This is a genomic window from Mycobacterium paraffinicum, assembly GCF_025822865.1.
In the GTDB taxonomy this organism is placed as follows: domain Bacteria; phylum Actinomycetota; class Actinomycetes; order Mycobacteriales; family Mycobacteriaceae; genus Mycobacterium; species Mycobacterium paraffinicum.
The window spans coordinates 115,344-346,029 of the sequence record NZ_JACKUR010000027.1; the positions used below are offsets into that span (position 1 = coordinate 115,344).

Here is a 230,686-nt window from a genome sequence, read left to right on the forward strand (position 1 = left end):
GACCGAAGCCGGCAGCGTCGTGCTGATCAGCGACGACGAAACCGATCAGCCCGAGAACCGGCGCGGATCGTTCGGCAAGCCGGCACCCGGCTTCGACACCAAAGTCATCGACACCGAAACCGGCCTTCGGGTCGGCGTCGGTGAGGCCGGAGAACTGTGCATCCGCGGACCGTATGTGATGCAGGGCTACTACCGACGCAGTCGCGAGGAATGCTTCGACGCCGACGGCTGGTTCCACACCGGCGATTTGGTGCGCGCCGACGCCGACGGATTCTTCTACTACCTCGGCCGGCTCACCACGATGATCAAAACGGCGGGCGCCAACGTCTCCGCCGACGAGGTGGAGCGGGCCATCGGCAGGGTCACCGGCGGGTTGACGGCCCACGTCGTGGGTGTCCCCGATGCCCAGCGCGGACAACTGGTCGCGGCGGCCGTGGTGGTCCCGGACGGCGCCGCGCTCGACGAGGCGGCGCTGCGCGACGGCCTGAAGGCGGAATTGTCGGCGTACAAGATCCCGCGGCGGCTTCTCGCCGTGTCGCGCTCCCAACTGCCGTTGCTCTCCAGCGGCAAGGTCGACACACGGGGACTGAGAGAGCTCTTCGATGCCTGACACCATCGACGGACTGGTACGGTTCCGCTCCGACCACGACGGCGACACACCGATGGTCATCGACCCTATATCGCGGATCAGCTATCGCGAACTCGACTTCACCACAGGCGAATTGGCCGCGGTGTTCATCGAAGCCGGTGTGGGCAAGGGCACTCGGGTGGGCCTGATCATGCCCAATTGTGCTCGCTGGGTGCAGGTCGCTGTCGCGCTGACGCGAATCGGTGCCGTGCTGGTACCGCTGAGCACGCTGCTGCAGGCAGTAGAGCTCGCCGCGCAGTTGCGTGTCGCGGCCGTGCAGTTCCTGATCAGCGTGGACGAATTTCGCGGCCATCGCTATCTCGAGGAGCTTGCCGACCTGCAGCCCGAACTTCCTGCCTTGCGTCAGGTCTGGACGACCGACCGGCTCGCCGACGCCACCGCCGCCGAGCCGGTCCGCCGAATCGTGGATGCCATGACTGAGACTGTCACGGCCGCAGACCCGTTGGTCATCATGTTCACCTCCGGCAGCAGTGGGGCCCACAAGGGGGTCCTGCATTCTCACGGCAGTGCGCTGGGGGCCGTACGGTCGGGCCTGGCCGCGCGCTGCATCACCACCGACACCCGGCTGTATCTACCCATGCCGTTCTTCTGGGTGGGCGGCTTCGGCAGCGGAATCCTGTCCACGCTGTTGGCCGGCGCGACCCTGGTGACGGAGGAGATCCCGCGGCCGGAGACCACGCTGCGCCTGCTGGAAGCCGAGCGGGTGACGCTGTTTCGCGGCTGGCCGGACCAGGCGGAGACGTTGGCCAGGCATGCCGCCACGGTCGGCGCCGATCTGTCGGCCCTGCGGCCTGGGAGCCTGCAGGCGCTGCTCCCGCCCGACCAGCGGGCCCAGCCCGGGGCTCGGGCCACGTTGTTCGGCATGACCGAGGCGTTCGGTCCATACTGCGGCTATTCCGCCGATACCGACATGCCCAAGACGGCATGGGTCAGCTGCGGAAAACCGTTCGGCGGCATGGAGGTTCGCGTCGTGGCTCCGGGCAGCGGCGAGCCAGTGCCGGCCGGATCGGTGGGCATGATCCAGATTCGGGGACCGCACACGCTGCGCGGCATCTGCGGTCGCGGCCGGGAAGAACTGTTCACCGCCGACGGCTTCTACCCCACCGGCGACCTGGGCTACTTCGACGAGGAGGGATTCCTGTTCTACCGCGGGCGTTCCGACGACATGTTCAAGGTCAGCGGGGCCACTGTGTACCCCAGCGAGGTGGAACGCGCGCTGCGCACCATCGACGGGGTCCATTGCGCCTTCGTCACCAGCGTGCCCGGAGCGGCGGGCGACCGGGTCGGCGCGGCCGTGGTGTGCGACGGCGCGGTGTCCACCGAGCGGCTGGGTCGGGACGCACGAAAGCTGCTGAGCGCCTTCAAGGTACCGACGGTGTGGCTGCTGTTGGCATCGGCCGACGACGTTCCGCTCGGCGGCACCGGCAAGGTCGACACCGGACGACTGCGCGAGATGTTGGCCGAGACGTTGGCGGGCTGACCGCCGGTCCATCAGAGCCGGATGCCGGAGACCGCCGACCGGGGCAGCCGCCCCGCCCGCGAATGTCCACTCATCGACTCTCCGTCGACCACGACGTCGAAGGCCAAATTGAGCCGCATGGGCTTGGTCACGGATTGCCGCCAGTCACCCGGGTCCCGTCCGCGGCTGCGCTGGACGTCAAGTCCTGCAACGAGACTGTCTCATTCTTGTAGGTGGCCGTGCCGGCCAGTCCGTCGCCCAGGTCGGTGAACACGTACCGGACCGCGAGCGTGCCGATCGGCGTCTTGATCTTCACGTCCCACTCACCCTCGATGCCCAATCTAAGCCTCCACCGGTTCTCGTCCCGCCGCGCGCCACACGGTGCCCCGACGCTCGTATTCGAAAAGCTTCTCGACGGCGTGCGCGATCCGTGGGCCGTACCACCGATCCAGCAAGTACAGGCCCAGATCCAGCCCGGACGTCACCCCGCCGGCGGTGACCAGGTCCCCGTCGTCGACCACCCGTGCGGCGACCGCACGCACGCCGGCGGCGTCGAGCAAGTCCAACCCCAAGTGATGGGTCACCGCGTGGCGCCCCTCGATCAACCCCGACATCGCCATCACCACCGACCCGCCGCAGACACCGGCCACGGTCATCTCCGGATTGCCAAACGCCTTCCCTAACAGCGGTGTCAGCTCCGTCTGAGCCGCTCGGGCCAGCAGCACCGGGATGGTCTCGACACCGTCGTCCGGGTCGCCGGCTACGCGTCCGCTGGCGCCCGGCACGATCACGCAACCGGGCACCGATGGGTCGAGCGCGGCGGTGGCGCTCAGCGTCAAACCGCGAGTGCCGCTGGTGACGCTGCGCGGCCCTTCGGCCGACACCAACTCAACCCAAAGGTCGCCTCCCGCACACTCACTGCCCGCCGCCAGCACCTCGAACGGCGCAATCACGTCGAGCGGATCGAAACCGTCGTACAACACGATTTGCGCATGCACTCCGTCATAGTCACTGGATTTGGGCCAACCGCACCAGTGGCTGGATTGACACTATGCACCGGTATATTGCCAAGCATGCATTCCGTTGCGATTCTGGCCGAGGCGGACGTCATCGCGTTCGACCTCGCCATCGCGATCGAGGTTTTCAGTCGCGTCAACCTCGCCACCGGCGCGCCCGGGTATGGCGTGCGGGTATGTGGGTGCGAGCCCGTCGTGCCGGCCGGACCGATCCGGATCGCCACCGACTACGGCCTGGAAGTGCTCGACGACGCGGACACCATCGTGGTGCCCGGACGCAATGACGTCACCGTGCCGGTGTGCGAGGACGTCGTCGTGGCGCTGAAGTCGGCGTACGACAAGGGGATTCGGATCGCGTCCATCTGCAGCGGTAGCTTCACCGTCGCCGCCGCGGGAATCCTGGACGGCAAACGTGCGACCACCCATTGGGTGGCCGCCGACTTGTTCGCGGCCCGATATCCAGGGGTCAAACTCGACGCCGCGGCGCTATACGTCGACGAAGGCCAGATTCTCACTTCGGCCGGGGCATCCGCGGGGCTCGACTTATGCCTGCACATGGTCGCGCGCGACTACGGCTCCGCGGTGGCCGCCGACGCCGCCCGGTTGGCCGTCACGCCCCTGCACCGCACCGGGGACCAAGCTCAATTCGTCATCCGCAATCGCGGGAAGTCCCACACCGAGCTCGACGGTTTACTGGTCTGGCTGGAGAGCAATGCGCACCTCCCGCTGACCCTCGGCGAGATCGCCCGTCAGGCCGCCACCAGCGAACGAACCCTGAACCGGCGGTTCAAAACCGAAACAGGTCAAACGCCGATGCAGTGGCTGAACGGCATTCGGATCCGGCACGCCGAGGAGCTGCTGGAGACGAGCTCAGACAGTGTCGAAAACATCTCGCGGCTGGTCGGATTCGCGTCGGCGACGAATTTTCGCGAGCAGTTCCGCCGATTGGTGGGAGTGCCACCGCAGAGCTACCGCAACGCTTTTCGCGATCAGAACCCCGCGCGGACCAGCGTTAGGAGACCCGGGTCCAGGGCTGGCAGTTCTGCGACTCGAAGGCCTTGACCGAGGTGTTGATGTTCGCGTACATCGGACCGATCGACGTATTCGTCTGCAGCACATGGTCCTTGTTCGCGTCGGGTGTGCTGTAGGTGAACCAGGAGCACATCGAGTCCTGAGTGGGCACGTTGTTGATCCAGACACCGAAGGCCGATCCGGACCCGCCGGTGTGGTAGAGGCCGGGCGCGATGTCAGGGCCTACGACAAAGACACCGTTGCCGGGGATGGGGTCGAGCGGATCGGCCAGCGCCGGCGGTGCTAGGGCGACGGCCGTCACGACCGAAACGAACAGGCACGCCGCGGTAATCGTTCGGGGCACTTTTCCTCGCTTAAGTTGTTGCCCCCTGCCAGGCAGCCTATGCCGAGGCGCGCGGGGGAACAACCATCAGTCCGCCGAGGCGCAGTCGACGACGACGCCGCGCGCGGTGAGGTGATCGATCAACGGAACGGCGCCCGCGGCAAGATGTTGCGACATCGCCGCGCGGGCGAGCTCCTCGTCGCGCTTCTTCAGCGCGGACAGAATCCGCCGATGGTCCCGCATCGACTGCTCGGGCCAACCTTGGATGGCGGGGAACACCGATTCCGGTGCGTAGCGGGTGATCTGCGACATCAGCTGGGCGAGCTTTGGCGAGTCCGCGGCAACGTTGATGGCGCGGTGGAATTGGTGGTTGAGACCCACCGTCCGCTCGTCGTCATCGCCGGCGTACGCGTCTTCGAGTTCCGCCTGGATCTGTTTGAGTTCGCGGAGTTGGTCATCGGTGATGTTGATCGCGGCCCGCGCCGCGAGTTCGCCACCGACGTGGGCCTGCAGGTTCGCGACGTCGGTGACGTCGCGGCCCGTCACCGGCAGCACCATGAAGCCCCGTCGGGGCTGTTGCGCGATCAGGCCTTCCGCGCGCAGGGCGAAGAGCGCCTCCCGCACCGGTGTGACGCTGATTCCCAACTCGGCGGCCAATTGGTCCAGGCGGACGTAGGACCCCGCAACGTAGGTGCCATCGAAGATTCTCCGGCGGATGAAGCGCGCGACATCGTCCGAAAGTTGCGGTCGCGCGGCGAAATCCGGGGTCGTCATCGCTACACCTGGTATTCGGCGAGTAGTCGCTTGCTGATGATGTTCTTCTGGATTTCGCTGGTCCCCTCGCCGATCAGCAGGAACGGAGCGTCACGCATCAGCCGCTCGACCTCGTATTCCTTGGAATAGCCGTAGCCGCCGTGGATCCGGAAACTCTGTTGGGTGACCTCGGTGCAATACTCGCTGCACAGGTATTTGGCCATCCCCGCGGCGACGTCGTTGCGCTCCCCCGAGTCTTTCAGCCGGGCCGCATTGACCATCATCAGGTGTGCCGCTTCGATCTTGGTGGCCATCTCGGCCAGCTGGAACGCGATGGCCTGGTGCTCGGCGATGGGCTTGCCGAAGGTGTGGCGCTGCTGGGCGTAGCGAACCGCGAGCTCGAAGGCCCGGACGCCGACACCGCACGCTCGGGCCGACACGTTGACCCTGCCGACTTCGATGCCGTCCATCATCTGGAAGAAGCCCTGGCCGGGGCCACCGCCGAGAATGTCGTCGGCGCTCGCCTGGTAGCCGTCGAAGATGAGTTCGGTGGTGTCGATTCCCTTGTAGCCCAGCTTGTCGATCTTGCCGGGTATGACCAGGCCCGGCACGACTTCGCCGAAACCCGTTGGCTTCTCGACCAGGAAGGTGGTCAGGTTCCGGTGCGGCTTGTCGGCCCCTTCATCGGTGCGAACCAGCACCGCGATCAGCGTCGAGCTCCCGCCGTTGGTCAGCCACATCTTTTGGCCGTTGATGGTGTAGTCGCCGTTCGGATTGCGCACCGCCCGAGTCCGGATGGCGGCGACGTCGGAGCCCAGCTCTGGCTCCGACATCGAGAAGGACCCCCGCGTCTCGCCGGTCGCCATGCGCGGCAGGAACCGTTGCTTCTGCGCATCAGTGCCGTGCTGGCGCAGCATGTAGGCCACGATGAAATGCGTGTTGAGCACCCCGGACACGCTCATCCAACCGCGCGCCAGCTCTTCGACGCACAGCGCGTACGTCAACAGCGACTCCCCCAAACCGCCGTACTCCTCCGGAATCATCAGCCCGAACAGGCCCATGTCGCGCATCCGGTCGACGATGTCCTGCGGGTAGGTGTCCCCGCGGTCGAGTTCCGCGGCATTGGGGATGACTTCCTTGTCGACGAATTGCCGTACGGTGGCGATGATTTCGGTCTGGAATTCGGTCAACCCCAGGGTCTGGGCGAGTTTGGTCATGCGCTGTCTTTCCGTATTGGCTTGCTCAGCAAGCGATTGTCTTCGCGTCTGTCAAGCGTCCGATGTCGGCCCTGGTCAATCCCAAACGCCGCTCGAGGACGTCGGCGGTGTCTTGCCCCAAGGCCGGCGCGGACGTGCCGGCGGGGTGGGCACCGTCGAACGCGACCGGCAGGCCGGGGGCGAAGTAGTCGCCCAGGCCTTCCTGGCGCAGGAGGGAAAACAGTGGGTTGGCAGTCACTTTCGGGCCCGCCGCGACCTCTGCGAAGGTCCGGTACCGCTCGTAGAGCACCGTGGTGGCCGACAGCGCGGCGGTGGTCTCCTCGGCGGTGTGGTCGGCGAACCAGGTGCCGAAGAGGCCGGACAGCACGTCGCGGTATCGGTAGCGGTCACCCTCGGAGCCGAAGTCGACACCCAGCGCCTCAGCGAGAGCGTCTACCGCGGTACCGGTGCCCGTCACGTCAACCAGGTCGCGAAAGTGCCTGCGGGTCAGGGTGACAACCATGAACCGGGCGCCGTCGCGGCTGGTGAAGTCCTGTCCGTACTGTCCGTAGATGGCGTTGCCCAGGCGCTGCCGTTGCGTGCCGGTGACTTGGGGCTCGGTCAGCAGTCCCAGGTTTCCGGCGGTGGCCAGCGCGACATCCTCGAGCGCCACGCTGATCCGCGCGCCCGCACCGCTTTCGTCGCGGCGGCGGACGGCGGTGACGACGGCCAGCGCCGCGTACAGGCCGCAGCACACGTCCCACGCCGGCAGCACGTGGTTGATCGGGCCGGCGTGCTCGGCGGGGCCGGTGACGAGCGGGAATCCGATGCCGGCGTTGATTGTGTAATCCACTCCGGTGGAACCATCGCCACGTCCGAGCAGCTGCACGTGGATGACGTCGGGCCGCTTGTTCGTCAACACGTCGTGGCTGAGCCAGGACAGGCCGGCGGCGTTGGTCACCACCACGCCGTCCCCCTCGACGATGAGCCGCTGGACCAGCTCCTGCCCTTCGGGGGACCGCAAATCGATGGTGGCCGAGCGCTTTCCCTTGTTCAGCCCGGTCCAGTAGATCGATGTGCCGTCCGGCGCAAGCGGCCAACGGTGCACGTCGGACGCGCCACCGATCGGATCGATGCGGATCACCTCCGCGCCAAGCTGATTGAGCGTCATGCCGCACAGCGGGGCGGCGACGAAGCTGGACACCTCGACGACGGTGAGGCCGCTCAGGGGCCCGGTCACGTCGGGGCGACCCGCTCGAACACCGCGGCCAGTCCCTGACCGCCGCCGATGCACATGGTCTCCAACCCGTAGCGCGCCTCGCGGCGGTTGAGCTCGCGCGCCAGGCTGGCCAGCATCCGCCCACCCGTCGCACCGACCGGGTGGCCGAGGGAGATGCCGGAGCCGTGCACGTTGGTGCGCTCGTGGTCGGCGGCACCGAAATTCCATTCCCGCATGACAGCGAGCGCTTGCGCGGCGAAGGCTTCGTTGAGTTCGATGAGATCGATGTCGGACAGCCGCAGGCCGGCCTTGGCCAGCGCGTCCTCGGTCGCCGGCACCGGCCCGATTCCCATGATGTTGGGCGCGACCCCCGCCACCGCCCACGACACCAGGCGCACCAGGGGCTTCAGACCGTACTCGGCGGCCTTCTCGGGTGTGGTCACCACGCACATCGACGCCGCGTCGTTCTGCCCGCTGGCGTTGCCGGCGGTGACGGTGGCCTCCGAATCCTCATTCCGCAGGACGGGTTTCAGCTTGCTCAACGACTCGACCGATGCGTCGGCGCGCGGATGCTCGTCGGTGTCGATCAGTTCCTCGCCGTGGCGGCCGGGCACCGCAACGGGAATGATCTCCTCGGACAGGATGCCGTCCTTCTGCGCGGCCACCGCGCGCTGGTGCGACCACACCGCCAGCTCGTCTTGCTCCTGGCGCGAGATGTCGTACTGGCGGCGCAGATTCTCGGCAGTTTCCAGCATGCCGCCGGGCACCGGGTAGTGCCGGCCACCGGCGGTGGTGCGTCCACGGGCCAGCCCGTCGTGCACCCGGACGCCGCTACGGGCGCCGCCCCAGCGCATGTCGGTGGAGTAGAAGGCGACGTTGCTCATGCTTTCGCAGCCGCCGGCGATGACGAGATCGTTGTTGCCGCTGCCCACTTGCAGACACGCCTGGATGACCGCCTGCAAACCCGAGCCGCAGCGCCGGTCGACCTGCATACCGGGAACCGTCACCGGCAGGCCCGAGTCCAGCGCCACGACACGCCCGATCGCCGGCGCCTCGCTACTGGGATAGCAGTGGCCCAGGACGACGTCTTGCACGGCCTCGGGCGCCAGCCCGGTCCGCTCCAATAGCCCCTTCAGGGCGGCGACGCCGAGGTCGACCGCGGTCAGCGCCTTGAACATTCCGCCGTAGCGCCCGATCGGCGTCCTGACGGGTTCACAGACAACGGCTTCACGGACCGCACTCATAGGTGTCGGCCGCCCGTGATTTCCATGACGGTGCCGGTCATGTACGACGACAGGTCGGACGCCAAAAACAGCGCCACGCTGGCGACTTCGCTGGGCTCGCCGGCCCGCCCCATCGGCACCTCGGCAACCTTTGAATCCCAAATGCGCTGCGGCATAGCCTCTGTCATGGCGGAGCGGATCAAACCGGGCGCGATCGCGTTTACCCGGACGCCCAGGTAAGCCAGCTCTTTGGCCGCGGCTTTGGTCATGCCGACGATGCCCGCCTTAGCCGCCGAGTAGTTGGTCTGCCCGACCATGCCGACCTTGCCCGACACCGAGGACATGTTGATGATCGCGCCACGCTTGTTTTCGCGCATGACCGCCGCCGCGAGCCGAGTGCCGTTCCAGGTCCCCTTCAAATGCACGGCGATGACCTGATCGAACTGCTCCTCGGTCATCTTGCGCATGGTCGCATCGCGGGTGATGCCGGCGTTGTTGACCATGATGTCCAGGGTGCCGAAGCGATCAACCGCGGTTTGGATCAGGGTTTCGACGTCGGACGCCTGAGTGACATCACAGCGGACCGCGACCGCTACGTCATCACCGCCCAATTGCTTGGCCACGACCTGGGTTTCCTCGAGGTTGACGTCGCCGAGCACAACCCGGGCGCCCTCGGCGACAAAGCGCTCCGCGATGGCAAGCCCCAGTCCTTGCGCTCCGCCCGTGATTACCGCGGTCTGACCTGCCAACAACGACACCTGGTCACATCCTTCACTGTTGTCTCCACCATCGGACACCCTCAAGGCAAATATCATATTTGATATAGGATCCTGCTCTGAACCGGGGTGCCCCGGGCCAGGAGAGGAGCGTGGAGCCGATGGCCACCGCCGAATTCGCCGAAGTCTCGGACGACGATTTCCGAGAGATCCTCGCTCAGACAAGGCAATTCGTCCGCAGCGCCGTCGTGCCCCGCGAGCAGGAGATCCTCGAACAGGACCGCGTTCCGGACGACCTCCGCGACGAGGCCAAGAAGATGGGCCTGTTCGGCTACGCGATTCCGCAGGAGTGGGGCGGCCTGGGCCTGAACCTCGTGCAAGACGTCGAGCTCGCGATGGAGTTGGGCTACACATCCCTGGCACTGCGTTCGATGTTCGGCACCAACAACGGCATCGCCGGACAGGTCCTGGTGGGCTTCGGCACCGATGAGCAGAAATCCCGCTGGCTGGAATCGATTGCCACGGGCGACGTCGTCGCCTCCTTCGCGCTGACCGAACCGGGCGCCGGATCCAATCCGGCCGGTCTGCGCACCAAAGCCGTTCGCGACGAAGACGATTGGGTGATCTCCGGGCAGAAGCGTTTCATCACGAATGCGCCCGTCGCCAATCTGTTCGTCGTGTTCGCGCGGACCCGGCCGGCCGACGACCAGGGCCCCGGAATCGCCGTCTTCCTGGTGCCCGCGGATGCCGCGGGCGTCGAGGTGGGGGCCAAGGACGCCAAGATGGGACAGGAAGGTGCCTGGACGGCCGACGTCAGCTTCGACGACGTCCGCGTCGGATCCGACGCGCTGATCGGCGGCAGCGAAGACATCGGATATCGAGCGGCGATGACCTCGCTGGCCCGGGGGCGGGTGCACATCGCCGCCCTCGCGGTGGGCGCCGCTCAACGCGCGCTCGACGAATCGGTCTCGTATGCCGCCACCGCGACCCAGGGCGGAACGCCGATCGGAAACTTCCAGTTGGTGCAGGCGATGCTCGCCGATCAGCAGACCGCGGTGATGGCCGGCCGGGCACTGGTGCGCGATGCCGCCCGGCAGTGGGTCGCAGGCCAGGATCGCAGAATCGCCCCGTCGGCGGCCAAACTCTTCTGCACCGAAATGGCGGGCAACGTCGCGGATCTCGCGGTTCAAATCCACGGCGGCAGCGGCTACATGCGTGGCGTCGCCGTCGAGCGCATCTACCGCGACGTGCGTCTGCTGCGACTATACGAAGGCACCAGCGAGATTCAGCGTTTGATCATCGGATCGAACCTCGTCAAGGCGGCTCAGCGATAAGAGCGGCCGTACCACTAGGGGAGCAAACTATGAGCGGAAAGCTTGCGGGCAGGGTGGCATTCATCACCGGAGCCGCGCGCGGGCAGGGCCGTGCGCACGCCGTTCGTCTGGCGCGGGAGGGCGCCGACATCATCGCCGTCGACATCGCCGGCAAGCTGCCGTCCTGCGTCCCCTACGACCCGGCGACTCCCGACGATCTGAGCGAGACCGTTCGCCTGGTTGAGGAAACGAATCGCCGGATCATCGCCTCGGTGGTGGACACCCGGGACTTCGAGGGGCTGCGCAAGGCGGTCGACGACGGTGTCGCCGCCCTCGGGCGGCTCGACATCATCGTCGCCAACGCCGGGGTCGCGGCCCCGCAGGCCTGGAACGACATCACGCCGGAAAACTTCCGCGACGTCATGGACATCAACGTGACTGGCACCTGGAACACCGTGATGGCCGGCGCGGACAAGATCATCGCGGGGGGCCGCGGTGGCTCCATCATTCTGATCAGTTCCGCGGCCGGCATGAAGATGCAGCCGTTCATGATTCACTACACGGCAAGCAAGCATGCCGTCACCGGAATGGCGCGGGCTTTCGCCGCCGAGCTGGGCAAGCATTCGATCCGCGTGAACAGCGTTCATCCCGGGCCGGTGAACACTCCGATGGGAACGGGCGACATGGTCGCGGCGGTGGGCAAGGCCATGGAGACCAACCCCCAGCTGTCCAATGTCCTCACCCCGTTCCTGCCCGACTGGGTTGCCGAGCCGGAGGAGATCGCCGATACGGTGTGCTGGCTGGCCAGCGATGAGTCCCGCAAGGTCACCGCCGCCCGCATCCCGGTCGATCAGGGCTCGACGCAATACTGAGCTGCCGCCCGATCCGGGAATATATTCGACGGGGTCGGCGCTTGCAGGGCACATGAAAGCTTTCACCGAGAGCGAACGTCAGGAGTTTCTGGCCGCCAAGCACGTGGCCGTGCTGTCCGTCGACGCCGGCGACGGCCGACCGCCCGCCAGCGTCCCGATCTGGTACGACTACACCCCCGGTGGCGACGTCCGGATCATGACCGGGGCGGCCAGCCGCAAGGCGCGGCTCATCGAGCGGGCAGGCAAGGTGACGCTGGTGGTCCAGCGCGAGGAGCCCCCCTACCAATACGTGGTCGTCGAGGGCACGATCGTCGAGACCACCAAGCCCGCCCCAGCCGACGTGCAGGAGGCCGTCGCCATCCGCTACCTCGGCGAGGAAGGCGGCCGCGCGTTCATCCGCAGCATGGAGGGTGTGGAAGAGGTGTTGTTCACGATCCGCCCCGACCGCTGGCTCAGCGCGGATTTCACCGGCGACCTGTAGGGGTGTCAGCCGATTAGTTCCAGCGTCCCCAGCTCGCGGATCGCCTGACAGCCGCGGCTGAGCATGGCAAGCACCATGTCGTCGCCGCGGTCGGTGGCGGCGGCGAAAGCAAAACCCAGCGCCGAGATCAGCGGCGCCTGCAGCACACCGAGCCGGTAATCATGCCAACATGTTTCGCGGTCATAGCCGGTGACCCCGCACGCCACCAAGGCGCGGTGATAGTCGGCGACGAGCCGTTCTTCGATGCTCGCGCGCAGCTGGGAATTGAGACTCGTCGCGGTGAAGTAGGCGAGATCCCTGGCCGGCAAACCGACGCCGAGCGTCTGCCAGTCGACCACGCTGACCCGGGTCCGATCCGGATCGAAGAGCAGGTTATCCAGGCGATAGTCGCCGTGCAGCAGCGCGAACCGGTCATAGTCGGAAAGCAGCCATGGCGTGACCAAACCCATTGCCGCGCTGAACGTCTCGCGGTCCGCGGCGCTCATCCGGTCGCCCAGCTTGTCCAGCGTGATATCGGCGCTCATCTTCGCCACTTCGCCCATGCCGCCGGCGCCGGCCTCGTCCGGCCTGGCGAACGCGATGCCCGGGAAGTCGAGCCAGACGGGATCACACCAGCTGGGCGCGTGCAGCCCGGCCAGCGCGGTAACCGCGAGGCGCGCTTCGGCCTCCCCACACCCGGCCAGCTGATCGCCCTGCACCGCCGGCGCCTGGTCGGCGAGGAGCAACGCAAAATCCATTGCGTCCTCGGTGATCTCGGAGTAGAAGCATTGCGGCGTCGGTACCTGCACCCGGTCCGCCACCGATGAGTAGAACGCGCATTCGCTGCGATATCCGATGACGACCCGGTCGCGCACGGTGTCGTCCTGGGCCGGGAGCTTGATGACGAAGGTCTGCGGCAGGTCACCGGGGTCCGTCGCGTACCGGGCGCATATCCGGTAGGTGGCACCGGTCTGCCCGGTGCCGATCGCGACCACGTCGACGTCGGCGACCTCGACGGCGGCGCCACGCCCGCTCAGCGCGGCCGACAGCCATTGCGGGGTCACGTCGCCGGGATACCGCGGAATCGACACCAAAGCACTCATGAACAGCATGCCTCCTGTACCCGGACAGCTCCGTCCGACTGACAAACTGTAAGGCATACCGCAAGTGCTGCGGTCAACTACGGTGACCTAATCGGCGAGAATCCGCCAGTCGGCGGCCTCATGCTGCTGGCGCCAGAACTCGTCGAAACGTCCACCCGCCGCGAGCAATTCGTCGACCGTCCCGTCCTCGATCACCCGGCCGTCGTCCAGGAACAGGACACGGTCGGCGTGACCGATGCTGGCCAACCGGTGGGCGACGATCACCTGGGTGCGTGAGCGGGGATCGAGGGTGAGCGCGTCGACCACCGCGGCCTCGTTCTCGGTGTCCAGGGCGCTGGTCGCCTCGTCGACCAGCAGTATCGGCGCCGGCTTGAGCAGTGCCCGCGCGATGCTGACCCGTTGGCGTTCACCACCGGACAGCGCGGAACCGGCCTCGCCGACGACCGTGTCGGCGCCGTCGGGAAGCCGACCGATGAGTTCGTCGACGCGGGCGAGGGCGACGGCCCGTTTGAACTGGTCATCGCCGGCGCCGGGATCCCCGGCGAACACGTTGTCGGAGATCGACCCGTGGAACAGGTAGGGATGTTGGAACACCACGCTGCTCGCCGCCCGGCGGGCTTCGGCGTCCAGCGTCGCCGCGTCGACGCCGTCGATCAGGACCCGGCCGCGGGTGGGCTCGTGCAGCCCCGCTATCAGCGCCAGGATGGTGCTCTTGCCCGATCCGGACGGTCCGACGATCGCCGTGGTGCTCCCCGGCGCCAATGAGAAGCTCACCCCGTCGAGCACCGGCACGGTCGCTCCGTCATACCGGAAAGTGACGTCGTCGAACTCGATGCGCGGCGCCGCGGCGGCATCGGGCAACGTGGCCGCCCCGGCGTTCATCAGCGGCGCGGTGAGGACCGAGCGGATGCGGTCGAGCGTGGCGCGGGTGCTCTCCAACGCCGGTGCCAGCTCGCTGATCGTGGTGAACGGCTCCAGATAGCGCACGATCACGACGATCAGGGCGATGGCTTCCGGGATCGTGACCGTCTTGTTCACCGTCAGCGCAGCGGTCGCCCCCGCCAGCAGGATCAGGGAGAGCTGGCTGGCAAGGCTGAACAGCAGCTGACCCGGGATCTGCATGGACAGCAGCCGCATGGTCGCGCCGTGCTGCGCGGCCAGCGCATCCCCGACCAGGCTGCGCGCGGGCTCGACCCGCCGCGCCGCCCGCAACGCCTGCTGGGTGCGGGCGAATTCGATGATCCGCTCGGTGAGCGCGCCATTGGCTTCGTCGGCCGCGGCGTCGGCTCGCCGCGTCAACCGCGCTGACGCCCACAGCGCCCCCAGCAGCAGGGGCACGCCGCCCAGCGCGGCCGCGCCGAGCTGCCATGAGATCGGGAGTAAGGCCAGCCCTATGGCCGCGGGCAGCAGGATGGCGGAGATCAGCGGGGTCAGCAGGTTGACGACGAGGCCGACCAGTTCGGGTCCCGTGGCGGCAATCGCCTGTCGTGCGGTCGCGGTGTGCTCGGCGGTGAACCAGTCCATCCGGACGACGGGCAATCGGTCCGCTACGTCGTGCTGGCTGTGGTCGAGCACGGCAAAGCCGAGGCCAAAGCCGATGCGCGCAGTCGCGGTGTCGATCGCCCATCCGATGACGGTGGCGGCGGAGAGCCAGCCCAGCCACACCAGCGCGCGGTGCGGATCGCTGAACAGGGCGCCCACCAGGGGCACCAGCAGGACGGTGGCCGCCGCCCGCAGCACCACGGAGAGCACCGCGAGCGCGGCGTAGGCGATCACCTTGGTGCGGCGATCCGCGGGCACCAGGCCCAACCACGTGCGGATCATCGCGCCCCCTGCTGAACCGTGGTGGCCGCAACCGGGTCTCGACGGCCACGCTCCCACAGCCGTCGATACCGACCGGCGGCGGCGAAAAGCTCGTCGTGCGTGCCGCGTTCGGCGATCCGGCCGTGGTCGAGGACGACGATCTGGTCGGCTCCGGTGATGGTGTGCAATCGATGCGCGATCACCAAAACCGTGCGATCCTGGGTCAACCGGTTAAGCGCCTGCTGGACAAGGTATTCCGATTCCGGATCGGCGAACGCGGTGGCCTCGTCCAGGATCAGCACCGGGGTATCCGCCAGGATCGCCCGGGCGATGGTCAGCCGCTGCCGTTCGCCGCCCGAAAGGCCGCTTCCCGCGCCCAGCACGGTGTCGTAGCCGTCGGGCAATCGCATGATCCGGTCGTGGATCTGGGCCTGACGCGCCGCTTCCTCGATCTGGGCCGCGGTGGCATCGGGGACGGCCAGCGCGACGTTCTCCGCGACGGTGCCGTGCACCAGCTGGGTCTCCTGCAGGACGAACCCGACCATTGCGTAGAGTTCGTCGGCGGTCATCGCCCGGATGTCCTGTCCCCCAACACGTATCACGCCCTGGCCGACATCGTGAAAGCGGGCCAGCAGGGCGGCCAGCGTCGACTTGCCGGACCCCGACGGGCCCACGAGGGCGGTGACCGTGCCGGGTCGCAGCGTCAGCGAGACGTCCTGGATGATCGGAACACCCGGGCGGTAGCCGAAAGTGACGTCGTCGAAAACCACCGTCGCCGACGAATCTGCGGACCGGTCCTGCTCTCGAACGTCCAGCTCGGGCTCGTCAAGGGCGCTCTGCAGGCGCCGGGCGGCAAGCATGCCGGCGCTGATACCGCCGACCCCATAGGCGATCCCCAGCAGTCGCGCGCCGAAGGTGGTGCCCAGCCACAGGAACGGCAGGAGGTTCACCGGGTCCATTCGTCCGGTGACGGTGAGCAGGGTGCCCGTGAGCGCGATCAGCCACAGGAACGTCGACGGCCGGGTAACCAGGTCCATGAGCGTCTTCTTGCCGGCCAGCGGGCGCTGCCAGGAGACCAGGAATTCGACGTACTCGTCCAGGCGGCGCCGGAAGCTGGACGCGGCCGCGCCGCCGAAGACGCGGATCACCGGCTGGCCTTCCAGGTAGGCGCCGGCCTCGCCGCTCATCGTCTCGGCCCAGCGCTGCGATTGCGGGATGCGCGGGCCCGACTGAATGGTGAGCGACGACGTCAACACCAAGTACACCAGGACGGGCAGGAAGAGCACGAGCGCCACCCGCCAGTCGACGACGAGCAGGTAGACCAGCACGGCGACCGGCGCGACGATCGCCGCGATCGCGTCGGGGATGGCGTGGGTGACCAGATAGTGCAGCGAGAGCGTGTCGTCCTGCAGCAGCTGCTTGATCGAGCCCGATCCGCGCGCGGTAAACCAGCCCAGCGGTAACCGAGATAGCTTGCGCAACAACCGCGATCGCAGGTCGGCGGCGAACCGCGCGTCGATGACGTGCAGCCACAGCGTGAGGGCCGCACCGAGCACGGTTCCCGTTCCGAGCAGCGCGACCGCGGCGATCCCGACGTCCCAAAGTCGCGATGCGGGCGCCCCGGCTACCAGCAGCCGGGCCAGTTCGACCAGCAGCACGAAAGGCGCCAGCTGCACCACCGTGATGACGGCCTGCAACACGCCGGAGAGGATCAGCGCCGAGCGCAGCGGCGTGAGCAACCGGCCGGCGCCCTGGGCGCGCCAACTTCCGCGGGCCGCCGGGGCAGGCGTCTTGTCGGCCGACGCCGTAACCTGTTCGGGCGCAACGTTGCTCACGGACTCCGCCTCGTCGCCGCGGCGGGTTCCCATCGCACGCCCGGCGCTCCAATACGCCTGGGCGTGTATTACCGACTTGGGGAAACCGAACTCGTCGCGCAGCCGGGCCCGCACGTGCTTGAGCACCGTCGCCTCGGGCGTGGCCCAGGCGTACCAGTTGGACCAGTCGCGGTTATCAATCGCCGCGGCAAGGGATTTCTCGTCGCACCGCGCGACCCAGTGCACGCGCAGGCGAGGGTGGTGGGCGATCGGGATCAAGACGTCGTTGTCGTCGTGCTGCTCGAGATACATCTCGATCGGGACGTCGTCGGGGACGACCCCGATGATTCCGTTCATGCCCGGGATGGACGCCGAGTCGCCGATCAGCAGGTAGCCGGCCGGCTGTTCGTCGGGCACGTCGAATCGCGACGAGCCCATCAAGGCCATGACGGCGATCGTGGCGCCGGGCTGCACGGTGCGGGCCCACTTCGACGCCGGGCCGGAGGGCTCGTGCAGCACGATGTCGACCGCGAAGCGGCCGCTGGGGACGTCGGCCTCGGAGATCGTGTAGGCGCGCTGGAACTCGGTGTTGGATCCGTCCGGGTCAGGAAACCAGAACCGTAGCCATGCGGCGGGCTCGGCGTCCACGTCTTCGAACAACGTCGGTGATGTCATGCGCACCCGCACGAAATGCGGTGCAATCTGGACGGTTTCGATCACGGTGGCGGCGTGGTCACGTGCGCCGAAGCTTCGCAACATCACACCGGAGAACCCCCGCGCCATCAGCGGTCCTTTCCTGCGGCGCTCAACTCCGCGACGACTTCACCGAACGGCCCGGCGGACCCTTCACTCGACAAGTTACCGCCCAAACTAAGGGTTGCCTTACCAAAGGTCAATTCGTGGTCGGTGGGGCTGATAGCCGGTAGCGTGGGGGCGTGCACAGCGAAACGGTGCCGCCCGTGTTGCTCTACGACGGGGTCTGTGGCGTCTGCAACGCGGCGGTACGCACGATACTTCGGTTCGATCACCGCGGCACCCTGCGCTTTGCGGCCCTGGACAGCGACTTTGCCCAGGCGGTCTTGGCCCGGCATCCATCCATCAAAGACGTGGACTCCGTGGTGTTCGTCGACGAGCCCGACCAGCCGGGAGAACGCGTCGCCGTGCGATCCGCAGCCGCGCTGCGGGTGGTTGATTACCTCGGCGGGCCGTGGAAGCTGCTCGAGGCTGCCCGCATCATCCCCACTCCCCTGCGCGACTGGCTCTACGACAGGGTCGCCGACGTCCGCTACCGCATCTTCGGCAAGTACGACACGTGTCCGCTGCCGCCGCCGGAGGTTCGCGCGCGCTTCCTGGACGCCTAGTCGATAGCCAGATCGGCCTCGGACTCTTTGCGCTTCAGCTCCGCGAGCTTGCGGTCTTCTGCGGCGAACAGGCGATGCTGGGCGGCCGAGTCGCGGTGTTCAAGCACATGGGACACCCCTAGCTCGACGGTCCGGTCTTGCATCCGTGCCACCTGTTCGTGTTTGCGGGCCGATTCCTCGAAGCTGCGAGCGGCCGAGAGCCCGGCATGCGCGGCGCGTTCGCGAGCCTCGGCGGCTCTGCGTTCGGCGAGTTCCGCATCTTTCGCGCTAAGAACTTCCTCGCGTGGCTGATTTCCGGTGGCCATGGCGTCTCCTCGTGTCCGTGCCGTCCATGTACCCAGCACAGCGCGTTTGACGCTTCGCGATCGCGAAATAACGGTGCGGGCGGAGGGACTCGAACCCTCACGCTCTTTCGAGCACCGGCACCTAAAGCCGGCGCGTATGCCATTTCGCCACGCCCGCAGCGTGCCGATCGTACCGCTCAGTTCGCGGACGGACCTGACGACGGCGCGCCTCGACGAATTCGTCGGACCCAAATCGTGAGCGGTACCTTCAAGGGGTGTCCACTACTCATCGTCGCAGGCCCGCGCTGATCGCCTTGGTGATCGTCGCGGCCTGCGGTTGCCTGGCGCTGGGCTGGTGGCAGTGGACCAGGTTCCAGTCGGTCTCGGGCACATTCCAGAACCTCGGCTACGCGCTGCAGTGGCCGCTGTTCGCCTGGTTCTGCGTGTACGCATACCGCAAATACGTGCGTTACGAAGAGATGCCGCCGGAGCCTCGGCGGGACGTCGCCGTCACCGAGATACCCGCCGGCCTGCTGCCCGAGCGCCCCAAGCCGATGCAACAACCGTCCGATGACCCCGCGCTGGCGGAGTACAACGCCTATCTGGCCGAGCTTGCCAAACAAGACACCGAAAAACAGAACAGGACCACCGCATGACCACACCGGAGAGATCAGCGTCGGCATTCCCCGTCGAGAAGATCCGCACCGCGTTGCTCGGCTACCGGATCATGGCGTGGACGACGGGTCTTTGGCTGATCGCGCTGTGCTACGAGATCGTCTCGCACCTGGTGTTGCACCACGAGATCCGCTGGATCGAGGTGGTGCACGGCTGGGTCTACTTCATCTATGTCCTGACCGCCTTCAATCTGGCGGTCAAGGTGCGGTGGCCGATTCCCAAGACGATCGGTGTGCTCCTTGCCGGGACCATCCCGCTGGTCGGCATCATCGTCGAGCAGGTTCAGACCAGGGACGTGAAGGCCCGCTTCGGCCTGTAGGGCTCGAGTGTGCGGCTGGCTTCACACTCAAGGCCGAACGTGCGGCCAGCTTCACACTCGGCAGGAGCCTAGGGCAGCAAGTCGCGCAGCGCCGGCACTAGCAACGCGAGAGCGCGACCGCGATGGGAGACCGCATCCTTCTCCTCGGGGCTGAGCTCGGCCGCGGTGCGGTCGGAACCCTCTGGAATGAAGACCGGGTCATACCCGAAGCCGCCGTCCCCCCGCGGTTCCCGAGCGATGCTGCCGGGCCACTCCCCGCGGACGACGACTTCGCCGGAAGGCCCGGCGAAGGCGCAGGCCGACACGAACGCCGCGCCGCGCCGTTCGTCGGGCACGTCGCGCAACTGCGCCAACAGCAGCGCGGTGTTGGCGGCGTCGTCGCCGTGATCACCCGACCAGCGCGCCGACAGCACGCCGGGCATGGCGTTCAAAGCGACCACCTCCAGGCCGGAGTCGTCGGCCACCGAGGCCAGACCCGTCGCGGCGAACGCATCCCGCGCTTTGGCCAATGCGTTGTCCTCGAAGGTCGCGCCCGTTTCGGGCGCCTCGGCGAAGGGCGGCACGTCATGCAAAGAGACCAGTGTCAGCCCGGTAAGGCCGGCGGCGTCGAGCACCCGGCGCAATTCGGCCAGCTTTTTGGGGTTGCGGCTGGCGACCAGGAGCCGGGTCACCAATCACTCCAATGCATCTCGTGACGGCAAGGCGGGTTCATCACGGGCTCGGGACGATGGCGAACATGCCTAAGTACATCGCTCGGCGATGCGCGGGTGGGCGTCGGGTCCCCTTGTGCGGCCGTGCCCGTATTGATGGCACCGGAAAGCCCCTGTACACGCCGCATCGAAGCGCGGACAATTCGAGTTTATGAAGCGACTCACCGCGGGGTGGGCAGCGACCTTGATCATCTCCGGCGGCTCGGGGCTGGCCTGTCTGGCGCTGGGCGCCGGTGCCGCTCAGGCCAACCCCCCGGGCTGCAGTCAATATTCGGCATGTTGGTGCCCAGGGCAACGCCTGCCGGCAGGCGGCAATGTAGTAGGCGCTTGGGACATGAACGCCTGCCACGACTATCACTTTTCCGATGAGAACTACCCACCCGGGCCGCACATGCAGGCAGAAACGGGCCCGGCGCCACGTGACCCCAGTTGCCCTCCCTGGGCCACGATCTTCAGCGGCCCAGCGCAGTGCGGGGGCCTCTGAGCAGGCCTTGACGGGCGCGCCCCAAGCGGCTGGCGACCAGCAGGCGGGTCATCATCTAGTCCTGAACACGCGTCTGGGCCGTTGCCGATACACCCCGGCCAATCGCATAGGCAGTGCCGACACGGCATACACGCGACAGGTTCCGCAAGGAATACACAGGGCGACGAATCAGCTTCGTCCAGAGTGAGTCAGAAACCCGATAGCGAGACGCTCAAGGCGCTCAATAACAACATCACCGACGAGTTTCGCGCCAACGCCGGCAAGGTCGGCGGACGATTCGAGGGCAACGAGCTGTTGCTACTCACTACGAACGGCGCGAAGTCCGGCGAGCCGCGCGTCGCGCCGCTGGTGGTCTTCCGTATCGACGGCAAGCTGCTGATCGTCGCGGGTTACGGTGGCGCCGACGTCAACCCGGGGTGGGTGCACAACCTGCGGGCCAACCCGCGGGCGCGCGTTGAAGTCGCCACCGAGTCGTTCGACGTCGTCGCGCACGAGCTCGACTCGTCCGAACGTCAGGCGATCATCCCCAAGATCAACGCGACCGTACCCGCGTTCGCGTTCGCGAACTACCAGTCGAAAACCACACGCACCATCCCAATATTCGAGCTGCAGAAGGACGAGTCATGACCGACCGGAAGTTGTCTCGTCTTGGCCGCGGTGTCGGCGGTGGTAAACCGCGGGACAGTTAGGCCAAGGTCAGGCTGGCGACCAGCAGACGCGTCAGCTGCCGAACGCCTTCGGCGGCGCAGAGCCCTCGGGCAGCTCACCCGGATACGGCAGGGCCAGCGCCTCGCGCTGAGCGGCGAACAACTTGTCGCAGGCGGCCAGCGCCACGTCGAGTAATTTGTCCAGCGTCGAACGCGGGAACGTCGCGCCCTCGCCGGTTCCCTGCACCTCCACGAGTGTGCCGGTGTCGGTGGCGACGACGTTCATGTCGACCTCGGCCCGCGCGTCTTCCTCATAGGGCAGGTCCACCCGGATCCTGCCGTCAACCACCCCGACGCTGATCGCCGCGATGGCACACGACAACGGTCGCGGATCGGACAGCTTGCCCGCCGCCGCCAGGTAAGTGACGGCGTCGGCCAGGGCCACGAAGGCGCCCGTGATGGCGGCGGTGCGGGTGCCCCCGTCGGCCTGCAGCACGTCGCAATCGACCGCAATGGTGTTCTCCCCCAACGCCGCCAGGTCGATGCAGGCCCGCAGCGACCGGCCGATCAGTCGGCTGATCTCCTGGGTGCGCCCGGAAAGCCGTCCCTTCACCGATTCGCGATCGGAGCGCGTATGGGTTGCCGACGGCAACATCGCGTACTCGGCGGTCAGCCACCCCAGCCCCGACCCCTTGCGCCAGCGCGGCACACCATCGGTGACGCTGGCGGTGCACATCACCTTGGTGTGGCCGAATTCGATGAGTACCGACCCCGCCGGGTGGTCGGTGAATCCGCGGGTGATGACTACCTGGCGAAGCTCGTCGTCAAGGCGGCCGTCTTCTCGTCTGGTCACGACGCCAACCCTAACGTGGGATGCTCAGACCCTTTCAGAGCGGCGGATATCGAAAGATTCGCCGCACACCACCGCATGCACGGGGCCGTCGAACTCCGCCTTCGCCTCGCTGATCACGTCCTCGCGCGACGTCCACGGCGGGATGTGGGTCAACAACAGTTCGCGGACGCCGGCCTGCGCCGCGATCCGGCCGGCCTCGGTGCCCGACAAATGCAGTGCGGGCGGGCGGTCCGGGGAGTGCGTCCAGGAAGCTTCGCAGAGAAAGACGTCGGCGTCGCGCGCCAGCTCGACGAGCTGGTCACAGACGCCGGTGTCACCGCTGTAGACGAACGAGGCGCCGGTCGAATCGGTGATCCGCAGGCCGTACGACTCGGTCGGGTGGGCGACCACCCGCGGCGTCACCGTGAGGGAGCCGAGCGTGACCGGTTCGCCGTCGACCCAATGCCGGACGTCGAAAATGTCTGAGCAGTCGTCGATTTCACCGCCGTACGGTGATGAGGCCGCCCCCAGCCGGGACCAGGTGTCGCCGGGGCCGTACAACAACGCCTTACCGTCCGGCCGCGACGGATGGTAGCGCCGCCACACGAACAGGCCGGGCAAATCCAGGCAGTGGTCCGCGTGCAGATGGGATAGGAGCACGTGCACGGAGGCGGGATCGGCGTAGCGCTGAAGCGCGCCTAGCACGCCGCCGCCGAAGTCGATGACCATCGGCGGTGTGTCCGGTGCCCGGAGCAGATATCCCGACGCGGGCGAATCCGGCCCTACCACGCTGCCCGAGCAGCCGAGCACGGTTATTCGCACGGACACTACTGTGCCATGCCCGATAGGACCGTGACGAAAACATCGCCGCATTGGTGTGATGAGAATCTCGTCCCGCACCAGTGGGGATCGCGAGTGCGGCGAAGCCGGATGAAGCGGATCTCGACCATCGGCACTAGTCGATCCGCACGTGGTGAACGGGCTGCACGCCGGTGACCGCGGGACCCAGGAATCGCGCGGCCAACGTGGTGAATGCCTCGGGGTCGCCGGTGGCTTCGAAGACCCGGGTCGCGGGCGGCGCGTCATGCGGACGCAGCAGGTCGCGCTCGGTGAGCACGCGGAGTACCTCCTTGGCGGTTTCCTCGGCGCTCGACACCAGCGTCACCTGCTCGCCCATCGCCAGCTGGATCAGCCCGGACAGCAGTGGGTAGTGCGTGCACCCGAGAACCAGGGTGTCGACCTGGGCGCGCTGCAGCGGCTCGAGGTAGCCCTCGGCCAGCCCGAGCACCTGACGGCCACTGGTCACGCCGCGCTCGACGAAGTCGACGAAGCGCGGGCAGGCCACGGCGGTGATCTCGGTGTCGCGGGCGGCGGCGAATGCGTCCTGGTAGGCGTGCGAGTTGATGGTCGCCTGAGTGCCGATGACACCGATGCGCCCATTGCGCGTGGTGGCGACGGCACGACGCACCGCCGGCAGGATCACCTCGACGACCGGTACGTCATACCGCTCGCGGGCGTCCCGCAGGCAAGCCGCGGACGCGGTGTTGCACGCAATCACCAATGCCTTCACTCCGCGCCCGACAAGGTCGTCCCCGATGGCCAACGCGTGCGCGCGGACCTCGGGAATGGTCAGCGGACCGTATGGCCCGTTGCCCGTGTCGCCCACGTAGACGATGTCCTCGTCGGGCAATTGGTCGATGATGGCCCGCGCGACGGTCAGTCCCCCGACACCGGAGTCGAAGATCCCGACGGGCGCCAACGGCGAGGTCATGTCTTGGGGCGCGGCGTGGCGGCGCCGGCTTTTCTCTTCGCGCGGGCTTTGCGTTCCGGCGCGGACAACCAATACGCGGCGACGACGCCGGCGATCGCACCGCACAGGTGACCCTGCCACGACACGCCACCGCATCTGCCGAGCACCGGCATGGCACCCAGCAACACTCCGCCGTAGGCGAACAACACCACCAGCCCGATCGCGATGTCGGTGAACCTGCGCACGAATATCCCGAACACGAGCAGGAAGGCCAGCCAGCCGAAGATCAGGCCGGAGGCCCCGATGTGGTCGGTCGGCCCGCAGGAGCTGCCCACGTCCCCGATGAGCCAAGTGCCGAAGCCGCCGAGGATCCACACGATCGCGGTGGCCCAGACGAACCGGCTCAGGCCGGCGAGCGTCATGAGAAACCCGAGCACCAACAGCGGGATCGTGTTGGCCATCAGATGCTGCCAACTGGCGTGCAATACCGGGGAAAAGACGATCCCCCACAGCCCGTCGGCCTCAAGCGGTCTGATGCCGTTCTCGTCCAGGGAGTGCCGGGTCAGCTGGTCGATCAGCTCAATCAGGTAGAGCAGCGCGACGAAGGTGAGGATCGTGGCCCCGCCGACCACCCACGCGGGCCGTTTTGCCGACGTCGCCGGTGTGCCAGGGCGGCCCTTGGTCTTACCCATAGCTGCAGGTTACCGGCGCGAACGGCGGGGAACTTCTCATCGGGCAAACGCTCCGGGCAACACGTCGTGGTAGGCGGGTATGCCGGCCACCGAATCCGCGGCGAACACGCCCACCAGCACCGCGCGCGCCAGGCAGTCGGCCGCGGCGGCACCGACCTCCGCGGCCAGCCGCATCTCCGGCGAAAACGAGGCGGGCGCGTCGGGTGGGAGCGGTACCTCCACCGCCCCGGTGGCCAGTGCGAACACGGTGTCGCCGTCGTACGGGGTGTGCGCCGGCCGTACGGTACGGGCCAGGCCGTCCTGCGCGGCCACGGCGACGCGCCGGCACGCGGCCGGGCTCAGCGCCGCGTCGGTCGCCACGACCCCGATGACGGTGTTGAGCGGGTTGTCCAGCGGGCTCGACGCGGTCGGCAACTGCGCGAACGCGTCGATCTCCTCCGGCGGCGGTGGCCGCAGCGCGAACTCCTGAATGAGGTCCGCCATCCACGGCAGGCCGGTGGCCCGGTCGGCGACGTCGCCGGCCGAGTTCACCACGACCACCGCGCCGACGGTTACCCCGCACGGCAGCGTCGTGGAAGCCGTCCCGACGCCGCCCTTGAACACCCCGGCACGCGCCCCGACGCCGGCACCGACGTTGCCGACCGCCGGCGCACCCTCGCCACTCGCGGCGGCTTCACAGGCCAGGTAGCCGAACTCCGCCGTCGGGCGGCGATCCCACCCGCCGACCGGCAGATCGAAGATCACGGCGCCGGGCACGATGGGCACCACGCCGCCATTCATCGCCACCCCGCGTTCGCGTTCTTCCAGCCAGCCCATCACGCCGTCAGCGGCGGCCAGACCGTAGGCGCTGCCGCCGGCGAGCAACACCGCGTCGACGTAACGCACGGTGTTGGCCGGGTCCAGCAGGTCGGTCTCCCGGGTACCGGGCGCGCCGCCGCGGCAGTCGACGGCCCCGACGGTCCCAGGCGGGGTCAGCACGACGGTGACGCCGCGGGCCCATCCCGCGCCCATGGACGCGTCCGGGTCGAGGCGATGATGGTGACCGACGCGGATACCCCCGACGTCGGTGATGGCGTCCATCGGACCGCGATCGGGGCTCATCGGGACCCCATGAGCACCAGGACGAGGTATTCCTGCAAGACGGTCAACCACTGGTACACGTCGAAGTGCACCGCCAGCGGGTGGTCGGCGGGCAGCCGCTCCGGCCCTTCGGGCCCGACCTCGAGCATCACTCCCAGCGTCAACCGGATGTCGTTGACCGCCGCCACCCAGGCGTTCGCGTCCTCCTCGGTCAGGTCGAACCGGCCGCCTTCTGCGGGAACGGTGTCTAACATCCGCTGCGCCGCAAGGCGTTTGGCGTCGATGATCTCGGGCTCGTGCAGGCTGCGCAGCGCGGCGTTGAGGGTCTCGGCGGCGTCGGAAGCCGATGGGTCATCGTCATCGGGATGGAAGAAGTCGGGCAGCAACCGGCGCAGGGTCGGGTCCTTCGGCGGATCGCTGTTTCCGGTCTTTATGCCGGTGATCTGTTCCAGTTCGTCTGCGGGCGAGGATGATTCACGCTCATCGAGCAACCCGACCATGGCGGTTGCCAAGTTCTTCAGCAGGGCGGCCTCGTGCGACGCCAGGGCGGACCGAAAACGGGGACCGTCCGCGGTCTCGACGCGCTTCCACTTGCGCACAGGTAATCGCCGCGGCCTCGAGTATCAGCGGTCCTGCTGCAGCGTCGCCCACAACCCGGCCGCATGCAGCTTGGACACGTCGACTTCCATGGATTCCCGGCTGCCGGCCGACACCACCGCCCTGCCTTCGTTGTGCACCTGCAGCATCAGCTTGGTGGCGTGCGGCTCGCTGTAGCCGAACAACTTCTGGAACACATACGTCACGTAGGTCATCAGATTGACCGGGTCATCCCACACGATCGTGACCCACGGACTCGCCGTGACGTCTACCGGAGCGGACTCGCGTTGTCCTGTAGTGCCCGGCTTAGTGGGCGCTGACATAACAACCATGGCCTCCACGATACCGAGCGACCGGCGAGGTTTCCGAGCCCCCGACGGCAGCCGATACCGTTATGGAATGAACGACCCGGTCGTAACTGGGCTGCTTACCGACAAGTACGAGTTGACGATGCTGGCGGCGGCGCTGCGAGACGGTACCGCCGGTCGGCCGACGACCTTCGAATTGTTCGCGCGCCGACTCCCCGAGGGGCGCCGCTACGGCGTGGTCTGTGGGACCGGCCGCCTGCTCGAAGCGTTGCCGCAGTTCGGTTTCGACGACGAGGCGTGTCAGCTGCTGGCGCAATTCCTCGATCCAGATGCGTTGCGCTACTTGCGCGATTTCCGGTTCCGCGGCGATATCGACGGCTACGCCGAAGGCGAGCTGTACTTCCCCGGCTCGCCCGTCTTGTCGGTGACCGGCACGTTCGCCGAATGCGTGGTGCTCGAGACGCTGGCGTTGTCGATCTTCAACCACGACACGGCGGTCGCGTCCGCGGCGGCGCGAATGGTGAGCGCGGCCAGGGACCGTCCGCTGATCGAGATGGGGTCACGGCGCACCCATGAGCATGCCGCGGTCGCCGCGGCGCGGGCGGCCTATATCGCCGGCTTCGCCGCGTCGTCCAACCTCGAGGCCCAGCGCCGATACGGAATCCCCGCGCAGGGCACGTCGGCGCACGCGTTCACCATGCTGCATGCGAGCGGAGAGCCCGCCGAAGTGACCGAACTGGCCGCTTTCCGCGCGCAGGTCGACGCGCTGGGCGTCGACACCACGCTGCTGGTGGACACCTACGACGTGACGACCGGCGTGGCCAACGCCGTGGCGGCCGCCGGGGAGTCGCTCGGCGCGGTCCGTATCGACTCCGGGGAGTTGGGCGTGCTGGCCCGCCAGGTCCGCGAGCAGCTCGACGGTCTGGGAGCCACCGGAACCCGCATCGTGGTCTCCGGCGACCTCGACGAGTTCTCGATTGCCGCCCTGGGTGCCGAACCGGTGGACAGTTACGGCGTCGGCACGTCGCTCGTGACGGGTTCGGGCGCGCCGACGGCGAACATGGTCTACAAGCTGGTCGAGGTCGACGGAATGCCGGTACAAAAGCGCAGCAGCCACAAGGAATCCCGCGGCGGCCGCAAAGAGGCGCTGCGCCTGACGCGCACGACCGGCACCGTCACCGAGGAGCTGGTGTATCCGGCCGGCAGCCGGCCCCCGGTCACCGAGCCGTCCCGGGTGTTGACCGTCCCACTGGTCCGCGGTGGCGACGTGGTATCCAAACCGAATGTGGCCGCGGCGCGCGAGCTGGTAGCTTCCGGGCTGCGCAGTCTGCCGTGGGAAGGGCTGAACCTCTCCCACGGCGAACCCGCGATCCCGACGACTCAGATCCCCGCCGGCCGCCGGTAGCACCGCAGAGCAAAAGAGGCTGACCACGTCCGAAGTGTCCGTGCCCGAGTTGCTGGCCATCGCCGTGGCCGCGCTCGGCGGCAGTGAGCGCAGCGGCCAGCTCGAGATGGCCGACGCCGTCGCGCGGGCGTTCGCCACCGGCGAGCATCTCGTCGTGCAGGCCGGTACCGGCACCGGAAAGTCGCTGGCCTACCTCGTGCCCGCGATCGTCCGCGCCATCGATGACGACTCGCCGGTCGTGGTGTCCACGGCCACCATCGCGCTGCAGCGGCAGCTCGTCGATCGGGACCTGCCCAGGTTGATCGATTCGATCGCCGACGCCCTTCCGCGCCGCCCGCAGTTCGCGTTGCTCAAGGGACGCCGAAACTATTTGTGCCTGAACAAGATCCACAATGGCGGCGCCGACGCCGAGGAAGGGACCGGCGACCGGCCGCAGGAGGAGCTCTTCGATCCCATGGCGGCCACCGCCCTGGGGCGTGACGTCCAACGGCTCACCACGTGGGCCTCGACGACCGAATCCGGTGACCGCGATGACCTGAAGCCCGGTGTGCCGGATCGATCCTGGTCCCAGGTCAGCGTTTCGGCACGGGAATGCGTGGGCGTGGCCCGCTGTCCCTTTGGCTCCGAATGCTTCTCCGAACGGGCGCGGGGCCGGGCCGGGGGCGCCGACATCGTGGTCACCAACCATGCGCTGCTCGCCATCGACGCCGTCGCCGAGTCTGCGGTGCTGCCCGAACATGCGCTGCTGGTCGTGGACGAGGCCCACGAGTTGGTCGACCGAGTGACGTCGGTGGCCACCGCGGAGCTGACGCCGGCCGCCCTGGGCGTCGCGGCGCGGCGTATCGCCCGGTTGGTGAACCCCGAACTGACCCAGCGGCTGGAGGCGGCGACGGCCAACTTCGCCGCGGCGATCCACGACGGCACGCCGGGCCGCATCGACCGCCTCGACGAGGAGCTGGCGACGTACGTGACCGCCCTGCGCGACGCGGCCGGCGCGGCACGCTCGGCGATCGACACCACGAGCGACGCGAAAGCGGCCGCCGCACGCGCCGAGGCGATAGCGGCGCTGAGCGAGATTTCCGATACCGCCGCGCGGGTCCTGTCGTCGTTCACTCCTGCCATTCCGGATCGCACCGAGGTGGTGTGGCTGGACCACGAGGACAACCGGGGCGCGCTGCGCCCGGTGTTGCGGGTTGCGCCGCTGTCGGTCGCGGGCCTCCTGCGCGACCGGGTGTTCGCCCGTTCCACCACCGTGTTGACGTCGGCGACCCTGACCATCGGCGGGTCTTTCGACGCGATGGCCGCGGCGTGGGGGCTGACCGCGGCCGATACCGAAATGCCCTGGCGCGGTGTCGACGTCGGCTCGCCGTTCGAGCACGCCAAGGCCGGAATCCTCTATGTCGCCGCGCACCTACCGCCCCCTGGCCGGGACGGCACCGGGTCGGCCGAGCAGCTGACCGAGATCGCCGAGCTCATCACCGCGGCGGGCGGGCGCACGCTGGGACTGTTCTCGTCGATGCGAGCCGCGCGGGCCGCCGCGGAAGCCATGCGCCAACGGCTCTCGACGCCGGTGCTGTGTCAGGGCGACGACAGCACCTCCGCGCTGGTGGAGCAGTTCAGCGCCGACGAGCAGACCTCGTTGTTCGGCACTCTGTCGCTCTGGCAGGGCGTCGACGTCCCGGGGCCGTCCCTGTCCCTGGTGCTCATCGACCGCATCCCGTTTCCGCGGCCGGACGATCCGCTGCTGGGCGCCCGCCAGCGAGCGGTGGCCGCGCGCGGCGGCAACGGCTTCATGGCGGTCGCCGCCAGCCACGCCGGGTTGCTGTTGGCGCAGGGCTCGGGTCGGCTGTTGCGCCGCATCACCGACCGCGGAGTGGTCGCGCTGCTGGACTCGCGGATGGTCACCGCCGGCTATGGCGGCTACCTGCGTGCCTCGCTGCCGCCGTTCTGGCAGACCACGAATCCGGCACAGGTCCGCGCCGCGCTGGAGCGGCTGCGCACCGCGTCGGAGGGTCTTCCGGCGTGAGGTCAGCGGGCCAGCGTGACCAGACCCAGCTCGGTGGCGGCGGCAAGCATCGGGTGGTGGGGCAGCACGCGAACGGTGTACCCGACTGCGCCGGCCAGCGGTAACGACAGCGTCGTCGAGAACACCTGGTTGCCGCCCTCGGCGGTCCCGGTATACGCCATCTCGACGGTGACCGGGTCCAGCAGCGCGTCGCTGGCGTCGACCCTGCCCACCACGCCTTGGACCGTGACCTCGTCGGGCGCCAGCCCGGCCAGCGCCACGGTGGCGGTCAGGGTCAGCTTGGAGCCGAGCACCGGCGTGTCGGGCAGCCCGGTGCTGTCCACATCGGTGATGGTGATCTTGGGCCAGGCCTCCTCGGCGCGCCGACGGTAGGCGGCCAGCTCGCGGGCCGCGCCGAACTCGGCGCCGTCCGCACCGTCCTCGGCGGGACCGACGGTCCTGCGCAGCGACTGCGCCGCGTGCGTGTAGTACCGCTCCACGTAGTCGCGCACCATGCGCGAGGCCAGCACCTTCGGGCCGAGCGTCTGCAGTGTGTGCCGCACCATCTCGATCCACCGCGGCGGCACCCCGTGGTCGTCACGTTCGTAGAACTTGGGCGCCACGGCCTGCTCCAGCAGGTCGTAGAGCGCGCTGGCCTCCAGGTCGTCGCGGCGAGCCTCGTCGGCCACGCCGTCGGCAGACGGTATCTCCCAACCGTTTTCGCCGTCGTACCACTCGTCCCACCAACCGTCGCGGATGGACAGATTCAGCCCACCGTTGAGCGCGCTCTTCATCCCGGAGGTGCCGCAGGCCTCCAGCGGCCGCAGGGGGTTGTTCAGCCAGACGTCGCACCCCCAGTACAAGTGCCGGGCCATGGACATGTCGTAGTCGGGCAAAAACGCGATGCGGTGGCGCACCTCCGGCCGGTCGGCGAAGCGCACCACCTGCTGGATCAACGCCTTGCCCCCGTCGTCGGCCGGGTGCGACTTCCCGGCGACGATCAGCTGAATCGGCCTGTCCTCATCGAGCAGCAGGCGTTCAAGCCGCTCCGGGTCGCGCAGCATCAGCGTCAGCCGCTTGTACGTGGGCACCCGCCGGGCGAACCCGATGGTGAGCACATTCGGATCGAATGCCGTTGCTATCCAGCCCAATTCGGCGTCCGATGCGCCCCGTTCCAACCAGGATTTGCGTAGCCGCTGCCGGACATCCTCGACCAGCAGCGACCGCAATTGCGAGCGGATCCACCAGAGGTGGCCCGCGTCAACCTGGTTCAGTCGAAGCCAGACGCCCGGATCGCCGAACGAATCCGAACCGGCCAGCTCCCGCCCCAACTGCAACCATTGCGGCGCCGCCCAGGTGCGCGCATGAACTCCGTTGGTGATCGACCCGATCGGCACCTCACCCGCGTCGAACCCGGACCACAGCTCGCTGAACATGGCCCGACTCACCTCACCGTGCAGCAACGAGACTCCGTTGGCCCGCTGCGCCAGCCGCAGACCCATATGCGCCATGTTGAATTTGGTCGGATCGTCCTCGGCGCCGAGCGCGAGAATCCGGGCCGTCGGTACGCCCGGCAACAACGCGGGCGCACTTTTGGAACCGGCTTTCTTCTTGCCGGGATCGTCCTCGACGTGGCCGTCGAAGTAGAGCCGCACCATGTCGATCGGGAAGCGGTCGATACCGGCGGGCACCGGAGTGTGAGTGGTGAACACGGTGCTGGATCGCACGACGGCCAGCGCGGTGTCGAAGTCCAACCCGGCATCGGTCATCAACTCACGGATGCGTTCCGCTCCGAGGAAACCCGCGTGCCCCTCATTCATGTGGAACACCTCGGGCGCGGGCAGGCCTTCGATGGCGGTGAACGCGCGGATCGCCCGCACCCCGCCGATGCCGGCCAGCAGCTCCTGCCTCATCCGGTGTTCCTGGTCACCGCCGTACAGCCGGTCGGTGATGCCGCGCAGCTCATGCTCGTTCTCGGGGACATCGGAATCGAGCAGAAGCAGCGGTACCCGGCCCACCTGGGCAACCCAGACCCGCGCGTGCAGCTGGGCGGACTCGGGAAGCGTCAGCTCGACCAGAACGGGATCGCCGGCGGCATCGGTGAGTAGCCGCAGCGGCAGCCCCTGCGGGTCCAGCGACGGGTAGGTCTCGTTCTGCCAGCCGTCCGCGGTCAGCGACTGGCGGAAGTAGCCGGAACGGTAGTAGAGGCCCACCGCCACCAGCGGCACCCCCAGATCGGAGGCCGACTTCAGGTGGTCGCCGGCGAGGATGCCCAAGCCGCCCGAGTAGTTGGGCAGCACCTCGGCGACGCCGAACTCCATCGAGAAGTAGGCGATGGCGGTCGGCATCGCCACGCCTTCGGCTTGCTGCTGCTGGTACCACAGCGGACGGCTCAGGTACTCGTTCAGGTCGGCGGCCAGCTGATCGAGCCGGCCGAGGAACGTTTCGTCGAGCGCCAGCTCATCGAGTCGTGCCGGATTCACCGCGCCCAGCAACGCCACCGGATCAGAGCCGCACCGCTCCCACAGGCCGGCGTCGATGGTCGCGAACAAGTCCTGGGTCGGCTTGTCCCATGACCATCGCAAGTTGGTCGACAGCTGATCCAGCGCGGCCAGCCGTTCGGGAAGGTGAGCGCGGACGGTAAAGCGGCGGAGGGCTTTCACGCGTCCTTACCTTACTGAGGATTTCGTCCCACGCACGGCGGCGCTAGAGACGGCTTTTCCCGCCGAGGGTGTGACCGGACACTAGGCTGGGTATCGGTTAGTTATTGGGGCCGCAACGGTGCTTCCCCACAGAGGAAGTGTCCCCACGACAGGAAGTTTCGCCAGACGAGAGGCATTCCGGGACGGAGCACACCGCGGTTTGGCCGCACACAATCGGAACCAGTCGACGACGATGCGGTCCGAGAAGGCGGACCGAGGAGGAGTCGGCTAGTCGGAACACTGCCGGCCACGATGCGGTCCGCGAAGCGGGCCGAAGAGGAGCTGGCAAATCGGAACGGAGTGTTGTGCCTGGTCGTGTCGAGATCGATAACGTACAACCCGTCGTCTCCTGCGGCGCATATCCCGCCAAGGCGGTGGTCGGTGAGACCATCCCGGTCAGCGCGGCGGTATGGCGGGAGGGCCACGAGGCCGTCGCGGCGACGCTAGTCGTGCGGTACGTCGGACCGCGTTATCCGCAGGTAAGCGAAACCCGCCGGATCAAAGCGGTCCAGGCCCCGGTGAAGGCCGCGGCGGAAGTCGACGGGGCGGTGGATCAACAACGGATCAAGCCGCTGCTGCTGCCGATGACGTTGGGCCTCGAGCCCTATGTCTTCCACGGCCAATTCACGCCCGACCGGGTGGGCCTGTGGACCTTCAGGGTCGACGGCTGGGGCGACCCCATCCACTCCTGGAGGCATGGCCTGGTTGCCAAGCTCGAGGCCGGGCAGGGCGAGACGGAACTGTCCAACGACCTCTTGGTCGGGGCCGCGCTGTTCGAGCGCGCCGCCACGGGGGTGCCTCGCGCGCGGCGCGAACCACTGATCGCGGCCGCCACGGCGTTGCGAAGCCCGGGGGACCCGATCACCCGCACCGCGTTGGCCCTGGGGCCGGAAATCGACGAGATCCTGTCCGAGTATCCGTTGCGCGATCTGGTCACCCGCGGCGACCAGTACGGGGTCTGGGTGGACCGGCCGCTTGCCCGCTTCGGCTCCTGGTACGAGATGTTCCCCCGCTCGACCGGCGGGTGGGACGCCGCGGGCAAGCCCGTGCACGGCACCTTCGCCACCGCGGCCGCCGAGCTTCCGCGCATCGCCGCAATGGGATTCGACGTGGTGTACCTGCCGCCGATCCACCCGATCGGCAAGGTGCACCGCAAGGGCCGCAACAACTCTCCCACCGCCGCTCCCGGAGATGTTGGTTCTCCCTGGGCAATCGGCAGCGACGAGGGCGGCCACGACGCCGTCCACCCGGACCTGGGCACCATCGAAGACTTCGACGCATTCGTCGCCGCGGCGCGCGAGTTGGGCATGGAGGTGTCGCTGGACCTGGCGTTGCAGTGCGCCCCCGACCATCCGTGGGCGCGCGATCACCGCGAGTGGTTCACCGAGCTGCCCGACGGCACCATCGCCTACGCGGAGAACCCGCCCAAGAAATACCAAGACATCTATCCGCTCAACTTCGACAACGACCCGGCGGGCCTGTACGACGAGGTGCTGCGTGTCGTCCGGCACTGGATGGACCACGGCGTCAAGTTCTTTCGGGTCGACAACCCGCACACCAAGCCGCCGAACTTCTGGGCATGGCTGATCGCCCAGGCGAAGAGCATCGACCCCGATGTGCTGTTCCTCTCAGAGGCCTTCACGCCCCCGGCCCGTCAGTACGGACTGGCCAAGCTCGGGTTCACGCAGTCCTACAGCTACTTCACCTGGCGCACGGCCAAGCAGGAACTCACCGAGTTCGGCGACGCCATCGCCGCCGCCGCGGATTTTCGGCGCCCGAACCTGTTCGTGAACACCCCCGACATCCTGCACGCCATCCTGCAGCACAACGGCCCTGGCATGTTCGCGATCCGGGCGGTGCTGGCGGCGACCATGGGCCCGGCCTGGGGCGTGTATTCGGGTTACGAGCTCTTCGAGCACCGCGCCGTGCGGGAAGGCAGCGAGGACTACCTGAACTCCGAGAAGTACGAACTGCGGCCCCGTGATTTCGCGGGCGCCCTGGCCGAAGGGCGGTCGCTCGAACCGTTCATCACGCGGCTCAACTCCATCCGTCGGCTACATCCGGCGCTGCAGCAGTTGCGCACCATCCATTTCCATTCCGTGGACAACGATGCGCTGCTTGCCTACAGCAAATTCGACCCGGCGACCGGCGACTGTGTGTTGGTGGTCGTGACGCTCAACGCGTTCGGGGCCGAGGAAGCCACGCTGTTTTTGGATATGGCGGCTTTGGGTATGGAGCCCTATGAGCGTTTCTGGGTGCGCGACGAAATCACCGGCCAGGAATTCCAATGGGGGCAAGCAAACTACGTTCGCATCGACCCTGCGCGAGCGGTCGCGCATGTCATCAACATGCCACTCATCCCGCAGGAGTCCCGAATGACGCTGCTCCGCAGGCCACCAAAAGGACCGGAGGGATTGTGACATGAGCCAAGCCGACCAACTCGCCAGGACGCACCTGGCGCCCGACCCCGCCGACCTGTCGCGCCTGCTGGCCGGCACACATCACAACCCGCATGGCATCCTGGGCGCCCACGAGTACACCGACCACACCGTCATCCGGGCCTTCCGCCCGCACGCGGTTGAGGTCGTCGCGCTCGTCGGAGACGACCGTTTTCCGTTGGAGCACGTCGAGTCCGGCCTGTTCGCCGTGGCGCTTCCCTTCGTCAACCTGATCGACTACCGGCTACAGGTGAAATACGAGGGTTCCGACCCGTACACCGTCGCCGACGCGTACCGCTTCCTGCCCACTTTGGGCGAGATCGACCTCTTCTTGTTCGGGGAGGGCCGTCACGAGCGACTCTGGGAAGTCCTTGGCGCGCACCCCCGTTCGTTCACCACGGCGGACGGCGTCGTCAACGGCGTGTCGTTCGCGGTGTGGGCGCCCAACGCCAAGGGCGTCAGCCTGATCGGCGAGTTCAACGGCTGGACGGGCAGCGATGCCCCGATGCGGTCGCTGGGCTCCTCGGGCGTGTGGGAGCTGTTCTGGCCCGACTTCCCCGCCAACGGCCTGTACAAGTTTCGCGTGCACGGCGCTGACGGCGTCGTAACCGACCGGGCCGACCCCATGGCGTTCGCCACCGAAGTGCCGCCGCACACCGCGTCCCGCGTGACGCGTAGCGAATACACGTGGCAGGACGCCGAATGGATGGAACGGCGGGCACAGCGCAATCCGGTGTTCGAGCCGATGAGCACCTACGAAGTCCACCTCGGCTCGTGGCGCCCCGGACTCGGTTACCGGCAACTGGCCGAGGAGTTGACCAACTATGTGGTCGAGCACGGGTTCACCCACGTCGAGTTGCTTCCGGTCGCCGAGCACCCCTTCGCCGGGTCGTGGGGCTACCAGGTCACGTCGTATTACGCGCCGACGTCGCGATTCGGCACGCCCGACGAATTCCGGGCGTTGGTCGATGCGCTGCACCACGCCGGCATCGGCGTCATCGTCGACTGGGTGCCGGCGCACTTCCCGAAGGATGCGTGGGCGCTGGGACGATTTGACGGCACCGCGCTCTACGAACACGCCGATCCCAAGCGCGGTGAGCAACTCGACTGGGGCACTTACGTTTTCGACTTCGGGCGCGCCGAGGTGCGTAACTTCCTGGTGGCCAACGCGCTGTATTGGCTCGAGGAGTACCACGTCGACGGGCTACGGGTCGACGCCGTTGCCTCCATGCTGTATCTGGACTACTCACGCCCCGAGGGCGGCTGGACGCCGAACATCTACGGTGGGCGGGAAAACCTGGAAGCCGTGCAATTCCTGCAGGAGATGAACGCCACGGTGCACAAGTCGGCCCCGGGCATCGTCACCATCGCCGAGGAGTCGACATCATGGCCCGGCGTTACCCGCCCGACAAACCTTGGCGGCCTGGGCTTTTCGATGAAGTGGAACATGGGCTGGATGCACGACACGCTCGACTACATCAGCCGCGACCCGATTTACCGCAATTACCACCACCACGAGATGACGTTCTCGATGCTCTACGCATTCAGCGAGAACTACGTGCTGCCGATCAGCCACGATGAGGTGGTGCACGGCAAAGGCACGCTGTGGGGGCGCATGCCGGGCAACAACCACGTCAAGGCCGCCGGGCTGCGCAGCCTGCTCGCCTACCAGTGGGCGCATCCCGGCAAGCAATTGCTGTTCATGGGGCAGGAATTCGGCCAGCGCGCCGAGTGGTCCGAGGAACGCGGCCTGGATTGGTGGCAGCTCGACGAGCAAGGATTCTCGAACGGCGTCCTGCGCTTCGTCCGCGACATCAATGACATCTACCGCAACCACCCCGCGCTGTGGAGCCAGGACACCGTTCCCGACGGTTACTCCTGGATCGACGCCAACGACTCGGCCAACAACGTGTTGAGCTTCCTGCGGTACGGCAGTGACGGCTCGGTCATGGCCTGCGTGTTCAACTTCGCGGGTAACGAGCACAGCGGATACCGGCTCGGCCTGCCGTCCGCCGGCCGCTGGCGGGAGGTGCTCAACACCGACGCCACCGACTACAACGGCACCGGCATCGGCAACATGGGCGGTGTCGATGCCACCGAGGACCCATGGCACGGGCGACCCGCATCGGCGGTGTTGGTGCTGCCGCCCAACTCGGCTTTATGGCTGGAGCCCGCGTAGGCCGTCAGTAGAGCGCGTTGGCGAGGTTGCGCCGTCCGGCGACGACCTCGGGGTCGGCAGGATCGAAAAGTTCGAAAAGCTCGATCAACCGGGTGCGTACCCGGGTGCGCTCATCCCCGGACGTGCTGCGCACCAAGGCAATCAGGCGATCGAACGCCGGACTCACTTCCTGGTTGAGGATTTGCAAGTCGGCGGCGGCGAAGGCCGCATCGATGTCGCTCGGCGCCGCGTCGGCAGCCGCGAGAGCATCCGGCGAGTGGGTGGTTGCGCGCGTGAGGAAGTCGATCTGCCGGATCGCACCCTTGGCTTCGACGCTGCCCGGATTGGCGTCCAGGATCGCTTGATAAGACGCTCTGGCCGCCTCGAAATCACCCGTCTCGAGCTGTTCGCGGGCCGCCGTCAGCTCGGGGTCGGCCTCGTCGGCATCCGCGGAACCGCTTGAGCCTTTGAGCTTTCCGGCCGTCGCCGAGAGAAGCGAGTCCACCCAGCCCCGCAACTGGTCGGGCGGCTGCATCCCCTGGAAGCTGGACAGCGGCTGTCCGGCGGCCAGAGCCACGACGGTCGGCACCGCATCTACGCCGAATATCTGGGCCACCCTTGGCGCCACGTCGACGTTGACCGTCGCCAGGGACCACTTGCCGTTGTCCTCGGCGGCCAGGCCGGACATGATGTCGACGAGCTGGACGCACGCATCGCTGCGCGGCGACCAGAGCAGCACCACGACCGGCACTTCCTCGGATCGGAGCAGTACTTCGGTTTCGAAGTTGGCCTCGGTGATCGAGGTAACTCCGGGACCGGCCTCAGCGGCCGACGTTGCGCCGGCACCCGTCCCGCCGGACGGCGGCTGTTGCTGGGCCCGCTGCTTGAGGCCGGACAAGTCGACCGCACCGGCCATGGCCGGGCCTATCGAGGGTCGCGGACGCGTCACGTCGTCAAGTTTGTCATGCGCATCGGCGACCTATCCACCCGGTGGCGAGCACGTCCCGGCGCCGCCGTGCAGGCCTGGGAGCCGCGCCAAACGGCCCTCGACCGGGACGTATGACGAAGATCACAAAAATTTCCGTACGTGTAGAGCCAGCAACGTCGGCGAGGGCGCCCGCGGCCCCGTCGAGCTACTTTGCCCGCAGAATCAGCGCGTCGCCCTGGCCACCCGCGCCGCACAGTGCCGCGACGGCGTAGCCGGAGCCGCGGCGGGCCAGTTCCAGGGCCGCATGCAGCGTGATCCGTGCGCCCGACATGCCGATGGGATGCCCGACGGCGATCGCACCGCCGTTGACGTTGACGATCTCGGGATCCAGGCCGAGTTCGCGGGTCGAGGCCAGCGCGACCGCCGAGAACGCCTCGTTGATTTCCACGACGTCCAGCTGGTCGACGGAGATGCCCTCGCGGCTGAGGGCTTTCTTGATCGCGTTGGCGGGCTGCGACTGCAGGGTGGAGTCCGGCCCGGCCACCACACCGTGGGCGCCGATTTCGACCAGCCAGGTCAGCCCCAGCTCCTGCGCCTTGGCCTTGTTCATCACGACCACGGCCGCCGCCCCGTCGGAGATCTGAGACGCCGAACCGGCGGTGATGGTGCCGTCGCGACGGAAGGCCGGTTTGAGGCCGGCCAGGGACTCGGCGGTGGTGTTGGCGCGAATCCCCTCGTCCTCGGTGAACTGCAGCGAATCACCCTTGCGCTGCGGGATGTTGACCGGCACGACTTCGTCGGCGAAGACGCCGTCCTTCCATGCGGCGGCCGCCTTCTGATGCGACCGCGCAGCGAACTCGTCCTGCTCCTGGCGGGTGAATTTGTCCACGTCGTTGCGCTGCTCGGTGAGCGCGCCCATCGGCTGGTCGGTGAACACGTCGTGCAGACCGTCGTAGGCCATGTGGTCAAGGACCGTGACATCGCCGTACTTGTAGCCCGCCCGGCTGTCCATCAGCAAATGAGGTGCTTTGGTCATGGACTCCTGCCCCCCGGCCACCACCACGTCGAACTCCCCGGCTCGAATGAGCTGGTCAGCGAGCGCGATGGAGTCGATGCCGGACAGGCACATCTTGTTGATGGTCAGCGCCGGAACGTCCCAGCCGATGCCGGCGGCAACGGCCGCCTGGCGCGCGGGCATCTGGCCGGCCCCGGCCGTCAGCACCTGCCCCATGATCACGTACTCGACCGCCGAAGCAGGCACGTTGGCCTTCTCCAGCGCGCCGGCGATCGCGATGCCACCCAGGTCGCTGGCCGAAAAATCCTTCAGCGAACCCATCAACTTGCCGATCGGCGTGCGCGCTCCAGCAACGATCACCGACGTCGTCATGAAAACCTCCTAGGGGTCCGTGGACGGCCGGTTCGGCCTCCCGGAGAAGCGCAATCTTTGCCGTCAGGTTACCTTTATGTGATGACGACCGATCAAGTTGACGCCCGTCAGATCCTGGCCACCGGCCTGGTGACGGCGATCGATCACGTCGGCATCGCAGTCGCCGACCTGGACGCGGCGATCGCCTGGTATCACGACCACCTCGGCATGAGCCTGGTGCACGAGGAAGTCAACGAGGAGCAGGGAATCCGCGAGGCCATGCTGGCCGTGCGCGACGCGCCGGCCGGTACCGCGCAGATCCAGCTGATGGCCCCGTTCGACGACTCCTCGACAATCGCGAAGTTCCTCGACAAGCGCGGGCCCGGCATCCAGCAGATGGCGGTTCGCGTGAGCGACCTCGACGGCGTGATCGAGCATCTGCGCTCCCAGGGGATCCGGCTCATCTACGACGCGCCGCGTCGCGGCACGGCAAACTCGCGGATCAACTTCATCCACCCCAAGGACGCCGGCGGCGTTCTCATCGAACTGGTCGAACCGGCCGCCTGAGCCCCTCCGATCAGGACCACTTCCGGGTCGGGCCCCGCGTGGCGCGGTGGCTCCAGCACGGGGAATGCCAATGCCGCCGATCTTCGACCAGCCCTGGGCCTCCCCCGAGCGTCGAGTCGGTCGGCCACGCCACCAGATGTGCGGTGCCGGCGCGTATTTCGTGGTCACAGCCGGGACAGCGGTACGTCTTGACCGCACGGTCCGCGGCGACGGGACGGACTTCGTACTCGTGGCCGTCGGGCCCGATCTCCACCCGGCGCGGCGCCAGGGGCGGCAGTGACGGCCGCTGCCGACGTGGCGGTGTGCGGCGCCTAGCCATTCCACCAGCCTAGCGGGGTTCAGAACAGCCGGTACTCGTCGCTGTCCATCCCGCGCATCTTGTCGTAATCCAGTGTGATGCAACGGATCCCGCGGTCAGTGGCCAGCGTGCGCGCTTGCGGCTTGATCTGCTGGGCGGCGAACACCCCCTTCACCGGCGCGAGCACGCTGTCGCGATTGAGCAACTCGAGGTAGCGGGTGAGCTGCTCGACGCCGTCGATCTCGCCGCGCCGCTTGATTTCCACCGCGACGGAACCGCCCTGCTCATCGCGACAGAGCAAATCGACGGGCCCGATGGCGGTCATGTATTCGCGACGCACCAGCGTGTAGCCGTCGCCGAGCAGTTGCACGTGCTCGGCGAGCAACGCCTGCAAATGGGCTTCGACGCCGTCCTTGACCAGTCCGGGGTCAACGCCCAGGTCGTGGCTGGAGTCGTGCTCGACCTCCTCGACGGTGATGCGCAGCTGTTCCCCGGCCTTGTTCTGGACGACCCACACGGGCACCTGATCACCGGGCTCCTCGGTGAGCCAGCAAGGCGGACTCATCCAGTTCAGCGGCTTATAGGCGCGGTCGTCGGCGTGCACGCTGACCGATCCGTCGGCCTTGAACAGCAACAACCTGCGGGCCGACGGAAGATGCGCGGTGAGCCGGCCGACATAGTCCACAGTGCACTGGGCGATCACTAGACGCACCCGACTCACCTTAGAGCGTGGCCGACAAATTAGGCTGACGCCACCATGTCGGCCAACCAGAGCTTGGCAAAACGCATCGGCCGGGTGCTCGAGAGGGTCACCCGGCAGAGCGGACGGCTACCGGAGACCCCGGCGTATGGCTCGCTGCTGCTGGGACGGGTTTCCGAAAGCCAGCGACGGCGCCGCATCCGCATCCAGGTCATCCTGACCGCGATGGTCTTGGGCGCCAACCTGATCGGCATCGCCGTCGCCCTGCTCCTGGTGACCATCGCCATTCCGCAGCCGAGCGTGTTCGATGCGCCGTGGTGGATCACCTTCGCGGCATCACCGGCCTACATCGCGCTGGCACTGGCGGTGGGCACCTACTGGATCACCCGCAGGACCGTGGTATCGCTGCGCTGGGCGATCGAGGAGCGCACGCCGAACCGGGATGACGAGCGGAACACCTTCCTGGCCCCATGGCGCATTGCCCGCTTCGACCTCATCCTGTGGGGTGTCGGCGCGACGGTCCTGACGACGCTCTATGGCCTGGTCAACACGCTGTTCATCCCGCGCTTCCTGATCGCGGTGGGCATCTGCGGCATCTTGGTGGCGACCGGCAGTTACCTGCTCGCCGAGTTCGCGCTGCGCCCGGCGGCGGCTCAGGCACTCGAAGCGGGGCCACCGCCGCGGCGATTCGCCTCGGGGATCATGGGCCGGACGATGGTGGTCTGGTTCCTCGGCTCGGGCCTGCCCGTTCTCGGTATCGCCTTCCTGGCGGGCTTTCAGGCCCTGATGCGCAATCTGACCGAAACGCAATTCGCCGTCGGCGTGCTGATCGTGTCGATCGCGACGCTCATCTTCGGTTGCCTCTTGATGTGGATCCTGGCTTGGCTCACCGCAACTCCAGTGCGTGTGGTCCGCGCGGCGCTCAGGCGTGTCGAGCGCGGTGATCTGCGGGGCGACCTCGTGGTGTTCGACGGGACCGAACTCGGTGAGCTACAACGCGGATTCAACGCAATGGTCGACGGGCTGCGCGAGCGCGAACGAGTTCGCGACCTGTTCGGCCGGCACGTCGGGCGCGAGGTCGCCCTGGCCGCCGAACGTGAGCGACCGAAACTCGGCGGCGAAGAACGCCATGTGGCGGTCGTATTCATCGACATCGTCGGGTCGACCAAGCTGGTGACGAGCCGGCCCGCGGCGGAGATCGTCCAGTTGCTCAACCAATTCTTCGGGATCGTCGTCGAGGAAGTGGACCGACACTGCGGGCTGGTCAACAAGTTTGAGGGCGACGCGACGCTGGCCGTGTTCGGGGCGCCCAATCATCTGGACTGTCCCGAGGAGCAGGCGCTGGCCGCCGCGCGCGCCATCGCCGAGCGGCTGAACAACGAAATCTCGCAGTGCCGGGCCGGTATCGGTGTGGCGGCGGGGCAAGTCGTGGCCGGGAACGTCGGCGCCAGGGAACGTTTCGAATACACCGTGATCGGCGGACCGGTCAACGAGGCGGCCCGCCTGTGCGAACTCGCCAAGTCGTATCCGGGCCTACTGCTTGCCGCGGCCGACGCGCTGGAAGGTGTCAGCGAGAAAGAGCGCGCCCGTTGGACTTTGGGGGAGACCGTGACCCTCCGCGGCCACGAGCAACCCACCCGGCTCGCTATGCCCACCGACCCGCCGGGGCGATTGATTTCGGACCCGAGTGGGTAAGGGATTTAAGGACATTGCCCCTCAAGAGATTGGTGTTGACATGACCGGAAGTGGAACTGTCCGCCGTGTTTCCGTGGCCGCGGGCATCGCCGCGGCAATTGCCCTGAGTTCGCTCACCGCGGGATGCAGCTCGAACAACAACAACAAGAACCCGACGACTTCGACCGTCACCACCACCGTCACGACGCCGGCGAGCGTCACCACGACGGCACCGGCGGCAACGACTCCCGCCGGACCGGGCGGCGGCGGCCCCGAGACCGGACCCGGTGGTGCCACGACCGCCGGACCGGGTGGTTCCGGCGCAGGCGCTGGTCCCGGCGGGGCGAGTGCGGGTGTGCCGGGCGCCGGGGCTTCCGCTGGACCCGGCGGCGCGGGCGCCTGCGCCGGCGGAGTTTGCGTGGGGACCCCTCCCAGCCCGTAACCCTCCAGCTGCGGCGACCGGCCGGTGACCGGCCGGTAGCCGTGGCTGCGACGACGCGCCGTTTGGTGCGCGGCCGCCGTCCGTCAGGGCTCCTGCCCCGTCCGCACTACGATGTCGTTTTTCCGCCAGTTTTGTCGGCGGGCGGGTGTAAGTCTTGAAGCGTGCACGAAGACTTCGAACGCTGCTACCGCGCCGTCCAGTCCAAGGACGCCCGGTTCGACGGCTGGTTCGTCACGGCGGTGCTGACAACCGGCATCTATTGCCGGCCCAGTTGCCCGGTGCGGCCGCCTTTCGCCCGCAACGTCCGGTTCTACCCGACCGCTGCCGCTGCTCAGCGCGCGGGGTTCCGGGCATGTAAGCGGTGCCGTCCCGACGCATCTCCGGGGTCGCCGGAATGGAATGTGCGCGGTGACGTCGTCGCACGGACGATGCGGCTCATTGCCGACGGCACGGTGGACCGTGAAGGTGTCGGTGGCCTGGCGGCCCATCTCGGTTACACCACCCGCCAGCTGGAGCGGCTGCTGCAGGCCGAGGTCGGCGCCGGCCCGCTCGCGCTGGCCCGCGCTCAGCGAGCGCAGACCGCCCGCCTGCTCGTCGAGACCACAAACCTGCCGTTCGGCGACATCGCGTTCGCTTCGGGGTTTTCCAGCATTCGCCAGTTCAACGACACGGTGCGCTCCGTCTTCGACAATGCGCCGACGAAGCTGCGCCGGCGCGCCGCGGATCCATCGGGGGCCGGAAAACTCCGAGCTGCTTCGGCGGGGACGGTCAGCCTGCGGTTGCCGGTGCGCACGCCATTCGCCTACGAGGGCGTCTTCGGTCATCTCGCCGCCGGAACGGTGCCCGGGTGCGAGGAGGTCCGCGACGGTGCGTACCGACGCAGCCTGCGCCTTCCGTTCGGCAGCGCCGTGGTCGCACTGACGCCCGCTGTCGACCACGTCCGCTGTGTGCTCACGCTCGACGACTTCCGTGACCTGACGACGGCGATCGCCCGCTGTCGGCGGCTGCTGGATCTCGACGCCGACCCCGAGGCGGTGGACGACGCGCTGGCCGGTGACCCGTACCTGGCCCCCGTGGTGGCCAAGGCGCCCGGCCAACGCGTTCCGCGCACCGTCGACGAGGCCGAGTTGGCCGTGCGCGCGGTCCTCGGTCAACAGGTGTCGACCAAGGCGGCCAGCACCCACGCCGGTCGCCTGGTCGCGGCATACGGTGAGCCGGTCGCGGACCCCGACGGCGGATTGACCCACACCTTCCCGTCAGCGGAGCAGCTCGCGGAGATCGACCCCGTCCACTTGGCGGTCCCCAAAGCGCGGCGGCGAACCCTCAACGCACTGGTCGCCGGCCTCGCCGACGGCAGTATCGTCCTGGACAGCGGGAGCGACTGGGAAACCGCCCGCACGCAATTACTGGACGTGCCCGGAGTAGGCCCGTGGACCGCAGAGGTGATCGCGATGCGCGGCCTCGGTGACCCGGACGCGTTCCCCGCCACCGATCTTGGCCTTCGCCTGGCCGCCAAGCAGTTGGGCTTACCGATTGGCGAACGGGCCCTGGTCGCTCATGGCATCCAGTGGCGCCCTTGGCGTTCCTACGCCACCCAGTACCTCTGGACCACCCTCGAGCATCCGGTTAACCAATGGCCACCACAGGAGGTTGCATGATCGAGTACCGCACCATCAACAGCCCGATCGGGCCGCTGACCCTAGCCGGCCAGGACTCGGTTCTGACCATGCTTCGGATGGTCGACCAGACCTACGAGCCGATCCGCACCGGCTGGGTCCCGAATCCGGGGGCATTCAACGAGGCCACCGAGCAACTCAACGCTTATTTCGAGGGCGAACTCACGGAGTTCGATTTCGAATTCGAGCTGCGCGGCTCTGCATTTCAGCGGCGAGTGTGGGAGGCCCTTAGGGCTATCCCCTATGGCGAAACCAGATCGTACGGACAAATCGCGGAACAGATCGGCGCTATCGGCTCCGCACGCGCCGTGGGATTGGCCAATGGCCACAACCCGATCGCGATTGTCGTCCCCTGCCACCGCGTCATCGGTGCCAACGGCAGCCTCACCGGCTACGGCGGCGGCCTCGACCGAAAGCGAACGCTGCTCGCATTGGAGAAGAAACGCGTGTCGGCGAATTCGGCTCTGACACTTTTCGACTAGCAAAGCGCCGGCATCCGCGAATGCAAAAACACCCCCGTTGCCGGGGGTGTTTTTGTGTATGTTCGGCGGTGTCCTACTTTTCCACCCGGATGGGCAGTATCATCGGCGCTGACAGGCTTAGCTTCCGGGTTCGGAATGGGACCGGGCGTTTCCCTGTCGCTGTGGCCGCCGTAACTCTATTTAAATTTGGTTTCGGTGGGGGGTGTGGCGTCAGAGCGTCCCGCGACTAATAGTCGCTGGAACTGAAAAGTGGTTGCGATTGTGTGTTGGTAAGTTTTCGGCCGGTTAGTGCCAGTTCCCTACACCCATTACTGGGCTTCCAGGTCTGACCTATCGATCCCGTGGTCTGCGGGGGGCCTTATCCCTCTAAAAGGGTGAGAAACCTGATCTTGGAGAAGGTTTCCCGCTTAGATGCTTTCAGCGGTTATCCTGTCCGAACGTGGCTATCCAGCGGTGCCCCTGGTGGGACAACTGGTATACCAGAGGTTCGTCCGTCCCGGTCCTCTCGTACTAGGGACAGGTTTCCTCAAGTTTCTGACGCGCGCGGCGGATAGAGACCGAACTGTCTCACGACGTTCTAAACCCAGCTCGCGTGCCGCTTTAATGGGCGAACAGCCCAACCCTTGGGACCTGCTCCAGCCCCAGGATGCGACGAGCCGACATCGAGGTGCCAAACCATCCCGTCGATATGGACTCTTGGGGAAGATCAGCCTGTTATCCCCGGGGTACCTTTTATCCGTTGAGCGACACCCCTTCCACTCGGGGGTGCCGGATCACTAGTCCCGACTTTCGTCCCTGCTTGACTTGTAAGTCTCGCAGTCAAGCTCCCTTGTGCACTTACACTCAACACCTGATTGCCGTCCAGGTTGAGGGAACCTTTGGGCGCCTCCGTTACATTTTAGGAGGCAACCGCCCCAGTTAAACTACCCGCCAGGCACTGTCCGTGAACCCGATAAGGGTTCGACGTTAGGTGTCCAATACGATCAGAGTGGTATTTCAACAACGACTCCGCCCCAACTGGCGTTGAGGTTTCACAGTCTCCCACCTATCCTACACAAACCGTACCGAACACCAATACCAAGTTGTAGTGAAGGTCCCGGGGTCTTTTCGTCCTGCCGCGCGTAACGAGCATCTTTACTCGTAGTGCAATTTCGCCGAGTCTATGGTTGAGACAGTTGGGAAGTCGTTACGCCATTCGTGCAGGTCGGAACTTACCCGACAAGGAATTTCGCTACCTTAGGATGGTTATAGTTACCACCGCCGTTTACTGGGGCTTAAATTCTCCGCTTCACCTTACGGTTAACGGGTCCTCTTAACCTTCCAGCACCGGGCAGGCGTCAGTCCGTATACATCGTCTTGCGACTTCGCACGGACCTGTGTTTTTAGTAAACAGTCGCTACCCACTGGTTTCTGCGGCCGAATCCCGCTCCCACCGCAAGGGTGTTCACGGTATTCCGGCCCCCCTTCTCCCGAAGTTACGGGGGCATTTTGCCGAGTTCCTTAACCATAGTTATCTCGTACGCCTTGGTATGCTCTACCTGACCACCTGTGTCGGTTTGGGGTACGGGCCGTGTGTGTGCTCGCTAGAGGCTTTTCTTGGCAGCAGAGGATCACCGAATTCGCCTCAATCGGCTATGCATCACCTCTCAGGATTAATGAGCGACGGATTTGCCTATCGCTCTCCCTACAGGCTTGCCCCAGTATTACCACTGACTGGTACGGCTACCTTCCTGCGTCACCCCATTGCTTGACTACTACCAGCGAAGGTCCCACGCAGCCGGCGATCCTCGCACCCCGAAGGGATTGATAGACCACCATTTGGGTGGTTAGTACCGCTGATTCGTCAGGGACGCCCACACACGGGTACGGGAATATCAACCCGTTGTCCATCGACTACGCCTGTCGGCCTCGCCTTAGGTCCCGACTCACCCTGGGCGGACTGGCCTGGCCCAGGAACCCTTGGTCTTACGGCGGGCAAGGTTCTCACTTGCCTTATCGCTACTCATGCCTGCATTCTCACTCCCCCAAACTCCACCACCGGTTACCCGGTAGCTTCGCTGCATGGGGGACGCTCCCCTACCCAACCTTGCGGTTGCCGCGGCTTCGGCGGTGTGCTTGAGCCCCGCTACATTATCGGCGCACAATCACTTGACCAGTGAGCTATTACGCACTCTTTCAAGGGTGGCTGCTTCTAAGCCAACCTCCTGGTTGTCTCTGCGACTGCACATCCTTTTCCACTTAGCACACGCTTAGGGGCCTTAGCCGGCGATCTGGGCTGTTTCCCTCTCGACGTACGGAGCTTATCCCCCGCCGTCTCACTGCCACGCTATACACCACGGCATTCGGAGTTTGGCTGACGTCAGTAACCTAGTAGGGCCCATCGGCCATCCAGTAGCTCTACCTCCGTGGTGAAACACGTAACGCTGCACCTAAATGCATTTCGGGGAGAACCAGCTATCACGGAGTTTGATTGGCCTTTCACCCCTACCCACAGCTCATCCCCTCAGTCTTCAACCTAAGTGGGTTCGGGCCTCCACGCGGTCTTACCCGCGCTTCACCCTGGCCATGGGTAGATCACTCCGCTTCGGGTCCAGAACACGCCACTACACCCCAAAGGGGATGCGCCCTATTCAGACTCGCTTTCGCTGCGGCTACCCCGCACGGGTTAACCTCGCGACGTGTCCCTGACTCGCAGGCTCATTCTTCAAAAGGCACGCCATCACCCCACAAGGAGGCTCTGACGGATTGTAGGCACACGGTTTCAGGTACTCTTTCACTCCCCTCCCGGGGTACTTTTCACCATTCCCTCACGGTACTAATCCGCTATCGGTCATCGAGAAGTATTTAGGCTTACCGGGTGGTCCCGGCAGATTCACAGCAGATTCCACGGGCCCGCTGCTACTCGGGAGTTGATACAAGGTAGGTGCCGGGTTTTCGCGTACCGGGCTTTCACCGTCTACGGCGGGCCGTCCCAGGCCACTTCCGCTAACCACGACACTTTCTGACTACCCCTCAGCCAGGTAGAGCTGAGACATATCAATCCCACTACCCCGCACACACAACCCCTACCCGGTTACACATGCGTGCGGTTTAGCCTGTTCCGCGTTCGCTCGCCACTACTGACGGAATCACAATTGTTTTCTTCTCCTACGGGTACTGAGATGTTTCACTTCCCCGCGTTACCTCCCGCACCCTATATATTCAGATACGGGTAACACGACATCACTCGTGCTGGGTTTCCCCATTCGGAAATCCTCGGATCAAAGCTAGGTTGACAGCTCCCCGAGGCATATCGCAGCCTCCCACGTCCTTCATCGGCTCTCGATGCCAAGGCATCCACCATGCGCCCTTAGACACTTACATACACACAAAAATCAAAAAGAAATTACACATTTTAACGAACACGCGACCGTTGCCGGCAACGCATCCGTTTAGATGCTCGCAACCACTATCCAATACTCAAACACCACACCCCACCACCAAGATGGAGGGACACCACACGGACTGGCCGAGTGTTGTCTCAGGGCCCAATAGTGTGTCTGGCAATCATTTGCTGTTGTGCACCCGGCCCTCACCCACTACAGGTGAGAACCCCGCACGGCTTACACCCCACCAATTGGGGTGTTTTTCGTGGTGCTCCTTAGAAAGGAGGTGATCCAGCCGCACCTTCCGGTACGGCTACCTTGTTACGACTTCGTCCCAATCGCCGATCCCACCTTCGACAGCTCCCTCCCAAGGGTTAGGCCACTGGCTTCGGGTGTTACCGACTTTCATGACGTGACGGGCGGTGTGTACAAGGCCCGGGAACGTATTCACCGCAGCGTTGCTGATCTGCGATTACTAGCGACTCCGACTTCACGGGGTCGAGTTGCAGACCCCGATCCGAACTGAGACCGGCTTTAAAAGGATTCGCTTAACCTTGCGGCATCGCAGCCCTTTGTACCGGCCATTGTAGCATGTGTGAAGCCCTGGACATAAGGGGCATGATGACTTGACGTCATCCCCACCTTCCTCCGAGTTGACCCCGGCAGTCTCTCACGAGTCCCCGGCATTACCCGCTGGCAACATGAGACAAGGGTTGCGCTCGTTGCGGGACTTAACCCAACATCTCACGACACGAGCTGACGACAGCCATGCACCACCTGCACACAGGCCACAAGGGAACGCCTATCTCTAGACGCGTCCTGTGCATGTCAAACCCAGGTAAGGTTCTTCGCGTTGCATCGAATTAATCCACATGCTCCGCCGCTTGTGCGGGCCCCCGTCAATTCCTTTGAGTTTTAGCCTTGCGGCCGTACTCCCCAGGCGGGGTACTTAATGCGTTAGCTACGGCACGGATCCCAAGGAAGGAAACCCACACCTAGTACCCACCGTTTACGGCGTGGACTACCAGGGTATCTAATCCTGTTCGCTCCCCACGCTTTCGCTCCTCAGCGTCAGTTACTGCCCAGAGACCCGCCTTCGCCACCGGTGTTCCTCCTGATATCTGCGCATTCCACCGCTACACCAGGAATTCCAGTCTCCCCTGCAGTACTCTAGTCTGCCCGTATCGCCCGCACGCTCACAGTTAAGCCGTGAGATTTCACGAACAACGCGACAAACCACCTACGAGCTCTTTACGCCCAGTAATTCCGGACAACGCTCGCACCCTACGTATTACCGCGGCTGCTGGCACGTAGTTGGCCGGTGCTTCTTCTCCACCTACCGTCAACTCACGAAGTGAGCCTTCGTCGATGGTGAAAGAGGTTTACAACCCGAAGGCCGTCATCCCCCACGCGGCGTCGCTGCATCAGGCTTGCGCCCATTGTGCAATATTCCCCACTGCTGCCTCCCGTAGGAGTCTGGGCCGTATCTCAGTCCCAGTGTGGCCGGACACCCTCTCAGGCCGGCTACCCGTCGTCGCCTTGGTAGGCCATCACCCCACCAACAAGCTGATAGGCCGCGGGCCCATCCCACACCGCAAAAGCTTTCCACCACAAGGCATGCGCCAAGTGGTCCTATCCGGTATTAGACCCAGTTTCCCAGGCTTATCCCGAAGTGCAGGGCAGATTGCCCACGTGTTACTCACCCGTTCGCCACTCGAGTACCCCCGAAGGGGCCTTTCCGTTCGACTTGCATGTGTTAAGCACGCCGCCAGCGTTCGTCCTGAGCCAGGATCAAACTCTCCAAACAAAATCTCCTCGCATAACGAGGTGAATTTCAAATCAGAGAAAATCTGACCTAACAAAAAGACACCAAATAACTGGCATCAAAAATTGCCATACCCACACACGGGGAGTGCTAGGTATGGCCAAAAAAACAACAACAAAATAAAAAGACCAAACACACTATTGAGTTCTCAAACAACACTTGTTTCGCCCGTTTTGGGGCAACCCTGCCAGCTTAATACAAGTCCGGCAGTTGAGTCAACTCCCAGTTTTGGTCTTCGAGAGACCGTTTCGGGAGCAGCCGTGCCAGGCTAGTACCAATCCAGCGAGGGAGTCAAGCGCCCGGGGTGTCGACCGCCTGGTGTGGCGACCGGCCCTGCGGGGCACTGACTTTGGCTACTCTACTCGCTCGATCTCCGCTCCCAAAATCGCCAGGTTCTCGACGAACAAGGGGTAGCCGCGATCGATGTGGAAGACGTCGTGGACCTCGGTGTCACCGTCCGCCACGAGCCCCGCCAACACCAGGCCGGCGCCGGCCCGAATATCCGAACACCACACCGGGGCGCTCGACAATTGCGGCAGACCTCGTACGACGGCATGGTGCCCGTCGGTGCGGGCGTCGGCGCCCAACCGGATCATTTCCTCGACGAAGCGGAAACGCGCCTCGAAAACGTTTTCGGTGATCATCGACGTGCCGTCGGCGATCGACGCCAGGGCGATAGCCATCGGCTGCAGGTCGGTCGGGAACCCGGGGAACGGCAGCGTCGCGACGTTGACGGCCTTGGGGCGCTCGTATTGCGTGATCCGGAAGCTGTTGTCCGTTTGGGTGACCGTCGCGCCGGCGTCGTGCAGTTTATGTAGCACGACCTGGAGGTGGGCGGGGTCGACGCCCGTCACCGAAATGTCGCCGCGGGTCATCGCGGCCGCGATGCCCCACGTGGCGGCGACGATGCGGTCCCCGATCACCCGGTGCTCGGTCGGGTGTAACCGCGGGACGCCGGTGATGGTCATGGTCGGCGAACCCGCACCTTCGACCTGCGCGCCCATCTGATTCAGCATGGTGCACAGGTCCACGACATCGGGTTCGCGCGCCGCGTTGTGGATCGTGGTCACGCCCTCGGCCAAGACGGCCGCCATCAGGATGTTTTCGGTGGCCCCCACCGACGGAAACTCCAGCTGAATCTCCGCACCGCGCAACGTGTCGGCTTGGGCGACGACGCAGCCGTGCTCGATGTTGCACTGCGCGCCCAGTTGGCGCAGGCCCGACTGGTGCATGTCCAGCGGACGAGAGCCGATCGCGTCACCGCCCGGCAGCGCGACCCTGGCCCGCTTGCACCGGCCGACCAGCGGCCCAAGCACGCAGACCGACGCGCGGAACTGTCGCACCGCAGCGAAATCGGCGTCGTATTTCGGCTCGTCCGGCGAGGTGATGCGGGCGACGTCGCCGTCGAGCTCCACGGTGGCGCCGAGCCCACGCAACACCTCGGCCATCAACGGCACATCGAGGATGTCGGGGCAGTTGGTGATGGTGCTGGTGCCTTCGGCCAGCAGGGTCGCCGCCATCAGCTTGAGCACGCTGTTTTTGGCGCCCCCCACTGCGACTTCGCCGGACAACCGGTTGCCGCCGGTCACCACGAATCGCTCAGCCACCCGCGTCAGTCTAGTGAAGCGGTATCGGCTTGTCAGTCAGCCCGCTTGACGTCGATGCGCTCCGCCGAACGGCGTGAGGTGGAATCAAGCAGTCAGCCGAGGCTCCATGCCTACGCGGGCCGCAGTACCGTTTGCTCATGGCGGTACACCTGACCCGGATCTATACGCGAACCGGTGACGACGGCACGACGGGATTGAGTGACTTCTCGCGGGTCTCCAAAAACGACCCTCGCCTGGTCGCGTACGCCGATTGCGACGAGGCCAACTCGGCGATCGGGGTCGCGATCGCCGTGGGGCAGCCCGACGAGGAAACCGCCGGCGTGCTGCGGCAGATCCAGAACGACCTATTCGATGCCGGCGCGGACCTGTCGACCCCGGTGGTGGAAAACCCCGAATATCCCCCGCTGCGAATAACCCAGCCCTACATCGATCGGCTGGAGGGCTGGTGTGACAAATATAACGAGCACCTGCCAGCGCTGAATTCCTTTGTGCTGCCGGGCGGTTCGCCATTGTCGGCGCTGTTGCACGTCGCCCGCACGATCGTCCGTCGAGCGGAACGATCGGCCTGGGCGGCGATCGATGCCGCGCCGCAGCAGATCAACGTGCTTCCGGCGAAATACCTGAACCGCCTCTCGGACCTGCTTTTCATCCTGGCTCGCGCGGCCAATCCCGACGGCGACGTCTTGTGGAAACCCGGCGGAGGCGCGCCGACCCCGGGCTAGCCTGCGGCACAACGCCTAAACGCTGCGGCGACGAGCGCGTGGTGACGGACGGGACTCCAGCCAGGACAGGAAGGCCGTCAAAGCGCCCTTGTCCAGCGCGATCTCGTAGCCGGTCCTGCGGTCCTGCGTCGTGTCGCGCAGCTCCACCACGACGATCTCGTCGGTCATGATGTCGAATTCGTCGCCGCGCGGCGCACGCCGGGCGACGATTTCCACTCCCCTGCGGCTGAGTCGCCGGTCCGGCCACAAACGCAGGCTGGAGAGTCGATAGAACGCCGCCTCACCGCCGCGGTAACGAATCACGCCGTGGCGCCAGCCGTGACCTCCGACCGCGGGGATATCCCGCATGATCCCCGCCGTGCCGCCCTGGCGCAGCTTCCACAACCGATAACTCAGCGCGACGACCGCGCCCGCAAGGACAACGACGAGCACGACCATGCCGACCATGGGCGCGCTCATCGTCTTGTCCGGATCGGCTAGTCGATCGCGCCGACGGCGCGCAATCTGCCGCGCCCCCGCGCCGCGATGCGCGGGTCGTCGGACTCAGATTCCTCCCGGGCGGCGCTTTCGTCGATTTCGGATTCGAACGCGGCGGACTCGGCCAGGACAGTGACCGTCTCCTCGGTGACCGAAAGGAACCCGCCTTCGATGGCGACCCGCAGATCGTCTTCGCCTTCTCGTTCGACGCGCACCATTGCGTCGTCGACCAACTGGGCGACAACCGGGATATGCCTGGGCAGGATGCCAATTTCGCCGACGGTGGTGCGGGTGAACAGAAACGTTGCCTCACCCGACCAGATCTTCCGGTCGACCGCGACTATCTCAACGTTCAATTCAGCCATGCCACAGAGCCTTTCAGAGCCGTTTCACTCACGCCTCAGGAATCCAGTTTGGCGCCGAAGCTTTCGGCTTTCTTGGCCAAGTCGTCGAGGCCACCGATCAAGAAGAACGCCTGCTCCGGTATGTGGTCGAAGTCGCCCTTGGTCAGGCGGTCGAACGCCTCGATGGTCTCCTTCAGCGGCACCGTCGAACCCGGCTGGCCCGTGAACTGCTCGGCCGCCATCATGTTCTGCGAGAGGAACCGCTCGATGCGTCGTGCGCGCTGAACGAGCTGCTTGTCCTCCTCCGACAGCTCGTCGATACCGAGGATCGCGATGATGTCCTGGAGGTCCTTGTAGCGCTGCAGGATTCGGATGACCTCCTGCGCCACGCGGTAGTGCTCGTCACCAACGACGCTCGGGTCCAGGATGGTCGAGCTCGATGCCAGCGGGTCCACCGCGGGGAAAATTCCCTTGGAGAACACCGAACGCGACAGTTCGGTGGTCGCGTCCAGGTGCGCGAACGTCGTCGCCGGCGCGGGGTCGGTGTAGTCGTCGGCGGGCACGTAGACCGCCTGCATCGACGTGATCGAACGGCCGCGGGTCGAGGTGATGCGCTCCTGCAGCTCGCCCATCTCGTCGGCCAGCGTGGGCTGGTATCCCACGGCCGACGGCATACGGCCGAGCAGTGTCGACACCTCGGAACCCGCCTGAGTGAAGCGGAAGATGTTGTCGATGAACAGCAGCACGTCCTGGCCGGCCTCGTCGCGGAACCACTCCGCCATCGTCAGCGCCGACAGCGCCACCCGCATACGGGTGCCGGGCGGCTCGTCCATCTGACCGAACACCAGCGCGGTGTCTTTGAGCACGTCGGCTTCTTTGAGCTCAACCCAGAGGTCGTTGCCCTCGCGGGTGCGCTCGCCCACGCCGGCGAAAACCGAAGTACCACCGAAGTTTCGGGCGATACGGTTGATCATCTCCTGGATGAGCACCGTCTTGCCCACGCCGGCACCGCCGAACAGCGCGATCTTGCCACCACGCACGTACGGGGTCAGCAGGTCGACGACCTTGAGCCCGGTTTCGAGCATCTCGGTGCGGGGCTCGAGCTCTTCGAAGGCCGGGGGCTTGCGGTGGATCGACCAATGCTCGAAATCCTCGCCGTATCCCGGCTTGTCCAGGCAGTCACCGAGCGCGTTGAAGACGTGGCCCTTCACCTCTTGGCCGACCGGCACCGAGATCGGCTTGCCGCTGTCGGTCACCTCGACGCCGCGGACCAGGCCGTCGGTGGGCTGCAACGAAATGGTGCGAACCAGGCTGTCGCCGAGGTGCTGTGCGACCTCCAGCGTGAGGGTCTTCTTGAGTTCCTCGAACGTGATCTCGGCGTTGAGCGCGTTGAACAGTTCAGGTACGGATCCACGCGGGAACTCGACGTCGACCACGGGGCCGGTGATCCGTACCACGCGGCCGCTGGTCTCGGAGTTGGTGGACTTATCGGTCTTTTCTTTTGCTTCGGTAGTAGCAGCCATATCTGTTCTTCTTCCTCGTGTGCTACTTGGCGTCGGCGAGTGCGTTTGCACCGCCGACGATTTCGCTGATCTCTTGGGTGATCTGAGCCTGCCGCTCGCGGTTCGCCATCAGCGTCAGTTCTTTGATCAGGTCGTCCGCGTTGTCGGTCGCCGACTTCATCGCTCGTTGGCGCGACGCGAGCTCCGATGCCGCCGATTCAAGTAGCGCGGCGTAGACGCGGGTCGTCACGTACCGCGGCAGCAACGACTCGAAAAGCGTTGTCGCGTCCGGCTCGAACGAGTACAGCGTGTGAAGTTCCTCGGTGTCCTCGACATACTCCACGACCAGCGGAGCGATGCGGTGGGCCGCCGCGGCCTGCGACATCATCGACTTGAACTCCGAGTAGACGATGTGCAGTTCGTCCACGCCTTGGTCGTCCGATGACTCGTCGTCGCCCGCACCCTTCATGAACGTTTCGACCAGGGTCGAAGCGATCTCCGCGGCGTTTTCGTAGCTGGGCTGCTCCGAGAAGCCCGTCCACGATTCGGTGATGTCCCAGTTGCGGAACTTGAAGTAGTTCTGCGCCTTCCGGCCAACCGTGTACACGACCGGCGTCTTGCCTTCCTCCCTCAGCAGCGAGAACAGCTCCTCGGCCCGACGGAAGATGCTGGAGTTGTACGCCCCGCACAATCCGCGGTCGGAGGACACCACCAGAACGCCGGCCCGCTTGGGTTCCTCTCGCTCGACCAGCAGGGGGTGATCCAGCGCGGCTTCGGAGGACAGCGTGGTCAGCATCGCGGTGATCTGAAACGCGTACGGCCTAGCGGCTTCTAGCCGAGCCTGCGCCTTCCCGATGCGCGATGTCGCGATCATCTCCTGGGCCTTGGTGATCTTCTTGATCGACCCTGCCGAACGAATCCGGCCGCGTAGTTCGCGAAGTGTGGCAGCCATTGTTAGCTACTTCTTGTCCTTGCCGCTCTTGGAGTCCTTCTTGTCCTTCGGCTTCTCCTTCTTGACCTGGACCGACTCCTTTTCGAGATCTTCCTCGTCCAGAGGTTCGACGTGCTCGTCGGGCACCACCGATCCGCCGCCCGTGGCCGCGAATCCCTTCTTGAACTTGTTGATGATCTCGGTCAGCTGGTTTTCGCCCTCTTCGGAGAGCTTTCCGCTGTCGCGGATACCGGCCAGAAACTTCTCTTCCGATGCCCGCATGTGGTCCAGCAACTCGGTTTCGAAGCGCCTGACGTCCTCGACCGGCACGGAGTCCAGGTGACCGCCCGTGCCCAGGAAGATCGAGACCACCTGCTCCTCGACCGGCATGGGCTGGTACTGCGGTTGCTTGAGCAGTTCGACCAGCCGTTCACCGCGCTCCAGCTGCGCCTTGGAGGTGGCGTCCAGGTCCGAAGCGAAGGCCGCGAACGATTCCAGTTCGCGGTACTGCGACAGGTCCAGACGCAGCGAGCCGGCCACCTCTTTCATGGCCTTGATCTGCGCCGCACCGCCCACGCGAGACACCGACACACCGACGTTGATGGCCGGCCGCACACCCTGGTTGAACAGGTCGGACTCCAGGAAGCACTGGCCGTCGGTGATCGAGATGACGTTGGTCGGGATGTAGGCCGAGATGTCGTTGGCCTTGGTCTCGATGATCGGCAGACCGGTCAGCGAGCCGCCCCCGAGTTCGTCGGAGAGCTTCGCGCAGCGCTCCAGCAGCCGCGAATGCAGGTAGAACACGTCACCGGGGTACGCCTCGCGGCCCGGCGGGCGGCGCAGCAGCAGTGAGATCGCGCGGTACGCCTCGGCCTGCTTGCTCAGGTCGTCGAAGACGATCAGCACGTGCTTGCCGTCGTACATCCAGTGCTGGGCGATTGCCGAACCCGTGTACGGCGCAAGCCATTTGAAGCCGGCGGAGTCCGATGCAGGGGCCGCGACGATGGTGGTGTAGTCCATCGCGCCGCCCTCTTCGAGCGCACGCCGCACCGACGCGATGGTCGTGCCCTTCTGCCCGATCGCCACGTATACGCAGCGGACCTGCTTCTTTTCGTCGCCGCTCTCCCAGTTCTCCCGCTGGTTGAGGATGGTGTCGACGCACACCGCGGTCTTGCCGGTCTTGCGGTCGCCGATGATCAGCTGCCGCTGGCCGCGTCCGATCGGCGTCATCGCGTCGATGGCCTTGATGCCGGTCTGTAGCGGCTCGCTGACGCTTTGCCGCTGCACCACGGACGGCGCCTGGATCTCCAGGGCGCGCCGGATGTCGGTGTCGATGTCTCCCCGACCGTCGATGGGGTGGCCGAGCGGATTGACGACGCGGCCCAGGAATGCGTCGCCGACGGGGACGGACAGGACCTCGCCGGTGCGCTTGACCTGTTGGCCCTCTTCGATCTTCTCGAAGTCGCCGAGGATCACCGCGCCGACGCTGTGCTCGTCGAGGTTCAGTGCGACGCCGAGGACCCCGCCGGGAAACTCGAGCAGTTCCTGGGTCATGACGGAGGGCAAGCCTTCGACGTGCGCGATGCCGTCCCCGGCGTCGACTACGGTACCGACCTCTTCGCGGGAGGTGTCGGAGGCGAAAGAGCCTACGTACTCCTCGACGGCGCTCTGGATGTCATCAGCGGAGATTGTCAACTCGGCCATGGCTTTTCGTCTTCCTACTTGATCTTCGTTCGCGTGTGCTTGTGCTGCTTGATGGTGTCAGTCGGGCAATTGAGCCTTTGCCGCGGCAAGGCGAGAAGCGAGTGTCCCGTCAATCACTTCGTCGGCCACGGAGATTTGCAGGCCGCCGAGCAGTTCGTCGGTGATCTGCAGTTGCACCGTCACCGGATGACCGTAGATACGGCCGAGCACGTCGGTGAGGCGAGATCGCTGGGCGTCGCTGAGTTCGGCCGCCGCGCTGACTTGCGCGACGATCTCGCCGCGGCGTGCCACCGCAACTTCCACCAAGAACTGGATGGCCTCCTCGGCCGACTCGCCCCGGAGCAATTGCACCGTGTGGGTCAGCAGCGACACCACGATCGGATTGACCCTGCCGCTCGCGCTGTCAAGGACCTTGCGCAGCAGGCCGATCCGGCCTTCGATCGGCACGGCGAAGTCGCCCAACAGGATAGCGAGTCGCGGCTGCGTGTCCAGGATGCGGGAGAAGCGGAACAACTGGTCTTCCACCTCGTCGACCTTGTTCTCACGCTCGGCGACTTCGAGCAACGCCTGCCGCGAGATGTGCTCGATCGCGGCGGCCAGATCGGAATTGGCCGACCAGCGCTCCGACACCGCCAACCGCAAGACATCGAGCGTCGCGTCGGCGACTTTCCCGGAAACCAGCCGCTCGATCAAGCGGACCCTTGGTGCCGCGTCCTCGGCCGGCACCGTCAGGTACCGGGTGACAACGATCTCGCGGTCCAGCATTTCGGCGACCGATACGAGCTCGCCGGACACAGTCGAAAGCGCTTTGTTGTCAAGGTCTTTGGCTATGTCGCTGAACCGCTCCACCAGACTGGCCACCGCCACCCGACTGGCGGAGCGCATCTTGGACAGCAGCGGATACTGGACTTCTGCGGGTGCTGGCGCCATCGCCTCGAGGTCGTCCAGGAACCGATCGACGGTACCCGCTTGTTGCGCGGGGTCGGCTACGTAGTTGCGCACCAACTCGCCCGCCTGCCGCACCGCCTCGTGACCGAGTTCCAGGCGAAGCTGGCGGCTCAGCTGAGTGCGCAGCAGGTCGGCCTGGCGGGCACCCTGTGCGGTGATGCGTTCGGACTCGACGCCGGCCTGGGTCCGGAACTGTTCGGCGATGCGGCCGGCGTCCGTCTGGGCTTCTTCGACGAGCCGCTCGGCTTCGGTCTTGGCGGATTCCACCGCCTCGCTGTGGGCCGTGGTCGACTCGCTCAACCGATCTGCCGCTGCCGCAGAGTCTTTCAGCTGCTGGCGCACGGTCTCTTGACGGGCGGCCATCAGACGACGCACCGGCGGCACGACGTACCGCACGACCAAGAGCACGATGGCCGCGAAACCGATCAACTGCCCGATGAATGTCGACATACGCGATTACCGTCCAGATTTCCCGGTTGCAGACGTGGCCGCGGTGGCCGGGGCCACCTCGATACCGAGGATCCGGCTCGCCAGCGTCGCCGACATGGTCGCCACGTTGGCGCGCAGATCCAGCTCCACGGCGTCTCTCTCCCGCTTCAGTTGCTCGGAAGCCATTTGCAGCGTTGACATCACCTGCTGCTCGGCACTGGCGCGCGCGTCTTCGACAACCTTACGGCCCTCGGCGCGGGCATTGTCGCGCAGCGACGACGCCTCCACCCGGGCCTCCTTCAGGGCTTCCTCATAGTCGGCCTTGGCGGCGTCGAACTGCTCGGTCGCCTTCTTGTTGTCGGCGGCCGTCTTGGCAACCATGTTGTCGCGCTCGCGCAACACTCGCATGACCGGCGGCACCACGAAGGTGCCGATGACGGCCAGCACGATCAGGAAGATGGCCAGCACGAAGAAGAACGTGCCGTTGGGAACGAGGAAGTTGTTGCCTCCCTCGGCCATCACCTGGCTGGATGCCAAAACGCTCAGACTCGCGTCACCCATCACAGCGAATTAGGTGCCGACGGGTGTGGCGAAGACGAACAGCGCCATGAAGGCCAGGTTGATGAAGTAGGCGGCCTCGACCAGACCGACGGTGATGAAGAACGGCGTGAACAGCCGACCTTGCGCCTCGGGCTGCCGGGCGATGCCGGAGACCAGCGCGTTACCGGCGATACCGTCACCGATACCGGCGCCGATCGCGCCACCGCCCATGATGAGTCCACCGCCGATGAGCGCAGCGGCAGCGACTTGGGGGTCCAGAGCCATTCTTATCCTCCTTGATAGCTGGTAGCGGTCTACCAGGCCTCTGTAATGGTGTGTGGGACAAAGCGATTCATGGTGGGCTCAGTCATGATGTTCCTCGATCTCCATGGCTTGGCTGAAGTAGAGGATCGTCAAGATCGAGAAGATGAACGCCTGGATCGCCCCGACGAAAAGGTCGAAGGCCTTCCAGATCGCGTTGGGTGCCCACATGATGTACGGCGGGAAGAGCGCGATCAGCGCAACCAGGATGCCGCCGGCGAAGATGTTGCCGAAAAGTCGGAGTGACAACGAGATCGGCTTGGCGAGCTCTTCGACGAGGTTGATCGGCGCCAGGAACGCCACGTGGCCCTTGAGCACAGCAAGCGGGTGGCCGACGATGCCGCGGCGCCAGATGCCCGCCACGTGGTAGCAGACGAACACGAAGAGTGCCAGGGCCAGAACGTAGTTGATGTCTGCGGCCGCCGACTTCAGCAGCTCTGTGGTGTGCCCGGACTTGTCGGTGTACTGCAGCGGGAGCACCGACAACCAGTTGGAGATCAGGATGAACACGAAGATCGTGACGGCCAGCGGCAACACGAAAGGCGCGATCCGCATCCCGACCGCGGCCTCGATCTGATCGCGCATCTGAACGGTGATGGCCTCCCAGAACAACTGCACACCGCTGGGGACCCCGGTGGAGGTGATCTTCGCCCGCAGGAAGAAGGCCAGTGCCAGCACGATCACGGCGGCGATCGCGGTCGACAGGATCGTGTCGGTGTTGACGGTCAGCCCGAGCCACTTGGCCTGGTTGTGCTCCCCAACCTCGATCGCGGCGGCCAGGAACGTCGTCTCAGTCATCGCTGCTGCCTCTTCCTTCCGTTCCTTCCGATCCCGCGGTCACGCCGCCTCCGTCCGAGGGATGGGCGTCCGCCCAGTCACCGGCGCGCAGCTTCTTCCACACCGGAAGCGCCGTCGATGCCACCAACAAGACCTGGAAAAGCGCCAGCCCGAACACGACACCCAGGCCGGCGGGCCGGAAAATGTAGGCGATGATCAGCCCGATGATCGTGATAATGGCCAGCCGGGTAGCGGAATTGAGCGCCATCGTGCTTTTCAGCGGGTGATCTTTCGCGGTGATCGACGCGACCGAACGACGCACCAGAAGGGCGTTGAGCAAACCGAGCAGCAACCCGACGCCGAAAAACACCCCGACCATCAGGTGGCCGGTCAAGCCGGCGGCGACGACTGCCACTGCAGTGACCGCAATGCTGAGGACGAACAGGCGGACCGGGCGGAACGCAACAGAGGGAAACACCAACGGCGCGTCCTGCGCTGGTGTCGTCACTGCAGCACCTCAATCCCAAGTTGGTGGAGCGGGAGTCCCCCGACCGACTGATCGGTGGCCCGCCGAGCGTATCGCACGTCACAGTGGAATCACCCAAGGGGTATGTCCCGACGTGAGTCCCCAACCGACCCAACCGGATCTGCGTCCGATGGACCGGCGTTCTGTGCGGCTTTTTGGGGTTCTACCTGCACCGTACCATACTGCGAACGCCACTACTACTAGCTGTCGTAGTCCTCGTCTTCGTACTCGTCCCGCCGGCGCATGAGCGGGATCGCAGTCGCGACGCCGGCGACCACGATCGCGCCCAGCATCACCGCGGCGGTATCGCGGGGATTGAAGAAAATCGTGCTGGCGGCGCCGAACGCGACGATGCCGACCCACAGGTAGATCAGCAACACCACCCGGCGATGGGAATGACCGATCTGCAGCAAGCGGTGGTGCAGGTGCATCTTGTCGGGGCTGAACGCGCTGCGGCCCGCGCGGGTGCGGCGCACGATCGCCAGCAGCAAATCAAGCATCGGCACGAACATGACGGCGACCACCAGCAGGAACGGCGACAGCAGCGCGAACACGTCGCGCGCACCATAGGCGTTTTGCGAGACGGGGCCGGCGGCCGTGGTGGAGGCCGCGGCGAGCATCAGGCCGATCAGCATGGAGCCCGAATCACCCATGAAGATCTTGGCGCGGTGAAAGTTATGCGGCAGGAAGCCCAGACAGGCCCCCGCGAGCACCACGGAGATCACGGCGGGCGGATAGAAGAGGACATCGCCGCCGTGGTCGCGCAGCAGGCCGACCGAGAACATGCAGATCGCGAGCGCGGTGATCAGTCCGAGCCCGGCGGCCAGTCCGTCGAGTCCGTCGACGAAGTTCATCGCGTTGACGATCGACACCGTGAGCGCCAGCGTGAGCAGGATCGACGAGGCCTGGTCCAGCACGATGGTGCCGACACCGCCGATCGGGATGTAGAGGACGCTCCAGGCCACGCCCATGGTGACCAGCACGCTGGCCGCGGTGATCTGGCCGGCGAACTTGGTCAGGGCGTCGAGCCCCCAACGATCGTCGATGAGGCCGATGCCCATGATCACCGCGCCGGCCACCAGCACCGCCGGCATACCCGTCGAATAGACGAACCCGCGAGTGAGCGCCGGAAGCTGGGACGCCAGGAAGACGGCCGAGAGGACGCCGAGGAACATCGCCAGCCCGCCCATGCGCGGCGTCGGGGTGACGTGTACGTCGCGTTCCCGCGGATAGGCGACCGCGCCCAGCCGGGTGGCGAGCACGCGCACGGGACCGGTCGCGAAATAGGTGATGATCGCGGCGGTCAGTCCAACGAGTGCAAGCTCGCGAAGCGGGACACCGGTGCCGCGGTCGCCCAGGGCGAGCAAACCACTGGCAAGGTTGGTTACGTCGCTGGACACGTCGCGACCGTACTGCACCAACCTGGCAAGAGAACCGCTCGGGTTAGGCCTGGGTGGTCAGGCTTTGGGGGTCCACCCCGAGCACTTCCGCGACCCGTTCGGTGCTCACGGGGCCGGGCCGCAGGATCCGCGGGGCGGAACCGGTGAGGTCGACGATCGTGGAAGCGGCCTGCTGCTCGGCCGTGCCCGCGTCGAGATAGACGTCGACGAGATCGCCGAGTTGACTACGGGCCTCGTCGGCATCCACCGCGGGCGGACGGCCGGACACATTCGCGCTGGACACCGCCATGGGCCCGACTTCGCGCAACAGCTCGATGGCGACCGGGTGCAGCGGCATCCGCAGCATCACGGTGCCGCGTGCGTCGCCGAGGTCCCACTGCAGCGACGGCGCCTGCGTCACCACCAGGCTCAGCGCCCCCGGCCAGAATGCGCGGATCAGGTCGCGGGCCCCGTCCGGCATGGTGTAGACGAGACCCTCGATGGTGTGCCACGAGCCGACCAGCACTCCGACCGGCATGTCCCGGCCCCGCCCCTTCGCCGACAGCAGGGCGCCCACCGCGGCGCTGTTGAAAGCGTCGGCGCCGATGCCGTAGACGGTGTCGGTCGGCATGACGACCAATCGGCCACCCTTGAGCGCCCCTGCCGCCGAGGCGATTCCGCGCGAACGTTGGTCGGGATCGGCGCAGTCGAAGACTTCAGTCATCCGCGCCGCCCCTTTCTGCGCGCTGTTACGAATCTCGGCCGGCCGGCCAAGTCGTGGCGGGCCGTGACATCGTCGAAAAGCCCCGTCTCACAAACCAACTCGGCGGTTTGCGGCGACGTCGTGTCATCATGTTCGACGGCAAAGATGCCGCCCGGGCGAAGCCAGCGTCCGGCCAGGCCGACGATGGGACCGATCACCGCCATCCCGTCCGGGCCGCCGAACACCGCGTGGTGTGGGTCGTGTTGGGCGACTTCGGGTTCCACCGCCGCGGCATCGGGAACGTAGGGCGGATTGGCCACCACCAAGTCGACTCCGCCGTCCAGTTCGGGAAGCAGTCCGCGGGCTGTGACGTCGGCCTGCAGCAGTTCGACCGGGGTGCCCGCCGCGTTGCGGCGCGCGTACTCGAGGGCCGTCCCGGAGTCATCGATGCCGATGATCCGCGCCGTGGGGTGGTGCTGGGCCAGTGCCACCGCCAATGCGCCTGAACCGGTGCACAGATCGACGATGACAGGCCGGGTGGGGAGGCGCTGTCCGGTCACCCACGCCAAGAGGGCTTCGGTTTCCGGGCGCGGGATGAAGACGCCAGGGCCGACCTGCAGCATCAGCGGCCCGAACGCGGCTGCACCGGTGAGATGCTGCAACGGCACCCGCCGGGAGCGTGCGGCCACCACGGCGCGGTAACGACCGAGGAAATCGTCGCCGGGCGACTCGAGCAAGGCCAGCCGACCGCGCTCGGTACCCGTCAGGTGCGCGGCCAGCTCCTCGGCATCCCAACGGGCGGAGTCGATTCCCGCTTCGGCGAGCGTCGCCGTAGCGGAGTCGATCGCGCGCCGCACGACACTCATGCCTGTTGCAACCGGGACTGTCTGTCGGCGGCGCCCAACGCGTCGAACATCGCGTCCAGGTCGCCGTCCAGTACTTGATCGAGATTGTGTGCCTTGTAACCGATTCGGTGGTCGGTGATCCGGTTCTCCGGGAAGTTGTAGGTGCGAATGCGTTCGCTGCGGTCGACGGTCCGGATCTGGCTGGCCCTATCGGCCGACGCGTCTGCCAGCGCCTGCTCTTCGGCCAATGCCTGCAGGCGGGCGGCCAGCACCTGCAACGCACGCGTCTTGTTCTGCAGCTGCGAGCGTTCGTTCTGACACGTGACCACGATGCCGGTCGGCAGGTGCGTGATTCGCACCGCTGAATCGGTGGTGTTCACCCCCTGCCCGCCCTTGCCGGACGAGCGGTACACGTCGATGCGCAGATCCGACTCGTCGATCTGCACCTCGCCCACTTCCTCGGGTTCGGGATATACCAGTACGCCCGCCGCCGAAGTATGTACGCGGCCTTGCGATTCCGTCACGGGAACGCGCTGCACCCGGTGCACCCCGCCCTCGAACTTCATGCGGGACCACACTCCGTCGGCCGAGTCGCCCTTGCTGGCGATCGACAGCGTCGCGTCCTTATAGCCACCGAGGTCCGACGTGGTTTCGTCCAGCACGGTCACGTTCCAGCCGTGCCGCTCGGCATAGCGGATGTACATCCTGGCCAGATCCGCCGCGAACAAAGCCGATTCCTCGCCGCCCTCACCGGATTTGACCTCGAGCACGATGTCGTCGGCGTCATGCGGGTCGCGCGGGGCCAGCATGTCGGTCAGTTGGGTGTCCAATTCGGCGACCCGTGATTCCAGTTCGGTCACCTCATCGGCGAACGACTCGTCGTCGGCTGCCAACTCGCGCGCCGCCTCCAGATCACCGCGCGCCGACTCCAACTTGCGATGCGTGGCGACGATCGGGGCCAATCGGGCGAACCGGCGGCCGGCTTTGCGCGCCTCGGCGGGATTGCTGTGCAGGTCGGGATCCGCCAGCCGTTGCTCGAGCTCGGCGTGTTCGGCCAGCAGCACATCAATCGTCTGCACCGGCTGCGTCACGTGTCACCTCCTGCCCCGTTCAGCCCCGCGTTCTCATTTGCCGTGAACGCAAACCGACGCCCGGCCTGTGCTCTCTTGCACAGTTCGGGCGTCGGCAACGCAGCTATTTGTCGGTCTTGTCCGCCGCGGCACCTTTGCGCTTGCCGTAACGCTTCTCGAAGCGCGCTACCCGGCCGCCGCTGTCAAGAATCTTCTGCTTGCCGGTGTAGAACGGGTGGCACTGCGAGCACACCTCGACGACGATGTTGCCGCCCGGCTTGGTGCTGCGGGTCTGGAACGTGTTTCCGCACCCGCAGTGCACGGTGGTTTCCGCGTAAGCGGGATGAATGTCAGATTTCATGCTGTCCTCTTCGATCTTGTCGAGCACCGATTATGCCAGGTCAACCGCTGTTCTCCCAAAACAACGGGGCACCCGTCGGCATTCCCGGCGCTTGGGTTGCGTCGAAACTTAAACCATGGCGGCGCCAGCCGGCGTGTCGCGTACTGATTCAAGTGTCGCGGTGACGACGCGCCGGGGGACGTGGTTGGTTAGTCGTTGTCCATCGATCCCGGTGTGGTCTTGGAGACCTGCACCAGGAACTCGTAGTTGGTCTTCGTCTTGCGCAGCTGCGACATCAGCAGGTCGATGGCCTGGTGGGAGTCCAGACCGGACAGCACGCGGCGCAGCTTGTGCACGATGCCGAACTCGTCCGGCGAAAGCAACAGCTCGTCCTTACGGGTACCGGACGGGTTCACGTCGACCGCCGGGAAGACCCGTCGTTCGGAGATCTTGCGGTCCAGTTTGAGCTCGGCGTTACCGGTGCCCTTGAACTCCTCGAAGATGACCGTGTCACCGGTGGATCCGGTCTCGACCATCGCGGTGGCGATGATCGTCAGCGACCCGCCTTCCTCGATGTTTCGCGCGGCACCCAGGAACCGCTTCGGCGGGTACAGCGCGGTGGAGTCGACACCACCGGACAGGATCCGGCCCGACGCGGGTGACGCGTTGTTGTACGCGCGGCCCAGGCGGGTGATCGAGTCGAGCAGCACCACGACGTCCTTACCCTGCTCAACGAGCCGCTTGGCGCGCTCGATGGCCAGCTCGGCGACCGCCGTGTGGTCCGTGGGCGGCCGGTCGAAGGTCGAGGCGATGACCTCGCCCTTGACGGAGCGCGTCATGTCGGTGACCTCCTCGGGGCGCTCGTCGACGAGCACGACCATGAGGTGGCATTCCGGGTTGTTCTTGGTGATCGCGTTGGCGATGTCCTGCAGGATCGTCGTCTTACCGGCCTTCGGCGGCGACACGATCAGGGCGCGCTGGCCCTTACCGATCGGCATGATCAGGTCGATGACCCGGGTGGTCAGCCGGTCGGGGGTGGTTTCCAGGCGAAGCCGCTGGTTGGGGTAGAGCGGCGTCAGCTTGCTGAAATCCGGTCGCTTTTTCGCGTCCTCAACCGGACCGCCATTGACGCTGTCCAAGCGGACCAGCGGGTTGAACTTCTGGCGCTGGTTGGGCTGTTCGCCGTCCTTCGGCACGCGAACCGCGCCGGTCACCGCGTCGCCGCGGCGCAGGCCGTTCTTGCGCACCATGTTCATGGACACGTAGACGTCGTGCGGACCGGCCAGGTAACCGGAAGTGCGGACGAAAGCGTAATTGTCGAGAACGTCAAGGATGCCGGCGACCGGCTGCACGACGTCGTCCTCGCGAAGTTCGGTGTCGCCGCCCTCGCCGGACCGCTCACCGCGCCGCCTCCGGTCGCGGTCGCGGAAGCGGCGACCACGCCTGCCTCCACGACCCTCGCCGTCCTCGTCCTGCTGGTTCGAGCCGCCACGAGACTGCTGGCCGCCCGAGCCCTGCTGATCACCGCTTTGCTCGCTGCCCGAGTCCTGGCCGCGCTCGTCGCTCTGGTTGTCGCGCTTGCCGCCCTGACGGTTGTGGTCCTCGCCGGTCACATTGGCCTCGCGGTTGCGTGAGCGCTCGCCATCCGCTTCGTCGCCGGTGCGGGCTGATCCCGGCTCGCGGGAGGCGTTGCGCCGTTCGCGGCGGGGCGCCTCGGTTGTCGAACCGTCCTGGTGCTCCTCGCCGGCCGGTACTTCAGCATTGGCGGCGTCGGGCTTGGCGCCGTCCTCGGGGGTGGCAGGGGCGGACGTCCCGTTGGACTGTCCCCTGATTTCCTTTATGGCGGCGATGAGTTCGTTCTTGCGCATGCCCGACGTCCCCTTGACGCCGACCTCGTTAGCCAGCGCGCGCAATTCGGGAAGCACCATGGTCGACAGGGAGCCAACCGTGGCTTTGGTTTTGACATCGGGTGTGTCTGGGGTCACAGCGCTCGGCACCTCGTTGCTGTCGGTGCTCGCGTCAGCCGTGAACAGGTCCGTATCGGTCACGGAGTTCCTTTCTTCCCCCGCTGATCACGTCATCCGGGGGGTTCGTTGCATTCAGCCAAATCGCCGAGTGCGCCCAAATATCGACTCTGCAACGGTGATCGCCTAAATCGGCGGAGTAAGCGGCGAACCTCGTCCACGAGAAGAATTGGTGTTGTCCTAGCGGCAAGGCAGTATGTATGCAGATGCAGATGCTGCGATTGCTGGACGGGTCCGAGGATAGCCCGCATCCTGCCTGGAAGCAAGCAAACCCTCCGGCCACGCTGTGGATCAACCTGGGACTGTGACTCCCGGGCTCCAGCGAACTCCGTCGCCGGCGGTCATCTCAGAAAGGGCAAATCCGTTCGCGGCCCCGTACTCCACCACTTCGGTGGGCAACTCCGGCGCTGTGCTCAGCGCGATCAGTGCCGGACCAGCCCCCGAAAGTGTCGCCGCCACGTTATGACGCCGCATCAGTCGCAAATATTCCGCAGAGGCGGGCATCGCGGGAGCCCGCTGCGGTTGGTGGAGCACATCCTCGGTGGCCGGCATGAGCATGTCCGGGCGTTCGCTCAGCGCTACCACCAGCAAGGCGGCGCGGCTGACGTTGAACCGGGCATCCTCGTGGCTCACCTGGGCGGGCAGCAGCACCCGGGTCTCCGCGGTCAACGAGCGCTCTTGGGGTATCGCGCAATACAGACGGATGTCGGGGTGCAGGCGCACGGACACCGCCGAATACCGGGGACGGTCACCCGAGCGGTCGATCCAGGAGACCACCGCACCACCCAGCACGGCCGCCGCGGCGTTGTCGGGATGACCCTCGAACTCCGAGGACAGCTGGATCAGCTGGGCATGGCTCAGCAGTTCCGAATCCGTCTGCGCTACAAGGCCATTGGCCGCAGCCAGGCCGCCGACCACCGCCGCCGCGGACGAGCCCAGGCCGCGGGAGTGCGGAATGGCATTGCGGCACCGGACCACCAGGCCCGCGGCGCGGACCCCCACGGCCCGCAGCCCGCATTCGACGGCGCGCACCACGAGGTGTTCGGGGCCGCGCGGCACCTGCTCGGCGCTCTCCCCTTCGACCAGCACCACCAGGCCGGAATCCGTTGTCTCCACGACGATCTCGTCGTAGAGGCTCAATGCAAGGCCGATGCTGTCGAAACCGGGACCGAGGTTGGCACTGGACGCCGACACCACGGCGCTCGCCACCAGCCCGGCGGGCAGCATCTGGCTCACGGACAGGCTTTCAGTTCTGACGCGATCGCCACTAGGCCAGCCCCAGCTTCTCGACCACGAGCACCGGATCGACGGGTAGCGGAGAGACGGTCGGCATGTCCCTGAGCGCCGTGTCGGGATCCTTGAGGCCGTTCCCGGTCACCGTGCACACCACGGTCGACCCACGAGCGACCCAGCCGTCGTCAACGGCCTTGAGCAGACCCGCGATGCTGGCCGCCGAGGCGGGCTCGACGAAGACGCCCTCACTTTCGGCCACCAGGTGATACGCCGCGAGAATCTCCTCGTCGGTGGCGGCCAGGAAACGCCCGTTGGACTGCTGCTGCGCGTTGACCGCGGCCGCCCACGACGCGGGCGCGCCGATACGTATCGCGGTCGCGATCGTCTCGGGGTTGCTGACCGGGGCGCCATGCACCAGTGGTGCGGCGCCGGCCGCCTGGGTGCCCAGCATCCGGGGCAGCTTGTCGATCACGCCGTCCTGGTGGTACTCGGTGTAGCCCTTCCAGTACGCGGTGATGTTGCCCGCGTTGCCCACCGGGAGAGCGTGCACGTCCGGTGCGGCGCCCAGCGCGTCGACGATCTCGAACGCCGCCGTCTTCTGACCCTCGATGCGGACCGGGTTGACCGAGTTGACCAACGCGATCGTCGGGAAGTCGGCGGCCATTTTGCGGGCCAGTTCCAGGCAGTCGTCGAAGTTGCCGTCGATCTGGATGATCTTGGCGCCGTGCATGACCGCCTGCGCCAGCTTGCCCATCGCAATCTTGCCCTGCGGGATGAGCACCGCGCAGGTGATGCCGGCACGCGCGGCGTATGCCGCCGCCGACGCCGAGGTATTGCCGGTCGAGGCGCACAACACGGCCTGCTGGCCGCGCGCGAGTGCGTCGGTGACCGCCATGGTCATGCCCCGGTCCTTGAACGAGCCGGTCGGGTTGAGGCCCTCGACCTTGAGGTGGACCGTGCAACCGGTCTTTTCCGAGAGACGAGTCGCCGCGATCAGCGGGGTGCCGCCCTCGAGCAGGGTGACCGGGGTCCAGTCGTCGCCCACCGGCAACCGATCGCGGTACGCCGCGATCAATCCGGGCCATGGTTGGTGCACGGCGGTATGCGGAACGCTCATGAACCTGTCTCTTCCAATCGCAGCACACTCGTGACGCCCTGCACGACGTCCAAATCCGCCAGCGCATCGACGGTTTCGGAGAGCGCGGCGTCGGTGGCGCTGTGGGTGACAACCACGACGCGGGCGCCCACCCGCCGCCCACCCTCGTCGGACACGCCCTCCTGCCGGACCTCGGCGATGCTCACCTCGCGCTTGGCGAATTCGGCCGCCACCGTGGACAACACGCCCGGCTTGTCGGCGACGTTCATGCTGACGTAGTAGCGGGTGTTGATGAAACCCATTGGGGCGATGGGAAGCTGGGCGTACTTGGACTCCTTCGGCCCGCGGCTGCCCAGCACCCGGTTGCGAGCGGCCATCACCAAGTCACCGGTGACAGCGGATGCGGTGGGCGCGCCACCGGCGCCCTGACCGTAGAACATCAGCCGGCCGGCTGCCTTGGCCTCGACCACCACGGCGTTGAACGCCCCGTTGACGGTGGCCAGCGGGTGCGACAGCGGCACCAGCGCCGGATAGACGCGGGCCGAGACCCGTTCCTGTCCATCGTCGCCCGGGATGCGCTCGCAGATGGACAGCAGCTTGATGGTGCAGCCCAAAGAGCGCGCGGAGGCGAAGTCGGCCGGGGTGATTTTGGTGATGCCCTCGCGATAGACGTCGTCGGCGGTGACCCGGGTGTGAAAGGCGATCGATGCCAGAATCGCGGCCTTGGCCGCGGCGTCGTAGCCTTCGACGTCGGCCGTGGGATCGGCCTCGGCGTAGCCCAGCGCGCTCGCCTCGGCCAGGGCGGTCTGGTAGTCGGCGCCGGTGCTGTCCATCGCGGACAGGATGTAGTTGGTGGTGCCGTTGACGATGCCGGCGACCCGCAGCACGGTGTCGCCCGCCAGCGACTGGGTGAGCGGGCGGATGACCGGGATCGCACCCGCGACCGCCGCCTCGAAATACAGGTCGACGTGGGCGTTTTCGGCGGCCTGGGCCAATTCCCCAGTGGAGGTGGCCAACAGCGCCTTGTTCGCCGTAACGACGGATTTACCGTGCTCGAGCGCGCGCAGGATGGCCTTGCGGGCCGGTTCGACCGGCCCCATCAGCTCCAAGACGATGTCGACGTCTTCGCGGGAGACGAGTTCCTCGATGTTGTCGGTGAGCAACTCGATCGGGACACCGCGGTCGGCGGCGACCCGCCGCACTCCGACGCCGCGCAACACCAACGGCGCGCCGACCCGAGCCGCGAGGTCGTCGGCGCTGTCCTCGATGATTCGGACAACTTCGCTTCCGACGTTGCCGAACCCGAGTACCGCTACGCCGACCGGCTTTTCGTCACGGGGCACAGTTCACCTCACTTCCAGACTCAGTAGATCGTCAACCGTCTCGCGGCGCAGGATCAGCCGGGACCGCCCCGCCCGTACCGCCACCACCGCCGGCCGGCAGATCATGTTGTAGCGGCTCGACAGCGAATAGCAGTAGGCGCCGGTCGCCGCGACCCCGAGCAGGTCACCGGGCCGAAGGTCGTCGGGCACCCACGCGTCGCGCACCACGATGTCACCGGTTTCGCAGTGCTTTCCGACAATCCGGGCCAGGGTCGCCGGTGCGTCGCTAGTCCGCGAGACGAGCCGGGCGTCGTACTGCGCGTCGTAGAGCGCGGTGCGGATGTTGTCGCTCATCCCGCCGTCGACGCTGACGTAACGCCGTTGGGCTGTGCTGCTCACGTCGACGTCCTTGACGGTGCCCACCTCGTACAGCGTGATGGTGCCCGGCCCGGCGATGGCACGCCCGGGCTCCACCACCAGCCTCGGAGTGGGCAGCCCCACGGCCGCCGATTCGTTGCCGACGATGGCAGTCAGCTTGGCCGCCAATTCGGCCACCGGGGGCGGGTCGTCAGTTCCCAGGTATGAAATCCCCAGTCCCCCACCGAGATCCACGGTCGAGATCTGCACCGTCTTGCCGACACCGAATTCATCGACGATCTGGTGCAGCAGCCCGATGACGCGATGCGCGGCGACCTCGAAGCCGTCCACGTCAAAGATCTGGGAGCCGATGTGGCTGTGCAGGCCCACCAGCCGCAGGTGATCGGTGGCGAACACCCGGCGCACCGCGGCCATCGCCGCGCCGCTGGCCACCGACAGCCCGAACTTCTGGTCTTCGTGTGCCGTGGAGATGAACTCGTGCGTGTGCGCCTCGACCCCGACGGTGAGCCGGACGTAGACGTCCTGGACGACGCCGGCGTCGGCCGCGATGGCGTCGAGGCGTTCGATTTCGGTCATCGAGTCCAGGACGATGTGCCCAACCGCGACTTTGACAGCCGCGGTCAGCTCCGCAACGGATTTGTTGTTGCCGTGGAAGGTGATCCGCTCCGGCGGGAAGTCGGCGTGCAGCGCGACCGCGAGTTCGCCGCCGGTGGAGACGTCGAGCGAGAGACCTTCCTCATCAACCCAGCGGGCGATCTCGCTGCACAAGAAGGCCTTCGCCGCGTAGCACACGTTTTGCCCACCGCCGAAGGCCGTCGCCAGCTCGCGGCACCGGGAACGGAAGTCGTCCTCGTCGACGACGAACAGCGGGGTGCCGTACTCCTGGGCGAGTTGGGTCACCGGGATTCCAGCGAGGCTGGCCACACCCGTGTCGTCACGAACGATGTTGCGCGGCCACACGTTCGGCGCGAGCAGCAGTAGCTCGTCGGGGGATTGCGGTCGCTGCGGGCTATTGAGGGGCCGAGTCTCTTCGGCGTGCCGCGGACCGGCGGGGTGTACGTTCACATTCGCTCCGGAGCGGTGACACCGAGGATCGTCAGCCCGTTGGCGATGACCTGTCGGGTGGCCTCGCACAGCGCCAGGCGCGCGGTGTGCAGGTCGGTAGGTTGTTCGTCGCCCTGGGGCAGAACCCGGCACGAGTCGTAGAACCGGTGGTAGTCGCCGGCCAGGTCTTCCAGGTAACGGCACACCCGATGCGGTTCCCGCAGGGAAGCAGCCGTTTTCAGCACGCGGGGGAATTCCCCGATGCTGCGCAGCAGGGTGCCCTCCTTGTCGTGGCTGAGCAGCTCGAGATGGCCGGTGTCGGGGATCAGGCCCAGTTCGGCGGCGTTTCGGGCCAGCGCCGACAGCCGCGCATGCGCGTATTGCACGTAGTAGACCGGGTTTTCGTTCGACGCCGACGACCACAGCGCCAGGTCGATGTCGATCGGGGTGTCGACCGAGGAGCGGATCAGGCTGTACCGCGCCGCGTCGACGCCTATCGCCTCGACCAGGTCGTCGAGCGTGATAACGGTTCCGGCCCGCTTGCTCATCCGGACCGGCGCGCCGTCGCGGACCAGGTTCACCATCTGCCCGATGAGGACCTCGACGGTCGCCGGGTCGTCACCGAACGCGGCGGCGACGGCCTTGAGCCGGGCGATGTATCCGTGGTGATCGGCGCCGAGCATGTAGATGCACAAGTCGAAGCCGCGCTGCCGCTTGTCCAGGTAGTAGGCGATGTCACCGGCGATGTAGGCCGGCTTGCCGTCGCTCTTGATCACGACGCGGTCCTTGTCGTCACCAAAAGCGCTGGTGCGCAACCAGGTTGCGCCATCCTTCTCGTAGATGTTGCCGGTCTCGCGCAGCCGGGCGATGGCCTGATCGACGCGGCCGCTGGTGTGCATCGAGTCTTCGTGGGTGTAGACGTCGAAATCGGTGCCGAACTCGTGCAACGACTCTTTGATGTGGGTGAACATCAGGTCGACACCGATTTCGCGGAACGTCTCGTGCATCTCGGCGTCGGGCAGGCTCAGTGCGTCGGGCGCCTTCTGCAGCACCTGCGCGGCGATGTCGTTGATGTAGGCGCCGGCATAGCCGTCCTCGGGCGTTGGTTCACCTTTGGCGGCGGCGATCAGCGAGTTGGCGAAGCGGTCGATCTGGGCACCGTGGTCGTTGAAGTAGTACTCGCGCAGGACGTCCGCGCCCTGGGTGGTCAGGAGCCGGCCCAGCGCGTCGCCGACGGCGGCCCAGCGGGTGCCGCCGATGTGAATGGGCCCGGTGGGGTTGGCCGAGACGAATTCGAGGTTGATCTTGTGGCCGGCCTGCGCGTCGGAGTGACCGAAGGTGTCGCCGGCGTCGATGACGGCGTTGACGATCTTGGCCTGCGCCGAGGCCTCGAGGCGCAGGTTGATGAAGCCGGGACCGGCCACCTCGGCCGAGGCGACACCGTCGGCCTCGGACAGCGCCTCGGCCAGCCATCCGGCCAGTTCACGGGGGTTGGCGCCGACCTTCTTGCCCAGCTGCAGCGCCAGGTTGCTGGCGTAGTCGCCGTGCTCGGGATTGCGGGGCCGCTCCACGGTGACCGTCGCCGGCAACGCGGCAGCATCCAGCAAGTGCTCGACCAGCACCGCGGAGGCGGTGGTCTTGAGCAGCTCAGCGAGGTCAGCGGGGGTCACGAGCGTCCATCCTATTGGCTGAGGTGCCCGCGCCTCGAATCCATTGCGGTGACGAAGCGGCCACCGACATGCGCTAGTCTGGCGAGGCCCAATGGCGCAACACCGAAGTCGTAGCGCCCCCGTAGCTCAGGGGATAGAGCGTCTGCCTCCGGAGCAGAAGGCCGCAGGTTCGAATCCTGCCGGGGGCACTCATGTTCTTGCAGGTCAGACGGTGTTTCGGCTAATGAAAAACGCCGTTTCGGGCCTCAGCGTCACTGAGGATGTCACGACTGTTCCCAAGGTCTTTCCGGCCAGCAAAGCGCGTCGTCCTGGCTAGGGGCGTAGATCCGCGCGGTGGTCGCCGCGTCGGCATGGCCCAGCCAATTCGCGATGACGGCCAGCGGCACGCCGCGCAGGTGCAGCACGGTCCCGCATGAGTGACCGGGCGTCTTGCAGCCGGATCGGTCCCACACCGGCCGCCTTGGCTGGGAGTCGCCCTTAGGCACGCTAGAAACGTTCACCGCGCATAAACCGGACTCAGATGGTGCATTTCAGCCCGACGTGGGCGGCGTGGTACCCGAGCCGGCGATAGAACGCCCGAGCCCTTTCGCGAGCCTCGTCTGTGGTCACCTGCGCCAGCTGTGCCCCGTGTGCTCGGCCGTAGTTGTGTGCCCACTCGACGAGTGCAGTACCAAGACCCTGTGCGCGTTCGGCTTTGGCCACCCGTAATCCCTCGATCTGCAGCCGGGTGGCGCCGCCGCGGGAAAGGCCGGGAATGATCGTCAATTGCACGGTCGCGACGACCATATCGGAACCGTTCAGGACGACTCCGAGATAGTTGGATCGGTTGCGAACGACGATGTCGTAGGCCGCCTCGTAGCGTTCGAGTTCGGCGTCTTCGCGATCCCGACCGAATTCGTCGTCGGAGAGCAGCTGGGCGATCACCCCCACGTGTTCGCGCGTCGCGCGCTGCACACGATATGTGCGGCCCGCTACCCGCAGCAGTCCTCGAACCGAGGACTGCGCCAGTGCCTGTAGGCGCGCCACCAACAGGTCCAGCCACGCCCCCACGTTGGTTCGTGCCTCAGCGGTATCCGGGTAGCGGCATCGCAGATGTAGCCCGGACTCGTCCTGGATGAACCAGAGCATGACGCCGTCGGTATCAAGGCTCGCGCTCACATACTGGGCGTCGAGTCCGACCGAGTCGATGCGCACCGGAAGTCTGCTTTGGTCCAGCCAGGAAATCGCGAACATGCCGGGCGCGATGGGCATTCCACCCCACGGAGCCAGTACGTCGGCCAGTGGCCAGGAACCAAGCTGCACGGCTTCTTTGACGGCGGCGGCCGCGGCGTGCGGCTCGGCAACCGCCGACTCCAGGACCGAATTGGTGATGAACCAGCCCACCGAGTCGTGCCATTTGTCTTCAAATCGGCTGTGCACGGGGAAGACCGCGCGCAGCGACACCCCGGCCAACTCGCGGGTCACCGCAGTCATGGCGACCACAGCGAGTGCCAGCGTCGAGACACCGTCGTCACGCGCCTGCGCGGCGAATGCGGCGCCGTCATCGACGTCGAACACGTCACGCACTTCAACGCGTTCCGGATGCGGCGTGGACTCACCCAACGGCAGCGGAAACCGTGGCATCACCCCACCGCTGTCGCTGACGATTTGTGCCCATCGCGCGCGCACGCGTTCCGGTGCCGCGGGACGGTCCAACAGTGCTTGCGTGTGCACGACAAATGCCGGCGGCGGCTGCAGCGACGACGTACGTCCGATCCGCGCGTCGGCGAGCATCGACAACAGGTCCCGGGCAATCACCAGCATTGACCACATGTCCACGTGGGCGTGGTCGGCAGCGATCACCACCGTCAATCCGGCGGCAGTCTCCAGCACACACAATCGATGTGAGGGCCGCTGATACGGCGAGCACGTCGCGTTGAGAACTACTCGCAGTGCGTCGTTGACCGCCTGGCCCGGAGTGATCTCATGCTCTACCCACCTGCCTGGGTGAATATCGATCTCATTGAGCTGCGGATCGCCGTCCGCCCCGAGTGTGAATGCCGTTCGTAGGGTGCCGTGGCGGGCGATCACAGCCAGCCAGGCATCGGCCAACGATTGGCGGCTCACCCCCGCCGGCAACCGAATGGACAGAGCCATCCAGGAGCCGGGTCGTTCGCCCGCACCAACGTGTATGCGCTGGTCGAAAGACACCGGGAGCTGGCGACCGAGGTCAGACACCGACACGTCGTAGCCCCAGAGTCGTCCAAAGGGCAACCGCAGGTGCGCCACGTTCGTCAGCCGCATGGCGGTACCCTAACGCCCCGGTTAGCCTGAATGCTCGGTCTGCGCGGTCGGCTCCGGGGCGAGCCGTCCGGTCGTGAGAAGAGTTGCGTGATGTCCACTTTCGTGGTTCCTGGAGCAGAGCTTGCGGTTGAACTGAGCGACGAAGGTGGTCATCCGGTAGTTCAACTGCACGGACTTACCTCCAGCCGCGCGCGTGACCGGGTACTCAATCTCGACCTCGGCAGGGGACTCAGCGGGACCCGACTGCTGCGGTACGACGCACGCGGCCATGGCAAGTCGACTGGGCGCAAGGTCCCGGAGGATTACCGATGGGAAAGCCTTGCCGAGGATCTTCTGCAGCTGCTCGACAAATGGTTTCCCGGCGAACGGGTGCACGGGGTCGGCCCGTCCATGGGTGCGGGCACGCTGCTGCACGCGGCTGCCCGCGAGCCGGACCGCTTCTCCGGCCTCACGCTCATGGTGCCGGCCACCGCGTGGGAAACCCGGCCCGCGCAGGCGGCGATCTACCGGGTGGCGGCCGAATTTATCGAAACCGAGGGAGTCGGGGCATTCATCGCGTCGGCGCGTGGGGCGACTCCGCCGCCAGCCACGGTCGGCGCGCCCGAAACAGTTCCCGATGTGGCCGACGCGCTGCTGCCGTCACTCTTTCGAGGCGCGGCTCTCAGCGACCTGCCCGCTCGCGAAGCGGTCGCACGAATCGATGTGCCGACGACGATTCTGGCCTGGGTCGGCGACCCGGCGCATCCGATGTCGACAGCGGAATCGCTTGCCGCACTGATGCCGCGGTCAACGCTCACCGTGGCGCACATCCCGGCCGATGTCGAGACCTGGCCCCAGATCCTGAGCCAAGACGTCGCCCGCAGAGGCTGACTTGGTGGAGTCCGTCCACCGTACGCCGACCCGAATCAATCGAGAGATCCCAGATGAATCCCGCTGCGATTGAGCGCACTGCGCAGTCACCACGTTGACCCGACGCGGCGGCGACGCCTTCCGGTGATCAGATTGGAACCCGGTTGTCGCACAACGGATTTCAATGCGGGCGAGCCGAGGCATCCGACAACGATCCGGCACGCACACCCGCACTATGCCTCAAAACTGCGAATATGCGGCTCAATTCCGCAGTTATTGTTTCTGCCGGGGGCACAAACATTCTCCCAGGTAGGTCGGCCTTACGACCATCGTCCGGGGCAGGTTAGATCTTCAGCATGGGCGAGCGTGTCACGTTCCAAGGCTCCACGGGCGCGAATCTGGCCGGGGTCATCGAGGTGCCGGAAGGACCGGTGCGCGGCTGGGGCGTGTTCGCGCACGGCTTCACGCTCGGTAAGGACTCGCCGGCCGCGGCGAGAATCTGCAAGCAACTGGCGTCCGACGGTATCGGCATGCTGCGCTTCGATGCGCTGGGTCTCGGTGGATCCGAGGGCGACTGGGGGGACGGGTCTTTCACGGTCAAGGTCGACGACATCGCCACGGCATGCGAATTCATGACGAACCGCGGAACCCCGGCCGACATCCTGGTCGGGCACTCGTGGGGCGGCGCGGCGGTGCTCGCTGCGGCACGACAGTGCCAGGGCGTGCGGTCGATTGTCACCGTTGCCGCACCCGTTGACCCGAGCCACGTCGAGAAGCATTACGACGCAGTCGTCGACCGTTGCTTGGCGGAGGGCAGCGCCGAGTGGATGGTCGGTGGCCGCACGCTGACCCTCAAGCGAGCATTCGTCGAGGATGTCCGCGCGGCCCACTTGCGCGACAAGATCAAAGGCTTGCGCCTGCCGCTGCTGATCCTGCACTCGCCCACCGACAACACAGTCGGCATCGCGAACGCGAGCGAGATCTTCCGCTTGGCCCGTCACCCCCGCAGCTTCGTTTCGCTCGAGGGTTCGGATCACTTTCTGACCGCTCGGGGTCAAGCTCATCGCGCGGGGCGAATCATCGGCGCCTGGGCCGACGCCTACCTGGGTGATGGAGTGTGAACCCAGATCACCTGTAGGACAGCATAACTGGGCTTAGTTTCAACTTCGCGCCAGGACGAACGCCTCGATGTGGCGCTTGCCGGCGCGCACCTCGTACTTCCGCCAGCCGGGGTAAAGCTCGAGGCCCTTCGCCCAAATTTCGTCGCGCTCGCCCGGCGCGGCGAGCCGTGCGTTCGCATGCCAGGTGTCGCGGCCGATCGCCACTGTCGCCTCTGGGTGCGCCTTGAGGTTGTGGTACCAGGCGGGATGCCTGGCGCCGCCGAAATTGGACGCGATGAGGGCCAAACCATCCGGATGCGGGATTCCGTACACGGCGACGGTGCGGGGCTCGCCGGATTTAGCGCCGGTGGTGGTGAGCATCACCACGGGGATGCCGGTCGCGAGCCCGGCGAAGCTGCTTCGGCCGCCCGTGAGCTTGGTGATGACTCGGTCGAGATGGTGCGCCGTGGGGCGAAGGAGCGCCACACCCACCGGCGTGGACGCGAAGCGGCGCATGATCCGGTGGAACGCATTGGCATCGCCGAAGGATTGGCCGGGCATGGTGACATTGTGACCGACCTTGGGCCGCTTAGGGCCCATTCGTCCGAGCTGAATAACTGGACGAAAACGGGTCACAGACGTCGCTTACGGCACTAAGCTGCTGGTCGTGGGCAAGAACGTGTTAGCCAACGGCAGGAGCCGCTGGCTGGCGATCGTGGCCTCGTTCGCGCTTGCGGCCGCCATGGTCTACGCCCAAGACACAAAGCCGCGCTGCTGCGCGCCGAACGCGGTGGCGGCGGCCCCCACCACCGCGGCGGCCGCGCCGATCAACGCCGCCGCCCCGCCCAACACCCCGCACACCGCCAGCCCGGCGGAAGTGGAAATGTTGACCGCCAGCGCGCCAGCCGCCGCGCAGCAATTCCAGGTCGCGCTGCCCCACGGAATCGCGTCGGAGGACCGGCTGCAGGTCAAGACGATCTGGGCGGAACGCGCCATCAGCGTGCTGTTTCCGCAGATCAAAACCATCTATGGGTACCGGGAAGACCCCCTGCCGTGGCACCCGAACGGGCTGGCGATCGACGTGATGATCCCGAACCACGCCAGCCCCGAGGGCATCGAGCTCGGCAACCAGATCGCCGGGTACGCCCTGGCGAATGCGAAGCGATGGGGAATCAACCACGTCATCTGGCGGCAGAAGATCTACCCAGGCGTCGGCGGGGGCAGCTGGACCGCCGACCTCGGCTCGGAAACCCTCAACCACTATGACCACGTGCACATAGCCACCAACGGCGGCGGCTACCCGACCGGGCACGAGGTCTACTACATCGCCTCGATGACACCCGCGCCGCAGCAATGATCGAGTGACAAAGACATTCACTCCGGTCCGGCAGGAAACGCCGCCACGGGCATCTCGACGGTTCCCCGGCACGGGCCGCCGTTGATGTCGGTGTGCCAGGTGCCGCGCAGCGAACCGTCCGCCTGCGGCGTGTAGAACGCCCACGACCGCGCGGGCGCCCACACCTTCGGGACGCCTTCGCCCATGTAGCAATCCCATTGGAAGTCGAAGCGCTCAACCCAGCGCGTGCCGTCCCAGGCGTAATGAGACGGCTGGGGCAGCGTCGGGTTCTTGGGCGTCGGGCCGTTGGTGGCGGTGGCCACGCACTTGCCTGACGGGCAGGCGGTGACGAAGACGTAGTCGGCGCTGAACGTCGGCTCGGGCTGACTGGCCGCTGCGCTGGTGCCCGACTTGCTCGCGGCGTACCTCACCAGCGAATATTTCCCGTTCCATGCCGGTGTCGCCGCGTGCGCCGGAACGACGGTCATCGCGAGCACCGCCGCCGCGATGGCGCCGAGCGGCGCAGCGCCGAACCGCCATGCCGGGACCATCAGGTCCATGGTGGGGGTTCGACCGCGCAACCCATACTCCGCCAAGAATTCTTTGAGAAGCCGTTAAGGCCCCGTGCTGATTCTGTGATCAACGCACTCCGCGTCCGCCAGAAGAATCCACCTCAGCACAAGGAGACCCCGATGTTCCCTCGCCGTTTCACCGCCTCCGTCGTCGGCACCGCCGCCCTGGGCCTGGCCGCGCTCGGCCTCGCCGGCACGGCGGGCGCGAGCTCGGTCGATGACGCGTTCCTCGCCCAGTTGGCATCGGATGGCATCACCCCGCCGAGCGCTTCGGTCGCCATCAAGGACGCACACGCCGTCTGCAATGCGCTCGACCAGGGCCACTCGAGCAAGGAGGTCATCAGCGCCGTGGCCAAGGCGACCGGCTTGAGCACCAAGGGCTCCAAGACGTTCGCCGTCGACGCGGCTTCGGCCTACTGCCCGCAGTACGTCACGTCGGCCTGACACCGACCACCACAGTGCGGGGGCCCCGGCGGGCCCCCGCATTGTTCATGGTCGCCGCAGCAGAAACAGGCTGTAGGCGGCGACGGACTGCGCGTCGGCGATCACTCCCGACCGGATCATCTGCTCGACCTCCTCGCGGGCGAACCAGGCACTGCGCAGGTCTTGTTCCTCGTGCTCGAGATTCGGCTCCCCTTCGGCGATTCCGGTGGCCAGGAAAACCCAGCCGCGCTGGCTGGTCATGCCCGGAGCGACGTCGAGCTGGCCGAGCACCTCGAATGACGTCGCGCTCAATCCCGTTTCCTCGCGCAGCTCACGCTCGGCCAACTCGGACGGGTCGGTGTCCGCCAACCCGGGAGCGGTGCCCTGTGGGAATTCCCACCGCCGCTCCCCGAGCGGATACCTGAACTGTTCGACCAGCCGGAAGCGGTGCCCGTCGAACGGCATCACCAGCGCATAGTCAGGTTTGTCCACCACGCCGTAGATGCCGGGGCTGCCATCCGGCCGACGGATGTCGTCTTCGCGGAGCACCATCCATTGGCTCCGATAGATCTCGCGGGACGCGACGCATTCGATGAAGGGCACCAACCCAGTATCACTGGGATGCCGTGAAGCGGTCGTACGTGCGGCGCAGGGCGCCGCGGTCGACGGAGTGCAGCGCCCGGGTGAGGACTTCGAACACGTCGACGTGCCCGACGGTGGGATCCGCCGTATCGCCACGCGTGTATTGCCACGGCAGGGACCGGCCGCGCCGCAGCACTTCGCCGAGGTACCACACGGCGCCATCGACGAACGGCTCATTCCGCTCTTCGTTCAGGAGCTGTTCGGGTGTCGAGGCCTTCTGAATGACGAGCTCCTCCAACGCGTCAAGGGATTCCGGCGAGAAGTCCCACACGGCATCGCCGCCGTAATGACCTGCCCAGACCGGGAATTGGGCCCCGCGCTCGGCAAGCCAGCATCGCAGGTATTCCTCATCCGAAAACCGCTGCGTGGCTTGCCTTTTGGCGCTGAGGCGGCGCTTGCCGGCTTCTTCGACCCGGCCGCGCAACTCGGCCACCCAGCGGTGGTCCTCGGCGCGGTCCCGCCACTTCGCCAGTTCCTCCCCGGCCGCGACGGTGAGCGGATTGTCTTCGCCGAAGACCCGTGCTTCGTCGGCGAGCAGGGCCTGCCAGGTAGCCACCTTGTCCCCGTAGTCCACGGGTTCTGGCTCCCACAGCGCGATGGTGTGCCGCGCGATCAGCGTGTGGCGGTGGTCGTCGCCCAGCTTTTCGCGCATCACCTCGACCAGCGACTCGAGCTCAGCCACGGCGCCGGCGCCGTCCACCGATTCGCCGTGCCATTGTGCCAGCGACAACCGCATGCCCAACGTGTCCTCGTGGTCGTCGCCGAGCACCCGGCGCCGGGCGGCAAGGACGCGCTCGCCCTCGGCGATGGCACCCGGATAGTCACCAAGCTCCTTGCGCTTGTGCGCCACGCGGTCCATGGACGTCAGCACGGTGGGGTGCTCTTCGCCCAGCACGCGTTCTTCGTCGGCCAGCAGCTGCGACCATTCGGCCAGCGCGGCGCGCGCTTCCTGCTGGGGCCGGTCCGCGAACATGTGGCGCGCCGTCAACGTGGTGATGTGATCCCAACCGAGCACCTCCTCGAACTCGGGTACCAGCTGCTCGAGGACGGCATAGGCCCCGGCCTGGTCTCCCATTTGGAGCTGCAGGTGTACCAGCGCAAGCTTCATGTCCAGGACGTTGGGGTGGCGCTCCCCCAGGATCGGGCGGCAGACCGCGACCAGCTCGTTCATGAGTGGCAACGCCCCGGCGAAATCGGCCGCGGCGATGCGCTCCGAGATGAGCCGGGTCAAGGCAGCGAGCGGCCCGGGCAGTTCCGGCGGCGTCATACCGCTATCGAATCTCTCCTGCGGCCCCGTGGCAATTCACTCTGCGGCCGGTGTGGCGCTGGCATGAATCGGCACGGTGCCCGATAGTCATAGGGACAAATTCCAACGTCAGCAGAGGTGGGGGTCATGCCGGACGACCCGAAGCGTGCCTAACCATGCGCGGGCACATCATCGTCAGTGGTGACGACGCGCTGGCGAACACGATCGTCGAGGAGCTCAACAACGCCGGTGTGCACATCGTCAAGCTCCAAACCGCCGGCGAGCTCGACACCGCCGAGGTGACCCGCGCTCGCGCCGTGATTTGTGTTGGCGACGACGACGCGACCAACCTCGAAATCGCATTGCTGGCAAGGAAAGCCAACCCTCGGGTGCGCGTGGTGGCACGGCTGGGCAACGATGTGCTGCGGACGGCGATGGCCGCCGACAAGCGTCCCGGCGCGATCCTGGACGTCGCCGACCTCGCCGCGCCCTCGGTCGTCGAGGCGTGTCTGGCGCACACCGTGCACCCCTTCGAGGCGGCGGGCATCGAATTCGTCGTCTCCGGCGCCGAAGCGCCGTATAGCGCGACACTGCGCGAAATCTATGGTGACCTGGCGCCCGTGGCGGTGATTCACGGCGAGAACTGCGCCACCCCGGGCGAGGTGGTGTCCTGTCCAGGCCGCGATCTGTCGGTGCATGCCGGTGACTGGACCGCGATGATCGGGACCGCCGAGGAATTGGCCGACCGCGGCATCGCGGTCCCGCGGCCGACCGTGACGCGCTATCGCCTGCCCCGGCTGCGGCGGATGCTCGACAGTGCGCGCGCGCTGCGCGACGACGTCAACCCGATGTTCGCCCGAGCGTTGCTGGCCGCGGCGGGCCTGCTGATCGGGTCGACGGTGATCCTGCGGTTCAGCTACCAGCCGGGTCCGAGGATGACCTGGCTCGACGCGCTGTATTTCAGCACCGAGACGATCGCGACGGTCGGTTACGGCGATTTCAGCTTCCTCCACCAGCCGACCTGGCTGCGGCTGTTCAGCATCATGTTGATGTTCGCCGGCGTCACAACCACCGCGCTCCTCGTCGCTTTCGTTGCCGACCTGCTGATATCGCGGCGCTTCGCCCACTCCGTCGGCCGGCGCCGGGCGCGCCATCTGCGCAATCACGTCATCGTGGTCGGGCTCGGTTCGTTCGGCAGCCGCGTCGTCGCCGACCTCAGGTCAGCGGGATACGACGTCGCCGTGATCGAGCGGGACGAAAACAACCGCTTCCTGTCGGCGGCGGCCGACCTCGACGTGCCGGTGATCTTCGGGGACGCGACGCTGCGCCAGACGCTCGAGGCCGCCCGCGTCGAGCACGCCCGCGCGGTGGCGGTGCTGACCCAGGACGACATGGTGAACATCGAGACCGGGATCGTGCTGCGCGAGATGCTGGGGCCCCGGGTGAAGCCCGAAGTCGTGCGTCCGGACGTTCCCCTGGTGCTGCGCGTCTACGACCGCGAGCTGGGTGCCGCGGTGGCGCAGCGGTTCGGATTCGAAAACGTGCGGTCCACCGTCGAACTGGCCGCACCATGGTTCATCGGCGCCGCGATGGGCCTGCAAGTGCTGGGCACATTTTCCGTCGGGCAGCGCTCGTTCATGATCGGCGGAATGCACGTGGCGCCGGGCAGCGAGCTCGACGGGCTGAAGATGTTCGAACTGTCCACCCAGACCCGGGTCATCGCGATCACCCGCCAGGACGCGCCCGTCGAGCTGCACCCGCGGCGGGACGCCTGGCTTCGTGGCGGCGACACCGTCTACCTCGTGGGCCCGTATCGCGAGTTGTTGGCGACGCTGCGCAAGGGGCAGCCGCCCCAGCAGCCGGCCGCAGGCGACGAGCGCGCGTCGGCCTAGTGGCTAGTAATCGGTCAAAGCCGGCCGGCCACGTCCGCCGCGCGGCTCAGCTGGTCGACGTCCGCGCTCGTCGGGATGAGTTGTACCTCGTCGGTGCCGATGTCCTCGAACTTGCGGAGCACCGCCAGCAGCTCGTCCTCGGAGCCGGCCCATCCGGTCGTCGGCGCCATGGCGTCGACGTACTCCGCCGGTATCCAGTTCATGTAGCGCCGTAGGTGGCGATGCACCTGGGCCCGGGCCTGCTCCTGCGACCCGAACGCGAACCAGAACGACGTCACCAGGTGGGGCTTGCCCTTGCCCGCCTGCGCCCACGCTTCGCGCGCGACGTCGAAAAGCTCGTTCTGCTTGGCGACGTCCAGATCCAGCGTGGTTCCGGCCAGTCCGGCGGCCCAGGACGCGGCGCTGCGGATGGTCTTGGGGCCGATGCTCCCGACGAACAGAGGCGGACCGCCGGGCTGCACCGGCGCCGGCCCCACCGGCAGGACCGACTCGGTGAGCTTTTCCCCGGCCCACACCCGCTTCATCACCGCGACGCGCTCGGCCATCTCGCGCATGGTCTGTGTCGCCGGATCGGCGCCGACGGCGTGGTAGTCCTCGTGCCTGCCGCCCACGCCGATGCCCACGCTCAACCGCCCGCCGCACAGCATGTCGCCGGTCGCCAGGCCCTTGGCCAGCATGACGGGGTCGTGCAGCTGCGGCACGATCACGGTGGTCAGCAGCCGCACCCGGTTCGTCCAGGCCGCCAGCGCGCCCAGCAGAGTCAGATTGTCCGGGTTGTCGAACGCGATGCGCTCGCCCCAGCACAGCGACGAGAACGGGCCGGCGTCAATCGCGCGCGCCCAGTTCTCCAAAACTCCCGCGTCCAAGTCCGGCTCCATCACCGGCAGCGTCATCGCAATCCGCACGACGGCGATTCTGGCATGGGCCGGTGGTGCAAGTGGCAGCATGGAGCAGATGGGTTTCACCAGCAGTTCCATCGCGCACGTCCGGCTCACCGTCACCGATATCGAACGATCGCGACAGTTTTACGAGAGCGTGTTCGGTTGGCCGGTCCTGCTCGAGGTGCCCGACAACGCCGACGAAGCCACCCGCAAGCAGTTGAGCTTCCTGTTCGGTGGCGTCATCTATGACCTCGGCGGCACGCTGCTGGGACTGCGGCCGGTAGCCACCGACCGCTTCCACGAGGACCGCGCCGGGCTCGACCACATCGCGTTCCGGGTCGGCAGCAAGGATGAATTAGACTCCGCCGCAGCGCATCTCGATGAACTCAGCGTCGCGCACGAGCCCGTGAAAGACATCGGACCGTCGTACATCCTGCAGTTCCGCGACCCCGATAACATCGCCCTGGAGCTCACGGCACCCAAGTAGGAGGAGGCCATGTCCATCAGTTTCAACCACACGATCGTCGCGGCCCGGGACAAGCGCGAGTCCGCGGAGTTCCTCACCGAACTGTTCGGGCTGCCCAGCCCAAAGCCGTTCGGCCACTTCATGGTTGTCGAACTCGAGCACGGCGCCAGTCTGGACTACGCGGATGCTTCCGAGGGCGGGGAGATCCCGCGACAGCACTATGCCTTCCTGGTGTCCGAAGAGGAATTCGACACGATCTACGGCAAGATCTCCTCGCGCGGCCTTCAGCACTGGGCCGACCCGGGCGCCAAACGGCCCGGCGAGATCAACCACCGGGTCGGCGGGCGCGGCGTGTACTTCCGCGATCCCTCCGGACATGCCATGGAGATTCTCACCCGCCCGTACGGGTCGGGAGGCTGACGCTCCCGCGGGCGGCGGCGCCTACTCGCCGGCGTGCGGTGTGCCGTGCCGCACGCTCTCCTGTGCCCGATAGTCGTGAGCGAATTGCGCGACATGCTCGGGCAGGGCATTGGCGGCGACGTCGGCCAGGGTTGTCTCCTCGAGCACCGACCGCATGCTGGCACGCAACGCCCGCCAGACGTCGGTGAGCGCCGCGGTCGGACCGGAGTAGGGCAGGTCCCCCAGCCCGATGTCGCGCACGCTAGCCAGCGGCCCGTCGATACAGCGCAATACGTCGGCGATGCTGATCTCGTCTCCTGGACGGGCCAGTTCATAGCCGCCTTCGCGGCCCCGATGGCTCTTCACCAGCCGATCGGTGCGCAGGTTGGTCAGGATGTCGACGAGGAATTGCGGCGGTATGCCCTGCGCTTGGGCCAAGTCGTCGGTTTTCACCAATGCCCCGCTGGGGACCGTGGCGAGCTGGACCATGGCCCGCACCGCGTACTCCGCCTTCGCCGACATGCGCACTCTCAGGATTGTGCCACTCGGCGCGCGGATTCCGGTGCAGCCGGGCTGTGGCGGTGCGCTAAGCCCGCGATTCGAGCAGATCGACGATGCTGCGCGCCTGCTCCTCGACGGTACGGTCCGGCGTAAGCCGCAGGTCGGGGTTGGCCGGTGGCTGATACGGGCTGTCGATGCCGGTGAAGTGCGCGATCTCGCCCGCGCGGGCCTTGGCGTACAGCCCCTTCGGGTCACGCTGCTCGCATTCTTCGATCGGGGTATCGCAGAACACCTCGACGAAGTCGAACCCCGCGGCGGCGTGCACATTACGAGCCATCTCGCGTTGCTCGGTCAGCGGGCTGATCGCCGGCACCAGCACGACGTTGCCGCAGTCGGCGAGCAACGCGGCCACGTGGGCCAGCCGGCGCAGATTCTCGGCGCGGTCGGCCATGCTGAAGCCCAGGTCGGCGTTCAAACCGTGGCGCAGGTTGTCGCCATCGAGAACGTAAGCGGGCGTGCCCTTTTCGAGAAGCATCTGCTCGACCAGCATCGCTACCGACGATTTGCCGGAACCGGACAGGCCGGTGAACCACACCGTCTTGCCCCGCGGCCGGGCTTCGGCGACGGCCGACGACTTGTGCCGCACGGTGTTGGGGCTCGCCGTTTGCACCGAGACGTCGCGCAGCACCATGCCCGCGGCCACGGTGCCGTTGGTGTGCGGGTCGATGAGGATGAACGAACCGGTGCTGGCGTTGCGGGTGTATTCGTCGAGCAGCAGCGGCACCTGGGTACGTAGCGAGATTCGACCAAGCTCGTTGAGCTGCAACGCAGTTGCGGACTTGTCGCGATGCAGGGTATTCACGTCAAGGCGGTAGTCAAGCCCGGTCACTCTCGCGCGGGTGGTACGGGTGGTGTGCTTGATTACGTAGTCGCGGCCGGGCTCCAGTGCCGCGTCGTCAGCCATCCAGCACACGGTCGCATCGAATTCCTGCGTGACCCGGGGATGATTGTTGTTGCGGGCGATGAGATCACCGCGCGAGATGTCGATCTCGTCGGCCAGGCTCACCGACACGGCCATCGGCGGAAACGCTTCCTCCACTGGACCGTTCGGCCCTTCGATCGCGGTGATGCGGGTGGTCTTGCCGACCGGCAAAACGACGACTTCGTCTCCCGCACGCATGACCCCGCTGGCCACGGTGCCGGCGTAGCTGCGGTGGTCTTGATGCTCGCGGGTGTGCGGCCGGATGACGTACTGGACCGGGAATCGCACGTCGACCAGGTTGCGGTCACCGGCGATGTAGACCTCCTCCAGGTGCGACAGCAGTGCCGGACCCTCATACCAGGGCGTCTGGTCGGATTTGGTCACCACGTTGTCGCCGTGCAGCGCGGAAAGCGGGATGGTGGCCACGTCGTGTACATCCAGGCGCGCGGCGAAGGCGTGGAATTCGTCCCGGATGGCCTCGAATTTGTCTCTGTCCCAACCGATCAGGTCCATCTTGTTGACGGCGAGAACGATGTGCTGGATGCCGAGCAGCGAGGCCAGGAAGGCGTGCCGGCGGGACTGCTCGAGCAGGCCGTGCCGGGCATCGACGAGCACGATCACCAGTTGAGCGGTCGACGCGCCGGTCACCATGTTGCGGGTGTACTGGATGTGGCCCGGGGTGTCGGCGATGATGAATTTCCGCTTGGGAGTTGCGAAATAGCGGTAGGCGACGTCGATCGTGATGCCCTGCTCGCGTTCGGCGCGCAATCCGTCGGTCACCAGCGCCAGGTCGGTGTAGTCGTGGCCACGATCCTTGGACGTCTGTTCCACCGCCGCCCACTGGTCCTCCATGACGGCCTTGGAGTCGTAGAGCAGGCGGCCGATCAGCGTGGACTTGCCGTCGTCGACGGAACCCGCTGTGGCGAGGCGAAGCAGCGTGGTGGGCGTGGCCATCAGAAGTACCCCTGCCGTTTGCGGTCTTCCATCCCGGCCTCCGAGATTCGGTCGTCGGCCCTGGTCGCGCCCCGTTCGGTCAACCGGGACACCGCGGTCTCGGCGATGACCTCCTCCACCGTCGTGGCCTCCGATTCCACGCAGCCGGTGCAGGTGACGTCCCCGACGGTGCGGAAACGCACCGTCGCTTCGAACACCGGCTCGTCGTCGCGCGGCTGCATGTGCCGGTCGACCGCCAACAGCATGCCGTCGCGGCGGAACACCTTGCGCCGGTGGGCGTAATAGATCGAGGGCAGCCCGATGTTCTCCGCGCCGATGTAGGACCAGATGTCGAACTCGGTCCAGTTCGACAGCGGGAAGGCCCGGATGTGTTCGCCCTTGTGGTGCCGGCCGTTGTAGAGGTTCCACAGCTCGGGCCGCTGCGCCTTCGGGTCCCATTGGCCGAACTCGTCGCGGAAGCTGAACACTCGCTCTTTGGCGCGTGCCTTCTCCTCGTCGCGGCGCGCTCCGCCGAACGCCGCGTCGAACTTGTTCTCCCGGATCGCGCGGAGCAGCGTCACGGTCTGGATCGGGTTGCGTCCCTGCTTCGGCTCGACGACGCGCCCGGCGTCGATGTCCTCCTGGACCGAGGCGACCACCAGGCGCACCCCGTGCTCGGCGACCAGTTCGTCACGGGTGGCGATCACCTCGTCGAAGTTGTGGCCGGTGTCGACGTGCATCACGGGAAACGGCAACCGCCCGGGCCGGAACGCCCGCAGCGCCAGGTGCAGCATGACGATGGAGTCCTTGCCCCCCGAGAACAACAGCACGGGCCGCTCGAACTCGGCGGCCACCTCCCGGATGATGTGGATCGCTTCGGCCTCCAGCGAGCGCAGATGGCTCAACTCGTACTGGCCGGCGGCGGGGGCCGCCTTCAGATCGCTGGTCATAGCTTCCTCGGGTAAACCTGGTTGAGTCGGTCATATTTGGCAGCTTTGCCCTCCATGGCACCAGTTCACGCCGTCGGTTGTCAAGTGGGGCCGCCTCACGGCGCGGAGGACGGCCACGCGACGTATCGGGTCAAGACCGGCGGCAACCCTTTTCCGGCCGATGCCTGATGCGACAGCATGAACGGATGACCTCCGACCCTCCACCCGCCGGCCCACCACCGAGCGGCCGCGACGTCATCGCGCAATTCCTCCCCCAATCGGCGTTCGTCGCCAAGCTGGGCATCGTCGCCGACCAACTCGAAGAGCACGAGGTCAGGCTGCGTCTGCCATGGGACCCGTCCAACGTCACCCTCGGCGACATGGTCCATGGAGGCGCTATCGCCACACTCGCCGATGTGACCGTCATGGCGGCGGCGTGGTGCGGGGCCGAGGCGCCACCGGAACTGCGGGGCGTAACCGTGTCGATGACGTTGGACTTCATGGCCCCCGCCCGGGCCACCGACGTGATCGGCGTCGGCCGGGTGCTGCGGCGCGGCCGGTCGCTGGTCAACTGCGAGGCCGAGATCGTCGACGCGCAGGGCCAGCTTTTAGCGAAGGCCCTCGCCACCTACAAGGTCGGCTAGAGCGTCGCCGAACGTGCACTCAGGGCGAAGATATGGCCAATTTGTCGCCCTAACATCACGCTCGGCGAAGGGGTCGGCTAGAGCGCAAGGTCGGCTAGAGCGTCACTTCCTCGAGATTGCCCGTGGCGACGTCGAAGACGAACCCGCGAAGCGAGACATGTTTGGTCACGAACGGGCTGTTTTCGATGCGGCGCAGCGACTGCCGGACGTCCTCGCCCACGTCGGGGAAGGCCTCGGCGGCCCACGGCGGCTTGACGCCGGTCTCCTCCTGAATGGCGCGCTTGAAGTCGTCGTCGGTGAAGGTGAGCATCCCGCAGTCGGTGTGGTGGATCAGGATGATCTCGCGGGTCCCCAGCAACCGCTGGCTGATCGCGAGCGAGCGGATGACGTCGTCGGTGGCGACTCCGCCGGCGTTGCGGATGACGTGCGCCTCGCCCTCGTTGAGGCCGAGGAGGCGGTAGACGTCGAGCCGGGCGTCCATACACGCGACCACCGCGACGTGTTTGCTCGGCGGCATCGGCAGCGGGCCCTGGAAGCCGCTCGCGTATTGGGCGTTGTTGGCCAGGTAGTCATCGGTAACCGTCACGCGCGCCTCCTCGGGATATCGCGGCCTGAAATTAGCAACGAACCACCCGTAATTCACTCATGAGAATCAGCCGGATCACAAGGACGGGCCCGGCTCGTTAACCTGTCCCAATGCGAGGCGGGCGGTGCGGTCGGGGATGATCCGCTTCTTGGCGCGCCGATTGCTCAACTACGTCGTGCTGCTGGCGCTGGCGTCCTTTCTGACGTTCTGCCTGACGTCGGTGGCGTTCCGGCCACTGGACAGCTTGTTGCAGCGCAGTCCGCGTCCCCCACAGTCGGTGATCGACGCGAAAGCTCATGCGCTCAACTTGGACAAGCCAATACCGATCCGCTACGCGCAGTGGGCGTCGCACGCCGTTCGCGGCGACTTCGGAAAGACCATCACCGGACAGCCCGTCGGCGCGACACTCTGGCGCCGCGTCGGGGTCACCCTGCGGCTCCTGGTCGTCGGGTCGCTGGCCGGCACGGTCCTGGGCATCGTGGCCGGCGCCTGGGGAGCCATCCGCCAGTACCGACTCAGTGACCGCCTCGTCACCATGGTGGCGCTGCTGGTCCTGAGCACCCCGACGTTCGTCATCGCCAGCCTGTTGATCCTGGGTGCGCTGCGGGTGAACTGGGCTTTGGGTGTGCACCTCTTCGATTACACCGGGGAAACCTCGCCGGGGGTGAGCGGCGGGCTCGGGCACCATTTGGTGGACCGGTTGCGGCACTTGATCCTGCCCACGCTCACCCTGACGCTGGCCGCCGCGGCCGGATACAGCCGTTATCAGCGCAACGCGATGCTCGACGTTCTGGGCCAGGATTTCATTCGCACCGCGCGCGCCAAAGGGCTCACCCGACGCCGCGCCTTGGTCAAGCACGGGTTGCGCACGGCGCTCATACCGTTGGCCACCCTGTTCGCCTACGGGGTGGCCGGGCTGGTCACCGGTGCGGTGTTCGTGGAAAAGATCTTCGGCTGGCACGGCATGGGTGAATGGCTGGTACAGGGCATCGCCACGCAGGACACCTACATCATCGCGGCGATCACGCTGTTCTCGGGCACGGTGGTGCTGCTGGCTGGCCTACTCTCCGACGTCTTCTACGCCGCTCTTGATCCGAGGGTGCGGGTGTCATGACGACCGAACCCAAAGTGGAAGGCGCTCAGGGCCTCTCGGCGCCCAAGGCATCGGAGTTCACCTCGCGCCGGACACTCGTGCTACGCAGGTTCCTGCGCAACCGATTGGCGGTCGTGTCGCTCACGCTGCTGGTGCTGCTGTTCGTCGGCTGCTACACGCTGCCTGCGGTGCTGCCGTATTCCTATGACGACCTCGACTTCGACGCGCTGCTGCAACCCCCGAACAGCCGGCACTGGTTGGGCACCAACGCGCTGGGGCAGGACTTGCTGGCGCAGATCCTGCGGGGCATGCAGAAGTCGATGCTGATCGGCGTCTGTGTGGCGGTCATCTCGACCGGCATCGCCGCCACGGTCGGTTCGATCGCCGGCTATTTCGGCGGCTGGCGCGACCGGGCGCTGATGTGGCTGGTCGACCTGCTGCTGGTGGTGCCCAGCTTCATCCTCATCGCCATCGTCACACCGCGAACCAAGAGCTCGGCCAACATCCTGATGCTCGTCTTGCTGCTGGCCGGATTCGGCTGGATGATCAGCTCGCGCATGGTGCGCGGCATGACCATGAGTCTGCGTGAACGCGAATTCATCAGGGCCGCACGGTACATGGGTGTTTCCAGCCGTCGTATCATCCTCGGCCACGTGGTACCGAATGTGGCCTCGATCTTGATCATCGACGCCGCCCTCAACGTCGCCTCGGCCATCCTGGCCGAAACCGGGCTCAGCTTTCTCGGTTTCGGCATTCAGCCGCCCGACGTGTCGCTGGGCACGTTGATCGCCAATGGCACCCAGTCCGCGACCACCTTCCCGTGGGTGTTCCTGTTCCCGGCGGGCGTGCTGGTGTTGATCCTGGTGTGCGCCAACGTGACCGGCGACGGCCTGCGCGACGCCCTGGACCCGGGCAGCGGCATGCTGCGAGGTGGCGCCCGGTGAGCGCGCTGCTGGAGGTGACCGACCTGGCCGTCACCTTTCCGACCGACGGCGAACCGGTTACCGCGGTGCGCGGCATCAGTTACAGCATCGCCCCGGGCGAGGTTGTGGCCATGGTCGGCGAATCGGGCTCGGGCAAATCGGTTTCGGCGATGGCGGTGGTGGGCCTGCTGCCGGAGTACGCGCGGGTGCGCGGCTCGGTGCGGTTGCACGACACCGAGTTGCTGGGCCTCGGGGACGATGCGATGTCACGGTTCCGCGGCAAGACGGTCGGGATGGTGTTCCAGGACCCGATGTCGGCGCTGACACCCGTCTACACCGTCGGCGACCAGATCGCCGAGGCGATCGAAATTCACCAGCCGCACGTGGGCAAGAACGCCGCCCGCCGGCGCGCGGTGGAACTGCTCGAGCTAGTGGGCATCGCGCAGCCGGAACGGCGCACCCGGGCGTTTCCGCACGAGCTGTCCGGGGGCGAACGGCAGCGGGTGGTCATCGCGATCGCGATCGCCAACGACCCGGATCTGCTGATCTGCGACGAACCCACCACCGCCCTGGACGTCACCGTGCAGGCGCAGATCCTCGAGGTGCTCAAGACGGCGCGCGACGTCACCGGCGCGGGGGTGCTGATCATCACCCACGACCTGGGCGTGGTCGCCGAGTTCGCCGACCGGGCACTGGTGATGTACGCCGGCCGGGTCGTCGAATCCGCCGGGGTGCACGACCTTTACCGCGATCGCCAAATGCCCTACACCGTCGGGCTGTTGGGCTCCGTTCCGCGGCTGGACGCCGCCCAGGGCACTCGGCTGGTCCCCATCCCGGGCGCGCCCCCGTCGTTGGTGGGGCTGGAGCCCGGCTGCCCCTTCGCGCCGCGCTGCCCTCTGGCCATCGACGAATGCCGAGCGGACGAACCGGAGTTGCTCCCGGTCGGGGTGGATCACCGCGCGGCGTGCATCCGCACCGACCGGGTGGACGGGCGCAGCGCCGCGGACATCTATGGGGTCAACACGGAGGCCCCCCGAACCGAATCCGGCGACTCGTCGGTCGTCGTACGCGTGCGCGATCTGGTCAAGACGTACCGGCTGACGAGGGGCGTGGTGTTACGCCGCACCGTCGGGGAGGTCCGCGCGGTCGACGGCGTAAGTTTCGAGCTGCGCCGGGGCCGCACGCTAGGCATCGTCGGCGAGTCCGGCTCGGGCAAGTCCACCACCCTGCACGAAATCCTGGAACTCGTTGCGCCGCAATCGGGCTCGATCGAAGTGCTCGGTACCGATGTCGCGACCCTGAGCGCCTCTCACCGGCGATCGTTGCGACGCGACATTCAGGTGGTGTTCCAGGACCCGGTGGCCGCGCTGGACCCCCGCCTGCCGGTGTTCGACCTGATCGCCGAACCGTTGCTGGCCAACGGCTTCGACAAAGATCACACCAACGCGCGCGTCGCAGAGCTGCTCGACATCGTGGGGTTGCGCCGGGCCGACGCAGCCCGCTATCCGGCCGAGTTCTCCGGTGGGCAGAAGCAGCGCATCGGCATCGCCCGGGCGCTGGCATTGCAACCGAAGATCCTGGCGCTCGACGAGCCGGTGTCCGCCCTCGACGTCTCCATTCAGGCCGGCATCATCAACCTGCTGCTCGACCTGCAGGAGCGGTTCGGCCTGTCGTATCTGTTCGTTTCCCATGACCTTTCGGTGGTCAAACACCTCGCTCACCAGGTGGTGGTGATGTATGCCGGCGCGATCGTGGAGCAGGGGGACAGCCGGCAGGTGTTCGGCAATCCGCAGCACGATTACACCCGGCGGCTCTTGGGCGCCGTACCACAACCGGATCCGGGCAAACGTGTCTAGGCGGGTCGCGACGGCGCTTGTCGTTGTGGCGCTTGCGGTCTCCGGATGCTCCCCGGCCATCAACGTCATGCCGGAAACCGGGCGCAACGCCGCCGAGATCGGCACAACCAGCGATATCAATCCCCAGGATCCCGCCACCCTGCGGGACGGCGGCAGCCTGCGGCTCGCGCTCAGCGACTTCCCGCCCAACTTCAACATCCTGCACATCGACGGCAATTCGGCCGAAGTGGCCGCCATGATGAAGGCCACGTTGCCACGGGCATTCATCATCGGCGCCGACGGCTCGACCACCGTCGACACCGACTACTTCACCAGCGTCGAACTCACCGGCACCGCACCGCAGGTGGTGACCTACACGATCAACCCGAAGGCGGTTTGGTCCGACGGTACCCCGATCACGTGGGAAGACATCGCCAGCCAGATCCATGCGCTGAGCGGAGCGGACAAGACGTTCGAGATCGCAGGACCCAGCGGTGCCGACCGGGTCGCGTCGGTCACCCGGGGTGTCGACGACCGGCAGGCCGTCATGACCTTCGCCAAACCGTACGCCGAGTGGCGCGGCATGTTCGCCGGCAACGGGATGCTGCTTCCCAAGAGCGTCACCGCCACGCCGGAGGCGTTCAACAAGGGCCAACTCGATGGGCCCGGCCCGTCGGCCGGCCCCTTCATCGTCACGTCGCTGGACCGGACCACCCAACGAATCGTGCTGTCCCGCAACCCAAAATGGTGGGGCGCCCGTCCGCGCCTGGACAACATCACCTACCTGGTGCTGGATGACGCCGCGCGGCTGCCCGCATTGCAGAACAACACCATCGACGCGTCGGGCGTCGGTACGGTCGACCAGCTGACCATCGCGCAGCGCACAAAGGGAATCTCGATCCGGCGCGCCCCCGCACCCGCGTGGTCTCACTTCACGTTCAACGGTGCGCCCGGGTCGATCCTGGCCGACAAGCCGCTGCGCCTCGCGGTCGCCAAGGGCATCGACCGGCGCACCATCGCCAAGGTCGTCCAATACGGCCTCACCAGTGATCCGGTGGCGTTGGGCAACCACATCTATGTCGCCGGGCAGAAGGGTTATCAGGACAACAGCGCGGTCGTCCCCTACGACCCGGACGAGGCCAGGCGGGAGCTCGACGCGCTGGGCTGGAAGCTCAACGGCCAGTTCCGCGAGAAAGACGGCCGCCCACTGGTCATCCGCGATCTGTTCTATGACGCCCAGGGCAGCCGGCAGTTCGCCCAGATCGCCCAGCACAGCCTCGCCCAGATCGGCGTCAAGCTCGACCTGGTGTCCAGGTCCGGCAGCGGATTCTTCACCAACTACATCAACGTCGGTGATTTCGACATCGCCCAATTCGGTTGGCTCGGCGACGCTTTCCCGCTCTCGGCGCTGACCCAGATCTACCTATCGGGTGGGGAAAGCAACTTCGGCAAGATCGGCAGCCCGCAGATCGACTCGGCGATCGAACGGACCCTCGAAGAACTCGACCCCGGCAAGGCGCGCGCGCTGGCCAACGATCTCGACAAGCTCATCTGGGCCGAGGGGTTCAGCCTGCCGCTGACGCAATCGCCGGGCGACGTCGCGGTCCGCAGCACGCTGGCGAATTTCGGCGCCGCCGGGCTCGGCGACCTGCGCTACACCGCCATCGGGTTCATGCGCGGCTGACCCGGCGCAGCGGCGCCGGGATCGGCAGGATGCCCTCCACCGCGGCGGCCACGCCGATCGCCTTCCACAGCAGGCGCAGCTCGGGGCGCGGCGGAAGCGCGTCGAGCGCCGCGGCTTTCGCGGCAAGGCCGTCGAATTCGCCCCGCGACACCGCCTGGGCGATGGCGATCGCGGCGGGCTCGCGGAAGTCCAGCGCGCTGTGCGCCATGGTGGGCAGCTTCAACAGCACCGCGCGAGGCAGCAGTGCGGCCACGCGCTCGGCGACCGCCGGCGGGGTAATGAGATCGCGGCCGCCGGAAACCACCGCGGTGGGCCAGCCGAAATGCGGCATCTCGGCCACCAGGTCATAGGGCTCGTCCTCGAAAGTCGCCGTCTGCGTGCGGGCCTCGCGTTCCGCCACGGCCGGGTCCAGCGGAAGCCCGTCGGGTTCGGCCGCGTAGTCGAGTTCGCGGAACGCGATCCGGCTCACCAGGTCTTCCTCATAGCGATACGGCAGGTTGCTCAGGGTGGTGAACCGGGACATCGCCCACCACAACAGCTTTCGGCCATCCAGCAGCAGGTCGAGTTCGCGCTCGAGCAGGTCGGCCCCGCCGTAACCGTAGATCGTCGCCACCACCTGGGTGGCCGCCGCGGTCATCACCCCGGCGTCGACGAGCTTGCGCATTTTGGGCGCCAGCGCGGCGGTTTCGGGACTATCGCCCCTGAGCAGGAGCCGGCGGATCGCGCGGCGCACGATCACGATGTCATGCCGCGACAGCAGCGGAGAGTCGAGGATCATCGCCCGCACCCGGCCGGGATGGCGCACACCGAACCCGGAGGCGATGTAGGTGCCGTACGACGCGCCGTAGATGACGGCCGAGTCGACGTGGGCGTCGTCGAGCACGGCGGCGATGTCGTCGACGACCTGGTTCACGGTGATGGCTTCGGGGGGCAGGTCCGCGCCCGAGTCGTCGTGGCGCGACATACCCACCCCGCGGTGTTCGATCATGATGACGTCCAGGCCGGCCGCGGCCGCACGGCGCCGCAGGCCCTTGTACATCTGCACCGACGCCACGCCGGGACCGCCCGGGATGATGACCAGCGGGTGCGCTGATTTACGGCCGGTACGCACGTAGTACAGATCGAACTCTTCGCCGGATTCCGGCGAGATCGGCCGACGCACGGGCCGCACACCGGGTAACGCCGCAAGCTTCTCCTGCATCCGGCGCCGCTTCGCATTCATCGTCATCGGTGTCGGCCCGCCATGATCCCATTCTGCCGGGATGGCCGGCGGCCACCGCCGCGCCGGTCCACAGGCGGGGTTCGACGCAGCTCAGCGGGTTGGCGCTAGGCGCTGAGATCGATGCGGTGCGCGCCCTTGACGCCGTCGTACCGGTCGGGACTGCAGGTGAGGACGATCACCTGACCGTGCGTGCCCACCGTGTCGAACACCTCCCCCATCTTCGCCAGCCGATCGGGGTCGGTGAACCCCAGCGCGTCGTCGACCACCACCGGGACGGCGTCCTCCTTGGCGACCAGGGCGGCGCCGGCCAGCCGCGCCAGGATGCCGAGCTGCTCCTTGGCCCCGCCCGAGAGGGATTCGTAGGGCACCGTGACGCCGTCGAGCGTGCGGCTGCGGATGCACAGGTCGCTGTCGATGTCGACCTCGAACGTGGGCCCGAACACCGGCCGGCCAAGCCGTTCCAGTTCCGCGCGGTAGGGCTCGACGTACCGCTGCCGCGTGGTGTCGCGATGGCGGGTCATCACCGAGCGCAACAGCCGCGCCGCGCGGGCCCGGCTGCCGACCCGGATGTGCTCGCTGGCGGCGTGCTCGCGTTCGGTTTCCGCGGCATCGAGCTTGCCCTGGCGTCCCTCACTGCCGAACACAGAGAGTTCGATGGTGATCTCGCGCAATGCGCGCGCAGCCTCTTCGTAGCGTTCGCGCAATTCCTCGGCTTCCTTTGTAGCAGAGGCCAATTCGCTGCGCACCGCGTCCGGATTCGCCGCTGCGAGCCCGTCGGCGAGCTCGGCGTGGCGACGTTCGGCGGCCCGCGCCGCTTGCAGCGCCGCGTCCGCCGAGGCCGCGAGCTCGTCATCGCCCGCCGACGCCCGCTCCCGGGCCAGCCGGTCGGTGGCGGCACCGAGCTCGCCGAGTTGCGTCTGCAACGTGTTGTGGAGAACCGTTGCCCGGGTAGCCAACTCGGTGAGCCGGGCGGCTTCGGCGGTGGCGGTCCGACGGCGGTCGTCGCACTCCGCCATCGCGGCCAGGTGAGCCTTCTCGACTGCATCGAGTTCGTCGCGGGCCGCACCGACGTCCGCCGGGGGGAGGCCGGCCTCGGCCGGCTGCGCGGCACGCAGCTCTGCGAGTCGCGCGCGCAGTTGGTCGATCTCCTGGTCACCGCACAGGCCGGCCAGGGTTGCGCTCAGCTGGTCGCGACTGCCCTGCAGTTCGCGGCGATGCTGGTCGGCAGATCGAGCGGCGGCTAGGTCGGCTACCCGAGCAGCGGATAACGCCGCGGCCAATTCCTCCTGTGCCGCAGTATGTTTCGCTTGGACGTCGAGCGCCGTTGCGCCCGGACTGACCCGCACGGTCAGTACGCCTGGGACCTGGACCGAGGTGGGTCCGGTAGTCGTGATGGACCAGGTTTGGCCCTTGGACAACGAGACTCGTTGGTCGCCGATACAGAGTTCGATGTCGGCGGCGGCGGTGAACTCGACCGCGGCTGACGTCGACGCCAACTGGTCGCCAATGCGATCCGCCGCGGCGGCGGCGTTCTCGATTCGCCGCAACAGCTGCTCGGTGATGGCGATCTCGCTGAGTGCCGCGCACAGTTGATCGCGGTCCCGCTGGATGGCCTCGATCTTGGCCACTCGGGCGCTCAACCGGTCGGCTTCTTCGCGTTCGGCTTGCTGAGCGACGGCGCGCCGGGCGGATTCGACGCGGAGTTGCAGGTCAGCGAGGGCCGCGGCGGCCTCCTGAGTCGCGGCGTCGGCGGCATCGGCCTCGGCGCGCGCCGCGTCGCGCGCGTCAGTGGCGGCCTGCGCTTCCGCCTCGGCGGTAGCGACGACGGTTGTGCGGGTGGTGATTTCGGCAAGCAGTTGCAGGCGTGAGTGGTGGGCGGTTGTCGCGGCGGCGCTCGTCGCAGCTGCGGCGGCGGCGATCAATTCGGCCTCGCGCGCCTGGCCGGTGAGTTCGTCGATCTTTTCCGCGGCCTCCTGAGCGGCGGCGAGCCGGGGGCGGGCAGCGATGCGCTGCTGTGACAAATCCGCGACCCGTTCGGTCAGGACGGCGTGCCGGCACACCCGCTCGTCGACCTCGGCGACCGCCGCCGCGTACTCAGCGACCGCGGCTTCTGCGTCGGCTAGTCGCGTGATCGCCGCGGCCCATTCGCCCGTCGGACGCCCGGTGGCGGTGAAATAACGTCCGTATTCGGCGTCGATTCGCTCGATGAGCAACGGCTCTGCGCCCGACAGCGCCCCGGTGTCACCGGCCGCCACATCCAGCGCGCGCGAGAGCGCGTCGCAGCCCGACAGATCCACCGCGGCGGTCGAGGCGGACTGCAGCACCCGCTGGGCATGCCAGAGATCGCTGTCCACCGTCTCGGCCAGCATCGCGCGGACGCGTTCATGCGCCTCGTCGCCGGTGAGCTGCTCGCGGTGCGGGGCCTGAATCGTCAGTTCGGTTTCACATTTCTTGTGGAACCGCTTCCGATAGATGAATCGATAAGGGCCACAGCTTAATTCGGCGCTCACCTCGGAGCCGACATCACTGTTGGTAGGTTTGACCTGCTTGACTTCCTTCTTCGTCGAGCGGTCCCTGGACTCCAGCAGTAAGTCCAGGGCTTCGACCATCGATGACTTGCCGATCTCGTTGGCACCGCACACCACGACGACGCCATGGTCGGGAAACTCGATCTCCCGGTGCGTGATGCCGCGGTAATTCGTCAGGGTCAGGCGGTGCAACTTCATGCCGCGCCCTTATCGGTGAGGCGTAGTAACAGCGCCAGCGCGCCTTGCGCGTCGACGGCGGTCTCGGAGTCGCCCTCGCGCGCGGTCGCCACCAACTCGTCGACCGCCGCGGCGGCGAATCCCCCGATACCGAGATCGCTGAATTCGCCGTCGGCCGGGATCACCGCCAGGTCGGTGCGGCGTTCCCACAGGCCGAGCCAGGCATACAACCGCGCGTACTTGTCCAGGCAGGCGTCCAGCGCGGCGCGATCGGTGACCGTCAGCGACCCGGTGAGCGCCAACCGCACCACGGTGCGGTCCTTTTCGGTTATCAAGTCCAAGTTGACGTCGAGGTCGGCGATGTCGCGGCGAGTGTCGACCTGTCGGTGCATGGTGACGAACCGCCAGCGGCCGACGTGTCGGGATTCGACCGTGACGGCGCGGCGCGGATCGGCTTCGTCGATCTCGACGATGAGGACGTGGCCTGGGTCCGATTCCACGTCGTCGAAGTTGGTGACTTCGGGCGCACCGGAGTACCAGACCCGGCCGCTGTTGCCGACGTGCGTGCGGGAATGCTTGTCCCCCAGCGCGACATAGTGCACCGTGCCGGTCGCCAGCGCGTCGTCGAGCGCGGCGAGCCGGATCAGGGAGGGTTTGTCGCGATCAGGGTCCAGAACGTCGACCCCGCCGTGGGCGACCAGGATCCGGGTGACCGGTTCCGGCGTCAGGTCCTCGAGGACTTCGCCGACCAGGTCGGTCGTCGGGGCTTTGGACCGCCAAGGCGCGGCGACGATCTCCAGCCCGGGCCGCAACTCGTGTACGCCGGCCCGGTCGAGCACCACCACGTTGTCGGGACATTCGGCGGTGAACAGCGCGCTGGTGTAGACCGAGGATGCGTCCAGCGGATCGTGGTTGCCCGGCAGCAGGTAGACGGGAATCCCGATGGCGCGCATGGCTTCCAGGGACTGGCCGACAACCTGCGGGGGAAGCTGGTTGTGTTCGAAGACATCACCGGACACCACGACGAACTCGGCACCCACCTCCGCCGCCAGCGCCCCCAAACCGGCCACCGCATCCCGCCTCGCCGCGGAGTATCGCGGCTGGGCGTCACCGGCGAGGAAATGCCGGGTCATGCCGAGCTGCCAATCGGCGGTGTGCAGGAATCGCATGGCGGTGACCCCCTTTCGAACTGCGTGGTTACCAGGGCATTGCGAGCTTAAGTCCGCGCACCGACAAGACGCGGGACCTCGCCCGGCAGGTCTCCGAGCGGGTACTTTGCGGCTTTTTTTCGGACCGCTCCCCCGATGCGGACACGAACGGCATCAGCGGATGCGAAACCTTTTCCGCGAGTGTGCATCTATGGCGATTTCTGGGGCCTTTTTGTCGGTGGGGGTGGCTAGTTTGGGGGTATGGGTCCAAGTAGGCATGACGACGCGGTCGAGGTTTTCGACGCGCTAGATGCCGACTTGGACCGGGCCTGTGAGCTGTCGTTCGACACGTCGAACACCCAGCAGTGTCTGGACTTTTTGGAGCGTTGCGAGCGCCTCCGCCGGCAGCTACAGGCGGTGGAGCATCCGCTGATCAACAACCTGGCCCACCAAGCCACCCCCGAAGAACTCGGTGGAACGCTGCCGCATGCGATCGCCGAGGCCGCGTTGATCGGCCGCGCGGAGGCGTCCCGGCGCGTGCGGGAAGCCACGACCTGGGTCCGCGGCACGGGCTGACCGGCGAACCGCTGGCGCCGCTGCTGCCCGCGACCGCCGCCGCCCAACGTGCGGGCACACTGGGCACTCCTGCGTGACGGCGACGATGACGACGACGCGGCATAGGGGTTAGCGTGGCTCCCGTGAAAGGCCAGCGCACGTTGCTGTTGATGCGTCACGCGAAATCCGACTACCCGGCGGGGGTCACGGATCACGACCGGCCGCTGGCCTCCCGCGGCATCAAGCAGGCCGGACTCGCCGGTGATTGGCTGCGCGCCAACGCGCCCGCCATCGACGCCGTCCTGTGCTCCACCGCGACTCGTGCCCGGGAGACGCTGGCCAACACGCGCATCGATGCCCCGGTGCGCTATAGCGAGCGGCTCTACGGCGCCGCGCCCGGCACCATGATCGAGGAGATCAACGCCGTCGCCGACGACGTCAAGACGCTGCTGGTCGTCGGACATGAGCCGACGATGTCCGCCGTGGCCCTCGGCCTGGCCGGCAGTGGCACCGATACCACTGCGGCCGAGGGAATTTCGGCCAAGTTCCCGACGTCGGCGATCGCGGTGCTCGCCGTGCCGTCCGGATGGGAAGACCTCGAACTCGGCCGCGCGGCACTGATCGGCTTCGAGGTGCCGCGCTGATTGATTGCGCGGCTTCTCCTCGCCCCGCTGCGCGGGCCGCATCGTCGCCGCGCTGATTGATTGCGCGGCTTCTCCTCGCCCCGCTGCGCGGGCCGCATCGTCGCCGCGCTGAACTACGAGTTCGTGGCCAGCGTCAGCTCCATCAGCTTGAGGGCCTGACCGCAGGCGTCGATGCCAGGCGCCTGGGGGTTGACCCACCACCCGACCACGCCGGCCGCGTCGCTGGCTACTCCGCATGCGCCGTTCGGGTCATCCGGGCGCATCACGATCGAATCGATCCCGGCGATATTGCGCGTCTCGACCTTGTACTTCAGGAAGTCGGCGACCTTGCGTTCATTGCCCAGGCTGCCCTGCTCGAACCAGAACCGGGTGATGTCGATCAGCCCGGCGGGGTTGGCCGCCTGCCACCGGCAGATGGCGCCGACGAACGTGCTCTGGATGTCGAGTGGGTCGGCACCCACGGTCTTGGCCAGGATGTCGCTGGTGAGCACCTCACACTCTTTGAGCAGGTTCGGATACTGCTGCTGGGAGTTGTTGTTGCGCGTGGGGCCGCCCGCCTTCACGGCGTTGCCGGCGACGGACCTCGAACAGCCGGTCAACACCAGTAACGCCGCGATCAAGACGGCTACCACGACGCGCACGCTACTTCTGGTCATTTGGAGTTCGCAATCGACTGGCGCGCCAATTCTTTGGCTATGTCGCATGGCGGCGGGAACGGCTTTTGGCTGAAGCTGATCGACCACTCGATGAAGTCGTCCTGAAATTGGATGCCCACCTCGCATAGCGAGTCACCGAGGTTCGGCTCGTTTCCTATCGCGATGAAGCCGCCATGTCCGTTGATGTTGATGTCATCGACGCTGGCGCGCGAGAGTTCCTCGGTCTTGCGCTCACGCCCGATCGGGCTGCCGCGATACCAGGAGAAGGAGAAGTGCGGACCGAGGATGCCGCCTCCGGCCAGCCACTGGCAGCCGACGGAGTTTCGGGCGGTGTTGATCAGCCCGGTTACCTTGGTCAGCTCGGCCACCGTCTGATCGCTGATGCCGCCGCACTGGGGGAACATCGGCCCGTGGTGTCCCTCCGAATTCCCCGGCGCCGTCGACGACGTCGCCCCCGGTTTGTTGCCCCCCGAATCGGAGCACGCCGCGACCGCGGGGACCAGGAACGCCAAGGCTAACGCCGCACCGGCCAGCGCCCTCGAGTTACGCCGCACCGCTACCCTGCTTTTGCTCAGCCTGCTGCCGGTCCACACGATGCACTGTAGCGGCAGCTCAGCGGGTCAACCACCGACGCGCCTGAGCAGGCGTTTCAGGCGCCCCCACGCGGGTTGGGCCATCCGGCGGCTGCTGCCCACCGCGGGACGCGCCGTATGCGACCCTTACGAAATGCTCCTGGCACTGCTGCGCCAGTACATCCAGCCGTACCGGCGGCTGGTCGCAGTGCTGATGGCGCTCCAGCTGACCAGCACGCTGGCTTCGCTGTACCTGCCGACGGTCAACGCCGCGATCATCGACGAGGGCGTCGCCAAGGGCGACACGGCCACCATCGTCAGGCTCGGCATGGTGATGCTCTCGGTCACGGGGTTGCAGGCGTTGTGCGCGGTCGCTGCGGTGTACTTCGGCTCGCGAACGGGGATGGGCTTTGGCCGCGACCTGCGTGCCGCGATGTTCGACCACATCACCACCTTCTCCGAGCATGAGACCGCCCGCTTCGGGGCGCCCACGCTGTTGACGCGCAGCACCAACGACGTCCGCCAGATCCAGTACCTGGTTCAGATATCGAGCACCGTGCTGGTCAGCGCGCCCATCATGTGCATCGGCGGAATCTTCATGGCCATCCACCAGGAGGCGGCGCTGACCTGGCTGCTGCTGGTCAGCGTTCCCATCATGGCCGTGGCCAATTACTGGGTGATGTCGCACATGCTGCCCCTGTTCCGCAGGATGCAAGGCCTGATCGACGGCATCAATCGGGTGATGCGCGACCAGCTTTCCGGCGTCCGGGTGGTGCGGGCGTTCGCCCGCGAACCCTACGAGCGCGACCGATTCGCCCGCGCCAACGCCGCCCTGTCGAACACCGCGCTGACCGCCGGCAATTGGCAGGCGGTGATGCTGCCGGTGACGACGCTGACCGTCAACGTTTCCAGCGTCGCGCTGATCTGGTTCGGTGGGTTGCGCATCGATCGTGGCCAAATGCAGGTCGGCTCGCTGACCGCCTTTCTGGCCTACTTCACCCAGATCCTCATGGCGGTGTTGATGGCGACCATGACGCTGGTGGTGCTGCCGCGAGCGTCCGTGTGCGCCGAACGGATCACCGAGGTGCTCGCCACCCAGGCCGCGGTCACCGACCCGCCGCGGCCGGTGTTTCCCGGCGGCGGGATCACCGGGGTGGTGCACGTGGCGGGTGCGACGTTCACCTATCCGGGCGCCGACCGCCCGGTGCTGCAGGACATTTCGTTGACGGCACGGCCCGGCACGAGCACGGCGATCGTCGGTAGCACCGGTTCGGGCAAGTCGACGCTGGTGTCGCTGATCTGCCGGCTCTACGACGTGACCGGCGGCGCCGTCCTGGTCGACGGTGTCGATGTCCGGGATTACCACACCGAGCGGCTCTGGTCCGCGATCGGACTGGTTCCCCAACGCGGCTATCTGTTCTCCGGGACCGTGGCCGACAACCTGCGTTACGGCAAGGCGGACGCGACCGACGACGAGATGTGGGAAGCGTTGCGGGTGGCCGACGCCGAAGGATTCGTCCGCGCACACGATGACGGGCTGCGAATGCGGGTGGCGCAGGGCGGAATCAACTTCTCCGGCGGTCAGCGGCAGCGACTGGCAATCGCGCGGGCGGTGATCCGCCGCCCGACCATCTATCTCTTCGACGACTCGTTCGGGGCTCTCGACGTGCACACCGACGCCCGGGTGCGGGCGTCGCTCACGCAGATAGCGGTCGCGGCCACCGTCATCGTTGTCACCCAACGGGTTTCGACCGCGGCCCAGGCCGACCAGGTGATCGTCATCGACGGCGGGAAGCTGGTGGGCACCGGCACGCACGAATCGCTGCTCACCGACTGCGCCACCTACGCGGAGTTCGCCGACTCGCAGTCGGTGACCGCCTTGCGATCGGGTCGGGTTGGGGGTGCGCCATGACCGTGGCGGCCACCCGAGGCTTGACCCCGGCCCCGGCCGGGCGGTCGCGCAACTTCTGGGGTTCGGCCGCCCGGCTGGTGAAACGGCTTGCGCCGCAACGCCGGCTGAGCATCGCGGTGATCAGCCTGGGCGTCACGGGGACGGCGATCGGGGTCGTCGTCCCGCGAATCCTCGGGCACGCCACCGATCTGCTGTTCAACGGCGTGCTCGGCCGACAGCTCCCCGCGGGCATCACCAAGGCGCAGGCCGTCGCGGCGGCCCGGGCCCGGGGCGAGGGCACCTTCGCCGACCTGCTGTCGGGGATGAATCTGGTGCCGGGCAAGGGCGTGGACTTCGGCGCGGTGGCCCGGACCTTGGCCCTGGCGCTGGGGCTGTATCTGATTTCGGCCCTGCTGATTTGGGCGCAGGCGCGGCTGCTCAACGTCACCGTGCAACGCACCATGGTCGCGCTGCGTTCCGATGTCGAGGACAAGATCCACCGGCTGCCGCTGTCGTACTTCGACGGGCGCCAACGCGGCGAACTGTTGAGCCGGGTCACGAACGATATCGACAACGTGCAGTCGTCGCTGTCGATGACCATCAGCCAGCTTGTGACGTCGATCCTGACGGTGGTGGCGGTACTGGCGATGATGGTGTCCATCTCGCCGCTGTTGGCCCTGATCGCGGTGGCGACGGTGCCGCTGTCGTTGGTGGCGACGCGCGCGATCGCGCGGCGAGCGCAGCGGCTGTTCGTGGCGCAATGGACGAGCATCGGTCGCCTCAACGCCCACATCGAGGAGACCTATAGCGGCTTCACGGTGGTCAAGACGTTCGGCCACCAGGCCGCGGCGCGCAAGCATTTCCGCGATTGCAACGACGACGTCTATCAGGCCAGTTTCGGCGCCCAATTCTTCTCCGGCCTGGTGGCGCCGGCGACGGCGTTCATCGGCAACCTGGGCTATGTGGCCGTCGCCGTGGTGGGCGGCCTGCAGGTGGCCACCGGCCACATCACTCTCGGCGGTATCCAGGCCTTCATCCAATATGTCCGGCAGTTCAACGCCCCGCTCAGCCAGGTGGCCGGGATGTACAACACCCTGCAGTCCGGGGTGGCCAGCGCTGAGCGGGTTTTCGATCTGCTCGACGAGCCCGAGGAATCGCCGGACCCCGGGCCCGCGCTGCCGGGGCTCGACGGACGCCCGGCCGCGCGGGTGGAGTTCCAGCACGTGACCTTCGGTTACCACCCGGACACCCCGGTGATCCATGACCTGTCGATGGTCGCCGAACCGGGAACCACGGTCGCGATCGTCGGGCCGACCGGAGCCGGCAAGACCACGTTGGTGAACCTGCTCATGCGGTTCTACGACGTCGATTCCGGCCTAATCCTGGTCGACGGGATCGACATCACCACCGTCAGCAGGCAGTCGCTGCGGTCGCGGATCGGCATGGTCTTGCAGGACACCTGGCTCTTCGACGGGACGATCGCGGAGAACATCGCCTACGGGCGGCCCGAGGCCAGCGCGGACGAGGTGGTGGAGGCCGCCAAGGCGGCGTACGTCGACCGGTTTGTGCACACCCTGCCCGCCGGCTACGAGACGCGCGTCAGCGGCGGGGGCGGCAATGTCAGCGCCGGCGAGAAGCAGCTCATCACCATCGCGCGCGCATTCCTGGCCAGGCCGCGGCTACTGATCCTGGACGAGGCGACCAGTTCGGTCGACACCCGCACCGAAGCCCTCATCGCCCGGGCCATGTCCGAGCTTCGCCGGGATCGGACGAGTTTCATTATCGCGCATCGCCTTTCGACGATCCGCGACGCCGACCGCATCGTGGTGGTCGAGGAGGGCCGCATCGTTGAACAAGGCAGTCACGCCGAGCTGTTGGCCCGTCGAGGCGCCTACTACGCCATGACACGGGCGTAGCGCGAGATCCCGCGGGACGGCCTGACCGCAATCGCGTCGCGGGGAACGCATTTCACTCCCGGTGCCAAAAGTTAGTGTCATTGCGTCGGCCCCGTGGGGGTTGCAGCAGAATGGCAAGGGTAGTGACCGGAAGGACCGATAGCCGATGGTGGACAAGCGTCTCGAACTCGGCCTGCTCGGACCGCTGGAGATGAGCGTCGACGGCACGCTGGTGCCCCTGGGCACCCCCAAACAGCGGGCGGTGCTGGCCATGCTGCTGATGAACCGCAACAGTCCGGTGGGGGTGGACCGGCTCATCACGGCCCTGTGGGACGACGAGCCGCCGTCGGGGGCGCGGGCCAGCATTCATTCCTACGTGTCCAACCTGCGCAAGCTGCTCAGCGGCGCAGACATCGACCCGCGGGCGGTATTGGCCGCCGCGCCTCCCGGATACCGGCTCAACATCGCCGAAAATGATTGCGATCTGGGGCGGTTCATCGCCGAAAAAACGGCGGGCGTGCATGCCGCCGCCACGGGCCGATTCGAGGAGGCCAGCCAGCACTTGGCGGCGGCATTGGCGCAGTGGCGCGGGCCGGTGCTCGAGGACCTGCGTGAGTTCCAGTTTGTCGACACCTTCGCCACTTCCCTTGTCGAGGAGAAGATCCTGGTCCACGGCGCAAAGGCGGAGGCCGAAATCGCTTGCGGGCGTGCGTTCGCCGTGATCACGGAGCTGGAGGCGCTGACCGCGGAACATCCCTACCGCGAGCCGCTGTGGGCCCAGTTGATCACGGCCTACTACCTGACCGACCGCCAATCGGACGCGCTGGCCGCCTACCGCCGCGTCAAGACCACTCTGGCCGATGACCTGGGGATCGATCCGGGACCGACACTGCGGACGCTCAATGAGCAGGTCCTGCGCCAGGAACCGCTAGACGTGAAGCGAACCGCCAAGACCGCCGCCGTCGATACGGTCACGGTCCTCGAACAGCACACGATGGTGTCCGGCCAGCAGGCCATCGCGTATCTGCACGAGATCTCGGGACGCAGCTTTCCGCTGCGAGCGGCGGCGACCCGGATCGGGCGGCTCAGCGACAACGACATCGTCCTCGACAGCCCCAAAGTCAGCCGCCACCATGCAGTCATCGTCGACACGGGCACCAGCTTCATCATCAACGACCTCCGCTCGTCCAACGGAGTGCATGTGCAGCATGAGCGAATCCGCTCCGCCGCCACGCTGCGCGACGGTGACCACGTCCGCATCTGCGACCACGAATTCACGTTCCAGATCGCGGCGGACGGCGAGAGCTAGCCATCCGGCCGGGCTTCATCGCGCTGAGGGACGCCGGGCTAAATCGTGTGATTGTCGTGCGTCGGGCGGGGCGGGGGCTTACGGTCATGGTTGCTCGGTCCGGGGGGTTGCGGCTGACCCGTGTGCCCGGCAATTGTTGGGTGTCGATGGTGTGGTGGCTGGGTGTGAAGGATCGGCGATGAGTGATGATCAGGCCTCGCGGGCGGGGACCGAATTTGGGCCTTATCACCTAAAGCGGCTGCTGGGCCGGGGTGGGATGGGGGAGGTTTACGAGGCCGAGCACACCGTCAAGGAGTGGACGGTGGCGGTCAAACTGCTCTCGGAGACCTTCAGCAAGGACCCGGTCTTTCGGGAGCGGATGAAACGCGAAGCCCGCACCGCCGGTCGTTTGCAGGAGCCGCACGTGGTGCCCATCCACGACTACGGCGAGATCGATGGGCAGATGTTTTTGGAGATGCGCCTGATCGAGGGCACCGACCTCGACAGTGTGCTCAAACGCTTTGGCCCGCTGGCCCCGCCGCGCGCGGTGGCCATCATCACCCAGATCGCCTCGGCGCTCGATGCCGCCCACGCCGCCGGGGTGATGCACCGCGACGTCAAACCGCAGAACATCCTGGTCACCCGCGACGACTTCGCCTATCTGGTCGACTTCGGCATCGCCAGCGCCACCACCGACGAGAAGCTCACCCAGTTAGGCACCGCGGTCGGGACCTGGAAATACATGGCGCCCGAACGGTTTTCCAACGCCGAAGTCACCTACCGCGCCGACATCTACGCGCTGGCCTGCGTGCTCTACGAGTGCCTCACCGGGTCGCCGCCCTACACATCCAGCAGCGCGGGCGCACTGGTCACCGCCCACACCATGAACCCCATCCCCCAGCCCACCGTGCTGCGCCCGGGCATACCCAAGGGCTTCAACGCGGTGGTCACCCGTGGGATGGCCAAGAAACCCGAGGACCGCTACGCCAGCGCCGGCGACCTGGCCCTGGCCGCCCACGACGCACTCAGCGACCCCGACCAGGACCACGCCGCCACCATCTTGCGCCGCAGCCAAGAAGCCACCCTGCCGGGCACCGTCATGGCGCCTCCCCCGCCGCGACCGGGTCCGGCGGCCAACACCCCGCCACCGTCGCCGGGCCAGAATTCACCGACACCCACCCCGGCGCCCGGCTCGACTCCGGTTCCCGCGCAAGGCACTCCGCCGTGGCGGCCCGACAGCGGGCCCATCCCGGCCGCCGCCCAGCCCCCGGTCACGCCCCCCTATTACCAAGCCGCCAACGCCAATTGGGCCAGTGCACCACAGCAATTCAGCGGCCCACCCGCCTGGAATCAACCCCCACCGAGGCGACGCAACCCCTGGCCCATCGTCGCCGCGGCCGCCGCGCTGGTGATCGTCGTCGTGCTGGCCGCCGTGGGCATCGCGATATTCATGGGAGGCGACGACAACAACGCGCAGGGGAACCGCACATCGACGACGACGACCACCACCACCAGGACCGTCCCCACCACCACGACAACCACCCGGCCCGCCAACCCGCAGAGCAAGTTGCTGGGCATGCTGCCCGCCGGGTATCCCAGTGGCGCTTGCACACCCGCGACCCCGAAGTCCAACAGCATTTGGGTGAATGCGCTGGCCATGGTCGACTGCGACCAGAACACCAATCAGGGTGGCCCATCCCGCGCGGTCTACGGCCTGTTCGCCGATGTGAACGTGCTCAAGAAGGCGTTCGACGACGACGTCGCCGCCGTGCAGCTGATGAATTGCCCCGGAGCCGGAGCGTCACCAGATGGCTGGCACCACGACAGCACGCCGTCGGTGACCGCGGGCATGATCGCGTGCGGCACATATAAGAACCACCCCAACGTGATATGGACCAACGAGGCGAAACTCATGCTCTGTGACGTCTACGGGGATCCCCCGGCCATCGAGGACCTGCATACCTGGTGGACCAATTACGGAGGCTGAGCGGACCCAAATCCGTAGCCGCGCTGCGCCTTTGAATTACGGCTGAATGTCGGGGCCCTCGGCGCGCAGATCGTCGACCGCCGACATGGCGCTGCGCAACTTGGCCAACCATTCCTCGGCATGTTCGCCGACGAGCTTGACCGACCACGCGAGCGCGTCCGCGCGGGACCGGGCGACGCCGGCGTCGACCAATGTGTCGAGCACCTGCCGTTCCGGTTGCTTCAGGCGCGTCATCACCGGTACTGCGATGTGAGTGAAGAGGATTCGCTCCGCGCCGGTGCTGGAGCCGACCTCGACCCCCCAGGAGACCTTGCGGCCGTAGCGATCCTGCGCCTCGTCGGCGATCCGCATTCGCTCCGTACGGGTCTCCTCGCGGAACCGCGATGCGCGTCCTTCCGCGCGGGCCTCGGTCTCTTTCTCCGAGCCCTGCGGTTCGGGCAATCTTCCGATGACCGTGATTTCTTCGCGGTCGACGATGACCGTCGGGTCGCCGTCGAACCAGGTTTCGGGCAGGCGCCCGGCGAACCATTCGGCGGCGTCGCTCGCGTCGGGTTGCTGTGCCTGCTGCCAGCCGCCGGGGCGGCCGTAGCGCCGGCCGTGCGCGTGGTGAGATTTCATAATTACATGATTANATCGTTACGCCAATCACGGAATGACGTTCACCGCCGGCGAACGCAACCCCAGCGCCGGGCCGCGCGTTCGAGTGCGGAAAACCGTTGATATGGGCAGTTCAAAGTTGTATTTTTGGGAGCGAAGCAGGCCCGGAAACGACCAATTCTCAAGCGCCGGATGTCAGGGTAGAAAACCGGCCGCGTAGGACCCGCGCATGACGGAGCCCAACGCCCCCTAGAGTCGTCCGGGCCTGCCCATGTCCGCAGGATTTTCCAGTCAGTCGCCGCCAGAACCGTCCCCGCGGCGGATCCGGAAGAGCTTGACCTCGTTCTTGATGCCCTTGAGGCGGCGGGCACCGGCGAACGACCCATCGAACGTGCCGGTGTCGCCGATCGCCTCCCAGACCGAGTCCGCCGCCAGCACTGTGCCGGGGCGCGCCACACTCGTGACCCGGCTCGCGACGTTGACCGGGCTGCCGAACCAGTCGCCGGCCCGGCTCACCGCCATGCCGGAGGCCACCCCCGCCCGCAGCCGGGGAAAGTCGGCGTCGGTGTCGATGGTGTCCACGAGCTTCACCACGACGTCGAGCATCGGCAGCGGGTCGGGGCAGACGAACATGACCGCGTCGCCGATCGTCTTGATGAATCGCACGGGCGGGACGGTGATGTCTCGGGCCAGGACCGCCAGCCGGTTGGCCAGGTGACCCAGCTCCTCCGCCGACACCGCTTCGCCGATCCGGGTGAAGCCGACGAGGTCGGCGAAGGCCACCGTGATCTGACGCGCTCCCGGCAGCGGCTGGCCGGCGGCACGCTCGGCGGCATTGACCGCTTCGGTCTCCATCATGTGGCGCAGCTGCATGAACATCATGTGCTGCAGCAGCGGGCCGAGTTCGGGCGCGATCTGGCTGACCAATGCCTTTGACGCCTTGGCGATTTCCAGTTCGGTGGCCCCGGGCCGCATGATCGCCGACAGCGCCGAGTAGCGCATGACCTCGGCGGCGCGTGACAGGCCTTCGGTGAGCACCCGGACGACCAGCACCACCTGCTCGGGATCGAGGCCCAGCTCGACGAAACGCTGGGCGGAGGCGGCGGCCTCACCGTCGGCGCGCATGTGGATGACCGCATCGGGGTCGTCGACTCTGGCCAGACCGATCGCGCGCTGGATCTGTTGCAACAGGCCGAGGTCGATGCCATGGGCCTCGCTGATCTCCCGGGCCGACACGTAGGTGCCGTCGTCACCGATGAGGTGGCGGGTTGCCAGCAGGAGTGGCGGATTGGTCGTCCTGATCTCATCGGGGGTGATGCCCTGCTCGAGCAGCCACTCCACCAATTCGGCCCGTTCGGCGCGCGCGCTGCCCTCGAGTCCGTCGAGCAGGTCCTCGTCCACGTCGCCAACGTACAACGGGCGTCGATCGCGAGCGCGGCAGCGCCGGGCGAAGCGGGTCGGCGCCATTACACCGTCGATCGCGAGCGCGGCAGCGCCGGGCGAAGCGGGTCGGCGCCATTACACCGTCGATCGCGAGCGCGGCAGCGCCGGGCGAAGCGGGTCGGCGCCATTACACCGTCGACCGCGAGCGCGGCAGCGCCGGGCGAAGCGGGTCGGCGCCATTACACCGTCGATCGCGAGCCATGATGAAAGGAATGAGCGCACCACTGCTGCGGGGATTCCCGCCGATCGTCGATGAGCACGCGAGTGTGCTGATCCTGGGGTCGTTTCCGAGCGCACAATCGCTGGCGGTCGGTCAGTACTACGGCAACCCCCGAAATGCGTTCTGGCCGATCACCGGCGAGCTGTTCGGGTTCGAAGCGACGGCGCCGTACGAATCACGGCTGGCCGCGCTGCAATCGGCGGGCGTGGCCCTGTGGGACGTGCTGCGCGCATGCCGCCGCACCGGCAGCGCGGATGCGGCAATCGAGCCGAAAAGCCTGGCGGTCAACGACTTCGGTGGACTGTTCACGCAATACCCGACGATCGCGCGGGTCTACTTCAATGGCGCCAAGGCCGCGGAGCTGTACCGCAAACTCGCCGAGCCCGACGAGCGCGTCGAGTACCGGCGGCTGCCGTCGACGAGCCCGGCCCACGCCGTCCGGCCGGGTGTGAAGCTGGCCGCGTGGCGCGAGATCGCGTCGATCGCGAGCGCGGCGAAGCCGGGCGATGGGGGCACCTCCCGCTTGCGGGGGACGGGTCGGCGCAATCGATCAGCGCAGCGCTCATGACACCGGCGGTTGCCGGTGCGCCCACGGCCTGGCGGACTCGATCTGTGCGGCCAGCGACAACAACGTCGCTTCGTCGTACGGCCGGCCCACCAGCTGCACGGCGATCGGCAGGCCATCACCGTCGAAGTCCCACGGCACGGCCGCCGCAGGCTGTCCGGTCAGGTTCCAGACCTGCTGGTAGGGCACCCGCTGCGCCACCGCCAGCAACGTCCACACCGCGCCGCGGCGTTGGTAGGCACCGATGCGGGAGGGGCCCGTCGCGTTGCCGGGCGTGACGACGACATCGACGTCGTCGAAGATCGCTTGGATCCGCGCGGCCACCGCCGGCTCCGCGTCGCGAAGGGCGGTCATCCGGCGGTCCGAGAAGAACGAACCGGCGCGCGCCAGGTTGCGGGTGCGCGCTTCGAGACGTTCGGGGTGAGCCAGTGAATCGGCGTCGTCGCTGATACCGCGCAGGTAGCGGGGCAGGTAATTGGTCATGATGGCCGATGGCGGATATTCGGGGTCGGCGGTGATCACGTCATGCCCGAGATCGCGCAGCAACGCGCCGGCCTGTTCGACCGCCGTGAGCTCATGCTTGCCGATCCTGACGGGCAGCGGGGTTGGCGACTTGGTGCTCAAGGCAATTCGCAGCTTGCCGGGGTGACGCGTCGCGGCGGCCACGAACTCCCCCTCGGGCCCCGGTACGGTCGACGTCGCATCGAGGAAGAGAGCCGCGTCCAGCACCGTCCGGGCGAGCGGGCCGTTGACACTCAGCCCGTGCCAGGCATCGTCGTGCGGCTCCAACGACACCCGATCCCGTTGTGGTTTGACACCGAACACGCCGCACCAGATCGCCGGGATGCGAATCGACCCGCCACCGTCGGACCCCAGCGCCAGCGGAGCGAGTCCGGCGGCCACCGCGGCGGCGCTACCGCCACTGCTGCCGCCCGGAGTGCGCCGGGGATTCCAGGGGTTGCGGGTCGCACCGAACGTCAGCGATTCGGTGTAGGGAAACATCATCAGCTCGGGCACATTGGTTTTGCCGAGGATGACGGCGCCCGCGGCGCGTAGCCGGCGGACCACCTCCGCGTCGGCGGTCGCGGTGGGGCGGTGTCCGCCGCTGCCGTAGGTCGTCACCTCGCCTGCGACGTCGACATCGTCTTTGATCGCGATCGGCACCCCAAGCAGGGGGAGCCGCTCGCCGGCGTCGAGGCGGTCCTGCGCGACGGCGGCCTCGTAGCGCGCGCTGTCCGAGAGCACCACGCGATAGCAGCGCAGCTGGCTGTCCAGCCGCGCGATCCGTTCCAGGTAGATTTCGAGCAGCTCGGGCGCGGTCAGTTCGCCGTCGGCCAGCATTCGTGCCTGAGCGGCCGCGCCGGCAAAGGCCACGTCGCGAGCGTCCACTGCGGCAGCGTATCCCCCGCACCGGGCCGGCCAGTACCGTGGGCGACATGTCCTGCGTGTTCTGTGCGATCGTCGCCGGGGAGGCCCCGGCCATCCGGATCTATGAAGACGACGACTACCTGGCGATCCTCGACATTCGCCCGTTCACCCGCGGTCACACCCTGGTGATCCCCAAGGGGCACAGCGTGGATCTCACCGACACGCCGCCGGAGACGCTGGCGGGAATGGTCGCCATCGGCCAACGGATCGCCCGCGCCGCCCGCGCGACGGAGTTGGCCGACGCGACCAACATCGCGATCAACGACGGCAGCGCCGCCTTCCAGACGGTGTTCCACATCCACCTGCACGTGCTGCCCCGGCGCAACGGCGACAAGCTGTCGGTCGCCAAGGGGATGCTGCTGCGGCGCGACCCCGACCGGGACGCCACCGCGGAAATCCTGCGCTCGGCCCTGGCCCGCATCGACGCCAGCCAGTAATACTGGGCGGATTGCACTTCCGTCCTGGGTCGAGCAGCGGTTGCTGCCTCAGGTTCTGCGCGTACACGACACCGTCTATCGCAGGACGAACGGCTGGATCGGTCATCGCATGCAGCTGATACCCAGCCTGCTACTCCATACCGTGGGCGCCAAGACGGGCCAGGCGCGAACGGCGGCGCTCACCTATGCCCGGGACGGCGACGACTACCTGATCGTCGCCTCCAAGGGGGGCGACCCGCGCGCCCCCGGCTGGTATCACAACCTGCGCAAGTATCCGGACGTGGAGATCAATGTCGGGCCAAGGCGTTTGGCGGTAACCGCCCGCGCGGTGCTGCCCGACGACCCCGATTACTCCCGGCTCTGGCAGATCGTCAATAAGAACAACGGCGACCGGTACACGGCCTACCAGCAGAAGACCTCGCGGCCGATTCCCGTCGTGGTACTCACGCGACGTTGACCCTGAACCTGACGCGGAGGTTTATTCTCCACTAGCGCGCGGTGAACTACTCGATGGCTCACCAAACGGCGCGGGATCGGCTGGAGCGGGTATGAGTCCCTGGGCGCGAAACCCCTGGCGGCGATTCAGGCTGCCCCCGCGCCTCGGTTGGCTCTTCGTCGGCGCATACGGTTTGGCGGCCGCGCTGGTGGTGGCGTCCTCGATCGGCGGCTGGGAGGGCGCCTACGCAACCCGACCGGTCGACGAAATCGCCCTGGCTGTCTGCCTGCTCTTCGGGGCGGGGTGTGCCGGCTACGCGGCCCGGTCGGCGGCCGGTCGGCACAGGGCCGGATGGCTGGCAATGGTGACGGCCCAGTTGGGCTGGGCGGCGGGCGAGGTCATCTGGGCCGTGTACGACGTGCGTCCGGGACTGGCCCACGCCACCCATCCCGCCGCCGCGGAGATCGTGCTGTTGCTATGGCCGTTCGGCGCCTATGCATCGTTGGTGCTGTTGTCGCGGTTCTCGCGGCAAAGCCCGCGGCGACTGGTGCTGGACGGCCTCATCGTGGCGACGTCGCTGTTCGTGGTGTCGTGGGTCTTCGTCCTCGAGAAGCAACTGCGCGAGGACAGCGGTTCGCAGGCGACGACGATCGCCGAAGTCTTCAACGACGTCCTGCTGCTGACGACCTCGATCCTGATGCTGTCCCGGGTCCGTCGCGGCGACCCGCCGAGCCGCAACCTGCTGGCCGGGGGCGTGACGACGATCAGCATTGCCGACATCGCGATGGTGTTCAAGAGCGGGATCGGTAGCTACCAGGTCAGCGATCTGGTGGATCTCGGCAGAGTGGGCGGGCTCGCCATGATCGCGCTCGCCGCGCTGTCGAGCGTCTACGAGGTGCAGGTGCCGGGGGCGCGTGACGACGAAATACGGTCGCGTACCCGGCTGTGGCTGCCGTACCTGCCGCTGATGGTGGCCGCCGCGGTCGGGCTGACCCGCGCGGTCAGGTTGATGGCGCACGGACCTCTGCTGATCGCGCTGGGAATCCTGGTGGCCGCGGTGCTCGTCCGGCAGTTCGTCATGCTGATGGAGAACCAGAGATTATTGTCCGAGGTGGCGCGGGAAGCGTTCCGTGACAGCCTGACGGGGCTGGCCAATCGGGCCTACTTCCTCGATCGGCTCGAGCAGGCCGTCGCCCGGCGAAGCTGCGAAATCTCGCCCATCGCGGTGTTGTGCCTCGACCTCGACAACTTCAAATCGGTCAACGACGCCCTCGGCCACCCTGCCGGCGACGAATTGCTGATCCGGGTCGCCGGGCGACTCACCGCCGCATTGGACGAAAAGTGCGTCACCGCTCGCCTCGGTGGTGATGAGTTCGCCGTGCTCATCGAGGGGTCCGTCCAGGAATCACAAGCGGCGGCGCATCGAGTTCTCCAGGCGTTCAACGCCCCGATTCTGGTCGATGGCGTTCCGATACCGGTCCGACCGAGTGTCGGTTACACGGTGGCCACCGCCTCGTCGGACTGCAGCGTCGAGCAACTCCTCAGGCATGCTGACCTGGCCATGTACACCGCCAAACGCGAAGGCGGACAATGTATTCGGAATTTCGTGCCGGATCTGTCTCTCTCGCTCTCGACCCCTCAGCCGGCGGGGCCCGCCCCGGCGGCAGTGGAGGTCGCTGAGCCGAGTGCCGCACCGATGCGCAGGCGGGCCGCTGACGTAGGGACGTCAAGACCGGTGCAACCGCAGGGAGGTATCGACGGCATCCGGTGGCCCCCAACGGCGATCCGGATTTCTCTGGCTCTCTTGATGATTGGCGTGGTCGCCTTCACCGCGACCAGCGCCCTCTACCCGAATGCCAGCCACAGCGTCTTTTTCGCCAAATCCCTGTACTCGGCTTTGAACCTGCTGGCGGCCGGGTTGATCGCCGTTCGCGCATGCCGCCTCAAGGCCGATCGCCTTGCGTGGTCTTTGATCGCGGCCGGCATGGCGTTGTCGGCGCTCGGTGACGTCGCCTACGCCTTGTGGGTCCCGAACGCCCAGTCGCCCTCGGTTGCCGATCCCGAATACCTGGCGTTCTATCCGTTCGTCTATGCGGGGATTCTGTTGCTGATGCGATCGCGCCTGAAGCGGGTGCCGATGCCCATCCGCCTCGATTCCCTGGTGTGCGCGTTGGCGGTCGCCGCGCTGGCCGCGGCGCTGCGGGCCGGGCCAATGCATGCCGCCGCCGCACGGACACCCGCGACCGTGCTGGTGGGCCTGGTCTACCCGTGGGGCGATCTGGTCCTGCTGGCACTGGCCGTCGGCATGCTGCCAATCCTCGGCTGGCGCAGCGAGTTTCGCTGGGGCTTTCTTGTGGTCGGGCTGGTTGGCTTCGCAGTCGCCGACACGGCCTACCTCTTTCAAACATCTGCGGGCTCATACCGGGTCGGCACCACGCTGGACGCACTCTGGCCGGCTTCGTCGCTGCTGGTGGCGATGGCCAGCTGGGCGCGTTGGTCGTCGGCGGCGCCGGCGCCACGGCGTGGACTCAGCTCCTACGCGGTTCCGGTGACTTGCACCGTCGTAGCACTGGGCGTCGCCATCCTGGGGCACGATTCGCGGCTTGCATCGACCCTCGCCGCGCTGAGCCTCGTTGCGGTCGCCGCCCGATTCTCGGTTACCTTCCGGGATATCAGCATGCTGGCCGAAAGCCACAAGCAGGCCATGACGGACGAATTGACCACCCTGCCCAATCGGCGATCACTGGCGACGGCGCTGACCGAGCTGTCGGCTTCCGCGTCACCCGTCAGGACGTCGTCGAACCGTGCGCTGCTCTTGCTGAATCTTCATAAGCTGCGGGAGATCAACGACTCCGTCGGTCGCCACTTCGGCGATGAGCTGGTGTGGCACATCGCAAACCGACTGGCGCACAGCGTTCGTCGCGATGATCTGCTTGCGCGCGTGAGCGACGAGGAATTCGCCATCCTGCTCGGTGAGGGATCGGATCTGGTCGCCGCACGCGCCCAGGCGGGTCGGTTGCTCGAAGGTGTCAGCATCCCATTCGAACTCGATGCCATCAGCGTGCAGATCGATGCGTCCATCGCAATCGCGCTCTACCCGGATCATTGCGACCATCCGCAAGAGCTGTTGAATCGCGCCGAGGCGGCGATCCCGCACGCCAAGTCCGCCCTCAGCAGGATCGCGGTGTACGAGTCCGCCTTCGAGATTGACCGGGACCACGACCCCAACCTCGTCGGGGAGCTGCGGGCCGCGCTGATCGATGGCGATCAGTTGACCGTGCACTACCAGCCCAAGGTGAATGCGAGTGACGGAAGCGTCCACAGCGTCGAGGCGCTGCTGCGCTGGCAGCATCCCACCCGCGGGTTGCTGCTGCCGGAGGAATTCCTCCCGGCCGCCGAGCGGGCCGGTCTGATGCGCACGGTCGCCCATCGCACCCTCAACCTCACGCTCGAGCAGATTCGGTCCTGGCGCGACCACGGCATTCCGCTGACCGTCGCCGTGAACCTGTCGACGACGAACTTGCTCGACCTCGACCTCGCGGTCACCATCGAGCGACTGCTGCGGGTCCATGGCCTACCGCCCGACGCGCTGATCGTCGAGATCACCGAGAGCGCCCTCGTCGACTCGGACCGCTCCCGCAACACCGTCGCCGCCCTGCAGCTCCTCGGCGTTCGCATCTCGCTGGACGACTACGGCACCGGATGGTCGTCGCTGGCGCGCCTGCAGGACGTCTCGGTCGACGAGCTCAAACTCGACAGGCGATTCGTGGCGCGGCTGGCCCAGGACCCGCGATCGGTTGCCATCGTGCAGTCCACCGTGGACTTGGCGCAGAACCTGGGCGCCGACCTCGTCGCCGAGGGGGTCGAAGACGAGGCCACCCTGAGCGCGCTGCGCGGCTACGGCTGCACCATCACCCAGGGGTTCGTGCACAGCGCGCCGTTGCCGCCGGACGAACTGCAGCGCTGGATCACGACCGGGAGCGCGATCGCGGGCGTCGGATCCGAGCGATCGGCTGTGACGGATTGACCGGCTAGAACAGCTCCTTGGCCAACAATTCCAGGGTCAGCACCCGTGCCGGCGCGGTGGCCGGGTCGGTGCCGTGGCGGGCCGAGGCGACCGGGTGCACCATCACCTCGTCGACGTCGAACCGCTGCGCAAGCGCCCGCAACTGGTCGGCGGCCTCGGCCGGGGTACCTAGGACCGCTCGCTGCAGCCCGCTCTGCACGATGTGCTCCTGCTGTGGCGTCAGCTCGGCGCCTTGCGCTTCCTCGACCAGGGGCACCGGACCGAGGGGCTGCCCGGTGCGCAGCTTCGCCATGATCTGCAGGTTGGGCAGCATCAATGCCGTTGCCTCCTCGCGTGTTTCGGCCACCGCGGCGTTCACCGTCAGGAACGTCACCGGTTCGGGCGTCAGGGCGCTGGGCCTGAATCGGGAGCGATAGAGTTCGAGCGCCTCTTCGGTTCCGGTGCCCGAGAAGTGATGCGCGAAGACGTACGGCAGCCCCTTGGCGGCGGCCAGGTGTGCCGAGTACATCGACGAGCCCAGCAGCCACAGGCGCGGCTCACCGGCCGCCGCGGGGGTCGCCTTGAGGCGATACTCGCCCGAGCGCAGCGGTACCAGCACGCCGCGTGCGCTCATCAGCGCCGCCACGTCGTCGAGATACTCCGGAAAGTTTTCGATGTCACGGTCGTCCCGGCCCCCACGCAGCGCGTAGGAGGTCACCGGGTCGGACCCGGGCGCCCGGCCGATGCCCAGGTCGATCCGGCCGGGGGCGGCGGCCTCCAGCAGCGCGAACTGCTCGGCCACCGCCAGCGGCGCGTGGTTGGGCAGCATCACACCGCCGGATCCCAGCCGCACCTGCGTGGTCTGCGCGGCCAGATAGGCGATCAGGACCGGCGGGCTGGTGGCGCCGACGGACGGCATGTTGTGGTGCTCGGCGACCCAGTAGCGCGTGAAACCCAGGCGATCCGCGGCCTGCGCCAGCTGCACTGTCGCGGCGAGCGCATCGCTGGTCGTCTGGTCGGTGCGTACCGGGACGAGATCAAGGACGGAAAGACGCACGTTCGCCTCAACGCCTGATGGCGTGCGAACGTTCCCGGGCGTCAGTGGCGCGGCGCTGAGTGTGCGCTCACGGCTTTGGGCGTGACAGCAGGGCGGGATTCCGGCCGGTTTTGCGCCCACGTTTCACACTCGAAGCCGTGAGCGCACACGCAAAGCCGGGTCAGTAATCCTTCAGCGTGATCGAACTGACGATGCGGTCGAAGACCTCCTGCGGGATCGGCGCCCCGCCCGGAATGTTGTCGACGACCAGCCATTGGTTGCGCTTGACGTAGTCGTTGAACTCTTTGTGGTAGTTGGCGAAGCCGAGTTCGTAGTCATCACCCGCCGTGGCGAGCTCGCCGGCCAGGATGTAGGCGCCCAGGAGGGCGACGCTGGTTCCCTGGCCCGACAACGGCGAACAGCAATATCCGGCATCGCCGACCAGCGCCACCCGGCCCTTCGACCAGCGATCCATCTTGATCTGGGACATCTCGTCGAAGTAGAAATCCGGTGCGCCGCGCATGTACTCCAGCAGTTGGGGACGCACCCACCCGTCGCCGGCCATCCGCCGCTCCAGCTCGGCGAACTGCGCCTCGGTATCGCGGTAGTCGATGCGCAGGTCGGTGTCCATGAAACCCAGCATGGCCCGGGCCTCGCTGTTGTTGCGGGCGCTGTACACCCCGGCCATCGTGGAGTCCCCGTAGTGCCAGGTCTGCCAATAGTCCAAGTTGAGGAAATTGGGCACGGTGAAGATCGCCGCGTAAGTGCCCAGCCGCTCGATGAATTGGTCCTCGGGACCGAACACCAATCGGCGCACGTTCGAGTGCAGTCCGTCTGCCCCGACGACCAGGTCGAAGCTGCGCGCAGGGGCACGTTCGAAGGTCACGTTGACGGCCGCGCCGTCGTCCTCCAAGCCGGTGATGGTGTCATCGAAAATGTATTCGGCCGTCCATTGGCTTGCGCCGTACAGCAATTCGACGAGGTCGTCGCGCAGGAGCTCGATATCGGGGCTGTCGATGGGCCCACCGGTGGGCGTCGACTCCGTGTCGCGGGAGAGCTCGTTGCCGTCGCGGTCGACGACGGAAGCGCCGCGAATTTGCGTCTTCCGCTTTTGGGCGGCGGCCAGCAGCCCCATGCGTTCCAGCACTCCGAGCGCCGGCCCGCGCACGTCGATCGCCTGACCGCCCGGCCGCGGCCCGGGGTGGCGCTCCACCACGGTGACCGAATAACCGTGCCGTCCAAGCCAATAAGCCGCCGTTGCACCGGCCACGCTGGCGCCGGAAATCAGAACGTCAGTCACTTAATCCCTGCCAGCCTTTTCGCGTCCCGGAAAACGTCGTCGAGCATTGCTGGTGTCAACCTACCGGTAAACATGTTTTGCTGGCTTGGGTGGTAGCAGCCGAGTAACCGCACACCAGGGGCGAATTGCGCCACCACCCCGTGCCCGAACCGCGGTTTGCGCATGGCGGACGCGCCCGGCAGGCGCAGCGCGATCTGCCAGGCGAAGCCGCCCAGCGCCACGATCGTGCGCACATGCTCGGACACCAGCCGCCATTCGGCCTCCAGCCAGGGCCAGCAGGTGTCGCGCTCCGCCGGCGTCGGGGCGTTGGCCGGGGGCGCGCACCGCACCGGGGCCGCGATGCGAACCCTGTTGGCCCGCAACCCATCCGCGGCATCCACGCTGGTGGGTTGGTTCACCAGCCCGGCTCGGTGCAGCGCCGCGTAAAGCTGATCGCCGGACCGGTCGCCGGTGAACATGCGTCCGGTCCGGTTGGCCCCATGTGCGGCGGGGGCCAACCCGACGATCAACAGCCGCGGTCGTTCCGACCCCCAGCCCGGAACAGGCCGGCCCCAATACGGCTGGTCGGCGAACGCGCGGCGCTTGAGGACGGCCACGTCTTCGCGCCATTCGACCAGCCGCGGGCAGGCCCGGCAGACGCTGATCAGGGCATCGAGCTCGGGGATCGACGCGGCGTGCGGCGCGAGCGCGGCGACGTGTGCGGCGTCGGCGGCCACGGTGGTCTGCGGGGTCGCCGGATCACCCGGCCATCCGGTTCCGGGAACCACGGGGGAATCGAACGCCTGGCCGGTACGAGGGTGGACGAGCACATGAACATCCTGCAGTCAGCCGGTAGGCGGCGGCCGAACGCCCCGAATATTCAGTGGTCCCGCCGCAAATCAACGGCTAAATTCTCCCCCGGATATCTCATGAGCCATACGAGCCGCGGCCCGGCGTTTCTGATCCTGTCCGCCACGCTGATGGCGACGGCCGGTACCGGCATCTCGGTAATCGCGTTTCCGTGGCTGGCGTTGCAACATCACGACCGCGCCCGCGACGCGTCGATCGTGGCCGCGGCCATGACGCTGCCACTGGTGCTGTCCACCCTGGTCGCCGGCACAGCGGTCGACTTCTGCGGGCGCCGCCGGATTTCGCTCGTTTCCGACTCGCTCTCCGGCGCTGCGGTGAGCGTCGTCCCGCTGACCGCCTGGCTGTTCGGCGCGGGCGCGATCAACGTCGCCGAGCTGGCCGGGTTGGCCTTCTGCGCGGCCGCCTTCGACCCGGCCGGGGCCACGGCGCGCCAGTCCATGCTGCCTGAGGCCGCCGCCCGTGCGGGCTGGTCGCTGGACCGCACCAACAGTCTCTACGAGGCGATCCTCAACCTCGGTTTCATGGTGGGCCCCGGCATCGGCGGCTTGATGATCGCCACGGTCGGCGGCGTCAACACCATGTGGGTCACCGCGGGTTGTTTCGGCTTGTCGCTGTTGGCGATTGGTGCGCTGCGGCTCGAGGGCACCGGCAAACCCCACCACGCGACGCGCCCCGGCGGGTTGGTGTCCGGCATCGTCGAAGGCCTGCGGTTCGTCTGGACTCTGCGCGTGCTCCGGACGCTCGGCCTGATCGACCTGGCCGTCACCGCGTTGTACCTGCCGATGGAAAGTGTGCTGTTCCCAAAGTATTTCGCCGACCAGAACCAGCCAGCGGAGTTGGGTTGGGCGCTGATGGCGCTCGCGGTCGGCGGCGTGGCGGGCGCGCTGGGATACGCGGCGCTCTCGAAATACACCCGGCGGCGTACGGCCGTGCTGACGGCGACCCTGACCTTTGGTGCGGCGACGGTGGGCATCGCGTTCCTGCCGCCGCTGCCGGTGATCTTGGTGCTCTGCGCGGTGACCGGCCTGGTCTACGGTCCGATCCAGCCCATCTACAACTACGTCATGCAGACCCGGGCGCCGCATCATTTGCGCGGCAGGGTGGTCGGGGTGATGGCGGGGCTGACCTACGCCGCCGGGCCGTTGGGCCTGCTGGTGGCCGGTCCGCTCGCCGACGCCGCCGGGCTGAAGGTCACCTTCCTGGCGCTGGCGGTACCGATTCTGCTGATCGGGTTGTTGGCCATACGGCTGCCGTCGCTGCGGGAGTTGGACCGCGCGCCGGAGTTGGAGGCGAGTCGGCAGTCGCCGCTGTGATCCGTCAGTCGCCGAGGATCTTGCGTTTTTGCTGCTCGAATTCCTCATCGGTGAGCAGTCCCCGGTCTTTGAGCGCGGCCAGCCTCTCGAGGCGCTCGACCGGGTCGGCACCCTGTTGGGTCTGCGCCGCCTGCATGGCACCGAGCGCCTGTTGCTGCATCTCGGCTCCGCGCCGCATCATCTCCTCCCGGAATGCGGCCGGATCGGCAATGGCTTGGCGGATGACATCGGCCATCGGCATACCGATGACCTGAGCGCCCGCCAGGTCGGGACGGGCCGAGGTCACGGCGTCGATTGCCACATCGGCCGTGGCGGCCGGCTGGCGGTCCATTTGGACGCGGCCGTGGTCCTTCGGGTCGTAGAGCACCGGCAGTCTCATGCCCGGACGCGGTGGGCTCAGCTGAGGTAGCAGCGTGGTGAGGCTGGCCTCGAACGGCGGTTCGGCGTCCGGCGTGACCCGAAGCAGCAGCTTCCAACGAACTTCGGTGTTGCCAACCAGGTTCGGGTTGCCGACGGTGACGGCAATCGCCGACTGCTCGGCGGAGAGAACCTCCGCAAACGCACGGATGCCGACTTTGCTGAGGTCCCTGCGTCCGAACATCGCTGACCCGCCTTTCGCCAGAATCGCTCAACTGTACAGCGCCCATGGGCCCGTAGGATCGGTCCGTGACCGCTGATGTCCTGGCCGAGCTCATCGCCGGCCTGCCCGACGGCATGGTCGTCACCGACCCGACCGTGACCGAGGGCTACCGCCAGGACCGCGCGTTCGACCCGTCGGCCGGCAAACCGTTGGCCGTGGTCCGGCCGCGGTGCACCGCGGACGTGCAAACCGTGTTGCGCTGGGCCTGTGCTCACGCGGTCCCGGTGGTGACCCGGGGCGCCGGCAGCGGCCTGTCCGGTGGGGCGACGGCGCTGGACAACGGGATCGTCCTGTCGACGGAGAAGATGCGCGACATCACCGTCGACCCGGTCACCCGCACCGCGGTGTGCCAGCCGGGTTTGTTCAACGCCGAGGTCAAGAAGGCCGCCGCCGAGCACGGCCTGTGGTATCCCCCCGATCCGTCGTCGTTCGAGATCTGCAGCATCGGCGGCAACATCGCCACCAACGCGGGCGGCCTGTGTTGCGTGAAGTACGGCGTCACCACCGACTACGTGCTGGGGATGCAGGTGGTGCTGGCCGACGGCACGGCGGTCCGGCTCGGCGGTCCCCGGCTCAAGGACGTCGCGGGGCTGTCGCTGACGAAGCTTTTCGTCGGCAGCGAAGGCACCCTGGGTGTCGTCACCGAGGTCACGCTGCGCCTGGTGCCCAAGCAGAACGCGTCCAGCATCGTGGTGGCCGGCTTCGCCACGGTCGAGGCGGCGGTCGATGCGGTGCTCGGGGTCACCGCGCGGTTGCGCCCGTCGATGCTGGAGTTCATGGATTCGGTGGCCATCAACGCCGTCGAGGACACCTTGCGCATGGACCTGGACCGGGGGGCGGCCGCGATGCTGGTGGCCGGGTCCGACGAACGCGGCGGGGCCGGCAGCGACGACGCCCGGATCATGGCCGCGGTGTTCGCCGAAAACGGTGCGACGGAGGTGTTTTCGACCGACGACCCCGACGAGGGCGAGGCATTCGTCGCCGCCCGCCGATTCTGCATTCCCGCGGTCGAGGCGAAGGGGTCGCTGCTGCTCGAGGATGTCGGGGTCCCGCTGCCGGCGCTGGGCAGCCTGGTCACCGGCATCGCGCGCATCGCCGCCGAGCGTGACCTGACCATCTCGGTGATCGCCCACGCCGGTGACGGCAACACCCACCCGTTGATCGTGTACGACCCCGCGGACCGCGCGATGACCGAGCGGGCCCACCTGGCCTTCGGCGAGATCATGGATCTGGCCGTCGGGCTCGGCGGGACGATCACCGGCGAGCACGGCGTCGGCCGGTTGAAGCGCCCGTGGCTGGCCGGCTACCTCGGGCCCGAGGTGATGGACCTCAACCGGCGGATCAAGCAGGCCCTGGACCCCCGGGGCATCCTCAACCCGGGCGCGGGGATCTAGTTCTCTACTCGTCGCCCGGCAGGCCGGGCGCTCAACGTCAACTGCCCTGCTGGCCGGGCGCTCGCCGGACTCGTCGCCCGGCGGGCAGGGCGCTCAACGTCGACTGCCCTGCTGGCCGGGCGCTCAGCGGTAGGACAGTTGACATTACCCCAGGATTGTCGTACGAATGAGACATGACCTCGGTTATGTCTCATAACGCACCGGTCAAGTTCGAGCTGGCGACCGCCGACACCTGGCGGGATCCGTGGCCGATGTACCGCGCGCTTCGCGACCACGATCCGGTGCACCACGTCGTGCCGGCAAGGCGGCCCGACCACGACTACTACGTGCTGTCCCGGCACGCCGACGTGTGGGCCGCCGCCCGCGACCACGAGACGTTTTCCTCCGCGCAGGGATTGACCGTCAACTACGGCGACCTGGAAATGATTGGGCTGCAGGATAATCCACCGTTCGTCATGCAGGATCCGCCGGTGCACACCGAGTTTCGGAAACTGGTGTCGCGCGGCTTCACGCCCCGACAGGTGGAGGCGGTGGAGCCCAAGGTGCGCGAGTTCGTCGTCGAGCGCATCGAGCGGCTGCGCGCGAATGGCGGCGGCGACATCGTCACCGAGTTGTTCAAACCCCTGCCGTCGATGGTGGTCGCGCACTACCTCGGTGTCCCCGAGGCGGATCGGGCGCAATTCGACGGATGGACCGATGTGATCGTCGCCGCCAACACCGTCGAGGGCGGCGTCGCCGGTGCACTGGAAACGGTCGGTGATGCCGTCGGGTCGATGATGGCCTACTTCACCGCCTTGATCGAGCGCCGCCGGACCGAGCCCGAGGACGACACCATCTCGCACCTGGTGGCCGCCGGCGTGGGCGCCGACGGAGATATCGCCGGCACGCTGTCGGTGCTGGCGTTCACGTTCACCATGGTCACCGGCGGCAACGACACCACCACCGGAATGCTCGGCGGCTCAATGCCTTTGCTGCATCAACGGCCCGACCAGCGCCGCCTTCTTGCCGACGATCTGGGGCTGATCCCCGACGCGGTCGAGGAGCTGCTCCGGCTGACCTCGCCGGTGCAGGGATTGGCCCGCACGACCACCCGCGACGTGACGATCGGCGACACCACCATCCCCGCCGGTCGCAAAGTGTTCCTGCTGTATGGGTCGGCGAACCGCGACGAACGCCAATACGGTCCGGACGCCGGCGAACTCGACGTGACGCGCCGCCCGCGCAACATCATGACCTTCAGCCACGGCGCGCACCACTGCCTGGGCGCGGCGGCGGCGCGGATGCAATCGCGGGTCGCCCTGACCGAACTGCTCACCCGCTGCCCGGATTTCGAGGTCGACGAGTCCGCGGTCGTCTGGTCGGGGGGCAGCTACGTGCGGCGCCCGTTGTCGGTACCGATCCGGGTGAAGCGCTGATGTCGAACGACTGGCTGGGTACGCACCGCACCGAAGCGGCCGCGGACCGGATCCTCGACGCGGCCGAGCAGCTCTATACCGAGCGTGACCAGGCTTCGATCGGCATGAACGACATCGCCAGGGCCGCCGGCTGTTCCCGCGCGACGCTGTACCGGTACTTCGAGAACCGCGAGGCGCTGCGAACCGCCTACGTGCACCGCGAAACCCGTCGGCTCAGCCGCGCGATCAAGGAGCAGATCGGCGGCATCGACGATCCCCGGGAACGGCTCGTCGCGAGCATCACCGCCACGCTGCGGATGGTTCGCGGCAGCCGCGCGTTGGCGTCGTGGTTCGCCATCACCCGGCCGCCGATCGGCGCCGAGGTGGCCGGGCAGTCCGAGGTGATCACCGCCCTGGCGGCCGCGTTCGTCGGTTCACTGGGGCCGGAAGATGCCGCCGTGGTGGAGCGCCGGGCTCGCTGGGTGGTGCGAGTGATCACTTCGCTGCTGCAGTTCCCGGGCCGAGACGACGCCGACGAGCGGGCGATGATCGAAGAGTTCGTCGTGCCGATCGTCACGCCGGTTTCCGCCCGGGGCTAGTCGTTCGTTTCGTCAGAACGGGACCCGACGACCCGGGCGCTCAGGCCCGCACCCGCGTGAAGCGGTGCAGCAGCCAGGCCAACGGGATGGTCAGCGCCATCGTCGCGACGAAGAGGCCGAGCATCGAGCCGGTGTACACGTGGGCGCGGACGACGTAGACCATGGCGAATTCCATGGTGATCAGGTGGATGAGGAAGATTTCGTAGGAGATCTCCCCCAGCCACACCATCGGCCGCGTCGCCAGCAGCCGCCAGTACCAGCCCTGGTCACCCAGGGCCAGCGGCGCCACCGCGAGCGCGGCGATCACGGCGTAGAAGCAGGTCTTGAACAGGGCCTCGCTCAGCGTCGCCGGCGACGTGGTGGGCGCGCCGGCGATGGGAGTCGAGACGATGAAGTAGCAGATCGTGGCCAGCGGTATGGCCACGAACGCGTAGCCGCGCACGCCCATTGCCTGCAGCACGGCCAGCAGCATCCCGGCGAGGAACCAGGCCAGGTAGGTGGGCAGCCACAGTCGCGCGCCGTCCGGAAACCAGTGATCGGTGTGCACCAGGATCAGCCACGCCGGGCTGATCAGCGTCAGCGCGGCCAGCGCGGCCAGCAGTAACCTCGGCTGCCACCGCCGCCGGCAGACGAGCACCAGCAGCACATATGCCAGCAGCGGGAGTAGCACGTAGAAGGACGCTTCCACCGCGAGGCTCCACATCTGGGTCAGGCCCTGATGCAGGTATTTCCCCAGGTAGCCGTTGCAGTAGATCTGCGTCAGCGTCAGGTTGCGCACCAGGCCGAGCCACGTGTGCCCCGGGTTGGGTCCCGCCTCGCGGAAGTGGTACAGCACGTAGGCGAACAGCACGGTGACGACGTAGGCCGGCATGATGCGCCGAACCCGGTTCCGCGCATAGCGACTCAGCGACGGTGGCGGCCCGCCGGTGGCGGCGGACTTCAACCATGGGCGGAACAGCAGGAAGCCGGAGAGCACGAAGAAGATCGGCACGCCGATCTCCAGCCGGGAGCCGACCAGGCCCCAATAGCCGTGGGTGTACTTGCCGGTGGTGTAGGCCGCATGGGTGCCGACGACGAGAAGGGCTGCGACGGCGCGGATTCCGGTCAGGGAGGCGACCCGGTCGACGTGGGCGGTCTGTTCGAGTCCGCCCTGGGCGTCTTGTTCTTCGGACAGGGTCATCCGGTGTGTTTCCTGCGCGGCTTTCCGCCGTCCCGGCTGCGGGGCTTGGTCGCCGACCGGTCCGGCTGAAGGTTGATCAGCACCCCCGAAATGCGGGTGTGCTCGAGCTTTTTCAGGGTCGACTTGGGTAGCTTGGCCGGCAACTCCACCAGCGAGAAGTCCGGGCCGATCGCGATGTGGCCGAAATCGCTGCGATGCAGGCCGCCCTCGTTGGCGATGGCGCCGACAATCGAGCCGGGGCCGATCTTGTGCCGCTTGCCCACCGCGATGCGGTAGGTGGTGAAGGGTTTGGTCTGCCTGGGCTTTTCGGTACGCTCGCGATGTTCGGCGTGCCGCTCGCGTCGCTCGCGCGGCGGCTCCGGCGACATCAGGAATTCTTCGCCGTCGCGGGACTGTAGCGCCAGCGCCGCGGCTATGTCGGCCAATGGGACATCGTGCTCGCGTTCGTAGTCCTCGACCAGCTTGCGGAACAGATCGATTCCCGGACGGCCGAGCGCGGTGGTGATGGAATCGGCGAACTTCGCCACCCGCTGGGCATTGACGTCCTCGACGGTGGGCAGCTCGGCCTCGGTGAGCGTTTGCCGCGTCGCCTTCTCAATCGCTTTGAGCAGGTGGCGCTCTCGCGGGGAGACGAACAGCAGCGCGGTCCCCGAGCGCCCGGCCCGGCCGGTGCGTCCGATGCGGTGCACATAGGACTCGGTGTCGTGCGGGATGTCGTAATTGAGGACGTGCGATATCCGCTCCACGTCCAGCCCGCGCGCGGCCACGTCGGTGGCGACCAGGATGTCGATGCCACCGTCCTTCAGCGCGGCGACGGTCCGCTCCCGCTGGCCCTGAGGGATGTCGCCGTTGATGGCAGCCGCGGAAAACCCTCGGGCCCTTAGCTTTTCCGCGACTTCCTCGGTGGCCTGCTTGGTGCGCACGAAGACGATCATCGCCTCGAACGGCTCGACTTCCAGCACCCGGGTCAGCGCGTCCATCTTGCGCGGACCGGCGACCTGGATGTAGCGCTGTGAAATGTTCTCCGCGGTAGCGGTTTTCGCCTTGGTGGTGACCTCGAGCGGATCGTGCAGGTACTTGGTGGTGAGCTTGCGGATCGCCGCCGGCATCGTCGCCGAGAAGAGGGCGACCTGTTTGTACTCGGGGGTGTCGGCCAGGATGCGTTCGACGTCCTCGGCGAAGCCCATGGTGAGCATCTCGTCGGCCTCGTCGAGTACCAGGTAGTCGACGTGTGAGAGGTCAAGCGTCCCGCGTTCGAGATGGTCGATCACCCGGCCGGGGGTGCCGACCACCACCTGGGCGCCGCGCCGCAGCCCGGCCAGCTGAACCGTATAGGAGGAACCGCCGTAGATCGGCAGCACGTTGATCTTCGGCAGGTGGGCCCCGTAACGGCTGAACGCCTCGGCCACCTGCAGCGCCAGCTCCCGGGTGGGGGCCAGCACCAGCGCCTGAGTCGCCCTGCTGGTGGCGTCGATCTTGGACAGGATCGGGATCGCGAACGCCGCGGTCTTGCCGGTGCCGGTCTGCGCGAGGCCGACCACGTCCGAGCCCTCCATCAGCGCCGGAATCGTCGCCGCTTGGATGCCGGTGGGTGACTCGTAGCCGACGTCGGCGATCGCCCGCAGGACCGAGGGGTGGATCTGCAGGTCGGCAAACGTCGGAGAGGCAGCCTCAGGCGAGGTGTCCGGGAGGGTCATCGTCCAAGGAGTCTAGTGGTGATCGCGAGCTCAGCGGAGCTGAGCGCTGCGGGTCACCACCATCGGGCCCCGCGGTTTGGCCCCGTGATCATGAGCACAGCCGCGCCGGGCCCGGCCACGCCTGTCACAACGGCGCGCGCGATGACGGTACGGTGCGCGATGTGTGGTCGATACCCCGCCGTACCGAGCCACTGACCGGCTCGGCAGCTCTCGCGATGATCGCCTTGACGTTGACCGGCTGTGGTTCGGGAGACTCCACGGTCGCGAAGACGCCGCAGGCTACGACGACTACGGACACCCCGTCCATCACCGCCCCGGCTCAGCCTTCCGGCGCCGCCGCGCCACCCGGCAGCAACGCCGCGCCGGCGGACCCGTGCGCGGTCAACCTCGCCTCCCCCACGATCGCGAAGGTGGTCTCCGAGCTCCCGCGCGACCCGCGCAGCCAGCAAGGCTGGAACCCCGAGCCGCTGGCCGGCAACTACAACCAGTGCGCCCAGCTGTCGGCGGTGATCATCAAGGCGAACACCAACGCCGTCAACCCCACCACCCGGGCGGTGCTCTTCCACCTCGGGCAGTTCATCCCGCAGGGGGTGCCCGACACCTACGGGTTCAATGGCGTCGACGCGTCGCAGACCACCGGCGACACGGTGGCCCTGACCTACCCCAGCGGCATCAACGGGTTGAACACCGATGTGCGATTCCACTGGAACGGCAACGGCGTGGAGCTGATCGGTAACGCACCGGGTCACTGAGCCCGCCTTTCCGTCAGTCCCCTCACCTACAGTTGCTGCTGTGTTCGTCACCGGCGACAGCATCGTGTACAGCGCGTCGGACCTCGCCGCCGCAGCCCGCTGCGAGTACGCCCTGTTGCGGGATTTCGACGCGAAGCTGGGCTGGGGCCCCACCGCCACGGTCGAGGACGATCTGCTCGCGCGGACCGCTGTCCTCGGGAATGAGCACGAGCGACGCGAATTGGACCGGCTGCGCGAGCAGTTCGGCGATGGCGGCGTTGCGGTTATCGGCCGTCCGGCCTACACGCCCGCCGGCCTCGCGGCGGCCGCCGAGGCGACCCGGCGCGCCATCGCCGGCGGGGCGCCCGCGGTGTATCAGGCCGCCATGTTCGACGGCCGCTTCCTCGGCTTCGCCGACTTCTTGGTGCGAGACGGCGAGCAGTACCGAGTGATCGACACCAAGCTGGCCCGTTCGGCCAACGTCACCGCGCTGCTCCAGCTGGCCGCGTACGCCGACGCGCTGGCCGCATCCGGTGTGCCGGTGGCCACCGAGGCCGAACTGCACCTGGGCGACGGGACGGCGGCGCGCTACCGCGTCCGCGACCTCGTTCCGGTCTACCGCTCTCAGCGCGCCCGATTGCAGCGGCTCCTCGACGAGCACCACGCCGGGGGCGCCGCGGTTCGCTGGGATGACGAGGGCGTGGGCGCCTGTTTGCGTTGCCCGTTGTGCACCGAGCAGTTGCGGGCCACCGACGATCTGCTGCTGGTCGCCGGCATGCGAGTGGGCCAGCGGGACAGGTTGATCGACGCCGGAATCACCACGGTGTCCGAGCTCGCGCGGCACGCCGGCCCGGTGGCCGACATCTCGTCCGGCGCGATCGGCAAACTGACCGCTCAGGCGAGTCTTCAAGTCCGCCAACGCGAGACCGGCACGCCTCTTTTCGAGATCGTCGACCCGCAGCCGCTGACGCTGTTACCCGAACCGGACCCAGGCGACCTGTTCTTCGACTTCGAGGGCGACCCGCTGTGGACTGTCGACGGGCGGGAGTGGGGTCTGGAATACCTGTTCGGCGTCCTGGAAGCGGGGCCGGCCGGCACGTTCCGTCCGTTGTGGGCGCACAACCGGGTGGACGAACGCAAGGCGCTGACCGATTTCCTGGCGATGGTGGCCAAGCGCCGCAAGCGCCGGCCGAACATGCACATCTATCACTACGCGCCGTACGAGAAGACCGCGCTGCTGCGGCTCGCCGGCCGCTACGGGGTCGGCGAGGACCAGGTTGACGAACTGCTCCGCAGCGGAACACTCGTGGACCTTTACCCGTTGGTGCGCAAGAGTATTCGCGTGGGTGCGGAGTCGTTCAGCTTGAAGGCGCTGGAACCGCTCTATATGGGAGCGCAGCTGCGGGCCGGCGACGTGACCACGGCCACCGGTTCGATCACCTCCTACGCCCGGTACTGCGAACTTCAGGCCGACGGCCGCCCAGACGAGGCCGCCTCCGTGCTCAAGGAGATCGAGGACTACAACCACTACGACTGCCGCTCGACCCAGGAACTGCGTAACTGGTTGATGTTGCGCGCCTACGAATCCGGCGTCGTACCGGTCGGCGCCCAGCCCGTCCGGGGCGGCAACACCGTCGAGGACCGTGACCAGTTGGCGGTGACCTTGTCGGCGTTCACCGGTGACGCCGCCGTCGGTGAGCGCACGCCCGAGCAGACGGCGGTGGCACTGCTGGCCGCGGCGCGCGGCTACCACCGGCGCGAGGACAAACCGTTCTGGTGGGCCCACTTTGACCGGCTGAACTTCCCCGTCGAGGAGTGGGCGGACAACACGGACGTCTTCATCGCCGAGCACGCGTCCGTCAGCGTGGAGTGGAACACGCCGCCCCGCGCGCGCAAGCCGCAGCGACGGGTCCGATTGCGCGGCGAGCTGGCACGCGGGGAGTTGGTGGCCGACGTCTTCGCGCTCTACGACCCGCCGGCCCCGCCGGGGATGTCGGATGATCCCGACCGGCGGGCGGCCGGACGCGCCACCGTCGTCGAGGCCGACGATCCGGCGCTGCCCACCGAGGTGACCATCGTTGAGCGAGTGGGCAACGACGGCAAGCCATTTCACCAACTCCCGTTCGCGCTCACCCCGGGCCCGCCGATTCCGACGACCGTACTGCGCGAGTCGATCGAGGCGACGGCCGCCGCCGTGGCGGCCGGCTTGCCGCAGCTACCCCGCAACGCCATCGCCGACATCCTGCTGCGCCGCGCGCCCCGCACCCGCAGCGGGACCGCGCCCCCGCATGGCGCCGACACTGCGGCCGACATCGCCACCGCGGTGCGGGATTTGGATTCGTCGTACCTGGCGGTGCATGGACCGCCGGGCACCGGCAAAACGCATACCGCCGCCCGCGTGATCCAGCGCCTGGTCACCGACCACGGCTGGCGCGTCGGCGTCGTGGCGCAATCGCATGCCGCGGTGGAGAACCTGTTGGACTGCGTCATCGACGCCGGGCTGGAGCCGGTGCGGGTGGCGAAGAAACGCAACGACCACAGCGCCCCGCGCTGGCAGGAGATCGACGGCGGCGCTTACGCCGCATTCATCGCCGACACCGCGGGCTGCGTGGTGGGCGGAACCGCATGGGATTTCGCCAACGCCAATCGGGTCCCGCGCGCGAGCCTGGACCTGCTGGTGATCGACGAGGCGGGGCAATTCTGTCTGGCCAACACCGTCGCCGTGGCGCCGGCCGCGGCGAACCTGTTGCTGCTCGGTGACCCCCAGCAGCTGCCGCAGGTCAGCCAGGGAACCCATCCCGACCCGGTTGACACGTCCGCCCTCGACTGGCTGGTGGACGGCCAGCGCACGCTGCCCAACGAGCGGGGCTATTTCCTCGACCTCTCGTACCGGATGCACCCGGCGGTGTGCGCCGCGGTGTCCGCCCTGTCCTACGAGGGCAGGCTGCGTTCCCACGAGTGCAGCGCCGCCCGACGCCTCGCCGGCTACCGGCCCGGCGTGCGGACGCTCACCGTAGGGCACCACGGCAACTCGACGGAGAGCCCCGAGGAGGCCGACGCGATCGCCGCCGAGATCGATCGGCTGCTCGGCACACCGTGGACCGATGAGCAGGGCACCCGGCCCCTGACCGCTTCCGACGTGTTGGTGCTGGCGCCCTACAACGCCCAGGTGGCGCTGCTGCGCCGGCGGTTGGCCGCCGCCGGGCTCGGCGGGATCCGGGTTGGCACGGTCGACAAGTTCCAGGGCGGGCAGGCGCCGGTGGTGTTCATCTCGATGACGGCCTCTTCCGCGGACCTGGTGCCGCGCGGAATGTCGTTCCTGCTCAACAGGAACCGACTCAACGTAGCCATCAGCCGGGCCCAGTACGCGGCTGTCATCGTGCGCTCGGGGTCGCTGACCGAGTACCTGCCCAGCATGCCCGCGGGGCTGATCGACCTGGGCGCGTTTCTGGCGTTGACGCGGTCGACGTGACGACCGGCCCGGCCCTAGTTGCCGGACGAGTGGCGACCGGAGCCGGTCGGGTCGTCGTCGGCATCGCGGTGCCGGTGACCGCGCGCCGAGAGTTCGGTTACCGGACGGAAGCGCTGGCGGGTGTCGACATGGGAGCCGTTGTGCGCGAAACCGATTGGGCCACCGTTCGGAACGGGGTCGTCGCGCCGACTGTGCCATGCCGACGGCGGGCGCGGGCGCGCGGGCCGATCGGCCGGCGTCCCGGCACGGCTTTCCCGCCCGTTCGCCGCGCGCGATGCCGGGGCGGCCTCGGGTTCCCGAAGAAGGATGAATTCGACGTAGTCGTCGTCGTCATAGTCGTCGCCGACCAGGTCGCCCACCCCGGGTGGGCCGCCAGACATTGCCGACGGCGCGTAGCCGAGCAAGAACAAGGCGGCCACGATTCCGAACAGCGCGATGAACGCGGGCAACAGCACCGATTGCGACATGGCGGCCGCGAAGGGGTCGCGCAGGAATTCGGGCAGTTGCAACGTGGCGGGCGCCTCCTCGCCGACACCGCCGGACGGCTGCGGCGGCATCTCGGCGCCGATCCGTGCGGTCATGAACGCGGCCATGCCGGCGCTTCCGAGCACCGCGCCGAGCTGGCGGACCGAGTTGTACACGGCGGAGCCCGCGCCGGCCAGCCGAGAAGGCAGGTTGCGCGTCGCGGTGGCGGTCAGCGGCGACCACACGAACGCCATCCCGACGCCCGAAGCGAAGAAGGGCAACACCAGCCGCCAGATCGGCGTCGCCGGCGACATCTCGAAGGTGAGCCAGGTCAGTGCTATCGCCAGCACCGAGAAGCCGAACCCGAGGACCGGCCGTGGATGGTATTTGTCGACCATCCTGCCGACGAACGGCGCGAACACACCGTTGGCGATCGCCATCGGCGCGATCAGCAGGGCCGAGCGCGTCGGCGACAGCCCGCACACCGCCTGCGCGTAGAACGTCAGCGGCAGCATCATTGCCGTCGCGGCGAACGAAACGATGGCCACCCCGACGTTGCACAGGCCGAAGTCGCGGTCACGGAAGATCACCAGGGGAATCAGCGGCTCGTCGGTGTTCATCGACTGCCAGAACACGAACACCGTCATGAACCCGACTCCGGCGACCAGCATCGCCCAGATCCACGGTTGCCAGTGCGCGCCCTGGCCCTGTTGCAGCCCGAACACGATCAGGAACATCCCGGCGCCGGACAGCGCGACGCCGACCACGTCGAACCGGTGTGCCTGGGTGGGCAGCACCGGGACCAGCCAGTACGCCAGCGCAAGCCCGACCACGCCGATGGGGACGTTGACGAAGAAGATCCACTGCCAGCCCAGCCCGTCGACCAGCACGCCGCCGGCCAGCGGGCCCACCAGGCTGGCGACCCCGGCGGTGGCTCCCCACAGGCTTACCGCGACGCCGCGCCGCTCCGGCGGGAAGATCCGGGTGATCGTCGACAAGGTCTGCGGGGTGAGCACCCCGGCGCCGACACCCTGCACCACCCGGGCGGCGATCAGCATGGCGGCGCTGCCCGACAGGCCGCACCACACCGAGGCGACGGTGAACACCACCAGACCGATCAGGTACAGGTTTTTGGTCCCGAATCGGTCACCGAGCCGCCCGGCCACCAGCAGCACGACCGCATAACCCAGCAGGTAGGCGCTGGTCACCCAGACCACCGTGTCGTAGCCGATGTGCAACTTGGTCATGATCGTCGGGTTCGCGATGGCGACGATGGTCGAGTCGACCATGATCATGAAGAAGCCGATCATCATCGCCCAGAGCGCGTTCCAGGGCTTCTGGGATTGCGGTGAGTTCTGGGTGAGGAAGTTCCAGCGCTTGGTGAGGTGGGCTGGGTTCGGCGCCGCGCGCCGGGTTACGCCGGACGACGGAGGCGTCGCCGCGGTCATCTAGCCACCTCGTTTCAGCTTCCGTGGATGCCCGGCTGGACGGGGCCGGTCTGTCGGCGGCCCGGACCGTCACGGACATCCAGCCTGCATTATGGCCGCTGACGCGATTGAGGGCAGCGACGGACCCGATCCGGGGTACACCACGCGGAAGGTTTCGTGTTCGGTCGGCGTTCTGTGGGGCGCAGGTTAGCCTGGTAGGACGCCATTTGCAGGAGAGGCAAGATGCGGGCCCGACGGAAGCGGTCTTCGAACCGGTTTTTTAGCATGTCGCACGCGGAGCAGGCGCCGACGTCCACCAACGGCCGGCCCAAGACGTCCGCGCGGGCTTTGGCCCAGGTCATCGAGCGGAGCTCGCGGATCCAAGGACCGGCGGCCGAGGCCTATGTGTCCCGGCTGCGCAACGCGCACCCGAGCAGCAGCCCGGCCGACATCCTCACCAAGCTGCAGAAGCGCTACGTGGGCATGGTGACGGCCAGCGGCATGGCGGTGGGCGCGGCGGCGACGATCCCCGGCATCGGCACCTTGAGCGCACTGTCTGCCGCCGCGGCGGAAACGGTGACGTTCCTGGAGGCCACCGCGTTCTTCGTGTTGGCCGTCGCGGTGGTCTACGACATCCCCGCCGACCACCGGGAGCGCCGCCGGGCTTTGGTGCTGTCGGTGCTGGTCGGCGACAACAGTAAGGAAGCGGTCACCCAACTCTTCGGCCCGAGCCGCACCAACGGTGGCTGGATTTCCGAGAGCGTGGCCGCCGTGCCGCTGTCGTCGATGTCAGGGCTGAACTCGCGATTGTTCAAGTCGTGGGTCAAGCGGTACGCGCTGCGCCGCGGCGCCCTGGTGTTCGGCAAACTGCTCCCGGTGGGCATCGGGATCGTCGTCGGCGCCGTGGGCAACTACTTCGCGGGCAGGAAGATCGTCCGCAACGCCGACAGGGCGTTCGGCGCCCCGCCGGTGCGGTGGCCGCGCGCCCTGCATCTGGTGCCGCCGTTCCACGAAGCCGGCTAGCGCCCCTGGAACCCCCGTCTCCCTGGCGAATTGCTGGCGAAAGGTTAGCCTTTATAGGGCGGGAAACGTTGAGCATCGCCACTGCTGTGACATGCTCCACAATCCGGGGCCCGAGAAATGTACAGGCACCGCGCAACAGCTGCGTAAGCGCTTGCGAGACAGAGGAATTGAGGCGAACAGCGGTCGTGAGCAACATAAGTTCACCATTCGGGCAGAACGAATGGCTGGTCGAGGAGATGTACCGCAAGTTCCGCGATGATCCCTCGTCGGTGGATCCGAGCTGGCACGAGTTCCTGGTCGACTACAACCCCGAGCCGACCGGCGAATCGGCCTCGAGCGCCCCGGCCGCCGGCGACGGCCAGCCCGCCGCGAGCGCCCCGCAAGCAACACCCGCGCCGGTCGCCCAGCCGCCCGCCCAGACCGCGGCGCCGGCCCAACCCGCCGCCGGCAACGGGGCCGCCAGCGCCCCCGCGGCAGCACCGGCCAAAGCCAAAGCCCCGACTCCCCCGCCCGCGGAAGGCGACGAGCTGCAGACGCTGCGCGGCGCCGCGGCCGCCGTCGTCAAGAACATGTCAGCCTCGCTTGACGTGCCGACCGCCACCAGCGTCCGAGCCGTCCCGGCCAAGCTGATGATCGACAACCGGATCGTCATCAACAACCAGCTCAAGCGCACCCGCGGCGGCAAGATCTCCTTCACCCACCTGCTGGGCTACGCGCTGGTGCAGGCCATCAAGCAGTTCCCGAACATGAATCGGCACTACGCCGAGGTCGACGGCAAACCCACCGCGGTCACCCCGGCGCACACCAACCTGGGCCTGGCCATCGACCTGCAGGGCAAGGACGGCAAGCGTTCGCTGGTGGTGGCCGGCATCAAGGGTTGCGAAACGATGCGCTTCGCGGAATTCGTCTCCGCCTACGAGGACATCGTGCGCCGGGCCCGCGACGGCAAGCTGACCGCCGAAGACTTTGCCGGCGTGACGATTTCGCTGACCAACCCGGGCACCATCGGCACGGTGCACTCGGTGCCGCGGCTGATGGCCGGCCAGGGTGCCATCATCGGCGTCGGCGCGATGGAATACCCCGCCGAGTTCCAGGGCGCCAGCGAGGAGCGCATCGCCGAGCTGGGAATCGGCAAGCTGATCACGCTGACCTCGACGTATGATCACCGGATCATTCAGGGCGCGGAATCCGGTGACTTCCTGCGCACCATCCACGAGATGCTGCTGTCGGACGCGTTCTGGGACGACATCTTCCGCGAACTGGGCAACCCATACCTGCCGGTGCGGTGGAGCACCGACAACCCGGACTCGATCGTCGACAAGAACGCCCGGGTGATGGAGTTGATCGCTGCCTACCGCAACCGCGGCCACCTGATGGCCGACATCGACCCGCTGCGGTTGGACGGCAGCCGCTTCCGCAGCCACCCCGACCTGGAAATCCTCAACCACGGGCTGACGCTGTGGGATCTCGACCGGGTGTTCAAGGTCAACGGCTTTGCCGGCTGCGAGTACAAGAAGCTGCGCGACGTGCTGGGCTTGCTGCGCGACGCCTACTGCCGCCACATCGGCGTGGAATACACCCACATCCTCGAGCCCTCGCAGCAGGAGTGGCTGCAGCAGCGCGTCGAGACCAAACACGTCAAACCGACGGTGGCCGAGCAGAAATTCATCCTGAGCAAGCTGAACGCCGCCGAGGCGTTCGAGACGTTCTTGCAGACAAAATACGTTGGACAGAAACGGTTTTCGCTAGAAGGTGCGGAAAGCGTGATCCCGATGATGGACGCGGCGATCGACCAGTGCGCCGAGCACGGCCTCGACGAGGTGGTCATCGGGATGCCGCACCGCGGCCGGCTCAACGTGCTGGCCAACATCGTCGGCAAGCCGTACTCGCAGATCTTCAGCGAGTTCGAGGGGAACCTCAACCCGTCGCAGGCGCACGGCTCCGGTGACGTCAAGTACCACCTCGGCGCCACCGGCGTCTACCTGCAGATGTTCGGCGACAACGACATTCAGGTCTCTTTGACCGCCAACCCGTCGCACCTCGAGGCCGTGGACCCGGTGCTCGAGGGCCTCGTCCGGGCCAAGCAGGACCTGCTGAACCGCGGCGCCCACGACGACGGGGACGAGAAGGCCTTCTCCGTCGTGCCGATGATGCTGCACGGTGACGCCGCCTTCGCCGGCCAGGGCATCGTCGCCGAGACGCTGAACATGGCGGACCTGCCCGGTTACCGGGTCGGCGGCACGATCCACATCATCGTCAACAACCAGATCGGCTTCACCACCGCGCCGGAGTATTCGCGATCCAGCGAATACTGCACCGACGTCGCCAAGATGATCGGGGCGCCGATCTTCCACGTCAACGGCGACGACCCGGAAGCCTGCGTATGGGTGGCACAGCTGGCCGTCGACTTCCGCCAGAATTTCAAGAAGGACGTCATCATCGACATGCTGTGCTACCGCAAGCGCGGTCACAACGAAGGCGATGACCCGTCGATGACCAACCCCGCCATGTACGACGTCGTCGACATCAAGCGTGGGGTCCGCAAGAGCTACACCGAAGCCCTGATCGGCCGCGGCGACATCTCGCTGAAGGAGGCCGAGGACGCGTTGCGCGACTACCAGGGCCAGCTGGAACGGGTGTTCAACGAGGTCCGGGACCTGGAGAAGCACGGCGTCCAGCCGAGCGCATCCGTCGAGGCCGACCAGATGCTTCCCGCGGGACTGTCGACCGCGGTGGACAAGGCGTTGCTGTCCCGCATCGGTGACGCGTTCCTCGCCCTGCCGGAGGGCTTCAGCCCCCACCCGCGGGTGCAGCCGGTGCTGGAAAAGCGCCGGGAGATGGCCTACGAAGGCAAGATCGACTGGGCATTTGGCGAGCTGCTGGCGCTGGGTTCGCTGGTGGCCGAGGGCAAGCTGGTGCGGCTGTCCGGTCAGGACACCCGGCGCGGGACCTTCTCCCAGCGGCATTCCGTGATCATCGACCGCAACACCGGCGAAGAGTTCACCCCGCTGCAACTGCTGGCGACGAACACCGACGGGACGCCCACCGGCGGCAAGTTCCTGGTGTACGACTCACCGCTGTCGGAGTACGCCGCCGTCGGATTCGAGTACGGCTACACCGTGGGCAACCCGGACGCCCTGGTGCTGTGGGAGGCGCAGTTCGGCGACTTCGTCAACGGCGCGCAGTCGATCATCGACGAGTTCATCAGCTCCGGCGAGGCCAAGTGGGGCCAGCTGTCCAACGTGGTGCTGCTGCTCCCGCACGGCCACGAAGGCCAGGGCCCCGACCACACCTCCGGCCGCATCGAACGCTTCCTGCAGCTGTGGGCGGAGGGTTCGATGACCATCGCGGTGCCGTCGACGCCGTCGAACTATTTCCATCTCCTGCGCCGGCACGCCCTCGACGGAGTTCAGCGGCCGCTGATCGTCTTCACGCCGAAGTCGATGCTGCGCAATAAGGCCGCCGTCAGCGACGTCAGGGACTTCACCGAGATCAAGTTCCGATCCGTGCTCGAAGAGCCGACCTACGAGGACGGCATCGGTGACCGCACCAAGGTCACCAGGATCCTGCTGACCAGCGGCAAGATCTACTACGAGCTGGTGGCGCGCAAGGCCAAGGACAACCGGGACGACGTCGCGATCGTGCGCATCGAGCAGCTCGCCCCGCTGCCCAAGCGCCGGCTCAACGAAACGCTCGACCGCTACCCCGGCGCCAACGAGTTCTTCTGGGTGCAAGAGGAGCCGGCCAACCAGGGTGCGTGGCCGCGGTTCGGTCTCGAGCTCCCCGAACTGCTGCCCGACAAGCTGACCGGGCTCAAGCGGATCTCGCGCCGGGCCATGTCGGCCCCATCCTCGGGCTCGTCGAAGGTGCACGCGGTCGAACAGCAGGAGATCCTCGACACGGCGTTCCGCTAGACGGCGCGATCCCCGACCACCCACCGATACGAGTGACCGCCGGTACCGGCTAGCCTCGACGCAAACGAGCCGACAAGGAAGGGTGCTCATGCAGGGGTTCGCCGGCAAGGTCGCCGTGGTGACGGGCGCGGGTTCGGGCATCGGGCAAGCCCTGGCCATTGAGTTGGCCCGCTCGGGCGCCAAGGTCGCGATCAGCGACGTCGACGTCGAGGGCCTGGCCGAAACCGAGGCGCAGCTGAAGGCGATCGGGGCCGACGTCAAGGCGGACCGGCTCGACGTGACCGAACGCGAGGCGTTCCTGGCCTATGCCGACGCGGTCAAGGAGCACTTCGGCAAGGTCAACCAGGTCTACAACAACGCCGGCATCGCCTTCACCGGTGACGTCGAAGTCAGCCAGTTCAAGGACATCGAACGGGTGATGGACGTCGACTTCTGGGGCGTGGTCAACGGCACCAAGGCATTCCTGCCGCACCTGATCGCCTCCGGCGACGGCCACGTCATCAATGTCTCCAGCATCTTCGGGCTGTTCTCGGTGCCCGGGCAGGCGGCCTACAACTCGGCCAAGTTCGCGGTCCGGGGATTCACCGAGGCGCTGCGACAGGAAATGGTGGCGGCCGGGCATCCCGTGGCGGTGACCACCGTGCACCCCGGCGGCATCAAGACCGCGATCGCCCGCAACGCCACCGCCGCCGAGGGGCTCGACCAGGCCCAGCTGGCCAGCCTGTTCGACAAGCGGCTCGCCAAGACCAGCCCGCAGCGAGCCGCCCAGATCATCCTGGAGGCTGTGCGCAAGAAGAAGGCCCGGGTGCTGGTCGGCACGGACGCGAAGGTGCTGGACGCCCTGGTGCGGCTGACCGGCCCGGGATATCAGCAGCTTTTCGGGCCCGTCATGGGCCGGCTGATGCCCAAGCAGTGATGGGCGGCCCACCGAAGGACTGTGGGTAGCGGATAGCCTGACGCAGCACGCCATCACGAGGGAGTACGCATGCATGGGTTCGCCGGCAAGGTCGCCGTGGTGACGGGAGCGGGTTCGGGGATCGGCCAGGCATTGGCCCTCGAACTGGGACGGGCGGGCGCCAGGCTCGCGATCAGCGACGTCGGCGTCGAGGGCCTGGCCGAGACCGAGGCGCAGTTGAAGGCGATCGGAACGGAAGTCAAGGCGGACCGGCTCGACGTAACCGAGCGCGAGGCGTTTCTGGCCTACGCGAACGCGGTCGGCGAGCAGTTCGGTCAGGTCAACCAGGTCTACAACAACGCCGGCATCACGTTCGTCGGATCCATCGAAGACAGCCGGTTCGAGGACATCGAACGGGTGATGGACGTCGACTATTGGGGCGTCGTGAACGGCACGAAGGCATTCCTCCCGCACCTGATCGCCTCCGGCGACGGCCACGTCATCAACGTCTCGAGCGCGCTCGGCCTGTTTTCGGCTCCCGGTCAGGCGGCGTACGTCTCCGCGAAATTCGCGGTACGTGGATTCAGCGAGGCGCTGCGACAGGAAATGGTGCGGGCCGGCCACCCGGTGCGGGTCACGACGGTGCACCCGGGCGGGGTCAAGACCGGGTTCGCCCGCAACGCCATCTTCGCCGACGGGCTCGACCAGGACGACCTGGCCGAGAAGTTCGAAGAACAGCAGGCCAAGACCACACCACAACGGGCGGCCCAGATCATCCTGGGCGCCGTGCGGAAGAACAAGGCCAGGGTGCTGGTCGGACCGGACGTGAAGGCTATGGACCTGGTGGTTCGGCTGACCGGTTCGAGGCCTGAGCGGCTGCTGGGCGGGCCGGTCATGGGGCGCGTGCAGCAGGTGGTACACCAGCTCATGCCCAAGCGCTGACGCCCGCCTTACCGCCCCAGCGGGTGTTCCGCCAACCACCCGCCGGCGACCGCCTGCGGGTCGGCTCCGCCGGCCAGCTGGCGGCGCATGTCGACCAGGGCCGCGGTGTCCAGCACCCCGGCGACCTCGTTGATCGCCAGCAGCTGCCGATCGCTCAGTGCGTTGCGGCGATACAACGGCACCACGTTCTCGGCCCGGATCAGCGCGGGTTTGCCGTCGGCGAGCGTGACCAGGTCGGCAGGGAGGCCGGGGTCGGCGGTCGTCGTCCACCCCGCGGTCAGCTGCCCGTCCCGAACCGCGGCGAACATCGTTGTCTCATCCGGGAATTCGCGCGGAGCGGGAAGCCGGCAGGTGCCCACGTTCGAAGGGGCCCGACGGCCGGTGACGGTGCCCACGACCAGGCCGGCGCAGTGCTTCGGCAGCGTGCTCAGGTCCGCGCTGACATCGCTGCCGCCCCACGCCTTGGCGGTGGCCCCCGTCACCAGCAGCACGGGCTTGTCTTGCGCGGCGGTCGTATAGTCGCCCGCGGCGACTCCCTCGGGCAGCGCGGCCACCATCGCGCGGTAGACATCCGCGTCGGACGTCGCCACCGCGCCGGGCTGCAAACTCTCCAGCTTGCGGCCGGTCAGGGCCGGGACCACGGTGAACGCGCCCGAGTCGAGGCGCGCCATCGGATCGTCGGCGGTCTCGGCGCGCGCCGCAAAACCGTAGGACCGCAGCGCGGCCACGTAGACGCCGGCCAGCAGCGTCGACTCGGAATCCGTCCCGGAGCCGACCACCAGTTCCGGACGGGCGCGATGGTCGCCGGCGTCGGTTCCGCAGCCGGCCACAACGAGTAGGGCGGCGAGCAGCGGCACCGCCAGCCAGCCGGTCCTCACCCCGCGATGTCTGCGGGGTCCGCGGCCAGGGCCACCGCCGTGGCGACCGCATCCCCGACGCGCAGGTCCAGCGGGCTCGGGACGATCCGGTCGAACGCCAGGTCGTCGCTGACGACCGAGAAGATCGCCTCGGCCGCGGCAACCATCATCTTTTCGGTGATCCGGCGCGCCCCGACATCCAGCGCCCCCCGGAACACGCCCGGGAAGGCCAGCACGTTGTTGATCTGGTTGGGGAAGTCGCTGCGGCCGGTGGCCACCACCGCGGCGTACTTGGCCGCCACCTGCGGATGGATCTCCGGATCGGGATTGGACAACGCGAAGACGACCGCGTCGGGCGCCATTGTGGCGATCATCTCCTCGGGCACCACACCACCGGACACCCCGAGGAACAGATCGGCGCCGCGCAGCGCTTCCGCCATGCTTCCCGTCAGGCCGTCAGGGTTCGTGCGCTGCGCCAGAACACTCTTCACGCTGTTCATGTCGTCGCGCCCGGTGTGCAGGATCCCGCGCGAGTCCAGCACGGTGATGTCGGAAACACCCATCGCCAGAAGAAGATTCGTGCACGCGACACCCGCTGCCCCGGCGCCTGAAACCACTACCCGCAGCGACGTCATGTCGCGGCCGAGCAACTTGGTGGCGCCCATCAGTGCGGCCAACGCGACGATCGCCGTCCCGTGCTGGTCGTCGTGCATCACGGGGCAGTCCAGCGCTTCGATGACCCGCCGTTCGATCTCGAAGCAGCGCGGCGCGGAGATGTCCTCGAGGTTGACCGCACCGAACGTCGGGCGCAGTCGCACCAGCGTTTCGACGATCTCGTCGGGATCCTTGGTGTCCAGCACGATGGGGATCGCGTTCAGCCCGCCGTACGCCTGAAACAGGGCGCACTTGCCCTCCATCACGGGCAGCGACGCGGCGGGGCCGATGTCGCCGAGGCCCAGCACGGCGCTGCCATCGCTGACGACGGCGACCAGCCGGTTCGCCCACGTGTACCGGGCGGCCTGTCTGCGATCGGCGGCTATCGCGCGGCTGACCTGCGCCACACCCGGGGTGTAGGCGATCGACAATGCCCGCTGGGTGTCCAGGGGGGCCGTCAGGCCTACGGAAAGCTTGCCGCCTACGTGTGCCTCGAAGATCTCCGCGTCGGTGATCGCGCCCTGCTCGGCGCGCGTCTGTATCGATTCAATCAACTCGGACACGCGCCCCAGGGTACTGACTACCGATTAGTAGGCCTAATCTGCGCGGGACGACATTCCGCGACGACCGGGTGGCGTCAGATCAGTCCCAGCTCGGTCACCGCGTTGCGCTCGTCGACCAGCTCGGCGGTGGTCTTGTCGATGCGGCTGCGGGAGAAGTCGTCGATCTCCAGCCCCTGCACGATCGACCAGTTGCCGTCCTTGGTGGTCACCGGGAACGACGACATGATTCCCTCCGGCACGCCGTAGGAGCCGTCGGAGTAGACCGCCATCGACACCCAGTCACCGTCCGGGCTGCCCAGCAGCCACGAGCGGGCGGCGTCGATGGTCGCCGACGCGGCCGAGGCGGCCGAGGAGGCACCCCGCGCGTCGATGATCGCCGCGCCGCGCTTGGCCACGGTCGGAATGAAGTCGTTCTCGATCCATTTCTGGTCGTTGACCACCTCGGCGGCGTTCTTGCCGCCGACCTCGGCGTGGAAGATGTCGGGGTACTGGGTGGCGGAGTGATTGCCCCAGATCGTCATCTTCTTGATGTCGGTGACCTTCGCGCCGGTCTTCCTGGCCAGCTGCGAGATGGCCCGGTTGTGGTCCAGGCGGGTCAGCGCCGAGAACCGCTCCTTGGGGATGTCGGGGGCGTTGCTCTGCGCGATCAACGCGTTGGTGTTGGCCGGGTTGCCGGTAACACCGATGCGAACGTCGTCAGCGGCGACGGAGTTCAGCGCCTTGCCCTGCGCAGTGAAGATCGCGCCGTTGGCCTCCAGCAGGTCGCTGCGCTCCATGCCCGGGCCACGCGGCCGCGCGCCGACCAACAGCGCCAGATTCACGCCGTCGAAGATCTTGTTCGCGTCCGCGCCGATCTCCACCCCGGACAGCAGCGGGAACGCGCAGTCGTCCAGCTCCATCACGACGCCCTCGAGCGCCTTGAGCGCCGGCTCGATCTCGAGCAGACGCAGCTCGATCGGGCGGTCGGGGCCCAGCAGTGCGCCGCTCGCCAGGCGGAACAACAGGCTGTAGCCGATCTGGCCGGCGGCGCCGGTGACGGCGACCTTGAGAGGACTTGCGCTCACGTCGAAATACTCCTTGTGGAGGTAGTCATGCAGATTCGGGTCTCGGCACGAAACTAGCGCACCCCTCTCGGCTGCCAACCTCCGGTCCGATGCCCGGCCATTCCGCCGCGCACGGATCGGCGCGCTTTGCGAAGCCGGGGCGCGTAGCATGAAGCACCGCCCGGTCAGACCTGCGCAGCGATCGGAGATGGATGTGTTCCAGGGTTTTGACGCATTGCCCGAAGCGCTTCGGCCGCTCGCCCGCGACCCGCGTCCGCCGCTTTCCGATCCCCAACCCCCCTCCCCCAACGAGACGTTGGTCGACTGCGCCATCTACGCCGAGGGCCACCGGCTGCCCGGGAAATTCAGCTACGCCGCGGCCCGGGACAGAGTGCGACAGATCGAGATGCTCGGACACGAAGCGTTTGTCTGGGTCGGCCTGCGCGAACCCGACCAAAACGAGATGCAGGACGTCGCGGACGTTTTCGGCCTGCACCCGTTGGCCGTCGAAGACGCGGTCTGCGCGCATCAGCGACCCAAGCTTGAGCGCTACGACGACACGGTGTTCCTTGTCTTGAAGACCGTTACCTACGTCGCGCACGAATCGGTGACGAAGGCCCGCCAGATCGTCGAAACCGGCGAGATCATGGTCTTCGTTGGCAAGGATTTCGTGGTCACCGTTCGCCATGGTGAACACGGCGGGCTATCCGAGGTGCGCAAGCGCATGGAAGCCGACCCGGAGCAGATGCGCCTGGGACCGTACGCGGTGATGCACGCCATCGCCGACGACGTGGTCGACCATTACCTCGAGGTGAGCGGTCTGGTCGAGTCCGACATCGACAGCATAGAGGAGGTGGCGTTCGCCCCGGGCCGCAAGCTCGACGTCGAACCGATTTATCTCCTCAAACGCGAGGTCGTCGAACTGCGCCGGTGCGTCAACCCATTGTCCGGGGCGTTCCACCGAATGCAGGTGGAAAACAAGGACCTGATCTCCAAAGAAGTCCGGCGCTACCTGCGCGACGTCGCCGACCACCAGTCCGAGGCCGCGGACCATATCAACAGCTACGACGACATGCTCAATTCGCTGATACAGGCGGCATTGGCCCGTGTGGGCATGCAGCAGAACTCCGATATGCGCAAGATATCGGCCTGGGCCGGCATCATCGCGGTGCCGACCATGTTCGCGGGCATCTATGGCATGAATTTCGAGTTCATGCCGGAGCTGAAGTGGCACTGGGGCTATCCGGTGGTGGTCGGCATAATGGTCACCGCCTGCCTGACTCTGTACTTCAGCTTCCGAAAACTCAACTGGCTCTAGCCATCAATTAGGTTGTGCGGCAGGTCGATTCGGGTTCAGCACGTCGACGCCGTCGTTCTGCCACGCCTGTCGCATGGCTTCGGCGCCCTTCAACCGCACCCAGGCCGCTTCGGTCGCGGTGATGGGAGTCGCCGCGAGGAATTGCACCGGGTCGCGGGGCGGTTCCAGCGGCAGATCGTCGATGTCGCTGGGGCCCAACAACACCGCGGTGAACGGCACTCGCCCCCCGGGTCGCGCCCACAGCGGCGAGCCGAGATCGACCAACGCGTCGGCGACCAGCACCAGGCCCTCGACGGCCGGTGTCGCGGCCAGCACCGCCAGACTGCGGGCAATGCCGCTGACCGGCCCCGGATTTCGCAGGCGCAGCACGACTTCGGCGCGCGGGCCCCGCGTCCGGTCATCGACGATCTGTGTCGGGTCGGTCATCGGATAGCGCGAACAGCCCAGCGACACGTAATGCACCAGCCCGTCGCTCCCGCGGAAGCGCAGTACCTCGATGGGTTCGGTGCCCAGGAAGGTCACGCTCGCCGAATCGGGCTCGGCGCCGGCGAAGTGGCGGCGCAGGTGGGCCCGCACCTGGTCCAGGATCGGGCTCACCGCTCCCCAGACACCGCGTTGGTCAGGTTCACCCCGGAGCCGGCGTCGAAAACGGCGAGCTTCGCGGTGTCGAACGCCAGCTCGAGAGACTGCCCCATTGCCGCTTTGGACTCCGCGGGAACCCTTGCCACGAACTGGTTTTCGTGTGCGTGGGCCGCGGCGGCCAGCTCGTCGAGCTGGGCCGAGTGCGCCGCCCACCCCGCGGTGGAAAAGTAGACGAACTTGTCGGCACCCAGCGACTCAACCAAATCCACCTTCACCTCGAAGGTGAGCGCCCGGATGCGCTGGTACCCATCGATCAACGTGGCGTCGTGCAGATGCTCGGGCCGTACCCCGACGATGACGTTCTCCGGCGCGGGGTGCTGCGCGATCGCCTGGCGTACTTCCGGAGTCACCACCACTTCCCCGAACGGCAGCGTCAGCCCGGTGGGCGTCAACGTCGCCGGGAAGAAGTTCATGGCCGGCGAGCCGATGAACCCCGCGACGAACAGGTTGGCCGGATGCTCGTAGAGCTCGTCGGGGGTGCCGATCTGCTGCGCGACGCCGCCGCGCAGCACCACCACCCGGTCTCCGAGCGTCATGGCCTCGGTTTGGTCGTGGGTGACGTAGACAGTCGTGGTGCCCAGCCGCTTCTGCAGCCGTGCGATCTCGCCGCGCATCTGGACGCGCAGCTTGGCGTCCAGGTTGGACAGCGGCTCGTCCATCAAAAAGGCTTTGGGGTGGCGCACGATCGCCCGGCCCATCGCGACCCGCTGTCGCTGCCCGCCCGACAATTGGGAGGGCTTGCGGTCGAGCAGTTCAGTCAGGTCAAGGGTTTTCGCGGTCTCTTCTACCTTCTGGGCGATCTCGGCCTTCTTCATCTTGGCGAGCGTCAGCGGAAACGCGATGTTCTGCCGCACGGTCATGTGCGGATACAGCGCGTACGACTGGAACACCATCGCGATGTCCCGGTCCTTGGGCGCCTTCTCGTTCATGCGCTCACCACCGATCCGCAGCTCGCCCGACGAGATTTCCTCAAGGCCGGCGATCATGTTCAGCGTTGTCGTCTTACCGCACCCCGACGGGCCGACCAGAATCAGGAACTCGCCGTCGGCGATGGTGATGCTGAGGTCTTTTACCGGGGTGGCGCCGTCCGGGTAGCTCTTGGTGACATGGTCCAGCACAATCTCGGCCATCGCGCTATCCCTTCACAGCGCCGGAGGTCAACCCGGCGATGATTCTTCGTTGGAAGATTAGAACAAAGAGGATGATCGGGACCGTGATCACGACGGCACCGGCCGCGATCGATCCGGTGGGTTCCTCGAATTGCGAACTGCCACCGAAGTTCGCGATGGCCACCGGGGCGGTGATCGCCGCCTTGGTGGCGGTCAGCGACAACGCCAGCAGCAGGTCGTTCCAGGCGAAGATGAACACCAGAATCGCCGCGGTGACCACCCCGGGCGCGGCCAGCGGGACGATCACCTTGCGGAAAGCCTGGGCGGGTGTGGCGCCGTCCATTTTCGCCGCCTTCTCCAGATCCCACGGAATCTCCCGGAAATAGGCCGACAGCGTGTAGATGGCAAGCGGCAGAGCGAACGTGATGTAGGGCAGGATCAGCCCGGGCCAGGTATCGAACAGGCCGACGAAGCGTTCGATGTTGAACAGCGGGGTGACCAGCGAGATCGCCGGGAACATGGTGACCAGCAGGGTGGCACCGATCAGCATCCGCTTGCCCGGGAAGTTCAGCCGGGCGATCGCGTAGGCCGCCATCGCGCCGAGCCCCACCGCGATCGCGGTGGTGATCAACCCGATCCCGATCGAGTTGACCAGCGCCGAGCTGAACAAGTCACCGCGGAAGATGCCGCGGTAGTTCTCGAAGGATACCGACGACGGAATCAGCTTGCCGTCCTTGACCGTTGACGTCGGCTTGAGCGACAGGCTGAGGATCCACAACACCGGAACAAGTGCGTACACCACCACCACGGTGTCTAGCAGGACCCAGCCGGCCCAGGCCCGCCCGGGGCCCGCGGTGCTAGCGGCCATCGACGTCACCACCGGGCGCCGCGGCGCCGAACGCCTTGATGTAGACAAGCGCGATGATGCCCACACAGAGGAAGATCAGCACGCTGATCGCCGAGCCCAATCCGACGTTGAACCCTTTGAAGAGGTTGTCGTAACCCAGGATTGACACCGAGTCGGTGTTGTTGGCGCCGTCGGTCAGCACGTAGATGCTGTCGAAGATGCGGAAGGCGTCCAGCGTCCGGAAGAGCAACGCGACTACCACCGCCGGCTTGATGATGGGCAGGGTGATGCGCATCAGCCGCCGCCACGGCCCGGCGCCGTCGACCTGGGCGGCCTTCAGCAAGTCCTCGGGCACCAGCGCCAGCCCGGCCAGCAGCAGCAGCGACATGAAGGGGGTCGTCTTCCAAACCTCGGCCAGGACGACGATGCCGAGCGACGGGATCTGGGCGGTCAGGGGGGCGCTGCCCTGCGGCAAAAGGTTGGCCAGATAGCCGGTTCCCGGCGTCCACGCGTAGTACCAGCTGTACGACGCGACCACGGTGACGATGCCGTACGGAATGAGCACCGCGGTGCGCACCAGGCCCTTGCCGACCAGCGTGCGGTGCATCACCAGTGCCAGCGCCAGCCCCAACACGAACTCGAGCGACACCGAAACCGCTGCTATTCCCAGCGTTACGGCCAGCGCGGTCCACCAATAGCGGTCGGTCAAGATCGTCTGGTAGTTGCTCAACCCGACGAACGCAGTGTCGTTGGGGGTGGCGAGGTTGTTGCGCTGCAGGCTCAGCCACACCGCGTAGCCGATCGGGTAGGCCGTCACCGCCAGCATCAGGATCGCCGCAGGCGCGACGAGCACAAAGGCGAGTCGCCGTTCCGGCAGCTGGTTTCGGGCCCGGGGGCGCGACGCGGCGATTGGAGTCATCAGCGCCGCTCCTCCTCATCGCATTGTTCTGCATCGTCGCCGGCGCGGGTCACGGCAACAGCCCCTTGCCGTCGATGGCCTTTTGCGCCTGCGCGGTGAGTTCGTCGGCCGTTCGGTCCGGGTCGATTTCGGCGATCGGGCTCAGCGCCGCCGACAGCCGCAGCGACAGCGCCTGATACACCGGCGTCGCCGGCCGCACGGCGGCATCGGTGAGCTGTTGCCGAATGATCGTGTACATCGGATATTTGGTCTGGAATTGCGGGTCGGAGTACAACGACGTCCGGACCGCGGGCAGGCCACCCGCCATTGAAACGTACTTCTGGCTTTGCAGGCTGCGCAGGCAGCGCACGGCTTCGAAGGCCTCCGCACGATGGCGGGTGGTGCTCGCCACGGCGAGGTTCAACCCGCCGAGCGTCACCTTGGCCGGCCGGCCCGGCGCCACACCGGGATACGGCGCGAATCCGAAGACCCGCCGGCTGGCGTCGTAGGCGACGCGGAACTGCTCGTCGCTGGGCACGAACGTCCCGACGTCGTTGATGCTTCCCGCCAGGGCCGGGTCGCGGTTCAGCGGCAGGAAGGGGACACCGCCCTTCACCGCGTTCTCCAGCATGGAGGCCAACACATACGGCCAGTTGACTTCCAGTGCGGCCTTGCCCTGTTCGACCGCCAGGCGCGCCGTCCCCTCGTCGGTCCGGCTGATCGACGGATCGGCCCCGGGGGCGGTACCCACGGCCTTGAGGATGCGCAGCGCGTTGACGGTCGCGGCCCGGTGCGCGGGCGTGTCGGTCAGCGTGACCTGACGGCCGTCCTCGGAGAGCACCTGACCTCCGCCGCTCACCAGCAGCGTGTTGAACCACACAACCAGGCCCTCGCCCTCGTTCGCCTGCACGGCGATCCAGGCGGGCTGACCCGCCGCGTGCAACCGGGCGGCCTCGGCCACCATCGCGTCCCAGTCCAGCGGCGGTTGGCTCACCAAATCGGGCCGGTACCAAAGCAATTCCGTGTTCGTTATGACGGGCTCGGCATACAGCCTGTGCTTCCAGCGGGCCGTCGCAAGTGGGCCGGGCAGGGTGTCGGCGGTGGCGTCGGCGTCGGCCCGCCCCCCGGGGTCGTCGGATAGCGGCAGGGCCCAGCCCGCTTCGGCGAACTCCGCGGTCCACACCACGTCCAGCGCCATCACGTCCAGCCCGCGGTCGTGGGCGCTCAGCCGCCGCGCCAGCTGCACTCGCTGCTCCCCGGGACCCCGCGGCAGGCTCACGTGCTGGATGGTGAACCGTCCCTGCGATTGCCTGGTGCACTCCTGGGACACCGCCGTGAAAGTGGCCGAGTCGGTGGCCGGCGTGAAGAAGGAGATCACCAGCCCGTTGCCGGCGGACCCGCAGCCCGAGAGCGCCGCCGAGGTGGTCACCGTCGCCAGCGCGATGACGCCCATCCGGCGCAGGCGCCCAGGACGTTTCACCACCGATTCACACCTCTCGCGCGCGGCCTCAAATCGCTAAGCGCGCCAACAAATCCCGTGCCTTCTCCGCGTTCTGCGGATCGCAGAGCACGTCGTAGCGGCCGGCCACCAGCTGCATCGTCGAGCTGAAATCCCTTGTGCCACGAGCCATCGCGTACGGGACCGCGGAGGTGATCAAACCGAAGAAGACACCGGCGACCAGGCCGGTGGCCAGCGCAGCCCACGGATTCGGGCTGAAGAATCCGAGCACCAGCCCGATGAACAGGCCCAGCCAGGCCCCGCTGAGCACACCGCCGCCGAGAACCTTTGGCCACGAAAGCCGGCCGGTCACTCGTTCGACCTGCATCAGGTCGACGCCGACGATGATCACCTGCTGCACCGGGAACTGCTGCTCGGACAGGTAGTCGACGGCACGCTGCGCCTCGGCGTAGGTCGGATAAGAGCCGACCGGCCAGCCCTTGGGCGGCGTCGGTAGCGAAGGCACACCGCGCCGAGCGGCCGCCGCACCGGGGGGCGTGGCGCCTGGAACTTGACCGGGCTGGAAAGGACTAGTCATTGGTGCTCATTCTCCTCCGCCCTGGCCGAGGTCACATCTCGGGCCCTCATAGCCTATCCAGCGGCCGCACCCCAACCTGCGCAAACAAGGCCCCGCGGTCCGCAGGTCCGCGGCGATTCGCCGCCAATCCCCAACTTGAGCATCGGCTAGGTTGAACAGCATGACAGCGCCCGGCGATGACTTCGGCGACCGCGCCCACGACGACCAGGCCAAACCGACGCCCGCCGGCAGCGGGGCCCCGGAACAGCCAGAGACGCCGTGGGAGCCGCCCGCATCGGCGCCAGCACCGGAATATCCGCCCCCGGCCTATCCGCCGCCGGCGTATCCCACCGAGCAGCACCCCGGCTATGGGGGCCAATACCCGCCGCCGCCACCCGGATACGGGCAGCCGACGGGGTACGAACAGCCGCCGGGCTACGGCCCGCCGCCGTACCAGCCGGTGCCCCCGCAATTCGGCGGGCCGCCCGCCGGCTACGGGCCGCCGTCTTATCCGGGCGGCTACTACCCCGGCCCGGACTACCTGGGCGGCTACGGGTTGCCGAGTGGACTCAAGCCGGGCACGAACAAGCTCGCCATCGCGTCGCTCATCTCGTCGTTCACCGGCGTGTTCTGCTGCTGCCTCGGCTCGATCGCGGGCATCGTGATGGGAGTGGTCGCGCTCAATCAGATCAAGCGCACCCAGCAAGACGGCTACGGCCTCGCGGTCGCCGGCATCGTCATCGGCGTCGCGACCCTGGTGGTGGGACTGATCTTCGCGATCTTCGCGATGCACTCGCGTTAGCACCACCGCCTAAGCGGGCCAACACCGCCGCCATCTGCCCTGCCGCCCGGCGCTGCCTAGGCTTTCCCCATGGCATCGGTCAACAGGGTGTACATCGCCCGGCTCTCGCGGATGTTGGTGCTGGGTCCACTCGGCGAGTCCTTCGGCCGGATCCGCGATGTGGTGATCAGCATCAGCATCGTGCGTCAGCAGCCCCGCGTGTTGGGGTTGGTCGTCGATTTGGCGACGCGGCGCAGCATCTTCATCCCGATGCTCCGGGTCACCGCGATCGAGCCGGAGGCGGTCACGCTCAACACCGGCAGCGTGTCCCTGCGCCACTTCGAGCAGCGTCCGGGCGAGGTGCTGGCGATCGGCCAGGTGCTCGACACCCAGGTCAGGGTCAACGACCCTGACCTGCCTGAGCTGGCCGGCCTCGACGTCGTCGTCACCGACCTGGGCATCGAACAGATCCGCACCCGCGACTGGATGGTGAGCCGGGTGGCCGTCCGCAGTCAGCGGCGGCTGGGCCGGCGCGGCCCGGTGCACGTCGTGGATTGGCAAAACGTGCAGGGCCTGACCCCGTCGGCGCTGGCGCTGCCGGGCCAGGGGGTGGCGCAGCTGCTGAACCAGTTCGAGGGCTGGAAGGCGGTCGATGTGGCCGACGCCATCCGCGCGCTGCCGCCCAAGCGGCGCTACGAGGTGCTCAAAGCGCTCGACGACGACCGGCTGGCGGATGTCCTGCAGGAACTGCCCGAAGTGGACCAGGCCGACGTGCTGTCCGAGCTGGGCACCGAACGCTCGGCCGACGTGCTCGAGGAGATGGATCCCGACGATGCCGCCGACCTGCTCGGTGTGCTGAATCCGACCGACGCCGAGATGCTCCTGACCCGGATGGACCCGGGCGATTCGGCCCCGGTACGTCGGCTGCTGGCGCATTCGCCCGACACCGCGGGCGGCCTGATGACATCCGATCCGGTGGTGCTGACACCCGACACGTCGGTTGCCGAGGCGCTGGCCCGGGTCCGCGACCCCGACCTCACCCCCGCCCTGTCGTCGATGGTGTTCGTGGTGCGCCCGCCCACGTCCACACCCACGGGTCGGTACCTGGGCTGTGTGCAGCTGCAGCGGCTGCTGCGCGAACCGCCGGCGGAGTTGGTCGGTGGGATAGTCGACAACGACCTGCTCACCCTGACGCCGGAAACGCCGCTGGGAGCGGTGACCCGCTACCTGGCCGCCTACAACCTGGTGTGCGGACCGGTCCTCGATGACCAGAACCACCTATTGGGCGCGGTGACGGTGGACGATCTTCTCGATCACTTGTTGCCGCACGACTGGCGGGTCGATGTGCAGGCGCTCGACGCCACCGGCCGGCTCGATGAACTGGGAGGATCCGCGTGAGCACGTCCTCGACCCCGCGCCGGCTCTACACCCCGCGGACGTCGCGCAGATACTCGCCCCGCCTCGACCCCGAGGCCGTCGGCCAGATCACCGAATCGATCGCGCGCTTCTTCGGCACCGGCCGCTACCTGCTGGTGCAGACCATCCTCGTGGTGGCGTGGATTGCGCTGAACCTGTTCGCGGTGGGTCTGCGGTGGGACCCTTACCCCTTCATCCTGCTCAATCTGGCTTTCTCCACCCAGGCCGCCTACGCGGCGCCGCTGATTCTGCTCGCCCAGAATCGTCAGGAAAACCGCGACCGGGTCGCGCTCGAACAGGATCGCCATCGCGCCGCCCAGACCAAGGCCGACACCGAGTTTCTGGCCCGCGAACTCGCCGCCGTGCGACTGGCGGTCGGTGAGGTCGTGACCCGCGAATATCTGCGTCACGAGCTCGAGGATCTACGCTCCCTGCTGGCGAATCTGGACGCCGAATCCGGGGGCTCTGAGGCGGTGCAGGGCGATGACAGCTTCGACCGCAACGCAAAGAAATAGGGGCATAAACCAGTTCCGACCATTGCGCCACTCTGGTCACAAGAGTTATGTATGGTGATCTAGTTCACGGCTGAGAAGCAGTTGACCCGCTCACATACCTAGGACGGTCGAGTGCGCATTGGGGGACGCCGGGGTGCACACCCGGCCGCCGCGGTGGAGCGGCCAGCACTTCAGGTAACACGCACGCGCGCGTTCGGGGTCGCGACCATCACCCCGTTGATTTTCGCCGGAGCAGTGAGCGGAGCGGCGCCTTCACTCCCCGAAAGACTTCCTCCGGTGCACGCGAACATCACCCCGGTGGCCGCTGTCTCCCCCAGCATTCCCGACCTCTCAGGGCCCGCCGTCGTCCCCATCGACCGTTCCCCGACCGCCTTCCACGTCGCCGAACCCGCCTTGTCGGCACCACCGCCGGCAATGATCGTGAATGCGCCTGGGGCGCTTGGCATCCCGAGCATCGCACTGGCGGCCTATCGCAGTGCCGAGCAGAAGATGGCGGTGGCCGCCCCGAACTGCGGCGTCAGCTGGAATTTGCTGGCGGGGATCGGACGCATCGAGTCGGGACATGCGGGCGGCGGCGCGGTTGACGCGCGCGGCACCGCCGTCGTACCGATCTACGGCCCCGCGTTGGACGGCACGCTGCCGGGCAACGAGGTCATCCTGCAGAGCAGCACCGGCAATCGCCCCACCTATGCCCGCGCGATGGGACCGATGCAATTCTTGCCGGGCACCTGGGCGCGATACGCGTCCGACGGGAAGGGCGACGGCGTTGCCGATCCGCAGAACCTCTTTGACTCCACCCTGGCGGCGGCCCGCTACCTGTGCAGCGGCGGCCTCAACCTCCGCGACCCGTCGCAAGTGATGGCCGCGATACTTCGCTACAACAACTCGATGGCCTACGCGCAGAACGTGCTGGGCTGGGCCTCGGCGTACGCCACCGGGGTGGTTCCGGTCGACCTGCCTCCGATGACGGGCCCGCCGCCTCCACTCGGCGACGGATTCCTCGAGCATCCCGAGGGACTCGGCCCCAACCTGCCGATGAACGTCAACGGGTTGCCCGTGGACGATCCCCTGGCGCGCATGCCGCTGATCGACCTCGGCCAACCGCAGAGCGCCGGTCCACCGCCGATGTTCCCGTGGATGACCCCCACCCAACAGCAGGCCCCGACGCGGCAGCCCGGCTGCACGGTGATCTGCGTCGGCTCCCAGAACCCGCCGCCCGCCGCCCCACCGTGGGCACCGCCGCAGGCCCCACCGTGGGCGCCGCCGCAGGCCCCTCCGCCCGCCCCGCCGCAGGGCCCACCGCCGCCTCCGGACCCGCAGGCGGCCCCGCCCGCCGTTGCACCCCCGGCCGCGCCGGCGCCCAAGCCGGCCGGCCCGCCGAACGCGGCGTCGCCGAAGCAGCCCGGTCCCGTTGCGGGCGGCTGACCAGCCGGCAAGGTCACGCGCCTACACTCGGCGGTGATGTCCCCTCATGACACTGCCGACCTGAGCGCAGCAATCCGCACCGCACTGGGGAAGGTGATCGACCCCGAGTTGCGGCGCCCGATCACCGAACTCGGAATGGTCAAGAGCATTGACACCGAGCCCGACGGCGGCGTGCACGTGGCGATCTACCTGACCACGGCCGCCTGCCCGAAGAAGACCGAAATCAGCGAGCGGGTCACCCAGGCCGTCTCCGACGTTCCGGGCACCGGAGCCGTGAAAGTCACCCTCGACGTGATGAACGACGAGCAGCGCACCGAACTGCGCAAGCAGTTGCGCGGAGACGCCCGCGAGCCGGTCATCCCCTTCGCCCAGCCGAACTCGCTGACGCGGGTCTATGCGGTCGCGTCCGGGAAGGGCGGGGTGGGAAAGTCCACCGTCACGGTCAACCTCGCCGCCGCGATGGCGGCCCGCGGACTGTCGGTCGGCGTACTCGACGCCGACATCCACGGCCATTCCATCCCCCGCATGATGGGCACCACCGACCGGCCGACCCAGGTCGAGTCGATGATCCTGCCGCCAATCGCCCACGAGGTGAAGGTCATCTCGATTGCCCAGTTCACCGAGGGCAACACGCCCGTGGTGTGGCGCGGTCCCATGCTGCACCGGGCGTTGCAACAGTTCCTGGCCGACGTCTATTGGGGCGACTTGGATGTCCTGTTGCTGGATCTGCCGCCGGGCACCGGCGACATCGCCATCTCGGTGGCTCAGCTGATCCCGAGCGCCGAGCTCATGGTCGTGACGACGCCGCAGCTGGCCGCCGCCGAGGTCGCCGAGCGGGCGGGCAGCATCGCGATGCAAACCCGGCAGCGCATCGCCGGCGTGGTGGAGAACATGTCGGGCCTCACGCTGCCCGACGGCTCGACCTTGCAGGTGTTCGGCGAGGGCGGCGGCCGTCAGGTGGCCGGACGGTTGTCCCGCGCGGTCGGTGCCGATGTGCCGCTGCTGGGTCAGATCCCACTGGACCCCGCGTTGGTGGCCGCGGGCGATTCGGGCACCCCGATCGTCCTGAGTGCCCCCGACTCCCCCGCGGGCAAGGAACTGCGCAGCGTGGCTGACAACCTGTCGTCGCGACGGCGTGGATTGGCGGGTGTGTCGCTCGGGCTCGATCCGACGCGGCGCTAGGCCTGATCGGGGCGACCCTTCGCGCGTGCGATCGCCGCGCTAGGTCGCGTCGGCGTCGAAGGGTGTCTGCCCGGGGGCGTGCGTCTGGGGCGGTGTCGACGGCTCCGATGGAGTGACGGGCGTCCCGTTGACGGGCCTGTCGAAGTTCCCGGTGAGGAAGGAATCGTCGCCGTCCAGCAGGTGCTTGGTCAGCGCGGCGCGCGGCGTCATCCCCCGCAGCCGCTGCAATTCGCTCAGCGGAACGCGCAGATCGTCGAACTCGGGGCCGAGGTCTTCGCGCAGCTGGGTGGTCACCCCGCTGAGGTAGTCGCGGGCCTGCCGCAGCGCGGTCGACGTCCAGCGGATGGCCCCGGGAAGTCGCTCCGGCCCGAGGACCACCAGCCCGACCACGACGAGGACCAGGATGTGCTCCCAGCTCAGACTGCCGAACATTTAGCTGCCGTCGGGGTCGGGCTTGACGGTCAGGGTGACATGCCGGCCGTCGCGGACCACCTCGATCGGGGAGTCCTGGCCGATGGTCAGCTGGCGTACCGCGACGACGAACTCGTCGGCGTCGGCGACCGTGCGGTTGCCGACCTTGACGATGACGTCGTTCTCCAGGATTCCGCCCTTTTGCGCGGGGCTTCCCGCCTTCACGTTGGCAACCTGCGCGCCGGAGGCGATGGCGTTGCTCACCGACCGGGTGCTCACCCCCAGCGTCGGGTGCACGATCTTCCCGTCCTTGATCAGGGTCTGGGCGACCTGCTTCGCCTCGTCGATCGGGATCGCGAAGCCGAGCCCGCTTGCGCTGTCGGACAAGGACTTACCCGCGGTGTTGATGCCGATCACCTGCGAATCCATGTCGATCAGCGGGCCACCGGAGTTGCCGTGGTTGATCGAGGCGTCGGTCTGCAGGGCGTCGATGACGGTGTCGGTGTCCGAGCCCTCCCCCGACAACGGGACGGGCCGGTGCAACGCACTGATGATGCCGTGGGTCACGGTGCTGCGCAGCCCCAGCGGCGCGCCCGCCGCAAGGACCTCGTCGCCGACGCGCACCTTGTCCGAGTCGCCGAACCGGGCGACGCTCAGGTTGTCGACGTTGTCGACCTTGAGCACGGCAAGGTCGGTCTTGGGGTCGCGCCCAACCAGGTTGGCGGGCACTTCCTTGCCGTCGTTGAACACCACGGTCGTCTTGAACTGGCTGGGGTTGTTGGCCGCCTCGGAGATCACGTGGTTGTTGGTGATGATGTAGCCGCGACCGTCGATCACCACGCCGGAGCCCTGCATGCCCTCCTGGTCGCTCTTGGACTCGATGGTCACCACCGCGTTGGCGGTCGCCGCGGCGACCTTGGCGAACCGGCCCGCCGGCCCTTCACCGTTGCCATTGGTGGAAAGCGTCACCTTCGAGGTGGTGAACGCCTCGGCGACCTCGGCCGTCTTGCGGCCGACCACCCCGCCGATCACCCCGATGAACAGCGCGATCAGCAGCAAGACCAGCAGCGCCAGGTAGGACACCTTGCCGCCGAACAGCACGTCGCGCACACCGAGCTTGCCGCCGTAGCCCCGCGGCCCACGCGGCCCCGAGGGGGCGACCGCCGGAGTGCCCAGCGCCGCGGCCGCCGACGGGTCGCGCCAGGGATCGTCGAACTCGTCCGGCTCCGCACCGTTTTTCTCGGCCGCCAGCGCACCGGCGTCGACGGGGTGGCGCTGCAGCGAGTCGGGACTGCCGACCGGGCGACTGAACGCCTCCTGAAGGACCGGATCGGCCTGTTCTTCGTGCGGCCGGAAGTCGGCCTGGTCGCGATACTTCTGCGGGCGGACGCGGTCGGCCACGAAGGATCCGCGCAGCCCGTCGGGACGGCTGAAGAGTTGACGCGATGCGGGGTCGACCGGCGGACGGGAGATGGGCCGCGGCGCTAAGCGGTTGCCGCTGTTCTTGCCGCTGTCGTTGCCTTGATCGGAGGTCACGTTACCCCTTTGGATCCTCTTCTTGAGCGCTTGAGACAGGCCCTTCACCGGGCGATATACCCGACACCGGCGTGGTCGTGTCCACCCTAGTATCCACGGTTCGGCGCCGGCCGCCCATGAGCGCGCGGGCGGGGTGCGCAAAAGTCGGCGGGATCAACCACGGGGAGTTCGGCGAGAGGGTGTCGAGCTACGGGCGCTTGCGCTGCTCACGGGCGTCGCGCTCAGCAAAACGGTCGGACGCCCGGGTGGTCATGCCATCGGGCGAATCGTAGGGAATCTCAGCGAGCATTCCGAGCAGCGTGCTGGGGATACGGATCGGATGCGAGTCGCGCAGCGCCGCACGGGCCCGGCTCTGATCGTCGACCTCGGCCGCGCACTCCGGGCACAGCGACAGGTGGTGCGCCGCCCGGAGGTGCGCGTTCATCCGCAGCTCACCGTCGACGAACGCCGCAATGGCTTCGACGGAAAGGTGCTCGGTCGAGCCGAACTGGCGCGGGGCGCCGACGGGCGCATCGCTCTGGGAGGCGAACTGTGCGGGAAGCCAGGAGAACGCGCGGCGGAAGAGATGACCTCCTCGATCGGGCATCACCGGGTCCTTTCGTAGCGCCTACCCCTCGAATGTAGCGCGCGGTGTGCGCAATAGCGCATCTCAAGACCACAAAACCGGTGGCTCACATGCGGGCGGGGACCCGGCCGTGTCGATTCGGGCGTTCGCCGGCTACGCCGGCTCCGCGTGCAGTGCACCCCGCCCGGCACCGGGATGGGCGGCCAGGTAGTCGCGCAGCGCCTGACGTCCGCGGTGGATGCGGCTGCGTACGGTCCCGAGCTTTACGCCCAGCGTCGCGCCGATCTCCTCGTAGGACAGGCCCTCGATGTCGCACAGCACGACCGCGGCGCGGAACTCCGGCGGCAGCGAATCCAAAGCCGCCTGCAGGTCCGGCCCGAGCCGCGCATCGTGGTAAATCTGCTCGGGGTTGGGCTCGTCCGCGGGCACCCGCTCGTAATCCTCGGGCAGCGCCTCCATCCGGATCCGGGCGCGCCGGCGGACCATGTCGAGGAACAGGTTGGTGGTGATGCGGTGCAACCAGCCTTCGAACGTTCCGGGCTGATAGTTCTGCACCGACCGGAAAACCCGGATGAAGGTCTCCTGGGTGAGATCCTCGGCGTCGTGCTGATTGCCGGAGAGGCGGTAGGCCAGCCGGTATACCCGGTCGGCGTGCTGACGCACCAGCTCGTCCCACGAGGGCATCGTGGACTTGTCCCCGGTCGCGTCGAATACCGCGGTGCCTTGCAACCCGTCGGACGCCTCCACCCACTCGTCCGTGGGGCAGTCCTGCGCGTGCGACATGCTGGTCGGGCCCAAAAGCGTGGTGATGATCGAATCCTCCGAATCCGTCCTGCCGAAAAGCGGCAAGTCGTCACCGGCGGCAACACGTAGCCGCCAGTCCGTATTCCCGTGCCAACGCGCTCCGCGATCCATAGGGACACCGTCGCGTATCGGCGTATGTGCGATATATGAACTGTCTGAGCTCCGGCTGAGAAACCGGATCGTTACCAGCGCTGTCCAGGAAATATCCGCCGCGGCGTGAGCTTAAACGCAGCGGCCTCGCCGGGCGTGTCGTAACGGTGCGGCTTAGGCGCGCCATGCCGGGGTGCGCACCGAAGTGGAATACGCTGCGGGCATGGACGGCACCGACGCAGAAACCCCCGGCCAGCCGGCGCCCAGTCGAGCCGAATCCCTGTTCGCGCACGCCGAGGGGTCGATCTCCGAAGACTCGTTGCTGGCGGCCGCCCGCGAGCGTGCCGTGGACATCGGCGCCGGCGCGGTGACGCCGGCGGTGGGCGCGCTGCTGAGCCTGCTGACCAAGCTCAGCGGTGGGAAGGCCGTCGCGGAGGTGGGTACCGGCGCGGGGGTCAGTGGGCTCTGGTTGCTGTCCGGCATGAGCGACGACGGCGTCTTGACGACGATCGACATCGAGCCCGAGTATCTGCGGCTCGCCAAGCAGGCGTTCTCCGAAGCCGGCATCGGGCCGTCGCGCACCCGGCTGATCAGCGGCCGGGCCCAAGAGGTCCTCACCCGCCTCGCCGACGAGTCCTACGACCTGGTGTTCGTGGACGCGGATCCGGTTGACCAGCCGGACTACGTCGTGGAGGGCGTGCGGCTGCTGCGACCCGGCGGCGTCATCGTGATACACCGCGCCGCACTCGGCGGGCGAGCCGGCGATCCGGCCGCCCGCGACGCCGAGGTGGTCGCGGTGCGGGAAGCCGCGCGACTCATCGCCGAGGACGAGCGGCTCACCCCGGCCCTGGTTCCGCTCGGCGACGGCATTTTGGCCGCGGTGCGCGACTGATTTGATGGCGGCGACCCGCCGCGCCACTGATCTCGTTACGAATTCTTGACGCGGTGCCTCCTTGACTCGAGACTGAACGTGCGTTTAGCGTACTGAACATGCGTTCAGCCGACCTGACCGCCGCCGCCCGGATCCGGGATGCGGCGATCGAGCAGTTCGGCGAGCAGGGGTTCGGCGTGGGACTGCGCGCGATCGCCGAGGCGGCGGGGGTGAGCGCCGCACTGGTCATTCACCACTTCGGCTCCAAGGAGGGCCTGCGCAAGGCGTGCGACGACTACATCGCCGAAGAGATCCGCAACAGCAAGTCCGAGGCGCTCAAGTCGAACGACCCGGCGACCTGGTTCGCGCAGATGGCCGAGATCGAGTCGTACGCGCCGATGATGGCCTACCTGGTTCGCAGCATGCAGTCGGGTGGCGAGCTGGCAAACATGTTGTGGCGCAGGATGATCGACAACGCCGAAGGGTACCTGGACGAGGGCGTGCGGGCCGGCACCATAAAACCCAGTCGAGACCCCCGCGCCCGGGCCCGGTATCTGGGCATCACCGGTGGTGGCGGCTTCTTGCTCTATCTGCAGATGCACGAGACACCAACGGACATCCGCGCGGTCCTCCGCGACTACGCCCGCGAGATGGTGCTGCCCGCGCTGGAGATCTACACCGAAGGACTGATGGTCGACCGCACCATGTACGACGCATTCCTGGCCGCAGATGATGAAGGAGAAAACCATGCCAGTTGACAATGTCGCGCCCATCGAAATCCACCAATTGACAAAGAACTTCGGGGCGGTGCGGGCGCTGGACGGCCTGGACCTCACCGTCCGTGAAGGCGAAGTGCACGGCTTCCTCGGCCCCAACGGTGCCGGGAAGTCGACGACCATCCGTATCCTGCTGGGTCTGGTCAAGGCGGACGGCGGCAGCGTGCGGCTGCTTGGCGGCGACCCGTGGACCGACGCGGTCGCACTGCACCGCCAGATCGCCTATGTGCCTGGCGATGTCACGCTGTGGCCGACGCTGACCGGCGGCGAGACCATCGACCTGCTGGCCCGGATGCGCGGCGGCGTCGACCGCAAGCGCCGCGACGAGCTGATCGAGCGCTTCGACCTCGATCCACACAAGAAGGCGCGGACCTATTCTAAGGGCAACCGGCAAAAGGTCTCGCTGATCTCCGCCTTTTCGTCGCGGGCCCGCCTCTTGCTGTTGGACGAGCCCAGCAGCGGCCTGGATCCCTTGATGGAGAATATCTTTCAGCAGTGCGTGGCCGAGGCGCGCGACCGCGGCGCGACGGTGTTGTTGTCCAGTCACATCCTGGCCGAGACCGAAGCGCTGTGCGAAAGGGTGACCATCATCCGGGCCGGCAAGGCAGTCGAGAGCGGCACCCTGGACTCGATGCGGCATCTCAGCCGTACCTCGATCAAGGCCGAAATGACCGGCGATCCCGGGGAGCTCACTCGCATCAAGGGCGTCGAGGACGTCAGCGTCGAGGGCACCATCCTGCGCGCTCAGGTCGACGGTGAAAGCCTCGGGGAACTCATCCGGGCACTCGGCGACGCCGGCGTGCGCAGCCTCGTCAGCCAGCCGCCGACGCTCGAGGAACTCTTCCTGCGCCACTACGACACGGCGAACAAGGTTTCCGCATCATGAGCACCGCCACCTTGGATCGCTCGCACCGCCCGGCGTACCCCGCGCCGCAACGCGGCTCGAACTTCTCCGGAACGCTGGGGATGCTGCGGCTCTACTTGCGCCGCGACCGAATCTCGCTGCCGCTGTGGGTGTTCCTGCTGTCGGTGCCGCTGGCAACGGTGTACGTCGGCAGCATCGAAAAGATCTACCCCACCCAGGCCGCCCGGGCCGGCTTCGCTGCTTCCATCATGGCCAGCCCGGCGCAGCGCGCGCTATACGGGCAGGTCTACAACGATAGCCTTGGCGCCGTTGGCATTTGGAAGGCCGGCATGTTCCACCTGCTGATCGCGGTGGCGGTCATCCTGACCGTCATCCGGCACACCCGGGCCGACGAGGAGGCGGGCCGGACCGAGCTCGTGGACTCGACCGCCGTCGGTCGCTACGCCAGCCTCACCGCCGCACTGCTGTTGTCGTTCGGGGCCTCCATCGCCACCGGCGCGATCGGCGCGGCGGGCCTGCTGACCACCGACGTCCCCCCCGGTGGGTCGCTCGCTTTCGGCGCGGCGCTGGCCTGCTCGGGCCTGGTGTTCACCGCCGTCGCCGCGGTGACCGCGCAACTGTCCCCAAGCGCGCGGTTCGCGCGCGGCGCCGCGTTCGCGGTGCTGGCGGCCGCCTTCACGCTGCGCGCCGTCGGCGACGCCGGTTCCGGTGCGGTGTCGTGGCTCTCGCCGTTGGGGTGGTCGCTGCAGGTCCGGCCGTACGCGGGTGATCACTGGTCCGTGTTGACGCTCCATCTGACGACAGCCGTCGCGCTCACCGCGGTGGCATACCGGCTCCTCGCCGGCCGTGACGTCGGTGCCGGGCTCTTTGCCGAACGCCCCGGTCCCGGCTCCGCCGCGCCCGCGCTGGGCAATGCGTTCGGGCTGGCCTGGCGATTGGACCGTGGAGCGCTCCTGCTCTGGACCGTGGGGCTGTGTCTCTATGGCGTCTTGATGGGCAGTGTGGTGCACGGCATCGGTGACGAGCTCGGCGGCAGCAATGCCGCCCGCGACATCGTCGTCCGGATGGGCGGCACCAGCGCTTTGGAGGAGGCCTTCATCGCCGTCGCGTTCACCATGATGGGGATGGCGGCCGCCGCATTCGCCGTCTCGCTGACGTTGCGATTGCACCAAGAGGAAGCGGGCCGACGCGCCGAAACGACGCTGGCCGGTGCGGTGTCGAGAACCCGCTGGCTGGCGAGCCACCTGCTGGCGGCATTGGTCGGATCCTCGGTGGCGATGCTGGTGAGCGGTTTGGCCGGCGGACTGGTCTACGGCGCTGCCGCCGGCGACCTCGGCGGCAAGCTGGCTGTCGTGGTGGCAAGCGCGGCCGTGCAACTGCCCGCAGTCTGGTTGTTATCCGCGGTGACGGTCGCCTTGTTCGGTCTGGCACCGCGATTCACGCCGGTGGCCTGGGGCGTTCTCGTCGGGTTCATCGCCTTGTATCTGATCGGTTCGTTGGCCGGGTTCTCGCAATGGCTGCTCGATTTGGAACCGTTCGCCCACATTCCCCGGGTCGGCGCGGATTTCACCGCCACGCCACTGCTGTGGCTGTTGGCCATCGACGCTGGACTGATTACCCTCGGTGTCATGTGCTTCCGACGCCGCGATCTGCGTGGTTAGGAGCGCTATGAAAACCGGTATCCGCGTGACGATGCGGTCGATCTGGGGGATCCTCTCTTTCGGCCTGATCCTCTTCCTACCGGCCGGCACGTTCCGTTATTGGCAGGCATGGGTTTTCATCGGCGTGTTCATGGCGGCAACGATCGTCCCCGTCGTCTACCTGGCGCGGAACAATCCGGCGGCCCTGCAGCGCCGCATGAATGCGGGCCCGCGGGCCGAACCCCGGGCGGCCCAGAAATCCATCATCACCGGCTCGTTCCTGGTCTTGTTCGCGGCGATGGTGCTCAGTGCGCTCGATCACCGGTTCGGCTGGTCGTCCGTGCCGGCGTGGCTGTCTGTGCTCGGTGATGCCCTGGTGCTGGCGGGACTCGGGATGGCCATGCTGGTGATCGTCCAAAACGGTTACGCCGCAGCCACTATCACAGTGGAGTCGGGCCAGACGCTGGTGTCCAAAGGTCTCTATCGATTCGTGCGCCACCCCATGTATGTCGGAAACGTGGTCATGATGATCGGCATGCCGTTGGCGCTCGGCTCCTACTGGGCACTGTTCTTGGTCATTCCGGGCTGCATCCTGCTCGTCCTCCGCATCCTCGACGAGGAGACGATGCTCACCCAGGAGTTGACCGGGTATCGCGAATACCGGCAACGGGTGCGCTACCGGTTGGTGCCCTACATCTGGTAACGGCCGGGCCGACGCGCCTAGGGTATTCGCGTGGCCCGAAATGCCGCGCCCGCCCGGGATCGGCCGTGGCGACGCCCCGGCGCGCTCCGGTACGCGATTAGCCGGATACGCGGCGTCGCCAGGCCGCCCGTCACGGTGACCGATCCACCGGCCGGCCTTGACGTCGAACGCGATGTGGGCGTGCCGACCCGCGACGGAACAGTCTTGCGGGTCAACGTTTTCCGACAACCCGCTACCGGTGCTCGACCGGTGATTCTGAGCATCCACCCCTACGGCAAGGACAATCTGCCGAGGCGGCGCGGCAACAGGTGGGCGTTCTCCGTGCAGTACCGCATCCTGCGCCAGCCGCAACCGGTGCGCTTCTCGGCGCTGACCGGTTGGGAGGCGCCCGATCCCGCGTGGTGGACAGCGCAGGGCTTCGTCGTGGTGAATGCCGACTCGCGCGGCTGTGGTCGCTCCGACGGCGCCGGGCGCCTGTTGTCGCGCCAGGAGGCCGAGGACACTTACGACCTGGTGCAGTGGATCGCCGGACAGCCCTGGAGCGACGGACGTGTCGTCATGCTCGGGGTGTCTTACCTGGCCATCAGCCAGTACGCGGTCGCCGCGCTGCAGCCCCCCGCACTACGGGCGATCTGCCCATGGGAAGGCTTCACCGACGCCTACCGCGACCTGACCTTCCCGGGCGGCGTTCGCGAGACCGGGTTCACCAGGGTGTGGTCGCGAAACGTGCGACGCGACACCCGGCAAGCCTACGACCTGGAACGGATGCAGGACGCCCACCCGTTGCGCGATGAGTTCTGGCGCTCGCTGGTCCCGGACCTCTCCGCGATCAAGGTGCCCATGCTGGTGTGCGGCAGCTTCTCCGACAACAACCTGCACAGCCGTGGCTCCATCCGCGCGTTCACGCACGCCGGCTCCGGCCACGCCCGCCTCTACACCCACCGCGCCGGCAAGTGGGCGGCCTTTTACTCCGGGCCCGCGCTGACCGAGCAGTTGAGGTTTTTCCGCGCAGTGCTGGACGGGACGCCCGCTTCCCGCAGCGTCCGCCTCGAGGTCCGCGAAGACCGCGGCACCGTCGCGGCAGTACGCGAGGAGGCCGAATGGCCCCTGGCGCGCACCCATTGGCGGCCAATGTATTTGGCCGGGGGCGGACTGCTGACCGCCCAGCGGCCATCGGAGGAAGGCGGCATCACATTCGAAACCCGCTCCGGCGCAGCGGCTTTCAGCTGGACCGCCCCGGCGGATATCGAGCTGACCGGCCCGATGGCGGCGCGGCTGTGGATCGAGCTGGACGGCTGCGACGACGCCAACCTGTTCGTCGGCGTGGAGAAGTGGCGTGACGGACGGTTTGTCGGATTCGAAGGCTCCTATGGCTACGGCCGCGATCGGGTGAGCACCGGTTGGCAGCGGATCTCGCTGCGTGCGCTGGATGCCGACCTTTCGCGGCCATGGGAACCCGTCGCGGCGTGCACCGACCCACGGCCCGTCGCCGCGCACGAGGTCGTCGAGGTCAACGTGGCGCTGGGCCCGTCGGCGACGCTGTTCCGCGCCGGTGAGCAGCTGCGCTTGGTGGTCGCAGGGCGCTGGTTGTGCCCGAGGAACCCACTCACCGGCCAGCTCCCGGCGGCCTATGCCGGCTCGCCGCGCGGTCGCGTCAAGCTGCACTGGGGCCCGCGCTACGACGCCCATCTGCTGATCCCGGAGATCCCCGGATAGCACGGGGGTACTAGATCCAGACGCCCTTGCCCACCGCGACCACACCGCCGGCGCTGATCGCGAAGCGCTCCCGGTCCTTCTCGAGATCCACGCCGACCATCTCGCCGGGTCCGACGACGACGTTCTTGTCCAGGATGGCGTGCCGTACCACCGCGCCCCGGCCGACCCGGGCGCCGGGCATGATCACGCTGCCCTCCACGATCGCGCCGTCATCGACCACGACGTTGGACGACAGCACCGAGTTGCGCACCGAAGCCGCCGAAATGATGCTGCCGGCTCCGACGACCGACTCCTGCGCTGAGCCGCCGTTGACGAACTTGGCCGGTGCCAGGTTCTCCGACTCACCGCGGATCGGCCAGCGCTTGTTGTAGAGGTTGAACACCGGGTGCACCGAGACCAGGTCCATGTGCGCGTCGTAGAACGCGTCCAGCGTCCCCACGTCACGCCAGTAGCCCCGGTCGCGATCGGTCGCGCCCGGTACCTCGTTGTCCTTGAAGTCGTAGACCGCGGCCATACCGTCGCCCACCAAGCGCGGAATGATGTCACCGCCCATGTCGTGATCCGAATGGTCGTCGTCGGCGTCGGCGCGAATCGCGTCGATGAGCACCTTGGTGGTGAAGATGTAGTTGCCCATCGACACGAACGTCGCCTCGGGGTCATCCGGTGTACCGGGCGGGTCCAACGGCTTCTCCACGAAATCGCGGATGCGGCCGGATTCGTCGGCGTCGATGCACCCGAACGCGCTCGCCTCGCCGCGCGGCACGCGGATGCCGGCCACCGTTGCGCCGGCCCCGCTTTCGATGTGGAACTGGACCATCTGCTCGGGGTCCATCCGATACACGTGGTCGGCGCCGAAAACGACTATGTAGTCGGGGTCTTCGTCGTAGATCAGATTGAGCGATTGGTAGATCGCGTCGGCGGAGCCGGTGTACCAGCGGGGCCCCAGGCGCTGCTGCGCGGGCACGGGGGTGATGTACTCACCGGCCAGACCGGACAGCCGCCAGTTCTGCGAAATGTGACGGTCCAGTGAATGCGACTTGTACTGGGTGAGAACGCAGATCCTCAAGTAGCGTGCATTGACGAGGTTGGAGAGCACGAAGTCGATCAGCCGATAGGCGCCGCCGAAGGGAACCGCGGGCTTGGCCCGATCCGCGGTCAGCGGATACAGCCGCTTGCCCTCACCGCCGGCCAGGACAATGCCCAGCACGTGTGGCGCTTCCCTCATGGTTCAAACCTATCGGCCGCCGCGAGGCGCTGCCAGAGGGACGGCGCTATTGGCGGTGTTCTGTGCGGCTGTCCGTCAAGGTATTTGGTCCGCCGAGCCACTCACCGATTGCCCGGGCCCCGACTCGCGCTCCTCGTTGCGACCGAACTACCGTGCGGGTATGCGGGTGGCGATGATGACTCGGGAATACCCACCAGAGGTCTACGGGGGAGCCGGTGTACATGTCACGGAACTGGTCGCCCAGCTGCGCCGATTCTGCGCGGTCGATGTGCATTGCATGGGTGGGCCCCGGCCGAACGCCATCGTGCACCAGTCCGATCCGCGCTTGCGGAGCGCCAACCCGGCGCTGTCGACGTTGTCCGCGGACCTGATGATGGCCAACGCCGCGTCGGCGGCCACCGTCGTGCATTCGCACACTTGGTACACCGGCATGGCCGGTCATCTGGCGGCGCTGCTCTACGACATCCCCCACGTCCTGACGGCGCATTCGCTCGAGCCGCTGCGGCCGTGGAAGGCCGAACAGCTCGGCGGCGGCTACCAGGTGTCGACGTGGGTGGAGCGCACCGCGGTGCAGGCGGCGGACGCCGTCATCGCGGTCAGCTCCGCGATGCGCGAAGACATTCTGCGCGTCTACCCCGCGCTGGATCCCAGCGTCGTGCACGTCATCCGCAATGGGGTGGACACCGACGTCTGGCATCCGGCCGGGCCGACGCATGCCGGGTCTGTGCTGGCCGAACTCGGCGTCGACCCCGACCGGCCCACGGTGGCGTTCGTCGGCCGGATAACCCGGCAGAAGGGCGTCGCCCACTTGGTGGCGGCGGCGCACGAGTTCGACCCCGAGGTGCAGGTGGTGTTGTGCGCGGGCGCCCCCGACACCCCGGAGATAGCCGAGGAGATTCGGTCCGCGGTGGCGCGGCTGGCCCACGATCGGCAGGGCGTGTTCTGGATCAGAGAGATGCTACCGATCGGTGAGATACGTGAAATATTATCGGCCGCAACGGTTTTCGTATGCCCTTCGGTGTACGAGCCGCTGGGCATCGTGAACCTGGAGGCGATGGCGTGCGCGACGGCCGTGGTGGCGTCCGATGTCGGCGGGATACCCGAGGTGGTCCTCGACGGGGTGACCGGTTCGCTGGCGCATTACGACCCCGGAGACCCGGCCGGTTACCAGACCAAACTGGCCGAAGCGGTCAACGCGCTCGTCGCCGACCCTGAAAAGGCGAAGCGTTACGGCGAGGCGGGACGCCAGCGCTGCGTCGAGGAATTCTCCTGGGCCCGCGTCGCCGAGCAAACCCTGGACATCTACCGAAAGGTGTGTGCGTAGCCCCGCGGTCCGCCGGCAGGCCTTAGCTGGAGCTGGTGACACCCTTGAGTTCGTCACCGAGGGCGGCGGCTTCGTCGGGCGTCAGCTCGACGACCAATCGACCACCTCCCTCAAGTGGTACCCGCATCACGATGCCGCGCCCCTCCTTGGTTGCTTCCAGAGGACCGTCGCCGGTCCGGGGCTTCATCGCCGCCATCGAGTGCTCCCTCCAGGTTCGAGCTGGTCCGACGTTGCGGACCTGGTCGGCGCCGAGCATGCCCCGCCAGCGATTTTCCAGCCATACCCGGCATCGAACTGCCAAATCACCCCTCTATTGTTCCCTATCCAGGTCACGAGTTGAACAAAGACCCGGTTCTCCGGGCCCGGGGGCCCCCGAACGCCGATTGCCCGGCCGCGTGTCACCGGCCGGAAGGCACCGAACAACCCCGGATATGGTCGTCGACCATGCCGGTCGCCTGCATCAGCGCATAGGCGGTGGTGGGCCCGACGAAGCGGAACCCGCGCCGCTTGAGCTCGCGCGCCATGGCCATCGATTCCGGTGTGGCCGAGGGCACTTCGGAGCCATCCGCCGGCCTGGGGCGCGGTGCTGGCGCAAAAGACCACAGCAGCTCCGCGAGGTCCGCCGAGGTTCCCAGCTCGGCGGCGGCACGCGCGTTGGCGATGGTCGCGTCGATCTTGGCCCGGTTGCGCACGATTCCGGTGTCCGCCATCAACCGCTGCACGTCCGCATCGGTGTAGCCGGCGACCTGCTCGAAATCGAACCCCGCGAAGGCGCGCCGGAAGTTCTCCCGTTTGCGCAGGATGATCAGCCACGACAGCCCGCTCTGGAACGCCTCTAGGCTCATCCGCTCGAACAGCGCCACCCCGTCGTGCACCGGGCGGCCCCACTCCTGGTCGTGGTAGTCGCGGTACAACTCGAAATCAGGTCCCGGCCGAATGGCCGCCCAGCTGCACCGAACCAGCCCGTCATCGCTCACATCTAGTCCTGACGATCCTCGCCGTCCTCGGGTTCCACCGGTTGGGAATCGTCCTCGGCCGCCGCGGGGACCGGCACCGCGGCGAGCTGGCCGCGCAGCGCCTCCAGCTCGCGGGCGAGCCGGTCCAGCACCCAGTCCACCTCGCTGGCCTTGTATCCGCGCAACGCCTGGGTGAACTTGACTGCGTCGACGTCCGCGCCGGTCACCCCGTACGCGGGTAACACGGTCGCGGTTGTCCCCCGGGGCAGGGGCGGCAGCTGCTCACCGCGACCGAACAGCAGACTCGCCGCGCCGAACAGCACGATCGCCACCAGCACCAGCACCACCAGGTAGAGCAACACCAACGCCACGCCGTCGATACTGCCCTATGCCACCGACAGCGCGACCACGCAGCGCGGCTTTAGCGCGGCCTCAGGACCTTCATGGGCGGACGGTCCGCCAGCGACACCGGCGACGTGTGCTGGGTGTAGCTCTGACCATCGGGCCCCTCGGGGCCAACGGCGAAGAATTGCGTCAACCCGACCCCGGAATCGGGAATCCCGCAGCGCGAGAGCAGGGTCGCGATGACCTGGCGGCTCATCGCACCTAACTCGGCCAGCGGCCGGTTGCGGTGCGCGCGCACTCCCAAGTTGACCTGGGCGATGGCGCCCAAGCCCAACCGGTCGAACGTGTCCAGCAGCAGGCCGATCTCGACGCCGTAGCCCGGCGCGAACGGCACCGACGTCAGCAGTTCGCGGGTCGCCGCGTACTCCCCGCCGAGCGGCTGCAGGATGCAACCCAGCTCCGGGCGCAGCGCCGCGAGCAGCGGCCGGGCCACCAGCTCGGTGACCCGCCCACCGCCGGTCGCGCCCGCGGCGCCCCCGACGTCGCCGACCTGCAGCGGCCGCCGGTAGAAGCTTTTCACCAGGTGGACGCCGTCGCCCATGAGCAGCGGCCCGACCAGCCAGGGCACGAACATCGGGTTCGGGTTGATCAGGTCGGAGTCGACGAACACGACGATGTCACCGCTGGTGGCCGCCAGCGAGCGCCACAGCGCCTCCCCTTTTCCGGGCCGGATCGGCACCTCGGGCAACGCCTGCTCTCGGCTGACGACCCGGGCGCCGGCGGCGACGGCGCGGATCTCCGTGTCGTCCGTCGAGCCGGAATCGAGCACGATCAGCTCGTCGACCAGCCCCCCTGAGCCTTTGACCAGGGGTGAGATGCTTTCCACCACCGATTCGATGGTTTCTTCTTCGTTGAGGGCCGGCAGCACCACCGAGATGGTTCGCCCCGCCTTCGCGGCCTCGAGCTCGGCGACCGTCCAGCTCGGACGGTTCCAGCTGCGATTGGACAGCCAGGTGTCGCCGGGCCGGGCGGCCAGCACCGCGTCGTCGGTGAGGTCGCCGACCAGGTCGGATGCCGTCATGCCAATCCCCTCACCGTGCGCGCCGGCGGGCGTGACCCCTGGATGGAGGCCACCATTTCCAGCACCCTTCGGGTCGCGGCGACCTCGTGCACGCGAAACATGCGCGCACCGGCGGCGGCCGCCAGCGCGGTGGCCGCCAACGTTCCCTCGAGCCGCTCGGTCAATTCCACACCCAAAGTCTCCCCGACGAAGTCCTTGTTACTCAAAGCCATGAGCACAGGCCATCCGGTACTAACAAGATCGCCCAGGTGGCGCAACAGCAGCAGCCCGTGGAAGGTGTTCTTGCCGAAGTCGTGGGCCGGGTCGATCAGCACCCGGTCACGGGCCACCCCGCAGGCGACCGCGCGCTCCGCGGCGGCGGTGACCTGGCGAATGACGTCGTCGACCACGCCGCGCGTGGTGGTTCCGTAGTTCACCCGGAACGGTCGCGTGCGGGGCAGCGCCCCGCCGGTGTGCGAGCACACCAGGCCCGCACCGAACTCCGCGGCGACCTCGGCCAGGCCCGGGTCGATGCCGCCCCAGGTGTCGTTGATCAGATCCGCCCCGGCCGCGCACGCCACCTTGGCCACCTCGGAGCGCCAGGTGTCGACGCTGATCAGCTGGTCGGGATAGGCGCCGCGCAGCCATTCGATGAACGGGACCAGACGGGCGAGCTCGGTTTCGGCGTCGACCTCCTGGCCCGGGCCCGCCTTGACCCCGCCGACGTCGATGACGTCGGCGCCCTCGGCGATGGCGCGGTGCGCCGCGGCCCGGGCTGCCTCGTCGCTGAAGGCCGCACCCTTGTCGTAGAACGAGTCGGGGGTGCGGTTGACGATCGCCATGATCAGCGGGCGATCGCCGGCGACCGGACGGCCACACCAAGTGGATTGCACACGTCTATGGTGCCCGGTCACGGCGCCGGGTGCGGCCCGGGGATCGGGTGTGGGGCCAGCCGCACACTGGACACCGAATGTGCGGCCGGGCGCATACTCGGCGGAGACGGCAGCGTCAGCCCTGCGGGCGCTTCCCGTCGGCCACTTCGTCGGGGTATTCGTCGTAGTACGGCACGTACCCCTCGTCGCGGCCGGCCAGCACGTACAGCGGGTCCTTGATGTCGGACCCGTAGGCCTGCTCGCGCAACTCCACCTTGCGGCTCTTGAACGTCGTGGTGTGCTCCAGCGACTCGACCACCCGCACGAACAACGGCAGCGCGTAGGCGGGCAGCTGCCCGTACACGGCGCGGGCCAGCGACTTGCCGTCGAACTCCGCGCCGTCGCGCAGCTTGACCGCGGCCATGCCGGCGCGGCCGCCGGTGCGGGGAATCTCGACACCGAAAACGGTGCATTCCTCCACGGATTCGTCGGACGCCAGCGCCGCCTCCACCTGCGTGGTGGCGACGTTCTCGCCCTTCCACCGGAACGTGTCGCCGAGGCGGTCGACGAACGCGGCGTGCCCCATGCCCTGCGGGCTCATCACGTCACCGGAGTTGAACCACACGTCACCCTCACGGAACGCGTTGCGCACCAACTTCTTTTCGCTCGACTCCTTGTCGGTGTAGCCGTCGAACGGCTGCAGCCGGTTGACCCGGCTGAGCAGCAGGCCCGGCTCCCCGGCCGGCACCCGGCGCACCCGCCCGTTGTCGTCGCGCAACGGGGCTCCGGTGTCGGGGTCGTACTCCACGTAGGCCAACGGCATCGGGAAGACGCCGGTGGTCCGGGGCACGTTGAAGATGTTGATGAACGCGGTGTTGCCCTCGCTGGAGGCGTAGAACTCGCACACGCGGGCGATGTCGAATCGATTGGTGAACTCGTCCCAGATCTCCGGTCGCAGCCCGTTGCCGGCGATCACCCGCACCTGGTGCGCGCGGTCGGTGGCCTTGCGTGGCTGGTTGAGCAGGTACCGGCAGATCTCGCCGATGTAGATGAACGCCGTGGCGTCCGCGGCGATGACCTCGTCCCAGAACTTCGACGCCGAGAACGACTTGCCCAGCGCCAGCGTCGCGCCGGAGTTGATCACCGACGACAGCGCGACCGTCAGCGCGTTGTTGTGGTACAGCGGCAGGCAGCTGTAGAGCGTGTCGGAACTCTTCAGCCGCAGCCCGATGCCGCCGAACGCCGCGAGCGCCTTCAGCCATCGCAGGTGGGTCATCACGCTGGCCTTGGGGAATCCCGTTGTGCCCGAAGTGAAGATGTAGAACGCGGTATCCCTGGCCTGCACGGCCGATACCGACGCCGGATTGGTGGCCGGAGCGCCGGCGGCGAACCGTTCCAGGTCCTCCACGGTCATGGTCTCGGTGTCGCCCGAGCCGCCGCACTCGGCCACCGCGCTGACCAGGTCCGTCTCCGCGACCAACACCTTGGCCTTGAGCAGGCCCAAGCTGTGCGCCAGGACCTCGCCGCGCTGGTGGTAGTTCAGCATCCCGGCGACCGCGCCACACTTGACCGCGGCCAGCATGGTCAGCACCGCGTTGGGCGAGTTGCGCAACATGATCGCGACGACGTCGCCGTGGCCGACGCCGTGCGCCGCCAGCACCGCGGCGTACCTGTTTGCGGCGGCGTTGGCGTCGCGGTAGGTCAGCTGCTGGTCACCGAACCGCAAGAAGATCCGATCGCCGTAGCGGGCCGCGCGTTCCTGGAACACCGTTCCGATCGATTTCTTCGAGCCCGGCTGGGCCAGCAGCCCGGTCCTCGCACCACGCATGATCACCGGCATGTCGGCCAGCAGGCCCGGCGCCCGAGATGCGATATCGGTCAGTTTGACCGCTGTGCGCGCTCCGCCGTCGTGATTGGACACGTCATCCCTCGTTTCTGCGTAAGCAACTCGGCGGACAGCCTAGTAGGGATCACCAGATTGCCGGCGGGCTCAATCGGGCGCACACGCCTCCACGGCGGCGCTCACCTTGTCGACCAGCAGCAACCGGTCCATCGCCGGCTGTGAAATGTACCCGCTGTCGAGCAGTCCGCACAGCCAGAGCCACAGGCCTTCGTAATGCCCGAGGGGATCCAGCATGACGATGGGTTTGCGGTGCAGGCCGAGGTAGCCCGTGGTCCACGAGTCCAGCAACTCGTCGAGGGTGCCGACACCGCCGGGCAGCACGATGAACGCGTCGGCGCGCTCTTCCATCACGTGTTTGCGCTCATGCATCGTCTCGGTGACGATCAGCTCGTCGGCTTCGGTATCGGCGATCTCGACGCGCATCAGAACCTGCGGGATGACGCCGACGGTCCGGCCGCCGTGGGCGCGCGCCGCGGTTGCCACCGCCCCCATCGCCGACACCCGGCCGCCGCCCCACACCAGCGTCCAGCCGCGCTCGGCGATCGCCTCGCCGAGTTCGGCAGCGACCGCGAGCAATTCGGGATGCTCCGGACCGGACGCGCAGTACACGCACACCGCCCAGTCGCCTGATGGCTCGCGTTCCGGGCGCATACAACGAAAGGTAGACCAAGCTTGCTGCGGGCCGCACACCGCGCGCAATAAACTCCGGCGATGCCGATTCGATGGAACGTTCCCCAGCACGCGTCGGCCCTGCAGCGGCTGGACGCGACGCTGGCGGATGGGCGGGGTGCCGTCGTGCTAGGGCCGGATGGCTGCGGCAAGTCCACGTTGGCCCGAGTGGCCGCCGAAGGCTTCGGCCACCGGCACCCCGACACGCGCATCCGCTGGGTCACCGGCACCCCGACCGAACGCGCGGTGCCGTTCGGCGCGCTGAGCCACCTGGTGCGGATCGCCGACCTCGGCAAACCGGCCGCGCTGTTGCGCGCGGCCCGGGCATCGCTGGACGGTGACGACCTGCTGCTGGTCGTCGACGACGCCCACGACTTGGACCTCCTGTCGGCCACGCTGGTCTACCAGCTCGCGCTGGAGGGCACCGCCAGGATGATCGTCACCGGCCGCGCCGACTCGGCTCCCGACGCCATCGCGGCGCTGTGGGCCGACGGGCTGCTCCCCCGGATCGACATCGAACCGCCGGGCGGGGTGACCACCCCGGCCGAGGTCGACGCGTTCCTCGCCGAAATGCCATCCGGGGCCCGGTCGGTGCTGGACTATCTCGCCTTCGCGGAGCCGCTGTCGCTCGCCGATCTGAGCGTCCTTACCGGCGCGGACGCGATCGACGAGGCGACGGATTGCGGGGCGGTGGAAACGCGGGCGCGCGGCGGAGCGTCGGACGACCCGGTGGTGTACACGGCCCACCCGCTGTTTGCCGAGCGAGCGCGGGCCGCGCTCGGCGCCGACGGCGCCCGGCAACGACGCACCGAGTTGGTGCGGCTGCTGTCGCAGCATCCGCCGGACCACCTCAGCGACCGGCTCCGGTTGGCGGCGCTGGCCCTGGACAGCGACGCCCGCCAGCCGGCGGCCGAGGTGGTCGGCGCCGCGCAGCAGGCGCTGCGGCTGGGCGACCTGGCCCTCGGCGAACGGTTGGCCTCCTCGGCGTTGGAGCGCTCGGGCGGGTTGGCGGCGCGGCTGGCGCTGGCACACGCGCTGGCGTGGCAGGGCCGCGGCCGCGAGGCCGACGCGGTGCTGGCCGGCCTGGACCCCGCCGCGTTGACCGAAGCCGCCCTGATGGACTGGACGCTGTTGCGTGCGGCCAACCAGTTCTGGATGCTCAGCGAGCCCGAGCGGGCCACCGCGTTCTTGCGGACGATCCGCAGTCGCGTCTCGGATCCGGGCGCGCGCACCACGCTGGACGCGCTGAGCGCCACGTTCGCGATGAACGCCGGCAACGTCGGGCACGCCGTGAAGGTCGCGGACGAGGTGCTCGCCACCCCGGATGCCGACGACCAGGCGGTGGCCTGGGCGGCCAGCGCGGGGGCGCTGTGCGCGGCGCGCCAGGGGCGCTTCGCCGACGTCGAGCCGCTGGCACAGCGCGCCCTGGCCGCCGAACATCCCGGGCTGCTGCGCTTCACGATCGGGCTGGGGCAGACCACCGCGTTGTTGATGGCGGGCCGGCTCGACGCGGCCCGTGAACTCGCCCAGCAGTTCACCGATTTCGCCGAGTTGCAGCAGCCGGGCCGCGCGATCGGCGAGGTGCTGCTGGCCCACGTGCTGCTCGCCGACGGTGAATTCGCCCGAGCGGCAGCGCTACTCGGGCCGGCGGCCGCCACGTTGGAACGCACCGGCTATTCGTGGGGCCCGCTCTCGTTGACCCTGCTGGCCACCGCGCTGGCCCAGCAGGGCGATATCGCCGCTGCAGGAAAGGCATTGGGCCGGGCCGAATCCCGGCACGGAACCAAGTCGGCGCTGTTCGCGCCGGAACTCGGTGTCGCGCGGGCATGGCGGCTGTCGTCGATGCGCGACGCGCACGGCGCGGTGGCGGCCGCCCGTGACGCCGCCCGGACGGCCGAACGCGGGGGGCAACGGGCGGTGGCGGTGCGCGCCTGGCACGAGGCCGTGCGGCTCGGCGACACCCGTGCGGCCGATCCCCTGGCCCGACTGTGTGACGAGATCGACTGCGCCGCAGGAACACTCGCGCTATCCCACGCCCAGGCGCTGACGGCCGGCGACGGCGCGGCGCTGCTGGCGGTGTCGGGCGACCTGGCGGAGGTCGGGATGCGCGCGGCATCCGCCGACGCCGCCGCGCAGGCGCAGCGCTGCGGGGCCGCCTAGCCGCCCAGGTATGCGCGCAGCATGGCCACCGCGGCGGTGATGTTGGCGACCGGAACGCTCTCGTCGCGCCGATGCGCGAGGTTGGGATCGCCCGGCCCGAAGTTGACCGCCGGGATGCCCAACGCGGCGAAACGTGCGACGTCGGTCCACCCGTACTTGGCCCGGACCTGTCCCCCGGCCGCCTCGACCAGGGCCTTGGCCGCCGGTTGGGACAGCCCGGGCAGCGCGCCCGCGGCCGCGTCGGTCTGCTCGATCCGCACGTCGAGCCCGTCGAACACCTCGTGCACGTGCTCGAGCGCCGCGGCCACCGACCGGTCGGGGGCAAAGCGGAAGTTGACCGTGACCGCGGCCGCGTCGGGAATCACGTTGCCCGCCACGCCGCCGTCGATGCGCACCGCCGACAACCCCTCGCGATATTCGCAACCGTCGATGTCCACGGTGCGGGCGGAGTATGCGGCCAGCCGGTCCAGGACGGCCCCCAACTTGTGAATAGCGTTGTCGCCCAACCATGGTCGCGCCGAATGGGCACGCGTGCCGGTGGCCGAGATCACGACGCGCAGCGTGCCCTGGCAACCGGCTTCGATGTAGCCGCCGGTGGGTTCGCCCAGGATGGCCACGTCGGCCGACAGCCAGTCCGGCAGCTCACGCTCGATGCGGCCCAAACCGTTTGCCGCCGCCTCGATTTCCTCGCAGTCGTACATCACCAGCGTCAGGTCGTGAGCCGGCTCGGTGACGGTCGCGGCCAGATGAAGGAAGACCGCGTCACCCGATTTCATGTCCGCGGCGCCGCAGCCGTACAGGTCGCCGTTCGCGCGGCGGCTGGGCAGGTTGCCGGCGACCGGGACGGTGTCCAGGTGCCCCGCCAGCAGGACCCGCGACGGCCGCTGGTGCCGGGTGCGGGCCAGCACGGCGTTGCCGTTGCGAACGATCTCGAAGCCGGAAGTCTGGGCGCGCAGGGCGGCCTCCACCTCGTCGGCCAGGCGCGCCTCGTCTCGCGATTCGCTGGGGATGTCGACCAACGCAGCGGTCAGCTCGATCGGATCCCCGCGCAAGTCCAGCACGGGTCCCAGGTTATCCGCTGCCGAGCGGCAAGTAACCTGACCGCCGTGACTGGAGCTGTAGGCATCGGGCTGGCGACGCTGGCCGCCGACGGATCGATCCTCGACACGTGGTTTCCCGCACCGGAACTGACCGAATCGGGCACCGGCGGCACGTCGCGGCTCGCCCTGTCGGACATCCCCCCGGAGCTGGTCGCACTCGTCGGCCGGGACGACGACCGCGGCACCGAGAGCATCGCCGTGCGCACGGTGATCGGCTCGCTCGACGACGTGGCCGCCGACGCCTACGACGCCTACCTGCGGCTGCATCTGCTGTCGCATCGGTTGGTGGCGCCGCACGGGCTGAACGCCGGCGGCCTGTTCGGGGTATTGACCAATGTCGTGTGGACTAACCGCGGACCGTGCGCGATCGAAGGGTTCGAGGCGGTCCGGGCGCGGCTGCGCCGGCACGGACCGGTGACCGTCTACGGCATCGACAAGTTCCCGCGGATGGCCGATTACGTCGTGCCGACCGGAGTCCGCATCGCCGACGCCGACCGGGTGCGGCTGGGCGCCCACCTGGCGCCGGGCACGACGGTGATGCACGAGGGCTTCGTCAACTACAACGCCGGCACCCTGGGCGCGTCGATGGTCGAGGGCCGCATCTCGGCCGGCGTGGTGGTGGGCGACGGATCGGATGTCGGCGGCGGCGCCTCCATCATGGGCACCCTGTCCGGGGGCGGCACCGAAGTCATTTCGATCGGCAAACGGTGCCTGCTCGGCGCCAACGCGGGGCTGGGCATCTCGCTGGGCGACGACTGCGTCGTCGAAGCGGGCCTGTACGTGACCGCGGGCACCAAGGTCGCCACGCCCGACGGCCAGGTGCTCAAGGCCCTGGAGCTGTCCGGCGGCAACAACCTGCTCTTCCGCCGCAATTCGGTCAGCGGCGCCGTCGAAGTGGTGCCGCGCGGCGGCCAGGGCATCGCCCTCAACGAGGACCTGCACGCCAACTAGCTACAGGTCGGCGGCGACCTTCTCGGCGGCCGGGGCGGCGCGCAGCGCCGTTCCCTTGGTTTCCGGCAGCAGATACACGGCCACGAAACTGGCCATGACCAGGGCGGCCATCATGAGCCCGACCGCCCAGCCGCCGTAGGTGGCCAACAGCGTGCCGGCGACCAGCGGCGGCACGGCGGCGCCGAGGATGCCGGCCAGGTTCATCGCCACCGCCGCTCCGCTGTAGCGGTAGCGGGTGGCGAACAGTTCGGGAACGAACGCCGCCGTGGGCCCGTTGGCCACCGCCGCGGCCGCGAACATGCCGAGGACGGCGACCGCGTACAACACCGGCTTGCGGGTGTCCAGCAGCGGGATGACCGCGAATGCCCACGGCAGGCATGCCGCGAGCCCGCACAGCATCACCCGGCGGCGGCCGACCCGATCGGAGATCCACGCCGAGAACGCCACGCACGCCATGCTGGTCAGCCCGCCCAGTGCGCCGACGCCCCAGATGAAGCTCCGCGAATAGCCGAGATGGTTGTGGGCGTACATGACCAGGAAGGTGTTGCCCAGGTAGACGAAGCCCATGCCCCCCAGGAAGGCGCCCGCGACGAGCACGATCTCGCGCCGCTGGAACCGCAACAGCTCCGCGAGCGGCGCCTTGGGCAGTTCGTCGCGGGCCTTCTCCTCGACGAACAGCGGCGTCTCGTCGATGTTCAGTCGTACATAGAGGGCGATACCGATCAGCGCGCTGCTGATCAGGAAGGGCACCCGCCATCCCCATTCCATGAACGCGGTGCTCTTCTCCCCCATGGTGAGGTTGACGGCGAGAAAGGTCAGGCTAGCCAGGATCCCGGCGGTGCCACCCCCCAACAGGGTGAACATGCCGTACCAGCCGCGTTTGCCGGACGGCGCGTACTCGGCACTGAGCAAAACCGATCCCGCCCATTCGCCGCCGACCGCGAATCCTTGTAGCAACCGCAGAACGATCAGAATCAACGGTGCCGCGATGCCGATCGACGCCGTGCTGGGGACCAAGCCCACACTCACGGTCGACGCGCCCATGATCAGCAAGGTGGCGACCAGCGTCTTCTTGCGGCCCAGCCGGTCCCCGAAATATCCGAAGACGGCCGCGCCCAACGGGCGGGACAGGAACGCCGTCGCGAACGTCGCCATGGAGGCGATGGTGGCCAGCGTCGGGCCGAGGCGCGGGAAGAACACGGTGGGAAACACCAAGGCGGCCGCGGTCCCGTAGATCAGGAAGTCGTAGAACTCGATGGCCGAGCCCACGAGACAGGCCGCCGCTATCCGCCGCATGGGAGTGGTGGCAGCGGTGCCCGGCTCACCCATGGGCGCCGCTCACGGTCCGGTTGCGTCGATACACGGTTACGACGGTAGGTGAAGCTTCACGGTCACGCTCTTCGCTGAAGCTGGCAACTTGCTGCGTGTCAGCCGCCGGCCAGCAGCTGCTTTTTGAGCACCTTGCCCATCGCGTTGCGGGGCAGCGTGTCGACGAGGCGGACCTCGCGAGGCCGTTTGTGCACCGAAAGTTCTTGGGCGACGTGGTTGATCAGGTCGTCGGCGTTCAGGCCTTCCGCGCCGACGATGAACGCGACGATGCGCTGGCCCAGGTCCTGGTCCGGCATGCCGACGACCGCGGCCTCCCGCACCCCGGGATGCCCGAGCAGCGCCGTCTCGATTTCGCCGGCGCCGATCCGGTAGCCACCGGACTTGATCAGGTCGACCGACTCGCGGCCCACTATGCGGTGCATGCCCCCGCCGTCGATGACGGCGACATCGCCGGTGCGATACCAGCCGTCGGCGTCGAACGCCTCGGCGGTCGCCTCGGGGCGGTTGAGGTAACCGTCGAACATCATCGGACCCCGAACCTCAAGCTTGCCAACGGTTTCCCCGTCGTGCGGCCCCTCGCCGCCGGTGTCGTCGAGCAGCCTGGTTTGCACGCCGGTGAGCGGTAGGCCCACCCATCCGGCGCGTCGCTCGCCGTCCGCGCGGGTCGACAGCGTGATCAGCGATTCAGACGCGCCGTAGCGTTCGATGGGCTGGTGCCCGGTGAGCCGGGCCAGCCCCTCGAACACCGGCACCGGCAGCGGCGCGCTCCCGGAGACCAGCAGCCGCGCCGGGCGCAGCGCGCGGGCGGCGGCCTCGTCGGCCACCACCCGCGACCACACGGTCGGCACCCCGAAGTACAGGGTGCCCCCTGCCTGGGCGTAGCCCGCCGGCGTCGGTTTTCCGGTGTGCACGAAGCGATTTCCCACCCGCAGCGACCCGAGCAGTCCCAGCACCAGCCCGTGCACGTGGAACAGGGGCAGCCCGTGCACCAACACGTCGTCGGCCGTCCACTGCCAGGCCTGCGCCAGGGCGTCGAGGTCCGCAGCGATCGCGCGGCGGCTCAGCACCACACCTTTGGGCAGTCCGGTGGTGCCGGAGGTGTAGATGATCATCGCGGTGGCGTCGGGTGCTGGCTCGGGGTAGCGGTGCCAGGACCGGGCGTGTAGTCGCACCGGGATGTGCGGCAGTCCCTCCAGGTCGTCCGGGACGGGGCCCAGCCAGGCCTGCACTCCCGAGTCGGTGAGCATGTGCCGGCGTTCGGCCGCACCCACGTCGGCTGGCACCGGGACGAAGGGCACGCCGGCGATCAGGCACCCGGTCACCGCGAGCACCGTCGCCGCGCTGGGCGTGGCCAGTATCGCGACCCGGTTCGCGCCGCCGACCCGCTCGGCCACCGATGTGGCGGCGCCGACCAGGTCGCTACGACTCAGCACGGCCCCGTCGATGCGTACCGCGTCGGCGATGTCGGTGGCGGTGACCGCCGCGGGATTCAGGGACGCCAGCAGCACGTGAGCAGGCTACCCGGCGGCCACCGGGTCAGCCCCGCTCATCCCAGATCTTCGTCAGGGTGGACAGGATCTCCTCGCCTCGCCCCAGGCCTCCGAGGTGGCTCTCGCCGTGCAACACGAACAGCTCGGCGTCCGGCAGCAACGACACGACGTGCTCACCGTGGGCGAACGGGACGATGTGGTCGCTGTCGCCATGCCACCAGCGAACCGGGACCTTGACCTCGTCGAGCCGGAATCCCCAGTCCTGGGTGAACAGGATGACGTCGTTGAACGGGGCCGCCAGTTGCTTGCGGCTGCCGTTGAGCAGGTCGTCGAGGAACATCGCGCCGAACTCGGGCCGGGTGAGCAGGCGCCGGTCGCCTTCGGGCGAGATCGCGGCGTACAGGTACAGCGCGGGATTGGCGACCGGACGGATCGCCCGGACCACCAGGCTCGCGCCGATCCGCAGCGGGTCACCGCCCAGCCGCAGCAGCGGCGCCACCCGCTTGCCCAGGTTCATCAGACCGCTGGTGATCCCCTCGTCGCCGAGGAAGGGCGCGACGCCGCCGAGCACGCCGGCCGCCACGACTCTTTCGTGCAGCACCGCGGCCGACGCGAGGGCGTATGGGCCGCCCCCGGACAGGCCGATGACGGCCATGTCGTTGATGCCGAGCGTGTCCGCGATCGTCCGCAGGTCGTCGGCGAACGCCCGGATGTTCTCGTAGCGATGGGGCGTCGAAGAGCCGATGCCGGGCCGGTCCAGGCCGATCAGGCGGATGTTGTGCTGCTCGGCGTAGACCCGGGCCTCGACCGGGATCTGCCGGCGGGCGCCGGGGGTGCCGTGCAGCCAGAACATCGCGCGCCCCTGCGGGTCGCCGAACTCCGCGAAACCGATCTGTCGGTCCTCGCCGACGGCGACGTTTCCCTCGAGCTTGGGGCGGGCGATCTCGATGGCCATGTCAGCAGCCTCGCATGTGACGAGCCGTTTACGAAATGGTCACCGGCCTCAGGCGTTGAGCGGCCGCTCACCGATGACGCGTTCGGCCCGCAGGCTCGCGACGTCGTCCGCGGAAAGACCAAGACCGGCCAGGATGTCGTCGTTGTGTTGCCCCAGGGTCGGCGGTGCGGCGCGGTGATGGCGGGACGGTCCGGGCGTGATGCGAAACGGCCAGCCGGGAAAGCGGTGCGGGCCGGTGATCGGGTGGACGAGCTCTTCATAGTAGCCGCGGGCGTCGAGTTGGGCCCCGATCAGGTCGGGGTCGTACATCTGCTCGCCGGTGATCACACGCTCTGCCGGAATGCCTTGTGCGCGCAGGGTTTCCACGATGTCGGCGGCGGTCTGTGTGCGGGTCCACGCGGCGACCATCTCGTCGAACACGTCGTGGTCGAGCCGCCCCGCGTCCGGCAGCGACAGCGCCACCCACACCCCGTCGGCGTCGGTCGGATACACGCCCTGCAGGTAGCCGCGCCGCCGGTTACCCTTCCGCGGACGCACGACGCCGGTCATCGAGTACTCGATCACCGGTTCCGCGGTCAGGCAGGCGGCGACCTCGATCTGGGCAACCTCGATCAACTGACCCACCCCGGTGCGGTTGCGATGCTCGAGGGCGGCCAGCAGCGCGACTCCCGCGTGCACGCCGACGATCGGATCGGCGGGGCCCTGCGGGTTGCACGGCGGACCATCGGGGTAGCCGGTGACCGCCGACATTCCCGAGGTCTGCTCGAAGTTCAGCGCCCAGCCGACGTAGTCGCGCCACGGACCGCGCAGCCCATACCCGGGCATCCGAACGGCGATCACGTCGGGGTTCAGGGCCACCAGCGACTCGTAGTCCAGGCCGAACTGCTCGACCACCCGGGGCGAGAAGTTCTCCACGACCACGTCGGCCTGCGCGGCCAGCCGCCGGGCGATGTCGAGGCCCCGCTCCGAGGTCAGGTCCAGGGTGAGGTCGCGCTTGTTGAGGTTGGTGCCCTGCCAAATGGGGCTGCGCTCATACCAGTCGTCACCCTCGTAGGCGAAGGCCCCGGAGTAGCGGTGCCCGTCCGGCCGCTGGATCGACTCGACCTTGACGATGTCGGCGCCGAACGCGCCCAGGTAGCAGGTGAGGTAGGCGCCGGCCCAAAACGTGGTCAGGTCGAGGACCCGCAGCCCGGCGAAGGGCAGCGGCCCTTCGGCGGCGGAAAGGGGTCGGCCGTCGGTGGCCCACGGCTCGGGGCGCGTGCCCAAGCGGGGCGCCGGGCCAGGTTGTTCCACAGGGGTTTTCGAGAATCGGAACGCCGGGCCGGGCCGCTGGAACGACCAACCCGGTCCCCCGGACTCCACAAAGAAACCGCGCTCGGCGTACTGCGGGCAGTCCAGCACGGTGCCCCCGTCGTTGACCGGGGCGGCCGGAATGCGCAGGGCCTGACCGAGTTCCACGATCTCAGCGACGGTCTGCCGGGCGAGCAATGGCTCCGCCTTGCCGAAGAACTCGTCGCGCTCCGGCCCGCCCATCATGATCGCGATCTGATGCTCGCCGTACTCGGGCAGGCCGAGCATTGCGCACACGTCCAGCCAGTGCTGGCCCGTCAGGCAGTTGATGCCCACCCAGCCGTCGGCGGCCCGGACGACGCCCAGCATGGGGGCCGACCGCAGGTTCGCGGGCAGGCCCAGCCGTTGCATCCGCTGGGCCATCAGCATGGGATAGGGCAGCGTCGACAGCAGCGCCTCCAACTGGGAGACGTCGACCTCTCCGACCCGGCCGGCGGGCGGCAGCCGCAGCGCGGTCAGCGCGCCCAGCGCGCCGTAGCCACCCGCGACGTACTCGGAGATGCGGGCGCCGACCTGTACCGGTGGACGGTCGGGATCCCGGGCGCTGATCCATCCCGACGCCGCCTGCACGGTCAGGGGCGTGGCTGGCCGCTGACGCCAGGGTCCGCACTGGCCGAACGCAGAGATGCGCAGCAGCACCAGGTTTGGGTTCAGCCGGCCCAAGGCGTCCGTGCCAAGCCCCCAGCCTTCCAGCGTTCCCGGCACGAAGTCCTCGATGAGTACGTGCGACCGCGCGAGGAGTTCGCGGGCGGCCGCCAGGTCGTCCCGGTGAGCCAAATCAAGTGTGGCGCCGCGTTTTCCGGCGTTGAGGTAGTGGAACAGGCCCGAGCGCTCAGGGTCGGCGACTCCCTCGGGGAACGGGCCCCATCGGCGCAGCGGATCCCCGGCGGGCGGCTCGATCTTGGTGACCTCGGCGCCGAGGTCGACGAAGAGCTTTGCGGCGTAAGCACCTGAGATCTCCTTGGCAAGTTCGACGACGTGGAGCCCGGCGAGGGGTCCCGTCATGCCGGGATCCCGATGGCCTTCACCTCCATGTACTGGTGCAGTCCGCTGATTCCGCCGCTCTCCCGCCCGAACCCGCTCAGCTTGAAGCCACCGAACGGCGCGTCACCCGGCCCGATGCCGTTGACGGCGACCTGGCCCGTGCGCATGCGCCGGGCGACCGCGACGGCCCGGTCCACGTCGGCGCCCCACACGGCGCCGGAGAGCCCGTAGCACGAGTTGTTCGCGATCGCGACGGCGTCCTCGTCGTCGCGATAGCGGAGCACCGAGAGCACCGGACCGAACACTTCCTCTTGGGCGATCGTCGAATCCGGTTGCACACCGGTAAGAATCGTCGGTTCGAAGTAGAAGCCGACGTCCAGGCCGGCCGGGCGGCCGCCGCCGGTCGCCAGCTTCGCGCCGTCGCGGACCGCGCGAGAGACGTGCGCCTGCACCCGGTCGCGTTGCGCCGCGCTGATGAGCGGCCCCATCTCCACCGCGGGGTCCGCGGGGTCGCCGACCTTGACGTCGCGGGCCAGCGCAACGAGCCTCTCGACGACGTCGTCGTGCAGCGAATCGGGAAGCAGCAGCCGGCTGTGCAGGATGCAGGCCTGCCCCGCGTGCAACGAGCAGCAATCGAACAGCATCTGCCGCAGCATCTCGTCGGTCACCTGCGTGTCGTCGAGGATGATGCTTGCCGATTTCCCGCCGCACTCCAGCAACAGCCGCTTCATGGCGTCGCCGGCGGCCCGCATGACCTCACAACCGACGGCCGAGCTGCCGGTGAAGCTGATCATGTCGACGCGCGGATCCGTCGTGAGCAGTTTGGCGGCCTCGAGGCCCGCGGGCGTGACGACGTTGACCACACCCGGCGGGATGTCGGTCTCCTCGTCGATGATGCGCGCGAGCGCGAGCCCGGCCAAGGGCGTCAGCGGTGAGGGCTTGAGCACGACGGTGTTGCCCGCGGCCAGCGCGTTGTTCACCTTCATGACGTTGAGACAGTGCGGGAAGTTCCACGGCGTCAGGATCGATACGACGCCGAGCGGTTCGCGGCGCAGCAGCGTCGTTCCGGCGCCGATCCCGGTGACCGGCTCGTCGATCAACTTGGTGGCTAGCTGGGCCGCATGCATGGACATGTATCCGGCGCCGTCGATCTGCATCATCCGTTCGTTGGTGACGCAGCCCCACTCGACCTGTGAGAGCGCGAACATCTCGTCGGCGTGCTTGAGCAGGGCCTCGCCGAGCTGATTGAGGCAGCCGGCCCGCCCCTCCGGGCCCATGCGGCCCCACGGCCCGCTGTCGAAAGCGCGGCGAGCGGCCGCGATCGCCGCGCCGACCTGGGCGACGCTCGCGTCGGGCGCGGTGCCGATGGATTGTTCGGTGGCCGGGTTGATGTCGTCGTAGCGACCGTCCTCCGGCTCGACCCATCCCCCGTCGATGTAGAGCTGGTAGGTGTCGACAAGAGATCCCGGAGTCTGTAGCTCGGTCATGCGCTTCCTCACCCGAATGTCGGTCATCTAACCACTTGGTGTACACCCACGCTCCCGCGGCGTCAATCACCAATTACGCGAATTGCCCGCTATTTACCCGCTTCGCAGTGGTATTGACAGGGGCGGGCGGAACGGGGTAGACACAAGGCCGCAAGACACATTGCATCGATGTGTCGGATCGCCTGTTCAGGGAGGCCGCCGTGCGGACCACGTTTCCCGCTTCTTTGTTGCACTCCCCTGACTTCTATGCGGGCGATCCGTACCCGGCGTACCGCGAGCTGCGCGCGACGGCGCCGGTGTGCTGGAACGACGTCACCAACTTCTGGGCGCTGTTGAAATACGAGGACATCCGCTTCGTGTCGACCAACCCGGCCACGTTCACCTCGACGCGGGGCATCACCATCCCCGACCCGCAGATGGGGGACGCGGTGCAGGAGGGCAATCTCATCTTCACCGACCCGCCGCGGCATCGGCAGTTGCGCAAGCTGATCAACTCGGGCTTCACCCGGCGGCGGGTGGCCGTTCTCGAGCCGAAGATCCGCGAGATCGTGCGGGGAATCCTCGATGGCATCGAACCGGATTCGGTGCACGAGTTCGCCGACGAAATCGCCGCCCCGCTGCCCACCCGGATGATCGCCGAGCTCATCGGCGCCCCCGCGGATGACTGGGAGCAGTTCCGGGCATGGTCGGACGCGGCCACCGGAACAGCCGACCCGGAGATCGAACTCGACCCGTTGGTCGCCATGGGACAGCTTTACGAGTACTTCCAGAAGTTGATCGCCGCCAGGCGGGTGGATGCGCGCGACGACCTGTTGTCGGTGCTGGCGGGCGCGGAGATCGACGGCGTCCGGCTGACCGATGAAGACCTGCTCAATTTCGCCTACCTGCTGTTGGTGGCCGGCAACGAAACGACCCGGAACCTGATTGCGCTGGGCACGCTGGCGCTGATTGCCCACCCCGACCAATGCCGCCTGCTGGTCGAGGATCCCGCGCTGATACCCGGTGCCGTCGAGGAAATGCTGCGCTGGACCAGCCCCGTGGTTCACATGGCGCGCACCGCCACGACCGACGTGGAGATCCGGGGGCAGCGGATCGCCGAGGGCGACGTGGTGGTGATGCTCTACGGGTCCGCCAACCGCGACGAGGACATCTTCGGTGCCGACTCCGAAGAGTTCAAGGTCACCCGGCACCCGAACCCGCACATCGCGTTCGGATGTGGTGAACATTCCTGCGTCGGTGCGCAATTGGCGCGGCTGGAGGCATGCGTGATGTTCGACGAGCTGCTGCGCCGCTTCCCCAGGCTGGAGCTGGTGGGTTCGGTGGACCGGATGCGGGCCACCATGGTGCCCGGGGTCAAGCGCATGCCGGTGCGGCTGGGGGCCTGATGGATCTGGAGTACTCGCCCGAGCAGGAGCAGCTGCGCGCCGAGATCCGCACCGCGCTGGAACAGGTGATGACGCCCGAACGTACCCTCGCGCTCAACGAACGCATGGAGGGCGGCCCCGAAGTGCGCGAGTGCGTGCGGGCGCTGGCCGCGGCCGACCTGCTGGGCGTCGGCTGGCCCAAAGAATATGGGGGACGCGGGTTCTCGGCGATTGAGCAGTTCATCTTCTCCGGAGAGGCACAGCGGGTCAGTGCCCCGATCCCGCTGGTGACACTCAACACAGTCGGGCCAACCCTGATGCAGTGCGGCACCGAGGAGCAAAAGCAGAAGTTCCTGCCCGCGATCCTGGACGGCAGTGTCGAGTTCGCGATCGGCTACTCCGAACCCGAGGCGGGAAGCGACCTGGCGTCCCTGCGCACCACCGCGGTCCGCGACGGCGACGAGTACGTCATCAACGGTCAGAAGATGTTCACCAGCGGCGCCGCATACGCCGACTACATCTGGCTGGCCGCCCGCACCGATCCGAATGCCAAGAAACACAAGGGCATTTCCATCTTGATCGTGCCCACTTCGTCGCCCGGGTTCTCCTGGCAGCCGCTGCACACCATGCCCGGCATCTCCACCTTCTACACGTTCTACGACAACGTGCGGGTCCCGGCCAGCGCGCTGGTGGGCGCTGAGAACCAGGGCTGGCAGCTGATCACCACCCAGCTGAACTTCGAGCGCGCCGCCCTGGGCAACCTCGGCGCGCTCGAGCCGCTTTTCGAGAAGACCCTGGAGTGGGCCACCACCACTGAGCTCGACGGCGGCCGCGTCATCGACCAGCCGTGGGTGCAGCTCGCCCTGGCGAGGGTCGAAGCCCAGGTCGCGGCGTATAAATTGGTCAACCTGCGGGTGAATGCGGCCATGACGAAGGGCGTCCTCAACATGGGGGAAGCCTCCGCCGCGAAGGTATTCGGCACCGAACTGACCCAGCAGGTCGCCCGCCAGCTGCTGGAAGTGCTCGACCACAACGGGGTACGCCGGGGCACCGATGCACCGCTACGCGGCGCGCTGGAAACCGCGTATCGATGGGCAGTCATCAATACGTTCGGTGGCGGCGCCAACGAGATTCAGCGTGACATCATCGCCATGGCCGGATTGGGCATGCCGCGAGCTCCCCGTGACCTTCGCGCCACCGCAACATAGGAGGACAGCCGTAAGTGACCGACTCAGAATCCGTCAGCGCCAAGGTGCGGGCCCTCGTCGGCCAGCCGACCGGCGGCACCGGAAAGCCCTCGGTGGCCCCGGATCCGGTCAACCCGCCGATGATCCGGCACTGGGCGTACGCGATGGCCGACATGAACCCCATCTACCTCGACCCGGAGTTCGCCGAGAAGTCGCGGTTCGGCGGCATCGTGTCCCCGCCGGTGATGCTGCAGACCTGGACGATGCCGTCGCCGATCCTGGAGGGCATCGGCGAGCGTGGTGGCGCACCCATCGAAATCAAAAGCAACCCAACGGCGTTTCTCGACGAGGCCGGCTACACCAGCACGGTGGCGACCAACTCGGAGTTCGAGATCGAGCGCTACCCGCGCCTCGGTGACGTCATCAGCGCGACGACGGTGTACGAATCGGTTTCCGAGGAAAAGAAGACGGCGCTGGGCACCGGCTTCTTCCTGACCTGGCTGACGACCTACACCGACCAGAACGGGGAAGTCTTGGGCAGACAGCGATTCCGGGTGCTGCGATTCAGGCCGGAGCGTTGATGGCGACCCGACTGGCGCCGGCCATCACCGGCGACACGGAGTTCTTCTGGAACGGATTGCGGGAGAACAAGCTCCTGATCCAGCGCTGCGGCGGCTGCGGGCAGCTGCGCCACCCGCCGCGCCCAATGTGCCCCCACTGCCGGTCCCTGGACTGGGACACCGTCGAGTCGTCGGGCCGCGGCACCGTCTACAGCTACGTGATGCCGCACGAGCCGAAGTTCCCGTTCTTCGAGTATCCCTACGTCGTCGTGTTGGTCGAACTCGAGGAGGGCGTGCGGCTGGTGTCCAATCTGACCGGCATCGACCCCGCCGACGTGACAACCGGAATGCCGGTCGAGGTGTACTACCAGAAGTTCGATAACGACCTGGTGCTGCATCAGTTCCGGCCGGCCACCTAGGCGAGGGCTCATGGACTTCACCTTCACCGAAGAGCAGGAAACCGTCTCCAAGCTCGCCCGCGACCTCTTCGAACGCCGGGCCACGCAGGAGCGCCTGACCGAGCTGGAAGCCGGCGACGTTCGCTTCGATCACGCGCTTTGGCAGGAGCTTGCGGCCGTCGACCTGTTGGGCACCGCGCTGCCGGAGTCGGTAGGCGGTAACGGCGGCGGCTTCGTCGAGCTCGGGGTGCTACTGGCCGAGGTGGGCTGGGCGGTCGCGCCGGTGCCTGCCTACGCGACGCTGGCGCTGGGGGCCGACCCCATCGCGCGGCACGGGAATCCCGAACAGCAGCAACGTTTCCTGCCGGGTGTTGTAGCCGGAAAGCACATGCTGACCGCGGGGTTGGCGGAGCCGGGCCGCTCCGATGCGACGGCGCCGGCCACCACCGCGCGCCGCGACGGCGGCAATTGGCGGCTCGACGGTGTCAAGGAGCTGGTTCCGGCCGCTCAATTCGCCGACACCGTGCTGATCCCGGCCTCGATGGACGACGGCGAGGCCGGCCTGTTCCTGTTGGCGACCGACGCCGACGGCGTCGAGATCCGGCCGGCGACGACCACGAATCGCGAACCGCACGCCGACATACACCTCGACGGCGCAACGGTATCGGAGGCCGACAGGCTCGTCGGGGTAGACCTGGTCGATTCGCTGCGCACCCGCGCGCTGGTCGCGCTGTGCGCGGTTCAGCTCGGTGTCGCGGAGCGGGCGCTGCGGATCGCGGCCGAATACACCACGGGCCGCGAGCAATTCGGCCGGCCCATCGGCAGCTTCCAGGCCGTGCAGCAACGCATGGCCGACGCGTTCATCGATGTCGAGGCGATCCGGTGGACCACGTGGCATGCGGCGTGGCTGATCGCACACGGGCGGCCCTTGAAAGAGGCCCGCCGCGCCGCCCGCATCGCGAAGTTCTGGGCCGCCGAGGCCGGCGCCCGCGTCGCCGCCACCGCCCAGCACGTCCACGGCGGCATCGGGATCGACACCACCTATCCCCTGCACCGCTACTTCTTGTGGGCCAAGCACAACGAGCTCACACTCGGCCCGGCCACGGTGCAGCTGGCCCAGCTTGGCGCAACGTACTCGGAAGGACTCCCATGACGACCACCGCGAGCCGCACCACCACCCTGCGCTGGGCCGACATCTCGGTCGGCGACGAGGTCACCCCGCTCGAAATCCCCATCACCACAACGATGATCGTCGCCGGCGCGATCGCCACCCGCGACTTCATGCCGGTGCACCACGACCGCGACTACGCCAACAAGCAGGGCTCGCCGAATCTGTTCATGAACATCCTCACCACCAACGGCTACTGCGTGCGGTTCCTCACCGACTGGGCCGGACCGGAGGCGATGGTGACGAAGCTGTCGATCCGCCTTGGCGTGCCATGCTTTCCGGACGATCCACTGCGCTTCACCGGCAGCGTCACCGGAAAAACCGAAGGCAGCGGAGGCGAGAATTTCGTCGAGGTGACCTTCAAGGGCTCCAACAGCCTGGGCGACCACGTCTCGGGTACCGCGATCCTCAGCCTGCTCGACGGGGCGTTCGAAAGGGACCACGCGTGAGCAGCTCACTGCCCGGCGCCGCGGCCATCGTCGGGATCGGCCAGACCGAGTTCTCGAAGGAATCCGGCCGCAGCGAACTGCAATTGGCGTGCGAGGCGGTGAGCGCCGCGCTCGACGATGCCGGCCTGGCGCCCAGTGACGTCGACGGCATGGTCACCTTCACCATGGATTCCAGCGACGAGATCGAGATCGCCCGCAATGTCGGCATCGGCGATCTGAGCTTCTTCTCCCGCGTGCACCACGGCGGCGGCGCCGCCGCCGGCACCGTCGTGCACGCCGCGATGGCCGTCGCCACCGGGGTCGCCGACGTGGTGGTGTGCTGGCGCGCGTTCAACGAACGGTCCGGCATGCGGTTCGGGGGCAGCGGACGCACCGACCTGGGGACCCCGCTGTTCATGGCGCACTACGCGCCGTTCGGATTGCTCACCCCCGCAGCGTGGGTGGCGATGCATGCACAGCGCTACATGTCGACCTACGGAGTGACCAACGAAGACTTCGGCCGGATCGCCGTCGTGGACCGCGCGCACGCCGCGACGAATCCCGATGCCTGGTTCTATCAGCGCCCGATCACCTTGGAAGACCACCAGAATTCGCGCTGGATCGTCGAACCGGTGCTGCGACTGCTGGATTGCTGCCAGGAGAGCGACGGCGGGGTGGCGCTGGTGGTCACCAGCGCGGAACGCGCCCGCGATCTGCGGCAGCCGCCGGCCATCATCACCGCGGCAGCGCAGGGCGCGGCCGCCAACGGCGAGATGATGACCAGCTACTACCGCGACGACATCACCGGCCTGCCCGAGATGGGCGTGGTGGCGCAGAGGCTGTGGCGCGACTCGGGACTCAAGCCGCAAGACATCCAAACCGCCTTCATCTACGACCATTTCACGCCGTTCGTGTTCACCCAGCTGGAGGAGCTCGGGTTCTGCGGCCGCGGTGAGGCGAAGGACTTCGCCACCGTCGAGCGGCTATCGCTGGGTGGAGATTTCCCGATCAACACCAACGGTGGGTTGCTCGGCGAGGCCTACATCCACGGCATGAACGGCATCACCGAGGGGGTGCGCCAGGTGCGCGGCACGTCGTACAACCAGGTCGACAACGTCGAACACGTGCTCGTGACGTCGGGCACCGGGGTGCCCACCAGCGGGTTGATCTTGGCGCCCGCCAACTGAGGGGAACCATCATGCCGAAGCTCGCACTGCTGACCGCCCACGGCGGGCCGATCGAGCTGGCCGAATTTCCGTTGTCCACACCGGCTCCCGGAACGGCGGCACTCAAGCTGCGGATGGCCGGCATCTGCGGATCCGACCTGCACATCTTCCGCGGTGAACTGCCGTTGCCGTGCCCGTTCGCCATGGGCCACGAAATGGTCGGCGAGATCGCCGAACTCGGGGAGGGCCTGGCCACCGACGCGACCGGCAAGCCGCTCGCCGTCGGCGATCGTGTGGTGACACCGTACTTTTGGTTCTGCGGTCAATGCCACGCCTGCGCGCGGGGCCGCTCCTATGCGTGCCAGAACCTGATGGCCGGCGAGTACCGGACGCACGATCAGGAGCCGCACTTCGTCGCCGCCTACGGCGAGTACTACTACACCAGCCGGCGTCAACCCCTCTACAAGGTGCCAGAGGACCTGCCCGACGCGGCGGTCGCGCCGCTGAACTGCGCGCTCGCCCAGGTGCTGTTTGCGCTGCGCGACGTGCGGCTGGGCGACACGGTCGTCATCCAGGGCGCGGGCGGGCTGGGCATCAACGCCGCGGCCGTGGCTCGCACCGCGGGGGCGGCGGAGGTCATCGTCATCGACAAGATCGCCGAACGGCTCGATGTCGCGGCCGATTTCGGCGCCACCCATTGCATCAATGCGAGTGGGATCTCGACCGCGGAGGTCACCGAGCAGGTGCACAGGCGCACCGACGGCATCGGCGCCGACTGGGTGCTCGAGGTCGTCGGCGTGCCGGGCGTCATTCCCGACGGGATCGGGTTCCTCAACAACGGTGGCACGCTGCTCGAGGTCGGCAACGTCGGCGTGGGGCGGACCTTCGAATTCGACCCGAGCGCGCTGGTCTACGGCAACAAGTCCGTGCGCGGGGTCATGTTCTACGATCCCGTCACGCTGGCGACCGGCTTGACCTTCCTGCAGCACACCAGTTTTCCGTTCGACCGCCTGATGCCCGAACCGTTCCACCTGGCCGACGTCAACGCCGCCTTCGCATCGGCCGATGCCGGGCTGGTGCCCAGGGGTGCGTTGGTGCCATGACGACTCAAGCGGCCCCGGCCACCGATACCCGCGAGCTCATCGTCGAGTCCGCGTTCAGCTGTTTCGGCGAACAAGGTTTGGATAAGGCGACGATCGTCGACATCGCCAAGCAAGCCGGGGTGTCCCGCAGCACCATCTACGAGTACTTCAGCGACAAGGCCGCCATCATCGAGGCGTGCGCCGAACACGCTTCCGAGCGGTTCTATCGCGAGATGTCCAAAGCCATGGACCGGGGCGGCTCGCTGGAGGAAAAGCTGAGCCAGGCCGCCGTTTTCGTGACCCAGGCGCGGCGGTCCATCGCGTCGGAGAAGTACTTCGACGAGGATGCCGTCAGCCTGCTGCTGACCAAGGATGCCGCCGTGCTGCTGCGCGAGTGCGTCGACTTCTTCGCGCCCTACCTGTCCGCCGCCCGCCTGACGGGCGAGGTGCGCAAGGACCTGGACGTCGAGGCCGCCGCGGAATGGTTCGCGCGCATCCTGTTCTCGCTCTTCAGCACGCCGTCCTCGATCCGGGACATGGACGATCCGGAAGTGGCGGCCGAGTTCGTGCGCGCGCACGTAGTGCGCGGCTTCGCGGGCGACCGCCCGCGGCCCCGCCGCGGATAGTGGCTCACTTCGAGTGTGCATCGTGGGCGTCGCGTGTGCGGCCAGGGCTAGATTTCGGCGAATTTCCCACCCTCAGCACACACTCAAGTACCTGAGCGCACACTCAGCCCCGCTGTTGCGGCCAAACGGTTTCGGTAGCGTGAACCGGCCGCCCGTGGCCGGGCAACAAGTGCGCAACCGGCAGCCCTTCCAGGCGCTTTCGGGTGTCGGCGGCGCTGGCCGCGTCGACGATTTCCGGTGTGTGCCAGACCTTCCCGCGGGCAGTCAGCACAGCGTCGCCCGACAAGAGCGTCCGGGTGGTCGCATTCCACAGCGCGATGCTGTCATCGGTGTGTCCGCCCGCCTTGATCACGGTCCAATTCGGCGCGCCGGGCAGTGACTGACCGTCGGCGAGCCCACCGTGCGGAGGCGGCCCCGTCCAGCGCATCCCGGCCGGCGTGCCGTAGCCCGCCACCCGGACACCGCCGAGGAGGCCGGCCAGGCCCACCCCGTCGAAGGGCTGGTCGATGAGGGTGGGCCAGATACGTGCGGCGCGGGCCGGGGTCGGCGTGCGCGGTTTCGCTCCGCCCAGATAGGTAAGTGTGCGCGTGGGCAACCAGATTGGTGCGGGATAGCGGGCCGTCAGTCCCGCCGCGCCGGCGACGTGATCGCTGTGCCCATGAGTCGCCACCACGGCATGCACGGTGCCGCCGACACGACCCAGAACGGCCGCCAGATCGCCGGCGACCCCCGGCAGTCCGGCGTCGACGACGACCGCGCCGTTGCCGTCGTGCAAGACGTAACAGTTGAAGACCCAGCGCGAGACCCGGGTGATACCGAGATCGGGCATCTCCTCGATGACCAGGCTCATGGCCGAAAGGCTACGCCGCTCAGTGACCGCGCTGCGCCAGCGCCCGCAAGAAGAAGGTTAGATTGGCCGGCCGCTCGGCCAACCGGCGCATGAAGTAGCCGTACCACTGGGTGCCGAAGGGCACGTAGACGCGGACGTGGTTGCCGGATGCGGCCAGCCGCCGCTGCTCGGCCTCGCGGATGCCGTACAGCATCTGGTGCTCGAAATCGGTTGCTCCCCGGCCGACTTCGCGTGCCAGCGCGGGCACCGCATCGATGATCGCCGGGTCATGGGAGGCCACCATGGGGTAGCCCGAGCCGGCCATCAAGACCCGCAGGCAGCGCAGGTACGCATCGGTCACCGCAGTGGGATCGCGGTAGGCTACCGCGGCCGGTTCGTCGTAGGCGCCCTTGCACAGCCGGATCCGCGCCCCGGAAGCCGCGAACTCCTCGCAGTCGTCGAGCGTGCGCCGCAGGTAGGCCTGCAAAGCCACGCCCAGCCAAGGGAATTCGCACCGTAGGTCGCGCACGATTGCCAGCGTCGAGTCGGTCGTCGTGTGGTCTTCGGCGTCCACCGTCACCCAGACGCCGGCCCGCTGCGCCGCTTGGCAGATCGCGAAGGCGTTTTCCCGGGCGATCTTCTCACCATCGCGATCCAGCGACTGTCCCAGGGCCGACAGCTTCAGCGACACCTCGAGCGGGCGGACGGCGGCGTCGTCGCCGAAGCGGGCCAGGTGGTCGATCAGGTCCAGATAGACCCGCACCGCCGCACCGGCGTCGTCGGCGGCGGTGACGTCTTCGCCCAGATAGTCGACGCTGACATAGGAACCCGACGAGCGAAGGGCCGCAACGCTGTCCAGCGCGCTGTCGATCGTCTCGCCGGGCACGAAACGGTGCACCACACGGCGGGCGACCGGCAGCCCTTCAGCGGCCCGGCGCAGCCCCGGTCGCCTGCTGGCGGCCATGATCGCGGGCCGAATAGTGCTGGCGAACACGCCGCCCATCAGTCGGCCGCCATGTGCGGGTAGGTGTGGTGGGTTGCCGGGACGAACGTCTCCTTGATGGTCCTGGCCGACGTCCAGCGCAACAAGTTCAGCACCGACCCGGCCTTGTCGTTGGTGCCCGAGCCGCGCGATCCCCCGAAGGGCTGGCGTCCGACCACCGCGCCGGTCGGCTTGTCGTTGACGTAGAAGTTCCCCGCGGCGAACCGCAGGCGTTCCTGGGCGGCCAGCACGGCGTCGCGGTCGTCGGCGATGACCGCGCCGGTCAGCGCGTACCGCGACCCGGTGTCGATCACATCCAAGATCCGCTCGTAGTCGTCGTCGGGATACACGTGCACCGACAGCAGCGGGCCGAAATACTCGGTGGCGAACGCTTCGTCGGTCGGATCATCGGAGAGCAACACCGTGGGGCGGACGAAATAGCCGACGCTGTCGTCGTATTCGCCGCCGACCGCGATGGTGACGTGGGCCGCGCTCTTCGCGCGCTCGATGGCGTTGACGTTCTTAGCGAACGCCCGCTCATCGATCAGCGCGCCGCCGTAGTTGGTCAGGTCGGTGACGTCGCCATAGCGCAGCGCGGCGGTCTCGCCCAAGAAATCGTCACCCATCCGCTGCCACACCGAATGCGGGATAAAGGCCCGCGACGCCGCCGAACATTTCTGACCCTGGTAATCGAACGCGCCGCGAATAAGCGCGGCGCGCAGCACATCCGGCCGTGCCGAGGGGTGTGCCACCACGAAATCTTTGCCACCGGTCTCGCCGACCAGCCGCGGATAGCAGTGGTAGTGGCCGATATTGGTGCCGACTTGGTACCACAGCCGCTGGAATGTCGCCGTCGAACCGGTGAAGTGAATGCCGGCCAGCCGCCGGTCGGCCAGCGCCACGTCGGAGACCGCGAGACCGTCGCCGGTGACGAGGTTGATCACGCCGGGCGGCAACCCCGCAGCCTCGAGCAGCCCCATGGTCAGATAGGCCGACAGCGTCTGGGTGATCGACGGCTTCCACACCACGGTGTTGCCCATCAGCGCGGGCGCGGTCGGCAGGTTGCCGGCGATCGAGGTGAAGTTGAACGGCGTGATCGCGTAGACGAATCCGTCCAACGGGCGGTAGTCGCTGCGATTCCACTCGCCCGGGCCGCTGATCGGCTGCTGCGCCAGGATCTGACGCGCGAACGCCACGTTGAACCGCCAGAAGTCGATCTGCTCGCAGGGCGAGTCGATCTCGGCCTGGTAGACGGATTTGGATTGGCCCAGCATCGTCGCGGCGGCGATCTTCTCCCGCCACGGCCCGGCCAGCAGGTCGGCGGCGCGCAGGAAGACGGCCGCGCGCTCGTCGAACGGCATCGCCGCCCAGGCCGCCTTCGCGGCCACTGCGGCGTCGATCGCCGCCGCCGCGTCGGCGTGGACGGCGTTCGTCAGGGTGCCCAGTTTGGCGGCATGCCGGTGCGGCTGGACGACGTCGATGCGTTCACCGCCGCCCATCCGGTGCGTACCGCCGATGACGTGCGGGAGGTCGATGGGGTGATCGGCGAGCGCGGCCAATTCGGCGCGCAGCCGGCCGCGTTCCGGGGAGTGCGGCGCGTAGTCACGGACCGGCTCGTTGGCCGGCAGCGGCACCTGGGTTATCGCATCCATGCTGCCAGGATCCTCGCGGTGGCCCGCACCGGAGTTAGCTGATCGGACAGGATGGTGGTCAGTTGGTAGTATGATCGGACAATGGCCGGTGTGGGGCTGGGTCAGCTGTTGCTCGCGCTGGACGCGACCCTGGTCCGCCTGGTGGAAGCGCCGCGGGGCCTGGACCTTCCGGTGGGCTCGGCGGCGTTGATCGACAGTGACGACGTGCGGCTTGGGCTGGCGGCGGCCGCGAGCTCGGCCGACGTGTTCTTCCTGCTGGGCGTGGCCGACGACGAGGCGCTGCGATGGATGGACAAGCAGGCCCGCGAGCGCGTTCCGGTGGCGATCTTCGCCAAGGAGCCGTCCGCCGCGTTGGTGAGCGCGGCGGTCGGCAGGGGCTCGGCGGTGGTCGCCGTCGAGCCGCGCGCCCGCTGGGAGCGGCTCTACCAGTTGATCAACCACGTGCTGGAGCACCACGGGGACCGCGCCGACGCGACGGAGGACTCGGGCACCGACCTTTTCGGTTTGGCGCAGTCGCTGGCCGACCGCATCCACGGCATGGTCAGCATCGAAAACGCCCAATCGCATGTGCTGGCCTATTCGGCCTCCAACGACGAAGCCGACGAGCTGCGCCGCCTTTCCATCCTCGGCCGGGCGGGGCCGCCCGAGCACCTCGAATGGATCGGCCAATGGGGCATTTTCGACGCGCTGCGCGCGAGCGACGCAGTGGTGCGCGTCGCCGAGCGTCCCGAATTGGGCCTGCGTCCGCGGCTGGCGGTCGGGATCTACCAAGAGGTCGACGCGCGGCGACCGCCGGCGTTCGCCGGCACCATCTGGGTGCAGCAGGGCGCACGACCGCTGGCGGCCGACGCCGAGGAGATATTGCGGGGCGCGGCGGTACTGGCCGGGCGCATCATGGCGCGACTTGCGGCCCGCCCCTCCACGCACGCGCGGCGGGTGCAACAGCTGCTGGGCCTGATCGACGGGGAGCCCGACGTGGCCGCCGTCGCCCGCGAACTCGGCCTGGCCGCCGACGGGCACGCGGCGCTGATCGGCTGGGACGCCTCGGACACAGCGGGCGCCGCCCGCCCGGCGCGACTGGCCGACGTAATGGCGCTGAGCGCCAGCGCTTTTCGAAGAGATGCCCAGCTCGCCGCCCGTGGATCGCGAATCTATGTGCTGTTGCCCCAGACGCAAACCCGCTCGGTCACCTCGTGGGTCCGCGGCACGATCGCGGCGATGCGCAACGAACTCGGGGTGCAACTGCGGGCCGCCATCGCCGCCCCCGTCGCCGGCCTCGCCGGCATCGCCGCCGCCCGCGCCGAGGTGGACCGTGTGCTGGACAGCGCTGCGCGCCATCCCATTTCGATTCCGCAGGTGACGTCGCTGGCCGAGGCGCGCACCACCGTCCTGCTCGATGAGATCCTCGCGTTGGTTGGCCGCGAGCAGCGATCGGTCGATCCGCGGATAGTCGACCTGCGCTCCCGGGAGCCGGTGCTGGCCGAAACCCTGCGGGTGTATCTGGACAGCTTCGGCGACGTCGCCGACGCCGCGCGGTCGCTGCACGTTCACCCCAACACGGTTCGCTACCGCATCCGGCGTATCGAGAAGTTGATGTCGACGTCGCTTGCCGATCCCGAGGTGCGGCTGCTGTTTTCGCTGAGCCTGCGGGTCTTGGACAGCCGGTGACACCGTCGGCGGTGAGAGCTTAGGGTGACTTGCTGGCTTTTGGACACGACGGATGTAACAATGCCAGCCGTAAGGTGATGACGATGCAGGAAGCCGGTGCGAATCCGGCGCGGTCCCGCCACTGTCATCGGGGAGCGACCCTCAACGGCCACGGCTGACAAGCTGGAAGGCGAGGCGAGCAGCGATCCGAGAGCCAGGACACTCGCGTCATTGCGTCCTGCGACCCGGGGCGGAGCACCCCGAGAGAGCTGTCAGCGTCCATGTCACGTCCTGCATGGGTGGCCGTTGTCGTTGCCACCAATCCTGCGCCCATCCGCCGCGTCTCGCCTGAGTATCCAAGTCCCACAAGCTTTTCCATCGATACCGAGGCGGACGGTCGATGACCGCGCCGATCTGGATGGCCTCGCCGCCGGAGGTGCATTCTGCGTTGCTCAGCAGCGGGCCGGGCCCCGGACCGCTGCTGGCCGCCGCGGCGACGTGGGGTTCGCTGAGCGCCGAATACGCGGAGGCCGCCGACGAGCTGGCCGCGCTGCTGGGCGCGGTTGAATCCGGAACCTGGTACGGCCCGACCGCGCAGGCCTACGTGGCCGCGCACGCGCCCTATCTGGCATGGCTGGCGCGGGCGGGCGCCGACAGCGCCGCCGTGGCCGCACGGCAGGAAACCGCCGCCATCGCCTACTCCGCGGCGCTGGCGGCCATGCCGACCCTGCCCGAGCTGGCCGCCAACCACGCCACCCACGCCGCCTTGGTGGCGACGAATTTCCTTGGCCTGAACACCATTCCGATCGCGCTCAACGAGGCCGACTATGCGCGGATGTGGGTGCAGGCCGCGAGCGTGATGAGCACCTACCAGGGCGTCGCAACCGCCGCGGTGTCCGCCGTGCCGCAGACCGAGCCCGCGCCGCAGGTCATGAAGGCCGAGGCGCTGGCCGCCGCGGCCACCGCGTCGGCGTCGCCCCCCGACCGGCAGGACTCGGTACTGGAGTGGCTACGGCAGATCGGCTTCATCGACTTCTACGACAGGTACATCCAGCCGTTGATAGACCAGCTGATGAACAACCCGTTCTTCCAGGCGCTGTTCTCTGGATTCGACCCGTGGCTGCCCGTTCTCGGCAATCCGCTGAGCTTTCTCAACCCGTTCAATATCGCGTTCGCCCTTGGCTATCCGATGGATTTCGGTTCGTACTTCGCCTATCTGGCGCAAACCTTCTCCTTCATCGCGGCCGACCTTGCGGCGGCGTTCGCCTCGGGCAATCCCGCTACCATCGCGTGGACCCTGTTGTTCACCGCCGTCGAAGCCATCGGCACGATCATCACCGATACCATCGCGCTGTTGAAGACGTTGCTCGAGCAGATGATCGTGCTGATTCCGGTCATTCTCCCGCTGCTGACGGTCTCGGTGATTCCACTGGTGGTGCCCACCCTGGCGGGGGGCCTCGCGGGCTTGACGGGTTTGGCCGGGCTGCATGCCATCCCGGTGGTGCCGATCGTGCCGGCACCTTCCTTCGTCCCGGTCGCGCTGGAGCCTGCCCCGCCCCCCACGCCGGCCCCGGCCCCGGCGCCCGCACCAACTCCCGCAACCGCACCCGCCGCGGCGCCCGCGCCGCCCTCGCCCGGCGGCCCGCCACCCACACCCTCGGGACCACCGGTGGCGACGATGCAGGGACTCGCCTACCTGGTCGGTGGCCTGCCGGCTGACCTTCGCCGGGCGGCGAGCGCCAGTGCGCGCGCGACGAGGGCGCCGGAGCCCGGCCATGCCGAAACTCTCGCAGTGGTGCAGCCGGAGGAGCAGGTTTCGCATGGGCGACGCCAGCGCGCCAAGGCCAACCAATTCGGCCGCCGCTACGAGTACCTGGACGCCGAACCGGGGCCGTCGGCGACAGCCTCGGCCAAGGGCGCGGATGCCCTGGGATTCACCGGAACCGCACCGGTACGGTCCGCCACCACACCGGCGGGATTGACCGCCCTCACCGACGACGCGTTCGGCGGGAGTACGCGCGCGCCGATGCTGCCAAGCACCTGGGACGCCCGACTCTGATCGGACTGCGCTGCAGCACCTTTCGTGCGGTCGCGCAGGATCGCCCCGACATCGGCGGCCGGCCCGAACCGAAAACGAACAACCACGCTGCGGGACCGCGGCGAGGCGGTAACCTAACGTCCATGTCGAGCGCGTCCGTGGTGTCCCTGCTGCGTGAACGCGCGGGCCTGCAGCCCGACGACGTCGCCTTCCGGTATACCGACTACGAGCAGGATTGGGCCGGCGTCACCGAGACGGTGACGTGGGCACAGCTCTACCAGCGCACCCTGAACGTCGCGCACGAGCTCAAGCGGCACGGCGCCGTCGGGGACCGGGCCGTCATCCTCGCTCCCCAGGGCCTGGCCTACATCGCGGCGTTCCTGGGGGCGATGCAGGCCGGGCTGATCGCGGTGCCGCTGTCGGTGCCGGCGGCCGGCTCGCACGACGAACGGGTGAGCGCCGTCCTGGCCGACACCGCGCCCACCGTCGTCCTCACCACGTCCGCGGCCGCCGAAGCCGTCACCGGGTACCTTCACCAGCCGGGATCGGTCCCGGCCGTCGTCGAGGTCGACGCCCTGGATCTGGACGACGCCAGCGCGCCGAGCGTCCGGATCAGCGGCGCTCCCGAAACGGCGTACCTGCAGTACACGTCGGGCTCGACCCGGCTTCCCGCCGGGGTGATGATCTCGCATCGGAATCTTCAGGTGAACTTCCGCCAGCTGATGCTCGACTTGTTCCCGGACTCGAATGGCATGGCGCCACCCGAAACCACCATCGTGTCGTGGTTGCCCTTCTATCACGACATGGGCTTGATGCAAGGTGTCGTCATACCGATCCTGAGCGGTTACCCCTGCGAGTTCACCAGTCCAATCGCTTTCCTGCAGCGTCCGGCGAGGTGGATCCAAGCGCTGGCCAAACCCAGCCCCCGCTTCTCGGCGGGACCGAACTTCGCCTTGGAGCTGGCCCTCCGGAAGACGACCGACGCCGACATGGCCGGACTTGACCTTGGCAACGTGCTGGGCATCGTCAGCGGTGCCGAGCGCATCCACCCCGCCACCCTGGACCGGTTCTGCAATCGATTCGCCCCGTACAACTTTCGCGATCACATGATGCGCCCGTCCTACGGCTTGGCGGAGGCGACCGTCTATGTCGCCACCCGCAGCGCGCGAGGCGCACCAGCAGTCGTTCACTTCGAACCCGAGAAGCTGTCGGAGGGCACCGCGGAACGGTGTCCGGCGGGAACCGGCGCACCGCTGCTCAGCTACGGCATGCCGAAGTCGCCGACGGTGCGGATCGTGGACCCCGACACGAGCATCGAATGTCCCGCCGGAACGGTCGGGGAAATCTGGGTGCACGGCGATAACGTCGCCGAGGGCTACTGGCGCAAGCCGGACGAAACGCAGGACACCTTCGCTGGAAAGCTGGCCGACCCGTCGCCGGGCACACCCGAGGGGCCGTGGCTGCGCACCGGCGATCTCGGCTTCGTCTCCGAAGGCGAGATGTTCATCGTGGGCCGAATCAAGGACTTGCTGATCGTCTACGGGCGCAACCACTATCCCGAAGACATCGAGTCGACGGTGCAGGGGATCACCGGGGGTAGGGTCGCGGCGATCTCCGTCCCGGTGGACGAGACCGAAAAGCTGGTGACCATCATCGAATTGAAGCAGCGCGACGATTCCGACGAGGAGGCGCTACACCGGCTTGCCGTCGTCAAAAACGATGTCACCGCGGCGATTTCGAGCGCGCACGGCCTCAATGTCGCCGACCTCGTCTTGGTGTCACCGGGGTCGATTCCCACCACGACGAGCGGCAAGATCCGGCGGGCCGCCTGCGTAGAGCAATACCGCCGGCAGCAGTTCACCCGGCTGGACGCCTGAACGGCGTTGGTTCCGGCTAGGGTTGCGCTTCGGCAAGGAAGCGGTCCACCACGTCGGGGCCGGTGGAGTGCAGCGCGATGGACAACTCCAACAGCCTGTCCTTTACCTTCTTGGGCAGCAATTCGATGGACTTGGTGGTGGCGGAGTCGTATTTGGCCCCCGGGAAGCGTTGCAGCACAACGTCCTTCTGCGCTTCGGTGGTGTAGATCTCCAATAGCTTCATGCCGGCGAAGGCATCCTCGGCCGAGTCGGCCATTCCGGCGTTCGCCAGCGCCTCGAGCCGTTCCTCGTTGATCCACACGTTGACCTTGATCTGCTTCTCGGCACCGCTCATGAGGTGGCGTCCTCCAATTGGTTCAGCGTGAACACCGGCAGCCTGTCCTTCAGGTAATCCTCGGTGACGAACGGCGAGCCCTGGCCGTATTTGGCGGCGGAGTCCAGGACCACCTCGAACACCTCGTGGCGCATGACCTGCTGGGTGGGCTTAACCTCGTCGGTGAGGATGCTACGGATCAGGCTGCCGCTGAAGCTTTGCGCCTCGGCGTCGTGACCGCACAGCGCGGAGTTGGTCACCTCCCGGCATTCCGGGCAGTACCAGTTCTCCCGCAGGAACACCGGTTTGATGCCCAGCTCGGAGCGGTGTTCTTGCAGCAGATTCTGGGAGTCGTAGGGGCGGTAGAAGTCGCCGACACCGGCATGGTCGCGGCCGAACATGTGGTGCGTGCAGCCCAGGTTGGTCCGCAGGATCGCATGGAAGATCGCCTCCCGCGGTCCCGCATACCGCATGTCCCACAGCGTGAAGGTCACCTTGTGGACGTCCTCGCGAAAGTACCCACTCTTGCGCAGCTCGTCCTGCGTCAGCAGGATCGCCTCGTCGATGTAGTCCCCCACCCGCTTCTGCCCGATGATGGCGTTGACGAGCACCCCGGTGTTCAGATTGTCGACGGGCATGTCTTCGTTCGCGGCCAGCCACGCCTGCTTCATCAGCGCCTCGTGGCCGGTGTGGGGGACGTTGCGGGTCTGGTGGGCGACGACGTGCTTCCAGTCCTTTTCCGCGAGCGCCTCGTGGTGCTGCCTGGGCGTGAGCCAGAAGCTCTTGAAGGGCTCGTTGAACACCGGCTCGTTGATGAGCGTGACGTCACCGGCGATGAACCGGTTCGCGTACGCGAGCGTCTTCTTCACCCCCGGGTGTCTGGGATCGGTTGTGCCGTAAGTTTTCTCGGCGAATCGATGCAGGTCGTACTCGTAGATCTCGGTGACGTCGAGGATCGCGATGGGGGCGTCGAGGTACTCCAGCACGACGCTGCCGCCCTCGTTGACCCCCAGCTTCTCGACGTCCTCGGATGACAGGTCGAACACGATCGGGATGCTCCACAGCGTTCCGTCCGGGAGCCGCAATTTGTCCAGGGTTCCGTCGACCTCTTGCCGGCCCATGAACCCCGACAGTGGGGTGAAGAATCCGTAGGACAGGCTGATCACTTCGTGCGCGGTCGCCTTGGAGATCGGCACGCGCGGCAGGCCTTTGATTTGTGCGGCGGCGCCGTCCGTGGACACTCTTTCCACGATCGGTTTCCCGTTGTGACCGTGATAGTTCATGTCATGACCTCGCTTCGCGGTGTGTGTCGAACCCTCGGGCGGCAGCGGCGCGGGCGGGAATGACGCCCTCCTTCTCGAGATGCGAGACCACTTCCTCGGCCAGCGTGTCCGCATCCGTCGTGCCACCCTCGAGCCGCAGCTCCGGGCTCAGCGGCGCTTCGTACGGATCGTCGATTCCGGTGAAACCCCGAATCTCACCGGCGCGGGCCTTCTTGTACAAGCCTTTCGGATCACGCTGCTCGCAAATCTCGATCGGCGTATCGATGAAGATCTCCAGGAAATCGCCCTCGGCGAGAGTGGCGCGAACCGCGTCGCGGTCGTGCCGGTACGGGCTGATGAAGGCCGTCAAGGTGATCACCCCGGCATCGCAGAACAACTTCGCGACCGCGCCGAGGCGCCGGATGTTCTCCTCGCGGTCCTCGGGGGAGAACCCCAGACCGAACCGCTTCGCGAACTCGACTCCGTGGCGCTCTTCGAGAAGAGTCGGGCCGGCGTTGAGCCCGTGGCGGACGTTGTCGCCGTCCAGCAGGTAGCTCCGCACGCCGCGCTCGTACAGCTTCTGCTCGACGATGTTCGCCACCGTGCTTTTACCGCTGGCGCTCAGCCCGGTGAACCAGATAACGCAGCCCTTGTGGCCGTTGAGCCGTTCGCGCGCCTCGCGAGAGATCTGGTGGTCATGCCAGGTGATGTTGTCGGACAAATTCAGCTCCTCGTCGGCTTTGCACGCCTCATCGGTACGTGGCCCGTGGTCCTCTCAACCGGCGCCCCGCCGCGCTCATTCCTGGCAACCCCCGCGCGCGGCATCCCCTACCAGTAAAACCGGACTTCGGCAAGTCTACAAGTTAAGATGGTCAGTTTAGGGCGGTTTTCGGGGTTCCGCGTTGCGGCACTCGCCCGCCCGGGATAGCGCCGACGCACCCGCCTCGTCAGGATGCTGACGCCGCCGCTTCCGAAGCGGCCAGCTCGTCGCACAAGTGCTCGGCCAGATCGCGGACCGTGGTGATCTTGGTGGGGCTGATGCGCACACCCGTTTCGGTTTCGATGCGGGTTCGCAGCTCGAGATTACCGAGTGAATCCAACCCATAGTCGGACAACGGACGATCCGGATCGATTGTGCGCCGGAGCAATCCCCGCGATCGGCGGGACATTACGTATTGCTGGATTCGCCGGATTCGCCGGATTCGCCGGCGTCGACGGCGTCCGCGGGGTCCTCGATCACGCAATACGTCGGATCGATCATCGAGATGGGCCGGTTGCCGGTCTGACGCGCCTTCCCGGTGATCCGCAATAGCTGGCCGGGCTGAATGTCGGCGCCCCCATGACCGGGGCGGAAGGTGACCGTCATTTCTCCGCTGTTGTCCCCGACGACCACCTGTCGGAAGGTGCGCCCGCGGTCGGTGACGTCCTCGACCTGGTTGACCCGCCCCTCGACGGTGGCCCGCTGCCCCGAGATCAGCCCGGCCACCAGGATGACCGAAGCCGGCCGCTCGGGGTGCTCGTAGGCGTCCACCTTCTCGTCCTCACCCTTGGACACCCACGCCTCGAGCTTGTCGATCTCCTGGGCTATCCGCTGCTCGAAGGTGTCGGGGTAGGCCTCCTTGATGCGCGATTCCACGTCGTAGGGCACGATCGTCGCCGCCGCATCGGGGATCAGGCTCACCGCGCTGGAGATCTTGTCCGCGGTGCGGTCGTGCAGCAGCCGGCCCAGCAGCCGCCCGAACGTCCGGCGCGGCAGCAGCACCGTCACATTGGTGTGGGGTTGTTCCTCGCGCGCCTTGGCGACCAGCAGCTGCGCGGCCCGGATGATCCGGCGGTCCGGGCAGTCCACCACCCGCAACGGGGTGTCGAGACCGAAGTGATCCCAGCGCTTTCGCAGCTGCGCGGCGTGGGCCGGGTCGACCATGAAGTGCACCGCGGTCAGCTCGTCGGCCCGTAATCCCCTGCCGTAGCGCAACGCTTCGATCACCGCCAGGTCGACCGAGTCGACGAACACGAACACCCGGTGTCGCGCGTACTTCACCAACTCCGGACGGTCGGTGCGGAACATCTCGAGAATGGCTGCCTCGGCGCGGTATTCGCGGTTGAGCCGCATCAGCATTAACACCAGCAGCGGGAAGACGACGACCACCAGCCACGCGCCCTCGGTGAATTTGGCCACCGCGAAGATGCCCACCACGATAGTCGACAGGATCGCCGCGGACAGGTTGATCGCCAGGCGGCGTCGCCACCCCGGTTCCCGGTGTGTCAGATGGTGTTTGGTCATCCCGTAGCCAGCCATCGAGAACCCGGTGAACACGCCGATCGCGTAGAACGGGACCAGCGCGTTGACCGACCCACCGGTCACCACCAGCAACAGCACCGACAGCGCCGTCAGGGTGATGATGCCGTTCGAAAAGACCAGCCGGTGACCGCGTTTGGTGAGCTGGCGCGGCAGGAAGCGGTCCTCGGCGACGAAACTTGCCAGCGCCGGGAATCCGTTGAAACTGGTATTCGCACCGGTGAACAAGATGGCCGCGGTCGCGGCCTGGACCAGGATGTAGAAGACGTCGCCGATCACGCCGTTGCCGAAGACGGCACGGCCGATCTGGGACAGCACCGACGGGTATTCCGTGAGATACGGCGTGGCGTGGGTAACGTGCGCCAGATAGGCGACGCCGGCCAGCAGGAGGCCGAGGACGGTGGCCATGGCGGTGAGCACGCGGCGCGCGTTGCGGCCCTGCGGCTTTCGGAAGTAGTCGACCGTGTTGGAGATGGCCTCGACTCCCGTCAGCGACGAGCCTCCGTTGGCGAACGCGCGCAGCAACACCAAAATCGTGGCGCCCAGCACCAATCCGTTGCCCTGGTGTACCGGCACGGTTCCGGCCATGTGTGCGGGATCGTAAACCGGTAGGTTCCCGGCGAATGCGCGAATGACGCCGACGACGATCGTCAGGCCGACCATGACGATGAAGGAATAGGTCGCCACCGCGAACGGCAGTCCCGCTTCCTTCAGCCCACGCAGGTTCGCGTAGCAGATGGCAAGCACCACACCGACGGTGAGTTCGAGGCTGTACGGGCCCAGCGCGGGAACCGCCGACACCACCGCGACCGTCCCGGCCGCCGATTGCACCGCAACGGTGACGACGTAGTCGATCAGCAGCGCCGCGGCGGCGATTTGCGCCACCCGGGGCCCGAAGTTGTCCCGCGCGACGATGTAGGAGCCGCCCGCCCGGGTGTAAGCCATCACCACCTGCCGGTACGAGGCGGCCACCAGCACCAGGATGAGCAGGATGACGCCGGTGATGGGAAGCAACAGCAGGAAGGCGGCCAGCCCGGCATGCGGCAGCAGTTCGATCAGGATCTGCTCCGGACCGTAGGCGACGGACGAGACCGCGTCCGGCGAAAGCGCGCCCAGGGCAACCGGATTCGACAACTTCTCGGAGGCGATGTCCTCGGTGATCAGCGGCTTTCCCAGGAACACCCGCTTGACGATGTCCCCGACCGAAAGGGGAATGCGCAGCTTGTCGGCCGAAGTTGTCACGACCACCGTCCTTAACCTGAGCGGGCGAAACACCTTCGATGCATTGTGCACGCTAGCGGCCGCCATGGTGGCAGCTGGTCGGATTCGGATTCGGATTCGGCTAGGCCAGCCGGCGCACGGCCGCGGAGATCCGCTCGTCGGTCGCCGTCAGTGCGACGCGCACGTGCTGTGCGCCCCGCGGGCCGTAGAAGTGGCCGGGCGCCACCAGGATGCCGCGCTCGGCCAGCCAGGTGACGGTGTCCGCGCACGGCTCGCCGCGGGTCGCCCACAGATACAGGCCGGCCTCGGAGTGGTCCCCGGCGAATCCGGCCGAGCCCAGCGCCGGCAGCAACGCTTCCCGCCGCCGCTCGTACCGTTCGCGCTGCGCCCGCTCGTGGGCGTCGTCGTCCAGGGCGGCGACCATGGCCGCCTGCACCGGCGTCGGCACCATCATCCCGGCGTGCTTGCGCACTGCCAGCAGCTCGGCCACCAGCTCGGCATCCCCGGCGACGAATCCGGCCCGGTAGCCGGCCAGCGACGAGCTCTTCGACAGCGAGTGGATGGCGAGCAGTCCACTGTGGTCGCCGTCGCAGACCGACGGATGCAGGATCGACAGCGGTTGCGCCTCCCAGCCCAGGCCCAGGTAACACTCGTCGGAAGCCACCACGCTGCCCCGCTCGCGCGCCCAGCCGACCACCTTGCGCAGGTGGTCGACGCCGAGCACGCGCCCGGTCGGGTTGCTCGGGGAGTTGAGGTAGACCAGCGCCGGTGATTGCGGGCCCAACTGGGTCAACGAATCCGCCCGCAGCACCGTCGCTCCGGCCAGCCGCGCCCCGACGTCATAGGTCGGATACGCCAGCTCGGGCACCACGATCACGTCCGCGGACCCCAGCCCCAGCAGGGTGGGCAACCAGGCGATGAGCTCCTTGCTGCCGATCACCGGTAGCACGGCCGCCTCGGTGAGGCCGGTGATGCCGAAGCGGCGGGCCAGCGCGGCGACCGCCGAGTCCCGCAGGCGCGGGGTGCCGGCGGTGGCGGGATATCCGGACGCGGAACCGGCGGCGGCCAGCGCCTCGGAGATGATCGGCGCGACCGGGTCCACCGGGGTGCCGACGGACAGGTCGACGATCCCGTCGGGATGGGAACCGGCCAGCGCTTTCGCGTCGGCCAGCGTGTCCCAGGGAAATTCCGGCAGGGACGCCGACACTCGCCCGCGTGGGGCGCGCGGCCTCACCCCGGGCCTATCCAGCACCGGCCCGCTCAGTCGCCCTCGCCCTGGGGCGGCAGGTCCTTGACGACCTGCGGGTCGTTCTCGGTCATGCCGACCTTGGCGGCGCCGCCCGGCGACCCCAGCTCAGTGAAGAAGTCAGCATTGATCTGGGTGTACTGGCTCCACTGCTCGGGCACGTCGTCTTCGTAGTAGATCGCTTCGACGGGGCAGACGGGCTCGCACGCACCGCAGTCGACGCACTCGTCAGGGTGGATGTACAGCATCCGCGCGCCCTCGTAGATGCAGTCGACCGGGCACTCCTCGATACATGCCTTGTCTTTGATGTCGACACAGGGCTCGGCGATCGTGTAGGTCACAGACGTCTCCTCCATGTACTACTTCAGTGTGGGCTGCTCTTCGGCTCGCGCCCGGTGCTTCCGGCCGCTCCAGGACAAAGCTTTCGGTTACTGATACTAGACGTTGCACATACACGTCAACCACTTGGCGCGCCCGTTAAAATGACGATTTAAGACTGCCAGTCTCGGACGCCGCGACCGGGGTCGGTTTCGCCGAGGGCGAACAGCACGCCCAGCCTGCTGACCTGCGAAAAGTCGCACTTCCGTGGCGCTCCGCGATATGCATTGCGATGGAAGCACGGTCGTGGCGCCTGGTAGCCTCGACCGGAAGACGGCAACCGCTGGGCAGATGTCGTCGCCTTTACAGCGGTGCATATACGGGGAAGGTGTCCACACATGAGGCTGTCGTTGACCAAATTGACCGTTGCGCTCGGGGGCGCGGCCGTGGCGTTGACCGCCGGGGCCGGAATCGCGTCCGCGGACCCGACGGACGCGATCATCAACACCACTTGCAACTACGGGCAGGTCATCGCTGCGCTCAACGCCACCGATCCGGCGGCCGCCACGCAGCTGAACAGCTCGCCGATCGCGCAGTCCTACATCCGCAACTTCTTGGCCGCGCCGCCGCCGAAGCGCCAGCAGATGGCCCAGCAGATCCAGGCGATGCCGTCGGCGATGAAGTACTACGACGACATCAACCAGGTCGCGGTCACCTGTAACAACTTCTGAGCCCAGCACGCGGTTCAGTAACCGCTGAGCAGGCCGCGCACGCGGCCCAGGGTCTCCGGTCCGACGCGGCTGCAGATTCTCGATGGGTCTGCCGGCTTGCGTCCCCAGAGCAGCAGCACGCGCGCGGCGGGGTCGGTTTCCAGGGTGGCGGAGCCTTCGGGTTCGCTGAGTCCGATGGCGGTGCGGTCGGTTTCAGCGCTGATCACGACGTCATCGGTGCCGGCGGCGCGCAGCCTGGCCTCGACGCGCTCGCCGGGCCGCAATTGCTTGGTCCCCTTGGCCAGCAGCGGTTTTCCGACCGCCACGACGCTGTGAGTGGTCATCCAGGGGTCGGCCAGCCCGGTCTTTAGGGCCGCCGGGATGTCGGCGTCCCCGGTGATGTCCCAGCCGTGCAGCACGAGCTCCTCGCGCATGTGTTCGGCGAACCAGGGCACCTTCATGATGCGGCCCGTCCACGCGACGTCGGTGTCCTGGGGCACGTCGTCGGCCGCTTCCGCGATCCGATTGAGGGTGGCCATCCGGTCGAAGAGCGCGTCCCACAGGTCCGCGTCGTTCAGCGCGCGCAGTGGTCCCTCGCGTTCCTCGAAGCCGCGCGTGCCGACGGGCTCGCCGTCCAGGTGCGCGGCCAGCACTCGGGCGATCTCCTCGGCGTTTCCGGCCTGATGGACGACGATGTCGCGCACCGTCCAGGCCTCGCACCAGGTGCCGGCGTCGGGCCGGCGCCGCTGCACCGCGTCTACGAACGGTCGCCACTCGGGGAACCGGTCATCGTCGATCTGTCGGTTCACGGCGTCGGGTATACCCGCCGCCGCGGGCTGCTAAGCGGCCCGCGGGGCGTAGGTCGTGGTGCGTTGGCGGGCGGGGCGTCCGATCCCCTCGGCGATCGCGGTCAGCTCTTCGACGCTCTTGGCCGACCCGTGCTCCGAACCGGCCATCCGCGAGATGGTCTCCTCCATCAGCGTGCCGCCCAGATCGTTCGCACCGCCGTTGAGCATCACCTGTGTGCGCTCGACCCCGAGCTTGACCCAGCTGGTCTGAATCTGGGATATCCGGCCGTGCAACATGATTCGCGCCAACGCGTGCACGGCACGGTTGTCGCGGTGGGTGGGCCCGGGCCTGGCCGCGCCCGCGAGGTACAACGGCGAGCTCTGGTGTACGAACGGCAACGGGACGAACTCGGTGAACCCGCCGGTGCGGTCCTGGATCCCACGCAGCACGTTGAGATGACCCACCCAGTGCCGCGGGCTGTCGACGTGCCCGTACATCATCGTCGACGACGACCGCAGGCCCACCTCGTGTGCGGTGGTCACGATGTCGATCCATTCCGAGGTCGGCAGCTTGCCCTTGGTCAGCACCCAGCGCACTTCGTCGTCCAGGATCTCGGCCGCCGTGCCCGGGATCGTGTCCAGCCCGGCCTCGCGCAGGCTGATCAGCCACTCGCGGACGCTCAGCCCGCTCTTGGTCACGCCGTTGGCGATCTCCATCGGCGAGAAGGCATGCACATGCATCGACGGCACCCGCGCCTTGACGGCGCGGACCAGGTCGGCGTAACCGGTGACCGGCAACTCCGGGTCGATCCCGCCCTGCATGCACACCTCGGTGGCGCCTTCGACGTGCGCCTCCCACGCGCGGTCGGCCACCTCTTCGGTGGACAACGAATAAGCGTCGGCGTCGCCCTTGCGCTGCGCGAAGGCGCAGAACCGGCAACCCGTGTAGCAGATGTTGGTGAAGTTGATGTTGCGGTTCACCACGAATGTCACGTCTTCGCCCACCGTGTCGCGCCGTAGCGAATCAGCCAGGGCGGCAACCGCTTCCAGCGCGGGTCCGTCGGCGGTCGCCAGCGCCAGGTACTCGCTGTCGGCGCAGCCGGCCGGGTCGCGCTCCGCGGCCCGCAGCGCGGCGAGCACGTCGGTGTCGATGCGCTCGGGGGCCCGCGCGGCCAGCTCGTGCACCTGCGCGCGGATCGATTCCCAGTCGCCGAAGGCGCTGTCCAGATCGCTGCGCGCTTCGGTGGCGCGGCCCTCGGTGTCGATCGCCGCGTTGAGGTCCACCCGCCCGGCGGACGCGACGTCGTCGGGCTCCTGCCAGGGCAGGCCCACCGGATTGACGTCGCGGGCCAGGCCGGTCGCCGGGTCGGCCAGCGCCATCACGTGTCCGCGCACCCGCGGGTCGATCCACGCCGCCCCGGCTTGCACGTACTTGGGCTGGGCGGTAAGTCGCTGAACCAGTTCGTATCCGGCCTCGGCGGTGATGTCGGCCAGCTCGTCGAGAGCGGGCCACGGCCGCTCGGGGTTGACGTGATCGGGCGTCAGCGGTGACACGCCGCCCCAGTCGTCGACCCCGGCGCCGACCAGCGCCAGGCACTCGTCGCGGGACACCAGGTTGGGCGGCGCCTGGATGCGCATGCCGGGGCCGAGCACCAGCCGGGCGACCGCCACCGTCGCCAGGTAGTCGTCCATCCCCGCGTCGGGGACGGCGGCCATCGCGGTGTGTTCCTTGGCCCGGAAGTTCTGCACGATCACTTCTTGCACGTGCCCGAACTCCTTGTGCGACTTGCGAATCGCGTGCAAGGTTTCGGCACGTTCGGTCAGGGTCTCGCCGATGCCGACCAGCAGGCCGGTGGTGAACGGGATGGACAGCCGGCCCGCATCGGTGAGTGTGCGTAGCCGCACCGCGGGGTCTTTGTCCGGGCTGCCGTAGTGGGCAAGCCCTTTCGTCTCGAACAGCCGCCGCGACGTGGTCTCGAGCATCATGCCCATCGACGGCGCCACCGGCTTCAGCCGGGCCATCTCCGACCAGCTCATCACACCGGGGTTCAGGTGCGGCAGCAGGCCGGTCTCTTCGAGCACCCGGATCGCCATGGCCCGCACGTAGGACAGCGTGGAGTCATAGCCGCGTTCGCTGAGCCACTGCCCCGCCTCCGGCCATCGATCCTCGGGCCGGTCACCGAGGGTGAAAAGGGCTTCTTTGCAACCCAATTCGGCTCCGCGGCCAGCGATGTCGAGGATCTCGTCGGGCTCGAGATACATGCCCGCGCCCTGCGCGCGCAGCTTGCCCGGCACGGTGACGAAGGTGCAGTAATGGCAGGTGTCGCGGCACAGATGGGTGACCGGGATGAACACCTTGCGCGAATAGGTGACGGGCAACCCGCCGCCGGGGCCGCGCCGGCCGGCCGATGCCAGGCCCGCGTCGCGCACCCGCGCCGCGCTGGCGCACAGATCCGCGAGGTCCTCACCCCGCGCGGTCATCGCGACGGCGGCCTCATCGACGTTGAGCGCGACGCCGTCTCGCGCGCGGCGCAGCACGCGTCGCAACGCCGAGGCGCTGGTCTTTGGCAAAGCCACAGGATTAGGAAGAGCGGTAGGCTCCTCGCCCGGAGTCAGCGGCACCTTCGTGTAACTTCCCCACGATCGAATTTCATCCGCGTGTCCCAACATGTGAAATTATCTTCCGACCCGTGCGGGCCCCGTCTGCGCAACAGTCAACAGTAGCGGCAGTGCCACACCCGCAAGCGGGGACATCCCGGCCCGCGTGACCGCACGACGTCAGGCCCGGCGCCCGCGCCGCCAGAGCACCCAGAATGGCGGCACCACACCCAGCACGATCAGCAGCAACGCCCCGTAGGCCATCACGCCGCGACCCCCCAGGATCACGTCGTCGGCCGGGCCGCCCATGCTGATCACCGCCACCGTGAGCAGCCAGGTCCACAACGGCAGCGCGGCCAGCCGCGACGATGTGGTCCACCGGCCGGCGGCCCACACCAGCGCGGCGTTGACCAATCCAGAAATCAATCCGCTGATGGGAAACGGGACCGCCCCGATATAGGAAGGCAGCAGCAGGGCCCCGGCCAGTGCGGAGAGAACCCCGTCGACGGCCAACAGCGCCAAGACAACGAAACGTATCGCGGGGTCTGTCGCGCCGATGTCTTCGAGAGATGCGGCGCGCGGCTTGGTTTCGGTCAGGTCGGGACGCTGTCGATGTTGGAGAGTATCGAGCCGATAACCCACTGCAGGCTGTCGAGCCGGTCCTGCCAATGCTGCTGATTAGGGTCCAGGTCGGGGTCCATGCGAAATCCTTCCGTGGCTGCCTGATTGGCAAGCCTACCCCGTGTCGGCCGCGGTGAAATCAAGCCCCGCAAGCAGATCTGTCTCCCACCCGCGCTCGTCGCGCTCCCCCGCCGTGCCGGCCGCCAGCACGTAGTGCTCCTCGGCGAGGATGGGCAGCGCCATGTTGTTCGACAGGGCGCAGGCCCGGCCGGTCGGTCCCACGACCACCTGGGTGGCGTGCGCGGCGAGCGCCGCCCGCTTTGCCGCCCAGGCCTGTCGGCCGGGCTCGACGACGGCGTCGATGTCGGAGTCCGGGTACCCGAAGCCGAACTCTTCCTCCGGGGGGATCGCCCACTCGGGCCGCAGGTCCTCGCCATTGAGGGCACGCATGCCCGCCAGGAAGGCGCGGGTGGCGAACACCGACCAGTAGAACTTCGGCACGGTCCACGGCTCGCCGGGGAAGTCGCCGGAGCCGGTCCCCGGACCGGACGCCTTCACGGCGGCCGTTGTGACGGTGTGAGTGTGGACGTGGTCGGGGTGGCCGTAGCCGCCGCCGGGGTCGTAGGTCACCACGACGTGCGGGCGATGCTCGCGAATGACGGCGACCAACTCGCCGACAGCCTCGCGCTCGTCGGCGTCGATGAACCGCTGCCGCCCCCGCCCCGGCGTTCCCTGCATGCCCGAGTCGCGCCAGCGTCCGGCGCCGCCCAGGTAGTGGGGGGCGCCGACGCCGAGCGCACGCAGCGCCGCGGTGAGCTCGCCGATGCGATAGCCCCCCAACTGATCCGCGTGATCGACGGCCAGGCCGGCCCAGCGGTCACCGATGACCTCACCCTCTTCGCCGAGCGTGCAGGTGACGACGCGCACGTCGGCCCCGCGGGCGGTGTAGTGGGCAATGGTGGCGCCGTTGCTGAGGCTCTCGTCGTCGGGATGCGCGTGGACGAACAGCAGCCGTGGCGTCTCGGGCATGGACGCACCCTACCCGCAGCGCAGGCCCGTTCGCGGTCTCGTCGTCACCGATAGGAACGCATACGGCTACTATCGAGGGATGCCGCAGCTCACCCAGACCGCCCCGACCGGTGGCCGGAGCCGCCGACGGGGCGAGGTCCTCGAGCGGGCGCTCTACGAAGCCACCCTGGCCGAATTGGCCGAGGTCGGCTATGGCGGGCTGACGATGGAGGGGATCGCGGCGCGCGCCCATACCGGCAAGGCGGCCCTGTACCGGCGGTGGACCACCAAGTGCGAGCTCGTGCACGCCGCACTGGTCCATACCTTGCCGCCGTTGCCCGAGGCGCGGCCCGGCCGGTCGGCCCGGGAGAACCTGCTGACGGTGTTCAGCGCCCACCGCGACATCTGCGCCGGGAAGACCGCCTTCCCCGGCATGGCCACCGTCAACCAGCTCCTGCACGAACCCGAGATGCGCGCCATCTTCGCCGACGCCGTGGTGGCCCCGCGCCTGCAGATCGTCGAATCGATCCTGCAGGCCGCGGTCGCGGAGGGCGAGCTCGATCCGGCGCTGATCACCCCGCTGACCGCCCGCATCGGCCCGGCTTTGATCAACCAGCACTTCCTGCTGACCGGATCGCCGCCGAACCGCCGGGAGCTGGCGCTGATAGTCGACACGGTGATCCCGCCGCGACCGGGGCGGGCGGCCGACTGAGGACGCGGGCTACGGCCCGGTCTTGATCCATTGGCCGGCGTCGCCGACGATGCCGACCGGCACCGCGCCCGACAGGCTGACGTTCTGCACGCTCGGGCCGGCGCCGACGATCGTGGTGTCCTGCAGGATCGGCAATACGGTGGACATGTTCCACAGTCGCGGCTCGACCGCCGTGATCACGTCGTTGATGCTCTTGGTGCCGTTCAGCGCGGCGTCGATGTTCGACTGAACGCTGCGATCGCAGATCCCGGTGAGGTTGGAGGGCGCCTGTACCAAGGCGTTGGGGTCGGCCGGGCGGCTGGGTGGCGGCGACGACGTCGGCGTGGTGGCGGAGGTGCCCGGTCCGGTGGTCGATGGCGAGCCCGGCCCAGGAGCACTGGTCGTCGGCCCCGTGGGCGCCGGCACCTGCGTCGATTCCAGGGCCGGGCAGCCGTACCGCGACGCCAGGCGCGTCGCCAGATTGCCGCCCGCCTGGTGCCAGCCGACGATCGCGTCCACCTGGTGGTTGTTCAGCGCGTCGCGATACAGCGTCACCGGGTCCAGCGCCAGCACGCTGGCGGCGATGCCGACGTTGCGCAGCTGGTCGGCCGCGGTGTTGGCCACCGCGACGGACGTCGGGTCGTTGACCGCCACGCCGATGACCAGCGCCAGCTGTTGACCGTCCTTGCTGATCCGGCCGCGGATGACTTCGGGCGGAGCGGTGTTCGCCGGTGTCGGCGCCGGGGACGCCGACGAATTGCCCTCGACCTTGTAGCCGGATCCCTCCAGCAAGGCCAGCGCCGCCGGCGTCGTCATCGCGGGGGGCGCGGTCGGCTCGTAGCCGGGATCGCTGGGGGCCCGGATCTGGGCCTGGTCCAGCGTGACGGTGTTGTCGCTGCCCGCGCCCACCGCCGCCAGCAGGTCGACGTCGAGCAGCCCGAGCATCGCCTTGCGCACCTGCGCGTCGGACAGCTTGGGCTCGTTGGCCCGCAGCGTCAGCTGCATGACCCGGGGCGTCACGATCCGGGCGGTGCGCACGTCGGGGATGGCGGACAGCTGTGCGAAAGCCGCCGATCCGCCGTGCACCTGGGCGACCTGGGTGTCACCGTTGCGCACGGAATCGGCCAGCGCGGCCGGTGCTCCGGCACGCCGGAAGAGGATGAGCGCGGGCTTGGCCGGTGGTCCCCAGTAGCGATCGTTGCGGGCCACCAGGATCTCGTCGCGCTGCGGATCGATGCTCTCCACCCGGAACTGGCCGCCGGTCACCGGGAGCGAGCGGGCCAGCCCGGCCGCGAACCCGCCCGGCACGTCCTTGACGATGTGCGCCGGAAGGATGTTGCTGAACAGCTCTTTCCACGACGGGTAGGGCTGGGCGAAGGTGACCACCGCCTGCTTGCCGCCCTCGAGCGACTGCACGCCGGTGATGAGGTCGTACCCGGCGGGGTCGACGACGCCGGGCTGGCTGACCATCTGCCGCCACAGGTACCAGAAGTCGTCGGCGGCGATCGGGGCGTTGTCGGTCCACTGCGCCTCCGGCCGGATCTTGTAGGTCACCGTGAACGGGCTCTGGCTGGTGACCTCGGCCGACTCCAGCAGGGTCGGGTCCATCTCCCAGCGTGAGCCCGTCGGCGTGCCCGGGTCGGGCACCGGCCGGAACGCGCTGGGCAGCACCAGCGCGCTGATCGCCGCGTTCACCGGGGACAGGTCGGACAGCAGGTGCGGGTTGAAGCCGGCGCCGATCGAGTCGATGCCCATGATGATCTGGGTCGGCCGCGGCGGCGGCGGTGGCGAGTTGTGCGGCGTGTCGGTGCTCTGCGGCGCCGGCGGGGGGTTGACCGTGCACGCGGCGAGCGCCAATCCGGCCAGCGAGACGACCACGCCCACCGTCACGAAGAAACGGCGGACTCGTCTCGGCATGCCGATCAGGGTAACGAGCAGCTGCCCAGCAGCCCGCCCAAGCACGCGCGATTAACCCCGGGCCTTGGCCCGCGCCCGGCTGCGGCCCCGGGTCGTGGCGTCCAGCTCCACCTTGCGGACGCGCACGATCTCCGGGGTCACCTCGACGCATTCGTCTTGCGCACAGAACTCCATGGCCTGTTCCAGGTCGAGCTCGAGCGGCTTGGCCAGGGTCTCGATGACGTCGGCCGTCGACGACCGCATGTTGGTGAGCTTCTTCTCCCGGGTGACGTTGATGTCGAGATCCTCTGCGCGCGGGTTGATTCCGACGACCATGCCCTCGTAGGTGTCCTGGCCGGGTTCGACGAAGAACTGTCCCCGATCGGCGAGCTGAATCAGCGCGAACGGCGTGATGGTGCCGCTGCGGTCGGAAACCAGCGACCCGGTGTGGCGGGCCCGGATCTCCCCCGCCCACGGCCGGTAGCCGTCGAACACGGCGTTGGCGATCCCGGTGCCGCGGGTGATGGTCAGGAAATCGGTGCGGAACCCGATCAGTCCGCGGCTGGGCACGATGAAGTCCATCCGGACCCAGCCGGCGGCGTGGTTGGTCATCTCCTCCATGCGGCCCTTGCGGGCGGCCATCAGCTGGGTGATCGCGCCGACGAACTCTTCGGGGCAGTCGATGGTCATCGCCTCGAACGGCTCGTGCAGCTTGCCGTCGATCGTGCGGGTGACCACCTGCGGCTTGCCGACCGTGAGCTCGAAACCCTCGCGGCGCATCTGCTCGACCAGGACGGCCAGGGCGAGCTCGCCGCGGCCCTGCACCTCCCAGGCGTCCGGCCGGCCGATGTCCACGACCCGGATCGACACGTTGCCGACCAGCTCCTGGTCCAGGCGGTTGCGGACCATGCGCGCGGTCAGCTTGTGGCCCGACACCTTGCCCGCCAGCGGCGAGGTGTTGGTGCCGATCGTCACCGAGATCGCCGGCTCGTCGACGGTGATCCGGGGCAGCGCGTGGGCGTGATCGGGATCGGCCAGCGTGTCGCCGATCATGATCTCGGGCAGGCCGGCGACCGCCACGATGTCGCCGGCGATCGCCTCGTCGGTGGCGCTGCGCTCGACGCCCTCGGTCGCGAGCAGCTCGGTGATCTTGGCGCTGGTGATGACGGGCAGGCCGTCGACTTCACGCATCCAGGCGACCTGCTGGCCCTTGCGCAGCTTGCCGTTGTAGATGCGGATCAGGGCGAGCCGCCCGAGGAACGCCGACGCGTCGAGGTTGGTGACCAGCGCCTGCAGCGGCGCCTCGGGGTCCCCCGACGGCGGCGGGATGTGCTCCATCAGCACGTCGAACAGCGGGTCCAGGTTGTCGCCGGCGGGCACCTCGCCGTCGGCCGGCTGGGTGGTGCTGGCGACGCCGGCCCGGCCGGACGCGTACAGCGTCGGCAGGCCCAGCGCGTGCTCGGCCGCCTTGGCGGCCTCGTCGTCGAGGTCGGAGGCGACGTCCAGCAGCAGGTCGTGGCTGGCGTCCACAACCTCGGCGATGCGCGCGTCGGGCCGGTCGGTCTTGTTGACGACGAGGATCACCGGAAGGTGTGCGGCCAGCGCCTTGCGCAACACGAACCGTGTCTGCGGCAGCGGCCCTTCGGACGCGTCGACCAGCAGCAGCACGCCGTCCACCATGGACAGCCCGCGCTCCACCTCCCCGCCGAAGTCGGCGTGCCCGGGGGTGTCGATCACATTGATGACGGTGACCGTGCCGTCGGCGTTAAGGCGGTGCACGGCGGTGTTCTTGGCCAGGATGGTGATGCCCTTTTCCTTCTCGAGGTCACCGCTGTCCATGATGCGTTCCTGGGTGTCGTCGCCGCGATGGTGCAGCGCCCCGGATTGCCGCAGCATCGCGTCCACGAGGGTGGTCTTGCCGTGGTCGACGTGGGCGACGATGGCGACGTTACGAAATGGCACGTCGGTGATTGTGGCAGCGGGGGGCCTTCCAAAGCGAACTCGAAGGCGAACTGGCAGGTGCGGCCCGCGCGCTGTCCGGTGTGCGTCCAGGGCGGCCCGCCCCCGCGTGTTGCCACCCCGGCCGCACACCGAAAGCCCAGGACGCACGCTCAACGGGGCAGCCGAGCGCCCCCTACCATCCCCTGCGGCGCGGCGCCGTGCCGACCAATTCGCCCTTGGATTCGCGGCTGCGGTAGACGATGTACGGCCGGAACAGGTAGGCGATCGGCGCGCTGAAGATGTGCACCAGCCGGGTGAACGGCAACAGCGTGAACAGCACCATGCCGATCAAGGCGTGCAGTTGGTAGTCCAGCGGCGCGTTGATCATCACCTCGCCGTGCGGCTGGAAGATCCAGATCCGGCGGAACCACAGCCCGACCGTGTACCGGTAGTGGAACTCGCCGCCGTGCGGCCCGGTGCCGATCAGGTCGCAGTACAGGCCCACCACGATGGCCAGCACCAGCACCACATACATCAGCTTGTCGCTGCGGGTGGTGGCCATGGACACCGCCGGGCGGGTGAACCGCCGGTAGATGAGCAATCCGATCCCGGCCAGGGTCGCGAGGCCGGCGGCCGACCCGGCGATGACCGCCTGTAGATGGTAGACGTGGTCGCTCATTTTCAGCATGTGCGTCACCCGCGGCGGGATGAACAAGCCCATCACGTGTCCGGCGAAAACCGCCAGGATGCCGAAGTGGAACATCGGGCTGGCCACCCGCAACAGCCGCGACTCGTAGATCTGCGAGGAACGTGAGGTCCAGCCGAACTTGTCGTAGCGGTACCGCCACCAGGTGCCGACGATCAAGACCGTCAGCGTGACGTATGGCGCGATGTCCCAGAACAATACGTTGCTAAACACCTGGCGCTCCTTCGCGTCGGGGCGGCACGGTCAAGTTAAAGGGTTGCAGCCCAACGGCTTCCGCGGGCGGCCCGGCTTGCGCCAGGCGCTCGGCGCGGCGCACGTCCTGGTCCGTCGCGGGGGGCAGCGTCGCGCACACCGCCGCCACGGTGGGCTCATAGGGCGACTTCGCGTCGGCGAGGGCGCCCCGCAACACGTCGATGGGCACCCGGTGCTCGGTCAGCAGCCGCCGCCCCACCTCGGGATCGACGGTGGCGGCGTACTCGAGGACGACGGGTAGGTGATCGGGCGCCTCGGTGCGCGGCGGCTGCACGCCCGATTCCCGGTAGGCGGCGGCGAACTCGACCATCTCCCGGCCGCGGTTGCGGGTATCCCCGGCGGTCCAGTACGTCAAGTACATCGTGCAGTGGCGCCGCATGTCGAACGTCGCGACGTAGTCCATCGCGGCGGCCATCGGCTCGCGGGCGCGCAACGCGGCCACCGTCTGTCCGAGCAACGTCGCCTCGGGCCCGCCGATGTGGCTGAGCAGCTCGTCGACGGTGTCCAGCCGGGCGGCCAGCTCGTCGTCCGGGTAGGCCAGCAGCAGCGATGCCGCCTGCCACACCAGTCGGTCCTGCAGGGTGTTGGTGCGTCCCCGCCGCCCGGCCAGCAGCCTCATTGCTTCTGCTCTTCGGGAAACATCCCGGCGGGCACCTGGCGCCCGTCCCAATTCAGCAGGTTCACCCGCACGGACCGCTGGCCGTCGGCGGCCGCCTCGCCGCCGGGCCGCTTGAGCGCGTGGAACGTCTCCACGGCGACCGGCACCGGTTCACCCGACTCGTACATGCCCGGGCCGCCGTCGCCCGTCAACGAGCAACCCATCTGTTCGAGGTCGCGGGCCTGCGGGCTGAACGCGGTCGGAATGACGTAGCGCTCTTCGTATTTCGCGATGGCCAGCAGCCGGTACATCTCGTAGATCTGCTCTTCGGTCATCCCGACGGATTGCGGTATGTGCGGCTGGGTTTCGCGCCCGAGATTGATGTCGCGCATGTAGGAGCGCATCGCCGCCAGCCGCCGCAGCACCCCCTCGACCACGGCGGTGTCCCCCGCGGTGAACAGCTCGGCCAGGTATTGCATCGGGATGCGCAGCGCGTCCAGCGCGCCGAACAGGTTGCCCAGTTCTTCCCCGTCGTGACCGTCGCGGCTGACCGCGTCGACCACCGGCGACAGCGGCGGGATGTACCAGACCATCGGCATGGTGCGGTATTCCGGGTGCAGGGGCAGCGCGACCTGAAAGTTGTTGATCAGCGCGTACACCGGCGAGCGTTGGGCCGCCTCGATCCACTCGTCGGAGATGCCCTCCGCGCGTGCGGCGGTGATCACCTCGGGGTCGCATGCGTCCAACAGGATTCGGCGCTGCGCCTCGTAGAGGTCGGTTTCGTTCTCCACCGACGCCGCCTCCAGCACCCGATCCACGTCGTAGAGGACCAGCCCCAGATACCGCAGCCGGCCCACGCAGGTCTCCGAGCAGATGGTCGGCAACCCGACCTCCATCCGCGGATAGCACAGCGTGCACTTCTCGGCCTTGCCCGTCTTGTGGTTGAAATAGACCTTCTTGTAAGGACATCCGGAGACGCACATCCGCCACCCTCGGCAGCGGTCCTGGTCGACCAGCACGATGCCGTCCTCGCTGCGCTTGTACATCGCGCCCGACGGGCACGACGCCACACAGGACGGGTTGAGGCAGTGCTCGCAGATCCGGGGCAGGTAGAACATGAAGGTCTCTTCGAGCGCCAGTTTGACGTCCTCGCTGACCTTCTTCAAAATCGGGTCCCCTTCAAGGATCTCCGGCGACCCGGCCAGGTTGTCGTCCCAGTTCGGCCCCCAGGAGATCTTCATCGGTTCGCCGCTGATCAGGCTCTTGGGTGCCGCGGTGGGAAACGTGTCACCCGCGGGCGCCGTGGTCAGGGTCTCGTAGTCGTAGGTCCAGGGCTCGTAGTAGTCGTCGATGATCGGCAGCCGCGGGTTGGCGAAGATGCGCAGCAACTTCTGGATACGCCCGCCGTCGCGCAACCGCAGCCGGCCCTTCTTGTCGCGTATCCAGCCCCCGCGCCAGCGCTCCTGGTCCTCGTAGGTGCGCGGATAGCCTTGGCCCGGTCGGGTTTCCACGTTGTTGAACCACACGTACTCGGTGCCGGAGCGGTTGGTCCAGGCCTGCTTGCAGGTGACCGAGCACGTGTGGCAGCCGATGCACTTGTCGAGGTTCATCACCATCGCCAGCTGGGCCATTACCTTCATCGTCAGTACGTCACTTCCTGGTTGCGGCGGCGCACCACGGTGACCTCGTCGCGCTGGTTGCCGGTCGGTCCCATGTAGTTGAAGGCGAACGCATGTTGGCCGTAGCCCCCGGCGAGGTGGCTGGGCTTGATGCGGACGCGAGTCAGCGCGTTGTGGTTGCCGCCGCGCTTGTTGTTGGCTTCGGTGCGGGGTGTGTCCACCGTGCGTTCCTGCACGTGGTAGACGAACACCACACCATCGGGCATGCGATGCGAGACGATGGCACGGCACACGTAGATACCGTTGGCATTGACTGCCTCGACCCAATCGTTGTCGCGGACTTTGAGTTTGACCGCGTCGCCGGGGCTCATCCACATCGTGGGCCCGCCCCGGGACAACGACAGCATGTAAAGGTTGTCCTGGTAGGTGGAGTGGAACGACCACTTCGAGTGCGGCGTCAAATACCTTACGGTGAGGCCGATCCCATCATCAGTCGGACCGAGCTGCGGCTGGCCGAACAGCCGCGCCATGTCCAGCGGCGGACGGAACACCGGCAGGTGCTCGCCGAGTTCCTCGACCCAGTCGTGGGCCAGGTAGAAGTGCATCCGGCCGGTCAGCGTGTGGAACGGCTTCAGGTTTTCGATGTTGATGGTGAACGGCGCGTAGCGGCGCCCACCGGTTTCGCTGCCCGACCATTCCGGGCTGGTGATCACCGGGACCGGACGCGCCTGGGTGTCGGCATAGCTGATGCGTCGTTCCTCGCTGCCCTCGGCCAGGTGCGCCAGCCGTTGACCCGTCCGCTTCTCCAGTTCGCGGAAACCCTCGACAGCGAGCCGGCCGTTGGTCGTCCCGGACAACAGCAGCAGCACGTCGGCCATCCGCGCGGCGGTGGTGATGGCCGGACGCCCCGCTGCCGCACCAGAATTCATCACGCCGAACTTGGCCGCCAGTTCCTCGACCTCCCGGAACGGATGCACCGTGATGCCCTTGGTGGTCAGGCCGAATGTCTCGACGAGCGGGCCCAGGGTCTGCCACTTGTCATAGACGGCGCCGTAGTCGCGTTCCACCACCGTGAGCCTGGCCATGCTGCGCCCGGGCACCGGTGTCGCACCGGTGTGCAGCCAGTCTTCTTCGGTGCCGTCGGGATAGGCCATCGCGTCGGGGGTGTCGTGCTGCAGCGCCGTGAGGACCACGTCGCGGCGGGTGCCCAGGTGACGCTTGGCCAGCGCGCTGAAGGCCCGGGCGATGGCGCCGAAAGCCTCGAAATCCGAACGGGTTTCCCAGGGTGGATCCGTCGCGGCACTGAACGCGTGCACGTATGGGTGCATGTCGGTGCTGGAGAGGTCGGCCTTCTCGTACCAGGTCGCCGCCGGCAGCACGATGTCCGAGACCAATGTCGTCGAGGTCATCCGGAAGTCGATCGACATCATCAGGTCGAGCTTGCCCTCGGGGATGTCGCCCTCACACACCACGTCGGCGGGCGGAATCCCGTCGGCCGGCGGTTCGGCCTGCACATTGGAGTCGGTGCCCAGCAAGTGCCGCAGGAAGTACTCGCCGCCCTTGCCCGACGATCCGATCAGGTTGGCCCGCCAAACCGTAAGCACCCGTGGCCAGTTGACCGGATTGTCGGGATCGGTGACCGAGAGCTTGAGCTTGCGGTCGCGAAGCTGCTCGGCGACATAATCGGCGACCTCGCGGCCGGCGTCGCGCGCCTCGTCGGCGACGTCCAGGCTGGACCGGTCGAACTGGGGATAGAACGGGCTCCAGCCCATCGCGGTGGCCGAGGCCAGCAGATCCATCGTGTGCTTGCCCGCGAATCGGCCGCGGCCCAGCGGGCTGGCCAGCTTGTCGGCCGCATAGCCGTCGTAGCGCCACTGGTCGGTGTGCGCGTACCAGTAGGACGCACCCGGCACCTGCCGCGGCGGGCGCACCCAGTCCGTGGCCATCGCCATCGTCTGAAATCCGGTGAGTGGACGTACCTTTTCCTGGCCGACGTAGTGGGCCCACCCGCCGCCGTTGCGCCCCATCGACCCGGTCAGCATCAGCAGTGCGAGCACCGCCCGGTAGATGGCGTCGCCGTGGAACCACTGACAGATCCCGCTGCCCATGATGATCATGGACCGGCCACCGGATTCCTCTGCGTTGCGGGCAAATTCCTTTGCGACGCGAATGGCCTGCGCGGCCGACACGCCGGTGATCGCCTCCTGCCACGCGGGGGTGTTCTGCTGGGTCGGGTCGTCGTAGCCGGTGGGCCATTCGCCGGGCAACCCCGGGCGGGCCACGCCGTACTGGGCGAGCATCAGGTCGAAAACGGTGCACACCAAGTGCTTGCCGATGCGGCGCACCGGGACACCGCGCGCCACGGTGGCGCCTTCCCCGTTGATCGTGTCGAAGCTGGCCAGGTGGACCAGCGCGGTGTCACCATCGCCGTTGGCGCCGTGCGCATTTCGCACACTGAGCGCCGGCACCAGGGAGCCGAGGTCGAGGTTCCATTTACCGACGCCGTCCTCGCCGTAGCGGAATCCCAGTGAGCCGTGCGGCACCACCACCGAGTCGGTGGCCTCGTCCCACACCGCCGGTTTGAGCGCCGAGTTTTCTTCGGCCTCGAAGCCTCTGCCCAGGTCCGCCGCCGTGAGGTTCTTCCCCGGCACCAGCATGTCGCCGCGCTCTTCCAGCTTGATCAGGAAAGGCAGGTCGGTGTAGCGACGCGCGAAGTCGGCGAAGAACGGAACCTCCTTCTGTACATAGCATTCCGAGAGAATGACATGCCCCATCGCCATCGCGAGTGCCCCATCGGTGCCGGCCGCGCACGGCATCCACTCGTCGGCGAACTTGGTGTTGTCGGCGTAGTCGGGGCTGACGGTCACCACCTTGGTGCCGCGGTAGCGCGCCTCGGCCATCCAGTGCGCGTCGGGGGTCCGGGTGATCGGCACGTTGGAGCCCCACATCATCAAATAGGCCGCGTCCCACCAGTCTCCGGATTCGGGGACGTCGGTCTGATCGCCGAACACCTGCGGCGAGGCCACCGGCAGGTCGGCGTACCAGTCGTAGAACGACGTCATCGGGGCGCCGATGAGCTCGAAGAACCGCGACCCCGCGGCGTAGGACACCATGGACATCGCCGGGATGGGCGAGAATCCGGCGACCCGGTCGGGACCGTAGGTCTTGATGGTGTGCACGTGGGCGGCGGCGATCAGCTCGGTGGCCTCGGCCCAGGTGATCCGGACCAGTCCGCCCTTGCCGCGGGCGCGCTGATAGCGCCGTCGACGTTCGGGGTCCGCCTGGATGTCGGCCCAGGCGAGCACGGGATCGCCGAGGCGCGCCTTGGCTTCCCGGTACATCTCGATCAGCACGCCCCGCGCGTACGGGTAACGCA

At 67.6% G+C, this 230,686-nt stretch carries 198 protein-coding genes, 2 tRNA genes, 3 rRNA genes, 3 pseudogenes and 1 riboswitch (2 of these 207 only partly in view); of the genes and pseudogenes, 81 read left to right on the forward strand and 125 right to left on the reverse strand.

The features are described 5' to 3' along the window. Window positions 1–610: the 3' portion of a class I adenylate-forming enzyme family protein gene (locus H7J89_RS18245; RefSeq protein WP_264046066.1), read on the forward strand. 995 nt of this gene lie to the left of the window's left edge; 610 of the gene's 1,605 nt are visible here — the last part of the coding sequence; its start codon lies off the left edge, out of view; it ends in the stop codon at window positions 608–610. Continuing rightward, window positions 603–2,129, forward strand: a complete 1,527-nt coding sequence (locus H7J89_RS18250) for a class I adenylate-forming enzyme family protein (RefSeq protein ID WP_264045276.1) — start codon at window positions 603–605, stop codon at window positions 2,127–2,129. Before H7J89_RS18245 ends, H7J89_RS18250 begins: the two co-directional genes overlap by 8 nt. A gap of 11 nt (window positions 2,130–2,140) precedes the next feature. On the opposite strand, the pseudogene H7J89_RS18255 reads toward H7J89_RS18250, so the two are convergent. Together H7J89_RS18255 and H7J89_RS18260 are read right to left on the reverse strand one after the other, a co-directional pair. Beyond that, window positions 2,141–2,448 (reverse strand): annotated as a pseudogene (locus H7J89_RS18255) (hypothetical protein). Window position 2,449: 1 nt separating this feature from the next. Continuing rightward, window positions 2,450–3,106: a DJ-1/PfpI family protein gene (locus tag H7J89_RS18260; protein ID WP_264045278.1), complete on the reverse strand. Its 657-nt coding sequence runs from the start codon at window positions 3,104–3,106 to the stop codon at window positions 2,450–2,452. A 75-nt stretch (window positions 3,107–3,181) separates the two neighbouring features. On the opposite strand from H7J89_RS18260, the gene H7J89_RS18265 reads away from it, so the two are divergent. Beyond that, complete coding sequence (locus tag H7J89_RS18265; protein ID WP_264045280.1) at window positions 3,182–4,186, forward strand: GlxA family transcriptional regulator; 1,005 nt, start codon at window positions 3,182–3,184, stop codon at window positions 4,184–4,186. On the opposite strand, the gene H7J89_RS18270 is transcribed toward H7J89_RS18265, so the two are convergent. The 6 genes from H7J89_RS18270 to fabG all read right to left on the reverse strand — a co-directional run bounded on the left by H7J89_RS18270 (window position 4,137) and on the right by fabG (window position 9,684). Beyond that, the gene (locus H7J89_RS18270) at window positions 4,137–4,499 is read right to left on the reverse strand and encodes an Rv1352/Rv1906c domain-containing protein (RefSeq protein ID WP_264045282.1); all 363 of its coding nucleotides are present in this window, start codon (window positions 4,497–4,499) and stop codon (window positions 4,137–4,139) included. The two genes, H7J89_RS18265 and H7J89_RS18270, sit on opposite strands and share 50 nt — an antisense overlap. Before the next feature lie 66 nt (window positions 4,500–4,565). Then, entirely contained in the window at window positions 4,566–5,252 is a 687-nt protein-coding gene (locus H7J89_RS18275) for a GntR family transcriptional regulator (RefSeq protein ID WP_264045284.1), read from the reverse strand. A 2-nt stretch (window positions 5,253–5,254) separates the two neighbouring features. Continuing rightward, window positions 5,255–6,448 carry an acyl-CoA dehydrogenase family protein gene (locus tag H7J89_RS18280; RefSeq protein WP_264045285.1) on the reverse strand — a complete coding sequence of 398 codons (1,194 nt, stop codon included), beginning with the start codon at window positions 6,446–6,448 and terminating at the stop codon, window positions 5,255–5,257. Between the two features lie 25 nt (window positions 6,449–6,473). Next, complete coding sequence (locus H7J89_RS18285; protein WP_264046067.1) at window positions 6,474–7,598, reverse strand: CoA transferase; 1,125 nt, start codon at window positions 7,596–7,598, stop codon at window positions 6,474–6,476. A gap of 65 nt (window positions 7,599–7,663) precedes the next feature. Beyond that, window positions 7,664–8,890: an acetyl-CoA C-acetyltransferase gene (locus H7J89_RS18290; protein ID WP_264045286.1), complete on the reverse strand. Its 1,227-nt coding sequence runs from the start codon at window positions 8,888–8,890 to the stop codon at window positions 7,664–7,666. After that, window positions 8,887–9,684, reverse strand: coding sequence for a 3-oxoacyl-ACP reductase FabG (gene fabG, locus H7J89_RS18295; protein WP_264045287.1), 798 nt, complete (start codon window positions 9,682–9,684; stop codon window positions 8,887–8,889). The genes H7J89_RS18290 and fabG overlap by 4 nt, the downstream gene beginning before the upstream one ends. A gap of 62 nt (window positions 9,685–9,746) precedes the next feature. Between fabG and H7J89_RS18300 the strand changes: the two genes are divergently transcribed. Genes H7J89_RS18300 through H7J89_RS18310 form a run of 3 tightly spaced genes read left to right on the forward strand, consistent with a single transcriptional unit; the run spans window position 9,747 to window position 12,251 of the window. Then, on the forward strand, window positions 9,747–10,919 hold the full coding sequence (locus tag H7J89_RS18300; RefSeq protein WP_264045288.1) for an acyl-CoA dehydrogenase family protein: 1,173 nt from the start codon (window positions 9,747–9,749) through the stop codon (window positions 10,917–10,919). A gap of 29 nt (window positions 10,920–10,948) precedes the next feature. After that, complete coding sequence (locus H7J89_RS18305) at window positions 10,949–11,770, forward strand: mycofactocin-coupled SDR family oxidoreductase (protein WP_264045289.1); 822 nt, start codon at window positions 10,949–10,951, stop codon at window positions 11,768–11,770. A gap of 52 nt (window positions 11,771–11,822) precedes the next feature. Then, window positions 11,823–12,251, forward strand: a complete 429-nt coding sequence (locus tag H7J89_RS18310) for a pyridoxamine 5'-phosphate oxidase family protein (protein ID WP_264045291.1) — start codon at window positions 11,823–11,825, stop codon at window positions 12,249–12,251. 5 nt (window positions 12,252–12,256) lie between these two features. On the opposite strand, the gene H7J89_RS18315 is transcribed toward H7J89_RS18310, so the two are convergent. The 3 genes from H7J89_RS18315 to H7J89_RS18325 all read right to left on the reverse strand — a co-directional run bounded on the left by H7J89_RS18315 (window position 12,257) and on the right by H7J89_RS18325 (window position 17,733). Next, window positions 12,257–13,333, reverse strand: a complete 1,077-nt coding sequence (locus tag H7J89_RS18315; protein ID WP_264045292.1) for a phosphotransferase family protein — start codon at window positions 13,331–13,333, stop codon at window positions 12,257–12,259. An 87-nt stretch (window positions 13,334–13,420) separates the two neighbouring features. Further along, window positions 13,421–15,157 (reverse strand): ABC transporter ATP-binding protein, encoded by a 1,737-nt coding sequence (locus tag H7J89_RS18320; RefSeq protein ID WP_264045293.1) that lies wholly within the window; start codon window positions 15,155–15,157, stop codon window positions 13,421–13,423. Next, window positions 15,154–17,733 carry an ABC transporter ATP-binding protein/permease gene (locus H7J89_RS18325; protein WP_264045295.1) on the reverse strand — a complete coding sequence of 860 codons (2,580 nt, stop codon included), beginning with the start codon at window positions 17,731–17,733 and terminating at the stop codon, window positions 15,154–15,156. The genes H7J89_RS18320 and H7J89_RS18325 overlap by 4 nt, the downstream gene beginning before the upstream one ends. A gap of 152 nt (window positions 17,734–17,885) precedes the next feature. Here H7J89_RS18325 and H7J89_RS18330 point away from each other — a divergent pair, with 152 nt between their 5' ends. Further along, a complete protein-coding gene (locus H7J89_RS18330) occupies window positions 17,886–18,311 on the forward strand; it encodes a thiol-disulfide oxidoreductase DCC family protein (RefSeq protein ID WP_264045297.1) in 426 nt (141 codons plus the stop codon). Here the strand turns inward: H7J89_RS18330 and H7J89_RS18335 are convergent. Together H7J89_RS18335 and H7J89_RS18340 are read right to left on the reverse strand one after the other, a co-directional pair. Then, a complete protein-coding gene (locus H7J89_RS18335; protein WP_264045299.1) occupies window positions 18,308–18,616 on the reverse strand; it encodes a hypothetical protein in 309 nt (102 codons plus the stop codon). The genes H7J89_RS18330 and H7J89_RS18335 overlap by 4 nt on opposite strands. Before the next feature lie 74 nt (window positions 18,617–18,690). After that, window positions 18,691–18,773 (reverse strand) — tRNA-Leu (locus H7J89_RS18340). A gap of 97 nt (window positions 18,774–18,870) precedes the next feature. On the opposite strand from H7J89_RS18340, the gene H7J89_RS18345 reads away from it, so the two are divergent. Both H7J89_RS18345 and H7J89_RS18350 read left to right on the forward strand, forming a co-directional pair. Continuing rightward, window positions 18,871–19,251, forward strand: coding sequence for a hypothetical protein (locus tag H7J89_RS18345; protein WP_264045301.1), 381 nt, complete (start codon window positions 18,871–18,873; stop codon window positions 19,249–19,251). Further along, window positions 19,248–19,589 (forward strand): DUF3817 domain-containing protein, encoded by a 342-nt coding sequence (locus H7J89_RS18350; protein WP_264045303.1) that lies wholly within the window; start codon window positions 19,248–19,250, stop codon window positions 19,587–19,589. Before H7J89_RS18345 ends, H7J89_RS18350 begins: the two co-directional genes overlap by 4 nt. 68 nt (window positions 19,590–19,657) lie before the next feature. Here H7J89_RS18350 and rdgB read toward each other — a convergent pair whose 3' ends face one another. Continuing rightward, on the reverse strand, window positions 19,658–20,263 hold the full coding sequence (gene rdgB, locus H7J89_RS18355; RefSeq protein WP_264045305.1) for an RdgB/HAM1 family non-canonical purine NTP pyrophosphatase: 606 nt from the start codon (window positions 20,261–20,263) through the stop codon (window positions 19,658–19,660). A gap of 703 nt (window positions 20,264–20,966) precedes the next feature. Between rdgB and H7J89_RS18360 the strand changes: the two genes are divergently transcribed. Further along, on the forward strand, window positions 20,967–21,410 hold the full coding sequence (locus H7J89_RS18360) for a nitroreductase family deazaflavin-dependent oxidoreductase (protein WP_264045307.1): 444 nt from the start codon (window positions 20,967–20,969) through the stop codon (window positions 21,408–21,410). A gap of 93 nt (window positions 21,411–21,503) precedes the next feature. Here H7J89_RS18360 and rph read toward each other — a convergent pair whose 3' ends face one another. From rph to clpS, 7 genes are all read right to left on the reverse strand, one after another. Then, on the reverse strand, window positions 21,504–22,283 hold the full coding sequence (gene rph, locus H7J89_RS18365) for a ribonuclease PH (RefSeq protein ID WP_264045309.1): 780 nt from the start codon (window positions 22,281–22,283) through the stop codon (window positions 21,504–21,506). Between the two features lie 24 nt (window positions 22,284–22,307). Next, the gene (locus tag H7J89_RS18370; RefSeq protein ID WP_067950979.1) at window positions 22,308–23,090 is read right to left on the reverse strand and encodes a cyclic nucleotide-degrading phosphodiesterase; all 783 of its coding nucleotides are present in this window, start codon (window positions 23,088–23,090) and stop codon (window positions 22,308–22,310) included. Between the two features lie 127 nt (window positions 23,091–23,217). Then, complete coding sequence (gene murI / locus H7J89_RS18375; protein ID WP_264045313.1) at window positions 23,218–24,033, reverse strand: glutamate racemase; 816 nt, start codon at window positions 24,031–24,033, stop codon at window positions 23,218–23,220. Continuing rightward, window positions 24,030–24,704: a rhomboid family intramembrane serine protease gene (locus tag H7J89_RS18380; protein WP_264045315.1), complete on the reverse strand. Its 675-nt coding sequence runs from the start codon at window positions 24,702–24,704 to the stop codon at window positions 24,030–24,032. Before H7J89_RS18380 ends, murI begins: the two co-directional genes overlap by 4 nt. A gap of 36 nt (window positions 24,705–24,740) precedes the next feature. Beyond that, window positions 24,741–25,784: a P1 family peptidase gene (locus H7J89_RS18385; RefSeq protein WP_264046068.1), complete on the reverse strand. Its 1,044-nt coding sequence runs from the start codon at window positions 25,782–25,784 to the stop codon at window positions 24,741–24,743. A 17-nt stretch (window positions 25,785–25,801) separates the two neighbouring features. After that, window positions 25,802–26,383 carry an oxidative stress transcriptional regulator AosR gene (gene aosR, locus H7J89_RS18390; RefSeq protein ID WP_264045318.1) on the reverse strand — a complete coding sequence of 194 codons (582 nt, stop codon included), beginning with the start codon at window positions 26,381–26,383 and terminating at the stop codon, window positions 25,802–25,804. A 24-nt stretch (window positions 26,384–26,407) separates the two neighbouring features. Continuing rightward, on the reverse strand, window positions 26,408–26,713 hold the full coding sequence (gene clpS / locus H7J89_RS18395) for an ATP-dependent Clp protease adapter ClpS (protein ID WP_067950984.1): 306 nt from the start codon (window positions 26,711–26,713) through the stop codon (window positions 26,408–26,410). 67 nt (window positions 26,714–26,780) lie between these two features. Between clpS and H7J89_RS18400 the strand changes: the two genes are divergently transcribed. Together H7J89_RS18400 and H7J89_RS18405 are read left to right on the forward strand one after the other, a co-directional pair. After that, window positions 26,781–28,094, forward strand: coding sequence for a nicotinate phosphoribosyltransferase (locus tag H7J89_RS18400; protein WP_264045322.1), 1,314 nt, complete (start codon window positions 26,781–26,783; stop codon window positions 28,092–28,094). 19 nt (window positions 28,095–28,113) lie between these two features. After that, entirely contained in the window at window positions 28,114–30,120 is a 2,007-nt protein-coding gene (locus tag H7J89_RS18405) for an ATP-dependent DNA helicase (RefSeq protein WP_264046069.1), read from the forward strand. A 2-nt stretch (window positions 30,121–30,122) separates the two neighbouring features. On the opposite strand, the gene glgP is transcribed toward H7J89_RS18405, so the two are convergent. After that, entirely contained in the window at window positions 30,123–32,762 is a 2,640-nt protein-coding gene (gene glgP, locus H7J89_RS18410; RefSeq protein WP_264045324.1) for an alpha-glucan family phosphorylase, read from the reverse strand. 344 nt (window positions 32,763–33,106) lie between these two features. On the opposite strand from glgP, the gene H7J89_RS18415 reads away from it, so the two are divergent. Beyond that, complete coding sequence (locus tag H7J89_RS18415) at window positions 33,107–35,221, forward strand: alpha-1,4-glucan--maltose-1-phosphate maltosyltransferase (protein ID WP_264045325.1); 2,115 nt, start codon at window positions 33,107–33,109, stop codon at window positions 35,219–35,221. 1 nt (window position 35,222) lies between these two features. Next, on the forward strand, window positions 35,223–37,418 hold the full coding sequence (gene glgB / locus H7J89_RS18420; protein WP_264045327.1) for a 1,4-alpha-glucan branching protein GlgB: 2,196 nt from the start codon (window positions 35,223–35,225) through the stop codon (window positions 37,416–37,418). 4 nt (window positions 37,419–37,422) lie between these two features. On the opposite strand, the gene H7J89_RS18425 is transcribed toward glgB, so the two are convergent. Continuing rightward, window positions 37,423–38,346, reverse strand: a complete 924-nt coding sequence (locus H7J89_RS18425; RefSeq protein ID WP_264045328.1) for a tetratricopeptide repeat protein — start codon at window positions 38,344–38,346, stop codon at window positions 37,423–37,425. Window positions 38,347–38,530: 184 nt separating this feature from the next. Beyond that, window positions 38,531–39,712, reverse strand: a complete 1,182-nt coding sequence (locus H7J89_RS18430; protein ID WP_264045330.1) for an acetyl-CoA C-acetyltransferase — start codon at window positions 39,710–39,712, stop codon at window positions 38,531–38,533. Window positions 39,713–39,790: 78 nt separating this feature from the next. Here H7J89_RS18430 and mce point away from each other — a divergent pair, with 78 nt between their 5' ends. Next, window positions 39,791–40,258, forward strand: coding sequence for a methylmalonyl-CoA epimerase (gene mce / locus H7J89_RS18435; protein WP_264045334.1), 468 nt, complete (start codon window positions 39,791–39,793; stop codon window positions 40,256–40,258). Between the two features lie 10 nt (window positions 40,259–40,268). Here the strand turns inward: mce and H7J89_RS18440 are convergent, their stop codons facing one another. Further along, window positions 40,269–40,577 carry an Rv1322 family protein gene (locus tag H7J89_RS18440; protein WP_264045336.1) on the reverse strand — a complete coding sequence of 103 codons (309 nt, stop codon included), beginning with the start codon at window positions 40,575–40,577 and terminating at the stop codon, window positions 40,269–40,271. Between the two features lie 19 nt (window positions 40,578–40,596). Further along, window positions 40,597–41,268 carry an endonuclease NucS gene (nucS, locus tag H7J89_RS18445; RefSeq protein WP_264045338.1) on the reverse strand — a complete coding sequence of 224 codons (672 nt, stop codon included), beginning with the start codon at window positions 41,266–41,268 and terminating at the stop codon, window positions 40,597–40,599. A 45-nt stretch (window positions 41,269–41,313) separates the two neighbouring features. Here nucS and H7J89_RS18450 point away from each other — a divergent pair, with 45 nt between their 5' ends. Continuing rightward, window positions 41,314–42,951 carry an adenylate/guanylate cyclase domain-containing protein gene (locus H7J89_RS18450; RefSeq protein WP_264045340.1) on the forward strand — a complete coding sequence of 546 codons (1,638 nt, stop codon included), beginning with the start codon at window positions 41,314–41,316 and terminating at the stop codon, window positions 42,949–42,951. A 21-nt stretch (window positions 42,952–42,972) separates the two neighbouring features. Here the strand turns inward: H7J89_RS18450 and H7J89_RS18455 are convergent, their stop codons facing one another. Next, window positions 42,973–43,227: a hypothetical protein gene (locus tag H7J89_RS18455; RefSeq protein WP_264045342.1), complete on the reverse strand. Its 255-nt coding sequence runs from the start codon at window positions 43,225–43,227 to the stop codon at window positions 42,973–42,975. Between the two features lie 306 nt (window positions 43,228–43,533). Between H7J89_RS18455 and H7J89_RS18460 the strand changes: the two genes are divergently transcribed. Next, window positions 43,534–45,030, forward strand: a complete 1,497-nt coding sequence (locus H7J89_RS18460) for a DNA-3-methyladenine glycosylase 2 family protein (protein ID WP_264045344.1) — start codon at window positions 43,534–43,536, stop codon at window positions 45,028–45,030. Then, window positions 45,027–45,530 (forward strand): methylated-DNA--[protein]-cysteine S-methyltransferase, encoded by a 504-nt coding sequence (locus tag H7J89_RS18465; RefSeq protein ID WP_264045346.1) that lies wholly within the window; start codon window positions 45,027–45,029, stop codon window positions 45,528–45,530. Before H7J89_RS18460 ends, H7J89_RS18465 begins: the two co-directional genes overlap by 4 nt. A gap of 60 nt (window positions 45,531–45,590) precedes the next feature. Here the strand turns inward: H7J89_RS18465 and rrf are convergent. From rrf to murA, 4 genes are all read right to left on the reverse strand, one after another. After that, window positions 45,591–45,703: ribosomal RNA gene (gene rrf, locus H7J89_RS18470) — 5S ribosomal RNA — on the reverse strand. Window positions 45,704–45,795: 92 nt separating this feature from the next. After that, window positions 45,796–48,893, reverse strand: a 23S ribosomal RNA gene (locus H7J89_RS18475). A gap of 281 nt (window positions 48,894–49,174) precedes the next feature. Next, a 16S ribosomal RNA gene (locus tag H7J89_RS18480) occupies window positions 49,175–50,702 on the reverse strand. Together the 16S, 23S and 5S rRNA genes form the textbook arrangement of a ribosomal RNA operon. 371 nt (window positions 50,703–51,073) lie before the next feature. Then, a complete protein-coding gene (gene murA / locus H7J89_RS18485; RefSeq protein ID WP_066948415.1) occupies window positions 51,074–52,327 on the reverse strand; it encodes a UDP-N-acetylglucosamine 1-carboxyvinyltransferase in 1,254 nt (417 codons plus the stop codon). Between the two features lie 137 nt (window positions 52,328–52,464). Here murA and H7J89_RS18490 point away from each other — a divergent pair, with 137 nt between their 5' ends. Then, the gene (locus tag H7J89_RS18490) at window positions 52,465–53,049 is read left to right on the forward strand and encodes a cob(I)yrinic acid a,c-diamide adenosyltransferase (RefSeq protein WP_264045351.1); all 585 of its coding nucleotides are present in this window, start codon (window positions 52,465–52,467) and stop codon (window positions 53,047–53,049) included. Window positions 53,050–53,064: 15 nt separating this feature from the next. On the opposite strand, the gene H7J89_RS18495 is transcribed toward H7J89_RS18490, so the two are convergent. From H7J89_RS18495 to argS, 21 genes are all read right to left on the reverse strand, one after another. After that, window positions 53,065–53,508 (reverse strand): DUF2550 domain-containing protein, encoded by a 444-nt coding sequence (locus tag H7J89_RS18495; RefSeq protein WP_067747734.1) that lies wholly within the window; start codon window positions 53,506–53,508, stop codon window positions 53,065–53,067. Window positions 53,509–53,525: 17 nt separating this feature from the next. Beyond that, entirely contained in the window at window positions 53,526–53,891 is a 366-nt protein-coding gene (locus H7J89_RS18500) for a F0F1 ATP synthase subunit epsilon (protein ID WP_067951021.1), read from the reverse strand. A gap of 35 nt (window positions 53,892–53,926) precedes the next feature. Beyond that, on the reverse strand, window positions 53,927–55,393 hold the full coding sequence (gene atpD / locus H7J89_RS18505) for a F0F1 ATP synthase subunit beta (protein WP_264045356.1): 1,467 nt from the start codon (window positions 55,391–55,393) through the stop codon (window positions 53,927–53,929). A gap of 22 nt (window positions 55,394–55,415) precedes the next feature. Then, a complete protein-coding gene (locus tag H7J89_RS18510; RefSeq protein ID WP_264045359.1) occupies window positions 55,416–56,324 on the reverse strand; it encodes a F0F1 ATP synthase subunit gamma in 909 nt (302 codons plus the stop codon). A 6-nt stretch (window positions 56,325–56,330) separates the two neighbouring features. Beyond that, window positions 56,331–58,007 (reverse strand): F0F1 ATP synthase subunit alpha, encoded by a 1,677-nt coding sequence (atpA, locus tag H7J89_RS18515; protein WP_067739058.1) that lies wholly within the window; start codon window positions 58,005–58,007, stop codon window positions 56,331–56,333. Window positions 58,008–58,064: 57 nt separating this feature from the next. Continuing rightward, window positions 58,065–59,405, reverse strand: coding sequence for a F0F1 ATP synthase subunit B/delta (locus H7J89_RS18520; protein ID WP_264045363.1), 1,341 nt, complete (start codon window positions 59,403–59,405; stop codon window positions 58,065–58,067). Between the two features lie 6 nt (window positions 59,406–59,411). Beyond that, window positions 59,412–59,945 carry a F0F1 ATP synthase subunit B gene (locus tag H7J89_RS18525; RefSeq protein ID WP_264045365.1) on the reverse strand — a complete coding sequence of 178 codons (534 nt, stop codon included), beginning with the start codon at window positions 59,943–59,945 and terminating at the stop codon, window positions 59,412–59,414. A 9-nt stretch (window positions 59,946–59,954) separates the two neighbouring features. After that, the gene (locus H7J89_RS18530; RefSeq protein ID WP_024636915.1) at window positions 59,955–60,203 is read right to left on the reverse strand and encodes a F0F1 ATP synthase subunit C; all 249 of its coding nucleotides are present in this window, start codon (window positions 60,201–60,203) and stop codon (window positions 59,955–59,957) included. An 84-nt stretch (window positions 60,204–60,287) separates the two neighbouring features. Then, window positions 60,288–61,043 carry a F0F1 ATP synthase subunit A gene (atpB, locus tag H7J89_RS18535; protein WP_067202211.1) on the reverse strand — a complete coding sequence of 252 codons (756 nt, stop codon included), beginning with the start codon at window positions 61,041–61,043 and terminating at the stop codon, window positions 60,288–60,290. Beyond that, the gene (locus H7J89_RS18540) at window positions 61,036–61,530 is read right to left on the reverse strand and encodes an ATP synthase subunit I (RefSeq protein ID WP_264045369.1); all 495 of its coding nucleotides are present in this window, start codon (window positions 61,528–61,530) and stop codon (window positions 61,036–61,038) included. Before H7J89_RS18540 ends, atpB begins: the two co-directional genes overlap by 8 nt. A 218-nt stretch (window positions 61,531–61,748) precedes the next feature. Then, window positions 61,749–62,966, reverse strand: coding sequence for a glycosyltransferase family 4 protein (locus H7J89_RS18545; RefSeq protein ID WP_264046070.1), 1,218 nt, complete (start codon window positions 62,964–62,966; stop codon window positions 61,749–61,751). 25 nt (window positions 62,967–62,991) lie between these two features. Then, window positions 62,992–63,651, reverse strand: coding sequence for an L-threonylcarbamoyladenylate synthase (locus tag H7J89_RS18550; RefSeq protein WP_264045370.1), 660 nt, complete (start codon window positions 63,649–63,651; stop codon window positions 62,992–62,994). Beyond that, window positions 63,648–64,496, reverse strand: coding sequence for a peptide chain release factor N(5)-glutamine methyltransferase (gene prmC, locus H7J89_RS18555; RefSeq protein WP_264045373.1), 849 nt, complete (start codon window positions 64,494–64,496; stop codon window positions 63,648–63,650). Before prmC ends, H7J89_RS18550 begins: the two co-directional genes overlap by 4 nt. Continuing rightward, complete coding sequence (gene prfA, locus H7J89_RS18560) at window positions 64,493–65,566, reverse strand: peptide chain release factor 1 (RefSeq protein ID WP_264045375.1); 1,074 nt, start codon at window positions 65,564–65,566, stop codon at window positions 64,493–64,495. The genes prmC and prfA overlap by 4 nt, the downstream gene beginning before the upstream one ends. A 103-nt stretch (window positions 65,567–65,669) precedes the next feature. Then, window positions 65,670–65,906: a 50S ribosomal protein L31 gene (gene rpmE / locus H7J89_RS18565; RefSeq protein WP_067202335.1), complete on the reverse strand. Its 237-nt coding sequence runs from the start codon at window positions 65,904–65,906 to the stop codon at window positions 65,670–65,672. A 188-nt stretch (window positions 65,907–66,094) separates the two neighbouring features. Next, the gene (rho, locus tag H7J89_RS18570) at window positions 66,095–67,933 is read right to left on the reverse strand and encodes a transcription termination factor Rho (protein WP_264045377.1); all 1,839 of its coding nucleotides are present in this window, start codon (window positions 67,931–67,933) and stop codon (window positions 66,095–66,097) included. Window positions 67,934–68,200: 267 nt separating this feature from the next. Beyond that, window positions 68,201–69,136: a homoserine kinase gene (gene thrB / locus H7J89_RS18575; RefSeq protein WP_264046073.1), complete on the reverse strand. Its 936-nt coding sequence runs from the start codon at window positions 69,134–69,136 to the stop codon at window positions 68,201–68,203. A 40-nt stretch (window positions 69,137–69,176) separates the two neighbouring features. Beyond that, entirely contained in the window at window positions 69,177–70,259 is a 1,083-nt protein-coding gene (thrC, locus tag H7J89_RS18580) for a threonine synthase (RefSeq protein WP_264045379.1), read from the reverse strand. Beyond that, entirely contained in the window at window positions 70,256–71,581 is a 1,326-nt protein-coding gene (locus H7J89_RS18585; RefSeq protein WP_264045381.1) for a homoserine dehydrogenase, read from the reverse strand. Before H7J89_RS18585 ends, thrC begins: the two co-directional genes overlap by 4 nt. 3 nt (window positions 71,582–71,584) lie before the next feature. Beyond that, window positions 71,585–73,003: a diaminopimelate decarboxylase gene (gene lysA, locus H7J89_RS18590; protein ID WP_264045383.1), complete on the reverse strand. Its 1,419-nt coding sequence runs from the start codon at window positions 73,001–73,003 to the stop codon at window positions 71,585–71,587. Continuing rightward, window positions 73,000–74,652: an arginine--tRNA ligase gene (gene argS, locus H7J89_RS18595; RefSeq protein ID WP_264045385.1), complete on the reverse strand. Its 1,653-nt coding sequence runs from the start codon at window positions 74,650–74,652 to the stop codon at window positions 73,000–73,002. Before argS ends, lysA begins: the two co-directional genes overlap by 4 nt. Window positions 74,653–74,767: 115 nt before the next feature. Here argS and H7J89_RS18600 point away from each other — a divergent pair. After that, window positions 74,768–74,840: transfer RNA gene (locus tag H7J89_RS18600), tRNA-Arg, on the forward strand. Window positions 74,841–74,915: 75 nt separating this feature from the next. Here the strand turns inward: H7J89_RS18600 and H7J89_RS18605 are convergent. Next, window positions 74,916–75,137 (reverse strand): site-specific integrase, encoded by a 222-nt coding sequence (locus H7J89_RS18605; RefSeq protein ID WP_372513797.1) that lies wholly within the window; start codon window positions 75,135–75,137, stop codon window positions 74,916–74,918. A 31-nt stretch (window positions 75,138–75,168) separates the two neighbouring features. After that, entirely contained in the window at window positions 75,169–76,935 is a 1,767-nt protein-coding gene (locus H7J89_RS18610) for a GNAT family N-acetyltransferase (protein WP_264045387.1), read from the reverse strand. A 90-nt stretch (window positions 76,936–77,025) separates the two neighbouring features. Between H7J89_RS18610 and H7J89_RS18615 the strand changes: the two genes are divergently transcribed. Together H7J89_RS18615 and H7J89_RS18620 are read left to right on the forward strand one after the other, a co-directional pair. Then, window positions 77,026–77,805, forward strand: a complete 780-nt coding sequence (locus tag H7J89_RS18615; protein WP_264045389.1) for an alpha/beta fold hydrolase — start codon at window positions 77,026–77,028, stop codon at window positions 77,803–77,805. A 335-nt stretch (window positions 77,806–78,140) separates the two neighbouring features. Continuing rightward, window positions 78,141–78,905 carry an alpha/beta hydrolase family protein gene (locus tag H7J89_RS18620; protein ID WP_264045392.1) on the forward strand — a complete coding sequence of 255 codons (765 nt, stop codon included), beginning with the start codon at window positions 78,141–78,143 and terminating at the stop codon, window positions 78,903–78,905. A 39-nt stretch (window positions 78,906–78,944) separates the two neighbouring features. Here the strand turns inward: H7J89_RS18620 and H7J89_RS18625 are convergent, their stop codons facing one another. Then, window positions 78,945–79,445, reverse strand: a complete 501-nt coding sequence (locus H7J89_RS18625; protein ID WP_264045394.1) for a nitroreductase family deazaflavin-dependent oxidoreductase — start codon at window positions 79,443–79,445, stop codon at window positions 78,945–78,947. A 106-nt stretch (window positions 79,446–79,551) separates the two neighbouring features. Here H7J89_RS18625 and H7J89_RS18630 point away from each other — a divergent pair, with 106 nt between their 5' ends. Beyond that, a complete protein-coding gene (locus tag H7J89_RS18630; protein ID WP_264045396.1) occupies window positions 79,552–80,241 on the forward strand; it encodes a VldE C-terminal domain-containing protein in 690 nt (229 codons plus the stop codon). A 17-nt stretch (window positions 80,242–80,258) separates the two neighbouring features. Here H7J89_RS18630 and H7J89_RS18635 read toward each other — a convergent pair whose 3' ends face one another. Beyond that, complete coding sequence (locus H7J89_RS18635) at window positions 80,259–80,771, reverse strand: Rv2253 family sensor-like surface protein (protein ID WP_486348265.1); 513 nt, start codon at window positions 80,769–80,771, stop codon at window positions 80,259–80,261. A 141-nt stretch (window positions 80,772–80,912) separates the two neighbouring features. Between H7J89_RS18635 and H7J89_RS18640 the strand changes: the two genes are divergently transcribed. After that, window positions 80,913–81,236, forward strand: coding sequence for a DUF732 domain-containing protein (locus tag H7J89_RS18640; RefSeq protein WP_264045398.1), 324 nt, complete (start codon window positions 80,913–80,915; stop codon window positions 81,234–81,236). A gap of 45 nt (window positions 81,237–81,281) precedes the next feature. Here the strand turns inward: H7J89_RS18640 and H7J89_RS18645 are convergent, their stop codons facing one another. Next, the gene (locus H7J89_RS18645; protein WP_504928408.1) at window positions 81,282–81,818 is read right to left on the reverse strand and encodes an NUDIX domain-containing protein; all 537 of its coding nucleotides are present in this window, start codon (window positions 81,816–81,818) and stop codon (window positions 81,282–81,284) included. A 10-nt stretch (window positions 81,819–81,828) separates the two neighbouring features. Continuing rightward, the gene (locus H7J89_RS18650) at window positions 81,829–83,124 is read right to left on the reverse strand and encodes a tetratricopeptide repeat protein (protein ID WP_264045400.1); all 1,296 of its coding nucleotides are present in this window, start codon (window positions 83,122–83,124) and stop codon (window positions 81,829–81,831) included. A gap of 155 nt (window positions 83,125–83,279) precedes the next feature. Between H7J89_RS18650 and H7J89_RS18655 the strand changes: the two genes are divergently transcribed. Further along, window positions 83,280–84,995, forward strand: a complete 1,716-nt coding sequence (locus H7J89_RS18655; RefSeq protein WP_264045402.1) for an NAD-binding protein — start codon at window positions 83,280–83,282, stop codon at window positions 84,993–84,995. Window positions 84,996–85,009: 14 nt separating this feature from the next. On the opposite strand, the gene H7J89_RS18660 is transcribed toward H7J89_RS18655, so the two are convergent. After that, window positions 85,010–85,888, reverse strand: a complete 879-nt coding sequence (locus tag H7J89_RS18660; RefSeq protein WP_264046080.1) for an LLM class flavin-dependent oxidoreductase — start codon at window positions 85,886–85,888, stop codon at window positions 85,010–85,012. A gap of 61 nt (window positions 85,889–85,949) precedes the next feature. Here H7J89_RS18660 and H7J89_RS18665 point away from each other — a divergent pair, with 61 nt between their 5' ends. After that, window positions 85,950–86,363 (forward strand): VOC family protein, encoded by a 414-nt coding sequence (locus tag H7J89_RS18665; protein ID WP_264045404.1) that lies wholly within the window; start codon window positions 85,950–85,952, stop codon window positions 86,361–86,363. A gap of 9 nt (window positions 86,364–86,372) precedes the next feature. Next, the gene (locus H7J89_RS18670) at window positions 86,373–86,762 is read left to right on the forward strand and encodes a VOC family protein (RefSeq protein WP_264045406.1); all 390 of its coding nucleotides are present in this window, start codon (window positions 86,373–86,375) and stop codon (window positions 86,760–86,762) included. A gap of 21 nt (window positions 86,763–86,783) precedes the next feature. Here H7J89_RS18670 and H7J89_RS18675 read toward each other — a convergent pair whose 3' ends face one another. From H7J89_RS18675 to cysD, 3 genes are read right to left on the reverse strand one after another with little or no spacing between them, the layout of a single operon-like run. Then, complete coding sequence (locus tag H7J89_RS18675; RefSeq protein ID WP_067202291.1) at window positions 86,784–87,269, reverse strand: Rrf2 family transcriptional regulator; 486 nt, start codon at window positions 87,267–87,269, stop codon at window positions 86,784–86,786. Window positions 87,270–87,327: 58 nt separating this feature from the next. Further along, complete coding sequence (cysC, locus tag H7J89_RS18680) at window positions 87,328–89,178, reverse strand: adenylyl-sulfate kinase (protein WP_264045409.1); 1,851 nt, start codon at window positions 89,176–89,178, stop codon at window positions 87,328–87,330. Continuing rightward, window positions 89,178–90,107: a sulfate adenylyltransferase subunit CysD gene (gene cysD / locus H7J89_RS18685; RefSeq protein WP_264045412.1), complete on the reverse strand. Its 930-nt coding sequence runs from the start codon at window positions 90,105–90,107 to the stop codon at window positions 89,178–89,180. The genes cysC (H7J89_RS18680) and cysD overlap by 1 nt, the downstream gene beginning before the upstream one ends. 185 nt (window positions 90,108–90,292) lie before the next feature. On the opposite strand from cysD, the gene H7J89_RS18690 reads away from it, so the two are divergent. Continuing rightward, complete coding sequence (locus H7J89_RS18690; RefSeq protein ID WP_264045415.1) at window positions 90,293–90,730, forward strand: PaaI family thioesterase; 438 nt, start codon at window positions 90,293–90,295, stop codon at window positions 90,728–90,730. A 94-nt stretch (window positions 90,731–90,824) separates the two neighbouring features. Here the strand turns inward: H7J89_RS18690 and H7J89_RS18695 are convergent, their stop codons facing one another. After that, entirely contained in the window at window positions 90,825–91,316 is a 492-nt protein-coding gene (locus H7J89_RS18695) for a beta-class carbonic anhydrase (protein WP_264045416.1), read from the reverse strand. 136 nt (window positions 91,317–91,452) lie between these two features. Here H7J89_RS18695 and H7J89_RS18700 point away from each other — a divergent pair, with 136 nt between their 5' ends. From H7J89_RS18700 to H7J89_RS18715, 4 genes are all read left to right on the forward strand, one after another. Beyond that, entirely contained in the window at window positions 91,453–92,430 is a 978-nt protein-coding gene (locus H7J89_RS18700) for an ABC transporter permease (protein ID WP_066952998.1), read from the forward strand. Then, the gene (locus H7J89_RS18705; protein ID WP_264045418.1) at window positions 92,427–93,353 is read left to right on the forward strand and encodes an ABC transporter permease; all 927 of its coding nucleotides are present in this window, start codon (window positions 92,427–92,429) and stop codon (window positions 93,351–93,353) included. The genes H7J89_RS18700 and H7J89_RS18705 overlap by 4 nt, the downstream gene beginning before the upstream one ends. After that, window positions 93,350–95,188: a dipeptide ABC transporter ATP-binding protein gene (locus tag H7J89_RS18710; RefSeq protein WP_264045420.1), complete on the forward strand. Its 1,839-nt coding sequence runs from the start codon at window positions 93,350–93,352 to the stop codon at window positions 95,186–95,188. The genes H7J89_RS18705 and H7J89_RS18710 overlap by 4 nt, the downstream gene beginning before the upstream one ends. A gap of 67 nt (window positions 95,189–95,255) precedes the next feature. Further along, window positions 95,256–96,851: an ABC transporter family substrate-binding protein gene (locus tag H7J89_RS18715; RefSeq protein ID WP_264046082.1), complete on the forward strand. Its 1,596-nt coding sequence runs from the start codon at window positions 95,256–95,258 to the stop codon at window positions 96,849–96,851. Here H7J89_RS18715 and H7J89_RS18720 read toward each other — a convergent pair. From H7J89_RS18720 to H7J89_RS18730, 3 genes are all read right to left on the reverse strand, one after another. Then, on the reverse strand, window positions 96,838–98,079 hold the full coding sequence (locus tag H7J89_RS18720) for an alpha/beta hydrolase (protein WP_264045422.1): 1,242 nt from the start codon (window positions 98,077–98,079) through the stop codon (window positions 96,838–96,840). The two genes, H7J89_RS18715 and H7J89_RS18720, sit on opposite strands and share 14 nt — an antisense overlap. Window positions 98,080–98,177: 98 nt before the next feature. Then, on the reverse strand, window positions 98,178–100,799 hold the full coding sequence (locus H7J89_RS18725) for an AAA family ATPase (protein ID WP_264045424.1): 2,622 nt from the start codon (window positions 100,797–100,799) through the stop codon (window positions 98,178–98,180). Then, window positions 100,796–101,947, reverse strand: a complete 1,152-nt coding sequence (locus H7J89_RS18730; RefSeq protein ID WP_264045426.1) for a metallophosphoesterase family protein — start codon at window positions 101,945–101,947, stop codon at window positions 100,796–100,798. Before H7J89_RS18730 ends, H7J89_RS18725 begins: the two co-directional genes overlap by 4 nt. A 240-nt stretch (window positions 101,948–102,187) precedes the next feature. Between H7J89_RS18730 and H7J89_RS18735 the strand changes: the two are divergent. Together H7J89_RS18735 and H7J89_RS18740 are read left to right on the forward strand one after the other, a co-directional pair. Continuing rightward, window positions 102,188–102,567, forward strand: a pseudogene (locus tag H7J89_RS18735) (DUF222 domain-containing protein); the annotation flags it as partial. 57 nt (window positions 102,568–102,624) lie between these two features. After that, window positions 102,625–103,125 (forward strand): SixA phosphatase family protein, encoded by a 501-nt coding sequence (locus tag H7J89_RS18740; protein WP_264046084.1) that lies wholly within the window; start codon window positions 102,625–102,627, stop codon window positions 103,123–103,125. Window positions 103,126–103,238: 113 nt separating this feature from the next. Here H7J89_RS18740 and H7J89_RS18745 read toward each other — a convergent pair whose 3' ends face one another. Continuing rightward, window positions 103,239–103,781 carry a DUF3558 domain-containing protein gene (locus H7J89_RS18745; protein WP_264045427.1) on the reverse strand — a complete coding sequence of 181 codons (543 nt, stop codon included), beginning with the start codon at window positions 103,779–103,781 and terminating at the stop codon, window positions 103,239–103,241. Continuing rightward, a complete protein-coding gene (locus H7J89_RS18750; RefSeq protein WP_264045428.1) occupies window positions 103,778–104,335 on the reverse strand; it encodes a DUF3558 domain-containing protein in 558 nt (185 codons plus the stop codon). The genes H7J89_RS18745 and H7J89_RS18750 overlap by 4 nt, the downstream gene beginning before the upstream one ends. A 172-nt stretch (window positions 104,336–104,507) precedes the next feature. Here H7J89_RS18750 and H7J89_RS18755 point away from each other — a divergent pair, with 172 nt between their 5' ends. From H7J89_RS18755 to H7J89_RS18770, 4 genes are all read left to right on the forward strand, one after another. Then, window positions 104,508–106,265, forward strand: a complete 1,758-nt coding sequence (locus tag H7J89_RS18755; protein WP_264045429.1) for an ABC transporter ATP-binding protein — start codon at window positions 104,508–104,510, stop codon at window positions 106,263–106,265. Continuing rightward, a complete protein-coding gene (locus H7J89_RS18760) occupies window positions 106,262–108,160 on the forward strand; it encodes an ABC transporter ATP-binding protein (protein WP_264045430.1) in 1,899 nt (632 codons plus the stop codon). The genes H7J89_RS18755 and H7J89_RS18760 overlap by 4 nt, the downstream gene beginning before the upstream one ends. Window positions 108,161–108,305: 145 nt before the next feature. After that, window positions 108,306–109,448 carry an ATPase/transcriptional regulator EmbR gene (embR, locus tag H7J89_RS18765; protein ID WP_264045432.1) on the forward strand — a complete coding sequence of 381 codons (1,143 nt, stop codon included), beginning with the start codon at window positions 108,306–108,308 and terminating at the stop codon, window positions 109,446–109,448. Between the two features lie 178 nt (window positions 109,449–109,626). After that, window positions 109,627–111,414, forward strand: a complete 1,788-nt coding sequence (locus H7J89_RS18770; protein ID WP_264045433.1) for a serine/threonine-protein kinase — start codon at window positions 109,627–109,629, stop codon at window positions 111,412–111,414. A gap of 36 nt (window positions 111,415–111,450) precedes the next feature. Here H7J89_RS18770 and abmR read toward each other — a convergent pair whose 3' ends face one another. Both abmR and H7J89_RS18780 read right to left on the reverse strand, forming a co-directional pair. Continuing rightward, the gene (abmR, locus tag H7J89_RS18775) at window positions 111,451–112,032 is read right to left on the reverse strand and encodes an ATP-binding transcription factor AbmR (protein ID WP_264045434.1); all 582 of its coding nucleotides are present in this window, start codon (window positions 112,030–112,032) and stop codon (window positions 111,451–111,453) included. Window positions 112,033–112,302: 270 nt separating this feature from the next. Next, window positions 112,303–113,478, reverse strand: a complete 1,176-nt coding sequence (locus tag H7J89_RS18780) for an adenylate/guanylate cyclase domain-containing protein (RefSeq protein WP_372513800.1) — start codon at window positions 113,476–113,478, stop codon at window positions 112,303–112,305. A gap of 188 nt (window positions 113,479–113,666) precedes the next feature. Between H7J89_RS18780 and H7J89_RS18785 the strand changes: the two genes are divergently transcribed. After that, entirely contained in the window at window positions 113,667–114,242 is a 576-nt protein-coding gene (locus H7J89_RS18785) for a DNA-deoxyinosine glycosylase (RefSeq protein WP_264045435.1), read from the forward strand. On the opposite strand, the gene H7J89_RS18790 is transcribed toward H7J89_RS18785, so the two are convergent. After that, entirely contained in the window at window positions 114,237–115,628 is a 1,392-nt protein-coding gene (locus H7J89_RS18790) for an amidase (RefSeq protein WP_264045436.1), read from the reverse strand. The genes H7J89_RS18785 and H7J89_RS18790 overlap by 6 nt on opposite strands. Window positions 115,629–115,675: 47 nt before the next feature. Between H7J89_RS18790 and H7J89_RS18795 the strand changes: the two genes are divergently transcribed. The 3 genes from H7J89_RS18795 to H7J89_RS18805 all read left to right on the forward strand — a co-directional run bounded on the left by H7J89_RS18795 (window position 115,676) and on the right by H7J89_RS18805 (window position 120,567). Continuing rightward, window positions 115,676–116,104: an HIT family protein gene (locus H7J89_RS18795; RefSeq protein ID WP_264045437.1), complete on the forward strand. Its 429-nt coding sequence runs from the start codon at window positions 115,676–115,678 to the stop codon at window positions 116,102–116,104. A 10-nt stretch (window positions 116,105–116,114) separates the two neighbouring features. Further along, window positions 116,115–116,561, forward strand: a complete 447-nt coding sequence (locus H7J89_RS18800; protein WP_264046088.1) for a nitroreductase family deazaflavin-dependent oxidoreductase — start codon at window positions 116,115–116,117, stop codon at window positions 116,559–116,561. A gap of 91 nt (window positions 116,562–116,652) precedes the next feature. Beyond that, window positions 116,653–120,567 carry a bifunctional diguanylate cyclase/phosphodiesterase gene (locus tag H7J89_RS18805; protein ID WP_264045438.1) on the forward strand — a complete coding sequence of 1,305 codons (3,915 nt, stop codon included), beginning with the start codon at window positions 116,653–116,655 and terminating at the stop codon, window positions 120,565–120,567. Between the two features lie 4 nt (window positions 120,568–120,571). Here H7J89_RS18805 and H7J89_RS18810 read toward each other — a convergent pair whose 3' ends face one another. The 3 genes from H7J89_RS18810 to H7J89_RS18820 all read right to left on the reverse strand — a co-directional run bounded on the left by H7J89_RS18810 (window position 120,572) and on the right by H7J89_RS18820 (window position 123,706). Beyond that, window positions 120,572–121,603: an LLM class flavin-dependent oxidoreductase gene (locus H7J89_RS18810; protein ID WP_264045439.1), complete on the reverse strand. Its 1,032-nt coding sequence runs from the start codon at window positions 121,601–121,603 to the stop codon at window positions 120,572–120,574. A 160-nt stretch (window positions 121,604–121,763) separates the two neighbouring features. Next, on the reverse strand, window positions 121,764–122,882 hold the full coding sequence (locus H7J89_RS18815; protein WP_264045440.1) for an FAD-binding protein: 1,119 nt from the start codon (window positions 122,880–122,882) through the stop codon (window positions 121,764–121,766). Further along, a complete protein-coding gene (locus tag H7J89_RS18820; protein WP_264046089.1) occupies window positions 122,879–123,706 on the reverse strand; it encodes a uracil-DNA glycosylase in 828 nt (275 codons plus the stop codon). The genes H7J89_RS18815 and H7J89_RS18820 overlap by 4 nt, the downstream gene beginning before the upstream one ends. 84 nt (window positions 123,707–123,790) lie before the next feature. On the opposite strand from H7J89_RS18820, the gene tap reads away from it, so the two are divergent. Then, window positions 123,791–125,044, forward strand: a complete 1,254-nt coding sequence (gene tap, locus H7J89_RS18825) for a multidrug efflux MFS transporter Tap (protein WP_264045441.1) — start codon at window positions 123,791–123,793, stop codon at window positions 125,042–125,044. A gap of 4 nt (window positions 125,045–125,048) precedes the next feature. On the opposite strand, the gene H7J89_RS18830 is transcribed toward tap, so the two are convergent. Beyond that, a complete protein-coding gene (locus tag H7J89_RS18830) occupies window positions 125,049–125,645 on the reverse strand; it encodes an SHOCT domain-containing protein (RefSeq protein WP_264045442.1) in 597 nt (198 codons plus the stop codon). 65 nt (window positions 125,646–125,710) lie between these two features. Between H7J89_RS18830 and H7J89_RS18835 the strand changes: the two genes are divergently transcribed. The 3 genes from H7J89_RS18835 (at window position 125,711) to H7J89_RS18845 (ending at window position 129,071) form a co-directional block, all read left to right on the forward strand. Next, window positions 125,711–127,078, forward strand: a complete 1,368-nt coding sequence (locus H7J89_RS18835) for an FAD-binding oxidoreductase (protein ID WP_264045443.1) — start codon at window positions 125,711–125,713, stop codon at window positions 127,076–127,078. 173 nt (window positions 127,079–127,251) lie between these two features. Continuing rightward, complete coding sequence (locus H7J89_RS18840; RefSeq protein ID WP_264045444.1) at window positions 127,252–128,493, forward strand: cytochrome P450; 1,242 nt, start codon at window positions 127,252–127,254, stop codon at window positions 128,491–128,493. Beyond that, on the forward strand, window positions 128,490–129,071 hold the full coding sequence (locus tag H7J89_RS18845) for a TetR/AcrR family transcriptional regulator (RefSeq protein ID WP_372513811.1): 582 nt from the start codon (window positions 128,490–128,492) through the stop codon (window positions 129,069–129,071). Before H7J89_RS18840 ends, H7J89_RS18845 begins: the two co-directional genes overlap by 4 nt. Before the next feature lie 40 nt (window positions 129,072–129,111). Here the strand turns inward: H7J89_RS18845 and H7J89_RS18850 are convergent, their stop codons facing one another. Further along, complete coding sequence (locus H7J89_RS18850) at window positions 129,112–130,251, reverse strand: acyltransferase family protein (RefSeq protein ID WP_264045446.1); 1,140 nt, start codon at window positions 130,249–130,251, stop codon at window positions 129,112–129,114. After that, entirely contained in the window at window positions 130,248–131,948 is a 1,701-nt protein-coding gene (locus H7J89_RS18855; RefSeq protein ID WP_264045447.1) for a DEAD/DEAH box helicase, read from the reverse strand. Before H7J89_RS18855 ends, H7J89_RS18850 begins: the two co-directional genes overlap by 4 nt. 152 nt (window positions 131,949–132,100) lie before the next feature. On the opposite strand from H7J89_RS18855, the gene H7J89_RS18860 reads away from it, so the two are divergent. Both H7J89_RS18860 and H7J89_RS18865 read left to right on the forward strand, forming a co-directional pair. Then, the gene (locus H7J89_RS18860; protein ID WP_372513801.1) at window positions 132,101–132,700 is read left to right on the forward strand and encodes an LppP/LprE family lipoprotein; all 600 of its coding nucleotides are present in this window, start codon (window positions 132,101–132,103) and stop codon (window positions 132,698–132,700) included. 40 nt (window positions 132,701–132,740) lie between these two features. Continuing rightward, on the forward strand, window positions 132,741–136,151 hold the full coding sequence (locus H7J89_RS18865) for a TM0106 family RecB-like putative nuclease (RefSeq protein ID WP_264045448.1): 3,411 nt from the start codon (window positions 132,741–132,743) through the stop codon (window positions 136,149–136,151). A 14-nt stretch (window positions 136,152–136,165) separates the two neighbouring features. Here H7J89_RS18865 and H7J89_RS18870 read toward each other — a convergent pair whose 3' ends face one another. Then, the gene (locus tag H7J89_RS18870) at window positions 136,166–138,064 is read right to left on the reverse strand and encodes an MFS transporter (RefSeq protein WP_264045449.1); all 1,899 of its coding nucleotides are present in this window, start codon (window positions 138,062–138,064) and stop codon (window positions 136,166–136,168) included. Window positions 138,065–138,286: 222 nt separating this feature from the next. Here H7J89_RS18870 and H7J89_RS18875 point away from each other — a divergent pair, with 222 nt between their 5' ends. From H7J89_RS18875 to H7J89_RS18890, 4 genes are all read left to right on the forward strand, one after another. Then, window positions 138,287–139,066, forward strand: a complete 780-nt coding sequence (locus H7J89_RS18875) for an EcsC family protein (protein ID WP_264045450.1) — start codon at window positions 138,287–138,289, stop codon at window positions 139,064–139,066. A gap of 185 nt (window positions 139,067–139,251) precedes the next feature. Then, on the forward strand, window positions 139,252–142,980 hold the full coding sequence (locus H7J89_RS18880) for a multifunctional oxoglutarate decarboxylase/oxoglutarate dehydrogenase thiamine pyrophosphate-binding subunit/dihydrolipoyllysine-residue succinyltransferase subunit (RefSeq protein ID WP_264045451.1): 3,729 nt from the start codon (window positions 139,252–139,254) through the stop codon (window positions 142,978–142,980). Window positions 142,981–143,068: 88 nt separating this feature from the next. Then, complete coding sequence (locus H7J89_RS18885; protein WP_264045453.1) at window positions 143,069–143,896, forward strand: SDR family NAD(P)-dependent oxidoreductase; 828 nt, start codon at window positions 143,069–143,071, stop codon at window positions 143,894–143,896. Window positions 143,897–143,965: 69 nt separating this feature from the next. After that, entirely contained in the window at window positions 143,966–144,817 is an 852-nt protein-coding gene (locus tag H7J89_RS18890; RefSeq protein WP_264045456.1) for an SDR family NAD(P)-dependent oxidoreductase, read from the forward strand. Window positions 144,818–144,825: 8 nt separating this feature from the next. On the opposite strand, the gene H7J89_RS18895 is transcribed toward H7J89_RS18890, so the two are convergent. The 3 genes from H7J89_RS18895 to H7J89_RS18905 all read right to left on the reverse strand — a co-directional run bounded on the left by H7J89_RS18895 (window position 144,826) and on the right by H7J89_RS18905 (window position 147,955). After that, window positions 144,826–145,695 carry a glycine betaine ABC transporter substrate-binding protein gene (locus H7J89_RS18895; RefSeq protein ID WP_264045458.1) on the reverse strand — a complete coding sequence of 290 codons (870 nt, stop codon included), beginning with the start codon at window positions 145,693–145,695 and terminating at the stop codon, window positions 144,826–144,828. Next, entirely contained in the window at window positions 145,692–146,891 is a 1,200-nt protein-coding gene (locus H7J89_RS18900) for an NAD(P)-dependent malic enzyme (RefSeq protein ID WP_264045460.1), read from the reverse strand. The genes H7J89_RS18895 and H7J89_RS18900 overlap by 4 nt, the downstream gene beginning before the upstream one ends. 74 nt (window positions 146,892–146,965) lie before the next feature. Then, window positions 146,966–147,955: a malate dehydrogenase gene (locus tag H7J89_RS18905; protein ID WP_264045462.1), complete on the reverse strand. Its 990-nt coding sequence runs from the start codon at window positions 147,953–147,955 to the stop codon at window positions 146,966–146,968. 193 nt (window positions 147,956–148,148) lie between these two features. On the opposite strand from H7J89_RS18905, the gene corA reads away from it, so the two are divergent. Continuing rightward, window positions 148,149–149,252, forward strand: a complete 1,104-nt coding sequence (corA, locus tag H7J89_RS18910; RefSeq protein ID WP_264046093.1) for a magnesium/cobalt transporter CorA — start codon at window positions 148,149–148,151, stop codon at window positions 149,250–149,252. 3 nt (window positions 149,253–149,255) lie between these two features. Here the strand turns inward: corA and H7J89_RS18915 are convergent, their stop codons facing one another. From H7J89_RS18915 to H7J89_RS18940, 6 genes are read right to left on the reverse strand one after another with little or no spacing between them, the layout of a single operon-like run. Beyond that, window positions 149,256–149,849, reverse strand: coding sequence for a suppressor of fused domain protein (locus H7J89_RS18915; protein WP_264045464.1), 594 nt, complete (start codon window positions 149,847–149,849; stop codon window positions 149,256–149,258). After that, complete coding sequence (locus H7J89_RS18920) at window positions 149,846–151,024, reverse strand: ABC transporter ATP-binding protein (protein WP_264045466.1); 1,179 nt, start codon at window positions 151,022–151,024, stop codon at window positions 149,846–149,848. Before H7J89_RS18920 ends, H7J89_RS18915 begins: the two co-directional genes overlap by 4 nt. A gap of 4 nt (window positions 151,025–151,028) precedes the next feature. Continuing rightward, entirely contained in the window at window positions 151,029–151,871 is an 843-nt protein-coding gene (locus H7J89_RS18925; RefSeq protein ID WP_264045468.1) for a carbohydrate ABC transporter permease, read from the reverse strand. Continuing rightward, window positions 151,861–152,769 carry a carbohydrate ABC transporter permease gene (locus tag H7J89_RS18930; RefSeq protein WP_264045470.1) on the reverse strand — a complete coding sequence of 303 codons (909 nt, stop codon included), beginning with the start codon at window positions 152,767–152,769 and terminating at the stop codon, window positions 151,861–151,863. Before H7J89_RS18930 ends, H7J89_RS18925 begins: the two co-directional genes overlap by 11 nt. Window positions 152,770–152,818: 49 nt before the next feature. After that, entirely contained in the window at window positions 152,819–154,201 is a 1,383-nt protein-coding gene (locus H7J89_RS18935) for an extracellular solute-binding protein (RefSeq protein WP_276042343.1), read from the reverse strand. 55 nt (window positions 154,202–154,256) lie between these two features. Further along, on the reverse strand, window positions 154,257–154,784 hold the full coding sequence (locus H7J89_RS18940; RefSeq protein WP_264045474.1) for a general stress protein: 528 nt from the start codon (window positions 154,782–154,784) through the stop codon (window positions 154,257–154,259). A gap of 160 nt (window positions 154,785–154,944) precedes the next feature. Here H7J89_RS18940 and H7J89_RS18945 point away from each other — a divergent pair, with 160 nt between their 5' ends. The 5 genes from H7J89_RS18945 (at window position 154,945) to H7J89_RS18965 (ending at window position 160,082) form a co-directional block, all read left to right on the forward strand. Beyond that, window positions 154,945–155,565, forward strand: coding sequence for a DUF4190 domain-containing protein (locus tag H7J89_RS18945; RefSeq protein ID WP_264045476.1), 621 nt, complete (start codon window positions 154,945–154,947; stop codon window positions 155,563–155,565). Window positions 155,566–155,634: 69 nt separating this feature from the next. Further along, window positions 155,635–156,942, forward strand: a complete 1,308-nt coding sequence (locus tag H7J89_RS18950; protein ID WP_264045479.1) for a magnesium transporter MgtE N-terminal domain-containing protein — start codon at window positions 155,635–155,637, stop codon at window positions 156,940–156,942. Next, a complete protein-coding gene (locus H7J89_RS18955) occupies window positions 156,939–157,475 on the forward strand; it encodes a DUF1003 domain-containing protein (RefSeq protein ID WP_264045481.1) in 537 nt (178 codons plus the stop codon). The genes H7J89_RS18950 and H7J89_RS18955 overlap by 4 nt, the downstream gene beginning before the upstream one ends. A 111-nt stretch (window positions 157,476–157,586) precedes the next feature. Then, window positions 157,587–158,900, forward strand: a complete 1,314-nt coding sequence (locus tag H7J89_RS18960; RefSeq protein WP_264045484.1) for a lytic transglycosylase domain-containing protein — start codon at window positions 157,587–157,589, stop codon at window positions 158,898–158,900. 36 nt (window positions 158,901–158,936) lie between these two features. Beyond that, a complete protein-coding gene (locus tag H7J89_RS18965; RefSeq protein ID WP_264045486.1) occupies window positions 158,937–160,082 on the forward strand; it encodes an Mrp/NBP35 family ATP-binding protein in 1,146 nt (381 codons plus the stop codon). Between the two features lie 39 nt (window positions 160,083–160,121). On the opposite strand, the gene tatB is transcribed toward H7J89_RS18965, so the two are convergent. The 4 genes from tatB to sigE form a co-directional block, all read right to left on the reverse strand. Beyond that, complete coding sequence (gene tatB / locus H7J89_RS18970; RefSeq protein WP_264045488.1) at window positions 160,122–160,514, reverse strand: Sec-independent protein translocase protein TatB; 393 nt, start codon at window positions 160,512–160,514, stop codon at window positions 160,122–160,124. Then, complete coding sequence (gene htrA / locus H7J89_RS18975) at window positions 160,515–162,029, reverse strand: serine protease HtrA (RefSeq protein WP_264045490.1); 1,515 nt, start codon at window positions 162,027–162,029, stop codon at window positions 160,515–160,517. Between the two features lie 187 nt (window positions 162,030–162,216). Then, the gene (gene rseA / locus H7J89_RS18980; protein ID WP_264045491.1) at window positions 162,217–162,615 is read right to left on the reverse strand and encodes an anti-sigma E factor RseA; all 399 of its coding nucleotides are present in this window, start codon (window positions 162,613–162,615) and stop codon (window positions 162,217–162,219) included. A gap of 132 nt (window positions 162,616–162,747) precedes the next feature. Beyond that, on the reverse strand, window positions 162,748–163,509 hold the full coding sequence (gene sigE, locus H7J89_RS18985; protein WP_264045493.1) for an RNA polymerase sigma factor SigE: 762 nt from the start codon (window positions 163,507–163,509) through the stop codon (window positions 162,748–162,750). Window positions 163,510–163,711: 202 nt separating this feature from the next. Here sigE and H7J89_RS18990 point away from each other — a divergent pair, with 202 nt between their 5' ends. From H7J89_RS18990 to H7J89_RS19015, 6 genes are all read left to right on the forward strand, one after another. Further along, window positions 163,712–164,380: an O-methyltransferase gene (locus H7J89_RS18990; protein WP_264045495.1), complete on the forward strand. Its 669-nt coding sequence runs from the start codon at window positions 163,712–163,714 to the stop codon at window positions 164,378–164,380. 98 nt (window positions 164,381–164,478) lie between these two features. After that, window positions 164,479–165,117: a TetR/AcrR family transcriptional regulator gene (locus H7J89_RS18995; protein WP_264045496.1), complete on the forward strand. Its 639-nt coding sequence runs from the start codon at window positions 164,479–164,481 to the stop codon at window positions 165,115–165,117. Then, the gene (locus H7J89_RS19000) at window positions 165,107–166,021 is read left to right on the forward strand and encodes an ABC transporter ATP-binding protein (protein ID WP_264045498.1); all 915 of its coding nucleotides are present in this window, start codon (window positions 165,107–165,109) and stop codon (window positions 166,019–166,021) included. The genes H7J89_RS18995 and H7J89_RS19000 overlap by 11 nt, the downstream gene beginning before the upstream one ends. Next, window positions 166,018–167,661, forward strand: a complete 1,644-nt coding sequence (locus H7J89_RS19005) for an ABC transporter permease (protein WP_264045500.1) — start codon at window positions 166,018–166,020, stop codon at window positions 167,659–167,661. The genes H7J89_RS19000 and H7J89_RS19005 overlap by 4 nt, the downstream gene beginning before the upstream one ends. Window positions 167,662–167,668: 7 nt before the next feature. Further along, the gene (locus H7J89_RS19010) at window positions 167,669–168,343 is read left to right on the forward strand and encodes a methyltransferase family protein (RefSeq protein WP_264045502.1); all 675 of its coding nucleotides are present in this window, start codon (window positions 167,669–167,671) and stop codon (window positions 168,341–168,343) included. Window positions 168,344–168,373: 30 nt separating this feature from the next. Further along, window positions 168,374–170,059 carry a CocE/NonD family hydrolase gene (locus tag H7J89_RS19015; RefSeq protein WP_264045504.1) on the forward strand — a complete coding sequence of 562 codons (1,686 nt, stop codon included), beginning with the start codon at window positions 168,374–168,376 and terminating at the stop codon, window positions 170,057–170,059. A 10-nt stretch (window positions 170,060–170,069) separates the two neighbouring features. On the opposite strand, the gene glgC is transcribed toward H7J89_RS19015, so the two are convergent. Further along, a complete protein-coding gene (gene glgC, locus H7J89_RS19020; protein WP_264045506.1) occupies window positions 170,070–171,284 on the reverse strand; it encodes a glucose-1-phosphate adenylyltransferase in 1,215 nt (404 codons plus the stop codon). A 160-nt stretch (window positions 171,285–171,444) separates the two neighbouring features. On the opposite strand from glgC, the gene glgA reads away from it, so the two are divergent. Continuing rightward, complete coding sequence (glgA, locus tag H7J89_RS19025; RefSeq protein ID WP_264045508.1) at window positions 171,445–172,608, forward strand: glycogen synthase; 1,164 nt, start codon at window positions 171,445–171,447, stop codon at window positions 172,606–172,608. A gap of 22 nt (window positions 172,609–172,630) precedes the next feature. Here the strand turns inward: glgA and H7J89_RS19030 are convergent, their stop codons facing one another. From H7J89_RS19030 to log, 7 genes are all read right to left on the reverse strand, one after another. Then, complete coding sequence (locus H7J89_RS19030) at window positions 172,631–172,804, reverse strand: DUF3117 domain-containing protein (protein ID WP_003878471.1); 174 nt, start codon at window positions 172,802–172,804, stop codon at window positions 172,631–172,633. 202 nt (window positions 172,805–173,006) lie between these two features. Continuing rightward, window positions 173,007–173,585 (reverse strand): DNA-3-methyladenine glycosylase I, encoded by a 579-nt coding sequence (locus tag H7J89_RS19035; RefSeq protein ID WP_264045511.1) that lies wholly within the window; start codon window positions 173,583–173,585, stop codon window positions 173,007–173,009. Between the two features lie 2 nt (window positions 173,586–173,587). Continuing rightward, complete coding sequence (locus tag H7J89_RS19040; RefSeq protein ID WP_264045514.1) at window positions 173,588–173,935, reverse strand: DivIVA domain-containing protein; 348 nt, start codon at window positions 173,933–173,935, stop codon at window positions 173,588–173,590. 50 nt (window positions 173,936–173,985) lie between these two features. Then, window positions 173,986–174,990 (reverse strand): glucosyl-3-phosphoglycerate synthase, encoded by a 1,005-nt coding sequence (locus H7J89_RS19045; RefSeq protein ID WP_264045516.1) that lies wholly within the window; start codon window positions 174,988–174,990, stop codon window positions 173,986–173,988. After that, complete coding sequence (gene folP / locus H7J89_RS19050; protein WP_264046095.1) at window positions 174,987–175,811, reverse strand: dihydropteroate synthase; 825 nt, start codon at window positions 175,809–175,811, stop codon at window positions 174,987–174,989. Before folP ends, H7J89_RS19045 begins: the two co-directional genes overlap by 4 nt. Window positions 175,812–175,977: 166 nt before the next feature. After that, complete coding sequence (fadD6, locus tag H7J89_RS19055) at window positions 175,978–177,762, reverse strand: long-chain-acyl-CoA synthetase FadD6 (protein ID WP_264045520.1); 1,785 nt, start codon at window positions 177,760–177,762, stop codon at window positions 175,978–175,980. Between the two features lie 69 nt (window positions 177,763–177,831). Then, window positions 177,832–178,395, reverse strand: coding sequence for a cytokinin riboside 5'-monophosphate phosphoribohydrolase (gene log, locus H7J89_RS19060; RefSeq protein ID WP_264045522.1), 564 nt, complete (start codon window positions 178,393–178,395; stop codon window positions 177,832–177,834). A gap of 60 nt (window positions 178,396–178,455) precedes the next feature. Between log and H7J89_RS19065 the strand changes: the two genes are divergently transcribed. Next, complete coding sequence (locus tag H7J89_RS19065; protein WP_264045524.1) at window positions 178,456–180,573, forward strand: ATP-binding cassette domain-containing protein; 2,118 nt, start codon at window positions 178,456–178,458, stop codon at window positions 180,571–180,573. On the opposite strand, the gene dapE is transcribed toward H7J89_RS19065, so the two are convergent. Continuing rightward, window positions 180,570–181,634 carry a succinyl-diaminopimelate desuccinylase gene (gene dapE, locus H7J89_RS19070; protein WP_264045526.1) on the reverse strand — a complete coding sequence of 355 codons (1,065 nt, stop codon included), beginning with the start codon at window positions 181,632–181,634 and terminating at the stop codon, window positions 180,570–180,572. The genes H7J89_RS19065 and dapE overlap by 4 nt on opposite strands. 36 nt (window positions 181,635–181,670) lie before the next feature. Here dapE and dapD point away from each other — a divergent pair, with 36 nt between their 5' ends. Then, on the forward strand, window positions 181,671–182,624 hold the full coding sequence (dapD, locus tag H7J89_RS19075; RefSeq protein WP_156622569.1) for a 2,3,4,5-tetrahydropyridine-2,6-dicarboxylate N-succinyltransferase: 954 nt from the start codon (window positions 181,671–181,673) through the stop codon (window positions 182,622–182,624). Here the strand turns inward: dapD and H7J89_RS19080 are convergent, their stop codons facing one another. From H7J89_RS19080 to H7J89_RS19100, 5 genes are all read right to left on the reverse strand, one after another. Next, entirely contained in the window at window positions 182,625–183,953 is a 1,329-nt protein-coding gene (locus H7J89_RS19080; protein WP_264045528.1) for an MFS transporter, read from the reverse strand. It lies immediately after the preceding gene. 98 nt (window positions 183,954–184,051) lie between these two features. Continuing rightward, window positions 184,052–185,461, reverse strand: a complete 1,410-nt coding sequence (locus H7J89_RS19085) for an acyl-CoA synthetase (RefSeq protein ID WP_264045530.1) — start codon at window positions 185,459–185,461, stop codon at window positions 184,052–184,054. Between the two features lie 28 nt (window positions 185,462–185,489). Continuing rightward, the gene (locus tag H7J89_RS19090) at window positions 185,490–186,398 is read right to left on the reverse strand and encodes an alpha/beta fold hydrolase (protein WP_264045532.1); all 909 of its coding nucleotides are present in this window, start codon (window positions 186,396–186,398) and stop codon (window positions 185,490–185,492) included. A gap of 48 nt (window positions 186,399–186,446) precedes the next feature. Further along, on the reverse strand, window positions 186,447–188,753 hold the full coding sequence (locus tag H7J89_RS19095; RefSeq protein ID WP_264045534.1) for a CaiB/BaiF CoA transferase family protein: 2,307 nt from the start codon (window positions 188,751–188,753) through the stop codon (window positions 186,447–186,449). After that, the gene (locus H7J89_RS19100) at window positions 188,750–190,219 is read right to left on the reverse strand and encodes an aldehyde dehydrogenase family protein (RefSeq protein ID WP_264045536.1); all 1,470 of its coding nucleotides are present in this window, start codon (window positions 190,217–190,219) and stop codon (window positions 188,750–188,752) included. Before H7J89_RS19100 ends, H7J89_RS19095 begins: the two co-directional genes overlap by 4 nt. A gap of 200 nt (window positions 190,220–190,419) precedes the next feature. Between H7J89_RS19100 and H7J89_RS19105 the strand changes: the two genes are divergently transcribed. Genes H7J89_RS19105 through H7J89_RS19145 form a run of 9 tightly spaced genes read left to right on the forward strand, consistent with a single transcriptional unit; the run spans window position 190,420 to window position 198,198 of the window. Further along, window positions 190,420–191,604 (forward strand): cytochrome P450, encoded by a 1,185-nt coding sequence (locus H7J89_RS19105; RefSeq protein ID WP_372513802.1) that lies wholly within the window; start codon window positions 190,420–190,422, stop codon window positions 191,602–191,604. Next, window positions 191,604–192,791, forward strand: a complete 1,188-nt coding sequence (locus H7J89_RS19110) for an acyl-CoA dehydrogenase family protein (RefSeq protein WP_264045538.1) — start codon at window positions 191,604–191,606, stop codon at window positions 192,789–192,791. The genes H7J89_RS19105 and H7J89_RS19110 overlap by 1 nt, the downstream gene beginning before the upstream one ends. A gap of 14 nt (window positions 192,792–192,805) precedes the next feature. After that, window positions 192,806–193,351 (forward strand): FAS1-like dehydratase domain-containing protein, encoded by a 546-nt coding sequence (locus H7J89_RS19115; RefSeq protein ID WP_264045540.1) that lies wholly within the window; start codon window positions 192,806–192,808, stop codon window positions 193,349–193,351. Then, on the forward strand, window positions 193,351–193,749 hold the full coding sequence (locus H7J89_RS19120) for a Zn-ribbon domain-containing OB-fold protein (protein ID WP_264045543.1): 399 nt from the start codon (window positions 193,351–193,353) through the stop codon (window positions 193,747–193,749). Before H7J89_RS19115 ends, H7J89_RS19120 begins: the two co-directional genes overlap by 1 nt. A gap of 10 nt (window positions 193,750–193,759) precedes the next feature. Further along, entirely contained in the window at window positions 193,760–194,881 is a 1,122-nt protein-coding gene (locus H7J89_RS19125) for an acyl-CoA dehydrogenase family protein (RefSeq protein WP_264045545.1), read from the forward strand. Then, window positions 194,878–195,345 (forward strand): MaoC family dehydratase, encoded by a 468-nt coding sequence (locus tag H7J89_RS19130; RefSeq protein ID WP_264045547.1) that lies wholly within the window; start codon window positions 194,878–194,880, stop codon window positions 195,343–195,345. Before H7J89_RS19125 ends, H7J89_RS19130 begins: the two co-directional genes overlap by 4 nt. Further along, the gene (locus H7J89_RS19135) at window positions 195,342–196,511 is read left to right on the forward strand and encodes a lipid-transfer protein (RefSeq protein ID WP_264045549.1); all 1,170 of its coding nucleotides are present in this window, start codon (window positions 195,342–195,344) and stop codon (window positions 196,509–196,511) included. Before H7J89_RS19130 ends, H7J89_RS19135 begins: the two co-directional genes overlap by 4 nt. 11 nt (window positions 196,512–196,522) lie before the next feature. After that, window positions 196,523–197,593, forward strand: coding sequence for a zinc-binding dehydrogenase (locus H7J89_RS19140; RefSeq protein WP_264045551.1), 1,071 nt, complete (start codon window positions 196,523–196,525; stop codon window positions 197,591–197,593). After that, window positions 197,590–198,198 carry a TetR/AcrR family transcriptional regulator gene (locus H7J89_RS19145; protein ID WP_264045553.1) on the forward strand — a complete coding sequence of 203 codons (609 nt, stop codon included), beginning with the start codon at window positions 197,590–197,592 and terminating at the stop codon, window positions 198,196–198,198. The genes H7J89_RS19140 and H7J89_RS19145 overlap by 4 nt, the downstream gene beginning before the upstream one ends. 103 nt (window positions 198,199–198,301) lie before the next feature. On the opposite strand, the gene H7J89_RS19150 is transcribed toward H7J89_RS19145, so the two are convergent. The 3 genes from H7J89_RS19150 to pruA are packed head-to-tail and all read right to left on the reverse strand — an operon-like array spanning window position 198,302 to window position 201,661. Next, window positions 198,302–199,048: an MBL fold metallo-hydrolase gene (locus H7J89_RS19150; protein WP_264045555.1), complete on the reverse strand. Its 747-nt coding sequence runs from the start codon at window positions 199,046–199,048 to the stop codon at window positions 198,302–198,304. A 19-nt stretch (window positions 199,049–199,067) separates the two neighbouring features. Next, window positions 199,068–200,030 carry a proline dehydrogenase family protein gene (locus H7J89_RS19155; protein ID WP_264045557.1) on the reverse strand — a complete coding sequence of 321 codons (963 nt, stop codon included), beginning with the start codon at window positions 200,028–200,030 and terminating at the stop codon, window positions 199,068–199,070. Beyond that, window positions 200,030–201,661 (reverse strand): L-glutamate gamma-semialdehyde dehydrogenase, encoded by a 1,632-nt coding sequence (gene pruA / locus H7J89_RS19160; protein ID WP_264045558.1) that lies wholly within the window; start codon window positions 201,659–201,661, stop codon window positions 200,030–200,032. The genes H7J89_RS19155 and pruA overlap by 1 nt, the downstream gene beginning before the upstream one ends. Window positions 201,662–201,742: 81 nt before the next feature. Between pruA and H7J89_RS19165 the strand changes: the two genes are divergently transcribed. The 3 genes from H7J89_RS19165 (at window position 201,743) to fadD21 (ending at window position 207,223) form a co-directional block, all read left to right on the forward strand. Beyond that, a complete protein-coding gene (locus H7J89_RS19165; protein ID WP_264045560.1) occupies window positions 201,743–203,329 on the forward strand; it encodes a PucR family transcriptional regulator in 1,587 nt (528 codons plus the stop codon). A gap of 43 nt (window positions 203,330–203,372) precedes the next feature. Next, window positions 203,373–203,553, forward strand: a riboswitch (cobalamin riboswitch). Window positions 203,554–203,708: 155 nt separating this feature from the next. Further along, complete coding sequence (locus tag H7J89_RS19170; protein WP_264045562.1) at window positions 203,709–205,367, forward strand: PPE family protein; 1,659 nt, start codon at window positions 203,709–203,711, stop codon at window positions 205,365–205,367. A gap of 122 nt (window positions 205,368–205,489) precedes the next feature. After that, entirely contained in the window at window positions 205,490–207,223 is a 1,734-nt protein-coding gene (fadD21, locus tag H7J89_RS19175) for a fatty-acid--AMP ligase FAAL21/FadD21 (RefSeq protein WP_264045565.1), read from the forward strand. Window positions 207,224–207,239: 16 nt separating this feature from the next. On the opposite strand, the gene H7J89_RS19180 is transcribed toward fadD21, so the two are convergent. From H7J89_RS19180 to fdxA, 7 genes and pseudogenes are all read right to left on the reverse strand, one after another. Beyond that, entirely contained in the window at window positions 207,240–207,557 is a 318-nt protein-coding gene (locus tag H7J89_RS19180; RefSeq protein ID WP_264045567.1) for a DUF6955 family protein, read from the reverse strand. Beyond that, complete coding sequence (sat, locus tag H7J89_RS19185) at window positions 207,554–208,819, reverse strand: sulfate adenylyltransferase (protein ID WP_264045569.1); 1,266 nt, start codon at window positions 208,817–208,819, stop codon at window positions 207,554–207,556. The genes H7J89_RS19180 and sat overlap by 4 nt, the downstream gene beginning before the upstream one ends. A 1-nt stretch (window position 208,820) precedes the next feature. Next, window positions 208,821–209,519, reverse strand: coding sequence for an adenylyl-sulfate kinase (gene cysC / locus H7J89_RS19190; protein ID WP_264045572.1), 699 nt, complete (start codon window positions 209,517–209,519; stop codon window positions 208,821–208,823). A gap of 226 nt (window positions 209,520–209,745) precedes the next feature. Further along, window positions 209,746–209,949, reverse strand: a pseudogene (locus tag H7J89_RS19195) (acyl carrier protein); the annotation flags it as partial. Window positions 209,950–209,966: 17 nt separating this feature from the next. After that, window positions 209,967–212,339 (reverse strand): APC family permease, encoded by a 2,373-nt coding sequence (locus tag H7J89_RS19200; protein WP_264045576.1) that lies wholly within the window; start codon window positions 212,337–212,339, stop codon window positions 209,967–209,969. 100 nt (window positions 212,340–212,439) lie between these two features. Continuing rightward, window positions 212,440–213,525: a succinyldiaminopimelate transaminase gene (dapC, locus tag H7J89_RS19205; protein WP_264045578.1), complete on the reverse strand. Its 1,086-nt coding sequence runs from the start codon at window positions 213,523–213,525 to the stop codon at window positions 212,440–212,442. A gap of 53 nt (window positions 213,526–213,578) precedes the next feature. After that, entirely contained in the window at window positions 213,579–213,905 is a 327-nt protein-coding gene (gene fdxA / locus H7J89_RS19210) for a ferredoxin (protein ID WP_055398945.1), read from the reverse strand. A gap of 375 nt (window positions 213,906–214,280) precedes the next feature. On the opposite strand from fdxA, the gene H7J89_RS19215 reads away from it, so the two are divergent. Next, complete coding sequence (locus H7J89_RS19215; RefSeq protein ID WP_067946075.1) at window positions 214,281–214,613, forward strand: hemophore-related protein; 333 nt, start codon at window positions 214,281–214,283, stop codon at window positions 214,611–214,613. Window positions 214,614–214,627: 14 nt separating this feature from the next. Here the strand turns inward: H7J89_RS19215 and H7J89_RS19220 are convergent, their stop codons facing one another. The 4 genes from H7J89_RS19220 to mshB all read right to left on the reverse strand — a co-directional run bounded on the left by H7J89_RS19220 (window position 214,628) and on the right by mshB (window position 219,628). After that, window positions 214,628–215,401 carry a maleylpyruvate isomerase N-terminal domain-containing protein gene (locus tag H7J89_RS19220; RefSeq protein ID WP_264045585.1) on the reverse strand — a complete coding sequence of 258 codons (774 nt, stop codon included), beginning with the start codon at window positions 215,399–215,401 and terminating at the stop codon, window positions 214,628–214,630. 30 nt (window positions 215,402–215,431) lie between these two features. Then, window positions 215,432–218,050: a bifunctional FO biosynthesis protein CofGH gene (locus tag H7J89_RS19225; RefSeq protein WP_264045587.1), complete on the reverse strand. Its 2,619-nt coding sequence runs from the start codon at window positions 218,048–218,050 to the stop codon at window positions 215,432–215,434. Between the two features lie 108 nt (window positions 218,051–218,158). Beyond that, entirely contained in the window at window positions 218,159–218,620 is a 462-nt protein-coding gene (locus H7J89_RS19230) for a hypothetical protein (RefSeq protein ID WP_264045590.1), read from the reverse strand. Window positions 218,621–218,713: 93 nt separating this feature from the next. Next, entirely contained in the window at window positions 218,714–219,628 is a 915-nt protein-coding gene (gene mshB / locus H7J89_RS19235; protein ID WP_264045592.1) for an N-acetyl-1-D-myo-inositol-2-amino-2-deoxy-alpha-D-glucopyranoside deacetylase, read from the reverse strand. Window positions 219,629–219,707: 79 nt separating this feature from the next. Between mshB and H7J89_RS19240 the strand changes: the two genes are divergently transcribed. Continuing rightward, window positions 219,708–220,319 carry a TetR/AcrR family transcriptional regulator gene (locus H7J89_RS19240; protein ID WP_264045594.1) on the forward strand — a complete coding sequence of 204 codons (612 nt, stop codon included), beginning with the start codon at window positions 219,708–219,710 and terminating at the stop codon, window positions 220,317–220,319. Window positions 220,320–220,328: 9 nt separating this feature from the next. Here the strand turns inward: H7J89_RS19240 and H7J89_RS19245 are convergent, their stop codons facing one another. The 6 genes from H7J89_RS19245 to H7J89_RS19270 all read right to left on the reverse strand — a co-directional run. Continuing rightward, window positions 220,329–222,221 carry an ABC transporter family substrate-binding protein gene (locus H7J89_RS19245; RefSeq protein ID WP_264046100.1) on the reverse strand — a complete coding sequence of 631 codons (1,893 nt, stop codon included), beginning with the start codon at window positions 222,219–222,221 and terminating at the stop codon, window positions 220,329–220,331. 45 nt (window positions 222,222–222,266) lie between these two features. Then, window positions 222,267–224,156, reverse strand: a complete 1,890-nt coding sequence (gene typA, locus H7J89_RS19250; RefSeq protein WP_264045596.1) for a translational GTPase TypA — start codon at window positions 224,154–224,156, stop codon at window positions 222,267–222,269. 172 nt (window positions 224,157–224,328) lie between these two features. Then, entirely contained in the window at window positions 224,329–225,054 is a 726-nt protein-coding gene (narI, locus tag H7J89_RS19255; RefSeq protein WP_264045598.1) for a respiratory nitrate reductase subunit gamma, read from the reverse strand. Further along, window positions 225,047–225,712, reverse strand: coding sequence for a nitrate reductase molybdenum cofactor assembly chaperone (gene narJ, locus H7J89_RS19260; RefSeq protein ID WP_264045600.1), 666 nt, complete (start codon window positions 225,710–225,712; stop codon window positions 225,047–225,049). Before narJ ends, narI begins: the two co-directional genes overlap by 8 nt. Further along, complete coding sequence (narH, locus tag H7J89_RS19265) at window positions 225,709–227,331, reverse strand: nitrate reductase subunit beta (protein ID WP_264045602.1); 1,623 nt, start codon at window positions 227,329–227,331, stop codon at window positions 225,709–225,711. The genes narJ and narH overlap by 4 nt, the downstream gene beginning before the upstream one ends. A 2-nt stretch (window positions 227,332–227,333) precedes the next feature. Continuing rightward, window positions 227,334–230,686, reverse strand: the 3' portion of a protein-coding gene (locus H7J89_RS19270; RefSeq protein WP_264045606.1) for a nitrate reductase subunit alpha. It continues 355 nt past the right edge of the window; the window shows 3,353 of its 3,708 coding nt (coding positions 356–3,708); the start codon falls outside the window, past its right edge — the gene reads right to left on this strand; its stop codon occupies window positions 227,334–227,336.

What these genes read in the sequence shown, in the direction of transcription:
- H7J89_RS18250 (WP_264045276.1), top strand. Translation starts at nt 603, where the DNA reads ATGCCTGACACCATCGACGGACTGGTACGGTTCCGCTCCGACCACGAC.
- H7J89_RS18265 (WP_264045280.1), top strand. Translation starts at nt 3,182, where the DNA reads ATGCATTCCGTTGCGATTCTGGCCGAGGCGGACGTCATCGCGTTCGAC.
- H7J89_RS18275 (WP_264045284.1), bottom strand. Translation starts at nt 5,252, where the DNA reads ATGACGACCCCGGATTTCGCCGCGCGACCGCAACTTTCGGACGATGTC.
- H7J89_RS18280 (WP_264045285.1), bottom strand. Translation starts at nt 6,448, where the DNA reads ATGACCAAACTCGCCCAGACCCTGGGGTTGACCGAATTCCAGACCGAA.
- H7J89_RS18285 (WP_264046067.1), bottom strand. Translation starts at nt 7,598, where the DNA reads ATGACGCTCAATCAGCTTGGCGCGGAGGTGATCCGCATCGATCCGATC.
- H7J89_RS18290 (WP_264045286.1), bottom strand. Translation starts at nt 8,890, where the DNA reads ATGAGTGCGGTCCGTGAAGCCGTTGTCTGTGAACCCGTCAGGACGCCG.
- fabG (WP_264045287.1), bottom strand. Translation starts at nt 9,684, where the DNA reads ATGATATTTGCCTTGAGGGTGTCCGATGGTGGAGACAACAGTGAAGGA.
- H7J89_RS18300 (WP_264045288.1), top strand. Translation starts at nt 9,747, where the DNA reads ATGGCCACCGCCGAATTCGCCGAAGTCTCGGACGACGATTTCCGAGAG.
- H7J89_RS18305 (WP_264045289.1), top strand. Translation starts at nt 10,949, where the DNA reads ATGAGCGGAAAGCTTGCGGGCAGGGTGGCATTCATCACCGGAGCCGCG.
- H7J89_RS18310 (WP_264045291.1), top strand. Translation starts at nt 11,823, where the DNA reads ATGAAAGCTTTCACCGAGAGCGAACGTCAGGAGTTTCTGGCCGCCAAG.
- H7J89_RS18315 (WP_264045292.1), bottom strand. Translation starts at nt 13,333, where the DNA reads ATGAGTGCTTTGGTGTCGATTCCGCGGTATCCCGGCGACGTGACCCCG.
- H7J89_RS18320 (WP_264045293.1), bottom strand. Translation starts at nt 15,157, where the DNA reads ATGATCCGCACGTGGTTGGGCCTGGTGCCCGCGGATCGCCGCACCAAG.
- H7J89_RS18325 (WP_264045295.1), bottom strand. Translation starts at nt 17,733, where the DNA reads ATGGCGCGGGGGTTCTCCGGTGTGATGTTGCGAAGCTTCGGCGCACGT.
- H7J89_RS18335 (WP_264045299.1), bottom strand. Translation starts at nt 18,616, where the DNA reads ATGGCCACCGGAAATCAGCCACGCGAGGAAGTTCTTAGCGCGAAAGAT.
- H7J89_RS18350 (WP_264045303.1), top strand. Translation starts at nt 19,248, where the DNA reads ATGACCACACCGGAGAGATCAGCGTCGGCATTCCCCGTCGAGAAGATC.
- murI (WP_264045313.1), bottom strand. Translation starts at nt 24,033, where the DNA reads ATGACCTCGCCGTTGGCGCCCGTCGGGATCTTCGACTCCGGTGTCGGG.
- H7J89_RS18380 (WP_264045315.1), bottom strand. Translation starts at nt 24,704, where the DNA reads ATGGGTAAGACCAAGGGCCGCCCTGGCACACCGGCGACGTCGGCAAAA.
- H7J89_RS18385 (WP_264046068.1), bottom strand. Translation starts at nt 25,784, where the DNA reads ATGGACGCCATCACCGACGTCGGGGGTATCCGCGTCGGTCACCATCAT.
- clpS (WP_067950984.1), bottom strand. Translation starts at nt 26,713, where the DNA reads ATGGTTGTTATGTCAGCGCCCACTAAGCCGGGCACTACAGGACAACGC.
- H7J89_RS18400 (WP_264045322.1), top strand. Translation starts at nt 26,781, where the DNA reads ATGAACGACCCGGTCGTAACTGGGCTGCTTACCGACAAGTACGAGTTG.
- glgB (WP_264045327.1), top strand. Translation starts at nt 35,223, where the DNA reads ATGAGCCAAGCCGACCAACTCGCCAGGACGCACCTGGCGCCCGACCCC.
- H7J89_RS18430 (WP_264045330.1), bottom strand. Translation starts at nt 39,712, where the DNA reads ATGACGACGTCGGTGATCGTTGCTGGAGCGCGCACGCCGATCGGCAAG.
- H7J89_RS18440 (WP_264045336.1), bottom strand. Translation starts at nt 40,577, where the DNA reads ATGGCTAGGCGCCGCACACCGCCACGTCGGCAGCGGCCGTCACTGCCG.
- H7J89_RS18450 (WP_264045340.1), top strand. Translation starts at nt 41,314, where the DNA reads ATGTCGGCCAACCAGAGCTTGGCAAAACGCATCGGCCGGGTGCTCGAG.
- H7J89_RS18465 (WP_264045346.1), top strand. Translation starts at nt 45,027, where the DNA reads ATGATCGAGTACCGCACCATCAACAGCCCGATCGGGCCGCTGACCCTA.
- H7J89_RS18490 (WP_264045351.1), top strand. Translation starts at nt 52,465, where the DNA reads ATGGCGGTACACCTGACCCGGATCTATACGCGAACCGGTGACGACGGC.
- H7J89_RS18495 (WP_067747734.1), bottom strand. Translation starts at nt 53,508, where the DNA reads ATGAGCGCGCCCATGGTCGGCATGGTCGTGCTCGTCGTTGTCCTTGCG.
- H7J89_RS18500 (WP_067951021.1), bottom strand. Translation starts at nt 53,891, where the DNA reads ATGGCTGAATTGAACGTTGAGATAGTCGCGGTCGACCGGAAGATCTGG.
- atpD (WP_264045356.1), bottom strand. Translation starts at nt 55,393, where the DNA reads ATGGCTGCTACTACCGAAGCAAAAGAAAAGACCGATAAGTCCACCAAC.
- H7J89_RS18510 (WP_264045359.1), bottom strand. Translation starts at nt 56,324, where the DNA reads ATGGCTGCCACACTTCGCGAACTACGCGGCCGGATTCGTTCGGCAGGG.
- atpA (WP_067739058.1), bottom strand. Translation starts at nt 58,007, where the DNA reads ATGGCCGAGTTGACAATCTCCGCTGATGACATCCAGAGCGCCGTCGAG.
- H7J89_RS18520 (WP_264045363.1), bottom strand. Translation starts at nt 59,405, where the DNA reads ATGTCGACATTCATCGGGCAGTTGATCGGTTTCGCGGCCATCGTGCTC.
- H7J89_RS18525 (WP_264045365.1), bottom strand. Translation starts at nt 59,945, where the DNA reads ATGGGTGACGCGAGTCTGAGCGTTTTGGCATCCAGCCAGGTGATGGCC.
- atpB (WP_067202211.1), bottom strand. Translation starts at nt 61,043, where the DNA reads ATGACTGAGACGACGTTCCTGGCCGCCGCGATCGAGGTTGGGGAGCAC.
- H7J89_RS18550 (WP_264045370.1), bottom strand. Translation starts at nt 63,651, where the DNA reads ATGACTGAAGTCTTCGACTGCGCCGATCCCGACCAACGTTCGCGCGGA.
- prmC (WP_264045373.1), bottom strand. Translation starts at nt 64,496, where the DNA reads ATGAGTGTCGTGCGGCGCGCGATCGACTCCGCTACGGCGACGCTCGCC.
- rpmE (WP_067202335.1), bottom strand. Translation starts at nt 65,906, where the DNA reads ATGAAATCTGACATTCATCCCGCTTACGCGGAAACCACCGTGCACTGC.
- thrB (WP_264046073.1), bottom strand. Translation starts at nt 69,136, where the DNA reads ATGCTGCCCGCCGGGCTGGTGGCGAGCGCCGTGGTGTCGGCGTCCAGT.
- thrC (WP_264045379.1), bottom strand. Translation starts at nt 70,259, where the DNA reads ATGAGCGTTCCGCATACCGCCGTGCACCAACCATGGCCCGGATTGATC.
- H7J89_RS18610 (WP_264045387.1), bottom strand. Translation starts at nt 76,935, where the DNA reads ATGCGGCTGACGAACGTGGCGCACCTGCGGTTGCCCTTTGGACGACTC.
- H7J89_RS18615 (WP_264045389.1), top strand. Translation starts at nt 77,026, where the DNA reads ATGTCCACTTTCGTGGTTCCTGGAGCAGAGCTTGCGGTTGAACTGAGC.
- H7J89_RS18620 (WP_264045392.1), top strand. Translation starts at nt 78,141, where the DNA reads ATGGGCGAGCGTGTCACGTTCCAAGGCTCCACGGGCGCGAATCTGGCC.
- H7J89_RS18625 (WP_264045394.1), bottom strand. Translation starts at nt 79,445, where the DNA reads ATGCCCGGCCAATCCTTCGGCGATGCCAATGCGTTCCACCGGATCATG.
- H7J89_RS18635 (WP_486348265.1), bottom strand. Translation starts at nt 80,771, where the DNA reads ATGGTCCCGGCATGGCGGTTCGGCGCTGCGCCGCTCGGCGCCATCGCG.
- H7J89_RS18640 (WP_264045398.1), top strand. Translation starts at nt 80,913, where the DNA reads ATGTTCCCTCGCCGTTTCACCGCCTCCGTCGTCGGCACCGCCGCCCTG.
- H7J89_RS18650 (WP_264045400.1), bottom strand. Translation starts at nt 83,124, where the DNA reads ATGACGCCGCCGGAACTGCCCGGGCCGCTCGCTGCCTTGACCCGGCTC.
- H7J89_RS18655 (WP_264045402.1), top strand. Translation starts at nt 83,280, where the DNA reads ATGCGCGGGCACATCATCGTCAGTGGTGACGACGCGCTGGCGAACACG.
- H7J89_RS18660 (WP_264046080.1), bottom strand. Translation starts at nt 85,888, where the DNA reads ATGACGCTGCCGGTGATGGAGCCGGACTTGGACGCGGGAGTTTTGGAG.
- H7J89_RS18665 (WP_264045404.1), top strand. Translation starts at nt 85,950, where the DNA reads ATGGGTTTCACCAGCAGTTCCATCGCGCACGTCCGGCTCACCGTCACC.
- H7J89_RS18670 (WP_264045406.1), top strand. Translation starts at nt 86,373, where the DNA reads ATGTCCATCAGTTTCAACCACACGATCGTCGCGGCCCGGGACAAGCGC.
- cysC (WP_264045409.1), bottom strand. Translation starts at nt 89,178, where the DNA reads ATGGCCACGCCCACCACGCTGCTTCGCCTCGCCACAGCGGGTTCCGTC.
- cysD (WP_264045412.1), bottom strand. Translation starts at nt 90,107, where the DNA reads ATGACCAGCGATCTGAAGGCGGCCCCCGCCGCCGGCCAGTACGAGTTG.
- H7J89_RS18690 (WP_264045415.1), top strand. Translation starts at nt 90,293, where the DNA reads ATGACCTCCGACCCTCCACCCGCCGGCCCACCACCGAGCGGCCGCGAC.
- H7J89_RS18700 (WP_066952998.1), top strand. Translation starts at nt 91,453, where the DNA reads ATGATCCGCTTCTTGGCGCGCCGATTGCTCAACTACGTCGTGCTGCTG.
- H7J89_RS18705 (WP_264045418.1), top strand. Translation starts at nt 92,427, where the DNA reads ATGACGACCGAACCCAAAGTGGAAGGCGCTCAGGGCCTCTCGGCGCCC.
- H7J89_RS18715 (WP_264046082.1), top strand. Translation starts at nt 95,256, where the DNA reads ATGCCGGAAACCGGGCGCAACGCCGCCGAGATCGGCACAACCAGCGAT.
- H7J89_RS18720 (WP_264045422.1), bottom strand. Translation starts at nt 98,079, where the DNA reads ATGACGATGAATGCGAAGCGGCGCCGGATGCAGGAGAAGCTTGCGGCG.
- H7J89_RS18725 (WP_264045424.1), bottom strand. Translation starts at nt 100,799, where the DNA reads ATGAAGTTGCACCGCCTGACCCTGACGAATTACCGCGGCATCACGCAC.
- H7J89_RS18730 (WP_264045426.1), bottom strand. Translation starts at nt 101,947, where the DNA reads ATGCGATTCCTGCACACCGCCGATTGGCAGCTCGGCATGACCCGGCAT.
- H7J89_RS18745 (WP_264045427.1), bottom strand. Translation starts at nt 103,781, where the DNA reads ATGACCAGAAGTAGCGTGCGCGTCGTGGTAGCCGTCTTGATCGCGGCG.
- H7J89_RS18755 (WP_264045429.1), top strand. Translation starts at nt 104,508, where the DNA reads ATGCTCCTGGCACTGCTGCGCCAGTACATCCAGCCGTACCGGCGGCTG.
- H7J89_RS18760 (WP_264045430.1), top strand. Translation starts at nt 106,262, where the DNA reads ATGACCGTGGCGGCCACCCGAGGCTTGACCCCGGCCCCGGCCGGGCGG.
- embR (WP_264045432.1), top strand. Translation starts at nt 108,306, where the DNA reads ATGGTGGACAAGCGTCTCGAACTCGGCCTGCTCGGACCGCTGGAGATG.
- H7J89_RS18770 (WP_264045433.1), top strand. Translation starts at nt 109,627, where the DNA reads ATGAGTGATGATCAGGCCTCGCGGGCGGGGACCGAATTTGGGCCTTAT.
- abmR (WP_264045434.1), bottom strand. Translation starts at nt 112,032, where the DNA reads ATGAAATCTCACCACGCGCACGGCCGGCGCTACGGCCGCCCCGGCGGC.
- H7J89_RS18780 (WP_372513800.1), bottom strand. Translation starts at nt 113,478, where the DNA reads ATGGCGCCGACCCGCTTCGCCCGGCGCTGCCGCGCTCGCGATCGACGC.
- H7J89_RS18785 (WP_264045435.1), top strand. Translation starts at nt 113,667, where the DNA reads ATGAGCGCACCACTGCTGCGGGGATTCCCGCCGATCGTCGATGAGCAC.
- H7J89_RS18795 (WP_264045437.1), top strand. Translation starts at nt 115,676, where the DNA reads ATGTCCTGCGTGTTCTGTGCGATCGTCGCCGGGGAGGCCCCGGCCATC.
- H7J89_RS18805 (WP_264045438.1), top strand. Translation starts at nt 116,653, where the DNA reads ATGAGTCCCTGGGCGCGAAACCCCTGGCGGCGATTCAGGCTGCCCCCG.
- tap (WP_264045441.1), top strand. Translation starts at nt 123,791, where the DNA reads ATGAGCCATACGAGCCGCGGCCCGGCGTTTCTGATCCTGTCCGCCACG.
- H7J89_RS18830 (WP_264045442.1), bottom strand. Translation starts at nt 125,645, where the DNA reads ATGTTCGGACGCAGGGACCTCAGCAAAGTCGGCATCCGTGCGTTTGCG.
- H7J89_RS18840 (WP_264045444.1), top strand. Translation starts at nt 127,252, where the DNA reads ATGACCTCGGTTATGTCTCATAACGCACCGGTCAAGTTCGAGCTGGCG.
- H7J89_RS18850 (WP_264045446.1), bottom strand. Translation starts at nt 130,251, where the DNA reads ATGACCCTGTCCGAAGAACAAGACGCCCAGGGCGGACTCGAACAGACC.
- H7J89_RS18855 (WP_264045447.1), bottom strand. Translation starts at nt 131,948, where the DNA reads ATGACCCTCCCGGACACCTCGCCTGAGGCTGCCTCTCCGACGTTTGCC.
- H7J89_RS18870 (WP_264045449.1), bottom strand. Translation starts at nt 138,064, where the DNA reads ATGACCGCGGCGACGCCTCCGTCGTCCGGCGTAACCCGGCGCGCGGCG.
- H7J89_RS18875 (WP_264045450.1), top strand. Translation starts at nt 138,287, where the DNA reads ATGCGGGCCCGACGGAAGCGGTCTTCGAACCGGTTTTTTAGCATGTCG.
- H7J89_RS18885 (WP_264045453.1), top strand. Translation starts at nt 143,069, where the DNA reads ATGCAGGGGTTCGCCGGCAAGGTCGCCGTGGTGACGGGCGCGGGTTCG.
- H7J89_RS18890 (WP_264045456.1), top strand. Translation starts at nt 143,966, where the DNA reads ATGCATGGGTTCGCCGGCAAGGTCGCCGTGGTGACGGGAGCGGGTTCG.
- H7J89_RS18920 (WP_264045466.1), bottom strand. Translation starts at nt 151,024, where the DNA reads ATGGCCGAGATTGTGCTGGACCATGTCACCAAGAGCTACCCGGACGGC.
- H7J89_RS18925 (WP_264045468.1), bottom strand. Translation starts at nt 151,871, where the DNA reads ATGGCCGCTAGCACCGCGGGCCCCGGGCGGGCCTGGGCCGGCTGGGTC.
- H7J89_RS18930 (WP_264045470.1), bottom strand. Translation starts at nt 152,769, where the DNA reads ATGACTCCAATCGCCGCGTCGCGCCCCCGGGCCCGAAACCAGCTGCCG.
- H7J89_RS18935 (WP_276042343.1), bottom strand. Translation starts at nt 154,201, where the DNA reads ATGGGCGTCATCGCGCTGGCGACGGTGACCACCTCGGCGGCGCTCTCG.
- H7J89_RS18940 (WP_264045474.1), bottom strand. Translation starts at nt 154,784, where the DNA reads ATGACTAGTCCTTTCCAGCCCGGTCAAGTTCCAGGCGCCACGCCCCCC.
- H7J89_RS18945 (WP_264045476.1), top strand. Translation starts at nt 154,945, where the DNA reads ATGACAGCGCCCGGCGATGACTTCGGCGACCGCGCCCACGACGACCAG.
- H7J89_RS18950 (WP_264045479.1), top strand. Translation starts at nt 155,635, where the DNA reads ATGGCATCGGTCAACAGGGTGTACATCGCCCGGCTCTCGCGGATGTTG.
- H7J89_RS18965 (WP_264045486.1), top strand. Translation starts at nt 158,937, where the DNA reads ATGTCCCCTCATGACACTGCCGACCTGAGCGCAGCAATCCGCACCGCA.
- tatB (WP_264045488.1), bottom strand. Translation starts at nt 160,514, where the DNA reads ATGTTCGGCAGTCTGAGCTGGGAGCACATCCTGGTCCTCGTCGTGGTC.
- rseA (WP_264045491.1), bottom strand. Translation starts at nt 162,615, where the DNA reads ATGCCCGATCGAGGAGGTCATCTCTTCCGCCGCGCGTTCTCCTGGCTT.
- sigE (WP_264045493.1), bottom strand. Translation starts at nt 163,509, where the DNA reads ATGGATCGCGGAGCGCGTTGGCACGGGAATACGGACTGGCGGCTACGT.
- H7J89_RS18990 (WP_264045495.1), top strand. Translation starts at nt 163,712, where the DNA reads ATGGACGGCACCGACGCAGAAACCCCCGGCCAGCCGGCGCCCAGTCGA.
- H7J89_RS18995 (WP_264045496.1), top strand. Translation starts at nt 164,479, where the DNA reads ATGCGTTCAGCCGACCTGACCGCCGCCGCCCGGATCCGGGATGCGGCG.
- H7J89_RS19000 (WP_264045498.1), top strand. Translation starts at nt 165,107, where the DNA reads ATGCCAGTTGACAATGTCGCGCCCATCGAAATCCACCAATTGACAAAG.
- H7J89_RS19005 (WP_264045500.1), top strand. Translation starts at nt 166,018, where the DNA reads ATGAGCACCGCCACCTTGGATCGCTCGCACCGCCCGGCGTACCCCGCG.
- H7J89_RS19010 (WP_264045502.1), top strand. Translation starts at nt 167,669, where the DNA reads ATGAAAACCGGTATCCGCGTGACGATGCGGTCGATCTGGGGGATCCTC.
- glgC (WP_264045506.1), bottom strand. Translation starts at nt 171,284, where the DNA reads ATGAGGGAAGCGCCACACGTGCTGGGCATTGTCCTGGCCGGCGGTGAG.
- glgA (WP_264045508.1), top strand. Translation starts at nt 171,445, where the DNA reads ATGCGGGTGGCGATGATGACTCGGGAATACCCACCAGAGGTCTACGGG.
- H7J89_RS19030 (WP_003878471.1), bottom strand. Translation starts at nt 172,804, where the DNA reads ATGGCGGCGATGAAGCCCCGGACCGGCGACGGTCCTCTGGAAGCAACC.
- H7J89_RS19045 (WP_264045516.1), bottom strand. Translation starts at nt 174,990, where the DNA reads ATGACGGCATCCGACCTGGTCGGCGACCTCACCGACGACGCGGTGCTG.
- folP (WP_264046095.1), bottom strand. Translation starts at nt 175,811, where the DNA reads ATGGCGATCGTCAACCGCACCCCCGACTCGTTCTACGACAAGGGTGCG.
- log (WP_264045522.1), bottom strand. Translation starts at nt 178,395, where the DNA reads ATGCGCCCGGAACGCGAGCCATCAGGCGACTGGGCGGTGTGCGTGTAC.
- H7J89_RS19065 (WP_264045524.1), top strand. Translation starts at nt 178,456, where the DNA reads ATGCCGATTCGATGGAACGTTCCCCAGCACGCGTCGGCCCTGCAGCGG.
- H7J89_RS19080 (WP_264045528.1), bottom strand. Translation starts at nt 183,953, where the DNA reads ATGGGTGAGCCGGGCACCGCTGCCACCACTCCCATGCGGCGGATAGCG.
- H7J89_RS19090 (WP_264045532.1), bottom strand. Translation starts at nt 186,398, where the DNA reads ATGGCCATCGAGATCGCCCGCCCCAAGCTCGAGGGAAACGTCGCCGTC.
- H7J89_RS19095 (WP_264045534.1), bottom strand. Translation starts at nt 188,753, where the DNA reads ATGACGGGACCCCTCGCCGGGCTCCACGTCGTCGAACTTGCCAAGGAG.
- H7J89_RS19100 (WP_264045536.1), bottom strand. Translation starts at nt 190,219, where the DNA reads ATGACCGAGCTACAGACTCCGGGATCTCTTGTCGACACCTACCAGCTC.
- H7J89_RS19110 (WP_264045538.1), top strand. Translation starts at nt 191,604, where the DNA reads ATGGATCTGGAGTACTCGCCCGAGCAGGAGCAGCTGCGCGCCGAGATC.
- H7J89_RS19120 (WP_264045543.1), top strand. Translation starts at nt 193,351, where the DNA reads ATGGCGACCCGACTGGCGCCGGCCATCACCGGCGACACGGAGTTCTTC.
- H7J89_RS19125 (WP_264045545.1), top strand. Translation starts at nt 193,760, where the DNA reads ATGGACTTCACCTTCACCGAAGAGCAGGAAACCGTCTCCAAGCTCGCC.
- H7J89_RS19130 (WP_264045547.1), top strand. Translation starts at nt 194,878, where the DNA reads ATGACGACCACCGCGAGCCGCACCACCACCCTGCGCTGGGCCGACATC.
- H7J89_RS19140 (WP_264045551.1), top strand. Translation starts at nt 196,523, where the DNA reads ATGCCGAAGCTCGCACTGCTGACCGCCCACGGCGGGCCGATCGAGCTG.
- H7J89_RS19145 (WP_264045553.1), top strand. Translation starts at nt 197,590, where the DNA reads ATGACGACTCAAGCGGCCCCGGCCACCGATACCCGCGAGCTCATCGTC.
- H7J89_RS19150 (WP_264045555.1), bottom strand. Translation starts at nt 199,048, where the DNA reads ATGAGCCTGGTCATCGAGGAGATGCCCGATCTCGGTATCACCCGGGTC.
- H7J89_RS19155 (WP_264045557.1), bottom strand. Translation starts at nt 200,030, where the DNA reads ATGGGCGGCGTGTTCGCCAGCACTATTCGGCCCGCGATCATGGCCGCC.
- pruA (WP_264045558.1), bottom strand. Translation starts at nt 201,661, where the DNA reads ATGGATGCGATAACCCAGGTGCCGCTGCCGGCCAACGAGCCGGTCCGT.
- H7J89_RS19165 (WP_264045560.1), top strand. Translation starts at nt 201,743, where the DNA reads ATGGCCGGTGTGGGGCTGGGTCAGCTGTTGCTCGCGCTGGACGCGACC.
- H7J89_RS19170 (WP_264045562.1), top strand. Translation starts at nt 203,709, where the DNA reads ATGACCGCGCCGATCTGGATGGCCTCGCCGCCGGAGGTGCATTCTGCG.
- fadD21 (WP_264045565.1), top strand. Translation starts at nt 205,490, where the DNA reads ATGTCGAGCGCGTCCGTGGTGTCCCTGCTGCGTGAACGCGCGGGCCTG.
- H7J89_RS19180 (WP_264045567.1), bottom strand. Translation starts at nt 207,557, where the DNA reads ATGAGCGGTGCCGAGAAGCAGATCAAGGTCAACGTGTGGATCAACGAG.
- sat (WP_264045569.1), bottom strand. Translation starts at nt 208,819, where the DNA reads ATGAACTATCACGGTCACAACGGGAAACCGATCGTGGAAAGAGTGTCC.
- H7J89_RS19215 (WP_067946075.1), top strand. Translation starts at nt 214,281, where the DNA reads ATGAGGCTGTCGTTGACCAAATTGACCGTTGCGCTCGGGGGCGCGGCC.
- H7J89_RS19225 (WP_264045587.1), bottom strand. Translation starts at nt 218,050, where the DNA reads ATGTTGGGACACGCGGATGAAATTCGATCGTGGGGAAGTTACACGAAG.
- mshB (WP_264045592.1), bottom strand. Translation starts at nt 219,628, where the DNA reads ATGCCCGAGACGCCACGGCTGCTGTTCGTCCACGCGCATCCCGACGAC.
- H7J89_RS19240 (WP_264045594.1), top strand. Translation starts at nt 219,708, where the DNA reads ATGCCGCAGCTCACCCAGACCGCCCCGACCGGTGGCCGGAGCCGCCGA.
- narJ (WP_264045600.1), bottom strand. Translation starts at nt 225,712, where the DNA reads ATGAGGCTGCTGGCCGGGCGGCGGGGACGCACCAACACCCTGCAGGAC.
- narH (WP_264045602.1), bottom strand. Translation starts at nt 227,331, where the DNA reads ATGAAGGTAATGGCCCAGCTGGCGATGGTGATGAACCTCGACAAGTGC.